At 34.9% G+C, this 186306-nt stretch carries 127 protein-coding genes and 1 CRISPR repeat array; of the genes, 56 read left to right on the forward strand and 71 right to left on the reverse strand.

Translation table 11 applies throughout. The annotated features are described in order from the left end of the window. Positions 1-278: 278 nt before the first annotated feature. Positions 279-1019 (reverse strand): hypothetical protein, encoded by a 741-nt coding sequence (locus FLV_RS14305; protein WP_243234816.1) that lies wholly within the window; start codon positions 1017-1019, stop codon positions 279-281. 376 nt (positions 1020-1395) lie between these two features. Here FLV_RS14305 and dinB point away from each other — a divergent pair, with 376 nt between their 5' ends. The 3 genes from dinB to FLV_RS14320 all read left to right on the forward strand — a co-directional run bounded on the left by dinB (position 1396) and on the right by FLV_RS14320 (position 6869). Then, positions 1396-2574, forward strand: coding sequence for a DNA polymerase IV (gene dinB / locus FLV_RS14310; protein ID WP_243234821.1), 1179 nt, complete (start codon positions 1396-1398; stop codon positions 2572-2574). A gap of 6 nt (positions 2575-2580) precedes the next feature. Further along, positions 2581-5637 carry a DNA polymerase III subunit alpha gene (locus tag FLV_RS14315; RefSeq protein WP_243234822.1) on the forward strand — a complete coding sequence of 1019 codons (3057 nt, stop codon included), beginning with the start codon at positions 2581-2583 and terminating at the stop codon, positions 5635-5637. Positions 5638-5915: 278 nt separating this feature from the next. Next, positions 5916-6869 (forward strand): hypothetical protein, encoded by a 954-nt coding sequence (locus FLV_RS14320; protein WP_243234823.1) that lies wholly within the window; start codon positions 5916-5918, stop codon positions 6867-6869. A gap of 45 nt (positions 6870-6914) precedes the next feature. On the opposite strand, the gene FLV_RS14325 is transcribed toward FLV_RS14320, so the two are convergent. From FLV_RS14325 to FLV_RS14340, 4 genes are all read right to left on the reverse strand, one after another. After that, positions 6915-7535, reverse strand: a complete 621-nt coding sequence (locus FLV_RS14325; RefSeq protein ID WP_243234824.1) for an NADAR family protein — start codon at positions 7533-7535, stop codon at positions 6915-6917. A gap of 23 nt (positions 7536-7558) precedes the next feature. Beyond that, the gene (locus tag FLV_RS14330) at positions 7559-8632 is read right to left on the reverse strand and encodes a hypothetical protein (protein ID WP_243234825.1); all 1074 of its coding nucleotides are present in this window, start codon (positions 8630-8632) and stop codon (positions 7559-7561) included. Between the two features lie 148 nt (positions 8633-8780). After that, on the reverse strand, positions 8781-11150 hold the full coding sequence (locus FLV_RS14335) for a DEAD/DEAH box helicase (protein ID WP_243234826.1): 2370 nt from the start codon (positions 11148-11150) through the stop codon (positions 8781-8783). Further along, a complete protein-coding gene (locus FLV_RS14340; protein WP_243234827.1) occupies positions 11120-12031 on the reverse strand; it encodes a Hachiman antiphage defense system protein HamA in 912 nt (303 codons plus the stop codon). The genes FLV_RS14335 and FLV_RS14340 overlap by 31 nt, the downstream gene beginning before the upstream one ends. Before the next feature lie 671 nt (positions 12032-12702). On the opposite strand from FLV_RS14340, the gene FLV_RS14345 reads away from it, so the two are divergent. From FLV_RS14345 to FLV_RS14360, 4 genes are read left to right on the forward strand one after another with little or no spacing between them, the layout of a single operon-like run. After that, positions 12703-13095: a single-stranded DNA-binding protein gene (locus tag FLV_RS14345; RefSeq protein WP_243234828.1), complete on the forward strand. Its 393-nt coding sequence runs from the start codon at positions 12703-12705 to the stop codon at positions 13093-13095. A 43-nt stretch (positions 13096-13138) separates the two neighbouring features. Then, on the forward strand, positions 13139-13501 hold the full coding sequence (locus FLV_RS14350; protein ID WP_243234829.1) for a hypothetical protein: 363 nt from the start codon (positions 13139-13141) through the stop codon (positions 13499-13501). Positions 13502-13524: 23 nt separating this feature from the next. Continuing rightward, on the forward strand, positions 13525-13911 hold the full coding sequence (locus FLV_RS14355) for a PcfK-like family protein (protein WP_243234830.1): 387 nt from the start codon (positions 13525-13527) through the stop codon (positions 13909-13911). After that, entirely contained in the window at positions 13908-15215 is a 1308-nt protein-coding gene (locus FLV_RS14360; protein ID WP_243234831.1) for a PcfJ domain-containing protein, read from the forward strand. Before FLV_RS14355 ends, FLV_RS14360 begins: the two co-directional genes overlap by 4 nt. 104 nt (positions 15216-15319) lie before the next feature. Here the strand turns inward: FLV_RS14360 and FLV_RS14365 are convergent, their stop codons facing one another. Next, a complete protein-coding gene (locus FLV_RS14365; protein WP_243234832.1) occupies positions 15320-15565 on the reverse strand; it encodes a hypothetical protein in 246 nt (81 codons plus the stop codon). Positions 15566-15843: 278 nt separating this feature from the next. Between FLV_RS14365 and FLV_RS14370 the strand changes: the two genes are divergently transcribed. The 4 genes from FLV_RS14370 to FLV_RS14385 all read left to right on the forward strand — a co-directional run bounded on the left by FLV_RS14370 (position 15844) and on the right by FLV_RS14385 (position 20575). Beyond that, positions 15844-17868, forward strand: coding sequence for an ATP-binding protein (locus FLV_RS14370; RefSeq protein WP_243234833.1), 2025 nt, complete (start codon positions 15844-15846; stop codon positions 17866-17868). 429 nt (positions 17869-18297) lie between these two features. Next, positions 18298-18753 (forward strand): GlxA family transcriptional regulator, encoded by a 456-nt coding sequence (locus FLV_RS14375; protein ID WP_243234834.1) that lies wholly within the window; start codon positions 18298-18300, stop codon positions 18751-18753. Positions 18754-19256: 503 nt separating this feature from the next. Then, the gene (locus FLV_RS14380; RefSeq protein WP_243234835.1) at positions 19257-19787 is read left to right on the forward strand and encodes an RNA polymerase sigma factor; all 531 of its coding nucleotides are present in this window, start codon (positions 19257-19259) and stop codon (positions 19785-19787) included. Further along, positions 19787-20575, forward strand: a complete 789-nt coding sequence (locus tag FLV_RS14385) for an anti-sigma factor domain-containing protein (RefSeq protein ID WP_243234836.1) — start codon at positions 19787-19789, stop codon at positions 20573-20575. Before FLV_RS14380 ends, FLV_RS14385 begins: the two co-directional genes overlap by 1 nt. Before the next feature lie 864 nt (positions 20576-21439). On the opposite strand, the gene hemA is transcribed toward FLV_RS14385, so the two are convergent. The 5 genes from hemA to FLV_RS14410 all read right to left on the reverse strand — a co-directional run bounded on the left by hemA (position 21440) and on the right by FLV_RS14410 (position 25433). Beyond that, entirely contained in the window at positions 21440-22744 is a 1305-nt protein-coding gene (hemA, locus tag FLV_RS14390; protein WP_243234837.1) for a glutamyl-tRNA reductase, read from the reverse strand. Between the two features lie 253 nt (positions 22745-22997). Beyond that, on the reverse strand, positions 22998-23591 hold the full coding sequence (locus tag FLV_RS14395) for a hypothetical protein (protein ID WP_243234838.1): 594 nt from the start codon (positions 23589-23591) through the stop codon (positions 22998-23000). Positions 23592-23612: 21 nt separating this feature from the next. Beyond that, positions 23613-24047 carry a hypothetical protein gene (locus FLV_RS14400; RefSeq protein WP_243234839.1) on the reverse strand — a complete coding sequence of 145 codons (435 nt, stop codon included), beginning with the start codon at positions 24045-24047 and terminating at the stop codon, positions 23613-23615. Between the two features lie 129 nt (positions 24048-24176). Then, positions 24177-25016: a DUF5777 family beta-barrel protein gene (locus FLV_RS14405; RefSeq protein WP_053471240.1), complete on the reverse strand. Its 840-nt coding sequence runs from the start codon at positions 25014-25016 to the stop codon at positions 24177-24179. A gap of 27 nt (positions 25017-25043) precedes the next feature. Then, positions 25044-25433: an OB-fold protein gene (locus FLV_RS14410; RefSeq protein ID WP_243234840.1), complete on the reverse strand. Its 390-nt coding sequence runs from the start codon at positions 25431-25433 to the stop codon at positions 25044-25046. Positions 25434-25601: 168 nt separating this feature from the next. On the opposite strand from FLV_RS14410, the gene FLV_RS14415 reads away from it, so the two are divergent. The 6 genes from FLV_RS14415 (at position 25602) to FLV_RS14440 (ending at position 29855) form a co-directional block, all read left to right on the forward strand. Continuing rightward, positions 25602-25970 (forward strand): hypothetical protein, encoded by a 369-nt coding sequence (locus FLV_RS14415; RefSeq protein ID WP_243234841.1) that lies wholly within the window; start codon positions 25602-25604, stop codon positions 25968-25970. Positions 25971-25984: 14 nt separating this feature from the next. Beyond that, complete coding sequence (locus FLV_RS14420; protein ID WP_243234842.1) at positions 25985-26524, forward strand: YceI family protein; 540 nt, start codon at positions 25985-25987, stop codon at positions 26522-26524. Between the two features lie 45 nt (positions 26525-26569). Continuing rightward, a complete protein-coding gene (locus FLV_RS14425; protein WP_243234843.1) occupies positions 26570-27121 on the forward strand; it encodes a YceI family protein in 552 nt (183 codons plus the stop codon). A 47-nt stretch (positions 27122-27168) separates the two neighbouring features. After that, on the forward strand, positions 27169-28059 hold the full coding sequence (locus FLV_RS14430) for an AraC family transcriptional regulator (protein WP_243234844.1): 891 nt from the start codon (positions 27169-27171) through the stop codon (positions 28057-28059). A gap of 80 nt (positions 28060-28139) precedes the next feature. Beyond that, positions 28140-29153: a ferrochelatase gene (gene hemH / locus FLV_RS14435; protein WP_243234845.1), complete on the forward strand. Its 1014-nt coding sequence runs from the start codon at positions 28140-28142 to the stop codon at positions 29151-29153. 147 nt (positions 29154-29300) lie between these two features. Then, entirely contained in the window at positions 29301-29855 is a 555-nt protein-coding gene (locus FLV_RS14440; protein WP_095955070.1) for a fasciclin domain-containing protein, read from the forward strand. Between the two features lie 686 nt (positions 29856-30541). On the opposite strand, the gene FLV_RS14445 is transcribed toward FLV_RS14440, so the two are convergent. Continuing rightward, positions 30542-30919, reverse strand: a complete 378-nt coding sequence (locus FLV_RS14445) for a winged helix-turn-helix transcriptional regulator (protein WP_243234846.1) — start codon at positions 30917-30919, stop codon at positions 30542-30544. 150 nt (positions 30920-31069) lie between these two features. Here FLV_RS14445 and FLV_RS14450 point away from each other — a divergent pair, with 150 nt between their 5' ends. The 6 genes from FLV_RS14450 to FLV_RS14475 all read left to right on the forward strand — a co-directional run bounded on the left by FLV_RS14450 (position 31070) and on the right by FLV_RS14475 (position 37166). Beyond that, positions 31070-31510, forward strand: coding sequence for a nuclear transport factor 2 family protein (locus FLV_RS14450; RefSeq protein WP_243234847.1), 441 nt, complete (start codon positions 31070-31072; stop codon positions 31508-31510). Between the two features lie 114 nt (positions 31511-31624). Continuing rightward, on the forward strand, positions 31625-32503 hold the full coding sequence (locus FLV_RS14455) for a helix-turn-helix domain-containing protein (RefSeq protein ID WP_243234848.1): 879 nt from the start codon (positions 31625-31627) through the stop codon (positions 32501-32503). Between the two features lie 87 nt (positions 32504-32590). Next, on the forward strand, positions 32591-33643 hold the full coding sequence (locus FLV_RS14460) for an alpha/beta hydrolase (protein WP_243234849.1): 1053 nt from the start codon (positions 32591-32593) through the stop codon (positions 33641-33643). A 36-nt stretch (positions 33644-33679) separates the two neighbouring features. Then, a complete protein-coding gene (locus FLV_RS14465; protein ID WP_243234850.1) occupies positions 33680-34258 on the forward strand; it encodes a sugar O-acetyltransferase in 579 nt (192 codons plus the stop codon). Positions 34259-34332: 74 nt separating this feature from the next. After that, positions 34333-34731 (forward strand): cupin domain-containing protein, encoded by a 399-nt coding sequence (locus tag FLV_RS14470; RefSeq protein ID WP_243234851.1) that lies wholly within the window; start codon positions 34333-34335, stop codon positions 34729-34731. A gap of 824 nt (positions 34732-35555) precedes the next feature. Beyond that, the gene (locus FLV_RS14475; protein WP_243234852.1) at positions 35556-37166 is read left to right on the forward strand and encodes a serine hydrolase; all 1611 of its coding nucleotides are present in this window, start codon (positions 35556-35558) and stop codon (positions 37164-37166) included. 443 nt (positions 37167-37609) lie between these two features. Here FLV_RS14475 and FLV_RS14480 read toward each other — a convergent pair whose 3' ends face one another. Then, positions 37610-37993 carry a winged helix-turn-helix transcriptional regulator gene (locus FLV_RS14480; RefSeq protein WP_243234853.1) on the reverse strand — a complete coding sequence of 128 codons (384 nt, stop codon included), beginning with the start codon at positions 37991-37993 and terminating at the stop codon, positions 37610-37612. 97 nt (positions 37994-38090) lie between these two features. On the opposite strand from FLV_RS14480, the gene FLV_RS14485 reads away from it, so the two are divergent. The 17 genes from FLV_RS14485 to nagB all read left to right on the forward strand — a co-directional run bounded on the left by FLV_RS14485 (position 38091) and on the right by nagB (position 67979). Beyond that, positions 38091-38531 carry a nuclear transport factor 2 family protein gene (locus tag FLV_RS14485; protein ID WP_243234854.1) on the forward strand — a complete coding sequence of 147 codons (441 nt, stop codon included), beginning with the start codon at positions 38091-38093 and terminating at the stop codon, positions 38529-38531. Positions 38532-38547: 16 nt separating this feature from the next. Next, positions 38548-38925 (forward strand): DoxX family protein, encoded by a 378-nt coding sequence (locus tag FLV_RS14490; RefSeq protein ID WP_243234855.1) that lies wholly within the window; start codon positions 38548-38550, stop codon positions 38923-38925. A gap of 481 nt (positions 38926-39406) precedes the next feature. Then, the gene (locus FLV_RS14495; protein WP_243234856.1) at positions 39407-40210 is read left to right on the forward strand and encodes a T9SS type A sorting domain-containing protein; all 804 of its coding nucleotides are present in this window, start codon (positions 39407-39409) and stop codon (positions 40208-40210) included. 246 nt (positions 40211-40456) lie between these two features. After that, the gene (locus FLV_RS14500) at positions 40457-41671 is read left to right on the forward strand and encodes a glycoside hydrolase family 88 protein (protein ID WP_243234857.1); all 1215 of its coding nucleotides are present in this window, start codon (positions 40457-40459) and stop codon (positions 41669-41671) included. A 65-nt stretch (positions 41672-41736) separates the two neighbouring features. Then, positions 41737-44520 carry a polysaccharide lyase family 8 super-sandwich domain-containing protein gene (locus tag FLV_RS14505; RefSeq protein ID WP_243234858.1) on the forward strand — a complete coding sequence of 928 codons (2784 nt, stop codon included), beginning with the start codon at positions 41737-41739 and terminating at the stop codon, positions 44518-44520. Between the two features lie 122 nt (positions 44521-44642). Further along, positions 44643-46625: a heparin-sulfate lyase HepC gene (hepC, locus tag FLV_RS14510; RefSeq protein ID WP_243234859.1), complete on the forward strand. Its 1983-nt coding sequence runs from the start codon at positions 44643-44645 to the stop codon at positions 46623-46625. A 914-nt stretch (positions 46626-47539) separates the two neighbouring features. Continuing rightward, positions 47540-50692, forward strand: a complete 3153-nt coding sequence (locus tag FLV_RS14515) for a SusC/RagA family TonB-linked outer membrane protein (RefSeq protein ID WP_243234860.1) — start codon at positions 47540-47542, stop codon at positions 50690-50692. A gap of 16 nt (positions 50693-50708) precedes the next feature. Continuing rightward, positions 50709-52598 carry a RagB/SusD family nutrient uptake outer membrane protein gene (locus tag FLV_RS14520; RefSeq protein ID WP_243234861.1) on the forward strand — a complete coding sequence of 630 codons (1890 nt, stop codon included), beginning with the start codon at positions 50709-50711 and terminating at the stop codon, positions 52596-52598. Between the two features lie 78 nt (positions 52599-52676). Further along, on the forward strand, positions 52677-53003 hold the full coding sequence (locus FLV_RS14525; RefSeq protein ID WP_243234862.1) for a hypothetical protein: 327 nt from the start codon (positions 52677-52679) through the stop codon (positions 53001-53003). Between the two features lie 174 nt (positions 53004-53177). Then, positions 53178-54143 carry an ROK family protein gene (locus FLV_RS14530; protein ID WP_243234863.1) on the forward strand — a complete coding sequence of 322 codons (966 nt, stop codon included), beginning with the start codon at positions 53178-53180 and terminating at the stop codon, positions 54141-54143. A 201-nt stretch (positions 54144-54344) separates the two neighbouring features. Then, positions 54345-55724: a sulfatase gene (locus FLV_RS14535; protein WP_243234864.1), complete on the forward strand. Its 1380-nt coding sequence runs from the start codon at positions 54345-54347 to the stop codon at positions 55722-55724. 21 nt (positions 55725-55745) lie between these two features. After that, entirely contained in the window at positions 55746-58430 is a 2685-nt protein-coding gene (locus tag FLV_RS14540; protein ID WP_243234865.1) for a DUF4962 domain-containing protein, read from the forward strand. A 115-nt stretch (positions 58431-58545) separates the two neighbouring features. Continuing rightward, a complete protein-coding gene (locus tag FLV_RS14545) occupies positions 58546-62625 on the forward strand; it encodes a hybrid sensor histidine kinase/response regulator transcription factor (protein WP_243234866.1) in 4080 nt (1359 codons plus the stop codon). Positions 62626-62652: 27 nt separating this feature from the next. Then, complete coding sequence (locus tag FLV_RS14550; RefSeq protein WP_243234867.1) at positions 62653-63783, forward strand: DUF4861 family protein; 1131 nt, start codon at positions 62653-62655, stop codon at positions 63781-63783. Between the two features lie 34 nt (positions 63784-63817). After that, positions 63818-64609, forward strand: a complete 792-nt coding sequence (locus tag FLV_RS14555) for a gluconate 5-dehydrogenase (protein ID WP_243234868.1) — start codon at positions 63818-63820, stop codon at positions 64607-64609. Between the two features lie 29 nt (positions 64610-64638). Further along, positions 64639-66021, forward strand: coding sequence for a sugar MFS transporter (locus tag FLV_RS14560; RefSeq protein WP_243234869.1), 1383 nt, complete (start codon positions 64639-64641; stop codon positions 66019-66021). Between the two features lie 32 nt (positions 66022-66053). Then, positions 66054-67979, forward strand: a complete 1926-nt coding sequence (nagB, locus tag FLV_RS14565) for a glucosamine-6-phosphate deaminase (RefSeq protein ID WP_243234870.1) — start codon at positions 66054-66056, stop codon at positions 67977-67979. 866 nt (positions 67980-68845) lie between these two features. On the opposite strand, the gene FLV_RS14570 is transcribed toward nagB, so the two are convergent. The 9 genes from FLV_RS14570 to FLV_RS14610 all read right to left on the reverse strand — a co-directional run bounded on the left by FLV_RS14570 (position 68846) and on the right by FLV_RS14610 (position 83959). Further along, on the reverse strand, positions 68846-71683 hold the full coding sequence (locus tag FLV_RS14570) for a glycoside hydrolase family 2 protein (RefSeq protein WP_243234871.1): 2838 nt from the start codon (positions 71681-71683) through the stop codon (positions 68846-68848). A 31-nt stretch (positions 71684-71714) separates the two neighbouring features. Then, entirely contained in the window at positions 71715-73148 is a 1434-nt protein-coding gene (locus FLV_RS14575; protein WP_243234872.1) for a glycoside hydrolase family 28 protein, read from the reverse strand. A 59-nt stretch (positions 73149-73207) separates the two neighbouring features. Further along, positions 73208-75817 (reverse strand): glycosyl hydrolase 115 family protein, encoded by a 2610-nt coding sequence (locus tag FLV_RS14580; protein ID WP_243234873.1) that lies wholly within the window; start codon positions 75815-75817, stop codon positions 73208-73210. A gap of 180 nt (positions 75818-75997) precedes the next feature. Beyond that, positions 75998-77245 carry a hypothetical protein gene (locus FLV_RS14585; RefSeq protein ID WP_243234874.1) on the reverse strand — a complete coding sequence of 416 codons (1248 nt, stop codon included), beginning with the start codon at positions 77243-77245 and terminating at the stop codon, positions 75998-76000. A 433-nt stretch (positions 77246-77678) separates the two neighbouring features. Next, positions 77679-79322, reverse strand: a complete 1644-nt coding sequence (locus FLV_RS14590) for a serine hydrolase (RefSeq protein WP_243234875.1) — start codon at positions 79320-79322, stop codon at positions 77679-77681. A 494-nt stretch (positions 79323-79816) separates the two neighbouring features. Next, positions 79817-80269, reverse strand: a complete 453-nt coding sequence (locus FLV_RS14595) for an Lrp/AsnC family transcriptional regulator (RefSeq protein WP_243234876.1) — start codon at positions 80267-80269, stop codon at positions 79817-79819. A gap of 423 nt (positions 80270-80692) precedes the next feature. Then, on the reverse strand, positions 80693-81685 hold the full coding sequence (locus FLV_RS14600) for a bile acid:sodium symporter family protein (protein WP_243234877.1): 993 nt from the start codon (positions 81683-81685) through the stop codon (positions 80693-80695). Between the two features lie 159 nt (positions 81686-81844). Further along, a complete protein-coding gene (locus FLV_RS14605) occupies positions 81845-82876 on the reverse strand; it encodes a methionine synthase (protein ID WP_243234878.1) in 1032 nt (343 codons plus the stop codon). Between the two features lie 30 nt (positions 82877-82906). Continuing rightward, positions 82907-83959, reverse strand: a complete 1053-nt coding sequence (locus FLV_RS14610; protein WP_243234879.1) for a DUF1852 domain-containing protein — start codon at positions 83957-83959, stop codon at positions 82907-82909. A gap of 268 nt (positions 83960-84227) precedes the next feature. On the opposite strand from FLV_RS14610, the gene FLV_RS14615 reads away from it, so the two are divergent. Further along, entirely contained in the window at positions 84228-84857 is a 630-nt protein-coding gene (locus FLV_RS14615; RefSeq protein ID WP_243234880.1) for a nitroreductase family protein, read from the forward strand. Between the two features lie 495 nt (positions 84858-85352). Here the strand turns inward: FLV_RS14615 and FLV_RS14620 are convergent, their stop codons facing one another. The 15 genes from FLV_RS14620 to FLV_RS14690 form a co-directional block, all read right to left on the reverse strand. Continuing rightward, a complete protein-coding gene (locus tag FLV_RS14620) occupies positions 85353-87014 on the reverse strand; it encodes a trypsin-like peptidase domain-containing protein (RefSeq protein ID WP_243234881.1) in 1662 nt (553 codons plus the stop codon). Further along, positions 87004-88191, reverse strand: a complete 1188-nt coding sequence (locus FLV_RS14625) for a TlpA family protein disulfide reductase (protein ID WP_243234882.1) — start codon at positions 88189-88191, stop codon at positions 87004-87006. The genes FLV_RS14620 and FLV_RS14625 overlap by 11 nt, the downstream gene beginning before the upstream one ends. Positions 88192-88197: 6 nt before the next feature. Further along, entirely contained in the window at positions 88198-89352 is a 1155-nt protein-coding gene (locus tag FLV_RS14630) for a TlpA family protein disulfide reductase (protein ID WP_243234883.1), read from the reverse strand. Positions 89353-89431: 79 nt separating this feature from the next. Beyond that, positions 89432-90997 carry a PKD-like family lipoprotein gene (locus tag FLV_RS14635; protein WP_243234884.1) on the reverse strand — a complete coding sequence of 522 codons (1566 nt, stop codon included), beginning with the start codon at positions 90995-90997 and terminating at the stop codon, positions 89432-89434. A 34-nt stretch (positions 90998-91031) separates the two neighbouring features. Then, complete coding sequence (locus tag FLV_RS14640) at positions 91032-91787, reverse strand: DUF4843 domain-containing protein (protein ID WP_243234885.1); 756 nt, start codon at positions 91785-91787, stop codon at positions 91032-91034. Positions 91788-91808: 21 nt separating this feature from the next. Then, the gene (locus FLV_RS14645; RefSeq protein WP_243234886.1) at positions 91809-93251 is read right to left on the reverse strand and encodes a RagB/SusD family nutrient uptake outer membrane protein; all 1443 of its coding nucleotides are present in this window, start codon (positions 93249-93251) and stop codon (positions 91809-91811) included. A gap of 32 nt (positions 93252-93283) precedes the next feature. Next, complete coding sequence (locus FLV_RS14650; RefSeq protein ID WP_243234887.1) at positions 93284-96556, reverse strand: SusC/RagA family TonB-linked outer membrane protein; 3273 nt, start codon at positions 96554-96556, stop codon at positions 93284-93286. A 370-nt stretch (positions 96557-96926) separates the two neighbouring features. Beyond that, a complete protein-coding gene (locus FLV_RS14655) occupies positions 96927-98078 on the reverse strand; it encodes a FecR family protein (protein WP_243234888.1) in 1152 nt (383 codons plus the stop codon). Positions 98079-98210: 132 nt separating this feature from the next. After that, the gene (locus FLV_RS14660) at positions 98211-98753 is read right to left on the reverse strand and encodes an RNA polymerase sigma-70 factor (RefSeq protein ID WP_243234889.1); all 543 of its coding nucleotides are present in this window, start codon (positions 98751-98753) and stop codon (positions 98211-98213) included. A gap of 342 nt (positions 98754-99095) precedes the next feature. Continuing rightward, positions 99096-99794, reverse strand: a complete 699-nt coding sequence (locus FLV_RS14665; RefSeq protein WP_243234890.1) for a DUF1826 domain-containing protein — start codon at positions 99792-99794, stop codon at positions 99096-99098. A 384-nt stretch (positions 99795-100178) separates the two neighbouring features. Next, the gene (locus tag FLV_RS14670; RefSeq protein ID WP_243234891.1) at positions 100179-100778 is read right to left on the reverse strand and encodes an NTP transferase domain-containing protein; all 600 of its coding nucleotides are present in this window, start codon (positions 100776-100778) and stop codon (positions 100179-100181) included. An 18-nt stretch (positions 100779-100796) separates the two neighbouring features. Further along, the gene (locus FLV_RS14675; protein ID WP_243234892.1) at positions 100797-101804 is read right to left on the reverse strand and encodes an XdhC family protein; all 1008 of its coding nucleotides are present in this window, start codon (positions 101802-101804) and stop codon (positions 100797-100799) included. A 57-nt stretch (positions 101805-101861) separates the two neighbouring features. Continuing rightward, entirely contained in the window at positions 101862-104024 is a 2163-nt protein-coding gene (locus tag FLV_RS14680) for a molybdopterin cofactor-binding domain-containing protein (RefSeq protein WP_243234893.1), read from the reverse strand. A 27-nt stretch (positions 104025-104051) separates the two neighbouring features. Beyond that, complete coding sequence (locus tag FLV_RS14685) at positions 104052-104666, reverse strand: hypothetical protein (protein ID WP_243234894.1); 615 nt, start codon at positions 104664-104666, stop codon at positions 104052-104054. A gap of 25 nt (positions 104667-104691) precedes the next feature. Next, positions 104692-105159: a (2Fe-2S)-binding protein gene (locus FLV_RS14690; protein WP_243234895.1), complete on the reverse strand. Its 468-nt coding sequence runs from the start codon at positions 105157-105159 to the stop codon at positions 104692-104694. A 634-nt stretch (positions 105160-105793) separates the two neighbouring features. On the opposite strand from FLV_RS14690, the gene cas9 reads away from it, so the two are divergent. The 3 genes from cas9 to cas2 are packed head-to-tail and all read left to right on the forward strand — an operon-like array spanning position 105794 to position 111085. Next, a complete protein-coding gene (gene cas9 / locus FLV_RS14695; protein WP_243234896.1) occupies positions 105794-109846 on the forward strand; it encodes a type II CRISPR RNA-guided endonuclease Cas9 in 4053 nt (1350 codons plus the stop codon). A gap of 2 nt (positions 109847-109848) precedes the next feature. Beyond that, positions 109849-110745: a type II CRISPR-associated endonuclease Cas1 gene (cas1, locus tag FLV_RS14700; RefSeq protein ID WP_243234897.1), complete on the forward strand. Its 897-nt coding sequence runs from the start codon at positions 109849-109851 to the stop codon at positions 110743-110745. Beyond that, the gene (cas2, locus tag FLV_RS14705) at positions 110738-111085 is read left to right on the forward strand and encodes a CRISPR-associated endonuclease Cas2 (protein WP_243234943.1); all 348 of its coding nucleotides are present in this window, start codon (positions 110738-110740) and stop codon (positions 111083-111085) included. The genes cas1 and cas2 overlap by 8 nt, the downstream gene beginning before the upstream one ends. A 115-nt stretch (positions 111086-111200) precedes the next feature. Further along, positions 111201-112839: direct repeats of the CRISPR family, unit length 46 nt; unit sequence GTTGGGAATCATAAGTAAAAATACAATTTTGAAAGCAATTCACAAC. A gap of 77 nt (positions 112840-112916) precedes the next feature. Here the strand turns inward: cas2 and FLV_RS14710 are convergent. The 3 genes from FLV_RS14710 to FLV_RS14720 form a co-directional block, all read right to left on the reverse strand. Next, positions 112917-113375 carry an RNA methyltransferase gene (locus tag FLV_RS14710; protein WP_243234898.1) on the reverse strand — a complete coding sequence of 153 codons (459 nt, stop codon included), beginning with the start codon at positions 113373-113375 and terminating at the stop codon, positions 112917-112919. A 205-nt stretch (positions 113376-113580) separates the two neighbouring features. After that, positions 113581-114621: a LacI family DNA-binding transcriptional regulator gene (locus FLV_RS14715; protein ID WP_243234899.1), complete on the reverse strand. Its 1041-nt coding sequence runs from the start codon at positions 114619-114621 to the stop codon at positions 113581-113583. Between the two features lie 230 nt (positions 114622-114851). Next, positions 114852-115856 carry a family 43 glycosylhydrolase gene (locus tag FLV_RS14720; RefSeq protein WP_243234900.1) on the reverse strand — a complete coding sequence of 335 codons (1005 nt, stop codon included), beginning with the start codon at positions 115854-115856 and terminating at the stop codon, positions 114852-114854. Between the two features lie 416 nt (positions 115857-116272). Here FLV_RS14720 and FLV_RS14725 point away from each other — a divergent pair, with 416 nt between their 5' ends. Further along, on the forward strand, positions 116273-117646 hold the full coding sequence (locus FLV_RS14725; RefSeq protein WP_243234901.1) for a sensor histidine kinase: 1374 nt from the start codon (positions 116273-116275) through the stop codon (positions 117644-117646). Positions 117647-117685: 39 nt separating this feature from the next. On the opposite strand, the gene FLV_RS14730 is transcribed toward FLV_RS14725, so the two are convergent. The 12 genes from FLV_RS14730 to FLV_RS14785 form a co-directional block, all read right to left on the reverse strand. Then, on the reverse strand, positions 117686-118501 hold the full coding sequence (locus FLV_RS14730; RefSeq protein WP_243234902.1) for a rhamnogalacturonan acetylesterase: 816 nt from the start codon (positions 118499-118501) through the stop codon (positions 117686-117688). Positions 118502-118814: 313 nt separating this feature from the next. Continuing rightward, on the reverse strand, positions 118815-119804 hold the full coding sequence (locus tag FLV_RS14735) for an alpha/beta hydrolase (protein ID WP_243234903.1): 990 nt from the start codon (positions 119802-119804) through the stop codon (positions 118815-118817). Between the two features lie 117 nt (positions 119805-119921). Continuing rightward, positions 119922-122504, reverse strand: coding sequence for a carbohydrate-binding protein (locus FLV_RS14740; protein ID WP_243234904.1), 2583 nt, complete (start codon positions 122502-122504; stop codon positions 119922-119924). 11 nt (positions 122505-122515) lie between these two features. Next, positions 122516-125734, reverse strand: a complete 3219-nt coding sequence (locus FLV_RS14745) for a pectinesterase family protein (protein ID WP_243234905.1) — start codon at positions 125732-125734, stop codon at positions 122516-122518. Between the two features lie 557 nt (positions 125735-126291). Further along, on the reverse strand, positions 126292-127986 hold the full coding sequence (locus tag FLV_RS14750) for a glycoside hydrolase family 28 protein (RefSeq protein ID WP_243234906.1): 1695 nt from the start codon (positions 127984-127986) through the stop codon (positions 126292-126294). Between the two features lie 204 nt (positions 127987-128190). Continuing rightward, positions 128191-129411, reverse strand: coding sequence for a glycoside hydrolase family 105 protein (locus FLV_RS14755; protein WP_243234907.1), 1221 nt, complete (start codon positions 129409-129411; stop codon positions 128191-128193). 129 nt (positions 129412-129540) lie between these two features. Next, complete coding sequence (locus FLV_RS14760) at positions 129541-131187, reverse strand: glycoside hydrolase 43 family protein (protein WP_243234908.1); 1647 nt, start codon at positions 131185-131187, stop codon at positions 129541-129543. A gap of 171 nt (positions 131188-131358) precedes the next feature. Next, complete coding sequence (locus tag FLV_RS14765) at positions 131359-133008, reverse strand: DUF5123 domain-containing protein (RefSeq protein WP_243234909.1); 1650 nt, start codon at positions 133006-133008, stop codon at positions 131359-131361. A gap of 100 nt (positions 133009-133108) precedes the next feature. Next, positions 133109-134998, reverse strand: coding sequence for a RagB/SusD family nutrient uptake outer membrane protein (locus FLV_RS14770; RefSeq protein ID WP_243234910.1), 1890 nt, complete (start codon positions 134996-134998; stop codon positions 133109-133111). 20 nt (positions 134999-135018) lie between these two features. After that, complete coding sequence (locus FLV_RS14775; protein ID WP_243234911.1) at positions 135019-138228, reverse strand: SusC/RagA family TonB-linked outer membrane protein; 3210 nt, start codon at positions 138226-138228, stop codon at positions 135019-135021. An 81-nt stretch (positions 138229-138309) separates the two neighbouring features. Continuing rightward, positions 138310-139125 carry a hypothetical protein gene (locus FLV_RS14780; RefSeq protein ID WP_243234912.1) on the reverse strand — a complete coding sequence of 272 codons (816 nt, stop codon included), beginning with the start codon at positions 139123-139125 and terminating at the stop codon, positions 138310-138312. Positions 139126-139703: 578 nt separating this feature from the next. Continuing rightward, positions 139704-144044, reverse strand: coding sequence for a hybrid sensor histidine kinase/response regulator transcription factor (locus FLV_RS14785; RefSeq protein WP_243234913.1), 4341 nt, complete (start codon positions 144042-144044; stop codon positions 139704-139706). A gap of 310 nt (positions 144045-144354) precedes the next feature. Between FLV_RS14785 and FLV_RS14790 the strand changes: the two genes are divergently transcribed. The 3 genes from FLV_RS14790 (at position 144355) to FLV_RS14800 (ending at position 149020) form a co-directional block, all read left to right on the forward strand. After that, entirely contained in the window at positions 144355-146970 is a 2616-nt protein-coding gene (locus FLV_RS14790) for a beta-glucosidase (protein WP_243234914.1), read from the forward strand. Positions 146971-147230: 260 nt separating this feature from the next. After that, on the forward strand, positions 147231-148697 hold the full coding sequence (locus FLV_RS14795; protein ID WP_243234915.1) for a glycoside hydrolase family 130 protein: 1467 nt from the start codon (positions 147231-147233) through the stop codon (positions 148695-148697). A gap of 113 nt (positions 148698-148810) precedes the next feature. Continuing rightward, the gene (locus FLV_RS14800) at positions 148811-149020 is read left to right on the forward strand and encodes a hypothetical protein (RefSeq protein ID WP_243234916.1); all 210 of its coding nucleotides are present in this window, start codon (positions 148811-148813) and stop codon (positions 149018-149020) included. A 366-nt stretch (positions 149021-149386) separates the two neighbouring features. Here FLV_RS14800 and FLV_RS14805 read toward each other — a convergent pair whose 3' ends face one another. The 14 genes from FLV_RS14805 to FLV_RS14870 all read right to left on the reverse strand — a co-directional run bounded on the left by FLV_RS14805 (position 149387) and on the right by FLV_RS14870 (position 170842). Next, complete coding sequence (locus tag FLV_RS14805; RefSeq protein ID WP_243234917.1) at positions 149387-150235, reverse strand: DUF4861 family protein; 849 nt, start codon at positions 150233-150235, stop codon at positions 149387-149389. 201 nt (positions 150236-150436) lie between these two features. Next, on the reverse strand, positions 150437-152065 hold the full coding sequence (locus tag FLV_RS14810; protein WP_243234918.1) for a DUF5597 domain-containing protein: 1629 nt from the start codon (positions 152063-152065) through the stop codon (positions 150437-150439). 134 nt (positions 152066-152199) lie between these two features. Beyond that, positions 152200-154401 carry an endo-1,4-beta-xylanase gene (locus tag FLV_RS14815; protein ID WP_243234919.1) on the reverse strand — a complete coding sequence of 734 codons (2202 nt, stop codon included), beginning with the start codon at positions 154399-154401 and terminating at the stop codon, positions 152200-152202. Between the two features lie 13 nt (positions 154402-154414). After that, positions 154415-155800: a glycan-binding surface protein gene (locus FLV_RS14820; RefSeq protein WP_243234920.1), complete on the reverse strand. Its 1386-nt coding sequence runs from the start codon at positions 155798-155800 to the stop codon at positions 154415-154417. Between the two features lie 15 nt (positions 155801-155815). After that, a complete protein-coding gene (locus FLV_RS14825; protein ID WP_243234921.1) occupies positions 155816-157450 on the reverse strand; it encodes a RagB/SusD family nutrient uptake outer membrane protein in 1635 nt (544 codons plus the stop codon). Positions 157451-157462: 12 nt separating this feature from the next. Then, on the reverse strand, positions 157463-160636 hold the full coding sequence (locus FLV_RS14830) for a SusC/RagA family TonB-linked outer membrane protein (RefSeq protein ID WP_243234922.1): 3174 nt from the start codon (positions 160634-160636) through the stop codon (positions 157463-157465). Between the two features lie 537 nt (positions 160637-161173). Beyond that, the gene (gene fsa / locus FLV_RS14835) at positions 161174-161830 is read right to left on the reverse strand and encodes a fructose-6-phosphate aldolase (RefSeq protein ID WP_243234923.1); all 657 of its coding nucleotides are present in this window, start codon (positions 161828-161830) and stop codon (positions 161174-161176) included. Positions 161831-162047: 217 nt separating this feature from the next. Then, the gene (gene xylA / locus FLV_RS14840) at positions 162048-163373 is read right to left on the reverse strand and encodes a xylose isomerase (protein WP_243234924.1); all 1326 of its coding nucleotides are present in this window, start codon (positions 163371-163373) and stop codon (positions 162048-162050) included. Between the two features lie 8 nt (positions 163374-163381). Then, the gene (locus FLV_RS14845) at positions 163382-164863 is read right to left on the reverse strand and encodes a xylulokinase (protein WP_243234925.1); all 1482 of its coding nucleotides are present in this window, start codon (positions 164861-164863) and stop codon (positions 163382-163384) included. A 4-nt stretch (positions 164864-164867) separates the two neighbouring features. Beyond that, positions 164868-165878, reverse strand: a complete 1011-nt coding sequence (locus FLV_RS14850) for a GntR family transcriptional regulator (RefSeq protein ID WP_243234926.1) — start codon at positions 165876-165878, stop codon at positions 164868-164870. A 349-nt stretch (positions 165879-166227) separates the two neighbouring features. Next, positions 166228-167253 carry a glycoside hydrolase family 43 protein gene (locus FLV_RS14855; RefSeq protein WP_243234927.1) on the reverse strand — a complete coding sequence of 342 codons (1026 nt, stop codon included), beginning with the start codon at positions 167251-167253 and terminating at the stop codon, positions 166228-166230. Positions 167254-167283: 30 nt separating this feature from the next. After that, positions 167284-168717, reverse strand: a complete 1434-nt coding sequence (locus FLV_RS14860) for an MFS transporter (RefSeq protein WP_243234928.1) — start codon at positions 168715-168717, stop codon at positions 167284-167286. Positions 168718-169068: 351 nt separating this feature from the next. Continuing rightward, positions 169069-169794 carry a LytR/AlgR family response regulator transcription factor gene (locus FLV_RS14865; RefSeq protein WP_243234929.1) on the reverse strand — a complete coding sequence of 242 codons (726 nt, stop codon included), beginning with the start codon at positions 169792-169794 and terminating at the stop codon, positions 169069-169071. Further along, entirely contained in the window at positions 169781-170842 is a 1062-nt protein-coding gene (locus FLV_RS14870; RefSeq protein WP_243234930.1) for a sensor histidine kinase, read from the reverse strand. Before FLV_RS14870 ends, FLV_RS14865 begins: the two co-directional genes overlap by 14 nt. Positions 170843-170998: 156 nt before the next feature. Between FLV_RS14870 and FLV_RS14875 the strand changes: the two genes are divergently transcribed. The 5 genes from FLV_RS14875 to FLV_RS14895 all read left to right on the forward strand — a co-directional run bounded on the left by FLV_RS14875 (position 170999) and on the right by FLV_RS14895 (position 177288). Next, positions 170999-172849 (forward strand): alpha-amylase family glycosyl hydrolase, encoded by a 1851-nt coding sequence (locus FLV_RS14875; protein ID WP_243234931.1) that lies wholly within the window; start codon positions 170999-171001, stop codon positions 172847-172849. 7 nt (positions 172850-172856) lie between these two features. Continuing rightward, positions 172857-175487: a DUF5916 domain-containing protein gene (locus FLV_RS14880; protein WP_243234932.1), complete on the forward strand. Its 2631-nt coding sequence runs from the start codon at positions 172857-172859 to the stop codon at positions 175485-175487. 325 nt (positions 175488-175812) lie between these two features. Beyond that, positions 175813-176031, forward strand: a complete 219-nt coding sequence (locus FLV_RS14885) for a helix-turn-helix transcriptional regulator (RefSeq protein WP_243234933.1) — start codon at positions 175813-175815, stop codon at positions 176029-176031. Next, entirely contained in the window at positions 176018-176347 is a 330-nt protein-coding gene (locus FLV_RS14890) for a HipA N-terminal domain-containing protein (protein ID WP_243234934.1), read from the forward strand. Before FLV_RS14885 ends, FLV_RS14890 begins: the two co-directional genes overlap by 14 nt. Next, positions 176344-177288: a HipA domain-containing protein gene (locus FLV_RS14895; RefSeq protein ID WP_243234935.1), complete on the forward strand. Its 945-nt coding sequence runs from the start codon at positions 176344-176346 to the stop codon at positions 177286-177288. Before FLV_RS14890 ends, FLV_RS14895 begins: the two co-directional genes overlap by 4 nt. A 47-nt stretch (positions 177289-177335) precedes the next feature. Here the strand turns inward: FLV_RS14895 and FLV_RS14900 are convergent, their stop codons facing one another. The 4 genes from FLV_RS14900 to FLV_RS14915 all read right to left on the reverse strand — a co-directional run bounded on the left by FLV_RS14900 (position 177336) and on the right by FLV_RS14915 (position 183772). Next, positions 177336-177812: a hypothetical protein gene (locus FLV_RS14900; protein WP_243234936.1), complete on the reverse strand. Its 477-nt coding sequence runs from the start codon at positions 177810-177812 to the stop codon at positions 177336-177338. Between the two features lie 205 nt (positions 177813-178017). Then, positions 178018-179424, reverse strand: coding sequence for an efflux transporter outer membrane subunit (locus tag FLV_RS14905; RefSeq protein WP_243234937.1), 1407 nt, complete (start codon positions 179422-179424; stop codon positions 178018-178020). Positions 179425-179443: 19 nt separating this feature from the next. Further along, complete coding sequence (locus FLV_RS14910; protein WP_243234938.1) at positions 179444-182608, reverse strand: efflux RND transporter permease subunit; 3165 nt, start codon at positions 182606-182608, stop codon at positions 179444-179446. A 6-nt stretch (positions 182609-182614) separates the two neighbouring features. Continuing rightward, on the reverse strand, positions 182615-183772 hold the full coding sequence (locus FLV_RS14915) for an efflux RND transporter periplasmic adaptor subunit (protein ID WP_243234939.1): 1158 nt from the start codon (positions 183770-183772) through the stop codon (positions 182615-182617). Between the two features lie 265 nt (positions 183773-184037). On the opposite strand from FLV_RS14915, the gene FLV_RS14920 reads away from it, so the two are divergent. Genes FLV_RS14920 through FLV_RS14930 form a run of 3 tightly spaced genes read left to right on the forward strand, consistent with a single transcriptional unit; the run spans position 184038 to position 186118 of the window. After that, positions 184038-185081, forward strand: coding sequence for a sensor histidine kinase (locus FLV_RS14920; RefSeq protein WP_243234940.1), 1044 nt, complete (start codon positions 184038-184040; stop codon positions 185079-185081). Further along, entirely contained in the window at positions 185082-185813 is a 732-nt protein-coding gene (locus FLV_RS14925) for a LytR/AlgR family response regulator transcription factor (RefSeq protein ID WP_243234941.1), read from the forward strand. An 11-nt stretch (positions 185814-185824) separates the two neighbouring features. After that, the gene (locus FLV_RS14930; RefSeq protein WP_243234942.1) at positions 185825-186118 is read left to right on the forward strand and encodes a DUF3861 domain-containing protein; all 294 of its coding nucleotides are present in this window, start codon (positions 185825-185827) and stop codon (positions 186116-186118) included. Positions 186119-186213: 95 nt separating this feature from the next. Here FLV_RS14930 and FLV_RS14935 read toward each other — a convergent pair. After that, positions 186214-186306 (reverse strand): IS3 family transposase (locus FLV_RS14935; protein WP_243234944.1); only part of this gene is annotated, 93 nt, incomplete at its 5' end.

The following is a 186306-nucleotide window of genomic DNA, read 5'->3' on the forward strand; positions in this document are numbered from 1 at the left end:
GTGTTTGGTGGTCAATTTGAACCGAAACAAGGTGGTCAGTTTAAATTGAAAAGGGGTGGTCAGCTTGACCCGAAATCGGTGGTCACTTTATATTGAAAAAGCGTGGTCAAGTTGACCGTTTTTTCCAAGAACATATTTGGAATTTATATTTTTTTACTAAATTAAATACTTTCAAAACTGAAAAATCATTAGCATTGATGAACAGCAGGCATATGCCATACTTTTTCTTTCTTTCGCAAAATCCTTCAAAAATAATCTGTAATACTCTAATATCCATTCTATTTTTGTTCATTTTTTTGATTTACCTCTATCTTCTTTCCAATATAGCTGTCAAAATAGCCACTAGCAAATTCTCCATTTACAATTGCTATATCCATTATCCCGTCTTTTTTTATAATACTGGCATTAAACATAGACATCTTATTGTGGCTGGAAATATTAAAATGATACATAATTTCATTGATATGAAAAATATAAGTAGTATTTCCATGATCTTTTAACCGGCGTGGAGCAACCATTGATTTTACAATTCTCGTCTTAGTTTCAGGTTTAACTAAAACGACCTCAAAACAATCTTCAGGTCCACCATCTCGATTAAGCAACATTTGTCTTATCTGTTCTGAATATTTTTTACCGAGATCTATTTGCTTAAAGAATGGATTAGTCGAAAGATGTGATTTCCAGAGAATGGAGAGAAAAAAAAGTTTTATTTGATGGTAATCAAGTTTTTTAAATCTGATATAAGGCACTACTATATTATCACCATTATAAATCTCGATGTCAAGATTTTTATGGTCACCAAAAATAGTATTGCTTGCATATCTTTCATACTTTCCAATAATTCCATTATCACAATCTGCACATAATATATCCTTGTCTTTAAATCCAGTTTGATGAAATTTCTTATCATTATAATCATCTAGATTTACACTGACTATTTTATGTTTATCACCAAACAAGCCTTTATAAAGAAAATTTGGAATAATATGTGAATTTTTCAGCAAAACTTTTTCTTGCAAGCACAATTGACACATCATATCTATGTTTCTATAATATCAAGTTAACCCATTAAATAAAAAATAGATGAATTTGTTCTCATTTATTTAATATAAAAGAAATAAAAAAAAGTGATATAAGCAATGATAGAACTAATCATGCTTAATTAAAAATCACCACAACTATAAAATTTGTCTTATTAAAATATCTTGTGTAAAGAATATATGAAGAGAGCTCAGAACGTAAATTCTGAATAAACTTTCATATGTGAATTTTCTGGATATTTTACATACCCAGTAAAATAAGGATTTTTTAATTTTGTTACCATTTATAACATAATAATTAATAAAAATGTTCTGATCTGTACTAATTTTGATTTGTATAAAATGATATAGATTTATGAGCAGGGCAATTGTACATATCGATATGAACACGTTTTTCGTTTCCTGCGAAAGACTTACTAATTCAGAGCTAAATGGAATCCCTCTCATCATTGGAGGTGGTGATAGAGGTGTTGTAGCATCATGTTCCTATGAAGCAAGACGTTTTGGAGTTCGCTCGGCCATGCCAATCCATATGGCGATGAAGCTTTGTCCACAAGCAAAAATCATGAAGGGTGACATGGAACTATATTCTAGACTATCTCACGATATTACAGAAATAATTCAGAAAAAAGCACCCGTTGTGGAAAAAGCTTCTATTGATGAATTCTATCTTGACATCACAGGTATGGATAAATTTCATGGCAGTTATAAATGGACAAATGAACTTGCACAGACCATTATAAAAGAAACTGGCCTGCCACTGACTTTTGCATTGTCTATTAACAAGACTGTTTCTAAAATCGGTACTGGTGAAGGAAAACAGAAACAGAACCTGGAGATACCTCAGCATTTAGTTCAGTCTTTTCTGAATCCCTTGTCTGTTCAAAAAATACCCATGGTCGGAGATAAAACTTTTCAGCTTCTCTCACGCATAGGCATTCGCACTATTGAAACCCTTTCTAAGATGCCCTGCGAAGTACTGCAGCAGATGATTGGAAAAAATGGTTCTGAGCTATGGAAGAAAGCCAATGGAATAGATAACAATCCCGTTGAGCCATATACCGAAAGAAAGTCAATATCTACCGAACATACTTTTACCCAAGATACTATCGATATTCCGAAACTTAAAAGAATAATTTTAGGTATGGTAGAAAAATTGGCTTTTCAATTGCGCTCGGAAGAATGGCTGACCTCTACAGTAACTATCAAAATACGTTATGCCAATTTTGATACAGAAACCAAACAGTGCCGGGTCCAATATACCTCAGCTGATCATATCCTTTCGAAAACTGTTACAGATTTATTTGAAAAACTATACCAACGCCGTATGCGGCTTCGCCTTATTGGGGTACGTTTCAGCGGACTTGTACGTGGAACTTACCAGATAGACCTTTTTCAGGATACTGAGGAAATGCTGGCGCTTTATCAGGCCATGGACCGAATGAAAAGCCGCTACGGCTTTGATGCAGTAATGCGATGCGCTGGGGCATCGTTCAAACCCAACAATAAAAATGAAATTTTAAAACGTAAATAAGATTAAATGTATCTCAACTGTCATTCCTTTCATTCTCTTCGCTACGGAACTATTCCACTAGAAGAGTTGATCTCGCAGGCTGCAGCTTGCGGTGTCACTGCAATGGCATTGACTGATATCAATACCGTAACAGGGATTTATGATTTCATAAAAGGATGTAAAGCTGTTGGTATTAAACCTGTTGTCGGAATGGAATTCCGCTCGGAACATAAATTGCGTTTTATAGGACTGGCAAAAAGTGCATCAGGTCTTGCAGAAATGAACCGTTTCTTGACCAGACATAATTTTGACAATATTGACCTACCTCTATCTGCACCGGAATTCGAGGATGTATTTGTTATTTATCCTTTGGAGAATGCACCTCTTCTTTTACAGGAAAATGAATACATCGGCATTCGTCCGGAACAGCTCCAGAAGCTGGTGCTGTCTGATTGGAAAAACAGGCAGGAAAAAATGGTAATCCTTCAGCCTATTACCTTTCGTACCAGAACCGAATTCAACCTGCATAGGATACTTCGTGCCATTGATATGAACTTGATACTCTCCAAGCTGACTCCTGAGGATTACTGCCAGGAAACAGAAATAATGCGGCCTCTGGAATACCTGACTTCCTTTTATGCCGAGTATCCTCAGATTATTTCAAATACCGAAAAAATTATTGCTGAATGTCATTTTGAATTTGATTTTAAAACTCCTAAAAACAAGAAATTTTACACCAACAGTAAAAAAGATGATATTCTGCTGCTGACAACTCTGGCTCAGCAGGGATTGGAGTGGCGCTATGGCAAAAATAATGCGGAGGCTAAATCGCGGATGTTCAAAGAACTTAAAGTGATTGACCAGCTGGAGTTCAGCGGTTATTTCTTGATTACATGGGATATCATAAGATTCAGTAATTCTCAGGGATTTCTTCATATCGGTCGCGGAAGCGGAGCCAACAGCATCATTGCTTATTGTCTGGGCATAACCGATATCTGTCCATTGGAACTTGATCTGTACTTTGAGCGGTTTTTAAACTTGAATCGTAAAAGTCCGCCTGACTTTGACATCGATTGGAGCTGGAAGGAACGTGATACGATTCTTGAATACATATTTTCTCGTTACGGCTATGATCACGTAGCATTCTGCGGTACAAATGTTGAATTTAAATACCGTTCTATTTTTCGTGAGGTTGGCAAAGTTTTCGGGCTTCCAAAAGAAGAACTTGATGCCCTTGCCAAAAATCCTATTGAACTGCATGCTTCCAATAAAGTGGTTCGACAAGTACAGCAGTATGGAATGCTTTTAGAGAAATACCCAAATCAGCGAAGTATGCACTCCTGTGGTATACTAATTTCCGAAGAGCCTATTACCAATTATACACCGCTGGAAATGCCCCCAAAAGGCTTTCCAATTGTACTTTTTGATATGCATATAGCTGAAGATATTGGGCTTGAAAAGTTTGACATCCTTAGCCAGCGCGGGATCGGGCATATTGATGACAGTGTAAAGCTTATTGAAAAAAACCGTGGCATACGCCTAAACATTCGTGATACTACAATTTCTAAAAATGAGGCTAAATGCAATGAGTTTCTCGGAATAGGCAGGACTATAGGCTGTTTTTATATTGAGAGCCCAGCCATGCGGGGACTGCTTCGCCGTTTGAATTGTGACAATTACAAAACTTTAGTAGCAGCTTCCTCTATCATACGTCCGGGTGTGGCGCAGTCAGGAATGATGAAAGAGTATATCTTCCGCCATAACCATCCAGACAAGTTTGAGTATTTACACCCTGTTTTTCAGGAGCAATTGGACGAGACTTACGGTATTATGGTATATCAGGAAGACGTTATAAAAATTGCACTGCATTATGGCGGGCTGCCAGCAGCTGATGGAGATATCCTGCGCCGTGCTATGTCAGGAAAAGGACGTTCTAAGGCAGCGCTGCAGAAAGTGAAGGATAATTTCTTTCTTTCCTGTGTACAGCAGGGGCATCCGTTAAAGCTAAGTGAGGAAATATACCGTCAGATAGAGTCTTTTGCTGGTTATTCTTTCTGCAAGGCACACTCGGCATCTTATGCGGTAGAGAGTTATCAGAGCCTTTATCTCAAGGTTTATTATCCTGTGGAGTTTATGGTGGCTGTAATCAACAATCAGGGAGGATTTTATCGAACAGAAGTATATGTCCATGAAGCAAAAATGTCAGGAGCTGCAATTCACAATCCGTGTGTAAACAAAAGTGAATTTGAAACCACACTATACGGTACAGATATTTATCTGGGTTTCATGCACCTTCAGAGCCTTGAATCAAAAACCGCTCTTCTCATTCAGCAGGAACGTGAAAAAAACGGATCATACAAATCACTTGAAGATTTTATCAACCGCATTCCTATTGGCATCGAAGGAATACAGATCCTTATTTTCATCGGTGCATTCCGTTTCACAGGTAAATCAAAAAATCAGCTGCTTGTAATTGCTCGGCTTATTTTAGTCAACTTTAAACCCGAAAACCGAAACCTGATGCTCATTCAAGAACCTGTCAAGGAATATGAGCTTCCAGAGCTGGAACGTTCTGAATTTGAAGATGCCTTTGATGAAATAGAACTCTTAAGTTTCCCTGTGTCCTGCTCCCCTTTTGATTTATTGCAGACAAAATTCAGAGGTGATGTAATGGCAAAAGATTTATTGATGTATCATAAGAAAACTGTCCGCATGCTGGCGTATCTCATCTCACGCAAGCACGTCCCTACAAAGATGGGTGCTATGTATTTCGGAACCTGGATTGATGCTGATGGGGAATTTTTCGATACTGCACATTTTACAGACAGTCTTGCTAAATATCCATTTCAGGGTGGAGGCTGTTATTTGTTATTAGGAAATGTTGAGGTAGATTATCACTTCCCTACTATTACTGTAACCAAAATGGCCAAAATGCCTTTCATTGCTGACCCCAGATATTCAAATACCAATGACAGACAATATAAAGTTCATGAGCAGATTCGAGAAGATGTAAGTATGACCCACCGTAAACCCTATCCTCAGGAACACGAGATTAATCTGCCAAGACAGAAAATGAAATCGTAATACACTTAATCCTAAAATCCGTTATAAGCCAGCTCTTTTTTAATTTTACTTAATATTTTTTTTCATTACATTATTTTCTCAAATAATATGTGATGTTTTCTTAATGTAAAAAAGTATCTTATGAAATTTAATTTAAAAACTTAACTTTAAACATTTTGAATATATTAAAATTTGATAAACAGATTTTTAATAAAAATGGACAAATTCCTATAAAGACTTTTTTGCCATCAAAATGGAAAAGAATTAATGAGCTTAGCTTATAAAAAACAACATAAAATATGATAGAAGTACTGAACGCTTTAACTGAAATCTTAGATAAAAATGAAGCTTCTAAATTTAAGGATTTTCTAAATAGGTATAATGATATCAAATCTTGGTATCTGATGAGTGATTATTGTCTTGAAGATACCCAAAAATATAATGATGTGTTTTCATTTACTCTGCTGCTAAATATCGATGAAATAAAAAACTTAAAGGATTATATCAAACTCCATGCGCCTACAGACCTCAAGAAAACTAAAAATATAACCGAAGGTATTATTGAATTTATTAATTCTTCCGCCGTATATCACTTTTCAATAATTATTCCACGAAGCGAAAAACTACTTAGTGGCTTATGTGATAAACCCCGTTTCACGGCGCTTCTAACATGGATGACAGATATTGTGGAAAATTCGAAAACTGTTCATCCACAAAGATCAGAATTTTTTAATGATATGCTGAAACGTCTTAAATTGATTAAAACGGAAATGCTTAAAACTTCGTTTAATGAAAAGCTGATGAGGAAAATTTTTATTTCAAGTTATTTAGGTGCTCAGATCATACGAATGCTTAGAAAATATTCTGATCCAACACATATTGCTTGGATATCAGACAGGGATGCCATAGTCAATACATATGATGGATTTGCTTTTGATAATATGTATTTTTGGTACGAAATTCTTGCAATAAATGAAAAATTTCCTTTTTCAGATCTACAAATTTATTATATTGAACCTGAAAAAGTTGGCAAAAATTTTTATGATGAACTTATTAGGATACCTGATTTCATAGCTGGCACATTAGCATCTATTGATTGTACATCAACAGTTAATTTTGATGATTTGCAGGATAAGCATAAAATTATACTTCATCAGGCATTTACGAATTCAGCCAATCAAGCTACAATAAGAATACAAAGGACAGATTCTCATTTATCTGCTTACAATTTTAAATGGATTGCAGAAAAATAGATATTAATGCTTATTTGAAATTAACATTTACTCAAGAACTGATTTCTATTTACTATCTAGGTCAAACAGTAAACTGTGAGCAAGTTCAAGTTCAGGATTGCAGACCGTTTCGATATCCGATCCGTAAAGCATAAAGCCATAAATGGCTGGAGGGCTCACACAATCTATATCATTATTCTCTAATATAAATTCCGACCTTAATTTCATTAATAATCTTCCCAGGGCATTTTTGCCTTTCAATGTGTTTTTATTCTCTGCAATAACCGCCCAGTCTTTATCTTTAGTAGATAACTCAACAATAGGAATATCTGCTGTCTTTTTTAATACATGAGAAAAGTTATCAAAATTTTGCGATAGCTTAACTTGAAGTACCCAGTACATAATTGTATATTTAATTTCTTCCCAGTCTTGTCGGGAATGGCTTAAATATTTGCGGCTTATCATTTTGGCAGTCATAGGACTGTTCTGGGAAATAATTTCTTGCTGTATATCGGGAAATAAAGGATACCTGCAAGCCTGATAAAGGGCCTCTGCCGATGGGATGATGACATCATTAACTCGCAGAATGTAACCTGGGGCCATGTTGGATAGTCCACCAAATTCCTCTTTTGTGCTTCTAAAAGCTATGACTTCAGAACTGTTATATATTCTTTCAGAAATCTTCATAATACCAAATTAATAAAAATAATTTAAATTCCCCTATTCTTCAAACAAAATAAAGGTGTCCACTGATGTCCCGGCACATCCCACCAAAACACTAACGGGCATGTGTTGGAAATGTTTCGCCATGTAAAAAATAAAGTTCCTGTACCCAGTGTCTTGTGACTCCTCACTGTATAACCCAAAGGACGTTTAGCTTGGTCAATGTCTTGTGAATTTACTTTCTTTAAAAGTTCCAGTCCTTTTTCAGTAAATATTTTCTCTAGCCTGTTCCTATTATCAGCACTTGAAAAAAATTGTTCCTGGACTGGTGTATTGGGCACTCTGAAAACCTGCGCCTTACCTGGATTTTCACTGAAATTTGCAAGATACTGCAGTACTTCCTTGGACTGGTCCGCAATCGGGAAAGCACAATTGAGCTTTTGATTATTCCATTTAGCCTGATTCTCTATAACATAATTTGTACGGGTCAGCAGTTCTTTTTCAATGATCCCTGCTGAAACAGAATGTTCGTTAAACAGCGATTTAAGCTCAGGATTTTGTATCAGCATCCACTTCATGTTGCCATATCCTAATTCATGGTAGCAAAAAAGGCTGAGTGCTATTGTTTTTTCTTTTTTAACAAATGCTTCAAAATTTTCACAAAGCCAATGGTGAAGGTCTCTGAATATAGTTCCGCCTGTAGCTAATATATCATCAAAATAGATAAAATGTTTCTTGGGCTGATCTGCAAATTGATCATAATCAACTCCAAAATCATCCTGCAATATGGATTTGATTACAATAAGAATTTCCTTTTGACTCTTTTCATTTCTTTGTACATCAATAAAGTGAGTATTTAAAACAAACTCTGCCATCGAATGGTAACCATAAAATTCCTGAAAATTAACAAGTCTATTTTTCAGTGCTTTAGCAGCTCTGGCTTTTGAAACATAAATTTGGGGTAGAAAGTGCAAAAACTCAGAGAGTACAAAATCTGCATCCTCACCAAATTGTTCCGCCCATTTAAGAATGTGCTGAGCAGACATCTCATAACTTGTATCGGGATAATCGCAATGGTAATCCTGCAATATCTCATAAACTTGTTCCGCTTTTTCCTCCATTTAATTTAAAAAATCTAGTGCAAAAATAGAATAAATAAAGCTATAAATAACCAATATAATTCCATAGTTTATCAGCTTATGTTTAAAGCCTTAATTAATAATTTAATTGCTGTTGCTTATTATATATATCACAACTGATTACCACTTGTTATAGCTCAAAAAGCTTTCGTGTACTATTGAATATATGGCTTTCAAAAGCATCAAACGATTCTCTAATTTTTCTTTTTCCAGATTCTGAACCAGAATCATAATAATCAATTATACGCTGGGGAACCCCATAGTCACTTGCTATTTTTGCCTGATCAGAAAATGCATTATACTCAAGTTTTGCAAGCAGCCGATCTAATCCAGGAACCTCTTCGAAAGTCTTTGCATCCCTTTGTGAAAGACTATACTTGTACATAATATTAAATACGCCCAGATACTTTACAAGCTGGTATTTAAATGTATTATAGACCAGTTCAGATGCCTTTCGCATCGCCTTGTCTACATCCTCACGCAGGGTATTAATCCTAAAATTAAAAAGTCCGTTAAACCCCTCTTTCAAATACCAGTAAAGCGAGTAGGTAATTCGCGAATACTCTCTTTCTATAGATTCGTTTTCCCTGGTATAGACTGCTTTATCAAGTAGATGTATAAAATTTTTATCCCTGACGATAGGCCTTATAACGTCAATAAACACTTGAAAACCTTCGAAATCAATCTGATTCATCATAACTTTCTGAACCAAGGCGTCGACTTGATACAACTGCTCAGGTCCCAATAAGTTGATTCGGTCAAATATTAATATTTTATCTTCTCTGGAAACCGTTTTAAATAATTGCATTATCTCTTCATCAATCCCTCTTTCATCCTGAAGCTGCTGAATATGCTGCTTTTTTTCTTTTTCATCTTGTCCTAAAAAATCATCTCCGGTCATATCCAGGTCTGCCCCGTCTTTTGACACAGAAACATCAAAGTTTTTATGCTTGATCCCGCCATCATCAGATTCTATGACCTTATCAAAGTCGTTTTTTAACGTAATAACCGAACCTTCAAAATGTTCCATGAACCGTCCTGCCCTTCCCGCAATATTTTTAGCATCAAATGCTTTCAGCGGTTTGATACCCTTCATGTCAAATAGTGCAATCAAATTTTTAGCTGACGTATTGACTCCCTCGGTAATAGTCGTAGTACATACCAAAATTGTAAGACCCCCTTCTTTGGAATTAAAGAGTTTTATGATCTCCTTCTGAATATACTTTGGCACCACACCGTGATGAATACCAACTCCTCCTTTTAAAGCTTGTATCACGCACCAATCTTTATTATAAATTCTTTCCAGATGCTCAATAAAAAGTCCAAACTCCTCATCCTGCGGTTTCTTGACAAGTTCCCATGATACAATAAAGTTAGCATAATTCTCTACGGTAACCTTCGTACTGCAGTATGCAATGGTTTTATGCTCTTGTTCAGGTTTATGCTCAAAAAAGCTTTTCAGCAATATTTTAAGCCTGCCTTGCTTTGAAGTAACGTTTTTACCCTCTTCCGTAAAATCGATCGGTATGCCGTCTATAACTTGTTTTTGCCTTCCTTTAACAACCGTATAAGACTTGCCTACGATTTCATAATCGTTTTTATCTATAAGCTTAATATTATAATTGGCTAAAAAAAGATCAAATGATTTATTGTAAGAGGAGTCCATAACATTATAAAAAGTAATATAAGGACCTGCTAAAAGCAGATCCACGTTTTGACTCAGCAAGGCATAATATATAGCCATGCGATACGCCAGATCACGATCATGCTCTTTGAGTTCCTGCTGATCGTTATCCATATATTCATTATCGATTTTATAAACCTCGTCCACAAAAACAAAATCAATATTTATCTGGGATCCTTTTTTATCTAAAAAAGAAAGATAACGCTCAGGGGTAAATATGAATATATTTTTTAAGCCGTATTCTTCCTTTCCGTCACTAAGGGTATGAATTGTATATTCGCTTTCAGCAAAATAGCTATAGGTTTCTTTCTCTTTCAGCCTAAACAAATTTTCAGTTAGAAGGGCAACTGTAGGAAAAATAAGGATGACATTATTATATTTCATCTTTTTAATGACCTCATACGCAAGATGGGTTTTTCCAAAAGATGTGGATGCCGATAAAAAAAAACGATTTAAGTTACCCTGTACAAACTGATCCAAAATCTGTTTTTGATAGCGGTGTAATTTGGATTTTTCGTCTGTATAAAGTGAGGATTCATATAAAAAAGCGGTAAAATCTGTAAGATTAAGATCGTCTTCATCAAAATATAAACTTTCATTCAATTGTGTATTGACAAGCATATCAAAATAATGGGGAACACCTGTTTTATTGGCAAGATAAAGCAAAAAAGACTTATCAGCCTGCGACAGTTCTTTATCTTTTAAATAGTCAAAATAGGAACATACCTTGGCTACAAGATCAAAGTCAGCCATTATCCCTGCATTGTACGCATTAATAGCTCTAGCTATATCAATTGTTCTTTCGACTCTATCCATTTAATTACTGTCTTTTTTACCAATTGTACATCTTCGATAGGTATAAAAATGAAGAAAATTGTCCTCTCTATTGATAATTTATCAAATTTTAGTTTGGCATAATTCTTCTTTATATAATCAAGACAATTGGTGATGCTTTTGTCGTATCCGCCTGAACTCTGCTTAAATGCAATCATAATAGGATAAACAACCCCAATATCGTTCGCCTTAAAATCTTCAATATCTATCTTACCCTTTTCAATCCATTGTGTTTTAATTTCCAGCAGCCTGCTGGATGCCAGCGATGCATCATAGTTGCTGCTTTTTGACATTTCATCAAATATTGGGATAAAATTGCTCTCAAGGAAATATTTATCCGTCAAAACTTTACTTGGCAGTTCTTCTAAGGCTGTTTTAATACAGGACGCCGAGGTTTCTCTAAACTTGGCCTCACCAAACCATAAATGAATCTGTCCTCCCGCTTCCACTAAGTGATAAGAATCATATCCTTTGGATTCTCCGTTTCCTGAAATAAAAAAATGGCCTTTTGAAATAAGCGGAGACGCCTTATAGATTACGTGTAAAAGTGCATGTAATAGCACTTCTCCATAAAATCCGTACCCAAGCTTCGCAGCTTCCCCCGCATCGTGATTATATCGTATTCTGGAATACAGCGCCTTTGTTAACAAAACTTCATCTTCCTGTAGCATTTCAAAAACATCAAAAGCATAGTTTATGATATTATTATAAATCACCTTTGAAAGATTACCGGCATCCACTACTTTAAAACAATTGTCTTCTTTGGTAGACAGCGGTGACTTATCCAGCTTCCGTTGATTACAAGGAAGACTGCATTCGAAAATGACCGTATTTTTAACCAAATCAATTAAAGGCTGTTTCATATAATAGGCTATTGATTATCATTACCGGGTATAAAATTATGCAGTAACCCAAAAAGTACATTGCTTAATCCTAACTCCAGTATTTTGTAATTTCTTTACAAAATAATCTGTTTTCTGTTTTAATTTATAGCGAGGATTTGTCAACTAGTATAAATTCCAGACTACTTTTCACCCCGTCATTCCTCTCCAATCAAAACATTCAAATAAACTTCCCCTTTTTATAGACATAAATTAAGTTATTATAATTGAATATTTTTCAAAAACAAATAACAATTTATATCAAACATACAAATTCGCCCCCTTTTTCTTTTACGGATTTCCGTAATCCTTTTTTTAAACGGCAATTTAATTTTTTAATAAAATTTTCATGCAAGTATAAGTACCTGTTTTTTTAATGCTTTTCATCTTAATAAAGGAACTAAAAATTTGTGTAACTCATTTTCATTCGAAAACGGCATAAAAAGGCAGCCAAGATAGTGCCCGCCGTATGCTGCATGCGCATAATGGCGCCGCTTTCGCTTGCCACCCTTCGGGACTTATAGCACTCCGCATCCTCATAACCGGTCACTTGATTCTTGCTTTCTTTTTTCCCGTTTTTTCTTTTGAAAACAATTTTTGGGAGTGCAGGGAGAAAGAAATTTTAAATAACAGTAACGCTAAAATTTAAAATCATGGAAATCACAGGACGTATTACAAAAGATGCACTAGCCCGTAAAGTGGGAAATGAAAAACAGGTCGTTAACTTCTCCATTGCCATAAATGACAGCTACAAACCCAAAGGAAGCACCGAGTACAAACACATTACAACTTTTGTCGACTGCTCCTATTGGCTGAACGCTAAACTTGCCGAGTGGCTTAAAAAAGGGGCGCTTGTGCAGCTCTTCGGGCGTGTCGGGATTAGTACCTACATCGGTCACGATGGCTCAGCTATGGGGTCTTTGACCTTTCACATCAACAGCCTTAAAATTTTGGCTTTTGCCAAAAAAGAAGATGGTTCTGCGGGCGCTGTTATCAAGCCGAAAAAACAAAATCAATCTGACGATCCTGATGACCTGCCTTTCTAAGGGAGGGCTCGGATTGTATTTATAAACGCCAAAAAATCAAATTATGAAAGCCTTAGACAAAAACAAGTACTCGGATTACGATGTAAGCCATGTATTCAACGAAATCATTTTAAGCCATTTGGACAGCTATAACGGAAAGAAAAAACAGCAGTTGAAGTCTTTCCTCGAAGACCTTCAGAAAGGGGGTTGTATCAGCGGTATGATAGGAGAATTTATATACCACAATGACTGCAGAGCTTTTTATATCAAACACCTTGAAGATTTGGAAGGAATTAAGAATGATTTGGAAGAAGCCTTTGGAGAGCCTGTTGCCAACCGATATAAACTGCCCCACTACACTTTTTTATGCTGGCTCTGCTTTGAGGAGTACTGCTACGGCATTTACAGAGATGTCTTTGAACAATAGCTATTAATCAAACTTTTTCCATCATGAAACCATCAGAGAACTTTAAAACCGCTATAGAGAATTATCTCAACACTACTGCGCAGGGCGATACTGTTTTTGCCCGAAGCCTTGCCAAAGAAACCAAAAACATCGAAAGCTGTTTTAATTACATTTTTGGCGAGGTCAAAAAAACAGGATTGTGCGCCTTTGACAATCAGGAAATTTTTGACATGGCAGTTAAGTACTATACCGATGATTCCATCGGTATTCCTGCCCCTGTAGCGTGCAGGGCTGTAGTACAGCAGACAGCAAAAGCAGACCTGTTCTGTCAGCCTGAAATCGCCACATTTTCAAGTAAAAACGAAACCATACCTCAAGTAAAACAGGAAGTTAAAACCGTGCAGACCGCCTTAACACTTTTTGACCTATGATACCCAAAACCAACATCGAAAAACAGCTTACAGCACTAAGCGCTTCACTTGCTCCGATTACGCCCGAAGTTGAAGCTTGGGCTGAAAAAAATATTTTTCTAAATTGGGCTGTTTTATCAAGAGGAAAATTCTACTGTCTGCAGTGTGCGCACTCGTGGAAACCCGACAATGTCAGTGCATGCTCTAAATTTACCAACTGCACAGCCTGTAAAGGAAAGCTCAAAATGCAGTCCTATAATCAGGTGCATTTCAAGGAAGTAGAATATTTTGCCGTTTTAGAAACCTGTGCAGGTTATCAGGTGGTTAGAGTTGTAATCGCCTATAAGCACATGAAGAAAAATTTTACGCCGACTTACTTCTGTAAAGAAGTGATGCAGCATTGGATAAACCAAAAAGGGGACGTCCGCAGTTTTTCAATAGGCACTAATGTATTTTCAAATGCAATAGATGCTTGGAAATTCTATTCCCCCCTTGAAATCAAACCTAAGGATTTCTTACGCAATGCCAAATATTACATCAATCCTTACAAAGTTTATCCAAACATAAAAGTGCTTGCCCTTTTGAAAAGGAACGGTTTCAAAAACTCGGTATATAATATTGCTCCGCACCTGCTCTTTTCATCCCTTTTGACCGATCCCACAGCCGAAACCCTGCTCAAAGCAAAACAGCAGAACCTTTTGCAGTATTATCTTGGCGCTTCACGTCAGCGTGTTAAACAAAATTGGCAGGCAGTCAAAACGGTAATCAGGAACAATTATAACATCGCTGATGTCCAGATTTGGGAGGATTATCTCGAACTTTTGCGTTATTTCAAAAAAGACCTTTCGTGCGCATCGTTTGTTTGCCCCGAAAACCTTACTCAGGCGCACGACCGATTGGTGCAGAAAAAAAGGGAACTCCTCAGAAAGAAAAAACTCCATGACCTGCGCCTTGAAATAGAAAAGGCGCAGAAAAGGTACGCAAGTGATAAAAAACGCTTTTTCGGACTCTTTTTCAAGGAAAAAGAACTTAGTATCTCTGTAATCGAAAACGTTCGGGATTTCATGCAGGAGGGCGACGATTTGGGGCATTGTGTCTTTACCAATGAATATTATGACAGAAAAGATTCGCTTATCTTATCGGCTAAGGTTGCAGACCAATCAGTGGAAACCATAGAAATCTCACTCAGCCGTATGGAAATCCTGCAGTGCAGGGGATTCAAGAACAAGCCCTCCAAACACCACAAACAGATTCTGAGCCTGCTTTCCCAAAACCTTTACAGGATTAAGGAGCGCCTGCAAAAGAAGAAGAAAATAGTCAGTTAAAGACCAAAGCCGATAAGTTATCGGCTTTTTTTATGCAGCAAAACAATGCTCAAAAGCCCGCCGGCCTGACTGCCAGCGGGCTCTTTATTTTAAAGATGCCATTATTATTTGATGCTGATGGTATCAACCAGGTTTTCCTGATCTATGAAGGCCGCAATGTACTGCTGGACTTCATTGCGTTTTTCGGTGGCCGTTTCAAAGGTATTGATATGAAAGTCCTCGTCCTGGTCAAGGATATGGATAATCTCAGTGTATCCTTTTGAAATCAGGTTCCCTTTGAGTTTAAGTATGGTGTGCTGCTGGCGGGCATCCAAATCTTTTCTCACCTGTAGTTGTATCGCTTTTTCCATTGTGAAAGATTGGTTTGATTTGTTTTTGGTATATTTCTTTAATCAAATATAATTATTTAGATCTGATGCACGCTTATTGCCAATGTTAAAAAAAAAGTGAAGAAACTTAAATGAAAAACTTACTTTTAAAAGAGTACCATGTCATAAAATCATGCCCTTCTCAAATTATGCTTAAATTGAGAAAAAAACTATCTTTACCATTATTCTTCTTTTATCTGGTACATCAGATTGATAGCGAAACCCTACAATAAACTAGGCAAAAGCATAACAGGTTAATTATGGCAGGAAATGTAAATGTTACTTCTAACGGGATAAAAAAGATCCTGCGCAATTACCAGACTCCCAGCGCAGTTGCAGAATATATATGGAACGGATTTGATGCAAAAGCAAATACCGTCATCCTGAATTATACTGTAGATATGTTAGGGTATTTGGAATATCTGGAAATAATAGATAATGGGTACGGCATCAATCACAATAAGCTAAACTCAAAATTCAAGCCCTTTTATGAATCCGAAAAAGCCATAAAGGTCTCTGCGCCTAAACATACCTCTGCTATGCATGGAAAAAACGGGGTGGGCAGACTGACTTTTTTCACCTTCGCCAAAAGTGCACAATGGCGTACCACTTTTGATAATGGGAAAAATTTTGAAACAAACACCATAGTTATAAACAGCAGCAATCTTACCGACTATACAGCCCAAAATACTGATAATGAATCTGACTTTTCAGGCACTATAGTAACTTTTACCGATATACAGATTTCCGAGAACCAGATGGACAAAATAATTATCCCTTTTCTTATCCGGGAGTTCTGCTGGTTTTTGGAACTAAACAGACATAAAAAATTCCAGATCATTATCAACAATGTCCCTTTGGACTATGAATCGAATATAGCCGAAAAGGACGAAGAAATTTCACTTGTTTACTCCGACTCCAAATCAGCAGGCAGAACAGAGTTCAAAATTAAATTCATACAATGGAAAGAGGCGCTGCATCAGGAATATTCTAAGTATTATTTTCTAAATGACAAACAAAATGAGATCTACAAGGATCATACTACCCTGAACAAAAAAGGAGATGAATTCTTCCACAGCGTATACATCCAAAGCGAATATTTCAATGATTTTGACTTCAACAGCTCTGAAAAGGAAACGCAGGCCAGTTTGTTTGGAAAGGCAAAATCTTCGCCCGAATACCGTTATCTGATAAAACACATCAGTCAGGTCTTAAGGGAAAAAAGAAAGCCTTTCCTGAGAAAATTTGCCGACAAACTCATTGAAAACTATGAAGAAAATGGAATCTTCCCTACCTATAAGACGCCGTGGGAAGAAAAATATAAAAAAGAGGATCTAATTGAAACCCTGAAAAGCCTTTATGAAATCCAGCCAAAATTATTTAGCAGCCTGAACATTAATCAAAAGAAAACCTTTGTACGGTTTCTTGACCTGCTGCTGGATTCCAATGAAAGGGAGGACATATTTGAAGTTCTGGACGAGATCCTGGATCTTTCCGCCAATGAGAAAAAAGATCTGGCAAAAATCTTGAAGACCACAAAACTTAACAGGGTAATTGAAACCATCAAATTAATCCAGTCCAGGTACGAAACCATTGCCATTCTCAAAGAACTCGTTTTTAATAAAGACCTAAAAGCCAATGAGGTCGACCATTTGCAAAAAATGATTGAAAGCCACTATTGGATTTTTGGAGAACAATATCATTTGGTGACGTCGGCTGAGCCAAAATTTGAAGAAGCGTTGAGAAGGTACACCTATCTTCTCACGGAGAAAGATGCCACTGTAGAAATAGACCATCCCCACAAACTCAAAGAAATGGACATTTTTGCCTGCAGGCAGAATACTTTAATGGACAGAATTGAAAATATAGTAGTAGAGCTTAAACATCCCCTGATAAACCTGGGAAGCAGCCAATACAATCAGGTTTACAACTATATGGAACTCATTCAGAAACAGCCGGAATTTAATGCGCCAAATATGTCATGGGAATTTTATCTGATAGGCAATAAATTTGATTCTACCCATTTCATCCAGAATCATATAAGTACAAACAGACCCCATGGAATAAGTTCTCTAATGATGCATTTAAATGAAGGCCGGATAAAAGTTTATGCCAAAACCTGGAGTGAAATTTTTGCCGACTTTGAGATCAAACATAATTATCTTAATGAAAAGCTCAAATTAGAAAGGGAACAATTGACCATCCAGATCAATAGTGCACAAGAGGCTGTTGCAGCAGCACAAGAAAATTCAGCTGTACAGCCAAAAGAAATTATTGTAAAATAGTAGAAAAAAAGGATTAAAGCTTGCCAGTAGAACTGAATATCTTTAATCCCCTTTTTTTAGCCTTACTATTTACTTTATATAAATGCCGCCCTTTCAGTTATTGATGACATCAATTTCTGCATATCCAACGCGATTGCCCGTCTTGCGTGTTTTTTAATGCCTGAAGTTTTTTATACCGTGGTCACAAAGCCAAATAACGCCGAGTAAAGACAATTGGGTCATTTTTTTAGTTATACTGTTATTAAGCAAGTTGGCTCATTTTTGCTTTTATTTTCTTTTTTAGAATCGTCCTAAATATTAATTGTTGTTTGACTGAGGCAAAAAAATGGTTAATTCCTCAATCTACAAACCGATCAACTGATCACAGATGAAAAGGGAATTTATACCAATGGCGGAGCTTATTCTTTCCTAAACCTTATCCTTTATCTGGTGGAGAAATATTACGACAGACAAACTGCCATTTTTTGTTCCAAGGTTTTCCAGATTGATATAGGCAGGCAAAATCAGTCAACTTTTATTATTTTCGAGGGACAAAAAACACATAGCGATGAACTGGTTAAAAAAGCACAGGTATATATGGAAAGCAAACCGGAAGAAAAGATCTCAATTGAACATCTGGCCGCCAGTCTTGCCATTGGCAGGCGCAACTTTGACCGTCGCTTTATAAAAGCTACTGGTAATACGCCAACAGAATATCTGCAAAGGATAAAAGTAGAAGATGCAAAAAAATCTTTCGAAACAAGTCGCAGGACTATTAATGAAATTATGTACGAGGTGGGTTATTCAGACCTTAAAGCCTTCCGGGAAGTGTTTAGGAAAATTACAGGGCTGTCGCCATTAGAATATCGGAACAAATACAATAAAGATGTACTGCAAGGCGGATAACTCTAAATTCAACTAACTAAACTGGGTATGCTTCTTTTTGCCACAAAAAGGTAATGTTGGCTGTCTGCTTCTAATAAATCATGAAAGAAATATCTTATTTAAAATCATTTGTGAAATCAAATATTTTTTTTCAGAGCCTAGCGGGGCATCCAAACCGAAATACTAAAAAATATTAAGACATCTTCTACTTCCAGTAAGGCCAATCTCATTTAGAAAATCATTCATCATCTCAACCATTAGTTGAATCTTAAGTTCTAATAAATGATATTAATAATTGCCGCTCGACAGAGGTTAAAAATTGACTTATTCCTGTTTATGGAAATAGAAAAAGCAACGGTGCAAGAGAAGAACATCCTCACAGCTTACCCCTCGAAAATTGGCATTTTGAAAGTGATACCCTTTATTTCTAATTTTAGACTATTTACGTAAAAAATAAATTACCTTTATCCGGCATTACCACTTTATAAGAAATTAAAATTTATTTAAGCTTTAAATCCAATCCTATGAGCCAAGAAGAATTATTGGTATTAATCCGTAAAAAAGATGAAAGAGCTTTCACCCATCTCTACGATATGTACTCAAAAAGCTTATTTTCGGTCATAAATATTCTGGTAAAAAACCGGGAAGAAGCCGAAGATGTCCTGCAGGAAGTCTTTGTAAAAATCTGGAAGAACATCGATACATACAGCGAAAGCAAGGGCCGGTTCTACACCTGGATCCTTAATATTGCAAGGAATACATCTATTGACAAGCTGCGATCCAAAAATTTCAACAACACGCAAAAAAACCTTTCCTCGGATAATTTCGTAAATCTATTAGATGATAGCAACAAGCTCACAAACAGAATTGATTCTATAGGAATTCAGGAATTCGTAAAAAAACTGAAACCAAAATGTATCGAGATTATTGATCTGCTATTCTTTAAAGGATATACCCAGCAGGAAGCATCGGAAGAGCTTGCTATGCCGCTGGGCACTATCAAAACACAAAACAGAAACTGTATCAACGATTTAAGAAATTATTTAAAGATATAATGGAAGATAAGGAATATATTGAATCAGGCATTTTAGAACTTTACGTTTACGGCCTGCTGACAGAAAAAGAGAACCTGGAAATTGCCGAACTGGCCAGAAAAAACCCTGAGGTTGAAAGTGAAATCATTGCTATAGAAAAAGCTGTTTCAGCCTTATCATCAAGCTTCTCACCTTTCCATTCGGTTGCCAATTTCGAGAAAATAAAAGCGCGTTTAGAGCTTAAACATACTAAAGTTGTCGATATAAAACCAGCATCAAACCTGCCGCAATACTTCGGCTGGGCGGCTGCAGTATTATTATTGCTAGGTTTTGGATATCAGACTTTAGAATTGACAAAATCCAAACAGGCAGTCTCTGAGGCTGGAGGCGAAAAAAATAAAATTGAAAGAGAATATGCTTTTTTAGACCAGCAGAATAAACAGACTGAGAAAAATCTGAGCATTGTGAGAGACATTAAAAATACAAGCGTTACTCTGGGCGGACAATCAGTATCTCCGGCATCATTTGCAAAAGTGTACTGGAACAAAGAAACAAAAACGACTTATATCGACGCGGCAGGTCTGCCAAACCCTCCAAAAGGAATGGTTTACCAGGTTTGGTCTTTAAAACTAAGTCCGGTGCTTACACCGACAAGTATTGGTCTGCTGGATAATTTTGAAGAAAACTCTCAAAAAATCTTCGCTGTAAGCCAAACCGATTCAGCTGAAGCTTTTGGCATCACGCTGGAACCTGCAGGGGGAAGCCTTACACCTACAATGGAGCAGCTTTATACTTTAGGAAAAGTCTAATTCCATAAAAAGTCCTAACTAAAAAGCGCATATTGATACTATTCAATATGCGCTTTTTGGGATTCAATACTGCACTCTGGCGGAACTTTAACCAAACCCCTTAGCCATAGTAAAAAAATCTAAAATCATCGTCAAATTTTGATTTGAATAGTTTCTCATGATAATAGTTTAAATTTGTGTAGCCAAAGTAGAATTTTAAAGCATTCTTTCAATAATTAGATACTTTCGACTGATACTTTATTTAATTAAAAAGTTTAAGCTTAACGTTTTTTAGCGTTTAACCCTCGAGGATGTTTATAAACTGTTTTTGACCAACAATTTCAAATAGTAATCTTCCAAATTCACTTGAAAAATAAGATAAATTGAAACTTAGCGTAAGTTAAAAGTTAACAGGATTCGAACGCCAAAAATAGAATAGACCCATACTCTTATTATTTAAATTTCTATTTAATTGAAATAATGAAAACCCATTAAATCGTTAACTATTTATCATTTATTGAATTTTCCGCTCTCATTCTCTTATTATCAATTATTGCTCAGCTGGGGCAGAAAATTAGTTTACTACTCAAGCTGGCACGCCGGCCTGCCTTTTTTATAATATGGATCAATGATCTCATATTATTTATAGTAAACAAGGTAATGATAAAATTAATTAATAATCATGTAATTATCACCCAAATTAATTAGTCTAACTTTACCAAATGAGGAATTGATTACTCCCATGCAGAATTAAGTAAACATTTTTTGGAAGATTATGTTTATGGACAAGCCCGTCGCAGCGTACAGCGCAGCTGACGGGTTCTATTTTTGTATCGCTTGTTTCAGAACTTTGCTATAGCTCTGAAAATGAAGCTGATTAAGCATTTATGACAGATTGATTTTGTATTTTTTTTCTATTGGTGAAGAAGTCTTATTCGGTGCAAGCTGTCCTATCTGAAATACTTTTTCAATAAATTCAATACTTTGATCTACTGAAGTATTTTCATTTTTTAAGTGGGATGCAAAATGGTTTGTTAATTTTTGAATAATCCTTGAACTGATTAAATCCATCTGTGCATCATCAAAATGGGTTGTTTTCTTTTTTTGAAAAGCAAATTCTGCTGATACAATATCATTTAGCTTGGATTTTAAGGCATGAATAGTCGGAGCACATTTTCGGCCGTTCACCCAGGTATTCAGTTCTAATTTCAGATCATCAATAATGGCTTCCGCAGCAGGAATATGCTGTTTTCTCTTTTCTAGCGTGTCATCAGTAATTTGAGATAAATCATCCAGATGTATCAAAGTTACACCGGGGATTTCTTCTACATTGGTATCTACATTGCGAGGGATGGATAAATCCAAGATCAATAAGGGTTTCTGTAAAGCAAGCGATGTTTTGTCAATAGTCGGATTTTGTGCTCCTGTAGCTACAACCAGCACATCGGCCTGCTGCAGTTCCTGTTTTAAATCAGCATAATCTTTTACAATAACATTCAGCTTGCTAGCCAGTAATTCGGCTTTGTTTTTTGTTCTGTTTATAAGGGCAATATGGCTGTTTTTAGTATGTTTTACTAAGTTTTCGCACGTATTTCTTCCTATTTTCCCCGTTCCGAATAACAAAATATTTTTGTTTCCAATATCCGCCACATTTCGGATAATATACTGCACTGATGCAAAAGAAACTGAAGTTGCACCAGAAGAAATTTTCGTCTCCGTTTTAACTTTTTTGCTCGCCTTAATAACTGTATTTACCAACCGGTCCAGAAATGTATTGACCAAACCTTCCCGTTTACTATTGTTAAAGGCGGTTTTAATCTGGCTGATGATTTCAAAATCACCCAGAATCTGACTGTCTAAACCTGTTCCTACCCGAAACATGTGGCTGACAGCTTCTTCATTCTTATATATATAAGCAGCTTGCCGAAATTCTTCTACAGATCCATTGCTATTTTCGCAAAGCAGTTTGATGAGCTCATAAGGATGATGGGCAAAACCATAAATTTCAGTTCTATTGCAGGTAGAAGTAACTATTAATGATTCTATACCTTCCGCTTTGGCCTGCATCAATAAATCAGATTGCGCTTTAGTATCTAAACTAAATTTTCCTCTAATTGCTGCATCTGCTTTCTTATAGCTTAACCCTAATGCGTAAAAAGTAGTGGATCTGGACATATTAAAATTTTCCATATTTATGCTCTGCTTAAAAAGTTCAAAAAAATATTACTAACTAATTTATATATAACAACGCCAGAAGGATTTAATATATCGCTGTGGAATAAATGGATTCAAATTGGCAATTTTATATAATTCATGCCATTATACAAGAAATCAGAGTTTCAAAATATTTATATACTGATTGTATAATATTAAGAGTCCGGCACTGCAAATAGTAATGAAATATAAAACGCTGCCTTAATAAGGCAGCGTTTTGAGAAGAAAATTATTTTTGAACTATAGGAGTTCTCAATGATTCCAATACAGCAACGATATCAGTATAAAGCTCTGTATTTGAAGCAACACCGTTTGCATTGGCAGCAGCCCCTACATACCCTTCGAATTTTGTATAATCCGCACTGCTGGATTTTGTTCCCATACGAGGATTTTTTGCAGGATCATGAGCAGCAACCATGTTCAAACCGGAATATGTATTTACAGCATTGGTGCCTCCCGTGTTAAATGAAAAGAAATCAGTCAGATTATCTGATAATTTAGCAATATTAGTAGACTGGGTAGTTCCAGTTTCTGCCAACAAAGGGGCAAAATGTGCCTGAAGGTTTCCTGCAGCATTCGATTGAACGTCAGCAACAATTAATCCTATAGCTGAATTTACGACTTTTCGGAAACTCAAACGTCCCTGCTCGATCATCTGACCTGAATTATCCGGATCGGCAACCATTTTAGTCCCGCCTAAGCGTTCATAGATTGATGCCTTTACAGGAGGTGCTGGGGTTTCGTCGTCATTATTGCTGCAGGAAATCATAGCTGCAGATGCAGCAAGTAATACACTAAGTGTAAGTTTTGAATAAATTTTCATAAATTTAAAGGTATTAAAGGGTTAATTAAAAAAACGATTTATCTTTTGAGACAGTCTATAGCTCAAACTATTTTGATTCATGGGGCAGACTTCTTTGTTTGCTAAATTGGCTGGTAAAATATAACGCTGGGCACCATAACGTCCTTTAGCCATCAACTCGTTGAAAACTTTCTCAGAGTTTGTAATTTTATTATTGTGGAAGTACACCACAACATTTCTTTTAACGATGATAGAGTCTGATGTCAGGCCTTTTATGCTTCTTAAGTCGGCACAGATTTTTCTGGCCTGCAGAGAATCAATATCTGATTTAAAATCGATTCTGCTTACCTGAAGATTTGGGGTGTCATAAACGGGCGGTTTGGCCGTTATAATGTGAAAAAGCAAAATCGCGACAAACAGTACAAATATTCCGCTCAGAATTAAAAGTCCTTTTTTGATTATTTTATTAGTCTTCATAATTTTTTATGGTTTTAAAATTATCTACGTGTACTTCAGAGCTGCGGTTTTAGAAATAGTTGCAAATCGATCAATTTAGAATCATTTTAAATACAGTAATTACCTAATAATTTAATTATAAAGCAGATACTAGAAAACTCTGGCAAGATTAAATCCAAAAAATATATCTCCTTTTGTCCAGTCGCCAGTGGTTCTTCCAAGATATCCAGCTTCATCAATTGCTTGAGAGCTGGTAAAATGCATTTGAAAAACATGCCCGCCAGTTTCTAAATCAAAACCTATAGATAGCGGATTTTTATAAAGTGAATTTGGTGCTCTGTTTAAATGCGCCGCATAATCCATATTTAAAGACCAGCGCTTAGCAAATTTATATCTGCCTCCAAATCCTATGGCATATTGAGTATTGCTTTGATCTACGTCTTCAACAAAATTTTGATGAAAGAATGACGGCACAATTTCTAAAGACAGCTTTTCAGAAAATTTTCTGGAAATTAACAGTTGTGCTACATAAGTCAGCCTGTCTTTAAATTGAAGTTTCGGATACAGACTTTCTTTTAATGTGTTATTAATAGACAAACTATTAAACCCGGCAATAGTAACCGGAAATCCATCTTTTATTTGAGGAAACAACATATATTTTGTTGCAAAATCATAAGCAAATTCACTTCTGGCCGCACTTACATTAAGTCCATTTGTTAAACCGTAAATAAATTTTATTTGTGTATTGGCATTATCCAATCCGTAGAAACCTTCAAAACCATCTTTAATAGAACCAAATCGGTGTGCAACAACAAAATACAAATCGCCTTTGGCAGCCAATTTTGTAGACTCAAGGTTAACAATTTTTAAAGCTTTGAATGCAGATGTCACTTTTTCTTTTGCAGATGGTGTTTCTACTCCAGACAACAAATCAGTTTGAGAGAAGGTTAAAAGCGGAAATAAAAAAAATAATAGAATAAAGTTTTTCATGAGGTTAGTTTTAAATTGTTATTTGTATTAGTGTACAACTGAAGATTGATCTATTTTAAATTCCTGGAGCAATTCGTCATATCCTAAAAAACGCCCTTTAATCTTGATGTTTTTCCCAGATATAATATTTTGCGGCAAACGGTTTTTAAATGTCACAAATATTTTTTCGCTCATAACAATTCCATTACTGGCTTTATCAATACTGGTTACTCGTGCAGATAATTCAATTGTTTTGTCCTGATATTTGATGTAAGCCAGACTATCGTTTGAAGTAAACTCTCTTTCTAGTTCGTTAACGGTTACAACATAATCGGCAGTTTCTGATTCTATATCTCTATGCCCTTTGTAGATGTAGAGACACGCCGAAATTCCGATTATTATAAAAAGGGAAATTGTAGTTAGTATTTTTTTTCTCATAACTGGTTTTTAGTATTTCAAATTATCTACGTTAAAAAACACCTATTGGATTTAGGCTATTAAATATGCCTCTTGCCAAATCTGTATTATTCTTTTCAACGTATATGATTTTGAAATGCCTGATGATTCTTAAAATCATGCATTTATTTATAACTAAAAACCAATCTTATGAATTTAAAAACCCTTTTCGCCATCTCAACATTAGCTTCAATCTTTGTAAGTTGTGCCAATGATGATCCAAGTACCTTAATTGACTCTACACCAATTAATGGTTTGGCAACATACAATCAAAATGTAAAATCTATTATCGATAATAATTGTGTTGTATGTCATGCAGCTGTTCCTAAAAATGGAGCACCAATGTCTTTAGTTACTTATGAACAGGTGAAAAATGCAGTTTTAAACCGAGGATTGCTTACACGAATTTCTTTAGAAAATGGAGATAGTTCCTTAATGCCGCAAGGCGGACCAAGATTACCTCAAGCAACTATTGATATTATAAATAAATGGAATCAAGATGGATTATTAGAAAAATAATCTATAACAGCAACATGAAGAAAATCATAATAATGCCAATGATATTGGCTTCTTTTATTGTTTTTTCGCAAGAGAAAATAATAACTAAATCTGCAACAATAACTCTGGAAGCTTCAGTACCTTCTTTTCAGCCGGTTGCAGGAACTAACAGCAATGTAACTTTTGTTTTAAATCCCGCAACTGGAGAAGTAGCAAGTCTGGTTTTAATGAAGGGATTTCAATTTGAAATGGCATTAATGGAAGAGCATTTTAATGAAAATTATATGGAAACCGATAAATATCCAAAAGCCATTTTTAGAGGACAAATTGAAGATTTCGACATTAAAAATCTAACAGACGATTATAAAGATTACACCGTAAAAGGAAAATTAGAAGTGCATGGAAAATCTAAGGATATAAATGCCGATGCAAAAATTACAAGATCAGGTTCGCGAATCACTTTTATTTCTGATTTTGAAGTAAATGCAAGTGATTTTAACATTCCAATTCCGTCGCTTATTAAATATAAACTGGATAATAAAGTCAAGATTCAAATTATTGCGGTTTTAAAATAAAAGCCAAAAACAGAATGATTTTATAAAAAAATAAAAAACAAAATAATGAAAAAAATCATACTCATTGCAATGTTATGCGTTTGCGCCATTGGCGTATCACAAGAAAAAATGGTCAGTAAATCGGCAAAAGTTACTTTTGAAGCTTCCGTTCCTTCTTTTGAAGAAGTTAAAGCAGTAAATCGGAATGTTACTTTTGTTTTGAATCCAGCAACAGGAGAGATTGCAAGTTTAGCCCTGATGAAAGGTTTCCAGTTTAAGGTTGCTTTAATGGAAGAGCACTTTAATGAAAATTACATCGAAAGTGACCAATATCCAAAAGCCGTATTTAAAGGAAAAATAGAAGGATTTGATCTTCAAAGTTTAAGCGCAGATGCTAAGGATTTTATTATTAAAGGCAAATTAGAACTTCACGGTAAATCCAGGGATATAAATACAGCTGCAAAGATAAGCAGATCACCATCAGGTGTCAGCATTTCATGTAATTTCAGCGTAAATGCCAGTGATTTTAATATTGAAATCCCAAATTTGGTTAAAAGCAAGCTTTCCAATAAAATAAATATCCAGGTTGTCGCAGTCTTAGGTACAAAAAGACAATAACCTCCTAAACACTATCTTGAAAAGTCAGTAATTTTTATATCAAAAAAATGGAGGAAGAAATACAAATTGAGGACGGTCTTACCCTTATTCGTTTCCAGAACGACAGTTCAGAATCTTTTTTTGCACAGCACGAAATAGGTGCCGGCCTGATACAGTTTCATTTCGGACTAAAAGGCAATGCATTTTTTTTGTCCAGTCAGGATCATTGCACTTTAGAATTGAAAGAGGAAAAATCACTGATTTTGTGCAATCTGCAGCATCAGTCATTGCTTAAGGTAGAACTTTCTCCAAATTCATGGGTGATTTCTGTTATTGTTTCGATTAATAAATTTCACTCGTTATTTTCCGTTCAAGCAGATTATATTTCTATTTTAAGCCCCGATAAGAAGAAAAAAAAGTATAATGCCGAAGGGACCATCTGTCCTTCTATGGCTGTTGTTTTGAGCCAGTTATTTCATTACAGCCTTCATCCTTCCCTAAAGAACCTTTATTATAAAGGAAAAGGATATGAATTATTGAGTTTGTATTTCAATAAAATGGAAGATCCAAACGCAGTGCAATGTCCGTTTTTGATTGATGAAGATAACGTCCTGAAAATCAAAAAAGCCAGAGAAATACTTATCGCTAATATGGCCGAACCGCCAGGATTGCAGCAGCTGGCAGATGAAATTGGACTGAATATGAAAAAATTAAAAATAGGCTTCAAACAAATTTATGGTGATACGGTATACGGTTTTCTGTTTGACTACAAAATGGATTTCGCCTTAAAACTATTGGACAGCGGTTCTTACAATGTAAATGAAGTCGGGCTGAAAATAGGATACAGCACCGGAAGCCACTTTATTGCGGGATTCAAGAAAAAATTTTCCACAACCCCAAAAAGATATCTAATGTCCATTAACACCAATCATAAAAACAGTATCGCTTTTATAAATTAGAGCATAAATAAAAATATATTGATTAATTTCTAAGAAACGGCAAGCACTGAGTTTGAACAAAGCTTAAAACAAAAACGATAATGAAAGGCGTATTATTAGTAAATTTGGGATCTCCCAAAAGTCCCGCACCAAAAGATGTAAAACCGTATTTAGATGAATTTCTAATGGATAAATACGTGATCGATGTTCCGTATTTATTGAGAGCATTATTAGTTCGCGGTATTATTTTAAGAAAAAGACCAGAAGAATCAGCGCACGCTTATGCGAAAATTTGGTGGGAAGAAGGTTCGCCATTAGTTGTTTTTTCAGAAAGAATGCAGAAAAAAGTGCAGCCTCTTGTAAACGTTCCAGTTTCTTTAGCAATGCGTTACGGAAGTATGACCATCGAAAAAGGACTTCAGGAATTAAGTGATAAAGGAGTTACAGATGTAATGCTTTTTCCTTTATATCCGCAATATGCAATGGCTTCAACTTTGACTATTTTAGTAAAAGCAGAAGAAATTCGCAAGAAGAAATTCCCACACATCAAATTTACAGCTGTTCCTGCTTTTTATAACAGACCGGATTATATCCGTAATCTTGCGGATTCAATTCAGAAACATTTAGCCGGATTTCAATACGATCATTTGTTATTCTCGTATCACGGAATCCCGGAACGTCACATCCGCAAGACAGATGTAACCAAATCGCATTGTAAAATTGACGGTTCCTGCTGCAGCACGCAATCTCCGGCACATGAATTCTGTTATCGTCACCAATGCTATGAAACCACAAGACAAGTTGTACAATTATTAGGTCTTCCCGAGGATAAATACAGCTTAACTTTCCAGTCGCGATTAGCTGGAGATAAATGGCTGGAGCCTTATACTGATATTGAAATTGACAAAATGCCGGCAAAAGGAATTAAAAATCTGGCTGTTGTAACACCAGCTTTCGTTTCGGATTGTTTAGAAACGCTCGAAGAAATCGCCATGCGTGCCAAAGAAGATTTTGAGAAAAATGGAGGGGAAAATTTCCTGGCTATTCCCTGTTTGAATGACGACCAGAGGTGGTGCCAGACTGTTAGCAACTGGATTAATGAGTGGGCTGAATAATGCTAAAATAACAATAGGGAATATTGGAGCTTTCATTATTAATATATCAATTCGCCTCTTGTATTCATTTTAATTTATTTTTTACCTCTTTTAAAACCAAAAAGAATATTAAAGCGTAAATGACTTTATAACTTAAAAAAAGTAATTATGAAAACTAGAAAATTTTTAGCAGCAGCAATCCTAGCATTAGGATTTGGATTGACATCATTTGCACAAAAAACAGTAATGGTTGGTGGAGCAGCTATGTATCCTAATAAAAATATTATAGAAAATGCAGTAAACTCAAAGGATCATACCACCTTGGTAGCAGCAGTAAAAGCAGCAGGATTAGTTGAAACTTTACAAGGTAAAGGGCCATTTACTGTTTTTGCACCAACAAATGAAGCATTTAGTAAATTGCCGGCTGGAACTGTTGAAACATTATTGAAACCTGAGAATATTAAATCATTACAAACTATATTGACATATCATGTAGTGGCCGGTAAAATGAATAGTTCTGATATTGCAAAAGCAATAAAAGCTGGTAAAGGAAAAGCTTCTTTAAAAACAGTTAGCGGCGGAACTCTAACTGCCTGGATGGATGGAAAAGATTTGTACATTAGTGACGAAAGTGGCAATAAAGCTAAAGTTACAATTTCAGATGTAAATCAATCTAATGGTGTCATACATGTAGTGGACACAGTACTGCTTCCAAAAATGTAGTTTGCTGAAAATAAATTACAATTAAGCCCTGAAATTTCAGGGCTTTTTATATAATTACTATGCGACAAAATAGTAATAGTCAATTGTATTAGAGATTTTGATTACCATTTTATTGCCAGCTCAAAACTTTAAATATAAGGAATTGATATCTTTTTTTTACAAAAAATTAAGGCCGTCTCTTTTTATTTTTGGTAAAATAATACATAAAACTAAATATATTTTTGCTTCAATCCCCAACAGGAAATCCAAACCAAATTCTTAGTGCCGCTAAAAGACAATACCTACTTCCTGTAAGCCAATCTCTTCAAATCTTCAATAAAATTTATAGAAATTTGTCCCGTTGGCACTTAAGGAGACAACTATCAAATAGTTGTCTCTTTTTTTTATGCCCTAATGTGTAGATTTTTCAAGCCTTTACAGCTTAATATTTGTGGTTCGATTTTTTCACAAGAAATTCACAGTCTGTTTGAAATAAACAGCCTTTAAGTGGCGCTATCAGGGAATTAATCAAGTTGAATTATGGTTCGAAATCCCGTTTAGGATACAAGATTTTTTCTCTTTTGGTTTATTGCAATTTTTTGATATTGTTATTCAACTGACGTTAAAAATTGATTTATTTCTCTATTCCCTTTCTCTAAATTCTATTAGTGAGTTCCATCTATTTCCTATAAGTTTCGAGTACAATCTTAACTTCTTTCCTTTTTTATTTTTTCACGATGTTGCATTCCCCATTTCGTCATAGCACCGACCACTTCTTCTAAAGTATTGCTGTATGGTAAAAGTTGATATTCTATAGTTACAGGGTATCCAACATCGACTTTTTTAATGATAAAACCATTCATCTCAAGTTCTTTGAGCTCATTCGAAAGAACTCTTGCAGAAATTCCGGTTACCTGTCTCTGAATTTCCGTAAATCGATTATTACCTCTAGCTATAGCAATGATTATCATAAGTTTCCACTTTCCTCCTATTGCATAAAGCGCATCACTTACTGCCAGCAATACTTTATGACATTCATCTGTAAACTCTTTATTTACTTCTGTATTTTCATTTTGATTTTTCATTCGCAAACATTTAGATTAGTCACTAACCTTTGAGTAACTACTAACAAATTGTAAGCGAATATACAATAATTTTGAAAATAGATAAAAAGCAGTATTAATCTGAAACCGCGGCAGAATAATATTGCAGTTAACATTTAAACATAGAAAATTATGACACTAGAATTTTTAGAAAAAAAAGAAAAACTAAGAAAATTAATAGATGATTACGCTGTTTTAGGAGATGAGAAGAAAATTACGGAACAAATGGAATTATTTACACCGAACATAACCTATAAAGCCTTTATGGGCGGGATCGTTGTATCAGAAGTTTCGGGAAAAACCAACATGGAGAAGGAATTTATTGGGCATGCATCGCTGGTAAAAACCTACTTCACCCTTAATGGACAGCATGAAGTACAAATTGACAATGATACTGCCTTTGGTGTATCATTCGCCCAAATAAAAATGATACGAGAAGTTGACGGAAAAAATGTATTAACAGACTACAGCGTTAGATATGATGATAAATACGTATTCCAAAACGACAAATGGCTTATAAACTATCGTGAGGGTCTTTTTATTATTATTGAGGAAAGGCTATTAACTTCGTAATATGCAATTGAGGCTTGTAATTTATGCAAGCCTCAATTTTTCTTAAAAACTGGAAATTAGTTTAAGTCTTTCATAAGCACACGTAATAGATTTGAATTTATTAATTTTGCTCTTATGAAAAAGAAAACAGTACGCAGTATTTCTGAGTTTAATAACGATCTTAAACTAAAAGGTTTTAAAGCCTTTCAGATTGAAGACGACAGTAATGCAACCCGCACTTACAGCCGGAAAGAGTTTTTTAAAATCTGCCTTACTACCGGCCATAGTAAAATACATTATGCGGATAAAAGTTTTGATCAAGACGGAACTATTTTATTTTTTGGCAACCCTAATATTCCTTATTCATGGGAAACGATTTCTACAAAGTACATCGGTTATACCATACTTTTTTCTGAAGATTTTTTGAAAAACTCCGAACGATCAGAAAGCCTTCATCAATCTCCTTTCTTTAAAATTGGTGGTACTCCCGTACTCCAAATCTCTGAAGAACAAAGACTTTTTCTAAATGGTCTTTTTCAGAAAATGATTGATGAACAGCAGAGTGATTATATATACAAAGATGAATTAATACGCAATTATATTAATTTAATAATCCATGAATCGCTGAAACTGCAGCCTTCGGAAAATTATAAGGTAGGTAAAAACGGAACTGCCCGGATTGCTTCGATATTTTTGGAACTGCTCGAAAGACAATTTCCAATTGAAAACGCTGATAATCCGCTAAAACTGACAACGGCACAGCATTATGCACAAAGCCTGCATATTCATGTCAATTATTTAAATCGTGCAGTTAAAGAAATTACTGGAAAATCGACAACAACCCATATAACAGAAAGAATTACAACAGAGGCAAAAGCGCTTTTACAGCATACTGATTGGAATATTGCCGAAATAGGATATGCATTAGGTTTTGCCTACCCTACGTATTTTAATAATTTCTTCAAAAAACAAACAGGAACCAATCCTAAATCAGTAAGAAACACCGAAGTTTGAAATTCTTATTTTTTGGTTTGATATTCTTTAACGGCACCACTTGGTGCCGTTTTACTTTTGTATCTGTAATTCAAAATATAATTTGATATGAAAATAACAGCATTTATTGCAATGACTTTCCTATTCATCGGACAGACATTCGCACAGAAAAAAGAAACGATTCAAAACAAAAAGAACATGAAAACAGAACAAGAACATTATACATTTCAATTAAGTGATAAAGTAACACGTCAAAAAGTGAGTTTTAACAATCGATATGGAATTACGCTGTCAGGCGATCTATATCTTCCAAAAAACCCGCAGACAAAATTATTACCCGCTTTAGCTGTAAGCGGCCCTTTTGGTGCGGTTAAAGAACAATCTTCAGGATTATATGCTAATCAAATGGCAGAACGCGGCTATGCAGTTTTAGCATTTGATCCTTCCTATACAGGAGAAAGTAACGGAGAACCTCGTAATATCGCCTCATCAGATATTAATACAGAAGATTTTAGCGCAGCTGTAGATTTTTTAGGACTGCAGAAAAATGTAGATAGAAACAAAATTGGTGTCATAGGGATATGCGGATTTGGAGGTTTTGCTCTAAACGCTGTTTCAATTGACAAACGTATAAAAGCGGTAGTTACGACAAGTATGTATGATATTCCACGAGCAGCATCAAAGGGATATTACGACAAAGTAACTTTGGAACAGCGTACCAAAACATTAGAAGAAATGAGTTTACAGCGTTGGAAAGATGCTGAAGCTGGTAAACCAGAATATGGAAATTGTCCAAATCCAGATGCTATAAAAGGTGATGAACCACAATTTGTAAAAGATTATTATGACTACTATAAAACAGAACGAGGTTTTCATAAACGTTCCATCAACTCAAATGCTGCTTGGACAAAGACAAATGGTTTCTCAATAATGAATATACCAATATTGGCATACATTAAAGAAATAGCTCCAAGACCTATCTTGATTATTGCCGGCGAAAATGCCCATTCAAGATACTTCAGCGAAGATGTTTACAAAGCTGCCGATGAACCAAAAGAACTCTTGATTATTCCAAATGCAGTTCACGTTGATCTATACGACAGATTAGATAAAATTCCATTTGATAAACTGGATGCATTTTTTAAAAATAATCTAAAATAGTTGGTCATACTATTTTTTAAAATTGAAAAAACTAAAATGGATACAAAAGCAACAAAAGAAGATGTTTTTGCACAGCTTTTGAATGGCGAAACTATCTCTTCATCAAACGCTCAGGCTCATAGGCTGCTTGAAGAATCTTTCATTACAAAAAAAATACTTCTTCGTTTAAATAATACAGCCGATCCTTCGGAAATCCGTTCTATTTTAAGCGAAATTATTACTAGTACAATTGATCCAAGTACTACTATATTTACACCCATTCATATTAATTATGGAAAGAATATCAAAATAGGAAAAAACGTCTTTATTAATTTTAACTGTACCTTTTTGGATTTAGGCGGCATTACTATAGAAGATAATGTATTGATTGCGCCAAGAGTAAATATTATTTCGGAAGGACATCCCATTTCCAGTCAAAATAGACAATCGCTTGTTCCCGGAGCTGTACATATCAAAAAAAATGCTTGGATCGGAACTGCGGCAACTATTCTGTCGGGTGTAACTGTCGGAGAAAATTCAATAGTTGCCGCTGGAGCGGTAGTTGCAAAAGATGTGCCTGATAATACAATAGTTGGCGGTATTCCAGCAAAAATTATTAAAGCTATTCCAGAATGAAAATAAAAAAAATAATTCTTACATTTATAACAACTTCAATTTTAACTGCTTGCAGTTCTAAATCAGAAAATAAAATGAGTACAACAGAAATTTTCCCACAAGGAGAGCCTCTTCCAAACGAATGGTTTACAGGCAGTGCCTTTTTAAAACCATTAGTGGCACGTGACAAAAACAATGAATTTTCAGCTGGAAGCGTAACATTTGAACCAGGAGCAAGAACCAACTGGCATACTCATCCTAAGGGACAGGTTTTACTAGTTACAGAAGGAAGTGGAATCTATCAAGAAGAAGGAAAACCGGCACAGGTAATAAAAAAAGGCGATGTTGTAAATATCCCTGAAAACGTAAAGCATTGGCATGGCGCATCCGCGGATACAAAAATGGTTCATATTGCGATTACCAATTTTAAGGGAGATACTCAAGTAACTTGGCTTGAACCTGTCTCAGATGAGCAATATTCAGAAGTTAACTAGACAAAAATAAATCAATTTTTAACCCCAATCGAACGACAATTAATGAGTTAAATTAAATATCTTTATTTGTACAGAAAACTAACAAATTAAGTATCCAACAAAATTAACTTCTAATTAGATTAAAACAATTTAAAATACTCTAATATCTTCAACAAATTTTGATTTGAATAATCTCCAAATGATTGTTTAATTTTACTAAAAACTAATCTGTTTTTATTTAGTCAATACTAAATTTGATTTTCAAGAATTTTATAAAAGTTTTTACATCCCTGTAAATTTAAATATCCTTCTTTTTTAACATTTTTTAACGTTTAACCCTTACAATACATACAAACCACTCTCGAGTAAAAATTTAAAATAATTATCTTACAAATTCATCTGAAAATAAGCCAATTTCTTTAAATCATTCATAAAATGGTTTGTGAATTGTGAACTAAACGTCACAAACTTAAAATCTCATTTCTAACGAAATGGGATTTTTTTTGACCTTTTTATATCGATTTAATCAGTTAATACCTCTAAAAACAAATGGTTTAGTTGCCCTGTAGAGTTGACTTTACTGGATTCAAACCGCTCCTCAACACTGTAAAACATTAGACTTACAAATTTCTTATCTTTATGTTAACAATAATTTTAGTTTTATGGAATTTGACTATGAAAATCTCAAATGAAAAATTACACCTCAAAAGACTCAAAAATGCTTTATAATGAAGGAATGAATATAATCAGTAAGGCATTTTTATTTGTAATCTTTTATTATAATTTTACCCAACTGTCACAAAGGACAAACCGCTAGTTAGAATTCAATAAAAAGTCAAAAAAACATGAAATCAATTCAAGCAATCACTTTTATTTTATTATTTATAACACAATTGGGTTTTGCTCAAAGTAAGAAAGAAAAATTAGAACAACTTTTTGAATTTTACAATCAGCAAAATCTATTTAACGGTTCTGTTTTTATTTCTGAAAAAGGAGAAACTTTACTAAATAAAGGTTACGGATTATCAAATGTAGATTTAAAAAAGGAAAATAACGCTAACAGCATTTTTCAAATATATTCCATTACAAAAACTTTTACAGCAACGGTAATTTTAAAATTAGTAGAAGAAAAAAAACTTTCATTGCAGGATAAACTTTCAAAGTTCTATCCAGATTATCCAGATGCAAGTGCTATTTCAATTGAAAGTTTGTTAACTCATACCTCTGGAATTTATGACTATACAAGAGGAAATGATATGAAAGATCAAACGGAAAAATCATTTGTTGAATTTCAAAAAACAAAACCTTTGGATTTTCCAGTTGGAACCGATTGGAGTTATTCTAACTCGGGATATTATTTTCTAGGCTATGTAATTCAAAAAGTTACTGGAATGAGTTACGAAAAAGCAGTTGAAAAATACATATTCAAACCATTGAAAATGAAGCAAAGTGGTTTTGCTTTTAAAAATCTAAAAAGTGAAAATAAAACCACTGGCTATGAAATTTTTTCTGAAAAAGAACAAAAACCATCGATTGTTTATGATCCACCTATGCATTTTGCAGCTGGTGGAATATACTCAACTGTTGAAGATTTAAACAAATATTATAATGGCCTAAAAAATTACAAAATTATCTCCAAAGAAAATTTAGAAAAAGCATATACACCTTTCAAAAACAATTATGGCTATGGTTGGATTACAAGACCAATGTTTAAAAAAATGACAGTTGGCCATAGTGGTTATGCAGCCGGTTTTTGCAGCAATTTTGTTCAAATTCCCGAGGATGATATCTGCATTATACTGCTTACAAATACAGAAAGAGGTTTAGACACTGCCACTTATGCTATTATGAAAACTTTGTATAATTTATACGATAAAGATTATAAAATTCCAATTGTAGCCAATATAAGCTCAGAAACTTTAAAGCAATATGTGGGAACTTATCAAGTAGAAAACAATTTTGTAGTTTACCTTACAGTTGAAAACAATAAATTAAAATTACAAAGTGGAAACGAGCCCACAACTATTCTATATCCTGTAAAAGAAAATTTATTTTACGCTGAAGAATTAATGGGTGATGTAATTTTTGAAAGAAACGATAATTCACAAATAGAGTCATTAAGTTTTCATGTAGGAAAACAACTAAAAAAAGCAAAAAAAATATTTCCCTCTTGGGGAATTGTAGGAAGTGCTACAGAAAAAGGCTGGGAAGGTCCTGATGCAAAACTTTTTGAAACTGAAACAAAAGGAATTTGGACAATTAAAAATGTAACTTTAAAAACAGGAGAGCTTAAATTTCGTTTTAATGACGATTGGACTTTAAATTTTGGAAAAGATATGAGCGACGGAATAATTCCAAAAGGAGATAATATAGAAATTTTAACAGGTGTTTATGATATTATTTTGGACATAACAGATTATGAAAAACCAAAATACAAAATTTTTAAGAAAAGTTAAAAAACAACCTACAACAGCTAATGGATTCCTTGTCGTGAGTAGCACGAACATTAAACCTCTACGATACATACAAACCACTTCTTGATAAAACCTAAAATAATTATCTTACAAATTCACTTGAAACCAGGCTAATTTCTTTAAATCATTCATAAAATGGTTTGTAAATTGTTCAGTAAGGGTTACAAAAAATCCCATATCTAACGAAATGGGATTTTTTATGCACTTTTGTTGCTATTTAAACTGCCTCTAGTATTATAAACTTCCCCATGAATTTGGATGGATCAATGCAAAAAACTGTGGATTGATAAAATTTAGGCATAAATATTAGTTATTTTAATGGGAAGTTATCAGTTAAAATTTAAATAAAAAAATTGTATAGTATCTAATATGGAAACTTAAGAACAGCCGGGAATTCAATTAAATTCTCTTTCTTTTTATTGTATTTATTTAGTTTTACTTTCATTTCGTATTTTTTCTCTATGCTGTATCCCCCATTTTGTCATGGCTCCTACAACTTCTTCCAAAGTTTGGCTGTAAGGAAGAAGATCATATTCGATACTTACAGGATATCCTACTGCTACTTTTTTAATTATAAAACCGTTTTGCTCTAATTCTTTAAGCTCACTCGAAAGAACCCTCGCAGAAATACCTGTAACCTGTCTTTGAATTTCTGTAAATCTTTTATTTCCTCTCGCCATTGCAATGATGATCATCAATTTCCATTTTCCTCCAATTGCATACAGCGCATCAGAAACTGCCATAAGTACAGTGTTGCACTCTTGAGTAAATTCCTTGTTTTCAATCTTTTTTTCTTTTGATTCTGACATAACTATCATTTTAAAAGTTACTAACCTTTTAGTAACTACTAACAAATTGTAAGCAAATGTACTGTAGTTTTGCTTAATAATTTTAAAATAAAAAATCATGACATTAGAAAATTTAAAAATAAAAGAGGAATTAAGAAGCCTAATAGATGACTACGCTATTTTAGGTGACGAGAAAAAAATCTCAGATGTAATGGATTTATTTACCCCTGATGTTACTTATAAAGTTTATATGAATGGTGATTTAGTTTCCTCTGTTTCTCAAAGAGAAAACATGGAAAAAGAATTTAATCAGCATGCCGGACATGTAAAAACTTACTTCACATTGAATGGACAGTATAAAGTAGAAATCGATGGAGATACTGCTGTAGGCATTTCTTTTTCTCAATTAAAAATGATTAGAGAAGTGGAAGGAAAAGACATTCTTTCAGACTACAGCGTCAAATATGAGGATCAATATATAAATCATAATGGGAAATGGTTGATAAAGAATCGTATAGGGCATTTTATGATTATAGAAGTTAGACATCTTACTAATTAATTTCATTAAGCAATCAATGAAAACAAAAAAGTATCTTATAACCTCTTTTATCATATTGACTACTACGATGGTAGTTTTAAGCGGTCTTATGAAATCCATTCATCTTCCATGGTCTGTTAATGGACTAGTAAAATTCAATCTTCCTAATGCGGCAACAGTACTCGGTTTGATGGAAATAACTTTTGCAGTTTTATTTGTCTTTCCCAAAACAATGCGCATCGGTTTTATACTGCTTTCGTGCTATTTTGCTGGAGCAATGGCAACAGAATTATCAAACGATGGTTCAATGCTTAATCCGGCTGTGCCATTGTCACTAATCTGGATAACAGCATTTTTTCGTGACAAATATTTGTTTATAGGATCTTCGGAACCAAATGTAAAAATCCAAAAATAATAACGTAAATACTATGAGTAAATAACCTCCAAAGTCAAAATGATTATGGAGGTTCATATTTTTTAAAGCGTATCTTTTCTTAACAAAATTTTAGTTAATAGAATGTGAAATAAATCTAAAGATAATATTACACTTTGAAAAGCTCAAAAAAAGGCTTAATGATGAAGGAATGAATGTCACGTTGAAAGAAATGACAGATATTTGAAATTCTTAACTAAAATGGCAGATATAACAGTGAGGAAATTTTTAAGCAAAAAAAGAGAGTTAATCAAACAACTATGTAAAAATCTTTATAAAATTACACAAGCTCTAAAATTTACTTTTATAATATTCACTTAATTATTTAATACTAAACAAAACCGAAAGTAAAAAAGACAAAACCGAAAGCCCTCAATATGATAAAAATTTAAGTTTGTCAAAGCTGATTGTAATTGGTAAACAACCTATTACAGTACTCTATTGATAACTTAACATTTTTATTATGAAAAAAAAATTACTTATTTTGATGGTTGCTGTAATGACCTCAGTAACTTCTGTAAAGGCCCAAAAAGTTTGGAATTTTAGTGATGATACTGTAAACTGGATAACCAGTACAGCAGGCTATTCTGCAAATACAATTAAAGACAATTTAGGTATTTACCCTGCCGTAACAACTACATCACCAACAATCGGCGGAATTATACCATCATCTGTAAATTTTTCCGATGGTTTTAATGCGACTCGCTATTTTAGAATGGGGCAAGCTTCGGTATTTACCGGAAACCAGCCCACTGAGCGTTATTTGTATTTTGCAACTGCTGGAGCAGGTACTATAAAAATTTGGTTTACAAGTGGCGGTGGCGGAAGTCGTTCTGTTAAAGTAACTGATGGTACAAATCAAATTGGTGTGGCAAGTTCAGCCAATTCAACAACTCCAGCTATACTTGAGGCTCCCTACACTCAAACGAGTGGCAACATTTATATTTATACAAGTGTTGGTACAGGCGTGAATATATATAAAATTGAAGTTACAGGCGTATTAGGAACTACAACTTTAATACCGGCACTAGGAACAGATGATTTTAAAACAGATACAGCATCACAAGTTTACTCTGACGGAAAACAGGTTTTTGTTTCGAATGTAAAATCCACTACCGCAATTGATGTATACAGTATTTCGGGAATACTGGTTAAATCTTTAGAAACAGAATCAGATACGTCTTTTAGTTTAAATTCTTCAGGTTTTTATATTGTAAAAGCAAAATCAGCAGAAGGTATCAAAACCGTAAAAATACTTTCACAATAGATTCGAAAAACTTTTTGGACTAACAAATTACCTGATTCATTTCAGGTTTTTTTTGCTGAATTCTAAAAAATAAAAAACTCTTATTCCTTTCAAAACCTGTTTTTATGACTTTATAAATGCTTTAAATGTGATGTTTACACAAATTTGAAACATTTATGATAAAAACTGAAAGGCTGTTTTTGCACTCACGTTTAACTTCGCTTTATCAAAACCTGAGATCAATTAGAAAATAAAAAATATCAAATTATGAAAAAGACCCTTAGCCTATTTTTAGCTATCACGTCGATTACTTTTAGCTCAATTGCACAGCCCAATCAAAATGACGCTTCATTAAATTGGTTTAAAAAAACTACTGAGGTAATTCATTTTCAGTTAAACAAAGCCGCACAAACCTACAAACCCGGAAAAAATCCGCGTTCTGTAAATCCTGACGGAACTGTTCGCCTTGCCGGTTTAACCGATTGGACAACAGGTTTTTTTCCTGGAAGCCTTTGGTATGGATATGAACTAACTGGAGATAAAATATTGGCAGAAGAAGCAAAAAAATTCACCCTTGCTCTTGATTCCATCCGAAATATCAAAAACACTCACGATGTTGGTTTTATGCTGTATTGCTCTTACGGAAATGCCTATAGAATTTCCGGAGATAAAATTTACCTTCCCGCTTTGGCCGATGGTGCAGCAAACCTTTATGCCCGTTTTAATCCAAAAATTGGAACCATACGTTCCTGGGATTTTGAGTGGCTCCACTATCCTGTCATTATAGACAATATGATGAATTTGGAATATTTATACTGGAGTGCCAATCAGTTTAATAAACCTGAATATACCAATGCAGCCAGCACACATGCGTTAACAACCATAAAAAATCACTTTAGAAAAGATTATAGCTCTTATCACTTAGTAGATTATGATCAAAAAACAGGGAAAGTACTGCGCAAAGGAACGCATCAGGGCGTTACAGACGATTCTGCATGGGCACGCGGACAAGCCTGGGGACTTTATGGCTACACCATGTGTTATGCCAATACTAAAAATGAAAAGTTTTTAAATCAGGCAGAACATATCGCTTCTTATATCATGAACCATCCCCGTATGCCAAAAGACAAAGTACCGGTTTGGGACTTTGATGTGCACAATGCTTTAGACACTGCTGATCTTGCTCGAAGAGATGCATCTGCCGCTGCTGTTATTGCCTCTGCATTATTGGATTTAAGCACACAAGTTAAAGATGGAAAAAAATATGTGGATTATGCTGAAGAAATATTAAAATCCCTGTCATCAGATGCTTATTTGGCGAAACCGGGTGAGAATCATTTTTTCTTATTGAAACATAGCGTGGGAGCTTTTTTATACAATTCTGAAATTGATACGCCGCTTGACTATGCAGACTATTATTATTTGGAAGCATTAAAAAGATATGCAGCAATTAAAAAAATAGAATTTTCACAAAAATCGTAATTGATTTTCAGATAAGAAATCGTGAAGTGTAATTGAAGTAATTAGTTCATCTTAAAAATAATTTTATGTCCAAAAAAATGCTTTTATCCGTATGGCTGATTACTTTAGCGCTTAACTACTCCTATGCTCAAATGAGCGACATAAACAGTATAAAAAATAAATATCGTGACTGGCTAACAGGTGAAAACACTGATTATTCGAAATCTCAGGTTACAGAGCGTTACAGCCGGTTTTTAAGTAATGGTGTTGCTGCTAAAAATCTATCCGCATACGATTTTGCCAATCCTGGTTCTGTTTGGAATTTTACCATAGCTGCTGATCAGAGTGCGTATCAGGTATTGGTAGAACAAAAACTCATTCGACTTGTTTTTTTGTATCAGATAAAAGGATCTGCTACGAATCCTAATCCGGATTATCATAGTACATCACTGCGGGATATTATTCTTTCTGTTTTTAATTATATGAAAGCAAAAGGAATAAGCAGTACTACCAATTTCAACTATTTAGCCATTCCTGCTACAGAAGAAGTTATTACCAGCGGACACGGAGTTTGTTTACGTTCCTCAGGTTATGCTACAGCCATTTTCCTAATGAAAGACGAATTGGTTGCAGCTGGTGAGTTTAATCATCATATGGGAGCACTTAATGCTCTTACAGCCTTCATAGCACCCGAATATCAAAATTTTAATTTTACTAATCCCGGTTTTAATACAGATGTAATTCGTAGTTCTGTACAACAGCGTTTTTGTTATGTATTGGCTCAGGATGAAACGGAAATTTCAAGAATCTCTAATATGGATTTTCTAATAAGATTCCTCAACAATGCGCTAAAAATCAGTAATGGTTGGAACGACTGTATCAAATCGGATTTTATAACGTACCACCATCGGGGTCCTTACTCAAATACGTATGGTGTCGAAGCTTTACAGCAATCTTCAATTCTGAATATGATGCTGAAAAATTCGGATTATGAATTAAGTTCAGAAGCACAAAGCAACTTAAAAAATGCTGTTTTGGCCTATAGTAAATTCAGTAAAGGATTTGAAATGCCTTTTGGTCTTGCCGGAAGGTTTCCCACCAATACGGATGCTCTCAACGATTTAAGGCCTGCTTTGGCTTATTTATACCTGACAGATCCTGCAAACAATACCGATGCCGGAAGAGAATTCATAAGACTTTGGAATCTCTCCACTACTTTAAATACGGCTTTATTGAGACAAAATGCTTTATCTATCACATTAGTTTATACGCTCAGCGGAATAACAAATATTCTTCAAACTTTAAACTCAGGTCTTACTCCTCTTCCTGAAATCACTGCAGGACAATTTAATTTTCCGTTTGCGGGATTAAGTGTTCACAAATACAACGGATATCAGGTTAGTGTAAAAGGTACCAGCAAACACATCTGGCATTTTGAAGATTCTAATACCGAAAATGTTTATGGAAGATATTCTTCTGCCGGTGCAATGGATTTGCTTACTGTGGGCAACCCGGCAACCCATAATACTAATGGTTTTTCAGAAAATGGGTGGGACTGGTCACATATTCCGGGTACTACCGTTACCTATCTCCCTTTAAATGTCTTAATAACAGGTAAAATGAGGGAAATGAACGGAAAGAACTTTTTGGCTCATGCGTCCTTAGACAATAACGGTGTTTTTGGTATGGATTATAAAGACATCAATTCTGATACTGGAATGACAGCCTCAAAATCAAATTTCTTTTTTAAAGATATAATTCTGTGTCTTGGTTCTAATATTACAGATCAAAATGGAACTTATCCCATACATACTACTCTATTTCAAACGGCACTACCAAACACTACTACTCCAACTTATGTTAATGGTAATATCACTACAGGAACTAATTATACACTGACACAAACCGGAGGGAGTTTTTGGGCAACCGATGCTATTGGTAATGGCTTTGTAATACCTTCCAATTCAACCAATACAGAAGCGATTACTGTAAACAGAACTGTACAAAACTCCCGAAACAACAGCGACACAGCTAATACTACAGGCAATTTTACCACCGCTTATATTAATCATGGAATTGCTCCTGGTTCAGCAAAATTTCAATACGCCGTTGTCATGCAGGGAGGTCAAACGACTACACAGCAATTGGCAAATAATTTTTCTTCTTACTTTAAAGTTTATCAGCAAAACAGCACAGCACATATTGCCGAATATGTTCCGGATGGTATTTTTGGGTATGTCATTTTCAATCCTGCTACCCTGTTCTCTTATGATGTTGTCGTTAGCACTAATAAACAAGCCATTGTAATGACTCAGAAAACAGATGGAGGCACTAAATTAAAAGTGAGTCTTACCAATCCAAATCTGGGATTACTGTCACCTAATGAAAATTATACCTGGAGTCAGATTAGTGGTCAAAATTCAATTCTAAACAGGGTAGCGCAAACCGATGTTGTTACACTAACTCTTGCCGGACATTGGTCATTAGCCTCGACTGCAGCAAATATAACTACTTCGATTAATGGTACTAATACAGATGTTATTTTTAGTACCATCAATGGAGCAACCATTCAAACCGAATTAGTAAATGCGACATTAGATACAAAAGACTTTACAACCGAAACAAATGCTTTTAAAGTAATCGTTGCACCAAATCCAACGAAAACTGAATTTAATATAAGTACCATTGGTGGCGATTCAACACAAGCTGTTACCATTCGTATATTTGATATTTCAGGAAGAAAAATTTCTGTATTGAAAGTAAATTCAAATCAAACCATAACAACAGGCAGTGAATTAATTGCGGGAATTTATCTTGCCGAAGTAACTCAGGGAAAAAATAAAAAAACAGTTAAATTGATAAAACAGTAATGGCAATTTTAATTTGACCAAATAAAAAAGACAATAAGGAGTTATTTTTGATTGCAAATAAATCAACTGACTTCTTATTTACAAAGTGTATAATTGATACTATTTACTTTAACTATAATTCAATGATAAATTTAAAAAAAATAAGTGTACAAGTTTTTTTGTTGCTTACAGTATGTTTTACCAACGCACAGGATGCTCATTTAAACAAGGACAGTTTTGCTGCTATTAACCTTGATTATCCCGGTTTAGAAAAAGTAAATAAACTTTATTCTGAAGCCAAATATAACGAAGCTGCCAGAGAACTTTTGAATTATTACCGTAATAGAAAAAGTATCAAGCACCCTGATTTTAATAGTGGTGATGAAACCCGATTTAGAGGAAAAGACATCGGAAAAGCAAATCAGGAAAAAGCAGATAATGCCCTGGAACATAAATTTAAACCACAAAAAGGCTATGGATTTTTTGATTATGGAAAAGACATCAATTGGGAGTACTGGCCTGTAAAAGACAATGAAGTGCGCTGGCAGTTACACCGCTTAACCTGGTGGCTCCCGATGGGAATGGCGTATCGCAGCAGTGCAGATGAAAAATATGCCAAAGAGTGGGTTTTTCAGTTTCGTGATTGGGAAAAGAAAAATTATTTAGGAAAATCTCCGGAAAGCGATAATTCGGCATGGCGCCCTTTGGAGGCATCTGAACGTTTGCAAATGCTTCCCGGTACGTTTAATTTATTTTTGGTTTCGCCCAATTTTACGCCGGCATTTTTGATGGAGTTTTTAAATAGCTTCAGTAAACAGGCAGCTTACATTCCGAAGCATTACAGCAAAGAAGGAAATCATTTATTGTTTGAAGCACAGCGTGTTTTAAGCGCAGGTGCTTTTTTCCCTGAATTTAAACAAGCCGAAGAATGGCGCAAAAGCGGTATCGAAGTACTGAACCGTGAAATAAAACTGCAAGTGCTTCCTGATGGTGTTCAATGGGAACTTTCCCCAACCTATCATGTCGCTTGTATTGATATTTTCCTGAAGGCTTACAGTTCTGCAAAAATGGCTGGCGTAGCAAAAGAATTTCCGGATACTTATGTCAAAACGATAGAGAAAATGATTGAAGCGGTAGCCAACATTTCTTTTCCTGATTACAACTACCCTATGTTTGGGGACTCCTGGCCAATCGAAAAAACGGCCAGAATGAAACAGTTTTCAGCATGGTCCAAAGTGTTTCCTGACAATGAATTCATAACTTATTTTGCAACAGATGGCGAATCGGGAAAATTACCTAATTATTTTTCAAATGCCTTACCAAGTGCCGGTTTTTATACGTTTAGAAACGGATGGAATGATAAATCGACCGTAATGGTTTTGAAAGCAGGACCTCCGGCAGAATTTCATGCGCAGCCTGACAACGGAACTTTTGAGCTTTGGGTCAAGGGCCGCAACTTTACACCGGATACAGGAAGTTATCTTTACAGCGGTGATGCAGAAGTGAATAAAATGAGAAACTGGTACCGTCAGTCTAGAGTACACAGCACGATGACATTAAATAATCAGAACATGGTTATTACCAAAGCAGAACAAAATCAGTGGAAAACCAGTAAAAATTTAGATCTCTTAACCTATACCAATCCAAGTTATACCGATTTAAACCATCAAAGAACGGTGCTTTTTATTGACCGCAGCTATTTTTTAATCATTGATAAAGCCATTGGTAAAGCAACAGGAAATTTAGGAGTACATTTTCAATTAAAAGAAGACAGCAACCCTGTATTCGACCAGCCAAAAAACAGAGTTTACACAACCTATGATGACAACAATAATCTTTTGATTCAATCTTTAAACACGGATAAAATAACGTTGACAAAAGAAGAAGGAAAAGTATCTTATATTTATGCAAAAGAAATGATTCGCCCGGCATTTGTTTTCGAAAAGCTTAAAAGCGATGATAAGGAACAGCAATTTATAAGTATTGTTTATCCGTACAACAGTAATAAAGTGCCTGAGATCACTATTCAGCAAAATGCGGGTAATGATTTTGAAAAAGGAATTTTAAACCTTACAGTTATTGTAAATGGTAAAAAAAGCGAGATAAAAGCAAGTTTAATTAACTAAAATATTTTGGTTAGAAACAAAACGTCTAAAGCAATTTAGGCGTTTTTTTATGCCTTATAGTTTCTTTTTTTTACTTGAAATCGTAGCCTCTAAAACTTAATTTAAATAAGAAAAACATCCAATTAACACAAATAAAGTACTTAAAACCAATCCGAAATATGAACCATATTCGAAGAAGCTTTGCGTTTTTATAACCCCGAAAACGTTTTAGTGTCGAAATTCAATAATTTAATATTCGACAAGTATTTAAAAAATTAAGAGAATTCCTTATATCCAATCTCAAAAGATAAAATTTGAAGTCTCAAAGGATAAATTACACCTAAAAAAGCTACTAAATTTAACATTATTGTTTATTTGTCTTAACTTTCCGTGAACCCTGCTTCTATCAAAACAAATCAATAATCACGGTACTTTGCTTAAATGGTATGCATCCTAAAGTGCTGAAAAAGCCTTATTTTTACTGGTGATCTTGGTAATTTAAAGAATGATTAATCAAAATCAATAGTATTTTGGACGCATTCAAAACTGGTCTATATAGTCGATTTCTATATTTGTTATTATTAAATCAATTTTTAACATAACTAAACCAAAAAAAATGAACCTAATACCACAAAATTTTTATTTGTTTACAAGACGTAAAATTCCCAAGCGAATTTTTGAAGTTAACTAATTGTTATAATTTCTGCATTTATAGCAAAAGAGGAATAGATTTTAAAAGATGATATTCACAATTACTAAATTCATTTATTATAAAAATAACTCAGAATTTTTGTAACGATCAGCAGACACATTAGATGAATATATTTTGTCTTACCAACACAAGTAAAGCCGTTTTTTTTGACAAGATCAAAATCAACTTAAATAACATCAATTTAGGAATCGGGTTACCCTTTATTCCTGCTTAAAAAAAAATTATGAAAAAGACTATATTTCTATTTTTGCTGCTTGCAACTTGTAAAGTTATGTATGGGCAGGATGTCATTACTGTAAAAGGTTTGATTACAGATGCGCAGAATTTGCCTATACCGGGAGCAACCGTTTCTGAAAAAGGAGCCAAAAATACTACCATTACATCAATGGATGGTGTTTATCAAATTAAAGTAAATCCTAATGCAATATTGGTGATTTCTTTTATGGGTATGAAAGCTACCGAAGTACAGGTAAAAAACAGAACTACGATAGATGCAAAATTATTAGACGAAACCAATAATCTTGATGAAGTTGTAGTGGTGGGTTATGGAACAAAAGCCAGAAAAGACCTTACCGGAGCAATATCTTCTATAAAAGGAGAAGAACTTGCAAAAGTTCCGGTACAAAACGTAGCACAGGCCTTGCAGGGTCGTATTGCAGGAATGCAGGTTACCATGTCTGACGGAACACCCGGATCTGAGCCGTCTATTAGAATCAGGGGAGGTTCTTCTATCACACAAAGCAACGAACCTTTATACGTTGTTGACGGCGTTGCCCAAACTGACGGAATAAGCTTTTTAGACCCAATGGATATTGAAACTATGGATGTTCTAAAAGATGCTTCCTCTACCTCTATCTATGGTGCGCAAGGTGCTAACGGTGTTATTTTGGTAACTACCAAAAAAATAAAAGGCGGGAAACTTCGATTGAGTTATGATACTTATGGCGGAATTAAAACAATTGCCAAAACACTTCCGGTAATGAACCCATACCAATATGTTCAATTAATGTATGAAAATGCAAATGATGCTACAAAATTACAGAAATTCACAGGTACTTACGGTAATTATGATGAACTGGAAAGCCTTTACAAAAACAGACCGGGTATTAACTGGCAGGAAGAAGTTTTTGGAAATACAGCAGAAAGCCAATATCATAAATTAAGTATCAGTGGCGGCGAAAATGATACTAAGTATAATGCTTTTTACTCTTACAACAATGATGAGGGAATCATGTTGGAAAGTGAATCTGTAAAGAACATAGCCAAATTAACCGTTACTCATAGCATAAGCAAAAAATTTGCAGTAACGGGTACTGTTAATTATTCTAATCAAAAAACAACTGGTTTAGGTACCGGAGAAGGTGGAAATGCCAGACTGAGCATGCTGCAGACTTTATTGCAATACAGACCTACGATTGGAAAAACAGGATCTGATGAAGATCTTAAATATTTGGTTATTGATCCATTAGACAATCAATCTTCACCAATTTTTCAAAGTCCGCTGATTACCATTGATACTCAAAAAAGAGAAGCAATTAAAAAGACTCTTAACATGAGCATGCAGCTTCAATACAACATTACCCCGAAATTAATTTATCGAGGACTGGTTAATTATGCAGATAATAGCTTTATAAGCAAGTATTTCAACGGCTCTGATGGTATTCAGGCAATCAGAAGCGGTGGTGCTAATGGTGGAATTAATACTAATCTTTCTTCACGTTTAAATTATAACAACGTACTTACTTACAGCAATACATTTAATAAAAAACACAAATTTGATGTCACAGCCGGACAGGAGTATATTTATAATTATGCCGAATCCGTTTCTGTTAGTGCTGCTGCTTTTCCAAGAGTTAATTCGGGTTGGGATAAATTAGAGTTAGGCACTATTCCTGGAATTCCAACTTCGTATGCAGAAGACGATAAATTATTATCATTCTTTGGAAAAGCTAATTATTCATTCAAGAATAGGTATCTGTTTTCTGCCAGTATCAGAGCAGACGGATCTTCAAAATTTGGAACTGAAAACCAATGGGGATACTTTCCTTCAGTTTCTGTAGCGTGGAGAGCAATCGAAGAAAATTTCATGAAAAATATTCCTGTATTTTCTGATTTGAAATTCCGTGCCAGCTACGGTGAAGCAGGAAATAACCGAATTGCAAATTATGCGGCATTGGGTATTTTTAATTCCGGTTCTTATCCACTCAATAATCAGGTAAATATTTCAGCTTTTCAAAACAACCTTCCGAATCCTTATTTGAAATGGGAAGCTACAAAGTCAACCAATATTGGTTTAGACCTAGGTTTTTTTAAGCAGCGAATAGCACTTACAACCGAGCTTTATGAAAATCGTTCAGAAGACTTGCTTTACAATACCCGCGTTCCTTCAAGCTCCGGATTTAAGAAACAGTTTCAGAATATTGGTGCAACTTCTAATCGTGGTATCGAATTTACACTGAATACGGTAAACGTTAAGAATGATAATTTTAACTGGAATACCAGTTTTAATATTGCCTTTAATAAAACAAAAGTACTTGCTTTAAGCCAGGGCGAAACTTCATTAATAACCAATAGCTACACAGACAGAAACGACTATATACTACAGGTTGGAAAACCGGTGGGTATCATGTATGGTTACGTTAGCGATGGTTTGTATCAGGTAAGTGATTTTGATTATAATCCCACAACCAGCGCTTATACTTTAAAATCAGGTGTTGTTAGCGATAATGTGGTAGTACAGCCGGGATTTATTAAATTTAAAGATATTAGCGGTCCTAACGGAATTCCGGATGGTGTAATTAACGATTTGGACAGAACTCAAATTGGCGATGCTAATCCTAAATATACAGGAGGTTTAAACAATACTTTTAGTTACAAGGGAATTGATTTGAGTGTCTTTCTGGATTTTACAGTGGGCAACGATATATACAATGCTAATGTGCTGAACAACTCCAGACTTAACTTAGATAATCAAAACACATTTGCCTTGTATGCTGACAGATGGACAACCATTAATGCTGCAGGAGAAAGGGTAACAAATCCAGATGAACTCGCCGCTTTAAACACAGGTAAAACAAAACCCGCTTATAATGGTAACGCAACAGGACGTTTGTACAGCGACATTATTGAAGATGGTTCTTTTTTACGAATCAACAACATAAGTCTGGGATATACATTGCCTAAAAAATGGTTAAGTGCTTCCAAAATCTCAAATATGAGAATTTATTTTACAGCCTATAATTTATATGTGTTTACAAAATATTCGGGTTATGATCCTGAAGTAAGCGTAATAGACAATGCTATAACAAGAGGAGTTGATTTTAGTGCTTATCCAAGAAGCAAATCCTTTGTTACAGGCTTAAATATTTCACTATAATTTAAAGTTTAAAAAGATGAAAAATAAAATATTTTCCCGTAGAGCAATTATAGCAGCAGGCATAACTTGTCTTTTATTACCTCTTAATTCCTGCGAAAAAGAATTAGAAACAACACCTTATTCTTACTTCACATCTGCTAACTTTTTCTCCAATGTTGAAGAAGCATATATGGCAACTTTAGGGGTTTACGAAACGATGTCTTCTCTTGACAGTTATGGTTGGAATATCTCCTTAATTTTTGATGCCGATACCGATATCATGCAAATGAGCGGTACAGGCGCTGATGACTGGAGAACAATAGCACATTATCAGGGAATTTCGCAAACGAACACCTTTTACACCGCTTGGAGTAAACTGTACGAAGGAATTGACAGAGCCAATGTAGTGATCGAAAGAATACCTCAAATGGCATTATTTGAAACCGGAACCCAAACCCAAAAAGATCAATTAAACAGAATGCTTGGAGAAGCCAAATTTTTACGTGGTTTTTATTATTCTGAATTGGTGCGTTTATGGGGGGATGTTCCTTTTAAAACAAAGAGTTCAAAAACAGGAGACAATCTGCAAATTGGTCTTGTAGATCACAAAGAAATCTATACACAGATTATAAAAGATATGGAAGAGGCCGCTCTTTTGTTACCGGAACAATTACCAACAGATGAACGTATCAATAAATGGGCTGCCAAAGCTATGCTGGCAAGAGTAGCCTTATTTGCCGGTGGATATTCCCTAACTCCTGATGGTATCCTGAAACGTCCTGACAATTACAAAGAGTATTACAGATTGGCTCAAAAACAGATTAATGAAGTTATGAATCAAAATCCGTATAAATTAAATCCTTCATTTTCTAAGGTATTTAAAAATCAGTGCCAGCATGTTTTAGAACCTACCGAAAACATTTTTCAGGTTGCTTTTTATAATCCTGCAGGAACTTTAGGAAACGCTTCCTGGGTGGGTAATTTTAATGGCCCGGCAACTGCAAATGGTGTTTATCCTTCAAATATAGCAAGATGTTTAGTACCAAAACCATTTTATACGAGCTTTAATACAGCCGATCAAAGAAGAGATTTTTCTATAGCAACTTATTCCATTAATGCGCTTGGAAACAAAGTGCCTCTTTTAACAGCCAGACAAGACGAAGCCTGGACTGTAGGGAAATGGAGTCGTGAATATCAAACCAATGCAACTGCAGAAAGAGTTTATACACATATCAATTGGGTTATTATGCGCTATTCTGACCTTTTGTTAATGCGTGCCGAGGTAGAAAACGAATTGAATGAAGGACCGAATGCTCTTGCTTACGATGCTATAAATCAGGTAAGAAGAAGAGGTTTTGGTGCAGATATATCAGGAAGCAGAATTAGTATTACTTTAGGCAATAAAGGTGCAGGATACACATCGGCAGCTACTGTTTTAATCAATATTACTGGTGGCGGTGGCTCTGATGCCTCGGCAGCTGTAGTGACACTTACAAGTGGAGGTGTTATTGGTACAATTGGGATGCTGCGTTCTGGTGATGGATATACTTCAGTACCAACAGTTACCATTACAAGCACTGACGGAAAAGGCTCGGGAGCAACCGCTACAGCACAATTATTGGCAAAACCAACTAATGCTGCAATCGATCTTGCCACTGGATTAGATAAAGATAATTTTCTTAAAGCAGTACAGCAGGAAAGAGCCTGGGAACTTTCAGGAGAAGGGATGCGCAGGTCAGATTTGATTAGATGGGGAATTTTATCCACTAAATTAACAGAAACAAATACAGCTGTGAAGCTTATTCGTTCGAATTATTTTTACCCTTCCGTTACCAATTTCGTAGCCGGTAAACATGAACTTTATCCTTATCCACAAAATGAAACCGATGTTAATAAAAGCATTACACGTCAAAATCATGGTTATTAAATTGATTTTTTAACTGCTTTTGGCAAAGTTTATTTCCAAATATTTAAAATTTTTAAATCAAAATATAAAACAAAAATTATGAAGAAGATACTATTGTTTACAATGATTTTTATCAGTACAGCTATGTTTGCTCAAAAGAAACAACCTAACATGAAAGTATTGAGAGACTCCATTTTTACAGTTATGAAACTTAGTAATGTAAATAGACAAAAAATGCATGATCTAATTGCAGAAAATGGCAAAGGTCAAAAGGCTATTAAAGAAGACCCTGCTCTTTTTTATGACCAGAGACAAGCAAAGCTCGAAGCATGGAAAACTGATATTACAGCAAAAGAAAAAGCAATCCTGACTCCGCAACAATTTCAAATATGGAGAGATTTTGGAAAATCTTTCAGTAATAAATAAATTTTATTCACTAATTACACAAAACAAACGTTGAATATTCTTTTTTAAAATGGAATCGTTTTTGGACATTAATGCAGAACTCAACGTTCTGCATTAATTGTTTTTAGAAGAACTATAACGATATACAAAATACAACTACAATAAAACAAAAAACAACAAATTAAATTCAGGAACATGACTACCTTAAATGAACCACAAATCTCAAAATCATTTGCAATCGGGATAGATATTGGCGGCACTTCACTCAAATGCGGTGCTGTTAACGAATCCGGAGAAATCTTATTTTCATTTATAGTTCCGCTCAAACATGCCACAACCCAGGACGAAATAATAACGCTCGTGGCTGCTTCCATCCAGGAATGCAAAGAGCAGTTGAATGAACCTATTGTGGGAGTTGGAATTGGTTTTCCAGGCGTTATTGAGAATAATGTAATTATCGGTGGCGGAGACAATTTACCCGGTTTTAAACAATTGGAACTTGGCAAAATTTTAAAAAACTTAACCGGATACAACATCGTCATTGATAATGATGCAAATTTAATGGGATTGGGCGAATTAATTTACGGTGCCGCAAAAGATTGCAGTGATGCCATTTTTATTACTGTAGGTACGGGAATTGGCGGTGCTGTTATGATGGATAAAAAGCTATTTGGCGGTTATCGCAATCGAGGTACTGAACTCGGACATATTGTAATACAGCAAAACGGTTTAAACTGTGCTTGCGGAGGACGCGGATGCCTCGAAGCCTACGCATCGGTTACGGCTTTAATTGATTTCTATAAGTCTAAAAATAAAACTGCTTCCGGAAAAATTGATGGAAAATACATTATCAAAAAATATCGTTCAGGAGAAGAAGAAGCAATAACTGCTATGCAACACCATTTTGATTATCTGGCTGCGGGCATCACAAGTTTTGTAAATGTTTTTAGTCCACAAAAGGTGATTATTGGCGGAGGCATTAGCGAAGCAGGTTCTTTTTACATTGATGAAATAACACAAAGAGTAAAAACGGCGGCAATTCCAGTTGCTTTCTCCAACACAAAAATTGTAGCGGCAAGTTTAGGCAATAAAGCCGGGTTATTAGGGTGTTGCGCTAATGTCTTTCAAAAATTAAAAACATTAGGTTACGCAACAAAATAAGGATTTGCAGAAATAATTTATCAGTCATTTAATTCAAAACTCAAAAAAAAAACCTCATAATTAAGGCTTAATAAGTGTTTTAGCTAAATTTAATATCATTTTACACAAATTTGAAACCCCTGTAAAATAGGTATGATTAAATTCGTCTTGTGTTTGAAGTCTTTCAAATCAAATAATAATAGTCGATTAAAATAGTTTGCTATGGAGCTTAAAAAAAACATATTTATTTTATCCGTTTTAGTATTGCTGAATATCCCCATATTGAGTAAGGCTCAAACCGCTTCACGTCCTAATATTTTAATCATCATGACCGATCAGCAAACGGCTGATGCCATGAGTATTGCAGGCAACAAAGATTTGCATACGCCTGCCATGGACAAGCTTGCAGCAAACGGAGTGCGATTTACCAAAGCCTACTGTGCACAGCCATTATGTTCACCGTCCCGAAGTGCCATTATGAGCGGAAAAATGCCTTTTGAAACTGGCTTTACAGGCAACGCTCCTGAAAAAGACGGACAATGGCCGGAGGACTTACTGATGATGGGAAAGATTTTTCAGAATGGTGGTTACAAAACCGGATATGTAGGAAAATGGCATTTACCCGTTCCAACCACCAAAATTAGTCAGCATGGTTTTGAATTTATAGAAAATACCAATTTTCAGGATTACAATGATGCGGCCACACCTTCATTCTGTGCCCGCTTTATTAAGGAAAATAAAAATACACCTTTCTTACTTGTAGCTTCTTTTTTAAATCCACATGATATTTGCGAATGGGCCCGTGGAGAAGATTTGAAAATGGATGTTTTAGAAAGCGCACCACCTGCAGATCAATGTCCGTTATTACCTGCCAACTGGAAAATACCTGGACATGAACCCAAAATTGTTCGCGATCAGCAAAAAGTAAGTTTTCGCACCTACCCTACTGTCAATTGGACTCCTGATCAATGGCGTCGATACCGCTGGGCATACAATCGTCTAATTGAAAAAGTAGATCATTATATCGAAATGGTTTTAGGTTCTCTGAAAAAATACGGAATCGAAAAAAACACTATCATCATTTTTACCGCCGATCATGGCGATGGTTACGCCGGACACAGCTGGAACCAAAAGCAAATTCTATATGAGGAATCGGCTAAAGTGCCTTTTATCATTTCTAAAATCGGCGAATGGAAACCCCGAACCGATGATATGCTGGTTTGTAACGGTATAGATATTATTCCAACAATTTGTGGTTTCACAGGTGTACCAAAACCTGCTTATTTAAAAGGAATTGATATTAGCAAAAAGATGGAAAACCCAAATTTAAAACTTCGTGACACCTTGGTCATTGAAACTGATTTTGCCGATAACGAAGAACTTTTAGGCATTAGCGGACGAGCCGTAATTTCTAAAGATTTAAAATATATCGTTTACAACAAAGGAGATATTAAAGAACAGCTTTTCAATTTAACAACAGACCCTGGAGAGATAACCAATCTGGCTGTTCATAAAGCATACAAAAAAGAACTCATCGCAATGCGTCGTTATTTAAAACAATGGTGTAAAAAGAACGGAGACCCTTTCCTGTCGGGATTGTAAATCTGATTAAAAGAAAATAGTATGATCAAAAAATCAATATTTATAGTATCGCTATGGATCATAGCACTTAACTGTTTCGGGCAACAAAAGTCCGCAACAATTAAGCTCACGTCAGAAAAGCTGCATTCAAGGGTACGAGAATGGCCTTATCCGGCAAACGGAATAACGGTTCCTACCAATGCTCCTGCCCTGCTTTGGCCAGCGACAAACGGTAAAAACATGGTAAAACCCATGGAAAGCGGCAGTGATGTAGCGGAAGATCCAAACATTGGCAATGTACGTTATAAAGTGATGCTTGCCAGTAATAAAAATTTCAATAAAGATTTGCTTACTAGTTCAGAACAGCGTTGGGCAGTTTACCCTTTGCATCAATCCTTAAAACCGGGAAAATGGTATTGGAAATATGGCTATTCCTTAAAAGGCAGCACCCAATGGACCTGGTCTCCCGTTTACGATTTTGTGATTGATGCAAAATATGCTGATCAAAAAATAGCACCTCCAATAAGTGAAGTATTAAAACGAAACGAAGGTTCGCATCCGCTTTTATGGAACATGAACCATATTGGCGAAGATTTTTACCGAAATAATCTCGAAAATCCGGAAGCTAAAAAATTTATCGCTTACGCAGAAAAGTTAATGCTGGCTCCACTCCCTACTGAAAAACCACAAAGAATTATTGACACAACCGGTAAAAATCGGTTAGAAAAAAAGATTCTTATCGAGCGAATGTATCACGGTTTTGGTGATTTTGTGGGCAAGCCGATAAGTAACTTATGTATTGCTTATCAATTAACAAAGGATAAACGTTTCATTTTAAACGCAAAACTAAGAGCCCTCAACATTATAAAGATGAACCCCGATGCTCCAGCCACAGGAAGTGATTTTAACAATGGTGTTGTCTTAGAAGCTTTAGGTTGGTTTTACGATGCCGGCTACGATTTTTTATCGTCCGATGAAAAAGAAATGTTTAAAAAAGCCATTGTTTTAAGAGCAAAACTGGTTTATAATCACCTGCCTAATCGCTTTGAAATGCATGTAAGCGATAATCATGTATGGCAAATAACAATGGCTAACCTCGCCATTGCTACGGTAGCAGTAATAAATGATGTACCCGAAGCCAAAGAATGGTTAACTTATTTGTATGAAGTCTGGACAGCAAGGTTTCCGGTTTTAGGATCTACTGATGGCGGTTGGCATGAAGGTAATGGCTATTTTATGGTAAATTTCAGGTCTATCATTTACCTATCGCAAATGTTTGGCGATTTTAGCGGCGTAAATTATTTCTACCTGCCGTGGATGCAGAACTTACCTTATTACCTACTTTACACAAATCCCGTAGCCGCTGGCAATAGTGCTACAGGCGATATGTGGGAGAAATATCCAACGGGTGGCAGAGGTCAGGCTTGGTTTACCGATGCGTTAACGTATAAAATGAATAACCCCTATTTAAACTGGTATGTTAATGAAGCTAAAATACGTAATCCACAATATTTTATCGGTACAGACGAATACCTTTTATACCGTTTGCTAAATTATAAGCCTGATAGAAAACTACTCACAACATCGCCCGGTAATCTGCCTAAATCCCGAAAATTTGCAGACGTAGGTGTAGTTGCCATGTATGAGGATTTGGCTAATCCTGATAAAAGCCTGAGTAGTTTTTTACTCAGCAATCCGTTTGGTTCTTCGGGTCACGGTCACGCCTCGCAAAATGCGTTTACGATAAATTACAAAGGCAAAGTGATATTTGGCGGAGCAGGTTATTACAGTAATTTTAGCGATAAGCACAATCTTTTAGATTATCGTTCATCAAAAGCTTACAATACTATTTTAGCGGATAGTCTGAATCAAAAAATTGGAGAAGAAGGGTACGGCTGGATACCTCGTGCCATTTCCGGTAAGCACATTCAGTATGCACTGGGAGATGCCAGTAATGCTTATGGCGAAATTAAAAGTGATTTTTGGTTAAACAGATTCAAACAAATCAATGTAGTACCAAGCAAAGCAAATGGTTATGGTGAAAGTGGTGTAACCCATTATCGCAGACATATGCTGCAGTTAGATGGTGGTTATATTGTCTTGTATGATGAATTAGAAGCCAATAAACCAGTAAAATGGACTACTCAGTTCCACACGCCGTATTATACTATTTCTGCAGATACAACAGCAAATGTAAACCAACAAAAATTTTCAGTAAAAACAGATGTGGGCAATGTAAATGCCAGCGTTTTTGCCAACAGTCCATTAGAAATGGAGGTTCACGATAAATTCTACGAACAGCCTTTAAACTGGAACAAACTAACCGGTGCAGACGGAAAACTTATTGAGTATGTCAATCAATGGCATGCCGGAATTACATCCGAAGCGAAACAAAAATTCCGTTATCTCACTATCATACAAGTGAAAGACGGAAAAACGGAAGTAATTAAAAACCTGTCAAATGCTAATGGCTTATCTCATCTGCAAGTTGGAGATTGGGGAATCCAGGTGCAGTTAGATGGCGAAAAACCGGCAGCATTACAGGTTTTTAATAAAGAGAAAAAATCACTTTTCAGTTATGGTAATCTCCCCGTTCATTTTAATGGAAAAATCTATAAGTCTCAATTTAAGGACAGTTCGATACTTTTAGAAATGAAGGGCAATAAAGCAACCAAACAGGAAGCCATAGACGAATTGCCGGATGTAGCCAAATACGACAAAAACTAAAAGAGACATGATGTTTTCTTTTTCTTTAAATTAGAGCTTCATTATATTTCATTTCAAGTTTCCTTTATCTGATTAGGATATTGTAATGAAAATAAAGGTTTAAAAAGAGAAAAAAATGAGTACAGAACCAACAAGTATAATTTTAAATACCATGAAAAAAAAGATAACAGTCTTAGCATTATTTTGCATGATTCTTTTTGCAAATATAGGTCAGGCCCAGGTTCTGGATCGGTATTTTCGTAATATTTCGGTTGATAAAGGGCTATCTCAAAGCTCTGTTTTTGCCATTCAGCAGGATAATCTTGGTTTTATCTGGATTGGAACTCAGGACGGACTGAATCGCTATGACAGCAAAGGTTTTAAAGTTTACAGACCCATAAAAAATGTAAAAAGCAGTTTGCAGTCTTACTACATTCGAAGCCTCTTTACCGATCACAAAGGACAATTGTGGATAGGCGGTAATCAGGGAATCAGTGTTTATAATTACAATACCGACAGTTTTACAAATTATGAACTTCCACGCAATATAGGAGAATGGTATATCTCTGCTATAACTGAGGACAGTGAGCATCAAATCTGGGCTACTTCCAGTGCCGGTGATGTTTTTGTACTTTCATCAAAAGACCAGAATTTCACTCCACTTAAATTTAATGCTTCTTCTCATGAAATTAAGAAAATTGCTTACATCGGGATTTGGCAGCAACAAATTGTTTTGGGTACAGATGTGGGACTTTTCAAACTAAAACCAAACTCACATCAATTAACGAAAATTGATTTAGGCGTAAAAAAGCCATATATCAATGATGTTTATGTTGATGGAAAAAAATTATGGGTGGCTACTGAAGGCTACGGTGTAATAACTTATGATAGTCAAAACAAACACCTTACTTCTCTCCTGCATAACACAAACGGAAACAGTATTGCAGACAACAACATTAGATGCATAGGAAAAGACACAGAAGGAAATATCTGGCTTGGAACTTTTAGAGGACTTACTATTTTTAGCCCAAATACGAAGTTGTTTACCAATTATTACCATCAAATTTCACAGCCTTATACCATCAGCCAAAATTCGGTTCGCTGTTTTTTTAAGGATAAACAAAACGGAATTTGGTTGGGGACCTATTACGGCGGACTTAACTATTACCACAAAAGCGATATCAAGTTTAATCTTCTGAGTCAAAACTCTGGTAAACCATCTTTAAACGATGAAGTAATTGGTGTCATTAAACAAGACTCGAAAGGTAATTTTTGGATTGGAAGCAACGATAAAGGAGTCAATTATTGGAATAAAAACACCAATACCATCAGTTATTTTTCTAACAGCGAAAACAATCCTAACAGTTTAAGTTCTAACAATATAAAAGCCATTGAATTTGATGATAACGGCAATGTTTTGATCGGAACTCACAACGGAGGATTAAATCTTCTAAATCCAAACAGCGGTGCTGTCCAGCGATTTCGCCATGATGAAAATAATCCGGGCAGTATTGCAGGCGACCTGGTTTACAGCCTTCTGAAAGATTATAAAGGAAGAATCTGGGTGGGCACGAGATCCGGTTTAGACCAGTTTCATCCGGATACAAAATCTTTCACACACATTCATCTCGATAAAGCGGGCAAGCGTCCGGCATCAGATGATATAACCTATCTTTTTGAAGACAGCAAACACCGAATCTGGATTGGCACTACAAACGGTGTTACCCTATTTTATCCGGATAATGTTTTATTCGGAAACATAGGACACGGAAAATTAAGCGAAGACATCGTCAATTGTATTACTGAAGACAAAAAACACCGAATTTGGATTGGTACACGAGAAGGATTACGTCTTTATGATGAAACCAAAGAGTCTTTTATTAGTCTAAAAGCCAGAAAAGATTTCGTAAAAGAAACCATTTATGGCATAATCCCCGATGATGACAGCAATTTATGGATTTCTACCAACAGCGGATTGATAAAATTCAATCCCGATAACGGCGCTGTTCAAACTTTTGATGAAAGCGACGGTCTGCAAAACAAACAATTCAACGAATATTCTTTTTATAAAGCCAAAGATGGGATGATGCTTTTTGGGGGAATTAAAGGAATTTCGTATTTCTATCCTTCAAAGATCAAACAACAGCCGCTTCCTTTAAAACTGAATTTTACAGCATTAGAAGTCTTAAATAAAACGGTTGCCGTAGATGATGAAACAAACATTTTGGAAGAACATATTGATCAGGCAAACGAAATAGAAATTGGTCCGGAATACAAGCAATTCAGTATCTTTTTTAACACCTTCAATTATATATCTTCCAATCGTACTTATTATTACTACAAACTGGAAGGAATTGACAAAGACTGGCAACGTACTGATCAGCTTAAAATTAGCTACAGTAATTTACCTATTGGTACCTATAACCTGCAAATTAAAGCGATTGGACCTAATGGAGAAACAAGTGCTACCAGAAGTTTAAAAATAAGCATTCTGGCTCCGTGGTACAAAACAATCTGGTTTTCATTATTGTTATTGAGTATTATTGGTACTGCGGCATACATTGGTTATAAAATTATAAAGGAAAGAATAAAAGCGGTTCAGCAGTTGAAACTGGAACGTATCGATAAAGAAAGGGTGAGTTATATCAATGAGGTAAAAATGGATTTTTTTACCAATGTATCTCACGAACTTCGAACACCGCTAACCCTGATTTTAGCACCTTTGGAGGAACTGCTTAAAATGCCTTTTACAGATAAAACATTCAAAAAGAAACATGAATTAATGTTTATTAATGCCAAAAGGCTTTACAATTTGGTAGATCAGCTTTTTGAGTTTAGAAAAACCGAAATGGGGACACGACAGCTTAAAGTAGGCAAAGGCGATATTGTGCGTTTTACGCATGAAATTTTCGAATCATTTAAACCACTTTCAGAAAAAAACAGTATTCATTTTACGTATCATGCTGCAGTCGAACAATTACTGTTTTATTTTGATAAAGATGCAATGGAGAAAATCTTATTCAATCTGTTATCCAATGCTTTTAAATACACAAAAACCGGACAAAGCATCAGTATTGAACTTCTGAAAAAAAATGATACCGTAGAAATAAAAGTTACCGATACAGGAGTTGGAATTAGCGAAGAAGATATTTCAAAAGTATTCGATCGTTTTTATCAGGTCAATAATCGCGAAATGAACCTGGGTTCAGGTGTTGGTCTTGCTTTTACCAAACGTTTGGTCGAACTGCATCATGGATCTATTTCTGTTGAAAGTACGATCGAAAAAGGCAGCATATTTACAGTCGCCATTCCAATTGCTGACGTTGTTTACAGAAATGATCAACAGATTCAGGACTCTGCATACGAATTATCCATTTTATCAGATAATGACCTGGTTACGGACGATTCTTTAGCATTGGAAGAAGAAATAATAATAGAAAGAGACCAGCCTCTTAAACTGCTTATTGTAGATGATAACAAAGAAATTTTAGACTACTTACAGGATTATTTTGGTAAGATATACGAAGTTTTGGTGGCCTATGATGGTCAGATGGCGCTAGATCTTTTAGAAATTCAACCGGTTGACATCATCATTAGCGATGTGATGATGCCGGAATTGGATGGTCTTCATTTTTGTAAACGTGTGAAACAAAACATCAATACTTCCCATATTCCGCTGATGCTTCTGACCGCAAGAACCGAAACCAGTCAACAGATAAAAGGTTTGGAAATGGGTGCTGACGATTATATAACCAAACCGTTTTCGACACCTCTACTGGCAGCAAAAATTACAAACCTGCTGCGCTCTCGTAAACGCCTGAAAGAATATTATTCCGCAGGAAAGGAAATGGTACCCGAAAATATTGCTTTTAATGCACTTGATGAAGAATTTCTAAAACAAGCCATTCATATTGTCGAAGATCATTTGGCCGATTCTGAATTTTCGGTAGATCAATTTAGTAAAGAAATCGGAATGAGCCGCTCTAATCTCTATCTGAAGCTGAAAGCCATTACGGGTGAGTCTGCGATGGATTTCATAAAGAGAATCCGATTTAAAAAAGCGGTCGAATTGATGCAGAGTAAACGTTACACTATTGCACAGATTACATATATGTGTGGTTTTAACTCACCCTCGTATTTTTCCACCGCCTTTAAACAGCATTACGGCTGTATGCCTAGTGAATATCTGGATCGAACAAATGATACCAAAGAATAATTAATAATACAGATTTAAACAACACTCATGAAATTTATCAAAATCCTTTTTTTACTGGCTATGGTTTTGCCTTTAAATATTATTGCACAAACAAAAGCTACGGTTATTATTCAAAATAATTCAACATTAGACCGAAAAGAGGCTGTATTAGCTGTGAAGTGGGAAACTATTCTGTCTTCTTATCCCAAAATAGATACTGCGAATTTTGTTGTAATTAATTCGGCTACAAAAAAGCAAATTCCGTTTCAGTTAGAACACAATGGATATCCTGGTATTCAAAATTTATTGATCCAAGTAGATTCTAAAGCAAAATCAACCCTTACACTTATCATACAAAAAGGAAAATCAGAAATTTTCACTTCCAAAACCTACGCTCGTTTTGTACCGGAACGAATGGATGATTTTGCCTGGGAAAATGATAAAATTGCTTTTCGTGCCTACGGAAAAGCTTTAGAAAAAACAGACGGAGATGCTTACGGTTTTGATGTCTGGGTAAAACGAACCAATAAATTAGTTGTGAACGAACGTTACAAACGAAATGATTATCATATCGATCATGGTGACGGATTAGACTATTATCATGTTGGCTACACATTGGGCGCAGGAAACATGGCTCCTTACGTAAAAGATACGATTCGCTACTCAGGAAATTATCACCAATGGAAAGTATTGGATAACGGACCATTGCGTTCTACATTTCAATTGTCTTATGACAGCTGGAATGCAGGAGGAATAAAAGTTACCGCAACGAAAACTATTTCAATCGATGCAGGATCACAACTTAACCGCATTGAAAACGTCTACACTTTTAACGATAACAAACCTTTACCTGTTGTAGTCGGAATTATCAGAAGAGATAAACCCGGTGCTATTTCGTTAAATGAACAGCAAGGTATTATGGGCTACTGGGAACCAACATTAGGAGAAAATGGAACGACAGCCGTAGGCTCTATATTGCTGACTCCGGTAACCAATATGTGGATTGATAAAGAACAAATATTGGCAAAAACTGCCGTAAAAAGCAACGAACCTATTGTTTACTACACGGGTGCCGCGTGGGATAAAGCCGGAACAATCACCTCAGAAAAATTATGGTTCAGCTATCTGGATAATTTCAATCAGGAATTAAAAAATCCATTGATCATCACTATTAAATAATATCAAAATCACTATTAACTATAAATTATAAAAAATGTCAATTAACTTATTTGATTTAACTGGAAAAACAGCGCTAATTACAGGAGGAGTTCATGGTTTAGGAATGGCAATGGCCAAAGGATTAGGAAATGCAGGAGCAAAAATTGTAGTAAACGATCTTTCGCAGGAATCTCTGGATAAAGCAGTTGCTGAATACAAATCTGTAGGAATTGAAGCTTACGGATATGTATTTAATGTAACCGATGAAAAAGCTGTAATTGCAGGTATAACCCAAATAGAAGCCGAAGTTGGCCCTATTGATATTTTAATCAACAATGCCGGAATTATCAAAAGAACTCCAATAATCGAAATGGAAGTGGAAGATTTTACAGCCGTAATAAATGTTGATTTAATTAGTCCGTTCATTGTTTCTAAAAATGTTGCAAAAGGAATGATTCAACGTGGTGGCGGAAAAATCATAAACATTTGTTCTATGATGAGTGAACTTGGAAGAGATTCTGTAAGTGCCTATGCCGCTGCAAAAGGCGGATTAAAAATGCTGACTAAAAACATGGCTACAGAATGGGCAAAGTTTAACATCCAGACTAACGGAATTGGCCCGGGGTATTTTGCAACAAGCCAAACAGCTCCTATCAGAGTTGACGGACATCCTTTTAATGAATTTATCGTAAGCAGAACACCGGCTGGCCGTTGGGGAGATCCGGATGATTTGCAGGGAGCAGCGATATTTTTAAGTTCAAAAGCAAGTGATTTTGTAAACGGACATATTGTTTATGTAGATGGAGGAATCTTAGCAACCATAGGAAAACCATCAAACGAAGATTAATACCACTACCCTCTTAAAAAAAATAAATTATGTTAAAAATTGAAAATGCAATCCAAAATAATCACCCGAATACCTTTATTCCGATGGTAATTTTGACCGCATTATTTTTTATTTTAGGATTCGTTACCTGGCTGAACGGGCCTTTAATTCCGTTTTTTGAAATGGCATGCGAGTTATCGGCAACCCAAGCCTATTTTGTAACTTTTGCTTTTTACATCGCCTATTTTGTTATGGCAATTCCATCATCCTGGGTAATCGAAAAAGTAGGTTATAAAAATGGTGTTTCGCTGAGTTTGATTATAATTGCTCTTGGGGCATTTATGTTTTACCCGGCTGCTGAAAGTCGCACTTTTATTTTGTTTCTGGCCGCTCTTTTTATTATGGGTACAGGTTTGGCAATTCTGCAAACAGCTGCAAATCCTTATGTGGTAGTTATTGGAGCAAGAGAAAGTGCAGCAGCTCGAATAAGTGTTTTAGGGATTGCCAACAAATTAGCAGGATTTATAGCGCCACTAGTTTTAACAGCCTTGGTATTATCAAATATGCAGGATTATACAGCCGATAAAATTGCTGCACTGGATACTAATGCAAAAGCTGCTGCCTTAGATGCTCTTGCCTTGCAATTGCAAACTCCGTATATTTTTATGGGAGGTATCATTCTTATTTTAGCCCTATTGGTAAAACTTTCGCCACTACCTGAAATTGAATTAGATGAAGAAGGAAATGTAGCGCACATGAGTATTTTTAAGCAAATAACCAATGCTTTCCAATTTCCACAATTGGTTTTAGGCGTCATTACATTAATGCTATATCTGGCTGCTGAAGTTCTGGCAGGAGATTCAATTGGTGGATTTGGAAAACAATTAGGCGTTTATGGTACTGATGGTAATTTTTACCTAAAACTGACCTCGTTTACCATGACAGCAATGGTAATTGGATACATTTTAGGAATTGTATTAATTCCGAAATATGTTTCTCAGGTACAAGCATTAAAAGCCTCAGGAATTTTGGGTTTCCTAATTGTATTACTGATTGTATGCATATCTCCTGATATAAAAATTCAATTATCGGGAATTCCAGCTCTGCCTTTGGTCATCATTCTTGTAGCCCTGATGGGACTTTCTAATGCGCTTTGTTGGCCCGCCATTTGGCCAATGGCATTACAAGAACTTGGAGGATACACTAAAATAGCCAGTGCCATATTGATTATGGGAATTATTGGCGGAGCGATTTTCCCTTTAATTTACGGCTCTTTGGCAGAAACAATCAACTTAGCAAATGAAGCTGATGGTGTTGTAAAAACAGCTAAAAGTGGTAATCAAATCGCTTATTTAATGTTATTACCCACCTACGCTATGATTATATTTTATGCTTTCAAAGGACATAAATACAGAAGCTGGTCAAAAAAATAATACCGAATAAAAATTAAAAAATAATTCAAAACATGAAAAGTATAATAGACAAAGCAACCGGATTTGAAAAACGATTTGAAAATAGCAATACTATAGTTTTTCAAAATTCTAATGAAGCTTCAAAAGCAGTTGCTCAGGAAATTGCAGCTTTAATCCAATCAAAACAAAAAGAAAACAAACCTTGTATTTTAGGTTTAGCTACAGGTTCTTCTCCAAAAGGGTTGTATGCAGAATTAGTTCGCTTGCATAAAGAAGAAGGTTTGAGTTTTAAAAATGTAATCAGTTTTAATCTGGACGAATATTATCCAATGGAACCAAATTCGATCAACAGTTATGTTCGTTTCATGAAAGAATTACTGTTTGATCATGTTGATATTTTACCTGAAAATTACCATGTTCCTGATGGACTTTTAACCAAAGAACAAATTGCGGATTATTGCGCTGATTATGAAACAAAAATTGAAGCTTTAGGCGGAATCGATTTGCAGATTCTGGGAATTGGAGGAAACGGACATATTGGTTTTAATGAATCAGGTTCGCTTCAAAACTCTAAAACACGTTTGGTTGCTTTAGATCACATTACAAGAGTTGCAGCAAGCAAAGATTTTGGGGGATTAAACCAGACTCCAAGAACTGCAATCACATTGGGTGTAAAGAAAATAATGGAAGCCAAACAAGTAATTTTGATGGCTTGGGGTGAAGGAAAAGCTAACATTATCAATAAATCGGTTGAAGGAGAAGTAACCAATCAAATTCCTGCTTCTTTTTTGCAGGAGCATAATAATGTCATTTTTGTTTTGGATAAAGAAGCCTCTTCAAAATTAACGAGAATCAATAAACCATGGTTGGTAGAAAAGGTAATCTGGACAGACAAATTAATCCGCAAAGCAGTTTTAGGATTGGCTTTAGACCTTAAAAAACCTATTTTAATGCTGACCGATGCTGATTATATCGAAAACGGAATGAGTGATTTATTGGCAGATTCAGGTCCGGCGTATGATATCAACATTACCATTTTTAATAAATTACAAAATACAATCACAGGCTGGCCAGGCGGAAAACCAAATGCAGACGATAGCAATCGTCCTGAAAGAGCAGAACCGGCTAAAAAACGTGTTTTAATTTTTAGTCCGCATCCGGATGATGATATTATCAGTATGGGAGGAACTTTCATGCGTTTGCAGGAACAAGGCCATGAAGTTCACGTTGCGTATCAAACCTCAGGAAATATTGCTGTTGCGGATGATGAGGCGTTACGTTTTGCAAGATTCGTGATTGATTACAATGAAAAATTCGAAATAAAAAGTGCTGAAGCAGAGAACATTTATCAAAAAGCAGTAGATTTTTTAACCAATAAAAAGAACAGCGAAATTGATATTCCTGAAGTTCGTTACATTAAAGGATTAATCAGAAAAGGAGAAGCCAGAGCAACGAGTCACTTTGTGGGTTTAAACGATGATCAGATTCATTTTATGGAATTGCCTTTTTATGAAACCGGTACCATTGAGAAAAAACCAATTGGACAGGAAGATATTCAATTGACGATGGATTTAATCGAAAAAATCAAGCCACACCAAATCTATGCAGCCGGAGATTTAGCTGATCCACACGGAACACACAAAGTTTGTCTGGATGCCATTTTTGAAGCAGTTAAAACTTTAAAACCAAAACCTTTTATGAATGACTGTTGGTTATGGTTATACCGTGGAGCATGGCAGGAATGGGGAATTGACGAAGTTGAAATGGCTGTCCCGATGAGTCCTGACCAGGTTTTAGCTAAACGTCACGGAATTTTCAAACATCAGTCACAAAAGGACGGTGTTGTTTTTCAGGGAAGTGACGCCAGAGAATTTTGGCAAAGAGCCGAAGACAGAAATGCAGAAACAGCAGCTTTGTACCAACAATTAGGTTTGGCAACTTATGCGGCTATGGAAGCTTTTGTGAGATGGGAATATTAAAACTTACAAAACAGATCAGGTATATCAAGTATTTGAAGATAATAATCGCTTTCAAAGTATTGTTGGCGACAAAATCTACAAAGGAAAATGGAAGTTATCTAAAAATAACGACCAGCTGAATATAATTTCCGGGGTCTTTACAGTACCTTTTAAAATTGACTATTTTGATTCAAAAAAGAGAATCATCATAACAGATCAATTAGGAACTTTAGAATATGAGAAAGTACTTAATTAAATATCAAATCTGTTTTTAGAATTCACGAAAAATGAGCGTTTTTAGAACGCTCATTTTTTATTTATACGTATTTGCTTTCCTATCAAATGACGGTTATAGTAGAATGATAGTTTTGGCATCCAACTATAAAAAATGAATAAAATATAACTAAGTTTTTTTTCATGTAATAAATCATAGATTATAAAGTTTACTTCAAATTTATTAGTTAAAAATATTTTGACAATTATAAAATTCACCTTATGAAGATAAAAACTTTATTTTATTAATAATCTTAGAATGTAGCCTTATATTGATACTAAATTATGATGTAAATATTCTAAAAAAAATATCTAATTTTAAATATTTGACAAATTTTTCTTTTTAATTAGTCATTAGGATTTGAACTTTTAGAATAGAAGATAAATTATAACTATATATATATTCTAAACTTCATTTAATTACCGTTCAATAACAAATAATGAAATAAGATATAAAAATGGGTTAATACTTCATCATTACTTGATTTTTTTGCGTTCTCACAGTTTCGACAATTAATTGTTACTCAACTGTAGCAAATAATTGGTTTATTCTTCTATTCTTTATGGAAAGAACTAAAGAAGCATAAACAAAAATTTTAAAAAATCAATAAAAACTAATTTTCAACAGATAAACTTTTAGGTGTCCCAAAGAAAAAATAAATAGTACGCTCCTTTGCTTCGTTAATAGTATTCAGTTCGCTCGATGGTCCAAAACCACTGACTCCGCTGTCATTAACCGCCATTTTAGAACCTACTGGCGGAATTGCATCAAGGAATGAAATATTACCAGTTGGTAATAAAGGTGTTTTTATATCTGCATTTACTCCGTAAAAATCAAATAATCGCACGTATAAATCCTTATCTGGAGAAGCAATCATAATTTTCCCCTGTTGTGTACTCATCTCCATCCAAACAATATCAGCATAATATCCTTTGAATTCTGGATAAATCCACGGGGCGCTTCCTGTTTCCGTGTTATTATTCATGTTCTGATAAACATCAGCAGTAACACCTTGTATACGGTTTTTCCAAACACGGCCAGGCCCCTTACCTAACCATTTTACACTATTTACTAAACCTTGCGGGTAGTTGAAACTGACACCTGCAAATGGAAATTTGCCATTGAGTGTATAGCTGTATTGCATTTCGAGCCATCCGCTAGGCTGCATTTTCCAACGTACATAGGAGAGATTTCCACTATAACTGAACTCTACAATATAATTTTCTCCTTCTTTGAAATGTTTTACACCAGTTATAGCTGAATTTCCACTCACTAAAACGGGACCGTTATTAAATGAAAGATTCGGACTTTTATCATTTTCCAATTTTTGTATCATCCCCGTTTTCTTATCAAAACTTACAGAAATATCTCCTCCTTTTATTGTAAGCCGGCTTTCTGTTTCTTTTACATCAACTTTTGTGGTGGAGGTTTGCGCTAATAATTTTGTCAACAGTAATTTATGGGTTTTGATTTTCCAAACCCAGCGGTAAATTTCATTTTTTTCCGGATCATAAGCTGTAACCGCCAATGCATCATTCTGGTTCCAGCTTTCCGGCAAGTTTAATTTTAGATTTCCACTGACGGTTGGTGCAATATCAGGAGATGCAATTTTTCCTTGTTTATTGATGATATATCCGGATTGACTATCATTATTATTGCGAAAATTAATTAACTCATATTGAAAATTACAGTTCTTGAGGTTGGTAAAATGGTAACGATTTTCGACAGGAATAGTTCCTTTAAAATCAGCAGGAAGTTCTTGTAATGTAATGCGGACGGGGGAATAAATCTCTTTGACGGCATTATAGCTGCTTTCTTTCTGGCGGTGCGGACCAACTAAACCATCGGCAGCATTATTTGCATTTACATCAATCATATTATTCAAATCGGTACGCATGATGCCTTCATCGGCAAAGCTCCAGATGAATCCGCCACCGCCATGTTTCCCGTTCCATTGCAGCTCCCAATAATCTGCTAAAGCTGCTGCTCCGCCACCATCGTGCATAGCATGCAAAAATTCGGTTGGCATGTGAATATTACCGCTGTTTTCGCCCACTAATTCTTTGGTGCTTTCGTAGCCTTCATAATGGTTGCAATCAATTCCGTTAATCGCATTACCTGGTTTATGATGTGCATGAATTACCGTTCTATTTGATAAATCATATTTTCCAAAATCATCATCAAAATCGAAATTATGTCCACCTTCATTACCATTGCTCCAGAAAATGACCGAAGGATGATTAGCGTCTCTAATAACCATTTCTTTCACTAAAGGAGTTCCCGCTTTAGTACTATATGCCTTTTGCCAGCCTGCCAATTCATTGATTACATAAAGCCCTAAAGAATCACATACACTAAGAAAATTTTTGTCCGGTGGATAATGCGAACAGCGCACAGCATTCATATTCATTCCTTTTATCAGCTGCACATCCAACAAATCAGCCTCAGGATAAGTAGCTCGTCCATATTCAGGCCAAAGTACGTGACGGTTTACACCTTTCATTTTTACTTTTGTTCCATTTACATAAATACCGTCCAGCGCTCTGACTTCGATAGTTCTAAAACCGAATTTATCTTCTGTTTTATAAATAACCGTACTTCCTTTTTTTAGATATATTTTTACTTGGTATAAATTGGGCGTTTCAGAAGTCCAAAGCAATGGTTTCACTACTTTTGTTTTAATATTCACAATAGAATCGTTACCCGTTTTTGCAACATTATTTGCTATTATTTTACCTTTCGCATCAATAATTTCAGTCACAATCTCTCTATCTACAACTACTTTATTCAAATGCACATTTATGTTGAAAGTTCCATCAGCTTTAGCATCAATAGCTGTCCATGCAATGTTTTCCTTTGGAACTGCTTCCAGATAAACAGGTCTATAAATACCTCCAAAAATCCAATAATCGGCTAAACGTTCTGCCCCATTAACGGAATTATCAGACGACATTTTGCTGACTGTTACTTCTAATAAATTTTGAGAACCAAATTTTAATTTATCATTGATGTTGTACTTGAAACGATAAAAAGCACCTTGATGAACAGTACCAGCCAGCTTCCCATTAACTTTCACTTCAGTATCTGTCATTGAACCTTCAAAAACAATAAAAACATCTTTCTCTTTCCATTCTTTAGGAATTGTAAAATTCATTTTATAGAGCCCCTTTTCATCAAAAAAATGAAAATTCTTTCCGTAATTCACATTGTCCCGTCCAAAATTATAGGTCCCAAATCCTTGCTGTTCCCAATTTGAAGGTACCTGAATTGTTGTCCATTCGCCACTTTTACGTCCACCGGTACAAAAGAAATCCCAGGTTTTGGGATGAGTTACATCTGTTCCCGAAAGATATTGGATTTGTTTATCTGCATCGGATTGCCCAAAGGAATTTAATGCGACAATTAATAATAAAGCAAAACTGAGAGATTTAAATTTTAAAAATAAGTTCATTACAATTTATTTTGAATACGATATTTTGATATTATTTTTTCTGAATACTGTCATACTTGAAAAGCGCATCATTTATAAATGTGTTTTCGAAATTCAAGTTTTTCACATAGTCAATTTTAAGCGGAGTTTTGGCACCATTTATTTTACAATTAACTAATTTGAGATTTTCAACAGGAGATTCTTTGTAGGCATTTATCGAAATTGCATATTCTCCGCCATCAGTAACGGTAAGGTTTTCGACCCAAATATTGCGAATCGTCGGAATGAAATCTCCAGGTTTTTCGTAATGCATATCACAAAGAATAGCTGCATCTTTGTAAGTGCCAACTTCAATGTCTTTTAGGAATATATTTTCAATAATTCCGCCTCGCGAGGAACTTGTTTTAATACGTAACACTCTATCTAAATCATTGCTGCTCATTTTACAATTGACAGCATAAATATTTTTAGCTCCACCAGCAATTTCACTGCCAATAACAATTCCTCCGTGGCCGTCTTTCATGGTACACCCCTCAATAATATGATTCTCAGCAGGTTTTGTAAATCCGCGTCCGTCTTCATCTCTGCCCGATTTAATCGCAATACAATCATCTCCGGTATCAAAATAAGAATCTTTTATCAGTACATTTTTGCAGGCATCTGGATCGCAGCCATCCGTATTTGGTCCATGCGATTCAACGTGAACATTTTCTACGGTGATGTTTTCGCACATTACCGGACTTATAAACCACATTGGAGAATTAATCATCTTAACCCCAGAAATCAGAAGGTTTTTGCAATTGTAAGGCTGTATCATGTAAGGTCGCAGATAATTCCCGTCGCCAAAGGTTCTCTTGACAGGATTGACCTTTTCTTTCATCATAACATGAAGGCTTTCTCTAGCTTTAAACTGATTCGGTTCACCATCTTTCCATCCGTATTCTTTCCGGCCTTTCCATGGCCACCAATGCGTTTTATCAGCATTTCCATTTAAAACTCCTTTGCCGGTTACAGCTATATTTTTTTCATTATAGGCGTAAAATTGAGGCGAATAATTCATGCAGTCCATTCCTTCCCAACGCGTAAGCACTAAAGGATAATCCTTAGTGTCTTGCGAAAAAATTATAACAGCTCCTTCACTTACATAAAAATTGACATTGCTTTTTAAATAAATGGGACCAGTAAGAAAGTTCCCTGCCGGAACTACAACTTTACCTCCTCCTACTGCATTACAGGCATCAATTGCTTTTTTAAAAGCTTCAGTGTTTTTTGTTATTCCATCTCCTTTGGCACCAAAATCAGTAACGAAAAATTTTTTATTTTTGAATGTTGGTGCAACAATCAATTTCTTAATTTGCTCCATCTCTTTTAAAGCCTCCGCAGAAGAAGACCAAAATTTAGATTGTACTTTTTGTCCAAAAGTTATATAAATATTCAAACAGCAAGAGATTGCAGCGATTTTGATTAAATGTTTCTTTAATTTCACTCTATGATATTTTAATGTTTTATAATTTACCCAAATTTTAATTTAAGATGTACTGCTAACTAATTACCAGCCAAATCAATATCAATTCGGCTTAGAGCAAGACCAGTATCCTGCAAATAGATTCGAATTTTGGTTTCACCCTCTTCATCGACTTTAAAAGAAATATTTTTCTCAAAATACCCTCTTACTACGCTCATTGTCCAATTTTTATCTTTTCGGGAATTATCAGTGTCAATAAATTGAGGTGCCTGCTGATTTACAACAACCGCCAAATTCAGATTCCGCTCTTTATTAATCGCATCACAAGGAAGGCTTTTAAGCGATAGTTGGTATTCCCCAGTCTTTAAATTTACAATAAAATCTACATAAGGTGCTTGTGTATATTCTTGATTTGCAAATGATTTTCCTGTAAAAGGATAACGCGAAATACTTTTCCCGTCTAATCCCAATCCATCAACAGTAATGATTTTTTCTGAAAAGATTTCTTGTTTGTTTTTATAATCAGAAGCATTTAGGGAAATTAAATTTGATGATTTTGGAGCATCGATGAAAGTTATTTTTTTTTCTAAATATCTTTTATCAAATGTTGCAGGATTTCGGATAGAGTCGCTTAAAATTTCGGGATTTGAAATCTTAGGCATGGCATAAGTTTCGAGATTTCTTGGTGCATGCGTCATTATGCCGTCCCATTTGCCATTCTCGATTCCTTTATTGTAATATTGAGTTAAAGCGATAATTTGTTCCAAAGCATTTTTTGCTTTCTGTGAATAGTCTAAAGCCAATTCTTTATTAGTTTCAAATACTTCTAAACTCATTTGTGCGTAGAAAAATTTCTGTGTCATCAAAGCAGCTCCTTTTGATGGATATTCGATCAATTCAAAATAAGCATTCTTTAGTGACTGGGGAATTCGTTCTTTCAATTGATCCACTTTCTCAACCAAATCCGAATAATCCTCTAAACGTTTACCTTTTGCTTTGGAATCAAATTGCAACAGCCCCATATGTTCGGGTTTTCCGCTCTGAGCTAATTGATAATATTGATTTTTGATTACTGCGATTTCATCTGCAAATGGTGTTCCAAAAGTTTCTTCAGCCCAATCTCTTACGTAATTGGATGCATTTTCAGGTGTCCATTTTTTTGTATCCCAGGCAAGATCCAAAAAGAATTGTGTTTCCATTTCGGCAGGTTTGATGTCTCCCACATTGACAACCCAAAACCGATCAGCACCAAATTGATATGCTTTAGTCATTTCATAAGCTATCAAAGAAGGGGAATTAGAAGACAGCCAAGTATAATCATGAGGACCGCCTAAATAAGATAGATGATAATAAATTCCGCTGGCACCACTTCTTTTTTGCTCTGCAGTATTTGATAATTGACGAAGGTAGCCAAAGTTATCATCTGTCCATACCAGAGTAACATCATCAGGAACTTTTAAACCTCCGGTGTATAAATCTAAAACCTCTTTATATGGACAGAATATTTGCAATGCATTGGTTGGCGCACCAAAATATTTTTTGAAAATGCTTCTTTGGTCTCCAATCACATTTTCGACCAAAGCAATTTTGCCTTCTTTAGTCTCCGGACCTGTAATACCGCCGTCTCGTATGCCGCGCATTCCTACTGTGTACATCGCTTCATAATTTTTAGCTCCATTTACACGATCATCCCAATATTTAAGCACTTCGTCTTTATTAGTATCATAACGGTAAATTCCAGGTTTATGTCCATATTCTTTTTCGTAGCCGATCTGCCACTCAAAAGTATTGCTGCGCAACATCATATCGCAATGTGTTGAGCCTATTACTATAGCGTATTTATCAGCAATTACAGGGTTTTGAGGATAATACCAAAAAGCTTTGGTACTATCATGCATAGCGGGCCAAATCAAATTGGCTTTTAAGCGAAGTAATAATTCAAAAACTTTGGCATAGGTCTTTGGACCAATATCTCTGATGTCCGTATCCTGTTTTTTGGCAGCCCAAGGATTAAGCCCCCAGTCCTCGTCATTTATAAAAATCCCTCTGTACTTAACCGAAGGCTCTTTTTGAATAAATGTTCCTGGTAATATATAAAGTGATTTTAGTGATTTTGGTTTTACATCTGCCCAATAAACCAACGGAGAAACGCCAGCCAATTTAGATATTTCAAATAGTCCATAAGCGGTTCCTCTTCTGTCGCTTCCTGTAATTACTAAGGCTTGTTTTACTCCTTTAATTGGTGCGTTTATTATGCTTACAGAATACGATTCCCATTTGTTTTGAATTGCAGAAACATCTATTTTTTTTGATTTTATCAACTGATCAATAAACGCAGAATGACCAATTGTACCGGCAATTATCAAATAATCTTCCTTTTTTTTGTAATCATGAATAACGGCTGGTTTTGAACCGCTCACCAACTCTAAGTCATTTGCAAAAGCTTTTGAAGCAATTTCAACGACTTCTGCATCATTTTTATCAGTAAGAATTGGAGGAACTTTTTTATTATGAATTAAAGGAAATGATGCCGAAGTAAACTGCGTTGTTGTTCTTAACTTTTTCTCTATATCCTGTCCTGATATTTTGGCACAGCCAATGATCAAAAAGAACAAGATCAATAAATAAGAAACTACATTTGACTTATATGTCTGTTTTCTAAAAGTAATGTTTAATTGTTTAAAATTCATAGGTTTTTACAATTTGAAAATTTTGGAATTTTGCGAATTTCAAAGAAAAAACAATCGTTTTTCCCAGATCACATTTCAAATATAATAAGCTATGTATTTTTATGTCATTTTAATGCTGATCAAAGTATATCCATAATTATGGATAAGTATTAATACCTGGAAATCAGCATCTTGAAATATTTAAAAATGATAGTATTTTGTACCGTTTAATGAACTAAGGCTGCAGTCTTTTATAAATCCATTCCGTTCAAATTCAACAGAAATACCTCTTAGATTACCTAAAGAACTCTGATAAGTGGTTTTATAAATTAAAATATTGTTGACAAAAAGCGAAAGTGTTTTATTATTATTGACAAGTTTAATTTGGTTCCATTTTTGAAAATCAATAACAAAAGGAGATAAATTATGTGTTACTCCGTCTATGTTTTTTTCACTGACAACATTGATTATTCTTGAACTGCAGCCTGAATTAACAAAATTGAAAAGTATGGTATTATTGGCTCCAGAAATTTTAAAAACAAAACCATTGCAAGATATTCCTTCATTATCAATATCTTTTTTAAAAGCAGTTTCAAAAATAAAAGCATCTCCATTATCATCAATAGGATTATAATTACATAAACGGACGAAAAATTTTTCTGAAATATCAACCCCTTGTTTTTCTAATTGACTATTAGAAATATGAAACACGCTGTCTTGATTTTTATTGGCCGGAAATGCATAAAAACTTTTTGGAATGTATCGCTGTCTTTTAAAGGCTAATCCCACCCATTTTTTATTGGTAGTTACATAAACCTTGGATTTTGCAAATTCTTTGGTACGATTTGTTAGAATTACATCGAAAACTCCAGGTATAAAATATATATGTGACACCAATTTTTGACCCGGATTCAGGTACATTAAACGAGATTTATCTCCAAAATTTATAAAAACACTGTCTTTTGTATTTGGAATATTGACTTTAAAAAAACATGTTTTAGGCAGTTTACCCTCTGAAGATTCTATTTTTAAACTATAGTTACCATCATTGAAATAAAACTCGTTTAAAAGAAAGCAGCTTAAGCCAACTGAAATTAATAAGAATACTAAAAAAAATCCAGCTTTAGATTTTTTGATCGCCTTAGAATTAATGAACTGGTCAGACAAAATTTCCAAATCTGAATCTTGATTGTATTTCTCATTTATGTCAAAATCAGAATACTCCATTAATGCGTCAAAAGTTGCCTGCTGAGGGAGATAATATTTATCTGTAGGAATCTTACCAAAAATTCGTTTTAAGGTATTATAACTAATGTTAATTTTAGTTTTTTCCAGAATCTCTTTGCTAATATCGTTATAATCATTGTGTTTCCAATTTTGGGAATTGCCACGACCAAATTTTTGCTCGCATTTTTCAACTAAATTCTTAAAATGTAATCTTTTATCCATTTTTTAAATACAAATCACTTAATTCTATTACGACTAAAATATGACTTTTATTTTTATCGATTGAAAAAAAGTTGTGTCACATCTCTCTGGAAAAATCTGTGCACGTCTTCAATTCCTCTCAGAATTCTTTTAGCTGATTTAAAAACGTTTCTTATTCATGTATGTAATACACAAAATCCTTTTGTAACGGGATTCGGCACAAAAGATTGCTTCGCCAGTTCGCTATCGCTCGGGTGTAACGTACAGCGGGAAGAGCTCCTAAAAATTATTAATATGAAATCACAGACAGTAATTTATGAAGCCAAAGAAAGACAGATATTACATGTAGTACACCAATTTCTTCAAATCATCCAAAAAAGATGTTGAAATTTGTCCTGTCGTGGTCACAAAAGCCAAATGGCGCCATTTTTTATTTTTATTCTAAAATTCTGTTTTATTCTACCTTTTTAGCAATCATATCACTTCCCATATTTAGTGTAAGGCTTGCGATTTTTCCGTTTTGATCTGTATTAAATGTGAATTGTGCGCTGATTATTTTACTATAAAACCTGTTTTGTGACATAGGAAATACGGTTGTTATTGCTTCTCCAGTTCCTTGAATAAATAGCTGTTTATCATCTGAAGTAACAGTGAAAAAATAATTATTATTCAACTGATACTTGCCTCCATAAGATCTAAGCACTTCAGATGGAACTATCACCTTTGCGACCAGTTCGGCAGAAGAAATTCCTAATTTGGTTAGTACTTTAATTGCATTGGTATTATTTGAATCAAGCTTAATTGATTTTTTATAGTTTTCTACAGCATTTACAGTATCGTTTGCAACTAGATAAACCTTACCTAAACTATCATAAACATTTGAAGAGTTCGGATTTAATTCTGCATTGAATTTAAATAAAGATAATGCATCATTTGTTTTCTTCTCAACTAGATATTTATAGCCCAATTCATTGATAGCATCATCATCAAAAGCAAATAGTTGCGGGGCCTTTTTTATTGCTTCCCGAGTAATTTCTATTGCCGTATCTGTAGAATTATTCTTTAAAGATTCTTTTAATTTAGAAAAAACAGGAATCTTAGGAAGCTCATAAGTATTTACCTCTAAAATATTATCGATTGCTCCACTTATCTCATTGAGTGCTACTGCATCACCATTATTGGTAAGCAGAATATAAGAATTGTTTTTAGTTAAATTTCTTTTTATAAACGTCCGATATCCAAAATCACTTCCTGAGTGTTCTACTGTTTTATCCTGTTTATAATTCTTAATTTTCCACCCAAATCCATAATTTGATATAGAACCATTATTCAAAAAAACACTCGTAAAAGCTTCATCCATTGTTTTATTTGATACAAGTTTTTGACCATATAAGGATTGTTCCCATAAAAACAAATCATCTACATTTGAAATCATACTTGTAGAACCTGTATGGGAAACTCTAAAATCATCTGTTTCACCAATTCTTGTATATCCTATTGCTCTATTTCTTATTCTAAATAAAGAATCACTGCAAACAAGTGTATTTTTCATCTTTAACGGATCAAATATGTTCTCTTTCAAAAATGCTGAGAAAGTCTGACCCGAAATTTTTTCTATAATTAATGCCAGCATTACGTAACCCCCATTGTTGTATACATATTGTTCTCCCGTTTTAAAATCCAGCTGATTTCGGTTTATTAATATCTTCAGAATTTCGGAATTATGTAAATTATGCTTATCAGTATATTCATAATATTGAGGTAAACCTGATGTATGATTTAACAAATTACTTATTGCAATATCCTTTGCGTAATCAGGAAGTTCAGGAAAGTATTTTGTGAGTTTATCGTTATAAGAAAGTTTATTACGCTCTTTCAAAATCATAATTCCCATCGCTGTAAATTGTTTAGAAACAGAAGCAAGACCAAAAGCTGATTTAGTAGTTAATTTTTGTCTCGTCTCATTATTTAAATAACCAAAAGCTTTTTTATAAATTACTTTTCCATTTTCAGAAACTAAAACGGTGCCGTTAAAAATTCCGTTTGCATAGCAATGTTTCATTAAATTGTCTATTTCTACCGCTTTACTTTGTGCCACAGCATTAACAACAGAAATTATTGAAATAATGATGCTGAAAATAAATGTTGTTAAATTGTTTTTGTAGTTAGCGAAATGTAATTCTGAACGTAGTTTTCTCATCATAAATGTGTTTTTATATTTGTAAAACTATTCTTTTGTTTTTTAGTCCTTGTTAAAAAAGCTACAATAAAAACCTAAAAAAGCCACAAATTTATAAGAGCTCATAAATATGAAATTGAATGTATAATCGTGGCACAAAACATTTCATGGTTCGAATTTTTCACAAGAAATCTTTAGACTTGTTTGAAATAAACAAGCTAAAAGTGGCTTTATTAAAGTTTTAATCGAAGCTGAACGAAGGTTCGAAATCCCGTTAAGTATATAGAGTTTTTTTCTCTTTTGGTTTATTGTAGTTTTTTTGATGCTAAATATAAAATAATTCCAAAATGGACTTAATACATTTGCTGTCACAAAAGCTAAGGCAAATTTCTAATAAATAAACCATCACGGAACTATCCATACAAATTTTTTATCTCCGACATAACAAAGGTACTTTGGGTACTCCCTATGCTTTCAACTGATCCTAATTTATTAAACACAAAATCCTGATAATGCTTCATATCTTTGGCAGAAACTTTCATTAAAAAATCGTAATCTCCTGAGATATTGTAGCATTCCACAATTTCTTCTATTTTCATAATATCACTAACAAACTGATTTCCGATGTTACGATCGTGCTGTTTAAGTTTGATATTACAGAAAACGATAAATCCTCGATTTAATTTTTCTGCATCCAGCAGTGCTATATATTTCTTAATATAACCATTGTTTTCCAATCTCTTAATACGCTCAAAAACAGGCGATGCCGAAAGATTTACCATTTTAGCAAGCTCTTTTACAGTGTATTTAGAATTATCGTGAAGTATATTTAATAACTGAAGATCAATTTCATCTATCTGCTCCATAGAATAGTACTTTAAACAGGTTTAATTTATTTTTAAATCAGAATAAAATTCTTCAAATATAACTAAAAACAATACAAAAATCTTATTCTATATAAATTTAAAACATAACATACTGCAGTGTTTGCCTTCATAGTATAAAAATCTAAAAGGCACTATGTTTATATCAGGCAGTGTTATTCTTAATGCCTTTTATCGAAAAAAGATAAAGGGCCAAGTAATAACTAAACTACTATAGAATTGAAGTCCATAGGTTTGACCGGCAGACTTAAAGTCTGCAAGGTTATAACGTTTAATTTCAACCGCAAATTCACACAAATTAATTTGCGAAAATTTGTGGAATTTGCGGTTGAAAAATTTTTAGAAGCTGAAAGCTAAATGCACTAAAGTGTGCATAGTTTTAAACTATTTTTGAGACCAATAAAATTATACTTCTTTTCGTCGAGCCATACTCTGAGCGATGATGCTGGCGGCAATTAATTGCAAGGCATGGTAAAGCATGAGGGGCAGCAATACGATTCCGGTGATGGTACTGTGCTGAAAAAGTACTTTTGACATAACGGTGCCGTGTACCAATGACTTTTTAGACCCGCAGAATAAGACAGTAATACGGTCTTCATCTGAAAAACCAAGCAGGCGGCTAAGTAATCCGACAGAAAAGAATACGGCAAAAAACAACGCCATCATCCCTGCAGCGAGTCCGGCAAGTTCAAGAGCCGTGAAGCCTTCGAAAAGATGTTCGGAAAAGGATTTGCAAAACGACGTGTAAATAATCGTTAGAATAACTGCCTGATCGAAATATTTGAGCTGTTTCTTGTATTTTTCGGCAATGGCGCCGAAACGGGAATTGAGGCTTATGCCAATGATGACAGGCAGCAAGACTTGAAGAATCAACTTAATGACGATTTGAGTAACATCAAAATCACCTGTCGCAGAAGCAATAAACAGCCCAACCCAGAGCGGCGTAACCACTACTCCAATCAAACTGGAAATACTCGCATTGAAAATAGCTGCGGGAATGTTTCCCTTGGCGATGGAAACCATGACCACGGAAGAGGATACTGTAGACGGTAAAGCTGCCAGAAAAAATACACCCAGCCAAAGCAGCTCGAAGCCGTTATTGATAAACAACGGGCGAAATGCCAAAACAATGAGCGGAAAAAATAAAAAGGTTGTCAACTGAACGACAATGTGCATTTTCCAGTTGGAAAGTCCGGCTTTTAGTTTCTCAACACTCAGTCGCATGCCATAAAACAAGAAAATAAAGGAAACCCCAGCATTTGCAATCTCCTCCAGCGAAACAGGTTCTTTGACCATACCTGGCTTTGGCAAAAAATAAGCCATCAGAATCATGGTGGCTATCATTAACAGGAAACCGTCGAAACCTGCTTTTTTTAATACTTCTAATAATTTCTTCAATGTGTTTTAAATATTATTCCTCCGTAGAGTCAAGATTACAAAAATATTTTACGCAGATAAACGTGGATTCTCTAGATTCATTAGTCTGTCCGCAGAGTCGTTCCGTTAAATTCTACGGACAGTAAACAACAAACCCTATTCAAATTAATACATTGAGAACTAAATTCCAAGTTCTTTACGTATAATTTCTGCTCCTGCGCTTAAGGCACTTAACTTGCCTCTGGCTACGTTTCGAGATAGCGGAGCCATACCGCAGTTTGTAGAAGGGTAAAGATTTTCGGCATCTACAAACTCAAGAGCTTTACGCAGGGTATTAGCTACTTCTTCTGGTGTTTCGATAGTGTTAGTTGCCACATCAATGGCACCAACCATTACTTTTTTACCGCGAACAAGTTCCATTAAATCTAAAGGCACATTGGAGTTGTGACATTCTAAAGACACCACATCAATTTTAGATTTTTGAATTTTTGGAAAAATTTCTTCGTATTGTCGCCACTCAGAACCTAATGTATTTTTCCAATCAGTATTTGCCTGTATTCCATAACCATAGCAAATATGAACAGCAGTTTGACAGTGTAAACCTTCAATGGCTCTTTCTAATGCTGCCATTCCCCAATCGTTTACTTCATCAAAGAACACATTAAATGCAGGTTCATCAAATTGGATAATATCTACCCCTGCGTCTTGAAGTTCTCTTGCTTCTTCATTGAGTGCTTTTGCAAATTCCCACGCCAATTTTTCCCTGCTTTTATAATGGTCGTCGTACAAGGTATCTACCATTGTCAATGGGCCTGGCAATGCCCATTTTATAGGCTTATTAGTCTGTTTACGTAAAAACTTAGCATCCTCAACAAAAACTGATTTTTGACGTGCAACCTCTCCTACTACCACTGGAACACTTGCGTCATATCGGTTACGGATTTTTACTGTTTTACGATTTTCAAAATCTACACCGCTTAAATGTTCGATAAAAGTCGTTACAAAATGCTGACGTGTCTGCTCGCCGTCACAAATGATATCCAGATCTGCTAATTGTTGTTCCTGCAAAGAAATGCGCAATGCATCTTGTTTCCCTTCAAGTAGCTGATCGCCTTCTAATTTCCATGGTGACCAAAGTTTTTCGGGTGGTGCAAGCCAGGCAGGTTTGGGTAAACTTCCAACAATAGAGGTGGGTAATAATAATTTCTTCATAATAGTATAATTTTAATGCGTTGTAATCAATTAAAGGATAAAATTAGCAGACCATTGTTTCAGGAGGCTTTTGTAAGGCTTAATAAAATGTTCATCTGCATATTTACCCTGTTCAACTGCCAGTCGGCTTCGCTCTTCACGGTCATAAACCACGCGAGTCAGTGAATAATCTTCGTGTTTAAGACTAGGTTGATAGATTTTTCCTGCCACTGAATTTGCATTGTAAATTTCAGGGCGATAAATCTTCTGGAAAGTCTCCATTGTGCTGATTGAGCTGATTAGTCCAAGATCAGTATAATCAGCAAGCAGATCTCCTGAATGATAAAAAGCCATCGGTGCCACACTATTCGGAGGCATGAAAAAACGAACTTTTAAGCCCATTTTAGAGAAATATTCATCAGTGATAGAATACTGGTCCTGCAGATACTCAAAACCCAGAACCGGATGCTGATACTCCGTGCGGGTATAAGTTTTGTTACTCGATACACTTAGACAAATGATCGGTGACATCTTAAAGTGCTCTTTATAAGTTGCTGAACTCACAAAGCACTTATAAAGTTTTCCGTGTAAATCACCAAAATTTTCAGGAATAGAAAAAGTAGATTTGTTTTTATTGTGCTCGATCAATAAAATACTGAAATCATAATCCCGAACATAAGACGAATAATTATTTCCGGCAACTCCTTCGATTTGCTGGCCAGTCTTACGATCAATAATATTTGTTTTTAAAACTTCAATCATCGGTAGATCGTTACTACCATTCTTATCATCAATACTCATTGTTACTGTGAGGATTTCAAGTTCTAGAAGGTAACGATCTGCTTTTGGATTATCTAAATGAGCCAATGCATTGAATCGATTGTTAATCATATTTAAGGCATTGCGTAAGTTTTGCTGGCGATTAGCTCCTCGAGCCAGGTTGGCAAAATTGGTTGTCAAACGCGTTTTACTTGAGGGATGATAGTTTTCATCTAAACAAGTACTCTTTAGTGTGAATGCAAAATCATTCTGGATTATATTCTGAATGTTTTCAATATCCTGCTTTTCGTTTATTCCCCTATCTTCTTGTAAGTTAGCTTTCATTTGATGATAATATTTAGTTTTTTTACCCTGCAAATTTGAAAATAAAAGATTAAATATTTTTATTTATACTAAAAATAAGTTAATTATTCTTTTTTATATTACATTTAAAGATTATTAGTCTTTTTGCAAATAAAATATTGAAAGAAAACAGATAATTATTCTTTAGAGCACTAGGATATGACCCATTTGAAGGTTCCCATAACAATTCAAGCCTCGAAAAAGAAAACAATATCATTTATATTTGCCAAAAATTAAGATAGAAATAGCAATGAATTTGATAGAAAATTTAAAATGGCGCTACGCCACAAAAGCTTATAATAACACTAAAGTAACAGAAGAGAAGGTCGATCAGATCTTAGAAGCTATAAATCTTTCAGCATCTTCTTGTGGTCTGCAATCTTACCGTGTTTTTGTCGTTAGCAACCCGGAAATCCAAAAGAAATTAGGTGCTGATTCGTATAATGGACAGATTAGCTCTTGCTCTCATTTGCTGGTTTTTGCTGCATTCAATGACATGACTTCGACTTACATTGACGATTATATGGCAATGACAGAAAAGCAAAGAGGTCTTGATGCTGGTGCCTTATCAGGATTTAGAAATGGACTGCATTCCTATTTCAGCACTATTAACGCAGAGCAAAAAGCACTTTGGGCGGCCAAACAGGCTTATATTGCACTAGGAACCGCACTTATTGCTGCGGCAGAATTGAAAGTGGATGCCACTCCTATTGAAGGATTTAATGCCGCCAATATCGATGCCGTTTTGGATTTGAAAGAAAAAGGGTTGCATGCTACAGTTATCCTCGCTTTAGGATATCGGGATTCGGAAAAAGACTATATGGCAACTACGAAAAAAGTTCGTTTACCTATAGATGAAATGATAACTAAAGTTTATTAATGTTATTAGATATGTTAATTATTAAGGGAAAAGTGTAGGTTTAGCCTTGTGGACTTGATACTTTTTCTGCCACAAAAAGCTCAGGCGAATTTTTACATCAAACCTCAACAGGACATCTAAACCAAATTTACATAGTCAATGGAAGACAGATATTACATGTAGTACGCCAATTTCTTTAAATCATCCAAAAAATATGTTGAAATTTGTCCTGTTCCTGTCACTAAAAGCTAAAAGGCGCCAATTGTCTTCAAATGGCGCCTTTTTTTATTAAACAATTTAATTTCCATTAAAAACCAAATACAAATCCATAAATAAAACCCAATAATAAACTAAAGCCGAACCTCAGAAAAGTGTGGTATTTACGGATCTTTTGGCAGTATGGTTAAAATACTCAACAGGGTAAATAATTGATAAAGAGAGTGTAATAAACCTCTTCAACCGACATACTAAAATGCTTTTAAAAGTGAGACAGTCTCTTTTTTTCAAAATAGGAAATTAAATTTCTTTATTTAAAGAGGATTCTACAAAATTAAAAATTACGTCTGCGGGTATTGCCAGAGAGCATGTACGGCTAAATCGGGCTATATTAATTCCTATAAAAGTTCCGTCGGCTTTAAAAACGGGCCCTCCGCATTGATGAGGTTTTAACTTTGCATCATGCGCAAAAACAGATTCAAAATTATCAAATCGTTCACTTCTGCCCCCTTCAAATTTATTGGAAGGATGATCACTTAAGGGGGATTTTTCTAATACTACGTTATAATCGAATTCTTCTCCGTTTCTTAATCCCTTTATCGAAATCGTATCGCCCACCAAATACTGCATTAATTCCCTGCCATAATCTTCGGGCTTCGTAACAGCAATACCGTTAATAAACTTTACCTGATCCTGTACTTGCAGACCTGCTTTTGCAGCCGGACTATCCGGGCCAAAACTGGTAATCGTAATATTTCCTTTAATAAAATTGGCACCGGCACCAAAGTAACCTTTAGCAGGTTTAGTCTCAAACTTAAAAACATCAGATCCTAAAGAACTTAATTCATTTTTATTATCACTTAAAGAACTAACAAGGGGTATTCCAAGATTTTTAAATGAGTCAGTAACTTTAGTTTTAGAAATTGCTTCTTTATTAATTTTATTGATTTTTAAAAGTGCTAAATCATTTGACAAACTAGTAGCAACAACTTTTGCATCGTATAACTTACCATCAATTTTAACTACAACAGCGTTTGTTAGCAGACTATTTTTGGTAACAATGCATGTAAATTTCCCTGATTTATCCTCTGGTTTAATAAGCGTTCCAAAAGCTATTATTTTTGTATTATCGCCCTTGCTTACTATTTCAATTATCCCTTTTGTGACTAAATTAGAAGGAGTAACGTTTAGATAATTTATAAGTTTATCTTTTGAAGTATCTGGTGCAAATTGATGTTTAGTTGAAGGCAGTTCTGCATAATTTACCGGTTGTAACAAATCTTCCCAATATTCTCTGAAAAGGTTTACAGGTGACTCGTAATTAATATCTTCGTCTATAGCGATACGGCTATGAATTGCAATAACTCTTCCCAGGTTGTCAAAAAGCGGTCCTCCTGAATCCCCAGGTTCCATTTTACAGGTTGAAACCATAAATCCCCATGGATCTAATACAGTTGCTATTTTGCCGACACGTATGGTTGGAACATCCTGATTGAGTGTTGTTGGATAGGCTATACTGACACACAAATTGTTAGTACTCATGCTATCAGACCAACCCATTTCTGCAAAAGGATAAGTTCCCGGATCCATTATTTTTAGCATTCCTACATCTGGTCTTCCCTGCATAGATTTAATTCCCATTCTTCCCAAAGCTTTAGCGCTCACCGTTTTTCCATCAGGAAAATGTACTCTGTAAAAATTACCCGGATGAATGGCATGAGCTGCAGTTAAAATAATACCTTCCGGCTTCACGACAACACCTGAAAACTGCGGGCTGTTTTGTTTTGAGCTTAAACTATCAATACCCCACAGCTTTACAGCTGCGGGATACGATTTTTCTAAAATTTTTTTGACGGCTTTATCCTGAATTTCTGAATTCTGCGCTATTAAAGCACTGTTGGTTAATAGTACAAATACAAATAAATTTTTCAGTAGAAAAAATGCTGTTTTTTTATTTTTCACTTTCAATTGCTTTAGCTAACTGGTCTTTTAAGGATTCGCTGAAACCAGTAAATTTCTGAATTATTTTACCTTCTCTGTCAATTAAAAACAAGGTTGGTATCCCCACAATCATAAATTCTTTTAGTGTCTTTTCTTTATCGGGACTTAACACTTGAGGCCAGGGCATATTTTCCTGTGCCATAGCTTTGCGCCAGGCTTCCTGATTAGAATCTACGGAAACACTCAATACTTCGAATCCTTTGTCTTTATATTTAGTGTAAAGTTCTTTTACCGCAGGAATGGCTTTTCGGCAAGGACCGCACCAGCTTGCCCAAAAGTCAATTAGCACATATTTCCCTTTAAAAGATTCTATGTTAATTATATCTCCATTAGGAGAAGGATAGGCAAATACAGGTATTTGACTTTTATTTTTTAATGAATTCCTGATATTTTTCTTCGTCTGATATTCCTTATCCAGATATTTCAAATTCTCGGATTGCGGATATTTTTTAAGTGCCTGTTGTATGTTCGATTCAAAAAACGCACTATCGGCATCAGTAGGATACAAACTCAGTAAATAAGCGATGGCCGGACTATCCGAGTTAACTTCAATAAATTTCTCTAAACGAAGTCTGTTAAATTCACCTGATTTTTTAATAAATCCCTCACTCTTAATATGCTTTCTCCAGGTTGAATCCTGCTGTGCAGTACGGTTTGCTATTAGCCATTCATCATTCAATATTTTCATTTCTTCAGAAGCAAGATATTGATTGTAATCGGCTGCATTAATAATTTTAGTTGCTTTAGAACCACTTTGCAGCTCAACAAAACCGGAATTTTTCATTTTAAATTTAGACGTATCATAACCGCGAGCCGAAACTTTTACATCTGCATCAGCCCAAAACGATGCGGTTTGCCATTTTAAAATATCTAAGGAATACAGGGTTTGTTTTTTATTCGTTTTTAATTTGAAATCTCCCTGCTCATTTACTACTGTTGAATCGATAAGTTTCCTTTGGCTTCCAATTCCTTCATACAACCAGATTTTATTGTATTTTTTAAAAATCTCAGGGTTTAGATTTTGAACATGTCCGTAAACAACAATTGATTTCTCTGCCTGTGCTTGTAAGGCAAATGATGCGAAAAAGAAAAAAATGAAACTTAGACAAAAAGGGGATATTTTTTTTAATTGTATCATGATAGCTTATTGTTTAAATATTTCTTTTAATGTCTGATCTAGTTCTTCATGCCCGGAACCTTTCCAACGTTTCACTAATCGTCCTTCTTTATCTAATAAAATTTGGGTAGGATATGCCTCTATACTATACATTTGAACAACATCCTGTTTCATATTAATTTCGTTGTTGATAACATTTGTCCAGGTTAACCCATCTTTTTCGATAGCTCCTTTCCAATTTTTTTCAGCTATAGCCTGACTTTGAACTTTTTCACTTGCAACGCCTAAAATTTCAAATCCTAACGATTTGTATTTAGCATATAATTCTTTTAAATGTGGATTAGCGGCACGACACGGACCACACCAGCTTCCCCAAAAATCTACCAATACATATTTTCCTTTAAAATCAGAAAGGTTCACCAACTTACCACTTACATCAGGTTTGGTAAAATCGGGCATCGGACCACCATCAGCCATTATTTTATTTGCCTCAATTTTAGATTTTATCCCTTGCCCGTATCTTGTATTTTTGTATGTTGGAGACAAGGCATTGAAAGCCTGTTCTAACTCGCTTGCAGAATAACTTTTAGATGTTTGATTTAAGTAGTAAAGACTAGCAAGTAAATCAGGATTTTCTTTGATAAAAGCATTTTTTCCATCTTCAATAGCCTTTCGGTTGTCCATCATCTTTTTTAAATGCTTCTCCGTCTCTTCCTTAATACCCATCATACGAATTTCTGTGAATTGCTGCTGAAGCGTCATCATTTCTTTTATGTCTTTGGCTTGTAATTTTCTTAGTTTTGTAAAACCGTCATTATGGATATCGCCTGTTACTCCAGCCAGATGTAGTTCATCTACATTACCATTGACAGTAATATTCGCTCCTTTACTAAGGACAATTTCTAAACCCGGAGCCGGCATATACATACCTGTTTTTCCTCCACCCAGGTAGATGTTACGATCGTAGGTTGTTCTTAATTGCGTAACAATAGGCTCATCTGTGGCTTTACCGCTCAATTCAAATACGTCATTTTTTGCTTGTACTTTAATATCTCCTTCAGGCCCGGGAACAATTATTTGCTCGTTACCTTGTCCTTTAATCTTTCCTTTAATAGTAAAGTCTTGTGCACTGACTGCAATTGCAGCGGAACACATCATCATTGAAATTATAAACTTTTTCATTTACTTGATTTTATTATTTTTTTTTAATTATTTATTATTTTATCCCTATACTTTTTATGCCGTATAGGGATTAAACTGATTATCTGACAATAAATGGTTTCCAGGCCATGGCTTTAATTTTACCAAACCCAGTGTACCTTTTTTCTGTACCCGTAATGATTGCACCATTGGTTTCATTTACACCCATTTGATAAACCGATCCTGTTTTTGTGCTTTCATTATAAGTTGCGATGTATAAAATTTTACAAAAATTCTTAGGATCATATATAGCCCCTGTTGCCCTATTTTGATTATAATATTTTTGTAAAGAAATTGTAGTTATGGTTTCGCCTGCCGGAGGAGTCCAAAGTTTTTCTGTAGTACCAGGCGTGTATTTAAACTGATATAAATTATTAGAAGAACTATAGTAAAACACTTCGCCATAAGTCCCTGCTGTAATAGCATTAGCACTGGTTATTTCTGGACACGAACTCATATTATATTTACCCCGGCCAATTGTAGCGGTCTCTCCACCGATAAAATTTGCGGTTAGTAAAAAATAACTGCCACTGTTATCTTTCATAAGTATATGTTCGAAATTGCTAAATCCTAAATCGGAATCGATTAATTCTAAACCAACATTTTTGACATCAAATGCAGCAGTTACTGCCTGTGCAGTTGCAATAGGAATAATTTCTGCACCTCTTGAAACCACTTTCACAAACCTTTTATTAGTTTGGTCGTATAAAATTGCGTCAAAAGCGGCACTTGTTGCAGTTGCCATCCAGGGTGCTAATTTTCCATAGCTGCCCGCTAAGGCATCATTAAATGCTCTGTCTCCTGGTGCAATTATGGTATAATCAACCACATGCAACTGATTGTTATTCATTAGAAATTCCTTTCTGCCTATGGTTGCATTAACAAATTCAGGAGCTTTTATTGCCGGAGGTGTCCAAAACATTTTATCATTAAAAGTAGCCATACTTCTAAACGTTGCAGGATCCACGCGTACCGCATCATTAGCGCTTTGTATATACAAAGCATGAGCGCCGGTTAAGTTAGCAAGTGAATAAATTAACGAACCTGGTTTACCGGGTATTGGAGTTCCATTGGCATTTGCATATAAGTCATAATACACACGTTCGGTAGTAGCGGTTTTAGAAATTTCATTATTCGTTATCAAACCAACATCTGTATTGCCGTCTTTTTCGTAGAGTACCATCCAGCCTTCGGCTAAGGCAGGAGTAACAGCCACAGGAAATTTTGCAAATGTTTTTACTCCTGTATTTGTATTGGTTACTGTAAAAAGTACTTCCCAGACTAATTCATTGGCTGTAATCTCTTGATTCAGGTGTACAGTAGTTGCCAAATTGTGCCTTTCCAGAATGTCTCTATTGATCTGAGCAGGATACATTTCCCAACTGAAACTTAATTCCTTAAATTGAGGATTTTCAGGATTTACTTCTGTGCCCTTATAGATTACTTTAGGTTTTAAGGTTAATATGTCATAACGTAAAATAGAATAAGAAGTTTCCATTCCGGAAACATCAATAGTTACTTCATCTAACTTTTGATACTCATAATTTCCTTTATCATCGTAACAGGAAACCATTGTAATCATAAGAAACAAGAAGCTGAACAACTTAAATATATTTGTTTTTCTCATTTTTTAAATTTTTTAGATTAGTCCTATCCAATGATTATGGAAAAACAACTAATACATTATTTTCATCTCTTAAAGGCTGACTGTGCTCCAGATTGTATTTTATTAATTCGCTTTTGCAACGATTTTGATAATACTGAGCACGCGTATAACTAATTTCATTAGGAGGCACAGGTGTCCCTGTATAACGAACTTTGAATACGGGGGCTTCACCGATTATCGTTGTAATAAATTGAAATTTAACATCCGAGTAAACGCCGAAAAAGGTAGACAACCTGTAATAAGGAAGCGGGTCTACATCCCAATGGGCCGGTTTGCTAAATTTGTCCCTGAAAACAATTTTTAAATCAGAACGTTCTGTAATTCCCTTTTTAAAGTTTTCATCTTCTTCAAGACCAAAAACAATCTTAGCAGAAGTATTTTTAAAATCAGAAGAACGATAAATATAAATAGGAAAAACGTCCTGATATGTATTTGCTTTTAGTACATAGTCCTTTAACTCATAATGAACTCCTTCTACGATTGCATTGGTATCTCCACCTATAGGTTTTATCCTGAAAGTTCTGTCCTGAGCACTGGCAAATCCGGTTAATCTAACAGAGAACATGATACTGTCTACAGCATTAAGTGATTTAAAAGCATAGTTGTACTCCAAACTGTCCGGCTTCATAGTGTTAGTGCCTAACCACAAGTTCAGTCCACTAAAATCTTCGGGATATATTGATTTGGGTTCCTCTTCGCATCCTATAAATAGTAAGGAGCAGATTAGTATTGCAAATGTTATATTTTTCATAGTAATGAAATGTGTTTTTAATTATTGATTATCTACTCTACCCGGTGCGTTATTAAGTTCACTTACCGGAATTGGTAATTTGTAACCTTTAACTGCGATTATATCATTAATTGGTGATCGGGGAACACGGACTGAGTTTAATCTTTTATGAAAAAAGAAAAGTTGTCCTTCGCCTATAACATCCTTTCTAAACTCTTGTAATAAAACAGCATCAAATACAGAACTGTCAATGTTAATTGTACTTAACCCCCTGTGTACGCGTACCTCATTAATCAATGCTGAGGCCTTTATAATATCTGTATCTTTGAGAGCTTCTGCAGCAATAAAGTACATTTCAGACAATTTAAGAATTGGCATTTTATTTCGATACGCAGCCGGCCAGCTTGTGCTTTCTAACTGTTCGTACTTTCTTAAAAAATAATTTCCCTCATTATTTGCTCTGTACCAGTACAGATATCTGTAATCGTCTGAATTACTATCGTAATATTCTGTTCTGGTTGGAGGGAATATATAAAAAACATTACTGCCACCTGTTGAGGTAAATGAGTTTTCATAAATAGTATTCATTCGAACAATATTTAAAGCAAATAAATGCTCTGTAGAAAATATAAGATTTGAATTATTGGCATCTACCAGACTATTTTGAGTAATCCAGGGGAATTTGGCTGAATTTATTACCTCCAAAGCATTAGATACTGCCTGAGTATAATCATGTTTGTAAAGATAAGCTCTGGCTAATAGCCCTTTTACCGCATAATAGTTCAAATGCACCTGACGGTTCATTAAGTAACCATTATCATCTCCAATAGTAATTTGTTGACCTGTTACTATAGGGTCATTTTTTAATAACTCTGCTGCCTGGTTTAAATCAGTAATAACATTGTTAATTACGGCATCTACTGAAAGTTGCGGCGCAATTTCCTTACTTGCTTTTGTGAAATAGGGAATAGCCAATTTGTTTGGATTTTCTTTGTAACTTGCCCCAAATACACGAAGAAGGTCAAAATGAATCCATGCTCTTAGTGCTAGAGCCTCTCCTTTTATAATGGCAAAATTATTATCTTTAAAGGCTCCTTTTTTAGCATCAATTTCTTCTAATATTTTATTGTCATTTGCTATTGCGTTATACATTTGATTCCAGATAGCATCAATTCTGTTTAAAGAGGTAGTGCTATTTTTATAATCATAGGTTTTATCAAAGTCATAAGAGATACTTTGAGCATCCCATTCAGCGCCTAAAACTCCCATTAATCCGAAGGTCATTTCTCTTCCGTATAATGGTTCGTAGGTCAAAGTCGTGTAAACGCCTGCCAATGCTTCTTTAAAGCCACTTTCGGATGAAAATAAATTACTGTCGCGAACTTGGGATTTAGGTTCAACATCGAGCCAATCTCCTGTACAGGAACTCAAAACTAACGATAGAGTTAATACTATTATTTTGGGTAATATTTTATATGATTTCATGGTTTAAAACTTTATACATTAATGTGTATCACTTAAAATGATGCCTGGACAGAAAAAGAAAACGTTCTTGCAAAAGGAAAATCTAATCCTCGTTCGGCTCTGATAGTTGAGATTCTTGCTAAATCGTTGCCGAATAGTGTCACTCTTAATCTGCTTAAATGCGATTTTTCTAAAAAGTTCTTATTTCTAAAATCATAAGAAACATTTACAGAATTCAATAGTAATTCATCAAGATCCTGAACAAAACGGGAACTTGGGTTGGTTCTGGTTGGGGTACGGCCAATTGCTTTAAAGAAGACTTTATCGCCCGGGTTTTTCCAGGTATCTGTAAATACACGTTCATCGACATTATATTGAATATCCACATTTTCTACCCTATCCACCAAGGTTTGATTGTAATATTGGCCTCCTAAACGATACGAGAATGCGCAGTTGATACCAAAACCTTTATATTGTCCGTTAAAACCAAAACTTCCCCGAACTTTAGGCGTAGATTCTCCTACAGCTACCTGATCATTTGGATCCCAAACATAAGTTAGCGCTCCATTCTTTTTTACAAAAATTTCGCTGCCTGTAGCTGGATCAATTCCCATAGATCGAACGGCCCAAATAGCAGTTGTAGATTTTCCTTCCTGATATCTTACAAAGGGTTTTGTAGATGTACCTCTGTCTGCTTCTACTTCATCATTAACTGAATTTAATGCATCTGAAATTTTAACTAATTTGTTTTTATTAGATCCAACGGTTAAAAATAAATTAACAAAACTATTGCTGGAAAAATCACTCCATGCTTTATAGTTTAATGAGGCATCGATACCATTATTTCTTAATTCGCCTAAATTTTCTGAAATAGTACTAAATCCTACCGATCCAGGCATGGCTACCTCTGTAAGCAGGTTATTAGTAAGACTGATGTAATAATCAAATCGTAATGATAATTTGCTCCATAAACCTAAATCCAGACCAAAATTATAATCCTGGGTTTGTTGCCACTTCAACTGATTGTTTGCTAAACCTATTAATTTTGCTCCTACTATGTTATCATAATAACTATCTGTATAATAGTTGTAAGTAGCCATAGCCTGATACGGGTTAAAATTCTGGCTTCCTGTATATCCGGTAGAGGTGCGTAATTTTAATTGTGTTATCCAGTCTTGTTTGAAAAATTTTTCTTTGTGGATATTCCATCCTAATCCAACCGACCAGAAGCTTCCCCAACGGTTATCGGCGCCAAATACACTAGATCCTTGTAAACGATAGGTAAGATCTGCTAAATAGCGGTCATCGTAGGAATAGTTTAACGCAGAAAGTAATCCTGTTTCACGGGTAAGAGCATCAGCGCCTGATGGTCGGCCATCCTGAGCATATTGTCTTGCAAAATTGATATAATCCACTCTGTCATTTAAAAAGCCCTGAGCATGTACACCATGGCTTTCACTTCCTACTTCATATAAATTCCATCCGGCATTTAAGTAAAAAAGGTGTTTATCTATCGTTTTGGAATAGTTTAGCGTAAGATCTGTTTTGATAGAATGACTTTTACCATCAGTTATTGTATAATCACCTCTTCTATAAAAATCTTCTTCTGAATATTCAGCATAGCGGGTATGATTGGCGGGATAAAAATCTTCTCTGGTTTCATTGATTTGCGTATAGCCCACACGACCGATAATTTTAAGTGCTTTGGACAAAGACCACTCTGCCTGAAAATTATTGGTAATATCAGTGTAATCACTAAAATTTTTAGTTCCTAACGTCGCATTAAATAATGGATTATAATAGTTTACAGGAGTTCCGGATCCGGAATTAAACTGCCCTAATAATTTTTTAATATTGCCATTATCATCAAAAGGAGTCCAGTACGGATTTAATCTTGTGTATTCTGAAAATGAACCATAAGGAGAATCATAAGCATGGCTGCCTGTGATCGTCAAAATATTTCTAAAAATAAAATCACTGACACGATACGATAAAAATAGATTGCCCGAAGTAGTTCTACGCCCTGATTCTTTCATAACTCCTGCTATAGAGTTATACGTTAAATCGGCACCATAAGTAAAATTATCATCCCCTCCTTCCAGAGATAATGTACTTTTATGACCTACACCTGTTCTTAAAGGTTGAGAAAGCCAATAGGTATTAACTCCTCTTGCCACTTCAGCATAGGTTCTATTATACTGTTCCTTAAGTAATTGTTCACTGTAATAAAAATTAGAACTATACCTTCCGGCATCTAATTCTACCTGGAGTTTCTGCTCAGCATTGGTTAAATGATAACTACTCAAATCTGGGGTGGTTACATTTAAATCTCCGGTGTAGCTCACTCTCATTTTTCCCTTTTTAGGTCTTTTCGTTTCCACTACAACAACTCCGTTTGCAGCTCTGGAACCGTAAATAGCTTTTGCAGCAGCATCTTTAAGGATGGTTACAGCAGCGACCCTGTTCATATCTAAATCGTAAATTTTCTGTAAAGTAGTCTCAAACCCATCTAAGATAAACAAAGGAGAGTTTGGGTTATTTGCATATTCACCACTTAAACTAGGCAAGCTATTAGCTCCCCTGATTTGTAAGTCAGGCAGCATGTTAGGATTTGAACCTGCCGCAATGTTATCCATTTGAATAAATGAGGGATCCAATATTTTTAAACTTTGAAGTAAATTTTGATTTCCTATTGACCTCAATTCTTCAGCAGTGAATGTAGAGGCAGCTCCGGTAAAGCTTTCCTTGTTTCTGGTATAGATTCCGGTAGACACAATTTTTACGGCCTGAAGCTCTGTAACATCTTCTTCTAAAACCACTACAATTTGTTTATTACTGCTAATCAGTACTTCTTTAGCTTTATATCCTATATATGAAAATTGAAGAATATCATTTTCAGGAACTTTCATCGTAAACTGGCCATTCAAATCTGTAACTTCAGTAGTTTTTGTTTTTTTTGAAGTTACACTTACTCCCGGCAAGGCTAAACCTTTAACATCTGTTACAGTACCAGATATTTGAATTTCTGCCTGCTGATTAGAATTAGGGAGAGTTGCTGCAGGAAGTGGTTTGATTACAATAGTGTTATTTCCGGCTAATGAAAAATCAAGCTTATTGGCAGTAACACACTTTTTAAGTAAATCTGAAATTTTAACTGATCCCTTTTTTAAATTCACTTTGGGTGCGTTTAAAAACAAATCCTGAGAATAAATAAAATTGTAATTGGTTTGTTGAATAATTAAGTCAAATATTTCATTAACATTAATTGTCACATCTTTCTTTATCTCAATTTTTTCATTTTGAGAAAAAGCACTTGTTGGTGACATACTAAAAGCCGTGAGACAGCAGAATAACAGTATGGTTCGAATCATAAAAATAAAGTATCGATCCCAGCAAGGGGGACGAAAAATAGTTTGATTAATTTTCATAAATTTGTGTTGGTGATTGGTTATTAAAATAATTGGTCATTATGAATCAAAAAGGGGGATTGTTTTACACCGACCAAAGTTTATATACTTTCCCTCTTTTTATATTTGAAGTGATTTAGACTTTTTCCATTTGCTAAAAAACCTGTCTTTTGCACCCCATTTTAGTCTTTTTTTCGTTCCGTAGCCCTGCTATGCATCTTAAAAAAGACTAAAATGGGGTGCAAAATCCTTAATTTTCGTTTAAACGCAAAAAGTCTAAATCACTTCTTTATTTAAAAATTACAGTCTTTTCTTTTATTTCATACGATTTTATTTGGTTAGTTGTTTTGATTAATTCCAGTATTACTTCAAGGTTTTGATTTTTGCTGAATTGTCCTTTAAATTTTTCATTTTTAATTGTTTCACTTTTAATGATAAAATCAACGTCATACCATCTGGATAAAACTTTTACAATCTCCTTTAATGTCAAATTATCAAAAACAAACTGACCATTTAACCAGGCTAATTCAGTATCTATATTGGCAGGACTAATGCTTAAAGAAGAAGTGATTGAATTTATAACAGATTGTTCTCCGGGGTGTAATGCTTCTTTTTTATTAGCATAATCAATAGCAACCCTCCCCTCTTTTAAAGTGGTTATTAGATTCGTTTCGTCTTTATATGCTTTGACATTGAATTGGGTACCGAGTACTTCAACATTTTGTCCTTTGGTTTTTACGATGAAGTGTGACCCTTTATGAGCTGAACTTGGAGATACTTCAAAATAGGCTTCACCATACACTAGTTCTACAGAACGAGAGTTACCGTCGATAAAGCGATTAGGAAATTTTAGCTGGGTCTCAGAGTTAAGTCTAACCTTGGTTCCATCGGCTAGCAACAAAGAGAATTGTCCTGCACGCGGAATGGTTAAGTAATTGTACTCTATGGCTGCATTATTATCTGAATAGGTTACTGATTTATCATTTGTAGTTAATCCATTACCTTTATAAGTCTGTCCATTTCCTAAAACTATAGTTTGTCCATTTCCTAAAACTAAGGTCGCTTTATCTGTACCGGGTGCAATAGAAGGTTTACCGGATGCAAGGGTAGTTTCAATTTTGTTTATAGAATCGTGTTGGGCAAAATAGAATAGCGTTCCTAATACAATCACTGCAGCTGCAGCATACTTCCATATAGATGGTTTATTTATAGGTACGCCAATGGCTTTTTGTACATTTTCCCAACCTCTTTTTTTATTTATTTGTTGCGATAATAACTGTCGTTGTCTTCTTTTTTCAGTATTAGTTATGTTTTCAAAAATATAATCCTTGTCTGTTTGGTTAAAAAGATCGGTATCTTTTAATTCTTTTAGGTCTTCTTCTTTGACCAACGATAGAGCAATTTGCCTTGAAAGTTTATAAAGTTTGTTTAAGGTTGTCATTTTAGTTAAGTTTTTATACTAAGACGACAAAAAAGATAAAGTGGGTGTAGAAAAAAAATATTTTTTTCAATGTTTTTTACAAAACACCTAAATATCTACAATAAAATTAAGATATTACTTTATAATATTTAACTATTTTTTCAATTCGGCTATAAAAGCAAATAACAGGAAATAGTCTTTTAACAAAGGGCGTAAACGCTTGTATGCAATCTTTTTTTGTAATTTAATGGTATTTAAAGAAATTCCAAGTTCCTCAGAAATTTCCGGATTACTCATCCCTTTCATACTCAATTTTATAATTTGAGCACATTTTTCAGGTAATGTTGTTATAGCTTTTTCTAATATATGATTTGTGTCAGAGATAACCACTTCTCTATGAAAAAATGAATCCGTCTCCCATTTAGATATGTCTTCTGCATCAAGAGATTGTGTTGTTCTTACATAAGTACTCTTCAAATAATCGAGAGACTGATTTTTAACGGCTGTATATAAATAGGATTTAATAGCTTTATCATTGTTAAAGACAATTTTTTCTTCCCATATCTTGATAAAAACATCTTGGACTAAATCTTGTGAGGCTTCAATATTTTCAACATACTTATTGGCAAACAGGCACAAACTAGTGTACATAGTGTCAAATATGTACTTATATTCTTTTAATATTAATGTTTTCATTTCTGCTGTTGGAAAATATTAGAAATTCAAAAATAGTTAAAAATACCAAACGTCAGATTATATTATATCTTCGCTGATGAAGATCAACATTTGAAAAATTAATTAATGACTTCAAATTTAAAGGCATGCAAATATATACATAAATTCTATAAAATTAATAGAGTTTGTTGTTTTACTTCTTCTTGTTTTTTTTATAAAATGACTCACCTCCTGTTTAAATATCTAGCAATATGAATCTTAACAAGAGAAAATATTCTATATTTCAACTTGATTCAAATTTGTATGTTTCAGAAATTTCTTAATCTGAAGAATTATATCAGAACATAATCACAACAATTTCATCTAACAAATCAACAACAACCGATATTCGCCTTCATTTTCTATTGGTGCCCTATGAATACAAGGCAGCACCTGTTGTTTTGGATGATCAACCGCCAGACGCCAAAGATGTCCTAATCCTAAATTAATTGGTTCAGCATTTTTATGTATTTGATAATGCAAGTCAAAATAATTTTCCTCCAGGAAGTTTTCGAATCCTTCCGATGGGCCATTATAAAGCTCTTTTAGCTTTGTTCTAATTTCTGGAATTAGAATTTTTTGTTCAGCCTGTGAATTAGAAATAATATCACTTGCCGCTCCGTGATAGGTACATAAAAAGGTATCTGTTGTAATGGGAGAACGATCAACATGAAACGAATACACATCGGTTGATATAAAATCAAATTCAGCATCACGTTCATAACACTTCAATAAATTAAGAGAGGGAGAAGCTCCAAAATCAGCTAATGATTGCAAATCATTTAAGATTATTTCTCTTGCTATATTTCCCTTTTCGGATAGTTGGAGAGCAATTAGATCTTCTGGATAAATTTCTGTTATATTTTCTTTTAAAGATAACCGGGCAACAATCTCATTAAAATCGCCATTCAGATTTCTGTACCAGCACAGTGCATTCATTTCTCCCTTGAAATCGGTATCTACAAGCTCAGAAAAAGTACATACGATTCCAATTTGATTGTTGTCAGAAAATATATTACGCATAGTATAATTTATAAAGTCAGTTGCTTCATGAGTTGCAAAATTATGTAATAGTAACCAGTGATCTGTAAAATTTAATTCGAATATTTTTAGAATGATTTAAATTTTCTTTTGAAAAGAGAGTTTTTTCATTCCTTATTTTTGTTAACCAAGTAGCGACCTGTTCTACCCTTTTGTTATCAAAAGCCTTCGACTCCGCTCAGGATGACATTAATTCCTTAAGTTATGAATGATGTTTTACTCCCGATTTTATACTTTTTATAATCAAATCATTTTTTTTAATCAATTTACCTCAATAGGTTAATATTGAATTTATTATTTAAGTAATTTGTATTAAATACTTTAATTTATGTTAGTTATTATGATTGATTTAGTAAAATTATTACTCTAATTTAAATTTGATTTATATAATTTTACATAAGACTCCAAAGTATCTATATCTGTTGTGTCATCCTGAGTTACAACTTCCTTTACTAGATTTTTATTTTTGTTGATGATTTGTTTAGCCCCTTCATCATTGGACAATAGCATAAGTTCTGAGAAGAATTGTTTTGGAAACAGAACCGGAACTCCCCTGTAATCATCTTTTCGGGTTATAATAATGGCATCTTTCTCTTTATTATGAAGTTCTATTATTTTATTTAAATGAGGACTGTTAATAAAAGGCTGATCTGCCAAAACAAACAAAACAGCATTAATGCCCGGATATTTTTTATCTATTTCTGAAGTTGCTATAGCTATAGAACTACCCAATCCTTGTTGCCAGTTTTTATTAATAAGTATAGTGGTTTGTGATAAATCTATTTTTCGCTCAATTTCATTTCTGTACGCACCCAGAACTACAAAAAACTTATCAGCATCAGCTGACAAGATATTTGCAATGACACTCCCTAATAAAGTTGAATATCTCCAAGGCATCAATTGCTTTGATTGTCCCATTCTTTTGGCATTACCTGCCGCTAATATTACGATAGCGATTTGATTCATTGCTTTCCTGTCGTGATTTTAGGAATGAATAGCATTAGTTTTGTATTTTAAAGATATTGGTTCTTCTTTACGCACTACCGAAAGTATTTCAGCCATAATACTGATGGCAATCTCCTGAGGGGTTTCAGCTCCAATACTAATTCCTGATGGGCCATACGCGACATCCAGCAGGCCTTCATTATAAGAATCAGTAAATTCAAAAAAATCGTTTAATATTTGATTTCTTCTTTTAACCGGACCAAGAAGTCCAAGATAAGCCGGTTGAGTATTTTTTAATCCGATAAGATATTTTAAATCGGTAGAGTAACTGTGTGTCATTAAAATAAGAGCCGTTTCATTATCAATAACAAGAGAGTCAATTTCCTCAGGCAGTAAATGGACAACCTGGTTTGCTCCCGGGAAATTAGCAATCGTCTTAGGATCTTTTACTGATGCAGCAATTGTAATTTCCCAGCCCGTTAAAGAGGCAAAATGACATAATTGAACGGCATCATGTTCTGACCCAACGATAACTAAATGAAATCGAGGCTTAAGAGTTTGTGTATAAACAGGCAATACTTTATCTAATTGGACATCGGAAAAAGTAAACTTTCTTCCTTCAAAATGAAATTCAGAACCCAAACCCACCTGTATTCCTTCTGTTTTGGTGTAAAAGGATTCAATTTCCAGAGATTGTCTTTTTTTTACAACGGTTTCTAAAGCATCTAAAGCGGCTGCATCAGGAGAAAAAGGTTCCAAAAGAATGTACAGAATACCTTCGCATCCCAGTCGGTACCTTCCATCATAAATCATGATCTTTGCTTTATTATCCCAAAAAACAGACAGGGATTGTTTAAGGATTTCATTTTCGACACAGCCTCCGCTGACAGCTCCAACCATTGTATTATTTTCAAAAATGAGCATACGAACGCCTGGTCTTCTGTACGAGGAACCTTCAATAGCGACAACCGTAGCCATAACGCTTTTAAGTCCCATTTTCTGGGCTAAAATGTACGATTCTTTTAATTTTAATAATTCGTGCATCATATTTTAATCCTTTTTTGAAATAATTTTGCCTTTAACATCTAAATATCTGCTAATTGATTAAACCGTTCCGAGACTAAAAGGCAACGTTCTGATTCGTTTTCCCGTCAAATCAAATATAGCATTGGTCAAGGCAGGAGCAAAAGGCGGAAGTGCTGGTTCACCAACCCCGCCCGCATCTTCTTCATTATCTATGATATACACTTCTATCGAAGGAATTTCATTAATGCGAGGCATTGGATAATCATAAAAATTATGTTGTTCAACGATATTTTCTTTAAATGTAATCTGATGGGTTGTTGCTGCACCCAATCCCATAACAATAGAGCCTTCAACTTGTGCATGAATGATATCCGGATTTACATACCAGCCACAATCCATTACCGCCCAGACTTTATCAATTTTAATACCGCCATCCGGATTTTTGGATACCTTTACGACTTGACCAACTGTTGAGTTGAAACATTCTGTAATAGCGACGCCATATCCTTCATTTTTTTTACGGTTTTTCCAGCCTGAAACTTCTTGCATTTTATCAATTACTTTTTGGCAGCGGTCTTCCTGTAAATGTTCACGGCGAAAATCTAATGGGTCTTTCCCTGCTTCATGAGCCATTTCATCAATGAAACTTTCATAGGCAAATCCGTTTGTAGAAGCATATACAGATCTCCAGAAACTGGTTGGAATACTGGTTTCAAAAAGAACATCTGCGAAGCTTACGTTTTTAATGCTTTCATAGTAAGGTTTTAAAAAACCTTCGCTGGTACTCCAATTTGGTTTGTCCTTTGGTGCCCCGCTCCAGTGACCATTATTTTGACCTGCCATTCTGAATTTTAAGGCGTCAATTTTTCCATTCGATATAGTTCCTTCACATCTATAGGACATTCCAGGACGAAATGGTCCTAGTGTAGCATCATCTTCACGTGTCCAGACAACCTGAACCGGCCCGCCTATTTCCTTTGAAACTGCCACGGCCTCATACGGATAATCGTTCATGGCTTTACGCCCAAAACCACCGCCAAGAAAGGTCATGTTCACGATTACTTTTTCTTTGTCTATCTCAAATTGTTTACTCACGTAGTCCTGAACCCAGCCAGGAGCTTGTATTGGACCCCATATTTCAATCGAATCACCTTTGTGATGGGCGATGCAATTTATCGGTTCCATAGCTACGTGTGATTGGTAGGGAGTTTGATAAACAACGTCTAATTTCTTATTTGCTTTGGATAATACTTCGGTTGGATTTCCTTGTGTTTTAAGTATCATGCCTTCTTCAGCTTTGAGAAGATTGTTTTGAGTATCAAATATCTCGGGTGTACTCCAGTGCTTAAAGCCACTGCTGTCCCACTCTACTTTTAATTGTTTTCGGCCTTCAAGAGCAGCCCATGTTGAATTAGCGACTACGGCAACACCTTCACGGATGTGTTCGTAATAACCCATTTTAACTTTAAATACACGCTTAACACCCGGAACTTTTAATGCAGCAGTTGCATCAAAATTTTTGACTTTCCCGAAATAACGGGGGTCACGCTCTACCGAGGCAAATAGCATTCCGGGAATTCTCGTATCAAGTCCAAAAACTAGTTTACCATTGGTTTTAAGCGGTGTGTCAATTCTTCGAAGAGGTTTTCGGATTAATTTATATTCAGAAATTTTCTTCAGTTTTGGTTCTTTTGGTGCTTCTAATTTTGAGGCCGCTTCAGCAAGTTCTCCATAATGTAATTTTTTTCCTGATGGCTTATGAATTACATGTCCGGATTCTGCATAACAATCAGAAACAGAAACATTCCATTTTGTGGAGGCAGCTGTAATAAGCATTTCACGCGCGGCTGCACTTAATTTAAGTAATCTTTTATAAGAAGAACGAATGGTTGAGCTTCCTCCGGTAATTTGCCCTCCATATTTTTTTTCGTTACCAATGGCAAAAATGACGTTGATATCATTCATATCAACTTCGAGTTCTTCAGCAACAATTTGTGGTACCGACTGAAAAGAGCCCTGCCCCATTTCTGCCCTGTGATTCACAATCGTCACTTTTCCTGACGGATTGATAATAATCCAGGGGCATAATTCTATTTCTGAATCACTTAGTTCAGAAGGTCTCACAACCACTGGTGCACCACTTGCAGGAAAGTAAAAACCAAGACACAATGCCGCGCCTCCCAATCCGGTAAGTTTTAGGAAATTTCGTCTTGTATTATCTATGTTGTCATTTTTAGTCATCGGAAAATCATTAAAATTAAGGCAATACTATTTTGCGGGAGCATAAGCTCCTGTTTTCAGCCACGTAATCCAGGCCTTTTTAAATTCGGCATGCGTTAAAGGCGGAAATGTTCTTCCTTTTCCCATGTTCCACCCAGCTTTTACCAAACCGTCATCTGCATGTGCTATAAGTTTTTGTAAATCTTTATGTCCGTTAAGTTTCGGATTTACTAATTGTTTGGCTAATTCGTGAGCCGTTTTTCCTTCAAACACCATTTTCATATCTGCCGGCGGTAAATGCCAGTCAGCATTTCCCGGTGGTGTATGAAGTCCCGGACTATTTGATGGCTGATGGCAATTCGCACATTTCATTGCATACATACCTTTTCCGTCTTTGCCTCGTTTGGGCTGCATACTGTGAACAACGCTATTGTCTCCCTGAAGCGGAATATCACCTTTTGGATGGCAATTGACACAACGCGGACTCATCAATACTTTATATACCTGCTTAAATGCCGCAACAGAGGCAATGCTGTCTTTTTTTATTGGCACAATAGCAACGTATTCTTTTTCTGTTGTCCGGTTTTTTGAAACAGTAAATGCCAGTCCTATACCTGATATGAGTATTATAGCTATTAATAAGGGTTTGATTTTTGTTGACATAGTTTTTTGATTACGGCTTTATCTATCAGATTTTGTTTTTCTCCTGCATTTGTGAAGCAAGATGAATGGCTTTGCGAATTCTCGGATAAGTACCGCACCTGCAGATATTACCGGCCATGGCATCGTCTATATCCTGATCGCTTGGATTTGGATTTTCCCTAAGAAGTACTGCTGCTGACATGATTTGTCCAGAATGACAATATCCGCATTGAGGCACGTCGATTTCCTGCCAGGCTTTTTGTGCCGGGTGATCATTATTTTGAGACAATCCTTCTATGGTCACTACATTTTTACCTTTGGCACGGCTCATTTTGGTAACGCATGAGCGAACAGCTTCGCCATCCAGATGCACTACACAGGCTCCGCATTGTGCAACACCACAGCCAAATTTTGTCCCGGTAAGCCCCAAAGTATCACGAATTGCCCAAAGAAGAGGCATTTCCGGACTTACATCAAAATTTTCGGTTTTGCCGTTTACAGTTAGTTGTATCATAATAAAGTCTGATTTTAGGATAAATGTTTTTTGCAGTTTTTAAGAGTTCATTTTTGCAATCTAATTTACAAAAAAATCAAACATTATAAAGTAATGCTGTTATTTGGGATTGTTCTAAAAAGCTTTTCAAATGAATTGCATTTTGTGATGAAAAAAACAACAATTCTTATTTCTAAATAAGTTTAGAAAAAAAATGAACCTTTAGGGGTTGCTAAGAATTTTTTAGCTCACTAAAAAAAGCTTTAACCGCAAAGTTCGCAAGGCTAAAAACAAAAGGTTCGCAAAGTTTTATCATAACTTTGCGAACCTTTTGCGTAAATCTTAGCGTTTCTTTGCGGTTAAAATTTTTGCAGCTCCACAGGTTTTCGTGTTGATCCCTCACTACTTTATATTGTTTCTTTGGTGTTCTTGAAATGTTTAAGTTAATTCCATAGAAAAAGGCGAGTCTCCCCGCCTTAAATGTTTTCACAACGGAATAATCCTTATTGTGAATTGCTTCAAAATTGTACTGCAATACTACAATAAAAAATTTACTTTTTAAATATGGTTTTCCGTAAAACAGTTAATTTTCTTTTGATTAAATTTCGAGAATAATTTAGATAACAGGAAAAATCATTAAAAAATATAGATAATAATGAAGAAAATATTAGGATTGGATTTGGGGACAACATCAATTGGATGGGCATTCATTAACGAAGCAGAAAATGAGAATGAATCCTCATCTATTATAAATACAGGAGTACGCATTGTGCCTCTAACTACTGATGAAGAAACAGATTTCAAAAAAGGAAATACAATATCAATAAATGCAGACAGAACATTAAAGCGTGGAACAAGAAGAAGTTTGCAGCGTTTTAAACAAAGAAGAGATGCTTTATTGGAGATTTTTACCAAACTAAAATTCATTTCTTCCAATTTTGTTTACGCAGAGACTGGTTCAGAAACTACTTTTTCATCATATCAATTAAGAGCAAAATCAGCCACAGAAGCTGTTACCAAAGAAGAATTGGTCAAGGTTTTATTGATGCTCAATAAAAAACGTGGTTATAAAAGCAGTCGAAAAGCAAAAACTACTGAAGAAGGAGACGCCATTGACGGAATGAAAATTGCCAAAGAAATTTTCGAAAGTAATATGACGCCTGGACAATGGGTTTACAATTCATTATCGAAAGGAGGAAAATATATTCCTGATTTTTATCGTTCGGATTTACAGAAGGAATTAGAGAAGATAGTTCGTTTTCAAAATCAATTTCATTTAGAACAAATTAATGATAAATTATTAGAAGACATTCAAGGAAAATCCAGAACAATAACCTCTCAGCATTTTTCAAAGACATTAAACATCCCTCTCGCCGAAAACAAAGGAACAAGAGAAGAAGTAAAATGTCAACATTATAAATGGAGAAATGAAGCTTTGATAAATGAACTCGATTTGAAAATTCTGGCATTTATTATTACGGAAATTAACAATCAAATTAATCAATCCAGCGGTTATCTTGGTGCTATTAGCGACCGTAGTAAAGAATTGTATTTCAATCAGGAAACCGTTGGGCAGTTTCAATACAAACAACTTGAGAAGAATGCACACGCCAAACTAAAAAATCAGGTTTTCTATCGTCAGGATTATTTGGATGAATTTGAAAAAATTTGGGAAACGCAAGCAAAATTTCATCCCGAATTAAACGATAAATTAAAAACAGAAATTCGAGATATTACCATTTTCTACCAACGAAAACTGAAATCACAAAAGCATTTGGTGAGTTTTTGCGAATTTGAAAAAGGACATAAAGCTATTCCAAAATCATCACCCTTATTTCAGGAGTTTAGAATTTGGCAGAATTTAAATAATGTTGTTGTTAAAAACGAAATGACAAAAGAGCCTTTTCTTTTGGATGAAGATTTGAAACAATTAATGGCTCAAGAACTATTATTTAAAGAAAACATGACCGATTCGCAATTAATCAGTTTTTGTGGACTTAAAAAAACAGAATATTCGGTTAATTTTAAGAAAATTGAAGGAAACAGAACCAATACTTCTATTTACAAAGCTTTCGAAAAAATACTAGTTTTAGAAGGTTATGACGAATTAGACTTTTCCAAATTAGATGCTTTCGATATAAAAAACATCTTCAAATCAGCTTTTTCTGATTTGGGAATCAATACGGCTGTTTTAGATTTCGACCCAAACATTCAAGGAAATAATTTTGACAAACAATCTTATTACCAATTCTGGCATTTATTGTATTCGGCAGAAGATGATGATAAACTAAAAGAAGCTTTAAAAAACAAATATGGTTTCAAAGAAAACCATATTCCTTTTCTTTTAAACATACAATTACAAGCTGATTATGGAAGTTTGAGTGCAAAAGCGATAAAAAAAATATTACCTCATTTGATGGATGGACAGATTTACGACAAAGCTTGTTTGATGTCAGGTTACAATCATTCTTCATCGTTAACTACAGAACAAAATAATGAACGTGTACTAAAAGACATTTTAGAATTACTAAAGAAAAACAGTTTGCGAAATCCTGTGGTAGAGAAAATCCTTAATCAAATGATTAATGTGATTAATGCTATAATTAAAGACCCTACAATGGGAAAACCTGATGAAATTCGTGTAGAATTAGCTCGTGAGTTGAAAAACAACAACGAACAGCGAAATGAAATGACAAAACAGATTAATAAAAGTACTACAGAACACGAGCAAATAAGGAAACTTTTACATTTAGAATTTGGAATCCATCGTGTAACCAGAAATGATATTATCCGCTATAAACTTTGGAAAGAGTGTGATGGTATTTCACTTTACACAGGAAAACCAATAGAACCTTCAAAACTATTTACAAAGGACTACGATATTGAACATATTATTCCAAAATCTCGTTTGTTTGATGATAGCTTTTCAAACAAAACTGTTTGTGAACGTCAATTAAATATCGACAAAAGCAACAAAACCGCCTATTCGTTTTTACAAGAAAAATTATCTCTAGAAGAATTTGATCAATACCAAAAAAGAGTAAAAGGTTTATTTGGCAAAATTAGCCGAACGAAACAAAACAAACTCTTAATGGCTGACAATGAAATCCCCGAAGATTTTATTGCTCGTCAATTAAGAGAAACACAATATATTGCCAAAAAAGCCAAAGAAATTTTATTGGAAGTTTCTAGAAATGTAACCACAACAATTGGAAGTGTAACTGATAAATTGCGTGAAGATTGGGAATTAGTCGATGTAATGAAAGAACTCAATTGGGAGAAATACGATAAATTAGGTTTAACGTACCTTGAAGAAGGCAAAAATGGAGAACGTCTATACAAAATTAAAGATTGGACAAAACGAAATGATCACCGCCATCATGCTATGGACGCCATTACGGTTGCTTTTACGAAGCCTGCTTATATACAGTATTTGAATAATTTAAATGCAAAAACACAAGGAGACAAAAAAGCAGATTCTATTTTTGGGATTGAAATAAAATATTTAAAAAGAGATAAGAATAACAAACTTAGATTTATTGAGCCAATTCCAAACTTTAGAGAAGAGGCAAAAAAACAACTCGAAAGTATTTTGATTTCTTATAAAGCCAAAAACAAAGTAGTCACTAAAAATAAAAACGTTACTAAAAAAAGCGACGGAACTAATCAGAAAATTCAATTGACGCCAAGAGGACAACTACATAAAGAAACTGTTTATGGAAAATTACAACGTTATGAAACCAAAGAGGAAAAAGTAAATGCAAATTTTACCGAAGAATATATTCAAAAAGTAGCAAAAAAAGAGTATCGTGAAGCTTTATTAAAAAGATTAGAACAAAATGACAACGATCCCAAAAAAGCATTTACAGGCAAAAATGCTTTAAACAAAACACCAATTTACATTAGTTTAAAAGACAATAGTGTAGTTCCAGAAAAGGTAAAAATGGTCTGGTTTGAAGATAATTATACTATTCGAAAAGACATTACACCTGACAATTTCAAAGACTTAAAAAGCATTGCTAAAGTTATGGATTTGGGTTTGAAAACTATTCTTGAAAACCGTTTGGCAGAATTTGGTAATGACCCTAAAAAAGCATTCGCAAACCTTGACGAAAATCCCATTTGGCAAAACAAAGAAAAAGGAATTGCAATAAAACGCGTAACGATCAGTGGAGTGAGCAATGCACAAGCTTTGCATACTAAAAAAGACCATTTTGGCAATGAAATTTTAGACAAAAATGGCAAACCAATACCTGTTGATTTTGTAAGTACAGGGAACAATCATCACGTTGCCATTTATAGAGATGAAAAAGGCAATTTACAAGAAGAAGTCGTTTCATTTTATGAAGCTGTTATTCGTGTCAATTCTGGCTTTTCAATCATCAATAAAAATCACGAAAAAGGTTGGGAATTTCTATTTTCTATGAAACAAAATGAGTTCTTTATATTTCCTTCAGAGAGTTTTAATCCACACGAAATAGATTTATTAAGCCCAAATAATTATCATTTGATTAGCCCTAATATTTTTAGAGTACAGAAATTTACAATTAGAGACTATTTTTTCAGACATCATTTAGAAACCACTGTAGAAGATAAAAAAGAGTTAAAAGAAATTTCATACAAACGTTTAGGGCTTAATGGAATTAATAACATTATAAAAGTCCGTCTCAATAATTTAGGTCAAATTGTTCAACTAGGTGAATATTAGTTATGATAAAACGAACTCTTTTCTTCGGCAATCCAGCTTACTTAAGCACTAAAAATGAGCAAATCGTAATTTCTTATCCTGACAAGGAACAAGAAACCAAAACGGTAGCTATCGAAGATATTGGGGTAATCGTTTTAGAAAACCAGCAAATAACCATAACCAATGGGTTGTTAGAAAAACTAACCCATAATAATGTTGCCTTAATCAACTGCGATCAACAACATTTACCTATTGGTTTGTTGATGCCTTTGAGCGGGCATACGGAGCAAACAGAACGTTTTAAAAATCAAATTAATGCTTCGCTCCCACTCAAGAAAAATTTATGGCAACAAACCATTAGCGCTAAAATAATCAATCAGGCTGGTTTACTCAAAGAAAAAGGGATACCGTGTAGAAAAATGGAACTTTGGGCAAAAGAGGTCACCTCAGGCGATGCTCTTAATCACGAATCAAGAGCTGCGGTTTTTTATTGGCAAAACCTCATTAAAATAGAAAATTTCACCAGAGGACAAAAAGGAATTCCGCCCAATAATTTATTCAACTATGGTTATGCCATTCTGAGAGCCATTACAGCAAGAGCTTTGGTGAGTTCAGGGATGTTGCCTACCCTGGGCATTTTTCATCGTAATAAATACAATGCCTATTGTCTTGCAGATGATATTATGGAACCCTATCGCCCTTATGTTGACTTGATTGTATGCCATATTATGGAAACTGAAGATTCATTCGAAGAATTAACAATCGAAATCAAAAAACAATTGCTAGGTGTAGCCTCAATAGATGTAAATATTGATGGTAAAAATAGTCCTTTAATGGTTGCCATGAGCCGGACGACCCATTCATTGCAAGAATGTTTTGAAGGAAGTGCCAGAAGAATTTTATACCCAATTTATGTATGACGAGCATTATACACGTTTAAATCAATATAGAAGTTTGTGGATATTAGTTTTTTTTGATTTGCCCACCGAAACGAGAAAAGAACGTAAAATAGCTTCTGGATTCAGAAAGAAGTTATTAGACGATGGATTTTCTATGTTTCAATTTTCTATTTATATGCGATTTTGCGCCAGTAGAGAAAATGCAGAAGTACACACCAAAAGAATAAAAAACAGTTTGCCCGAACATGGCAAAATTGGTGTTATGCAAATTACAGATAAACAATTTGGGATGATGGAACTTTTTTATGGAAAAAAACCGGTAGAACCAGAAAAACCTTCTCAACAATTAGAACTTTTTTAAAAATTAGAATTTAAAAAAGTATAATACACTCTGCATCAATACTTCAATGTGTCAATTTTTCAAATTCTAATAAAACTTATAACTACCAACATATCAAACGATTAACTCGCGGTATGTTGGGAATCATAAGTAAAAATACAATTTTGAAAGCAATTCACAACTGGATTCGAATTAAAAATTGAAAGTATTTGTTGGGAATCATAAGTAAAAATACAATTTTGAAAGCAATTCACAACTTAGTTTGTTTGCAAATTTCAATCATTCTTGTTGGGAATCATAAGTAAAAATACAATTTTGAAAGCAATTCACAACTAAAGTCTTGATAGGCTGTTAAGTCGTCCAGTTGGGAATCATAAGTAAAAATACAATTTTGAAAGCAATTCACAACTAATCGGGGCTATCATTAAGGCAAAAATGGTTGGGAATCATAAGTAAAAATACAATTTTGAAAGCAATTCACAACGGTCGCTGGGTGCGTATGCAGTATCAATCAGTTGGGAATCATAAGTAAAAATACAATTTTGAAAGCAATTCACAACGGAGAAGGTTGTTTTATTACCAGCCAGAACGTTGGGAATCATAAGTAAAAATACAATTTTGAAAGCAATTCACAACTGAAACAACTTATTTCAGTGCGTTCAAATAGTTGGGAATCATAAGTAAAAATACAATTTTGAAAGCAATTCACAACTGGTTCAGCCATGATTAAAATCCGTTATTAGTTGGGAATCATAAGTAAAAATACAATTTTGAAAGCAATTCACAACCTACCAACGGTAATTAAACTGCTGGTATCCGTTGGGAATCATAAGTAAAAATACAATTTTGAAAGCAATTCACAACTAGACGGTAACGAAGAAAATTCTTTTGTATGTTGGGAATCATAAGTAAAAATACAATTTTGAAAGCAATTCAGAACAGACTTTTAGAAGAAGAATCGATAAACAAGGTTGGGAATCATAAGTAAAAATACAATTTTGAAAGCAATTCACAACGAACTTCGTCTTGAGCGTAACCTACATTTAGTTGGGAATCATAAGTAAAAATACAATTTTGAAAGCAATTCACAACCGGAAATCAATTTCGAGCCAGCACACAAAGGTTGGGAATCATAAGTAAAAATACAATTTTGAAAGCAATTCACAACCGAAACTCACGATCAGTTTATTGAATACATGTTGGGAATCATAAGTAAAAATACAATTTTGAAAGCAATTCACAACTGTTGATAAAGGATATAATACAAATCCTGAGTTGGGAATCATAAGTAAAAATACAATTTTGAAAGCAATTCACAACTATATCCGACTGTAATAATTCAGCACGAATGTTGGGAATCATAAGTAAAAATACAATTTTGAAAGCAATTCACAACGGGGAAGCAAACAATGTAGGTGAATTTATGGTTGGGAATCATAAGTAAAAATACAATTTTGAAAGCAATTCACAACTATCTGGCAGTTAGCCATTTCCTTCCCTCCGTTGGGAATCATAAGTAAAAATACAATTTTGAAAGCAATTCACAACTAAGGCCAATCCTTCTTGCTTGCATTGCAAGTTGGGAATCATAAGTAAAAATACAATTTTGAAAGCAATTCACAACTGGTCATTTATCACATCATACAGGTAGAGGTTGGGAATCATAAGTAAAAATACAATTTTGAAAGCAATTCACAACTTTGCATCAATTGTTTTCTGGGTATAATAAGTTGGGAATCATAAGTAAAAATACAATTTTGAAAGCAATTCACAACTGTATGGTTGCTGTTCTAATGCGTCGGCAAGTTGGGAATCATAAGTAAAAATACAATTTTGAGAAAAGAGATGTATCTTAAGATCTCGGCTTAGCCAAGTTCCTGTCGTACATAATGATAGTACCTGCCACAGCCACGTTTAAGCTCTTTTCGGATTTGAATTTAACTAAATGATGGCATTTTTCCATTGCTTTTGTGGATAAACCATGATCTTCTGCTCCTAATAAATACACGCAACGTCTTGGATGTTCAAAGGTTTCTAAATCGGAAGCATTTTTACTTAATTCTACACCAACCAATCGCGCTCCTTTGGGCAGATTTTCGTAAAAAGCTTCAAAAGTATCATAATGAAAATACGGAATTGACTTAACTGCATTATGAGTGTCACAGGCTTGTTTAGCATATCGATTGCCTATGGTAAATATAAAAGTAGCACCTAAATTTTGAGCCGATCGCCATAAAACCCCTAAATTTTCAGGTGTTTTACCATTTTGGATGCCTATGCCAAAGTATTCATTTACAAAGTTGTCATTCATAGAAACAAAAGTACAAACTGTAAAGCGATAAATCAATTTTTTTGTTTTGGTAAAAAGAAGTTCTAATTGACCTGGCTTTTGAAAATTTATTCAACCCTACTCCATCAAAGTCTTTCTGTCTGCCTCTGTTTTCCTTTGAATAAATTTATTTTTTATGTAATCTATTTTAAGTAAAGATTAGTTATTTATTCCGGAAAAAAGTTAATTACTGATTTACCGCTATATTATTTCTTTTTGAACTGCTTCTGATAATCAGGTCAGATTCGATTATTTTAGTTATAATTTCATTACTTTCTTTATTTTTCAAAATATGCTCAAAGTAAACCATTGCGGCCTGATATCCCACTTTTTCACTATTCTGATCAACTGTAGATATAGAAGGTGAAATGATTTCTGTAAAAGGCTCATTAGCGTATCCAAAAACACCAATATCTTGTGGTATTTTGAGCCCTGATTGTGTTATAGCTAATATGATTCCCAAAGCCTGCAAATCTGATATAGCGAGAAATGCATCGGGCGGTTCAGGCAACGAAAGCAGCTTTAAAGCAGTTTGAAATGCATTTTCTTTACTTATATTGTCTTCTACAATAAAATGGTTTGGAACGTGCATTCCGGCTTCTTTAATTGCTTTAATAAAACCTTCCTTTCGACTCACAAACAAATCCATGTGTAAAGGCCCACCAATAAATGCTAATCGTTGGTAGCCTTCTTCGATCATGCTTTTTGTTGCTTTGTATGTTGCATCTTTATTATCATTTATAACTCTGTGTCCTGGAAAATTTTCATCACAGCGATCAAATTGAATCAGATTTATTTTATGTTCTAAAACCTGTTCTAAAATTTTGGCAGATTGTGTTTCTTTTGAAAGTGAAATTAAAATACAGTCAACGTTTTGATGAATCAGTGTTTCGATTGCTGCTTCTTCAATGTCTGATTTTTCATGAGACTGGCAGATAATCAGATTGTGTTTGTTCTCTGTACATGCTTTTTCAATACCGGAAATAGCATCTGAAAAGAAACTCTGATTGATATGAGGTACAATTACACCAAGGGTTCTGGATGAACCGCGTCTTAAATTTGCTGCTTGTGTATTATGCTTAAAATTAAGTTCGGCAGCTTTTTTTAAAACAGTCTCCCTTACCTCTTCCTTTACCCCGGGTTTATTATTCAGGGCTTTGGAAACATAGGATACAGAAAGTCCAAGTTCCTTTGCTAAGTCGTATATGGTAATTCTTTTTGTACTCATGCCGCAAATATATCTTAAAAGACCTTAATACTATATAAAACATATCAATATGGTAATATATTTATGAATATACTTTATTTTTTAGTATTAAAAGCCTGTTTTTTTGTTTCTTGTTATTGTTTATGTCTGAAATTATAACAATTCAATTTGTTTTATGGTTTTCTAAAGAGTTTTTAAAATATTTAGATTTTAAGATAACTATTGACTGTGCTTTATAAACCACAATCCGTTTAATCATTTTTGTTCTGCATAAAATCAGGAAAGCCGCTTTTGGTAAACTCAACAACTCTTGCTCGCGTAGCACGATTTTTATCGGATAATTCATGTCCTTGAATTTCTTTATAATCCCTTGCGTGATAAATCATTATTGTTGATTTTCCATCTTCGCTTGTTGTAAATGAATTGTGGCCCGGACCGTATCTTTTCAGTGCTTCATTTGTATAAAAAACAGGTCCCGGAGATTTTTGCCAATTTGTAATATTCAATAAATCTGTATTTTCATTAATCCATAACAAACCCATGCAATAGTTATGATTTGTTGCGCTTGCTGAATAAGTTACAAATATTTTTCCGTTCTTTTTGATTACGGCAGGACCTTCGTTTACATTGTATTTTTCTCTTTCCCAGCTAAATTCCGGTTCGGTTAAAATCACTTCGGGACCTGTAAGTGTGGTTGGGTTTTTCATTTCTGATAATACCAAAGCGGTACCATGACTTCCTCCTCTTACATTTTGTGCCCATATAAGATATCTTTTGCCTTTGTGCTCAAAAGTAGTAGCATCTAAAGAGAATGATTCTTTTTGCGTTTTCAATTGCCCTTCTTCAGTCCATTTTCCTTCCATTGGATTCGCTGAAGGATTAGATAATACCCAAATCCTGATATTCCAAATATTTTCAGACTCACCTGCAGCAAAATAGATGTACCATTTTCCGTCTATCCTGTGCAATTCAGGAGCCCAGATATGGCTGCCCATTACTCCTTTTTCATGTTTATGCCAGACTTCTTTGTCTTTCGCTTCTTTTAAACCGTTTATACTGTTGGCTTTTCTTATTACAATTCGGTCATATTCAGGAACTGTTGCGATTAAATAATATTCTCCGGCATCTGTTTTATATACCCACGGATCAGCTCGCTGTTCTGCAATTGGATTGTTAAATGTAAAGGATTGTGAATTCCCTTTAAACGGGGTAATTACAGCCATTATTGCCAAAAAGAAAATTCTAATTAATTTCATGCTTATTTGATCTCTTATTTTATTTTTATTTAAATATAATATTCAGTTAAAGTTATCTAGTTACTTTGTTTAAAGAAAGTTACTGATTTAATAATAATTTTACATAAACAATGTTTTTTGTGTCTTGAATTAATATGTAAAGGAGAAAACTAAAAATTACTTCTCAATTTCATCTATCAATTCTTTTTATTGGGCTGTTTATAATTGTAAAATAAACACTTATGGAATAAAAGTAATGAAATAAAAATTATACACAAATAATTATTGTTTTTTGTGGATTTATTTTATTCTTTATATTAAAAAAGCAGTAGAAACAATAATCCTAAACGAGTATCATAATCAGGTATTTCTATAGAATACTACTGTCTTAATTTGTATATTTGCATAATCCATTTTTAAATAAGCCTGAGTCAATAATGTTCGAACTTTTACGTTTAGATCCAAAAACTATTTTTCTACTTTATTTTTGGGGCAATTTTTTTACTTGTATTCTTATTTTTAGTTACTCATTTTCATACGCTACGAGTGATAACCGAAAAACTTTAAAATGGTTTAGTTTAGGGAAATTATTACTGACAATTGCTTGGATATTTATTATTTTAAGAAATATCATAAACGATTTTATCTCCATCAATGTAGCTAATTCTATGATTTTTTGTGCCTGCTGTTATGAAACGATGGCTATGTTGTCGCTCCTTAAAACAGGCGTAAAGAAACCTTATAGTTTACAGATAGGGATTACGATTGCTGTTATATTAGTTTTCAATTTGGGAACTTTATTGGGCTGTAGTATAAATACCCGTATTATAATGGGATCCATTGGAATATTTGTCATTTATTTACCCCCAACATTCATCTATTTTACTGAAAAAAGACAAAACGTTTTTAGAACCTTTTATTTACTTTGTTATGTTGGATTTGAAACTCTAATTGTGATACGGGCGATTAACCGGTGTATTTATCCGCAAAATAATTTATATTCTTATGACATTTTGGATAGTCTGTACAGTATTGGTTTGTTCCTGTTATCTTTTATTGGAATCGTAGGATTTTTGTTGTTGGTAAAAGAAAAACAAGATAATAAAATCCAGAAGCTTCTGGACGACAAAAACCAATTTTTTTCTATTATATCACATGATTTAAGAGGACCATTAGGATCAGCTGTTTCCCTTTCAGGATTATTGACTGAAGACATAGAAAAACATAGTGAGGAAGAAATCAAAGAAATTTCAGAAATGCTGTATCAATCTAATAAAAACAGTTATAAATTGTTGGAGAATCTATTAGAGTGGTCGCAAGTACAGACCGGAATGATAACATTTAGCCCTAAAAAAACAACTCTGAATGCATTGATTAAAGAAAATATTGAACTGAATAAAAATGCTGCGTTAAATAAAAACATAACACTTTTATTTGATTCGGCTGAACTTATTGAAATTGAAGTAGATAAAAACATGATTGATACTGTTTTACGTAATTTACTGAACAATGCAATTAAATTTACAAGCAAAAACGGCAAAGTTGAAATAAGACTATTAAAAACAAACCGAAAAGTAGAAATAGCGATTACAGATAACGGAATTGGAATTCCTGATAACATGAAAGAAACCCTATTTAAAATAAATAATAAAGTCATTCAAAAAGGAACAGAAAATGAAGCCGGAAGCGGACTGGGATTATTACTTTGCAGTGAATTTATAAATATGCACCAAGGCAAAATTTGGGTAGAAAGCCAACTTGGAAAAGGCAGTTCTTTTAAATTTACCCTGCCATTAGAACAGATTTTTTAGCCATATTTAAGACGCTAATCTTCTTCATAAAACAGATGGCTATTTATTTTTAAAACTAGAATTCAATTCTTTCAACCCTTCAAAAACAAGTCTGGCTACTTCTATTCCTCCTTTGGTTTGAAAATGGGTATTGTCTTTTTGACCTTCAGGATAAGCTTCATATTTCCCTGCTGGCAAATTCATAAAATAATTTTCAGATACAAAATCTTTTCCTTTTTTTGTAAAAAACTCCCTTGAAGCTTTGTTTAAATCGATTAAAGGTACTTTCATCTCAGCAGCGATATCTTTAGGTGCTTTATCATATTCGCCGTGAACATCGTTTAAAACATTTTCTTTCCACGGAAAATTTCTGGCAACTGGGGTAAGAATAATTGGAGAAGCTCCTTTTTCGCGCGCCTGAGACACAAATAATCTTAAAAATTCTTTGTAACCCTCAATATCCACATATCTTTCGGTTTTATCTACTGCGCCATCATTATGACCAAACTGCATCATAACAATATCTCCTTTTTTTAGATTTTCATATACCGATCTCCAGCGTCCTTCCTGAAAAAAGGTTCTTGTACTCCTTCCTCCTTTTGCTCGATCATCAATACGAACACTATCTGATTTTATCAAATTTTTCAATTGTTTTAAACTGTCTTTGGCGAAAAAAGGCTGAAAAACCTGTCCCCATCCTGTAACCGGATATCTCGTTTTCATATAGTCTTTTCCCGGTTCATAATTATTGGCATAATCAGCCATAGTTGAATCGCCGATTAAATAAACGGTTGTTACATTGGACTTTTTTGTCGTAAAAGCCATAATCATAAGGCTGGCAGCAATAGAAATAGAGATTGCAAATTTTGATTTCATATTATTTATTATAGTTTTTTAGTAGTTGTTCTTTTGTCACATTGAGCAGAGTCGAGATGTATTGATGGTTCTCGACTCCTCTACCAATGATTTTTTATTGTACTCAATACCTCTTTACCCAAGTGTCACCCTGAGCGGAGTCGAAGGCTTGAGAATTGCAATGGGCTTCGACTAAGTTTATCCTGAGCGTAGCCGAATGGACTCAGCCTGACAAAGGTTCCGATGAAATTTAGGAACTTAATTTGATAACGTCATTTAATATTTTTTTTTAATTCATTCTAAAACTGCTAGTTGAGATGTTATCTAAATCGTCCTATTTGTTCAAATTTTTAATTAAAAAATCATGTATATAATTAATTGTAGGATCTACCCAGGGTTCAAAGAGCCAAAAGGGATGAATTTTTGCATCAAATTTATGGACTTCAGTATAAATTCCCCACTCTTTCATCATTCCGATCAGTTCATCCTGACCTGCATGAAATCTAGGATAACCGCTATTGATAAATAATATGGGACAAGACTTTTCGTTTGCCCAAAAAATACCCGAAGCATCTTTCCATACTTCAGGTTTTTCATTGAATGTACCTCCGAGCCACTCTACATCGGGAGAATTCGGTTTTCGGGTTAAATTAAGAGACAAAGGTGCCATAAAATCGACAACTCCGTCAATGTCAACAATAGCCTGTATGTCGCTTGAAAAGCCTAAATTGCCCTGATCTCCTTCTTTAGATGCTACGCCATTTGTAAGTCCAACCAGCATCGCCAATTGTCCACCGGCAGAACAGCCCGAAATGGCAATTTTATTCGGATCTATATTATACTTTTCAGCATTTGCCCTTACCCATCTTACAGCTGATTTGATGTTATAAACTGCTGCCGGATACTTTGCTTCTTGCGAAAGTTGGTATTCAACACATATCGTTACGATGCCTTTGGCTGCCAGTTTTTGTGCCATCGGAATTTGCATTGTTTTATCTCCCGATCTCCATCCTCCTCCATGGACCATAATCAGGGCGGGATATTTGCCTGACTTTTTTGGAGAAAAAACATCTACATGTAAATCCCTGTTTCCGAAAGGTGTATTTTTTAATGTCGTATAAACAAGCTGTCTGTATTCTGAAACTCCCGTTGGTAATATGTCTTTGGCAATTTTAATTTCAGGAAAGCGTTTTTTATTCTTTCTGAATTCATTGGCTACATTGTATGAAGTGTCTTTTGGAATAGTTCGAACATCATCCTGAGCCCAAGTCTGCAAAAACAGGAATGAACATACTACTAAAATAGCTTTGTCAAACAATCTCATCTTTTATTTATTAAATATTTTATTCAAAGTAACAGCTATAAATTGAGTTTTTACCTTAAGAAATTATTAAAAAAAGGGCTTATTATCACCATAAATATCAATAATAAGCCCAAAATTTTATTTCACAATTATTCTTGTCGTCAATCCAGTTTTTAAGCTTTTGATGATGTAAATCCCATCAGCCAAATCATTGATAGAAATTATTGTTTCCAGATTAGTTGTATTAACCTGTTTTACAACAAGACCAGCAAGATTAATGAATGCTACAGTATCATTATCTACAAATGATTTTAGCGTTATTTCATTTTTACCAACTGTTGGATACGCATAAAACAAATTGCTTTTGTTTGCATATTTGGGTACAGCAAGAGTTCCGTTTTGAACGTCTGTTATTTGTTTTACAATGCTGTTGATGTAAACCTCAATGTTTGTGTATTCAGTGTCAAGCGATTTCAGATTACCATCAGCGGCATTAGAAGGGTTTAACCCTTTTTCGGTTTCCCATGAATCCGGCATACCATCTTCGTCAGTATCATCGGGTGCTGGTGCTGTAGGCAATACTGGCCATCCACCAGTAGCAGTTTGGGTGTCAATGTATCCATTTGTACTTCCGTTACCGCCATCCATAATAGATGCTGTTCCGGATCTAGTATCACTAACAGCTCTGATATCGACAGCATCTCTAAATAAATTTGCTCCTGCATGATCTAAAATCAGCTCATACGCTTTAGTTGCTGAATGTGTTGTAATTTCTGCAAAAGGATGTGGAGTTTCAATCTTCAGTTCCTCTTTGTTCGCTTCGGTTACCGGTAATTGGCTTCCATGAAATTGATTAAACACACCGTACGTCCAGTTGTCCTGAGTGGTTCTTGGAGATCCGTCTACATAATTTCCATCAACATAATATTTTCCCCAGATTCCGTACATTGGTGAAGTTGCATCCAGAATTCTTCCTGTAGATAAAATACGTTCTTTAGTATTTTTAGAAGTTCCGGGTCCGGGTTTCCAGTAATTATTTACCAGGTTAACATTCATTCCGTCTCCACCGTAGCAGCTGTTGCCACCCCAGTTGTAGATTACATTATTACGCACATCAACCAAATCAGTTAAGGCAAAAATATCGTTTGCATATTCTCCAAGTCTTGGATTACGGCTGTCATGGTGTGCCAGTAAATTGTGATGAAAAGAAGCATTTCTGCCCCCCCAAACACCACCATAACCATGAGCTCCTTTACCGTGAACAGAATTTCGAAGACTTTCGGAAATTATACACCATTGAAGTGTAAAATTTTCATTCTGATAAAAAGAAACGCATTCATCCGTAGACCAGCTCATTGAGCAGTGATCGATGATGATATTATTTTGAAAACGTCCGCCTAATGCATCGTTTTCGACATTTTTAACATCTCCCATTCTAAAACGCAAGTAACGAACGATGATATTATTGCCTCTTACTTTTACATTATAATCCCTTAAAGTAATTCCTCCACCGGGAGCTGTTTGTCCTGCGATTGTGATGTTATCCGTAATATTTAATTCGCTTTCCAGTTTAATCGTTCCTGATACTTTAAAAACAACAATTCTGGGACCGCTCTGAGCAATTGCAGCCCGAAGAGAACCTGCTCCTGAATCATTTAGATTAGTAACATAAATCACCTTTCCGCCACGTCCTCCGGTTACATATTTACCATAACCTTCTGCTCCCGGGAAAGCCGGAGTCCCTTTTTGATTTCCTCCTGCTGTTCCCCAAAAAGCATAAAACGTCTGATTGCCTGTGGTTGTCGTTTCAATTTTCTTAATCGTATTTGGTACTGTTGGCGAAGTTGACCATCCGTAAAATGTGTAGCCAAGCAACGTTGGTGCAGGCAAAGTTACTGATGTCGCTTCTGTATAAGCTGTTGGAGTTAAACCTGTTAATATTGATCCGTCAATTGAGTTTTGATACGATATAGTATAGGTGTTAACCGCTTTAAATTCTGCTACATAAGTTGTATTTGCCGTAATTGCAAAGGTAACCGGATTAGCCGTTGAAACTGGCGTTCCGTTACCATCTGTCCATCTTACAAAATTATAACCAAAGTTGGCAGCTGCCGTTAAACTTATTTGCGTTCCGTCTACAAATTGTGTTCCGGACTGGCTTGCCGTTATTGTTCCCCCAGAAACCGGGCTAACATTGGTTGACAATGTATAAATATTAGCATTAGCGTTATTAGTTACTTTTTCAAAATAATCAAAATTACCCACATAATTATTTCCTGTTAAAGGTTTAAATACAAAGTACAAATCATGTGTACCTGTCGTTTGTGCTATAGCTACAGGGAAAATTTGATAGGTTGTCCAGTTTCCTGTTGAAGTCGTATTAATATTGGCTGTACCAATTAGAGTACCGCCAACTGCATCTATTCTTATTTCTACAGTCCCTGCCAAAGTTCCAACTGTTGGTGATCCTGTTTGCGTTCTGCTGGCTGCTGCGATATCAAAACGGGTATCATATTCACTAAAGACATGTCCTGTAAATCTAATCCAATATCCATTTTTGCAATTTCCGATATTCTTACCACCAGAGAGTGCAGCATTCGTTTCTATGGATACTCCGTTGGCGGCACTGTAATTCTCCGCTTCAATTCGCTGGATGGTTTGCGAAAATCCTATTGCTGAAAAGAGCATCAGTAATAAGGAAATTAATAATTGTTTTTTCATATTTAGATTTTCTAGTTTTTAATTGCTTTCACCTGATAAACAACACCTTCTGAATTTTTCATTCTAATAATATAAACGCCGGCATTCAACGTACTTAAATCTATTGAAGGGGCTGTATTTGCTGCCAGAATTCCTTGTTTTACCTTTTGTCCCAGAACTGAATAAACCTCATAATTCACGTTTCCGATTCCTTCAGGTAATGTTAGGTTTACGATACCTTTTGTAGGTATTGGATATGCATGTACCGGATTTTGATCTTTTACAGTTCCCAATCCCAGAGTACCAAAAGTACTAACGGCACTCAAACCACCATATTCACTAACAGCCTGTACAGTGTACACATGATTTCCTCCTGTTGCGGTACTATCAACATAAGAAGCATCACTTGTAATAGCCAATACCTTACCGTCTCTGCTTACAACATAGCAAATAGCATATTGATTATTATCCCATTTCAGGGTATTGTTTCCAAGATTTAAAAGATTAGCCGGTGCTGCAACTTGTTCTACTACTAATCTTGGATTCCATTTGTCTGTTCCGCTCAAAACATTCTCTATCGTGTATTGATCTGCCTGTGCTTTGGTTAAAACCGGATTATAATTTCCTGTCTGAGCTACGCTGCTTACTGTAAAAACATTGGTTCTGTTAGCTGTATTTACCGCTACTCCACTTCCATTTACACTATTGTATTCTGCAAAAAGTGCCGGTAATGTTCCCATGCTAGCCCAACCCAATGTGTTGGGTTCGTTTACCATTGTTGTATTTAGATAAACGGCTCTTGGAGCATTTTGCCAAGGACGGCCTAAATAATAACTGGTAGCCGCCGTAATGGTGTTGTTATTAAAAATATATCCGTACTGAACATCGGCAGTATGATTTGGAGCAACAATATAACCACTTGCTACAGAAACCAGTTTACACTCTTCAAACCAGTGTGTTCCGCCTCCGCAGATAAAATCCACATCGCCTTCAATGGTCGATTGATAGTAAAAACTTCTGTTACCGCCTGTAACCTGAGTATCCTGTTTACTTCTCAGTTTGATTCCGTTATACACATTTCGGTCTCCGGCAGGATTAAGTGCAGGTTTTTGTCCTGAATTAACTACTCCGTCTTTATGTTCTATGGTAATATTTTCCATATACAAATCATTGGCTTCAATTGAAAGTACCGGGTTTTTAATTCCCTGTCCGGGATTTCCCTGCAGAATGACTTTATCTTTTGATTGTGCAATTAAAGACACATTGTTTTTTCCTGACGGAAGCTGAAGCAAAATTCCCTGTGGGCTTGTGCCATCACCACCTAAATTATAAGTTCCGTTTGTAATCAATACCAAAAATCTTGTTGCTGAATTAGAAGGTGCTTTACTAAATGCTTCTGCTATTGTTTTTACATATTTGCCTGAAGTTACCTGGTCTGCTGTTGCATTTGCATCGACAATCAAATCGAAAATACGTTTAGCAGGAATTGGTTTTTCCATGGTTTTAAAAGATATTGAAACTGTTGTGGCAGGATTACCTGAAAGATCGGTAACTAATCCTGTTGGCACACTGAAAGTATATTGTGTATTATAATCTAATCCGAAATAGCTGAATTTTACCGTTTTATTGATGAATTCCGAATTTAAATTTTTGCCATTAAGAGTTGCCAGTCCGGTACCCAATTTAACTTTTTCATCATAATTAAGAATAATGTTTCCGCTGGCACCTGCAGTTGTTGAAGCATTAGCAGGAAGCGAAGAAATAAGTACGGGAGCAGTCGCATCTGCAACAAAAACTTCTTCGGCTTTAATCATCACATTTGATAAAACTGTTGCCGTTACATCAGTTGCACTTCCGTGTTTTGCCCCGTTAATGTTTGGAAACCATCTGATATATACTTTTTCTTTTCCTTCTGCTTCAACCGGAAGTATTCCCTCAATTGGTGTTACAGAACTTGTATTAATGGTTGTCAGCGCAGAAAGATTCTGAAAATTTACACCATCAAGTGAGTATTGAAAAGTCCATTCATTACAACCATAATAATAACCGATAAGTCCTGATGAAATGTTTATATTTTTATATCCTATGGTAGAAAAAGACGTCATAAAGTAGAAAAAATCACCTCTGACAGTATTCCAAACACAAAAACCATTTTTTCCTCCTCTGTTTTGCAGTCTCACATTTGGAGCAAAAACATTGTCTGTAACATTATATGCGGATAATTGCGGTTTATTTTCGATACTAGAAAACAATTCGGCAATTCTTGGATTTGCATATTGATCGTTTTTAAAAGTCCAGCCTGCAATAAAGGATGCATTATCATAAGTACCTGTAATGCTTTTGTTTTCATTCATGGTAACCGAAGTGCTCAAAGCCGTTGACCCGTCAGACCAATTGTTGAATTTAATAATATCATTTTCAACAGCAGTAATCGTAACATTTGTATCTTTTTCGTAAACTGAAAACGCTCCATCCTTACCAGCAGGAGAAACCGTATATTCTCCTAATCCAAATGCACCAGCTACATTTACGCTTAAATTATAAGTATCAACTGCAGCATATTCTGCTATAAGAGTGCTATTTGCCGTAATTGTAAAAGTATATGGATTTGCCGTTGAAACCGGCGTTCCGTTACCGTCTGTCCATCGAACAAAATTATAGCCAAAGTTTTTATTTGCCGTTGCTGTAATTGCAGTTCCTTCAACAAAATTAGTTCCGGCAGGATTCAAAGAAATGGTTCCTGATGACGCAGGACTAACATTAGTTGCCAAAGTATAAGTGACAGCACCCGGAATAGTAGTTACTTTTTCTAAATAATCTATATTAAATAAGTAACCTGTATTTGTAGGATGCTTAAAAACAAGGAATAAATCATGTGTACCGCTTGTTGGTGTAATGGATGCCGAGAACATTTTGTAATCGTTAAATCCCGTGGAACCGCTTACTGTCGCAGTTCCAATTAAAGTTCCTGTTGCAGAACCTAATCGAAATTCAATCGTTCCTCCTACTGCTCCGGCTGCAAAAACATTAAAATTAGTGTCATATTGATTAAATATATGGCCTATGAAACGAATCCAGGTATTGTTTTTAATGTACCCAACATTTTTTCCTCCGGAAAGTGCAGCATTATTTTCTGACTTTGCCCCTGAACTCAAATTATAGCTTTCGGCTTCAATCTTTTGGACTGTTTGCGAAAATCCCATTACTGAAAACAGTATCAGTAACAAGACGATAAGGTATTGTTTTTTCATTTTGTGGTTTGGTTTTAGTTAGTAGCTTATTTTTTCCTGCTCCAATTTTAATTTTGAAGAAAGGTTCATTCAATAATTTAATTTTTCATATATGTAAAATTTATTTTTTAGCAGTCATATATGGTATCGCCTTTTATTTATTGGTGTTTGCTTGCAGCAAACTCTTTGTTAATGGCAATTTCATGTTTAAATAAATTTTATCAGTTCGAGTAATCCCGCCCAAAAGCGGGATTGTATTGAAAACAGTAAACTATCAAAACGGTTTCCGATACATTTTTTTTCTCTGTTTAATTACAGAAAACACTCGAATTGATCTTTTTAATATTTTTAACCAGTTGGGTAAAATTAAAAATAAGTGTCAGGCTGAGTCCATTCGGCTTCGTTCAGGATAAACTCTGTCGAAGCCCTTTTGTGTTCAAAAGCCTTCGACTCCGCTCAGGATGACATCAATTTCTTATTTTATACTTTTTATAATCAAATCAACTTTTTTAATCAATTTCACCCAACGGGTATTTCTATTATAATCCAATACTTTATAACTAATTACTAAGGACTAATCACTCAATAAGCTTAACTTCGTCTTTTATCGATTGCAGTACTTTTATATCTTCGTCAAAAGTCAGTTTCTTACCGTTTGTTTTTAATGAAATATCTTTTGTTGAATCGCCTCCAACCCAAAACATCTGGTTTTCTCCGGTAGATTTAAAACTTTCAATGTTTACATTTTGACTGTTTGAAAAACTTACGGCTATTCCGGGTTTATCAAGTCTTAAATCCAAATTTTTGAAATCAATTTTACTGGCATAATTCATTTGAACACCAATATCTGACCGGACAATCATGTTTTCAAATTGTATATTTTGAACAGGCATTTCAGGAATTCCCATAATTTTTAAGGCTTGTCTGGCTCCGTTTACATATATGTTTTTAAAATACATATTCTTAAAAGCCGGCGTTTCTTCTGTAATCGGCATTTTTTCAACCGTCATCTCGCCTGTAAGCTCGTCTTCGTCTATCGATTTTCCAAAGTAATACAGGTTAAAATTGATTGCATCTGTTGGAATGTTATTCATTTTTATGTCCTCCATCCAAATATTTTCAACCACGCCTCCACGACCTCTGACCGATTTAAAACGCAGACCACAATCAGTTCCGTTGAATGTTAGGTTTTTAACAAAAATATTTTTAACACCGCCTGACATTTCACTGCCAATTACAAAACCGCCATGCGCATGATAGACCACACAATCCGTAATTACAAATAATTCGGTTGGTCTTCCTCGTTCCCTGCCTTCCTTATCTTTACCTGATTTGATACAGATCGCATCATCACCCACATCAAAACGACAGTTTTTAACAGTACCGATTCGGCAGGACTCTAAATCAAGACCGTCACCATTTTGAGAATACCACGGATTACGAATCGTTAGATTACTCAAGGTAACATGCTCGCACATTAACGGATTGACATTCCACGCAGGAGAATTCTGAAAAGTAACACCATCTAAAAGCAATTTTTTACAATTCACAAGACTTACCATTACCGGACGAAGTGCCTGTTTGTAAGGTTCCATATTTTCGACAGTAGCCGTTTTAGGAAGTTTGTCTTTTTCTTCGTTTCCAATATAAGCACCTTCTGAAGGGTACCATATTTTACGGTCTTTAGACAAAGCACCTCCAGATTTGATAAGTTCACTCCATTGTCCGGCGGTCATTTTACCAATTTTAACCGGACGCCATGCTGAGCCATTTCCATCAAAAATTCCCTCTCCTGTAATGGCAATATTTTCTAAATCAACTCCCATAATTGGAGATTCACATCGGATAACCTTGTTTCCTTCAAAATAAGATTCTATCAGTTTGTATTGTTTTGTATCACTTGTAAACGAGATGAAAGCGCCGTTTTTTGTATGAAGATTTACATTGCTTTTCATCTTAATTGGCCCAGTAGTCCACATCCCGGAAGGAATCACAACTACACCTCCGCCCGATTGTGAACATTTTTGGATAGCATCGTTAATTGCTTTTGTACAAAGTTGTTCCGTATTGGGCACAGCTCCAAAATCAACAATATTCAAAGTGTCTTTTTTGAATGTTGGAATCTGTACTTCCGGCATATTGAAAGGTATTTTACTTTCTATTGATGCCTTGTTTTTTTGCTTAGCTTTATTTTGAGCAACAGCCATATTCCCTGAGAAAATCAGGGAGCACATTGCTAATCCGATAAGGGAAACTGCTTTAATTTTTATCATAATTATTTCTTTTATAAGTTGGATGAAATTTAATGTCCTCCTGAGCGCATTCGTCTTCGCTCAGGATAAACTTCGTCCAAGGTTTTTTTGACTTAAAAGGGCTTCGACTCCGCTCAGCCTGACATCTACTCTTTGAATTACATCCAAAAGATTTTTTAATAAAATCTATGTTTCTATGTGTTTAGATTGAATTTTATAATCATTCTACTTTTTATCCAAAATCTTTTGCAATTCGATACCCGCCATAATAAACGGACCAACAGCTTTAGCATCATTGTCCCTGATTGGTTCAGAAATATAATATTCGAATGAACCATCACGATCCCGAGGATTTTTACCTCCTAAACCGGCAACAGCACAGCATTTTGTAATAGAAATGGTTCCGTCTGGATTTTCTTTTATGAATTGTTTCTGAATTGCGTTAAAACCCGTTTTTGCCGATTTTAGAAACTTTGAACCTACATACCCTTTTCGATATGCTTTGGCAAATGAGTAAACAAACATCGTAGAACAGGTTGATTCCAGATAATTGCCTTTCCGTCCCGGCTGATCCATTACCTGCCACCAGACTCCAGAATCTTTTTGCTGAGCATTGCGGACAGCTGTAAATACTTTTTGCACTATTTTTATCAAGTCTTTTCGCTTTGGATGGTCTGTTGGAACAAAATCTAAAATATCCACCAAAGCCATACAATACCAGCCCTGTGCGCGTCCCCAAATATGAGAAGAACGTCCTGTTTCCTTATTTGCCCAATATTGTGCTTTCTTCTCATCATAACCATGAAAATTCAGTCCGGTTTTTGAATCAAAAGTGTGTTTTTGAATCAGTTCTGCCTGTAAAATCGCATCATCAATTGACTTCGGAACATTAAAAACGGCTCCATATTCTGCTGAAAATGGATCTGCCATATAAACACCGTCCAGCCACATTTGCCAGGGATAGCTTTTTTTATGCCAATAACCTCCATCAGAATTTCTTGGATGTCCTTCTAACTGTTTGTGGAGGGTATCCATGGCTTTTTTGTATCGCTCCTCGCCTGTTTTTTTATAAATTTCAAAAAGTATTTTTCCGGAGTTTATTAAATCAAGACTGTATTTTTCGAGTTCATAACCGCCCAATATTTTGCCTTCCTTATCAATCAGCTGATCAGCATAGGAAACTCCGTAATCCCAGTACTTTTGTTCTTTGGTATAATCATATAACTGCTGATTAGCTAGTGTTACCAGACCGTTTGTGTAATTCCATTTCGGAAATTTTACACCATCCAGAAAAACCGGATTTGGAGTACGCTGTTGGTCAGAATCGGCCATTTTTTTTGCCCATTCGATTGGTGAAATTTGATTATCTTGTGGTTTTGATTGTCCAAATGAAGCCAAATGGCAAACAACCAAAGAGAGAATACAATATTTGATTTTACTTATCATACTTTTTTAGTTAATAAACTGTTTAGTAATAAATTAGAAACTATTCTCGATACATTTTTTATTCCGTTTTACTGCATAAAAACACTCGAATTGACGTTTTTAATCAACCAATGAAGTTACATCCTGTTTTTAATTTTCTTCTACTCTAAACCAGTCATAATCTGCATAACTACTGTCACTAATCAGTTTTGTTCCTGTTGCAAAAAGTCCAATTTTTGCTCCTACCCAACGTCCAGCACTTGGTTTAAACGGTTTTCCAAACTCTTTGAATTTTTTGCCGTCAGTACTGTAATAAAAAGTGACTTTAGCATCATAAGGTTCAATGTTTTGTACCATTTCAACTTTGGCACGGAAAAACACATTTTTTTGATCAATAGGAATAGCCGTTATTTCTGTCTCGATATCTTTAGAAGTCCTGGCATTTTTCATCTGGCGCTGTACCAGTTTTAATTTCCCATCTTTATCCTGCTCTATTGCGATATAGGCGTAATCTTCGCCAAATACGATTAAACCTGTGCCGGATTCTTTTGCATCAGGATTATTTTCGAAGCTAAGCTTTGCTGTAGCAGTAAAATTGGCACCCGGAAATTTTTGCAACAGTAAATTTGGCATCATCCACATTGATTTTATATTCTCATTGCGTGGAATACAGTTCAGACGCATAAACCCTAAATTAGCCGATGACCATCCCCAATGCCCTCCGGGATTTAGATTAGCCTGCCATTGCCATTGTAAACCCAATTGATGTGAATTAAACTCATCTGAAGAAACCAAAGGAGTTGCAGGATAATTTTTGCCCACATTTGGCTTTGTGTGTTCCATAACCGGCTCACCTATGCCATCGTTGTTACTGTCTTTCCCCATAATTGGCCAGCCCTCTTTCCAGGTAACAGGCTGAAGATTGACAACACGCCCATAAGCCCAACGATCCTGAAAGTGTATAAACCATCCGTCTCCGTTAGGTGTTTCTACATATCCACCCTGATGTGGCCCATTCATTTTTGTTTCGCCCTGATGCAAAACGATTTTTGACTCATAAGGTCCCCAAACATTTTTAGAACGCATAGCCAGCTGCCATCCCGGTTTTACACCTCCCGCAGGAGCCATAACCCAGTAATAACCATCTTTTTTGTACATTTTAGAACCTTCAACAGTTGTATGACCATTATGTCCATCAAAGACCATCGCCGGATTACCAATTAGTTTGGTACCATCTGGCGCAAGTTCTGACAACATTAAAACGGTTTTTACAGCTGCACGGCTTCCTGCAAATGCATAAGACAAATACGCTTTTCCGTCCTCATCCCAAAACGGACAGGTATCAATGATTCCTTTTGCCTCTTTTACTAATATTGGTTCATCCCAGGTACCTGCGGGATCTTTGGTTTTAACCATGTAGATTCCAAAATCAGGATCACCCCAATAAATATAGTATTCGCCGTTGTGATAACGGATTGACGGAGCCCAGACACCATCGCCGTGACGAACGGTACGATAATGCTCAACAGGAAATTGATTTTGCAATGCGTATCCAACTAATTCCCAGTTTACCAGATCATTTGAATGAAGAATAGGAAGTCCCGGAGAACTGTTAAAACTGGAAGCAGTCATATAATAACCGTCTTTCCCTGCACATACATCGGGATCTGAATAATCTACATGTAAAATGGGGTTTTTATACTTTCCGTTTCCTAAATCGCCATTCCATCCCTGAGCATTTGCTCCTAATCCATAAACTGTCAAACTGATGGACAGTACTAATTGTTTTAATTTCATTTTAAATAGTATTTAATCAACATGTTTTTACTAAAAACATTTATATATAAGACACTGATTATCTACAGACGACATGTCTGAGGTATCAGCATTAGAAAAAACATGGTAGGAAAAAGAAGTATCCGGGGTTGGGATACTTCTTTTTTAAACTAAACAATTAACCAACAATATTTAAGGAAGCCATCTGGTATCTCCAACCTTGTTGGTTACAATTGGAGAATTCGGATCCTTAATTGTTAAATCTCCTGCAGTAGGATTCACAAATAAATTTTGTGCGCTAATGCCCAATTCAGTTCCTTTAATAGCTGCAGCACCCAGCAGATAGTCTGTAGTCGTGTAGTTATTACTGAATTCTGTTGTAGAATTTGCACCAATAGCCTGAATAACTTTTCCACAAGCAGAGGCTAGTAAAACATTTTTAAAGATTAAAGTAGAGCCTATTGCCGAAGGGATATTAATCAATCCGCGGTTAAAAGCATAATCATAAATCGTTAAATTTTCAAATTCAAGACGAATCGGATATGCCGATGATCCATAATCAAATAAATTTTTAAAATTTCGGTTTTTATCAGTTGCCAGATAATAATCCCTCATATAAGTAATGTTTGAGAAAAAAGCCTCTTTAACATTGTCTGCACCGGCAGAACCAAAGACGAATGTACCATAAGTCCCTGAATGCCCACCTACCTGATCAAAGGTGCAATATCTCATATCAATTTTTCCTATTTCTTTGTATTTTCCGTTGCCCTGATGTCTCCAGAAACCGCGTTTAAAATGATTGAATACACAGTTATAGAACTTAATATCTCCAATCGTCCATGAAAATCCACTGTTAAAGAAGTAGCTGGCATCAATGGTTTGATAAAAACGAATGTTTTCAAACTCCAATGAATTCAAAAATGATCCTTCGGTAATATTCCAGTTTCCATTCATTTCAATTTGAGGCATTTCTCCCTCCGTACCTCCTGTAAGTTTAAAACCTTTTGAAATCGCAAATGGCGTAATCTTAAATAATGAACCTGCTTCCAGGAAATATACTGTTCCTTCCGGAATTGTAGCGTCAGTATTGTTTTTTCTCAACAATGCATCTAAATCATCTCCTTTCATAACCAAAATTTGTCCTGGCGATGGTCCTGCCGAACGGAAATTTTCCTGATTGTATGGTCTGTCGTAAACACGTAATTTATTATTGTCATAAACATTTACATTGTAGGCTGTACTTTTTTCCAGACCTTCTATCTTGGCCTGTCCGATGCTTATTTCTGCAGATGTCAGTTTGCGGCCTATAGCCGGAATTTCTTTAGACTGTGCCGGTACAACCGATATACTATCTACAGGGTTAGCCGCATCAACTGTCCAGTTTATAGTTACTTCAGTTTCTGTAATATTTACCTTTTCAACAGTTTTCAATATTTTGGCATAGTCAGGACGTTCTTCTGTTAAAGCATTTGTGTAAGCCCATTGCGAATTAAACTTAGGATCATTACTATTCGCACGAACTCTAATATAAAATTGCGTTTTATAAGGAATATCGTCCATCAAAATTTGAGTATCAGTAATCGTGTACGTTTTGAAAAGACTGGAATAGTAATTGTCTAAATGCAATTCTACTGTATAGGAAACAGCATCATTTACTTTGTACCATACTACTGCAATAGAATTACTTTTAACCACTGGGGCTGTAAGTACAAATTTGGGCTGAAACAAATCTCCAACCTTTGCATAAGCAAATTCGTCTTGCTGACAAGAGTTTAGCATTCCTCCAAGCAAAATCATGCTGAAAAATGATAAAATATAGATTACTCTTTTTGAATTTTTCATATGTGAAATTTTATTGTTTTTAATTGGTAATATGTAATTCGCATTTTCAATTGGTGTTGCGACCACTTTTTGATTATGCTCATTTCATATCTAATTCAATTTAATAGTTAAAACCATAATAATTCTGAATAGCTCCTCGATGGTCCGAAATCACTTTAGCAGGATAAGGACATAAATAACGTAAAGGAGTATTAGGAGACACACTTGAAGCATTGTTGAAATTTATAAAACCTCTAAAACTCCACTTAATTTCGTTCATTGGCTCATAACTTGCAGTCTCGTTATTAAGCGCATACCATTTAGTAGCAAATACATGTTCAGTATAACCTGCCGGTTTTGCCTGCAAAATTTCATCTATTCCTTTTATGTCTAAAACGGTTTTACCTGCATTACCCGGAGATGGAATGTTTTTCCAGTAAATACTTCCAGGAACAAGATCTATACCCGGAACATAAGCTCCATTGGCTACTTTACCCCAGTTTACGAATTTGTTATACTGATTGTAAATTACTTCACTGTATTTATTCCAACGGGCTAAGTCAAATTTACGCTTACTTTCTCCGCCAAGTTCCCAGGCACGTTCATCCATAATTGCCTGAAAAAATAAATCAGGATTTGATTTAGATGCAACATAGCTATCTACTTTTACTGACCAGTCTGCCTGACTGAAAGCTCTGCGGCGCACTCGTTTTAGACATTCCTGAGCATCCTGGCGAGGGCCAAATCGTTCGTTTACAGCTTCTGCATACATCAAAAGTACATCAGCAAATCGCATCCATGAGTAATTGACACCGGTACCTTTTTGACTTGTGCTGCCAAGTGGAGAAGTGTAAAGTTTTGACCATTTTGCAACAGCCAGCCTGGCTATGTCCAAGCGAATAACCTGATTTAGATTTGCATCATACGAATAAGGTCCGCAGGTAATATCACGTCTTAAATCTTTGTTATCAAACGAGTATAGGTATGTTCCTGCCAGACTAACGTTTCCTGAAGCACTTCCGTAAGCATGGTTTCCTTCAACAATCGGAATACCAACAGCATAACCATATTCGCCCGAAACACCTCTTAATAAAGGCAATGAAAATATAACATCATCAGTAGTCGGTGTTACCCAATTATTTTGTCCAATCCAAAAATTAGCATAGCTTAATTTCAGGTCATGCTGTCCTTCATTGATTACTTTTCCTAAATACTGGATGGCAATATCATAATACAATTCATGATTTTCTCCACGAACCATCTGGCCAATATTTGCAGCATCGCTATCCGGGCGCAAAGTCCAGCCTCCACGGGTAAGTGCAAGTAAACCAATCAAACCCTGATTAAAACTTCTTGATGCACGCTCTGTACCATACTGCACTACGCTTGCATATTGCATTAGTGGCTCTACTGATTTTAAATCATCTATTAGAAATTCAAGAATTTTATTTCGGTCTGTAACTCCTACCCTAAAATCTTCATCACCGGTTGATGATTTTGTACGAAACACAACATCTCCCCAAATACGAATCATATCCAGATACACCATCGCACGAATTGTTTTAACCTCTCCATACATCTGTGTGATATTTGAAGGCTCCGTTTTACTGGCATTTTTGTACAGATCTGAACCTTCAATCCCTTCAATAACATCATTGGCATTATTGATAATTTTGTACATGGCATTCCAGGTAGCATTCAGCGTTGTCCAATAAGGTTTCGGCTCAAAACAGGCAATGTCAGAACCGTTAACATTTACTGCATTAGTATTAACCGATGCCATCTCTACATCTGTATTCGGATTAAAAACAAAAGCAAGTCTGTTAGAGTAGGCATCGTCTGTCAGCATAAGTGTATATACTCCTGCAACAGCTGATTTTATTTCACTTTCAGAACTAAAAACTTCATCCTCGGTAAAACCAGTTGCCGGATGTACCTCTAAATAGTCCTCGCAACCTGTCAGACACAGTGCGAAACTAAATAGCATACTTAATAATATCTTTTTATTCATGATTTTAAGATTTAATTTAATTAAAATGATAACTGAGCTCCCAAAGTGTAATTTCTTGTTCTTGGATACGCATTATGATCGATGTTTGGTGTTAATCCTGTTGATAGGTTAACTTCCGGATCATAACCTGAGTAATTTGTCCAGACAAATAAATTAGTACCCGTTGCATACAGACGAACTTTGTTGAAAATTAATTTCTTAGTTATGGTTAAAGGAACTGTATATCCTACAGAAAGTGTATTTAATCGTAAGAAAGAACCTTTTTCGACTGCATAAGACGAAGCAATTGGACGACCGATTGAAGTTGGACTCCACATGGTAGCATTTTTATTAAAATCTGCCAAAAGTTCCGGCGAATAGCGAAGGTCGTTCCCCATATCATCAAAATTTCTCCAGCGATTTTCCAACGACACTTCCATTCCCATATTGTTTTGGTTGTTTTGATACCAGGATGTCATCATCACTTTGTTTGCATTGAAAACATCAAACCCAGTCACAAAATTGAAAAAAGTAGAGAAATCAAAATTTTTCCATACAGCATTCAGTCCAAAACCTCCTGAATATTTAGGGTTGGTATCACCAATAACTTTTCTGTCGTTTGCACCAATTACATACGTATTTGGATCTGATGGATCAACAGGCGTCAGTTTTTTAAATTTAGCATTTCCCGGACGAGGATCCTGAGACAGATTTTTGGAGTTGGCTACACCTTCTTTTAGTTTCCATGTTTTGGTCAATGGATCAAATGAATCGAAATCATCCATGGTATAAAAGCCATCATTAACAAAACCGTAAATCAAACCTTTTGTACCCCCTACATAAGCACGATAATCGTCATCATTTAACAATTGTGTTCCTGCCCATCCCGAACTAAGTATCCATTCATTCTCTCCACTTGAAAGTGCATCAATTTTATTCTTGTTGTATCCAATATTGAAATTTACATCCAGATGAAAATCTTTTTGCTGAACTACGTTGGCATTAATGGCAAATTCAATTCCTTTATTAGATGTCTGTCCCACATTGGTCATAATTTTACTAAAACCTGATGCTCCCGGAATATCAGAAGGCACTAATAAATCTTTAACTGTATTTTGGTAAATTTCTACATTACCGGTAATTCGTTCATTAAAAAAACCAAAATCAACACCAAAATTAGCTGTATAAGTTGTCTCCCATTTTACATCAGGATTGTTTAAATAAGTTACCTTACCATTAGGGTTATAAAAATTATAGTAATAATGACTTTCTTCTCCCCAGCCCACTGATCTGTCTTGTGAAACGCCATAATATTTAGCATACAAATCGCCATCAATACGGTCATTACCAGAAACTCCGTAACTTAAACGTAATTTTAAATTTGAAATAGTTGTGCTTTCCTTCAGGAATTTTTCATTAGACATTCTCCAGGCAAATGCTGCTGCCGGAAACATACCCCAGCGATTATCAGGACCAAACTTAGTCGAACCGTCAGCACGAATCGTAAATGTTGCCAGATATCGGTCATCATAACCATAATTTACACGACCAAAGAAAGATGAAATTTTATTAGGTGAACCTTCTTTTGATTCATTAGCATAACCATCACCCAAGGCAAGATTATCCAACGCTTTTTCAGCTGTTATATTTGCAGGAAAATAACCTGTGTAATAAGTTTTGCTGGCACTTCTCTGATCCTTCATTTCCTGCCCCACCATAACCTGAAAATCGTGAAGTGTGTTAATTTTGAAATTATAATTCAATACATTATTTAATTGTGTACGAGGGTTTTGTGTCATTTTCCAGCCTACTACCGGAAGTCCTCCGTTTTCATTCGCCTTACCCGTTTCCAGACCCCAAAAACGGCCGTCTTCTTCATACTGGTATTCGAAACCGAATGAGCTTCGAAAACTCAAACCTTTCACTATATTCCATGTTAATGCTCCTACTGTATTGAATGTACGTTTTATACGATTACGATAATTTCTTTGAGCTTCCTGCATCGGGTTGAAACGTCTCACTGGCAAATAATCTTCCGGATCAAAATAAGTATCATCTTCCGGCAATGTCATATAATCCTGTAAACCCTGAGTAGGTGCCTCACGTAATGCTCTAAGCAAATTAACCGATTCAGTACCTGCCCCTTCTATGGTTTGATTGATAAAACGGGATTGAAATTCAAAAGTAAATTTATCAGACAATTTGGTATTAAGCGTTAGGTTCATGTTGGTTTGTTTTAAACCGGTTCCTACTAATACCCCTGGCTGATCCTGATTCGTAATAGCGAACTTAAATTTGGTTTTTTCGTTACCGCCATTCATACTAAAGTCAAGGTATTTCGTAATTGGGTTACTGCCAAAAATTTCATCCTGCCAGTCTATTCCTTTGTTACCTTTATAAATATACATTTCATTAGCCTGCCCAAAACGATTATAAAAAGCACTCGGATTTGAAGTTCTTCCTCTTTCGTACTCATATTGCATCATAACATATTCATACGGATCCATTACATCTACACGATTTGCTAATGTTTTAATTTGCATGTAACTGTTTATATTTACCGAAACTTTCCCTGCTTTAGGATTTTTTGTAGTTACCAAAATAACTCCGTTTGCACCACGAGCACCATATATAGCAGTAGAAGCAGCATCTTTTAATACTTCTACAGATTCGATATCTGTTGGCGGAATATCATTTAGAGTCGCAACTTCAAAACCGTCAACCAAAATTAAAGGTGAATTATCCTGTGTAATAGAACCTCCTCCACGAATTCGGATCATGATTTCAGAACCCGGAGAACCATCAGCCGAAGTAATCTGAACCCCCGGCAATTTACCAACCAAGGCTTCCGCTACAGAGCTGGTTGGAACTTTTTCTAATATTGTCCCTTTGATACTGGAAACAGCTCCGGTCAGGTTTCCACGTTTTTGTGTACCGTAACCAATAACCACTACCTCATTCAATTCACTGGTCGATTCCTTCATTTCGATATCAATCCCCGAGGTACGTCCATTTAAAGGTACCGTTGTATCTTCCATACCAATAAACTTAACCACCAAAACAGCTGTTTTAGGGTTGTTTACTTTGATGGAAAATTTTCCGTCAAAATCACTGGTAGTATTTGCTTTTTCATTTTTGACAATAATTGTTGCGCCCGGAATCGATCCCATTTTATCTTTCACAATTCCAGTCACAGTTACTTCCTGAGCATATCCGCTAATCGTAAGGAACAAGACGATTAAAGTGCTCATGATATGTTTTTTTATCATAACTACTATATTTTATTTCGATTTAGATTTGTTTTTTTAAATCTGTTCATCATTGGATTTTATTTATTTCGCCTGTACTTCTCCATTTATGGTTACTACATAATCTTTAATAATTGGAGTATCCGCATCATTTAGGTTAAAATCGATGTTAGTAACCCCATTTCCTAAAATTGGAAAAGAGCCTTCAAATTCTTTTGTTTTTACTACAACTAAATCTGCAGTCATAAACTCTATACGAACAGTAACATTGTTCGCCGCTTCATCAGTCTGGAATACAATAAAATCGTCTAAGTAATTAATTCCACCAGTTGTCGTTTTCTTAGATCTGGAAACGGACATATCTCCTTTTATAAAGGTTTCGTCAGAGACTTTGTATCCGGTACGTTTTACAAAAACAGTTGTTTTAATAACAGAATAACTAGGATCTGCTACGATGTCTTTTGACTTTAATCGTAATGTACCCGTTCTGCTACGGATGTTCAGAGTAAGTTTTTCATCAAATGGTGTTGCGTAAGGAACTGCTGCCGAAAGATTTACTTTTTGATCCGCATTTACTGATTGCGGAACAATAAAATCATTTAGGTTAACTGGTAAAAGGACCATTTCTGCAGGGATATCAGATGCAATAAACTTATAACTACCTTTTTCCAGTGCAAAACGATAAAGTGAACTATAGTTGCCAAAATAATCACCGTTATCTTTATAAATAAAAATAGGCCTTGTTGAAATACCTACATTTATATTCCATGGTGCACCATTCAGCTGAAGCTCGTAATCTTTTACAATCGAAGGTTCGTATTTCATTTCATCACCAGAACAGGAAGTCATCATGAAAAGAAGTACACCTACTCCGAGTATTATTTTTTTTATGTTTTTCATATCATATTATTTAAAATTGAAAATTGTTTACTGTTTCGTAAATGTTTGCCTATTTAAAAATAGGTTCGCCAGTGAATAATAGAATGAAAGAGCCGGTTTGTTTCATAAGCTTGGTTTATTAGTTAGTTAAGAATTAGTTAAAATACTTTAGGTTATAGGGCAAAACTATAGATAGTGAATCGTAATTTGGTGTAAATATTGCTTTTCGAGGAGGGTGAAATCACTATTTTAGCGAGAGTAATTGATGAATTACTAATTAATTAGGATATTTTTTACATTGTGTAAAAAAATACACCAAAATAAAAACAGAGTTATATTTATTTAACTCAAAATTAAGTTTGAAGGATAAATAAGGATTAGAATTTTTAATTATCAGGCTGAGTCAATTCGGCTTTGCTCAGGGTAAACTAAGTCAAAGCCCCGCTCCAATAAGTTAGTACAAAAAAAAAACTTTAGAACTAAACGAGCCTTCGACTTCGCTCAGGGTGACACTTGTGGTAGAAACAAAATATGGGTTTCTGTAAGGCTTCGCTCAGGGTGACATTGGAGTATCCACGAATCTATTTTTGAAATTTTTATTAGCGATGTACGCGACGATATTCAGCCGGAGTATAATTAAATTTAGCCCTAAAACACTTTCCAAAATATTTCAGGTCATTAAACCCAACTTCAAAACAAATTTCCTTAATCAGTAAGTCTTCATTTTTAATAAGCTCGGCTGCTTCATTCAAACGCATATCACGAATAAATACTACTGGCGAAACTCCCGTAATACTTTTAAGTTTATTAAAGAAACTGGCTCTGGACATGCACATTAATCTTCCTAATTCATCAACTGAAAAATCTGATTTTGACATGTTTTCCTTTACCAGTTTAATCACCTGGAACATGAATTTATGATCTTTATTGGAAATTTGCAAAGGCTCCTCTTCTGAAATTTCAGTCATGTTACCTGTTGAATATAAATTTTGAAGACGTAAGCGCTGTTCTAAAACATTCTTAACCCTTGCCCGCAAAAAACTTACATTAAATGGCTTTGTTATATAATCATCAGCACCATATTCCATTCCTTCCAGTTTACTTTCAATAGCTGTTTTTGCACTAAGTAAAATAACCGGAATGTGACTGATTGCAAAATTATTCCGAATTAATTTAAGCATTTCTATACCATCCATGTGCGGCATCATGATATCGCTAATGATAAAATCAGGAGATAATTCTTCCGCTTTTAAGTTTCCTTCTATGCCATTTTCTGCTACATATATTGTGTAATCCTTTTCTAAGACAGAAACGATAAAAGCTCTCAACTCCGGATCATCTTCTACAATTAATCCTATCGGTAATTCTTTTTCGGCTTCTTCAAATGAAATTAAATCCGGCTCACTTTCGAACGTTACATCATTTACTAAATCTGCTTCGTCTTCCTCGAACAAAATATCTACATCATCAGTAAAATGTTTATACCCTTTTAAAAAGCTTATTTGAAAACTGCTCCCTTTGCCGGGCGTGCTTTCAACTGAAATAGCTGCACCATGTTTATCTGCGAGATCTTTCACAATAGAAAGACCAATTCCTGTACTTGGGTTAAATGGATTTTCATTGTAATTTGAAAAACGCACAAACAATCGTTTTTGAAGTATTGGACTAATACCCGGACCATTATCTGTAACCTTTAAAATAACCAGCTTTTCAGATTCCTCTACTTCTACCTGAACGGTATCTCCTTTATGACAATATTTAAAGGCATTTGAAAGCAGATTGACCAAAATTTTATCAAGGCTATCGGGATCAGCCCATACATTTGATTTTGAAGCCCTGTTGTTTACTTTTAGTTCAATATTGCGCTGTATGCTCATTTCGCTAAAATTTTCACCTATTTTTGAAGCAAAATCACCTAAATCTATTTCACTCACCACCAGTTTTCTGTCCTGAATTCTTCTTAAATCTAAAATCTGATTAACCAAATTCAGCAATTTAGTACTGTTTTTTTCAATTATGCGAAGCTGTCCTTTTACAGAATCTTTAATATCATTATCCGTAAGCATCACTTCCAAAGGTGCCGTAATCATAGTAAGAGGAGTTCTGATTTCATGCGAAATATCGGTGAAGAATTTTAATTTCAATTCACTCATTTGCTTTTGCAGCTTTACGTCATTTCGCAGTTTTAAAATAGTTGCAATTGCACGTCGAACGACTAAAAATAAGCCAATAGCCATTAACAAATAACAGAAGTAAGCGAAGTGAGTTCCCCAAATCGAAGGTCGAATCGTGATTTCAATTCGTCTTTCGTTATCTGCCCATAAATTATGACCATTTGTAGAAGATACGATGAGCGTGTATTTTCCTCGATCTAAATTGGTATAATTAATAGACTGTCCTCCTTTAAGGTAATTCCATTGTTTGTCAACGCCTTCAAGTTTATAGCGATACACAATATTCTCGCTTTTAATGTAATCTAAGGCTGAAATTTGAACTCTGAAAAAATTCTGGTCGTGCTGTAGTGTAACTTCTTTAAGTAAATCAGGATTTCCGGGAGTTTCAGGGTTTATTTCGTGCAATTGTTTGTCATTAACCGAAAATCCGGATATTGCCAAATAGGGTTTGAATTGAAAAGGTTTAATGGCTTCAGGCTTGAAATAAAGTGCTCCATCTGAATATCCTACCACAATTTCACCATTTGCAAGCCGGCATCTTGTGGCTTCCGAAAATATTTCGGTACCAATAATCGATTTCAATTCAGGAAATGTTTCGGCACTATTTTTTTTAGGGTCAAAGCGCACCACCTGATTGTCGCTCATAAGCCAGATTTTACCTAATTTGTCTTCTTGTAAGGCCACAACTCCCTCAAGTGGAAAAGCAATATTTTTGTTCCAAATAGGTTTAACTTTTAACTGGTCTTCTTTGTCTAAATCCGCTAAAATTAAGCCTTTTCCATTCGTAGCCAATGCTAATCGGTTATCAGATGTTATCAGGACATCTAAAATATCATTGCCCGAAACCTGCGAAAACTCTTTAAATTTTATATTACCCGGCAATTTATTTTCTGCTGAAAAAGAAAACAATTTATAAGAAGAGATAAAAAACAATTGATGTTCTTTGTTTTCAACTATTGAGCGAACTTTATCAGCATTTTTTATAGGATAGTTTTTTAGTTCGTTTTTATGATTGATAAAATGAAAACCATTATTTGATTGGCGAACCAGATTAATTCCGCCACCCCAGGTAGTTACATATATTTGACCATTTGATGCCTGAAAAACTTTATAAATATTATCAGAGTTAATGCTGTAAATGTCTTTTTCGTCATATTTATAATGGCTTACCTTATATTTAAACGACTGTCCTGTTGGGGTCAGGCAAAACAATCCATTACCACGTGTTCCTATCCATACTCTGCTATTGGTATCCTGCATCATACTGTAAATATCAGCTCCCCATGCGGAATTTCCATTAGACAAAATACCATCAGACCCCAACATTCCAATCTTCTTTTTTTGAGCATCGAATATGGTAATATTTTCAGAACGGCTGGCCACCCAAAGATTGCCATTTTTGTCACTCATCAGGCTTCGAACATTATGTTTTTGACGATTACCTGATGTTTCTAAATTTAATGTGGAAAAATTACGATTGTTAAACGTTATAAGGTCTAAGCCCTGTTTGAATGAGCAAAACCACAGATTGCCCAACTTGTCAAACATAGCGGTATGCATCACATCAGAAACGGTTTCTTTAGATTCCTTGATGCACCGCATTATAGAAGACAATTTGTTTTGTTTTTTATCCCAATAAGCAAATGGTCCTTTATGTGACTGAATCCAGACTGTTCCGTCAGGCGAAGTAATCAGAAAACTTTTCTGGTCTGCTCCAACAACAGGAGGACCACTTGAATCAGCCTGCATGTATTTTAACTTTAGTGTAACGAAATCGAATTGATACACCCCTGAATTTGGCGTTTCAAACCAAAACTGACGTGAATGAGTAACGTCTAAATAATTAATTTTCTCGGCAGGAAAACCGGGTAATGTTTTACTATTGTAAAGATCCAGTTTACCTGTTTTTATGTCATAAAAATAAAATCCTTGTGCACTGGTTATTATGAGCACTTTGCTGTTACCGACCAATTTTATTAAGGTAATATCTTCTTTTATGCCCAGATCAAAATCAAAAAAAGTATTTGTTTTTTTTGTGTAACGTTTAAATTTGCCTTTTTCACCTCCAAACCATACATCCTCTCTTGTTTCCAAAACGGAATTAAACGAATATGATTTTCCTGAATGTCCGGCCATATTTGAAAAGAAATATTCCGGCGTAGTTCCTGATTTATTTAATCTGCAAATTCCGGCTTCTGTTAAAAACCAGCTTGTTCCCAAAGTGTCCTCAAAAACATCTCCAATTATGCCACAATGTTTTGCAGGGTCAAAAGTAATTTTCCGGGTTTGTTTGTTATTTTGAAAAACAATCAGGGAGTTTTTATCTTCGGTGAAGATCCATACTTTTCCTGATGGCATCACTTTAAACTTTTTAAAAGCAATGTCAGGAGATTTAATCGATTTTTTTTCTATTGGTGAATGAAATGTTAACTGATGTGTGTCAAAATAATAAATATCATTTTTTTCAGACTGAATCCAGATTCGTCCGTTTTTATCAAATTTAAATTTGGATACCCGATTCGACATTAAGTCTAACGAAGAATTTTTTTCTACCCTGAAGTTTTGAAAAGTATTTCCGTCATAACGAATCAGACCATTAAATGTTCCCAGCCAAATGAATCCTTTTTCATCTTGCTGAATACCCAGAATACGTGATTGGCTTAACTTTAAATCATTCGAAAAATGAGTCAAAATACCAGATGGCTGAGCCGTACAAAGGATACAGATCAAGTAAAAAAAAATTAAAAGCAGGTTTCTTTTTAACATTTATATTTTTATTAGCTTAAAGCAAAGACAAAAATATCAAAATTCTTTTACCAACCTAAAATACCCTCTGTCAGTAGTCAAATGCCACCCTTAAAATAGTGTTTTGTATCCTTTTTATGTAATTTTAAAAAATTAAAAAAAATGAATACAAGCTTTACAACATCCTTTAAATAGCAATTTATCCCAAAGTTGAAAGATATAAACATTTAATTTTGTAATTATCAAAAGTAATGAGCTATCCATAATCTCATAGATTAAAAAAAATCATTACCTGTAAAAAATCTAACCTAAATATTTTCAAATAAACTCAATGAGAAAAGTATATCGTTTTGTGTTCCTGCTAAACTTTTTGGCATTAAACACTTTTGCACAGGAAAAAGTTGCCTATAAAAATCCAAATTTACCAACAGAACTGCGTGTTAATGATCTTGTATCCAGAATGTCTATAGATGAAAAAATCAGTCAATTGATGGACTCATCACCTGCGATCGAACGTTTAGGTGTGCCGGAATATAATTGGTGGAACGAATCTTTACACGGTGTTGCCCGTGCCGGATATGCAACTGTTTTTCCACAATCTATTTCAATTGCCTCATCCTGGGACCGTCAGTTAATTTTTGATGTTGCCAATGCAATTTCTGATGAAGCACGTGCCAAACATCATGAATATTTAAGAAGAGGACAACACGGAATGTACCAGGGATTAACTTTCTGGTCTCCTAATGTCAATATTTTTCGTGATCCGCGCTGGGGACGCGGACACGAAACTTATGGAGAAGACCCTTTTTTAACCGGTCAATTAGGTCTTAAGTATGTTACCGGTCTTCAGGGAACTGATGAAAAATACTTTAAAGTGATCGCTACTGCTAAACATTACGCCGTTCACTCAGGTCCGGAACCCTCACGTCATCAATTTAATGCCGAAGCCAGTGATATTGATCTTTACGAAACGTATCTTCCTGCTTTTCGCACTTTGGTAAAAGAAGGTCATGTGTACTCAGTAATGGGGGCTTATAACCGTTTTAGAGGTGAATCTGCGAGTGCAAGCCCATTTCTTTTCAATATTCTTAGAAATGACTGGGGTTTTAAGGGCTATATTGTATCTGACTGCGGGGCTGTAACCGATATTTGGAAATACCATAAAATTACCAGTGATGCTGCAACCGCTTCTGCTTTAGCTGTAAAAGAAGGATTAGATTTGGAATGTGGAAGCTGTTATAAATCATTAAAAGAAGCACTGGATCGCAAATTGCTAACTGAGGCCGATATCGATATTACCTTAAAGCGCTTATTTACAGCTCGTTTTAAATTAGGTATGTTCGATCCTGAAGAGATTGTACCTTATGCTCAAATTCCTTATTCGGTAAATAATAATTCGGCTCACGACTGGCTTGCACGTGTCGCTTCTCAAAAAAGTATTGTTCTTTTAAAAAATCATAATAATACCCTTCCGTTTTCAAAAGAAATTAAAACTGTTGCCGTTATAGGGCCAAACGCCAATGATGTACAGTCTTTATGGGGAAATTACAGCGGGATTCCGAGCAATCCTGTAACGGTACTGAAAGGAATTCAAAATAAACTCGAACCTAAAGCAAAAGTTTTATATGCAAAAGGAACCGATTTGGCAAAAGGTGTTCCCGAAATGAAAGTCATCCCTTCTGTTTATCTTCAGAATGAAAACGGGGCACAAGGCCTTACAGCAGAATACTTTGACAATAAGGAATGGGAAGGAAAACCGATTTTTACCCGTATCGATGATAATATTGATTTTCACTGGGATATTAATACGCCCGACCCTCGCATGAAAATGGGTAATTACAGTGTTCGCTGGACAGGTTATATTGTGGCACCAAAAACAGGACTTTACAATATCTCTGAATGGTCAAAACCTTTTATGACTATTGAGATCGAAACTGGAAAAACATCGGGAGGAAAAAACAACCATCATCCCCGAATTCGTCCACAGAAAATAGAATTAGAAGCGGGAAAAAAATATAAAATAGTAGTTAAATACCAAAATTTATACGGAGATGCAATAGCGCAGCTTTTATGGGCTGAACCACAAGAAGACTTATTAAAAGAAGCTGTTCAGGTTGCTAATCAGGCAGATGCTATTGTTTTGGTATTAGGACTAAATGAACGTTTGGAAGGGGAAGAAATGAAAGTTGAAGCAGATGGTTTTGAAGGTGGAGACCGTACCAGTCTTAACCTGCCTGCTAATCAGGAAGAATTGATGAAAACGATGGCAGCGACCGGAAAACCCGTTGTCTTAGTTTTAATAAACGGAAGCGCACTTTCTATAAATTGGGCTAATGACCATATTCCGGCAATTTTAACAGCCGGATATCCGGGTCAACAAGGCGGAAATGCAATTGCCGATGTTCTTTTTGGCGATTACAATCCTGCCGGACGACTGTCGGTTACCTATTATAAATCTGTAGATCAGCTACCGGCTTTTGAAAATTACGACATGAAAGGTCGTACCTATCGTTACTTTGATAAAAAACCTTTATATCCGTTTGGATTTGGTTTGAGTTATACTAAGTTTACATACAGTAATTTGCAAATACCTGCTAATATTAATCCCGAAAAAGATTTCGAAGTATCGGTTGATATAACAAATATTGGTGACCGCGACGGAGACGAAGTAGCAGAATTGTACCTGAAAGATGAAAAAGCCTCAACTCCACGCCCAATATTGCAATTAGAAGGTTTTGAACGCATTAATCTAAAAAAAGGCGAAACAAAAACAGTTCGTTTTACGATTACTCCTAGGCAGTTATCCTTAATAAATAAAAAAGGGCAACGTGTTGTTGAGCCGGGATGGTTCACTGTCTCAGTGGGTGGAAAACAACCAGACGGAACAGCTGATACACAAAATAAACGATTCAATATTACAGCAAAAACAGTTGTATTAGAAAAATAAATCAGCATACCTTATTAGTCCTAAGTAAAAAATAAAACCTTCAGAGTCAAATGATTTTGAAGGTTTTTATTTTTTAATAATAGGATTAAATTTTTTCAACGAATAAAATGAATCCTCTTTTTCTCAAAAATAACAAGACAAATTATTCTATATAATATACTGAAAAACAATATTTAACAAAAAATAAAGGGTTTTCACTCGCATATTTATTAACTTCAATAAAAGTAAAAAAGTAATTTTTTCTATTAAAAAAATAAATTATGCGTGTATCTGTCATTCGAAAAAGTATAAAATTTACCCCAGATTCAAAAAGAGTTGTTGCGAGATATTTTATAAATGGCGACGAACGAACCAAACAAATGGTAACTCGTATCATGATGCTGGATGATAAACAAGTATTGGAAACCTTAGAGCAAACACTTCGTGAATTTGCCAGACGTCATCGAAATATTTCTGCGATATTTTTAAGGCATTGTGAAAAAGTAAGGGATAGTATTGAAGCCTTACAGATTGATTATGAAGCTTTGTCCCTTGATCGAAAAATGCTTATAGGTTCCTATTGCACAATGGAATACGCCATAGAATCGGCTGCAATTTTTAATCCTTCCATTATTGAAGACTTTGATCAGACAGGTCTTGAAGCTGGTGAAAAACGTGTTATTATTTCTTTTCGGGCAACAGGCGAAGGTCATATTTCGTCCATTGTTTTCAGAAGAGGAATTCTGGACAGGGATAACAACCTGCAGGTAATGAAAATTGGGCATAACATTGATAAAGCAGAGATTATTCATAAAACGTTTTTTAATAAAGAACGATTTTTATTGAAATTATCCGAAATGCATACTCAGGACAAATACATTACCCAAATTATGCAGGATTTACCGGAGGAATTTGAGTATGTTGTTTTAAAAAACATGGTCAACGCGGTTTTAAACGATCCATCGATTCGTGAAGAAAGAAGAACCGCTTTAAACGAAATAATCTGGCTGGCAAAATCATTTTATGATATCGAATTTAAACATGATTCGGATATTACTGAGCGTGTTATATTTCCGATATCCGATTCAGAAAGCCGTGGTATTGAGGATGCCCGCTTCGTTCGCTTTACAGATGATGATGGCTCATCCCGTATTATGGCAACTTACACGGCTTATAACGGCCATACTATATTGCCTAAACTTATATCTACCGAAGATTTTTATACTTTTAGAGTAATGCCTTTACATGGTGCCGGGGCACAAAATAAAAATCTGGCTTTATTTCCAAGAAAAATAAAAGGAAAATATGCTATGCTTGCCCGAATCGATGGCGTTAATAATTATATCATGTATTCTGACAGAGTTACACAATGGAACACACCTCTTTTACTTCAGGAGCCCCGATATACTTGGGAGTTTACACAAATAGGAAATTGTGGATCGCCATTGTGGACAGCAGAAGGATGGCTTGTTATTACTCATGGCGTTGGTACAATGAGGCGCTATTGCATAGGTGCTTCTTTGTTCGATCTTGACGACCCCTCTAAAGAAATTGGAAGACTGACAGAACCTTTGCTTTCACCACTTGAAGACGAACGAGAGGGTTATGTTCCTAATGTTGTGTATTCCTGTGGGGCAATTATTCATAACAATAGTCTCATATTGCCCTATGCCGTATCTGATTATTCTTCTACTTACGCTGTAGTTGATATGGTCGAACTGATAGATGCTTTAAAAAAAAGTAAGTAAAATAATGTTTTTATACTAATTTTGAATTAATTGAAGCTCTTAGGTATGAATTTCAGAAGGAAAATACCGAGGTGACGGACTTATGGCTATTCAGAGTGAATATTGATATAATTTTGATAAAAGAATGGGGCTTGTGGGATTTGCCGGTCTGGCAACTATTTATGGTTCTGCTTCTCCAGATTTTAATTGGATATTGTTTCCAGAAGGCCGCTGTAAGCTACCGCTATAAAGCCTTAAAAACTGAAAAATTTAATGTTGGTTTGGATGCTGCTGTAGGAAAAGGCGATTGGGGGATTTATTTTCATATTGGGGAAGCCTTTTAACAAAAACTAATTTTGCACAGAGTTCATTAATTTAAAATACTCAGAGTTAACTGATAAAATAAAGCAAAAAAAGTTTATTTTATCCTTAAATTTATTAAAACACAAAATAAGCACTATTTAATCTGTTTATTTTTATAAATCATGTATTTGTATTGTTTTTAAAAAATATCGTCGCAAAATATAGATATGAAGGCTATTTTTAATAAATATAAATTATTGTTATTTGTTGTTTAATAACAAAAACTAATAGTTTAAAATATTACATTTTAAAACTTATGAATGTTTCATTTAATAAAAAAAACCTCCAAAATCAAAATGACTTAAGAGGTTTGTAAATTTGATGATAACCGAAGTTAAAAAATTACATTATTTTATGTAAGCTTCTAATTTATCCAAAGTATTTAATTCTGTCTCTCTTGCACTTGAAGAGATAATTTTTGTTTCTAAACTTTTTGTTGGTTTAGAGATTAACAGATATTGTGTTCCGTCATCATGATTTTTTATATAATCTTTCGGATTATATAGTATGGCTGCACCAATTTCGACAATTTCTGCAGCAACATCCTCAGGGTGTTTACCCCACACGGCGATATAATTGGCTCCTTTTTTAGTTTGAAAATCCTTAAAATAATTTACTCCTGTAGCAAATTGAACTTTTTCGCCATTTAAACTAACAGCTTCAACTTTTGCCTCTCTTTTTCCTGAAAATACAGTAACACGAACTAAAATATCTACTTTTTTGCCTTTATAAGGAACGCCTCTGGAAATCATTTCCATCCATGAAGAGTTTTCTGTTTTTCCAACACGTGCCAGACGATTTGTAACAGGGTTCAATGAAACTAATTTTTCACCGTCCCAAAGTTTTACTCCTCCTAAACCTACAGTAGAGGCAACTTTATAATAATCAGCTCCCCAACCTTCTTTTTGCTGTTCCGGAGTTGGATACCATTGTGCTTTTTTTAACTCAAGACCCGGTTTTGCTTTAGAATAAACATCAATAGCCACTTTATCACTAAAATAGATTCTTAAAGCCATCCATTCGTTTTCTACAGCTGGTCCGTGATGTCCGATTGTTTTGTATAGATCTCCTGTTTCTGAACCAATATCAGTCAAATAAGTAATTTTATCTGACTTCATATACAAACTTGTGTCTGTATTATTTTGGGCAAAGCAAGTACAGCCAATCAGCAAAGCGGTAATAAATGATAATTTCATAATTTCAATTATTTATAAATTAATTTAATTTCCGTAAAATTAAAATAACCTTTTAAGAATACACCAACATTTTTTATAATTTTAAGAAATTACCATCATGTTCCGAAATCGATAAAGTATATAATTGGTTAATACCGACCCTATTTGTATGATATTCTGAATTCTGAACAATATTAGGATAAATGCTTTGCGCTATACAAGTTATTCATAGGTATATAATTTAAGTTTCTGAATTTCATAATCTCCAACAGCAATACGCAGATGTCTTCCCTGATGTGTTTGGTCTCCGTTAAAATGCCGAGTAGTTTTCCAAACATCATTTTCGAATTTACCCTGATCGGTTTTTAGAATTCCGGCGTTAAGAGCTGTATTTTTTAAGGGTTTAAAAGTGACGACAATTCCGGACCCGGCAATGTAAAATTCATTTGGAGCAATTTCTATGATAATAGCGCTAGCTGTTGGCCAAATTTCATTCTTAGCACCATCTGACCAATTTAAAGTATAATCATGCTTAAATGTAAACTCGAAGTTTCCTAATTTAATTATCTGTAATTGATTTGTTTTATCTAATAAAACTCCATCAATTTTTCCTTCTCCTTTATTCGCTTCGATAACAGGTGTTAATTGTTTAACCAGATTATAAATTTGACCAAGCGGTTCTTTTTTGGCATCAGTAACCGACTCTATTGAGAAAGGCGAAAAACCAATTGCTTCATAATGACCAATAGCATACAATCCTTTAAATGGAGCACTTTCGTCAAAACGATGTTCCGGAATAAACAGTGGATCTCCCTGACGGGTAAATAAATCATTCCAGTGTTTGAACGAAGGATTATAGAAATCCGGAGAAAGAAAATCTATAGATGTTCCGGTAGCTTTCCAGATATCCATTACATGTGGCAATGGACCGGCACTTGGATATTCACCCGGTTTTTTTTCAGGAGCGTTTAAGGCTGCATTTACAAATAACGGAATTCCATAAGTTTCTTTTCCTGCTTTGGCTATTTTGTTGGTAAATTTTGCAAAATACCAAGCCATGAAAATTTCGTCTGTGTGAAGACCTTTTCCAAATATTTGCTCCCAGTTTCCTGAAGTTTTAAAACCGTTCTTTTTCCAGATTTCTAAAAACTCAGGAACCAGTTTTTCTTTGTTTTTCTGTATGTATTTCAACAATTCATCAGGGACCGGCTTACTGAAAGCTTCGTTTGCCAATGCACAATAATCCCGGGCTGTTGGTAACATTCCGATTTCGTTTTCTACCTGAACCATGATTACGGTTTGCTCTTTTTGATTAAAATCTTTAATATGGCTCATTAATTTCTGAAAAGCTTTTAAATCGGCTTCTAAATTATTTTCGCTGAAAGGCGTTAAAATTTCATGACTTTTATTTTTATCATCCTTAACTCTTGGATATTTCTTCTGATTTAATTTAACCCATTCAGGAGCATGACTTGACATACTGTTTTTCCAGGATCCAAACCAAAGAAATACCAGTTTTAGATTTTCTTTCCTTGCTTGAAGAATCAGATCATCAACCAGAGAAAAATCAAATTTGCCTTCCTGCGGCTCTATAAGTTCCCAATACACAGGAGTTAATACCGTATTTAGATTCATATCAGCAAGTTTAGCCCAAATAGGCTCCATGCTTTCCATGCTTGTAGCAGAAGAATTTCCTAATTCTCCTCCCCTAATTATAAATGGTTTATTGTCAACAATTAACTGCGTTTTATTTCCTTTTTTTTGAAGATGCGGAATTTTATCCTGTGCAAATCCAATCTGTAAAAAGGTTAATAACAATGTCGTTACTGTTTTTTTTGAGAATCTGATCATTCTAAATTTTTTAAAAATTAAAAATCGATTTATGCTTTAAAATAATATTTGACGTATCAAAACCAAATAAGTAATCCATAATACAAATCCGTTTACCAGATTTATATTATGGATTAAATTACAATAAAAAGACTTTATTTTTGAAGTTCGCCTGAAAAGTCTTTACTAACATCTTTACCGGCAAGACCATCAGCCACTCCTTTATAGGCATGTTTACGTTTATAGCTGGCATCCCATACATTTGGAGATTCATCAGGTAACCAGTACTCGTGTTCTTGTTCGTTATCCGATACTCCCCAAATGGTTATTCCGTATTGTTGAGCAGCAGGTATGTACTTTTTATAGGAATCAATAACATACTGGTACATGGCTGCCTGATCTGCTAATTGTACACCTGTTGGATTCTTTGTTCCTAAACGTATATCGAGCTCAGAGATTTTTATTAATTTTCCTGAAGCTGCTAATTTTTGAAACATCTGATCAATTTTAGCTTTATCAGTTGTCAAAGAAATATGCATTTGAGTTCCAATTCCATCAACAGTAGCTCCTTGACTTTCAATGTATTTTACATATTCAATTAATCCATCACATTTATCAAGTCTGGATTCTAAATTATAGTCATTTATAAATAATTTATCTGTAGAGTTACCATACTGACGTGCTAATTTAAATGCTTTTACCGCATAATCTTTCCCAAGATATTTTACCCAGTAAAATTCATCATTTGCCATATTAGTAACAACACCGTCACGTAAACTTCCATCTTCTTTTACGGGTTCGTTTACTACATCCCAGGCATGAACATCATTTTTAAAATGCGTCATCATTTTTGAAATCCAGTCAGTCATAGCTGCATCAATCAGTTGTGTTTTTTCTGCATCTGTTTTTTCAATCGTAACAGGCCCGGTTGCACCCGAAGAAGCGTCTGCAGCTTTAATCACAATATCATCAATGTACAAAGTTGCAGCGGTTTCACCAAAATCAAAAATGAATTTTGTACGATCTGCCGTTGTAGGCTTTAATGTTCTGGTAACCTGAGTCCATGAAGTTCCAACTGCAATGCCTGAGTAATAATCGCCCGCATACGAAGCGTTTTGTAACTCAACCTGTAATGTTGCGCTTACAGATGATTTGATCCAAAAAGTACAGGTATATTCTTTATCTTTAGTTAAAGCAGATGCAAAAGTATAAACTTGTTGAGCATCGTAATTTCGTGCTGCCGTTGGGTTTGTTAATACCATAGCATAACCGCCATTATGCCCCTCTCCATTTGCAGAAACAGAACGCGTTGAGCTATTTCCGTAACCAGACCACGGTGATAATGTATTTCCTTCAAAATTACCATTAGAAATTAGATTTGTAATTGCCGGAACAGCATCTAAATCTACCACATTGAGAGTATTTACATCAATCAAATAGGTAACGTTTGGTAAATATCCTAAATCTAAATTGAACTGGAAACTGGTAGCCCCTGCAGCGAAATCACCTGGAGCCAGTTTAATTTTTACCTGCTTCCATGCTGATGTAGTTGAAAATGCTTCTGTCCATGATCCACCAGTAGCAAACCAATCTTTCCAGGGATACATATTCGTTAAACTTGAGTTGAAGGAAACACGCCCCTTACCAGTTACATCCGATTTTATGTAAAAAGAGATTTCATAATTATGATTGCTCACAATTGGAACAGTTGGTGATGTTAATTGCAAATTATGAGCTTGTGATGAAGTCGCACTTGAAATTAATTTTACAGCCTTAGAGGTACTCGTTAATCCGGCGCCATCAACAATTGAAATTCCGGCACCGGGATTATTTCTTAACCACCCACTAAAAGTACCATCTTTTAATCCGGCAATATTTAATGAATTTGCACCACTCGAACCCGGAATAATAGTTGGAGCCAATAATCCGTTTAAGTAACTCGCATTATTATTGGAATGCCATACCAATGTATGCCCATAAATGGACAAACCTGCCTTTTTAGTTTCGGTTACAAATTTATCCATCGTTGTAAAATCAATGCTTCCGTTTGATTTTACCATAGGACCGTGTTTCATTTCGTAACCCGGAACTACTTCGTCAAAATTTGCATTGACAATGTTTCTATAAGTTTCATCTTCTAAATACAAACTAACTCCAATTCCGTTTCCTAAATTAAAAGTAGAATAATTTTTAAGAGGTTCATATCTCGTAATTTTTTCGGCTAATTCTAACGGCAGTTCAGATGATGCAATTTCACCATGTCCCTCAACTTTTTTCCACTCCATCAGATTATCATCGCATGATGTCAGTAACATTAAGGATGAAGTAATTATTGGTATTATATATTTATATTTCATTTGATATTTTTTTTTAGTTAGCAAAATCATCGTAAACTGGTGTGTTTAAGGATACAATTCTCCAATTATCAGTATAAACTTTTACCGTAGTTGGTTTTGAAGCAAATTCAACTTCGCTGTCATTGCCCAGAACATCTTTCATTTTTACATCGGCATTTTCAAACCATATTCCAAAATTTTGATAAGTTGCCGCTTCACGATAAGCTAATACAGCTTCAAAAGTAAAATCAGCTTTAGACCATTGATAAAATTTGTTGAAAGGAATGGTAATTGTTACCCAGCCAGTAGTCTGAAAAGCAACAGATTTTCCGTCAATCAGCCACGGAATATAATTATAAACACCTCCAGCCCAGGTTCCTCCATTAAAATTGTTGATGGTACATATTTTTAAGTAACCAGAATCTTTCCAGGCATCCGGTACATAAATATCAAACTGAAATGCTACTTTGTCAAGAGGCGTATTTGCCGGGATATATGGTGTTAATTGTGTTCTCCAATTGTCTACTCCTGTTCCTGCGGTCCAAACTTCAGTTGCTCTAGGTGCTACTGCCGGAATAGAAGCAATACGATCTGGACGATGTGGTACATATTTTCCATGAGACAGATTTGTTAGTCCAATAGCAGCTGACCCAAGATCTGTTGGTGTAATCATACCCGGAATTGTTGAAGTACTCCAATAGCCCTGGGTTCCGTTTCCGTCAAAATCTAAAATTACTCCTTTTTTAAAATTAAAGTAAGCTGGTGAATAAACGCCTCCATTAGAAGTTTGTACATATAATGAACCTCCGGTATCCGAAACGCCATTTGGCATAGTCACAGTAAAGAATTCTCCATCTTCATCTGAAGTGATACCTGTAGTCACTTCAACATTTCCCGGGAAAATGACTTTGCTTACTTCTGTCAAACCAGTACCTTTAACAGTAATGGTTTCGCCTACATTAGGCAGTGTGTTTGAGATATTTGTAATTACTGGTTTTCCGGCACGAATTTCAAAAGGAAAAACGATTTCATTGTTGTCATTTGCAAAACGAATTGTATTTCTAACTGAAGGATCAGCATCTAAAATAGGGGTATCAGCCGAAACATTCACCAGCAGCGATTTATCAGTTACGAATACTACATTAAAATAAGTAGAATATCCGTTGATGTAAACTCTTTTTAATCCTTTAAACCCAGAACCTTCAATGCGTAATAATTGCCCTAATCTGGCAAAATTAACTTCTCTGTCCTGTACTGATGAATTTACATCTTCCAAAAACACTTTTGTAATGGTTATTGGTCCACCACCTTCATTTGAGTCACTATTCTCGCAAGCAGTAAACAGCATGCTAAAAACCATCATCATTCCAAGAAACGATATAGATGCCCAATGTTTTTTATTTAAAATATACTTTTTCATATTTTGGATTTCTGTTTAATTAAATAAATCAGTTATTTTACTTTCTTTGAATTCATAAGGAACAGGACTCTCACTTAGCAATGGATTCTGAATTACTTCTGATTCCGGATAAGGCATTAAAAAGATTGAAGAATCAATTACTCCGATTGCTCTTGGTGAATTTGTTCTTGTTGCATCAACAGATACTGTATTGGTTGCAGCATTATATGTAATTGGAACAATAGTCTGTCTGGTCTGACCTGTGATGTAATTAATAACTTCTTGCTGTTTATAGTAGGATCTTCTAATTAAATCATACCAGTATTGTCCTTCCATACACAACTCAACTCTGCGCTCGTGTCTAATATCTTCATAAGTAAGAGTAGTTTTTGAGTCAAGACCTGCTCTGGTTCTAAGAGCATTCACTGCTGATAATGCATCTGCATCTGCTGTACTGTTATTATTTCCTAAAATTGCTTCTGCATAATTAAGATATACCTCTCCTAAACGTAGCATATACGTATTTAGAGCAGAGTTTTGTTTTGAAATTTTACTGTTATCTTTTGTTGAACCGACAACACCTTTTTTGACGTTTACAAAAGTATTGGCATGATCTACTGTATAACCTCCATTTGCTATATTGATTTCCGGATAAAAATCTTCATCAGCCATCCAGGTTGCATGACGTCTTGTATCTTTTGTTTCATATTCATACAAAATGTCATTTGAAGCTCTTGTCCAATATCCCCAGGCGTTATCATCACCGGTAATATCGGATCCTAATGCAAAATAGGCCTGTTGTGTATTGTTTACACCATAAGTTCCGTTTGGAACCCATTGCAAAGCAAACATTGATTCAACATTATTATTATTATCAATTTTGAATAAATCTGCATAATTAGGCATTAAAGTGTATGGTCCTTGCGAGATAGCTTTTGAAGCCGCTTTTTTTGCCAATTCTAAATAATCCTGATTTCTGGTTCCTGAATTTGCATTATCGCTTAAACCCGCTACCGATAAATAAAAACGAGACAGCATTCCAAACGCACTATATTTAGTTAGACGTCCTGCCTGACCAGCAGATTCTGGCAGGTATTTTGCAGCGAATTCTAAATCGCGAATAGCAAATTCATAAACGTCTTTTACCGGATTTGTATTAACGACAGGATTTTTAACTAAAGCTGCAGGATCAGTAGAAATTATTACATTCCCCCATAAAGAAGCTAAATACCAATAGGCTGTTCCTCTCATAAATCTGGCTTCAGCGATGTATTTATTTTTAATGTTTTCACTAACGGTGCTGCCTTCAATTCCTATAATAACATTATTAGATTGCTGTACAACATTATACAAAGATCCCCAGGCCGAAACCAACGGACCTGTTAGTCCTGTTTCAGTCAAATCAGCAAAAGGATAAATATAATCTGAATATGGGGCGTACAAATTATATGATCTTCCGTCACCTAAACCGTAGTAGAATTTATCATTAAAATCAAACCATACTTTATTATACAAAGGAGCTGTTGCTGCTTTAAAATCATCTTCGGTTTTATAAAAATTTTCTTTTGTAATTAAATCATTTGGTTCAACTTCAAGAAAATCGCTGCAACTGGTTCCTAAAAAGGACAAAGTCACAAAAAGGAAAATGCGTTTTATATATAAATTTTTCATCTTATTTTATGTTTAGAAATTAACATTTACTCCAAAAGAAGTAATACGTGGTGAAGGATAACGTCCATTGTCAATACCTGAAAAAAGAGCATTATTGTTTAATGATCCAACTTCAGGCTCATATCCTGAATACTTACTAAACGTAAGTACATTTTGCATATTCGAATATACTTTGATACCGGCTACTCCAATTTTTTTAACAAAATCACTTGGCAGATTGTATCCAATCGAAATGTTTCTGATTCTAATAAAAGATCCATCCTCTACAAATCTGTCACTAAAACGGTAATTAGATGTAGAAGCAGCTGATGATGCAGCAATACGCGGCATGTAAGGATTTCCTCCAACTATTTCGACGTTTCTGTAATCATTAGGTCCACTTGGATCTATTAAAGCTAGTTGTGCATAACCCAAAGCGGTACTAAACAAATTAGTGTTTTCTCTTGGGTTCTCTAACCAACGACGTTGGTAGTTTGCGACATCATTTCCGTAAGAACCATCAAGAAAAATATTGATATCGAATCCTTTATAGGTAAACGTATTATTAATTCCGTATGTAAATTTAGGTAATGGATTTCCAATATATTGTAAATCTTTATCATCAATTACTCCGTCTTTATTGGCATCATCAAAAATATAATCTCCAATCCATACCCCGTTTTCTCCAATTTGCATATCTTTTGGTAAAGCGGTTGGCACAATATTTCCGGTTGCATCTTTATAGTAGAAATCCGTTGCTTTTTCAAAACGTCCAATTACTTTATAGCCATAAAACTGACTGATTGGTTTTCCTACTGCAGTACGGGTAACCACCGTAACATCAGAACCTTGCTGAACTTTTCCGTCATAATGACCTGATTCACTGTTTAATTTTAGAACTTTATTTTTATTCATTGAAAAAGTAAGGTTTGATGTCCATTTAAACTCTTTATTTTCAATGTTAATTGTATTCAAAGAAATTTCAAAACCTTTGTTTTCAAGATCCCCAATATTATACCAAGGTGACGTAGTGGCTCCCTGACCAGTAGTTCCTACATAAGCAGGTAAAGCCAATTGGTTAATTAAATCATTGGTTTTTTTAAGATAAACATCTGCAACCAATTCAATACGATTATTAAAAAGACTTAAATCGATTCCCGCATTTGTAGAATAAGTACTTTCCCATTTTAAATCTTTATTTGCTGTATTTGAAGCCAGTAAACCAGTACCCCAATTCGCTGTTGCGCTAGAACCATAAGTTGAAGTATAAGCATAATTTGGAACATTCTGATTACCAACAGCTCCCCATCCTAATCGAAGTTTTAAGTTATTGATTACTTTATTATCTTTTAAGAAACTTTCATTTGAAACTCTCCAGGCAAATGCAGCTGATGGAAACCATCCCCAACGGTTGTCTTCATGAAACTTAGAAGAACCGTCGCGACGAATAGTAGCCGTTAATAAATATTTATCATCAAAAGAATAAAATAGTCTTCCGAAGTAAGAACTTAAAGAACTATCACTACTGTGGTTATCAACTCTGGCAGTAGCCGGATCTCCCATTGACAAATCTGTAGATGTATTGGTTAAATACCCTGAAATATATCCATATAAATTTTCCCAGTGATTTTCCTGTATTTCCTGTCCTAACATTGCATTCAATGAATGTTTACCAAAATCACGTGTATAATTTAACACATTATTCCATATCCAGTTTTTGCTAAAACCTTTCGTTCTTGTACCCTGACGAATCTCGTTTGTAATAGATCCAAATGTATAAGAAGGATCAAAAGTATAAGCATTTGAAAAACCATAATCTAAGGAATATTGGGTTTTAAAAGTTAAACCTTTTGTAAAAGTAATATCAGCAAATGTATTCGCTCTAAGATTAATGTTTTCATTATTATTATCTCTTAAAGAAGCCAATCCAATTGGGTTATTTTGTACAAACTGATCGGTATCTGGCCCATCAAAATTTCCATCGGCATTGCGAACCGCTACGTTTGGCGTCTGTTTTAAAGCTGTTAGTATTAAAGATCCATCGTTAATTGTAGTATTTTGTTTTGAATTACTTAAGGCGAAATTCAAACCTAATTTTAGATAATCTTTAACCTGAGAATCCAGATTACTGGTTAAATTAAGTCTTTTAAAATTTGATCCTAGTGCAATACCTTGCTGATCTAAATACCCAATTGACATATAATAGGTACTTTTTTCTGATCCTCCGGAAGCAGATAAATTATAATTTTGCATTAAGGCTTTGTCAAAAAGTTCATTTTGCCAGTCTGTACCTTTTCCAAGTAAATCAGGACGAATAAAATTTGCATCTCTTTCTACAATTCCTAAATCTGAACGAGTATTTTTAAGAATTGCATATTCCTGAAGATTTAATACATCTAAATGTTTTGGAACTTCCTGCCATCCTACATAACCGTTGAAAGATAAAGCAAGTTCTCCTTTTTTACCTCTTTTAGTTGTAACCATAATTACTCCAGCAGCAGCACGCGAACCATAAATAGCCGTTGCAGAAGCATCTTTTAAAACATCAATAGAAACGATATCAGCAGGATTTATTGATGAAATTGGGTTTGCGTTTACATTTTCGTTCCCGTTTGGGTCTATCACAACTCCATCAATTACATAAATTGGTTGAGTTGCACTATTTATACTGCTAATACCTCTAATTTGAACGGAGGATGCTGCTCCGGGAGCTCCACTATTTTGCTGTACCTGTACCCCCGCAGCACGGCCTTGTAAAACCTGTTCAATAGAAGTAGTAACAGATTGGGTAACTGCTTTGCTTGTTACTGTAGATATTGAACCGGTTAAATCTTTACGTTTCATAGTACCATATCCAACCACTACGACTTCTTTCAGATCATTTAAATTTTCTTCAAGAACTACATTAATTTTATTTTGATTACCAACAGAAACTTCTTTGGTTTTATAACCAATAAAACTAAAACTTAAAACTGCATTCGCAGGAACCGAATTAATAGTAAACGTACCATCAAAATTTGTTACTGTAGTGTTCTTTGTTCCTTTTACAATAACATTTACTCCCGGTATAGGCCCGGTTATGTCTGAAACTGTTCCGGATACATTTGTCTGAGCATTTACCGAAGCAGAAAATACTATCATTAAGATCAGGAACCCTAAATTTTTAAAGTATTTCGATTTGCTTTTAGTAATTAAAAAGTTAGTCATAAATAATTGATTTAATTAGTTAATAGTTTAGTCAGTTAGTTTTATTGCATTAAAAAATAATTATTGTAGCCTTTATAAAAACAAATATATACAAAATACAACAATACACAATCGGTTGTGTTGATTTTTTTTGTGAATTTGAAAAAATATATTTGATAAAAAAGCATAATACATATTTATAATCACAAAAAAGTAAAAAATAACTACAAAACTGATACTTTAATCCCTGAACATTAAATTAAGTCAATGCTTTTACCTCATTTCTTAAAAAAAACATAAAAAAGTTAATTCTCAAAAAGTAATAAATAGTTTCAGTTTTTGCTGTCAAAATAAATCGTAAACGCTTTTAAAACAATATATAAGCCATAAAATCTTACAAAATATAAAGAAGAAAAATATAATTATAACTGCTGTGCGCTAAACAAAGTGAAAGTAAACTGTTTAAAAACAAAAACTCCTTTCGAATAATTCCGAAAGGAGTTTTTTATTTCTTTAAATTAGATTTGTGGGGCAAATAAACTTAAATAAATGAACTATTTACAAATTCATTTTTTTGGCATCTTCAACAAATTGTTTTAACCCAATATCAGTCAAAGGGTGTTTCAATAAACCTTTAATGGCAGACAAAGGGCCGGTCATAACGTCTGAACCAATTTTTGCACAATTTACGATATGCATCGTATGTCTGATAGAAGCTGACAGTATTTGGGTTTCATAACCATAATTATCATAAATCTGTCTGATTTCTTCAATTAAATGCATTCCGTCTGTAGAAACATCATCTAATCTTCCTAAAAAAGGCGAAACATAAGTTGCTCCTGCTTTAGCGGCTAATAATGCCTGACCTGCTGAGAATACAAGCGTAACATTTGTTCTTATTCCTTTTGACGAAAAGTATTTGCAGGCTTTTACACCATCACCAATCATTGGTAGTTTCACCACAATTTGCTCATGCAAAGCAGCCAGTTCCTCTCCTTCTCTAACCATTCCTTCATAATCTGTTGAAATCACTTCGGCAGAAACGTCGCCATCTACAATATTACAAATGTCAAGATAGTGCTTTAAAATATTTTCTTTTCCAGCAATTCCTTCTTTGGCCATTAATGACGGATTTGTAGTAACTCCGTCTAAAACTCCCATAGCCTGGGCTTCCTTAATATCTTCTAAATTTGCGGTGTCTATAAAAAATTTCATTTTTCTAAATTTAAATTTTAATCATCACTCCCTAAATTTCTTACATCAGAAATTTTATAACATTAATTTGTTTTAAAAAAGGCACAAAAAAATTAAGGTCTTTGGAACTAACTTAAACCTCCGACCTTAATTTCTCAAAATAGTTATGTTAAATTGTCTCAAAAAAAGGCATTAATTCGAGACCAAATCGGTTATAGATTTATAACTATCTTTTAATTTAAATATATTGATTTATAATATTTTCAAATAATTCCTGTTTACCACTTTGAAGATTTAATTCTCCATTTTCACTTGCAATAGTATATAGGTCTTTAAGGTTTAATTTTCCATCGGCAAAATCTTTTCCTTTTCCGGAATCGAATGAACTGTATCTTTCTTTTCTTAATTTTTCATAAGGAGAAGAAGTAATGATTTTATCTGCAGTCAATAATGCTCTTGCAAAAGTATCTGCTCCGCCAATATGTGCTAAGAAAACATCTTCTAAGTCTGTAGAATTTCTTCTGATTTTTGCATCAAAATTAACTCCACCACCTTGTAATCCTCCAGCTTTCAAGAATACCAGCATTGCTTCTGTTGTTTCCTGAATATTATTTGGAAACTGGTCTGTATCCCATCCGTTTTGGTAATCACCTCTGTTAGCATCGATACTTCCTAACATTCCTGCTTTTGCTGCCACTTCAATTTCATGTTGAAAAGTATGCTGAGCCAATGTTGCGTGATTTACCTCAATATTGATTTTGAAATCTTTATCTAAACCATATTCTTTTAAAAAACCGATTGCGGTTGCAGAGTCAAAATCATATTGGTGTTTAGATGGCTCCATTGGTTTTGGCTCGATAAAGAAAGTACCTTTAAAACCCTGCGCTCTTGCGTAGTCTCTTGACATGGTTAAAAATTGTGCCATGTGGTCTAATTCTCTTCCCATATCTGTGTTCAACAAAGACATATAACCTTCTCTACCTCCCCAGAATACGTAGTTTTCTCCATTTAAAGCGATTGTAGCATCTAAGGCTAATTTTACTTGTCCTCCGGCTCTTGCCACAACATTAAAATCAGGATTGGTAGCGGCTCCGTTCATGAATCTTGGATTTGAGAAACAGTTTGAAGTTCCCCAAAGCAATTTAATTCCTGATGCTGCTTTTTTCTCTTTTAAGTATTCTGTAATGAATGCTAAACGTTTTTCTGATTCAGCAAAAGTTGCTCCTTCAGCAATCAAATCATAATCGTGGAAACAGAAATAATCAAATCCCATTTTGCTGATAAATTCAAAAGCTGCATCTGCCTTATCCTTTGCCGCTTGGTACGGATCTGAAGACTGGTCCCAAGCAAAATTTTGAGTTCCTGGTCCAAACGGATCACTACCCTGTCCGCAGAATGTATGCCAATACGCAATCGCAAATCTAAAGTGCTCACGCATTGTTTTTCCGGCTACAATCTGATCCGGATTGTAATATTTAAACGCCAATGGGTTATCAGATTCCTTTCCCTCAAATTTAATTTGACCAATACCTTTGTAGTATTCTTTATCGCCTAAAACTATCATTTCTTTTTTTATTTATTTGTTAGTATTAATTCTAATTCTTTTTTCCAGTTTTGATATGCCTTTTCATATTCTTCTTTATTTTTTAAAGGTAAAAAGGTCATTACATGATCGTTGGTTGTGATACCAGAACCAAATTTTTCGAAGTCACCATCCGTTAAACCTACTGCTCTGGCTGCTCCTACGGCTCCGGTTGTATTGTAAATTTCTATTTCATGTCCAATTAATGTGGCTACCGTATTGGAGAAAATTTCTGAACGGAATAAATTATCATTCCCGGCTCTGATTACATTAATTTTAGCATTATCATCTTTTAAACATTCCATTCCGTACACAAATGAAAACGCAATTGCTTCCAAAGATGCTCTGTATAAATGCGCATTGGTATGAATATTAAAATTGAGATTTAAAATATGAGACCCAATGTTTTTATTATTGAACATTCTTTCGGCTCCATTTCCAAACGGAATTACAACCAATCCTTGTGAGCCTACATTTATCTGAGAAGCTTTTTCGTTCATTTCTTCATACGACTCATCTCCGGTATTGTTGCGCATCCATCTGTATTGGATTCCGGCTCCGTTTATATTCAGTAATTTTCCAACTCTCGGATTGGATTCGGAATAATTTACATGAACGAAGTTGTTTACACGAGTACTTTTACCCGAATTGGTTTCGGTAACGGCATAAAAAACGCCTGATGTACCTCCGGTTGCCGCCACTTCTCCCGGACGCAGCACATTCAGTGACAACGCGTTGTTGGGCTGATCTCCGGCTCTGTAAACAATCGGAATTCCGGCAGGAAGCCCTGATTCCAGCGCCCCTTTTTCGGTAACCGTTCCCTGATTTGTAAAATTCTCTACAATATTTGGCGTCAATGATTGATCGATTCCATAATAATCCAAGAGCCAGTCAGCTACTTTATTTTCTTTATAATCCCAAAGCATTCCTTCAGACAGACCGTTTTTAGTAGTCGTTACTTCGCCTGTCAATTTTAAGGAGATATAATCTCCAGGAAGCATGTATTTGTCAATTTTACTGTACACTTCCGGTTCGTTTTCTTTCACCCATTTTAGTTTTGAGGCAGTGAAATTTCCCGGCGAATTCAATAAATGTTCGGCACATTTATCAGCTCCTATTTCTGCATAAGCTTTGTTGCCAATTTCAACCGCACGGCTGTCACACCAGATAATCGAATTGCGCAGTGATTTTCCGTTTTTATCGACAATAACCAATCCGTGCATTTGATACGAAATACCAATACCCTGAATTTTTGAAGCCTCAATGTTAGCTTCTTTAATGGCTCTTTTTGTAGCTGTACAAATGTACTGCCACCACATTTCAGGATCCTGCTCAGCCCAATCCGGCTGTAATGACAAGATTTCCATTTCGTTTTGCGGCTCATTCAGTACGATTACTTTTTTGCCTGTTGCTGCTTCAACCAGGGCAACCTTGACCGAAGAACTTCCAATATCATATCCTATATAATACATAATTTTATAATGATTCTCTTAATATTAAATTTGTTGGTACATAACACTGAACTACTTCATCGTGCGTAATAAAGGCTGCTGCTTTTGTCCCTATTTCCTTAAAATCAGTCGAAATAACTGAAATTCCTTTGTATATAAATTTTTTCATTGGAGTTTCATTGTAAGATAAAAAACCAACATCCTGTCCGGGCTCCAGATCTTTCTCTTTACATTGTTCTAAAAAATCTCCCAAAATCCTGTCACTAATACTGATATAAGCAATTCCTTTTTCAATATTAAACTTTTTAGGATCGGTTATAATTTCATTATTAAAATTAAAATCTGTACAAAATTTCTTGAAATTGTCCAATGTTTCTTTAGGATGATTTGTATAATCCGGGTAAACAAAATGGATGTTTTTATACTTTTTAAACAAATCAACCGCTTCTTTCAATGAATTATAAAATGCTTTTCCAAAATCCTGAAAAACATAATTATTCTCTTTTTTAGAATGGATGTTCCAGTCAATCAAAAGCAGTTTGTCATTCGAAATTGCCGATAAAGTTGATGATACCTCTTTATTATCAAAATTCATTACCACATATTTATAATACTTTCCGACACTATTATTAATTATGGTTTTGAAAACGTCAATATTATAATGATGAAACTGCACATCGGTAATAACATTGTCAGGTAAATTATTTACAAATGAATGATACAAAACCTCTTTATATGCCTTGAAAGTATCTAAAACCAAAAGCACTTTTCTGGTTTCGCCAGAAACATAATATCCTTTATTAGGAACCGAATCAATTGTTTTCTGATCTTTTAAAATCGAATACGCTTTAAAAACAGTATCTCTCGACAACTGATTTTCTTTACAGATAGCATTTACAGACGGAAGCAAATCTCCTTTCTTTAAAATATTTTCTGCAATCGCATTATTTATTCCGTTTACCAATTGCTGATATTTCGGAATATCACTATCGTGATTAATTACAAATACAAACTTTTCCTGCTCTTCGTTTATCATACTGTTCCGTTCTGTTCTGGTATGCTAAATTAAACATTTCTACTTTATAAAAAAATATATTTTAAGCAAAAAATGTTAACTTTTTAAAAGATTAAATGAATATCCTAAAATCTAAAATTATGCCTCTGTTGATTAACCTCTCTGTAATTTTTTAAATTTAATTCATAAAATTCAGCAAACTCTGTTTGAAACATCTTCTAGATATAATGATGCATCACTTAATACTATTCTGTTTTGTTTAAAAAACATTAACGCATCATACGTTTAAAAATATGATTTTAAGCATTAAATTATTTTCATCAAAATAAAATTAAAATACTTGCAACCTTATTGATGGATAAAAAATGAGCTATTCTTCTTTACCATAAGGGTCAATTGTATTGATCGAACCGTCTTCGTTATAAGTAATTTCGGTTACTTTTATTGATCTTAAATGAGTAACCCCTTTTGAAAGACTGGAATCATGATAAAAAAGATACCATTTTCCTTCAATTTCACAGATAGAATGATGCGAAGTCCAGCCAATTACCGGATTTAAAATACGTCCCTGATACGTAAATGGTCCATAAGGATTATCTCCAATTGCATAACAAATGAAATGTGTATCACCTGTAGAATAAGAGAAATAATATTTTCCATTGTATTTATGCATCCACGGGCCTTCAAAAAAGCGCTGCTCGTTATTTCCAGCCAATAATACATCGCCGTTTTTATCCAGAATTTGAATTTCTCTTGGAGATTCATCAAATTGTTTCATATCATCCGTCAACAAAGCAACTATTGGGCCTAAAGCAGGTTCATTTTTATGAGGCTCTTCGTTTTCTTCAGAAAATTTATTGTTTCTGTATTTTTGAAGCTGACCTCCCCAAATTCCACCAAAATAAAGATAAAATTTTCCGTCTTCATCTTCAAAAACTGCAGGATCAATTGTATAGCTGCCTTTAATTGCCTCTGGTTCCGGAATAAAGGGCCCGGTAGGCAAATCACTTATGGCAACACCAATCTGAAAAATGCCGTCAGCACGTTTGGCCGGAAAATACAAATAATACTTTCCGTTTTTGCAGGCAGCATCCGGAGCCCACATTTGTTTCTCTGCCCAAGGAACATCTTTTACATGCAGGGCTACTCCATTATCTGTCACTTCCGATTCTATATTTTCCATAGAAAATACGTGATAATCTTCCATTCCAAAATGATCTCCATTGTCATTAAACGGAATTCCCGCATCAATGTCATGCGATGGATAAATATAAATTTTACCGTTAAATACATGTGCCGAAGGATCAGCAGTATATATATGTTTAACTAAAGGCTGTGATATGGCTGTTTTGTTAATTATTTCAAAATCAATCTGTTCAATGCTATCTTCAGGCATAGTCGTATTTTTGTTTATTTATATAATAATTTATGCTCTTCTTTCTTTTAGGTCTGCCTCAATCTTCACTTCCATTCCTTTATCAATTTCATAGAAAAACAATAATGCTGTTCCAATTAAAAAAGGAATTGCCGGAAAAATGCTGACCAATAATTTGATTCCGTTAATGGTAATGTCTGTTTGTTGTGCAACATTTGCAGTATACTCAAAATACCCCAAAAGCGATGTCGTTAATGCTCCGCCAATGCTCAGTCCTGCTTTAAGTCCTACCATCATTGCCGAAAATATAATCGCAGTAGCACGACGGTTATTTTTCCACTCCGAATAATCTGCAACATCTGCAATCATAGCCCAAAGCAGTGGAATTGTGATCCCGTAGAAAAATCCGTGAAATATTTGAGAAAAAAACATCAAGCCAACTGAAGTTGGAGAAAAGAAATAAAAGGCAATTATGAATAAGGTCGAAATAAAAAGGAATAATCCAAAGACGTTTCTTTTACCGTATTTGTCTGCAAATCTTTTTGATAATGTAATTCCAACTATCATAAAAATAATTCCGCCGGCATTAAACAATCCGAACCCTGCAGAAACAGGATCATCTCCAAAAGTATTTAAACCAATATTTGAAAGAAAATCTAAAATGGGCTGAATAAAAACAGCTAACTCCTCTTTGTTAACGTAGTTTTCAAAATAATACACGTATGAACCACCTTTCATTGCCAGCGTTACAAAAACCAATAAAGTTAAAGTCAGCATAATAATCCATGGTTTGTTTTTAATCAGATCACTTAAATCTTCCTTTACACTTGATTTTTGTTCAGGTTTTGGAACAATACGTTCTTTGGTTGTTAAAAAAGTAATCAGTAACATAATGGTTCCAACTATTGCCAATACAGTCATCACTTTTTCAATACCAATTGCTTTGTCCCCGTTTCCGGCACTTTTAATGATGCCAAGCATAAATACCTGTACAAAAAACTGTGCAAACATTACCGCTACAAAGCGATAGGCCGACATGCTGTTTCGCTCACCCATATCGCCTGTTATAACACCGCTTAAAGCAGAATAAGGTAAATTATTTGCTGCGTACAACAATAACAATAATGAATACGTTATCACCGCATAAATTACTTTTCCCTGATATGAAAATGCAGGCGTTGTAAAGGCCAAAAGTGCAATAATCCCTAAAGGAATCGAAGTCCACAATATCCAGGGACGAAATTTACCCCATTTTGTATGCGTTCTGTCTGCCAATGCACCGATAATAGGATTGAAAATAAATGCTGCAATTAAGCCTACAACCAACATTATTATAGAAGAATGAGTTGGAGATAATCCGTATATATCTGTGTAAAAATAAGCCAGATAAGTCATTAATGTCTGAAAAACTAAATTAGCAGCAAGATCACCAAGGCTATATCCTATTTTTTCTTTAATAGATAATTTTTGAGAGGTTAAATTCATTATTTTATTTGTGTGGTTATGTATTTAGTTAGTTTGGTTAAATAAAATATTTTCTGTAATAATTTAGTTTATACAATTTTATAAATATTTCGATGCTAAAATAATAATAAAAACAATCGGTTGTGTAATAATTTGAAAAAATGACTAAATTCAACAAAAGTTTGCTCTTTTATAAATCAGGAAATTCTGCAAAAATAATTTTACAATGCAATCGGTTGTGTAAACATATAAAATTGTTGTGTATCAAAAAAATTTTCTTCTCTTTTTTTTCTAAAATAATAATAGAATCAATCAAAAATTCTTAAAATGACAGATAAATTAGGTTGCTAACCAAAATTTAGCAAGATAGATTCATTTATTTTTAACAAAAGAATTAAGTAAAACAGAAACATCAGAACTATAGAGTCTTCCTATTGGCAGTTGTTTGTCTTTTACCAGAACTACGTTTGCATTAAAACTAACAATTTTACTTATAGCAACCAAAAAAGAACGATGGATTCTACAAAATAAACCCTCCGGCAGCTTCTCCTCCATTTCTGAAATAGACTGATAGGTTTTATAACTATTTGTTTCAGTATAAATCATTAGATAATTTCCCTGTGATTCAAAATAGTCAATTTCATCCAGAAATAGTTTTACCATTTTTCGTTCGCATTTTACAAAAATAAATGGGCTTTCTAATTCCGTTTTTTTGGTAAGCAGCACTATTTCATTTAGTTCCCGCATTTTACTGTATTTATTTATGGCTTTTGCAAAACGCTCATACGAAATGGGTTTTAAAATATAATCGATCGCATCTAACTCAAAGCCTTCAACTGCATATTCGGTATAGGCGGTTGTAAAAATAATTGCCGTTTCGGGAGGTATATTTCGTGCAAACTCTATTCCTGATTTTCCGGGCAGGTTTATATCCAAAAAAATGAGATCAATTTTTTGTGTTTTCAAAATGTTTTGCGCCCCTGAAACACTGCTGAATCTCCCCTTTAAATCTAAAAAATCAAATTTTGCAATATGAAGCTCTAATAATATAGAAGCCGGTAATTCATCTTCGATTATAATACAATTAGTGGCTGCCATCTTTCATCTTTAGTTTTAAGGAAACAAAAAAACTGGTTGTTTCATTTTTAATAGTTAAAACATGTTCGTCCGGATAGAGTAATTCCAGTCTTCTTTTTACATTTGCAATTCCGATACCGCTGCTGATATTTTCAATTGGAGTATTATTTTCAGCAAGACTGTTTTCAATTTTAACTACAAACCAGTCCTCTTTTATACTGATTGCGATCGTAATCCAGCCCTGATTATTTTCATCCAGACAATATTTATAGCTGTTTTCAATAAACGGAAGAACCAAAAAGGGCTCTATGGAATGATTTTCAATCTCTCCAAAAACACTAAAACTCAATTGAAGCCGATCATCAAAACGCAGTTGCTGAAGCGCAATATAATTTTTAAGATAATCAATTTCATTCTCCAGAGAGATACTTTTATTATTTACATCATAAATCGAAAACCGCAGCAAGTCTGATATTTTTAGCACAATCTCTGCCGAATCATCTGATTTGCTTAGGATTTTAGAGTACAGGCTGTTGAGAACATTAAACAAAAAATGAGGATGAAACTGGTTGCGGAGCGAAGTTAATTCGGCTTGTAATTTCTCTGATAGTATAGTCTGTACCTTATTTTTTTCTTCTGCCAAATGATAAAACAACCGAAAAGCAACCGGAATAGTAACTACAAACTGCAATTTACTCACATTGTATAAAAACACCGGAGCAGACAAAAGCGGTTCAGTCTTCCAGAAAGTTAAATAATAACGAAGAATGATATAATTGTCAATTAACCGCTGTAGAAAAGCAAAAAGCAAAATCATAACGATATAAGCCATAAAAAAGATAACTGTTCTTTTTCTGAATAACAATTTCGGCATTAATAAATCAACCACAATAGTTACAAAACATATTTTAGGCAGTACACTATACCATTCATTACGCCAGGCTACAATAAAATCTTTCTCAGGCAATCCCTGAATCAGACTGAATAGTAAAATATAACCCAGCCAATAGAGCGTATAGAGTTTAATTATCTGAAACCTGTTTTCAGGATTGTATGTCAATAGATTCATTTTTGTGATGTTTTGCCTAAATGTAAAAATAGTGCTTTTGTTTCAAACCAAAATTGCTGTTTACCATGCAAATCATGCTGTTTAAATAAGTTGCTTTTTTGAAGGGTTAAAGAAAAATATCTTTCGCTCATAAAACTAACTTAAAAACAACCAAAGATGAAAAAAACACTCTTTTTTTTCCTGATTTTAATGGGTTTAGCGTTTACCGCAAATGCTAAAAATGATGTCTATCCAACAAACTGGTGGACCGGGATGAAAACCAATTCTGTTCAGTTATTAATCCGCAGCACCGGAAATGCTTTTACATCCGAAAATGTCAGTATTAATTATCCGGGCATTACCATTTTAAAAACACATCCCTTTTCAAACAAAAAGTATCTGGCTGTTGATATTCTAATAGCTCCGGAAACCCTTCCGGGTGAAGTGGTAATTGAAGTCAGTCAGCAAGGCAAAAAGCAAAAAATAAACTGGCCCATTTATAAACGAAGAACAGGAAACGGAACTCAGTATGCGCAGGGCGTGAATTCGGCTGATTTTATTGACCTGATTATGGTGGATCGTTTCAGTAACGGAGATGCAACAAACGATCGTATAAAAGGAATGAGAGATCAATCATTAGATAGAAACCAAATGTATGATCGCCATGGTGGAGATTTACAGGGTGTAATTAACAATCTTGACTATTTGCAGGGATTAGGTGTTACAACTTTATGGTTTACCCCAATCATGGAAAACGATATGGTCAACAGAACCGAGCATGGTTATGCCATTACAGATCATTACAAAATTGATGCGCGTTATGGCGGTGATGAGGCTTATAAAAAATTAAGCAGTAACCTGCATCAGCGTGGTATGAAACTGATTTTTGATGCGGTGTACAATCATTTCGGGCTTTATCATTTTCTGGAGCAGGATGCACCGGATAACGATTGGGTTCATCGCTGGCCGGAATATACCCAGACTAATTACAGAGAGCAGCCTTTATTTGATCCTTATGGTGCAAAATCAGATCAGAAAAAAATGAGCAACGGCTGGTTTGACAAAATAATGCCGGATATCAATCAGGACAATCCTTACATGGCAAATTTTCTGATTCAGAACTGTATCTGGCATGTCGAAACCTTTGGTATCGACGGAATTCGTCTTGACACTTATACCTATAATGATTTAAGTTTTGCCAATCGCTGTAACGAGGCAATCCTGAATGAATTTCCTAAAATCACCATTTTTGGCGAAATTATGGTACACGGAGCTGCGAACCAGGCTTATTTTGAACAGAATACTATCGACACCAGCTTTAAAAGTAATCTGCCATCGGTGGTAGATTTTCAGAGTTTGTATTACGGAATCATTCCTGCCCTCACCCAGCCTTTTGGATGGACAGATGGTGTAAACAAATTGTACTACACACTCAGCAGTGATTTTTTGAGTAAAAATCCGATGCAGAAAGTTTTGCTTTTAGATAATCATGACGAGCCAAGATTTTTCTCTGTTGTTGGTGAAAATGTCGAAAAGCAAAAAATGGGCTTTCAATGGCTTTTAACCTGTCGTGGCATTCCGCAATTGTATTATGGTTCTGAAGTATTAGTCAAAGGATTCAAAGCCCCTGATGGATTAGTGCGTGCTGATTTTCCCGGTGGATGGAGTACCGATACCAAAAATGCTTTTACCGGAAAAGGACTGACAGACGACGAAAAATCTACTCAGGATTTGGTTCGAAAGCTGGCTAATTTCAGAAAAACAGCTTCGGCAATTACCACTGGAAAAATGATGCATTACATTCCGACAGAAGGTTTATATGTGTATTTCAGGTATGATGAAAAGCAGACTATTATGTGTATCATGAATACAAGTAACAGTGATAAAGAAATTGATTTTCAGAAATATGACGAAAGAACAAATGGTTTTAATTCGGCAAAGAATGTAGTAACGGATGAAGTTTTTTCTTCACTAAATAAAACTACAATTCCGGCTATGAAAATGTGGGTTTTAGAACTAAATAAATAATCCGGAAATGTTTTATTTTAAAAAAATATTGCCATTAGTATTTTTCGTTTTCCAATTAAGTTATGGTCAGCAGGCACCAAAACCAAATCGGAAGGTTTATAACACAAAATCAACAGGAACACTCCCTCCGCCGGTCATAGACGGTATTTTAAACGATAAAAGCTGGAATATTGTCGAATGGACAGGCGATTATATAGAAAACCTTCCTGACGAAAATACGGAACCCATTGAACAAACAAAATTTAAAGTAGTATACGATAAAGAGTTTATATATTTTGGTTTTAGATGTTATGATAAAGATCCGAAAGGAATCGTAAAAAGGTTATCCAGACGTGATGGTTTTGAAGGCGACTGGATTGAAATCAACATCAGCAGTCATTATGATCAGCTTACGGCTTTTTCATTTGCTGCATCCGTTGCGGGTGTAAAAAGCGATGGTTTCATTTCTGATAACGGAAAAACCTGGGAGGGAAACTGGAATCCGATCTGGTATCTAAAAACCAATATAGATGATGAAGGCTGGACTGCAGAAATTAAAATTCCGCTGAGCCAGTTAAAATTTAGTGATGCCCCTGAACAAATTTGGGGGCTTCAGTCTACACGCCGGTATTTCAGGACAGAGGAACGTTCTCTTTGGCAGCGAATTCCGCTTGATGCTCCGGGCTGGGTAAGTGAGTTTGGAGAACTGCATGGTTTGAAAGGTTTATCTCCAAAAAGACAAATTGAGATCCAGCCGTTTTTGCTAACTAAATTAGAAACGTATCCAAAAGAAGCAGGAAATCCTTTTAAAACAGGTAATGATTTTCAGGTAAACGGAGGTTTGGATGCAAAAATCGGAATCACCAATGATTTAACCTTAAACCTGACAATAAACCCTGATTTCGGTCAGGTCGAAGCTGATCCCGCTGCTATTGTGTTGGATGGTTTTCAGGTTTTTTATGATGAAAGAAGACCTTTTTTTGTCGAAAACAGGAATATTTTCAACTACACTTTTGCTGATGATCAGGACAATTTATTTTATTCCCGCAGAATTGGAAGAAACCCCAACGGACAGCCTAATCTTCCGGAAGGTGCTTTTATGACTATTCCTGCCAATACTACGATTTTGGGTGCTGCAAAATTTAGCGGAAAAACTAAAAATGGCTGGTCAATAGGAGTTCTTGAAAGCGTAACAGGCAAAGAATATGCGAAAATTCAGGAAAATAATCAGACCCGAGAAGTTTTAGTTGAACCTTTAACCAATTATCTGGTTGGCCGTGTGCAGAAAGATTTTAATCAACGCAACAGTTACATCGGGGGTATTTTTACAGCGACCAATCGAAATTTAGAAACTGATTTTCTGAATTTTATGCATCGATCAGCTTATACAGCGGGCATCGATTTTAGGCACAACTGGAACAACAGAAAGTATTATTTCAAAGGCAATTTCGTTACCAGCAAAATTGAAGGAAGCAAAGAAGCCATTACCGCAACCCAAAGAAACATGACGCATTTATTTCAGAGAACAGATGCAGGGCACTTGCAGGTTGATACTGAAAGAACATCACTAACAGGAACCGGTGGACAACTTGAGATAGGGAAATCAAGTGTAGGCAACTGGCGCTACAGGGGATATTTAGTCTGGAGATCGCCTGAATTAGAGCTTAACGACATTGGCTTTTTAAGACAGGCTGATGAAATTAAGCAGTACGCATTTTTGTCTTATGAAACCTTAAAACCTTTTGGCAGTTTTCGAAAAGTAACCACTTATTTCGACCAGACTTCAAATTTTGATTTTGAGGGAAATTATAACAGAATGCAATATATGCTGGGTTCTGACGCCATGCTTAAAAACAACTGGAACCTCATTGTTTCTGCTATCTATAAACCTGTTAATTATTCCAATTCGATGCTTCAGGGCGGTCCAAGATTTCGCTACTCCGAAGATTTTTTCAAATCGATTACGATTGTGTCAGACAGCAGAAAAAAATTCAGGTACAGGATGGCGATCTATGACAATAAGGCCAAAAACAATTCGTTTTCATACTCTGAAATCAATGTTGGATTGACGTATCAGCCTATCAATGCTTTTACTATTTCTGTAACTCCTGCCCTTTCTTCCAATAAAAATAAATTGCAGTACATTACCCAAACGAGTTTTAATACAGAATCGCGATACATTACTGCCAATTTGGATCAGAATACTTTTAGTGCTTCAATACGCTTAGATTACAATATAAATCCGAATTTCACTATTCAGTATTACGGTCAGCCTTTTATTTCGAAAGGAAAATACAATCAATTTAGTAAAGTGATAAATCCTGTTGCAGCCTATTATAAAAACCGGGTAAGTTTATTCAATCAGAATCAAATTGATTTTAATGAAAGTGAAAGTTATTATGAAGTAGATGAGGATACAAACGGCACAACAGATTATACCATACATAACCCCGACTTTTCATTTGTGCAGTTCCGTTCTAATTTGGTGGCTCGCTGGGAGTACATTCCGGGTTCTGAAATCTTTTTTGTGTGGTCACAGGGGATTACTTCAAACGGAAATCCGAACGGAAATCTGATATCAGAATTGAACTCACAAATTTTAGGAAGGAAACCAATTAATACTTTTTTGATAAAAATGACCTATCGATTTCTGTTTTAATCATTTAAACTAATACTAACAACGAAACATAATAATAATTTAATAGTCAATGTTTTAAATCAATTTTATTACAGTGCCATTTCTGATGAAAATATAAAATTTTTATAAAATTCCAGTGCAGTATTTATTGTACTGAAGAAAGTGTCAGCTGTGCACATCAGGTTTTATTAAACACTTTTAAAGCTAAAGGATTGATTTTTTCAGCTTAATCAGCTTTAATATTATACCCGATAAGGTATAAAAATAAGTATATTTTATTTTTTATACCCGAAAGGGTATAATACAAATAAAAAACGTATATTTATACCCGATAAGGTATAAAATTATGAAATTAAGTGATTTTGTTAAGGAAAAAAGAAGTTCTACAAATCTTACTCAGCCTGAACTGGCAGAAAAAGCTGGGGTTGGGCTCCGTTTTGTTCGGGATTTGGAGCAAGGTAAAGATACTGTACGCTTAGATAAGGTAAATCAGGTTTTACAATTATTTGGTTATCAATTAGGTGCAATTCCAATAAATTATAATATCCCAGATGATAAAGGCTGAAATAAAAATGCATAACAAAACTGCAGGCTGGCTTTCACAAGATGAAAATGGCTATCATTTTTTTTATGATAAAGTTTATCTGGAAAGTAATAGTCCGGAAGCAATAAGTTTGACATTACCTATCCGGAAAGATACTTATACCAGCAAAATTCTATTTCCTTTTTTTGATGGATTGATCCCGGAAGGATGGCTTTTAGACATAGCCGAAAAAAACTGGAAATTGAATCCAAGAGATCGCATGGGGTTGTTATTGTCTTGCTGTAAAGATTGTATTGGCGCTGTTAGTGTTTATCCGGTAAACGAAGAGGAAATATGAAACAGTGCTTATATTGTTATGAAATTCTGAATGAAAATGAAATAGATTTCCACGCTTCATGTAGTAAGAAAATCTTCGGTACAATCCTACCGCCAGAACTTCCCTATTCAGAAACACAAATAGAGGAACTGGCATTACAAATTGTACAAAGTCAGATAGCTGTTACCGGTGTACAGCCAAAATTATCTTTGGATTTAATTTCAAATACAAACAATAATCAGCCTAAAAGATTTACAATTGTTGGTCTTTGGGGAGAATATATCCTCAAACCCCCAACTTCACATTATATACAATTACCCGAAGTCGAAGATTTAACTATGCATTTAGCAGCAGCTGCAAAAATTAAAGTGGTTCCACACAGTTTAATACGACTTAAATCAGGAAAATTGGCTTACATAACCAAAAGAATAGACCGTAGTAAAAAAAACAAGTTACATATGGAAGATATGTGCCAGTTAACTGAAAGGCTTACTGAAAATAAATACCATGGGTCTTACGAACAAATTGCAAAAGCTATATTAAAATATTCTACGAATCCTGGATTAGACGTTGTTAATTTTTTTGAACAAATCGTATTTTCATTCCTTACCGGAAATGCAGATATGCATCTGAAAAACTTTTCTTTAATACATCAGCCAAAAATAGGCCCTGTACTTTCACCTGCCTATGATATGGTTGCTACTTCAATTGTTAATCCTGAAGATGATGAAGAAATGGCTTTAACGCTAAATGCGAAAAAGAAAAAAATAAGAAAAAGCGACTTCATAGCTGCATTTACTAGTTTAAATCTGGAGAAAAAGCAGCAGGAAAATATTTTCAACAAAATGAAGAAGTCGAAAGAAAAGTGGTTTGATTTAATTGATAGAAGTTTCCTCAGTGAAGATTTCAAGAAAAGTTACAAAGAATTAATTCTAATGCGATTCGAAAGAATAGAATTCTAAACTAAAAACGCCTCCAAATTTGGAAGCGTTTTTAGTTTAGAATTTAATTAATGTTTACCATTACCATGTGAATGGTTTTGCTCATTTTTAGAATTCCCTTTACCCTTACCATTTCCATTGTTATGGCCATTTGACTTTTGCTTTCCTTCAGATTTGTAATTTTTCTCCGGTTTTGGGCCTCTGTGTTTTTGAGGTTTATAAGATACTCTGTGTTTTGAATGATAACTATAAGGTTTACTGCCTCTGTAATCTCTTAAAACCACTTTGTATCCAGAATAGAAATCATAATTTCTGTATCTGGCCGGCACCCTTCTTTCACGAATCCATACACCATTATTAAAATAGATATATTGACTTTCTGTTACATCATAATAGATATCAATATCCGGTAAATAATAATATCTGCTGTCATCATAGCCTACTGGTCCCCAATTTGGCGGTGTACCAATATTTACATTAACCGAAACCTGCGAATGTGCCAATGCGCTCATAAAAAGCACGAAAGCTAATGCTAACTTTTTCATCTTTTTTGTTTTTAAAAATTAATTTCATTAGAGATTAATCTAAAGTAGTGCCAAAATTTGAGTTTATAATCTCTATTATACCAAACAGTAAAAAAAACCGACAAAAACCACTTTTCAGACGATATACACAGTTAAATAAAAAAGCGCCTCAAATATGAGGCGCCCTTCGTTTTAACAATTTTAATTTTCGGCGATGATTAAAACTCTATTTCCAGCCACCACCTAAAGCACGATACAAATCAACAACTGCTTGTAATTTTTGTAGATTATCATTGATACCGCTCAATTGAGCAGCCAATAAATTTTGTTCTGATGTCAATACATCAGTATAATTAGTTGCCGAACTGTATTCTAAAAGCTGTTGTGTAAAATCGACTGCTTTCTCTAAGGCTTCAATTTGTTTTTCTCTCGAATCTTCTTTTTCAACTGCCATTTGGTACGAATATAAGGCATTCGAAACTTCCTGACCTGCCGTTAAAAGGCTTTGCTGAAAATTATTATAGGCCTGCAATTGCTGTGATTGCGCATTTGTGAGTCTCATTTTATTAAGCCCCTGATTAAAAATTGGCTGAGTCAAACCTCCAATTACCGAATAAAAAATAGAATTGGTAAAAAAGTCTTTTAATTCTAAATTCGAAAATCCACCGCTCGCAGTAAGCGTTAAACTTGGATAAAAATAAGTTTTAGCCAGATTTGTAGATTCAAATGCCACTCTGAAATTAAATTCGGCCTGGCGAACATCCGGGCGATTTTGTAACAGTTGAGAAGGTAATCCTATTGCAATATTTTCAGGGATAATCTGCGTTCCTAATTCACCTCTTTCAATTGGTCCGGGAGCTTGTCCTAATAAAATATTCAACATATTTTCAGTTTCACGAATACTTTGTTTTAAATCCGGAATCAAAACTTGGGCAGCGTGCTGGTTAGCTTCACTTTGCACTACAGCTGCTCCGGTAACAATTGCACCTTCTTTTAAAGCTTTAATTGTTTCTACATTTTTAATACGGCTTTCTAATGTTTCCTGCGTAATTTTTAATTGTTTGTCATACGCTAATAACAGGAAATAATTATTGGCAATATCTGAAATCAATTGTGTCTGAACCGCTTGTTTTGCAGCATCTGTTGCTAAATATGTAGCCAAAGCAGCTCTTTTAGAACTGCTTAGTTTCCCCCAAATATCTGCTTCCCAGGAGGTACTTAAACCTAATTTATAAGTTGTCGTTAAAGTATTGATGTTGATTCCAGGCGGAAAATTTAGTCCTGCTTCAGATTGTTTGGTGTGAGTTGCGTTTGCATCCAGTTGTAATGTTGGATAGTACGCTAATTTACTCTGACGCAAAGATGCTCTTGCCTGAACAATATTTTCAATTGCATTTTTCAGATTCAGATTCTGATCCAATCCTTTTTGAATCAATGCATTTAGTTTTTCATCTTTAAAAACACTCTGCCACGGCAAATCTGCAATCGTAGTCGAATCGGCAGAAGCCTGATCACGATAGAGTTTATCTGTAGAAAGCGTTGTTGGGCGTTCGTACTTTTTGGTAATCGAGCACGCACTTAAAAGTACGGCTGTTAGCACCAATAGAATATATTTATTTGAACTATGAATCATTTTTTCTAAATTAAATTATTTACTCTTTATGAGTTTCTATAAGGTTAATCTCCTCATCATCTTCATCATCATAACCATCTTTTGCAGGACCGCTTACTTTTTCCTGTAAAGTCTGGAAAATGATAAACAATACCGGAATTACAAATACTCCTAAAATGGTTCCGATTAACATACCTCCTACAGCTCCTGTACCAATTGATTTGTTTCCGACAGCTCCGGCTCCGGTAGCAAACATTAAAGGAACAAGTCCTAAAATAAAGGCAAAAGAGGTCATTAAAATAGGTCGTAAACGGGCTACTGCTCCTGCAATTGCTGCTTCTACAATTGGCAATCCTTTTCGTCGCCTTTCTAAGGCAAATTCAACTATCAAAATACCGTTCTTCGCCAGTAGTCCAATCAACATGATTAAGGAAATCTGCAGGTAAATATTACTGTTTAATTTAAAGATAATCGAGAACAAATAGGCTCCTGCCAATCCAAACGGAATAGAGAATAATACTGCAAAAGGCAAAATATAACTCTCGTATTGAGCACTCAATAAAAAATAAACAAAAACCAGACACAGTATAAAAATGAAAATAGTCTCACTTCCTGATGCTAATTCTTCACGGGTTAATCCTGAAAATTCGTATCCGTATCCTGCAGGAAGATTTTCTGCCGCCACTTCCTGAATGGCTTTAATCGCATCTCCAGAGCTATATCCCGGGTTTGGTGCTCCTGTAATTGAAATCGAAGTAAATAGGTTAAATCTTGAAATCGATTCCGGTCCAAAAACTCTGGTCATAGTTACAAATTCAGTTATTGGAGCCATATTTCCGGAGCTATTTCTAACAAAGATTTTGTTCAATCCTTCAGTATTAGTTCTGAATTCCGGAGAAGCCTGAATCATAACACGGTATTGTTTCCCGAATTTATTGAAATTCGAAGCATACAATCCACCATAATACCCTTGCATGGTTGACAAAATCGAATTGATGGAAACACCTGCATCTTTTGCTTTTGCCAGATTAACATTCATCATGTATTGAGGAAAACCAGGATTGAAAGGTGTTGTTGCATATTGTATCTCAGGACGTTTCGCCAACTTCTCTAAAAAGTCGGTATTCACTTTATAAAACTCTGCTGTTGAATGTCCTCCTTTATCCTGCAATTGAAATTCAAATCCACCACTTTGTCCAAATCCCTGAATTGTAGGCGGAGAAATAAAGAAAATATTGGCTTCGCGAATGCCGCTTGTTTTAGCAAAAAGCTGACCAATAACATCATTAACACTTAAGTCACGTTCATCCCACGGTTTTAATTTTACAATAACCATACTGTAAGCACTTCCTGCTCCTGCTGTAAAATTCTGCCCCACAATACGAAGGGTGTTTTTAACTCCCGGAATAGTCTTCGCAATACTGTCTACTTGTTTAGCTATAATATCAGAACGCTCCATAGAAGCCGATGGCGGTAAACTAATATTAGCAAAAACTGTTCCCTGATCTTCTGAAGGCACGAAAGCTGACGGCGTGGTTTTCATCATATAAAATAAGGCTGCACCGGCAATTAAAATCGAAGCCAGAACAATCCATTTTTTGACAGAAAGAAAACTTACTGAACGTTTGTATCTGTTGGTTACATTATCAAACGCAACGTTAAACGAAGTGTAAAATCTTTGCAAATAACTTTTATGTTTATGATCGTCTGCATGCGGTTTAAGCAAAAGTGCACACAAAGCAGGACTCAAAGTCAAGGCGTTTACAGCCGAAAGTATAATTGCAACCGCTAATGTAATACCAAATTGCTTGTAGAAAACCCCTGTTGATCCCGTAATAAACGTTACCGGAATAAATACGGCTGCCATTACCAGCGTAATCGAAATAATCGCTCCCGAGATTTCATCCATCGCATCAATAGTGGCTTTCTTAGACGATTTATAACCATGATCCAGCTTGGCATGTACGGCCTCGACGACGACAATCGCATCATCGACAACAATACCAATGGCGAGAACCATAGCAAAAAGCGTTAATAAGTTGATCGTAAATCCGAATAAATTCAGGAAGAAAAATGTTCCTATAATCGCCACCGGAACTGCAATTGCCGGAATTAATGTCGATCTGAAATCCTGAAGAAAAATGAATACTACAATGAAAACCAAAATAAAAGCTTCAATTAAAGTGTGAATTACTTTCTCTATAGAAGCATCCAGGTTTTCATTAACATCAACAAGCAATGTATATTTTACGCCTTTAGGGAAACTTTTTGATGCTTCTTCAATTAGTTTTTTAGAATTATTGATTACATCACGAGCATTTGATCCTGGAGTCTGGCTGATTGCCATTGCTGCTGATTCTACCCCGTTTGTTTTAATTGTAGAAGCATAACTCAAAGATCCAAGCTCAACTTTAGCCACATCTTTTAGTCGCAGTATTTGTCCGTTTCCAACCGATTTTATTACGATATCACCAAATTCCTCAGCACTGGTTAAACGTCCTTTATATTTTATTACATATTGAAAAGCCTGATCTCCGTTCTCTCCAAATTTACCCGGTGCCGCTTCGATATTTTGTTCAGCCAAAGCAGCCGAAATATCGCTCGGAATCAGTTTGTATTGTTGCATGATGTCCGGTTTTAGCCAGATTCTCATCGAATAATCTTTGGCCCCAAAAACGTTTACATCCCCAACCCCAACAACACGCTGAATTTGTGGTACAAGATTGATCTTGGCATAGTTTTGAAGAAAAGTCTGATCGTACGCTTTGTCTTCACTGTACAAAGAAAAAATTAATAAGTTACTACTCTGGCTTTTGGTTACGGTAACCCCTGCCTGAGTTACTTCGACAGGAAGTAAACTTGTTGCTCTGGAAACTCTGTTTTGTACGTTTACCGCAGCTAAATCAGGATCTGTTCCTACTTTAAAAAAGATTTTGATTGAAGCATTTCCATCATTAGTCGCTGTAGAAGTCATGTACGTCATGTTCTCTACACCATTAATCTGCTCTTCAAGCGGAATTACGATACTTTTAAGTACAACATCTGCATTTGCACCAGTATAACTTGCTGATACATTTACTGTTGGAGGAGCAATATCAGGATACTGCGCAATGGGAAGCGCAGAAAGTCCTAAAAAACCCAAAATTACGATTATGACCGAGATTACTGTAGAAAGTACTGGTCGTTGTATAAATATTTTAAACATTTGTTTTTATTTTAAATCAGCGTAAACAGATTCAGCGCTTTGACTTTGAGGTTTAATTTGAGTTCCGTCTTTCAATGCAGCAACTCCTTCTAAAACAATTTGATCCCCGGCTTTTAAACCGCTCTCTACTACATAATAATTTCCTGCATTATTGTCTAAAACAGTAATATTGACGCTTTTTGTTTTTCCTGTATTATCTACAACAACTACAAAAAGTTTGTCCTGAAGCTCAAATGTGGCACTTTGAGGTACGATCAAAACATTTTTAACTTCATTCGGAATTCGAACTGTAGTACTGCTTCCACTTCTGATAATTCCTTTTGGATTTGGAAAACGTGCTCTAATGTTTACAGAACCGGTTTCGGTATTAATTAATCCGTTTACTGTTTCAATTCTACCTTTCTGATCATAAGCAGAACCATCTGAAAGCAATAAAGAAACAGCCGGTAAACTTTTTATCTTTTGATTTAATGAAGATCCCGGTGTGTTTTGAGTAAAATTTAGAAGTATTTTTTCATTAATGGCGAAGTAAGCATAAACATTACCAATACTTGAAACTGTTGTTAACGGATCAGTAGTATTTGAGCCTACCAAACTTCCTAAACGAAACGGAATAGATCCCACAACACCGTCAACAGGACTTGTTACAGTTGTATATCCCAAATTAGTTTTGGCATTGACCAAAGCTGCATTTGCCTGAGCTAATGCAGCCAATGCAGATTCATAAGAATATTGTGCCGATTCTAAATCGTATTTACTGATGATTCCTTTTTCTACCAAAGGTTTTACCTTGTTCACAGCCAGTTTTGCAGCACTTACATCGGCCTGTGCACTTTTAATGCTTGCTGCCGCTGTACGAACCTGCTGCTCATACTCAGGAGCACTGATTTTAAACAAAGCCTGTCCTGTTTTTACTACAGCCCCTTCATCAACAAAAATTTTATCGATGTAACCTTCAACTCTTGGACGAATCTCTATATTTTGCTGTCCCTGAATACTAGCGGGAAAATCGCTGTTTAATGTAGCAGATTCTGGCTGCAATACGACCGTCTTATACTCTTTAATTTGTGGAGTACCTCCGGCCTGTGCCGATTTATCATTTTTACCGCAAGATGCGATAAGAAAAGATGCTGCTAAAATGCTTAAAAATGATTGCTTATTCATTGTTAAAAATGTGAAATTATCTATTAAATAAGAAGCAAAAGAAATAAAATAGAACACGCAAAAAATATCCAATAGACGAAGAGCATATTATAATCGACAGAGATATCCTTAGAACCGATGGATTTTTTAAAAAACTAAACAAGTGTTTAATTTTTGAGCTCATCGGCTCTAATATGGTTTTTATGGATTGTAAATCTCTCTCTGGCGATTGGTGCAAAATTGCATTCAAATAATGTGTAATATTGTCAATAAAATATAAATTATAATGTCTACAAACTTATTTAGACCCTATTTATTTACCGGATTACACATTCTAAGCTGGTTGTTATTGGGATTTATCATGTTATTTTATATTCCTATAACCTGGAATGTATTACTGCCATTTGTATTTTGGCTTTGGCAGATAATTATCTTAGTTTTATTGATTATCCTTTTTTATTCAAATGCCAAAATCATAGTTCCAAAAACTATTATAAAAGATAAAACATCGCCGTTTTTGATCTGGGTGTTTCTTACCATTTTTGTAATGCAGCTTATCGCTTATTTTTATACTTCGGAAACAGATCTTCATACTAAAATCAGTGAGGTTTTAGGGTTTAAAAAGTATAGAAACCCTTACTTTGACAATTATGTGCTCATGCTGACTCTATTGGTTTTAGGTATCAGCACAAGCTGGGCAATGCTACAACATTGGCAGAAAGCCGCACAACATAAACAAAAACTGGAACAGGATAAAACAATGGCCGAATTGGCAATGCTAAAAGCACAGATCAATCCACATTTTTTCTTTAACTCGCTAAATAGTATTTATTCTCTTACTTATACTGATATTGAAGATTCGAGAAATGCGCTGCATACGTTAAGCCGAATGATGCGATACCTGCTTTACAGTACAGAAGAAAGAACAACTTTATTGAAAGAAGCCGAATTCATGAAGGATTTTATAGCCTTGATGAAACTTCGTGCCAACAGCAAACTCACTATTACAACTAATATCCCGGAAAAAATACACGATTATCCAATTGTTCCGATGTTATTGTTACCTTTAGTAGAAAATGCTTTTAAACATGGTATTCATGCAACTGATAAAAGTGAAATTTATATTTCGCTTAAACAAAATGGAAACAATCTTGAATTTGAAGTAGAAAACACCTATTTCGAAAAAACTTTTACTACAAATGAGGGCGGTATTGGATTAACGAATACGAAACGCAGACTTCATCTAATTTATCCGAATAAACATTCCTTAATAGCCGGAATAGGTAAAAACGGAAAATACAATGTAAAACTGGAAATAACTTTAGAATAAATGACAGCATTAAAATGTATAGCCGTAGATGATGAGCCACTGGCATTAAAACTGGTACAAACCTTTATCGAACAGACACCTTTTCTTGAATTGAGTGCCAGCTGTGATAATGCGGTTGAAGCGATGAGCATAATTAAAGAAAAACAGCCGGATCTAATCTTTCTGGACATTAATATGCCTAATTTAACCGGTATGGAACTGGCAAGACTGTTACAGGAACAGCCCGGATTAACTCCAAAAATTGTTTTTACAACTGCTTATAATCATTATGCAATTGAAGGTTATAAAGTTAATGCAGTCGATTATCTTTTAAAACCTTTTAGTTATGAAGAGTTTTTACGCGCTGCCAATAAAGTATTGAAAATAACAGAAGAATCTTCAAATCATTTCCAGCCAATCGCATCAGACGATGAGTTTTTTTTCTTAAAGGTAGAATATCAATGGGTTCGTATTTCCTTAAAAGATGTTTTGTATATCGAAAGTCTAAAAGATTACGTAAAAGTACACCTTGTCGATTCTCAAAAAACGGTTCTTTCACTTATATCACTGAAAGCTTTAGAAGAAAAATTACCTTCTGCAAAATTCATGAGAATTCATCGTTCGTTTATAGTTTCTCTTGATAAAATAAATGCCATTACTAAAAATTCAATTTTAATTGGTAAAACAGAAATTACGGTTGGAGAACAATACAAAGAAGCCTTTAAAACCATTGTTGACAGATGGTTAAAATAAAATAGATTATCATGGAAAAAAGATCAAACAAATATTATCTGACTTTAAGTCTTAAGCAATATGCAAATGGCGAAACCGAACCTGCAAAAGAACTTGGAATCGAATTTGAAAATCATGATGAGATTTTTAGCATTATTGAAAAAATGAAAGCTAAAAATTTATTTGACAATGAATCTGAAGCGACACAATTTGCACTCGGATTGAAACTATTTGGAGAAATAAAACTAAAACATCGAAAAAACCCTCTCTTTGATGAAATAAATGAAGTTTTTCCAACCTTTATGAAGAAATTGAAAAGTTTGTAATGCATACAAAATTGTTCATTTTGAGGAACGAGAAATCACACAAAAAAAACGCTTCAAAATGTAGAGTGCACCCAAAAGTTTAGACGAATTTATAATTAAATTTGATAATAATGAGCTCGATATTGTATCGGGCTCATTCCTTTTAGATTTAGTTTTATTCTTTCATTGTTGTAATATTCTATATACTC

It is taken from the genome of Flavobacterium pectinovorum (assembly GCF_022802975.1).
Lineage (GTDB): Bacteria > Bacteroidota > Bacteroidia > Flavobacteriales > Flavobacteriaceae > Flavobacterium > Flavobacterium pectinovorum_B.

Coding starts and splice junctions, on each gene's coding strand:
- dinB (WP_243234821.1), top strand. CDS start 1,396: ATGAGCAGGGCAATTGTACATATCGATATGAACACGTTTTTCGTTTCC.
- FLV_RS14315 (WP_243234822.1), top strand. CDS start 2,581: ATGTATCTCAACTGTCATTCCTTTCATTCTCTTCGCTACGGAACTATT.
- FLV_RS14320 (WP_243234823.1), top strand. CDS start 5,916: ATGATAGAAGTACTGAACGCTTTAACTGAAATCTTAGATAAAAATGAA.
- FLV_RS14325 (WP_243234824.1), bottom strand. CDS start 7,535: ATGAAGATTTCTGAAAGAATATATAACAGTTCTGAAGTCATAGCTTTT.
- FLV_RS14330 (WP_243234825.1), bottom strand. CDS start 8,632: ATGGAGGAAAAAGCGGAACAAGTTTATGAGATATTGCAGGATTACCAT.
- FLV_RS14335 (WP_243234826.1), bottom strand. CDS start 11,150: ATGGATAGAGTCGAAAGAACAATTGATATAGCTAGAGCTATTAATGCG.
- FLV_RS14340 (WP_243234827.1), bottom strand. CDS start 12,031: ATGAAACAGCCTTTAATTGATTTGGTTAAAAATACGGTCATTTTCGAA.
- FLV_RS14345 (WP_243234828.1), top strand. CDS start 12,703: ATGGAAATCACAGGACGTATTACAAAAGATGCACTAGCCCGTAAAGTG.
- FLV_RS14350 (WP_243234829.1), top strand. CDS start 13,139: ATGAAAGCCTTAGACAAAAACAAGTACTCGGATTACGATGTAAGCCAT.
- FLV_RS14355 (WP_243234830.1), top strand. CDS start 13,525: ATGAAACCATCAGAGAACTTTAAAACCGCTATAGAGAATTATCTCAAC.
- FLV_RS14360 (WP_243234831.1), top strand. CDS start 13,908: ATGATACCCAAAACCAACATCGAAAAACAGCTTACAGCACTAAGCGCT.
- FLV_RS14365 (WP_243234832.1), bottom strand. CDS start 15,565: ATGGAAAAAGCGATACAACTACAGGTGAGAAAAGATTTGGATGCCCGC.
- FLV_RS14370 (WP_243234833.1), top strand. CDS start 15,844: ATGGCAGGAAATGTAAATGTTACTTCTAACGGGATAAAAAAGATCCTG.
- FLV_RS14380 (WP_243234835.1), top strand. CDS start 19,257: ATGAGCCAAGAAGAATTATTGGTATTAATCCGTAAAAAAGATGAAAGA.
- FLV_RS14385 (WP_243234836.1), top strand. CDS start 19,787: ATGGAAGATAAGGAATATATTGAATCAGGCATTTTAGAACTTTACGTT.
- hemA (WP_243234837.1), bottom strand. CDS start 22,744: ATGGAAAATTTTAATATGTCCAGATCCACTACTTTTTACGCATTAGGG.
- FLV_RS14395 (WP_243234838.1), bottom strand. CDS start 23,591: ATGAAAATTTATTCAAAACTTACACTTAGTGTATTACTTGCTGCATCT.
- FLV_RS14400 (WP_243234839.1), bottom strand. CDS start 24,047: ATGAAGACTAATAAAATAATCAAAAAAGGACTTTTAATTCTGAGCGGA.
- FLV_RS14405 (WP_053471240.1), bottom strand. CDS start 25,016: ATGAAAAACTTTATTCTATTATTTTTTTTATTTCCGCTTTTAACCTTC.
- FLV_RS14410 (WP_243234840.1), bottom strand. CDS start 25,433: ATGAGAAAAAAAATACTAACTACAATTTCCCTTTTTATAATAATCGGA.
- FLV_RS14415 (WP_243234841.1), top strand. CDS start 25,602: ATGAATTTAAAAACCCTTTTCGCCATCTCAACATTAGCTTCAATCTTT.
- FLV_RS14420 (WP_243234842.1), top strand. CDS start 25,985: ATGAAGAAAATCATAATAATGCCAATGATATTGGCTTCTTTTATTGTT.
- FLV_RS14425 (WP_243234843.1), top strand. CDS start 26,570: ATGAAAAAAATCATACTCATTGCAATGTTATGCGTTTGCGCCATTGGC.
- FLV_RS14430 (WP_243234844.1), top strand. CDS start 27,169: ATGGAGGAAGAAATACAAATTGAGGACGGTCTTACCCTTATTCGTTTC.
- hemH (WP_243234845.1), top strand. CDS start 28,140: ATGAAAGGCGTATTATTAGTAAATTTGGGATCTCCCAAAAGTCCCGCA.
- FLV_RS14440 (WP_095955070.1), top strand. CDS start 29,301: ATGAAAACTAGAAAATTTTTAGCAGCAGCAATCCTAGCATTAGGATTT.
- FLV_RS14445 (WP_243234846.1), bottom strand. CDS start 30,919: ATGAAAAATCAAAATGAAAATACAGAAGTAAATAAAGAGTTTACAGAT.
- FLV_RS14450 (WP_243234847.1), top strand. CDS start 31,070: ATGACACTAGAATTTTTAGAAAAAAAAGAAAAACTAAGAAAATTAATA.
- FLV_RS14455 (WP_243234848.1), top strand. CDS start 31,625: ATGAAAAAGAAAACAGTACGCAGTATTTCTGAGTTTAATAACGATCTT.
- FLV_RS14460 (WP_243234849.1), top strand. CDS start 32,591: ATGAAAATAACAGCATTTATTGCAATGACTTTCCTATTCATCGGACAG.
- FLV_RS14465 (WP_243234850.1), top strand. CDS start 33,680: ATGGATACAAAAGCAACAAAAGAAGATGTTTTTGCACAGCTTTTGAAT.
- FLV_RS14470 (WP_243234851.1), top strand. CDS start 34,333: ATGAGTACAACAGAAATTTTCCCACAAGGAGAGCCTCTTCCAAACGAA.
- FLV_RS14475 (WP_243234852.1), top strand. CDS start 35,556: ATGAAATCAATTCAAGCAATCACTTTTATTTTATTATTTATAACACAA.
- FLV_RS14480 (WP_243234853.1), bottom strand. CDS start 37,993: ATGTCAGAATCAAAAGAAAAAAAGATTGAAAACAAGGAATTTACTCAA.
- FLV_RS14485 (WP_243234854.1), top strand. CDS start 38,091: ATGACATTAGAAAATTTAAAAATAAAAGAGGAATTAAGAAGCCTAATA.
- FLV_RS14490 (WP_243234855.1), top strand. CDS start 38,548: ATGAAAACAAAAAAGTATCTTATAACCTCTTTTATCATATTGACTACT.
- FLV_RS14495 (WP_243234856.1), top strand. CDS start 39,407: ATGAAAAAAAAATTACTTATTTTGATGGTTGCTGTAATGACCTCAGTA.
- FLV_RS14500 (WP_243234857.1), top strand. CDS start 40,457: ATGAAAAAGACCCTTAGCCTATTTTTAGCTATCACGTCGATTACTTTT.
- FLV_RS14505 (WP_243234858.1), top strand. CDS start 41,737: ATGTCCAAAAAAATGCTTTTATCCGTATGGCTGATTACTTTAGCGCTT.
- hepC (WP_243234859.1), top strand. CDS start 44,643: ATGATAAATTTAAAAAAAATAAGTGTACAAGTTTTTTTGTTGCTTACA.
- FLV_RS14515 (WP_243234860.1), top strand. CDS start 47,540: ATGAAAAAGACTATATTTCTATTTTTGCTGCTTGCAACTTGTAAAGTT.
- FLV_RS14520 (WP_243234861.1), top strand. CDS start 50,709: ATGAAAAATAAAATATTTTCCCGTAGAGCAATTATAGCAGCAGGCATA.
- FLV_RS14525 (WP_243234862.1), top strand. CDS start 52,677: ATGAAGAAGATACTATTGTTTACAATGATTTTTATCAGTACAGCTATG.
- FLV_RS14530 (WP_243234863.1), top strand. CDS start 53,178: ATGACTACCTTAAATGAACCACAAATCTCAAAATCATTTGCAATCGGG.
- FLV_RS14535 (WP_243234864.1), top strand. CDS start 54,345: ATGGAGCTTAAAAAAAACATATTTATTTTATCCGTTTTAGTATTGCTG.
- FLV_RS14540 (WP_243234865.1), top strand. CDS start 55,746: ATGATCAAAAAATCAATATTTATAGTATCGCTATGGATCATAGCACTT.
- FLV_RS14545 (WP_243234866.1), top strand. CDS start 58,546: ATGAGTACAGAACCAACAAGTATAATTTTAAATACCATGAAAAAAAAG.
- FLV_RS14550 (WP_243234867.1), top strand. CDS start 62,653: ATGAAATTTATCAAAATCCTTTTTTTACTGGCTATGGTTTTGCCTTTA.
- FLV_RS14555 (WP_243234868.1), top strand. CDS start 63,818: ATGTCAATTAACTTATTTGATTTAACTGGAAAAACAGCGCTAATTACA.
- FLV_RS14560 (WP_243234869.1), top strand. CDS start 64,639: ATGTTAAAAATTGAAAATGCAATCCAAAATAATCACCCGAATACCTTT.
- nagB (WP_243234870.1), top strand. CDS start 66,054: ATGAAAAGTATAATAGACAAAGCAACCGGATTTGAAAAACGATTTGAA.
- FLV_RS14570 (WP_243234871.1), bottom strand. CDS start 71,683: ATGAACTTATTTTTAAAATTTAAATCTCTCAGTTTTGCTTTATTATTA.
- FLV_RS14580 (WP_243234873.1), bottom strand. CDS start 75,817: ATGAATTTTAAACAATTAAACATTACTTTTAGAAAACAGACATATAAG.
- FLV_RS14585 (WP_243234874.1), bottom strand. CDS start 77,245: ATGGATAAAAGATTACATTTTAAGAATTTAGTTGAAAAATGCGAGCAA.
- FLV_RS14595 (WP_243234876.1), bottom strand. CDS start 80,269: ATGGAGCAGATAGATGAAATTGATCTTCAGTTATTAAATATACTTCAC.
- FLV_RS14605 (WP_243234878.1), bottom strand. CDS start 82,876: ATGAAGAAATTATTATTACCCACCTCTATTGTTGGAAGTTTACCCAAA.
- FLV_RS14610 (WP_243234879.1), bottom strand. CDS start 83,959: ATGAAAGCTAACTTACAAGAAGATAGGGGAATAAACGAAAAGCAGGAT.
- FLV_RS14615 (WP_243234880.1), top strand. CDS start 84,228: ATGAATTTGATAGAAAATTTAAAATGGCGCTACGCCACAAAAGCTTAT.
- FLV_RS14625 (WP_243234882.1), bottom strand. CDS start 88,191: ATGATACAATTAAAAAAAATATCCCCTTTTTGTCTAAGTTTCATTTTT.
- FLV_RS14630 (WP_243234883.1), bottom strand. CDS start 89,352: ATGAAAAAGTTTATAATTTCAATGATGATGTGTTCCGCTGCAATTGCA.
- FLV_RS14635 (WP_243234884.1), bottom strand. CDS start 90,997: ATGAGAAAAACAAATATATTTAAGTTGTTCAGCTTCTTGTTTCTTATG.
- FLV_RS14640 (WP_243234885.1), bottom strand. CDS start 91,787: ATGAAAAATATAACATTTGCAATACTAATCTGCTCCTTACTATTTATA.
- FLV_RS14645 (WP_243234886.1), bottom strand. CDS start 93,251: ATGAAATCATATAAAATATTACCCAAAATAATAGTATTAACTCTATCG.
- FLV_RS14650 (WP_243234887.1), bottom strand. CDS start 96,556: ATGTCACCAACAAGTGCTTTTTCTCAAAATGAAAAAATTGAGATAAAG.
- FLV_RS14655 (WP_243234888.1), bottom strand. CDS start 98,078: ATGACAACCTTAAACAAACTTTATAAACTTTCAAGGCAAATTGCTCTA.
- FLV_RS14660 (WP_243234889.1), bottom strand. CDS start 98,753: ATGAAAACATTAATATTAAAAGAATATAAGTACATATTTGACACTATG.
- FLV_RS14665 (WP_243234890.1), bottom strand. CDS start 99,794: ATGCGTAATATATTTTCTGACAACAATCAAATTGGAATCGTATGTACT.
- FLV_RS14670 (WP_243234891.1), bottom strand. CDS start 100,778: ATGAATCAAATCGCTATCGTAATATTAGCGGCAGGTAATGCCAAAAGA.
- FLV_RS14675 (WP_243234892.1), bottom strand. CDS start 101,804: ATGATGCACGAATTATTAAAATTAAAAGAATCGTACATTTTAGCCCAG.
- FLV_RS14680 (WP_243234893.1), bottom strand. CDS start 104,024: ATGACTAAAAATGACAACATAGATAATACAAGACGAAATTTCCTAAAA.
- FLV_RS14685 (WP_243234894.1), bottom strand. CDS start 104,666: ATGTCAACAAAAATCAAACCCTTATTAATAGCTATAATACTCATATCA.
- FLV_RS14690 (WP_243234895.1), bottom strand. CDS start 105,159: ATGATACAACTAACTGTAAACGGCAAAACCGAAAATTTTGATGTAAGT.
- cas9 (WP_243234896.1), top strand. CDS start 105,794: ATGAAGAAAATATTAGGATTGGATTTGGGGACAACATCAATTGGATGG.
- cas1 (WP_243234897.1), top strand. CDS start 109,849: ATGATAAAACGAACTCTTTTCTTCGGCAATCCAGCTTACTTAAGCACT.
- cas2 (WP_243234943.1), top strand. CDS start 110,738: ATGTATGACGAGCATTATACACGTTTAAATCAATATAGAAGTTTGTGG.
- FLV_RS14710 (WP_243234898.1), bottom strand. CDS start 113,375: ATGAATGACAACTTTGTAAATGAATACTTTGGCATAGGCATCCAAAAT.
- FLV_RS14715 (WP_243234899.1), bottom strand. CDS start 114,621: ATGAGTACAAAAAGAATTACCATATACGACTTAGCAAAGGAACTTGGA.
- FLV_RS14720 (WP_243234900.1), bottom strand. CDS start 115,856: ATGAAATTAATTAGAATTTTCTTTTTGGCAATAATGGCTGTAATTACC.
- FLV_RS14725 (WP_243234901.1), top strand. CDS start 116,273: ATGTTCGAACTTTTACGTTTAGATCCAAAAACTATTTTTCTACTTTAT.
- FLV_RS14730 (WP_243234902.1), bottom strand. CDS start 118,501: ATGAAATCAAAATTTGCAATCTCTATTTCTATTGCTGCCAGCCTTATG.
- FLV_RS14735 (WP_243234903.1), bottom strand. CDS start 119,804: ATGAGATTGTTTGACAAAGCTATTTTAGTAGTATGTTCATTCCTGTTT.
- FLV_RS14740 (WP_243234904.1), bottom strand. CDS start 122,504: ATGAAAAAACAATTATTAATTTCCTTATTACTGATGCTCTTTTCAGCA.
- FLV_RS14745 (WP_243234905.1), bottom strand. CDS start 125,734: ATGAAAAAACAATACCTTATCGTCTTGTTACTGATACTGTTTTCAGTA.
- FLV_RS14750 (WP_243234906.1), bottom strand. CDS start 127,986: ATGATAAAAATTAAAGCAGTTTCCCTTATCGGATTAGCAATGTGCTCC.
- FLV_RS14755 (WP_243234907.1), bottom strand. CDS start 129,411: ATGATAAGTAAAATCAAATATTGTATTCTCTCTTTGGTTGTTTGCCAT.
- FLV_RS14760 (WP_243234908.1), bottom strand. CDS start 131,187: ATGAAATTAAAACAATTAGTACTGTCCATCAGTTTGACAGTTTATGGA.
- FLV_RS14765 (WP_243234909.1), bottom strand. CDS start 133,008: ATGAAAAATTCAAAAAGAGTAATCTATATTTTATCATTTTTCAGCATG.
- FLV_RS14770 (WP_243234910.1), bottom strand. CDS start 134,998: ATGAATAAAAAGATATTATTAAGTATGCTATTTAGTTTCGCACTGTGT.
- FLV_RS14775 (WP_243234911.1), bottom strand. CDS start 138,228: ATGAGCACTTTAATCGTCTTGTTCCTTACGATTAGCGGATATGCTCAG.
- FLV_RS14780 (WP_243234912.1), bottom strand. CDS start 139,125: ATGAAAAACATAAAAAAAATAATACTCGGAGTAGGTGTACTTCTTTTC.
- FLV_RS14785 (WP_243234913.1), bottom strand. CDS start 144,044: ATGTTAAAAAGAAACCTGCTTTTAATTTTTTTTTACTTGATCTGTATC.
- FLV_RS14790 (WP_243234914.1), top strand. CDS start 144,355: ATGAGAAAAGTATATCGTTTTGTGTTCCTGCTAAACTTTTTGGCATTA.
- FLV_RS14795 (WP_243234915.1), top strand. CDS start 147,231: ATGCGTGTATCTGTCATTCGAAAAAGTATAAAATTTACCCCAGATTCA.
- FLV_RS14805 (WP_243234917.1), bottom strand. CDS start 150,235: ATGAAATTATCATTTATTACCGCTTTGCTGATTGGCTGTACTTGCTTT.
- FLV_RS14810 (WP_243234918.1), bottom strand. CDS start 152,065: ATGATCAGATTCTCAAAAAAAACAGTAACGACATTGTTATTAACCTTT.
- FLV_RS14815 (WP_243234919.1), bottom strand. CDS start 154,401: ATGAAATATAAATATATAATACCAATAATTACTTCATCCTTAATGTTA.
- FLV_RS14820 (WP_243234920.1), bottom strand. CDS start 155,800: ATGAAAAAGTATATTTTAAATAAAAAACATTGGGCATCTATATCGTTT.
- FLV_RS14825 (WP_243234921.1), bottom strand. CDS start 157,450: ATGAAAAATTTATATATAAAACGCATTTTCCTTTTTGTGACTTTGTCC.
- FLV_RS14830 (WP_243234922.1), bottom strand. CDS start 160,636: ATGACTAACTTTTTAATTACTAAAAGCAAATCGAAATACTTTAAAAAT.
- fsa (WP_243234923.1), bottom strand. CDS start 161,830: ATGAAATTTTTTATAGACACCGCAAATTTAGAAGATATTAAGGAAGCC.
- xylA (WP_243234924.1), bottom strand. CDS start 163,373: ATGATAGTTTTAGGCGATAAAGAATACTACAAAGGTATTGGTCAAATT.
- FLV_RS14845 (WP_243234925.1), bottom strand. CDS start 164,863: ATGTATTATATAGGATATGATATTGGAAGTTCTTCGGTCAAGGTTGCC.
- FLV_RS14850 (WP_243234926.1), bottom strand. CDS start 165,878: ATGATAAACGAAGAGCAGGAAAAGTTTGTATTTGTAATTAATCACGAT.
- FLV_RS14855 (WP_243234927.1), bottom strand. CDS start 167,253: ATGCCTGAAGATAGCATTGAACAGATTGATTTTGAAATAATTAACAAA.
- FLV_RS14860 (WP_243234928.1), bottom strand. CDS start 168,717: ATGAATTTAACCTCTCAAAAATTATCTATTAAAGAAAAAATAGGATAT.
- FLV_RS14865 (WP_243234929.1), bottom strand. CDS start 169,794: ATGGCAGCCACTAATTGTATTATAATCGAAGATGAATTACCGGCTTCT.
- FLV_RS14870 (WP_243234930.1), bottom strand. CDS start 170,842: ATGAATCTATTGACATACAATCCTGAAAACAGGTTTCAGATAATTAAA.
- FLV_RS14875 (WP_243234931.1), top strand. CDS start 170,999: ATGAAAAAAACACTCTTTTTTTTCCTGATTTTAATGGGTTTAGCGTTT.
- FLV_RS14880 (WP_243234932.1), top strand. CDS start 172,857: ATGTTTTATTTTAAAAAAATATTGCCATTAGTATTTTTCGTTTTCCAA.
- FLV_RS14885 (WP_243234933.1), top strand. CDS start 175,813: ATGAAATTAAGTGATTTTGTTAAGGAAAAAAGAAGTTCTACAAATCTT.
- FLV_RS14890 (WP_243234934.1), top strand. CDS start 176,018: ATGATAAAGGCTGAAATAAAAATGCATAACAAAACTGCAGGCTGGCTT.
- FLV_RS14895 (WP_243234935.1), top strand. CDS start 176,344: ATGAAACAGTGCTTATATTGTTATGAAATTCTGAATGAAAATGAAATA.
- FLV_RS14900 (WP_243234936.1), bottom strand. CDS start 177,812: ATGAAAAAGTTAGCATTAGCTTTCGTGCTTTTTATGAGCGCATTGGCA.
- FLV_RS14905 (WP_243234937.1), bottom strand. CDS start 179,424: ATGATTCATAGTTCAAATAAATATATTCTATTGGTGCTAACAGCCGTA.
- FLV_RS14910 (WP_243234938.1), bottom strand. CDS start 182,608: ATGTTTAAAATATTTATACAACGACCAGTACTTTCTACAGTAATCTCG.
- FLV_RS14915 (WP_243234939.1), bottom strand. CDS start 183,772: ATGAATAAGCAATCATTTTTAAGCATTTTAGCAGCATCTTTTCTTATC.
- FLV_RS14920 (WP_243234940.1), top strand. CDS start 184,038: ATGTCTACAAACTTATTTAGACCCTATTTATTTACCGGATTACACATT.
- FLV_RS14925 (WP_243234941.1), top strand. CDS start 185,082: ATGACAGCATTAAAATGTATAGCCGTAGATGATGAGCCACTGGCATTA.
- FLV_RS14930 (WP_243234942.1), top strand. CDS start 185,825: ATGGAAAAAAGATCAAACAAATATTATCTGACTTTAAGTCTTAAGCAA.